We start from the raw sequence: 230,686 nt of genomic DNA on the forward strand, positions 1-230,686 counted from the left end.
AGTTTCGTAGAGCAACGCGCTTGTGACCCTGGACCCCGGCCTGCGCCGGGGTGACGGGGAAGTAGCACAAATCCCCCCATTCCCCCCCACTTCACACCCGCCCTTCACTCCCCCCAAGGAGCATCCCGATGAGCAATCCGTTCAGCCTTGATGGCAAGGTGGCGCTGGTGACCGGCGCCAATACCGGTATCGGTCAGGGCATTGCGCTGGCGCTGGCCCAGGCCGGGGCGGCCATTGTCGCCGTTGGCCGGTCCACGCCCAGCGACACGCAGCAGGCGGTGGAAGCGGCCGGCGCGAAGTTCCATTTCGTCCATGCCGACCTGGGCACCGGCGCGCCGGTGGCCGAGGTGGTGGAAAAGGCCGTGGCCGCTTTTGGCCGGCTGGACATCCTGGTGAACAACGCTGGCACCATCCGCCGTGCCGATGCGCTGGATTTCACGGAAGCCGACTGGGATCTGGTGCTGGACGTCAATCTGAAGACGCCCTTCTTCCTGGCCCAGGCCGTGGCCAAGCAGTTCCTGGCCCAGGGCACGGGCGGCAAGATCATCAATATTGCCAGCATGCTGTCCTTCCAGGGCGGCATCCGGGTGGCGTCCTACACCGCGTCCAAGAGCGGCATTGCCGGGCTGACCAAGCTGCTGGCCAATGAATGGGCGGCCAAGGGCATTAATGTGAATGCCATTGCGCCCGGCTATTTCGCCACCAACAATACCGAAGCACTGCGCGCGGACGAGGGTCGCAACCGCGACATCCTGGCCCGCATCCCCGCCGGCCGCTGGGGCACGCCCGCCGATCTGGGCGGGGCCGCCGTGTTCCTGTCCTCTGCCGCTGCTGATTACGTCCACGGCACCACGCTCGCCGTCGATGGCGGCTGGCTGGCCCGGTAAGAAAAAGGCCCGGCGGGAAGGACCTCCCGCCGGGCCTTTACATTTTCAGACTAGGACCGGCATCACAGCTTGGTCAGGCGACCGCCATCCACCACCAGGCCCGACCCGGTGATGAAGGACGCCTCTTCCGCCGCCAGAAAGGCGATGGCGGCGGCGATCTCGTCCGGCGTGCCAATGTCGGCAGGATCGATCGTCTCAGCGCCCGATTTGATATTGGGGCTGTCGCGCAGCATCTGCGTTTCCACCGCCCCTGGCAGCACCGCATTGATGCGGATGCCCTTTTCCTTGCCCTCAATCGCCGCGCTGCGGGTCAGTGACACCAGCCCTGCCTTGGCAGCCGCATAGGGCGCCACCAGGGGCGAGGTCTGGTGCGCATGGATGGAGGCGACATTGACGATGGCGCCGCCCGGCCCCATCAACCGCAAGCCCTGGCGGATGAACTGCGCAGCGCCGAACAGATTGACGGCGAACAGCCGCTGCCAATCATCCATGGTCAGATCTTCCAGCGGCTTATAGATCATCTGCCCGGCGACATTGACGATCACGTCCAGCCGGCCGGTTTCCGCTACCGCCCTGGCACAGACATCTGCCACGGCCGCCTCATCCGTGATATCGGCCGGCAGGAACAGGGCCGGGGCGGCATCCGCTCCGGCCAGCGCCGCCAATAACGGTTCCGCATCCAGCCCCGGCCGGTCCACCAGCACCAGACGCGCCCCTTCTGCCGCCAGACGGCGGCAGGCAGCGCCGCCGATCCCGCCCAGCGCGCCCGTTACCAGGGCTGTCTTGCCTGCGAACCGCATCATGCTCACCATTCCGCCAGGGTGCCGTCCGGCAGGCGCCAGGCCGGGTTGCGCCAGCGATGCGGCGTACGCGCCAGATCGCGGACCAGTTCCTCATTGATATCAACACCCAGGCCGGGCCCGGTGGGGGCCGCAACAAACCCATCCTTCACTGCGAAAATGGACGGATCGCGCATATAGGTCAGCAGGTCGTACCCGCCGGTATTGTAATGGATGCCCAGCGACATTTCCTCAATCACGAAATTGGGCGTCGAGACGGCAACGGCCAGACAGGCGGCGAAGGCGATGGGCCCCAGCGGGCAATGCGGCGCCAGCGCCACATCATAGGCCTCCGCCATGGCGGCAATGCGCTTCACTTCTGAAATACCGCCCGCATGGGACAGGTCAGGCTGGATGATATCGACGATCCCGCCTTCCAGGAAGGGCTTGAAATCCCAGCGGCTATAAAGCCGCTCCCCCAAGGCAATCGGGATGCTGGTCTGGCCGGCCAACTGGCGCAGCCCCTCGATATTCTCCGACAAAAGCGGCTCTTCGATGAAAAGCGGGCGCAGTGGCTCCAGCAGGGCCGCCAGTTGGCGGGCCATCGGCTTATGGACGCGGCCATGGAAATCAAGGCCGACATCCAGCCCCTGATCCTTGACGGCCATGGCGCGTTCCACCACGCCGTCCAAGTCGCGCGGGCTGGAAAGCCAGCCCAGTTCAGCCGTGGCATTCATCTTCACGGCACGGAAGCTCTGCGCCTTGCGGGCGCGGGCGGCTTCCGCCACCTCATCCGGGCGGTCGCCGCCGATCCAGGCGTAGCATTCCACCTTGTCGCGCACCATGCCGCCCAGCATTTGCCAGACCGGGACGCCCAGCGCCTTGCCCTTGATGTCCCAGAGCGCCTGGTCCAGCCCGGACAAGGCCGACATCAGCACCGGGCCACCGCGATAAAAGCCCAGCCGATAGGCGGTCTGCCAGACATCCTCGATCCGGAACGGGTCGGTGCCGATGAAGCGATCCTTCAGGGATTCAAAGGCACCCTCCACGGCCTCCGCATGGCCTTCCAGGCTGCCCTCACCCCAGCCGACAAGACCATCATCGGTTTCCACACGCACAAACAGCCAGCGCGGCGGAACCTGGAACACTTCAATACGGGCGATCTTCATGGGTGAACCTGTGGGAAGGGATTTTCAGGTGATAAGGAGTAAGAGGGCGGCGGCGCGGTATCACCGCGCCTTGAGAAAGCTGGCCGGCGTCCAGCGATTTTGCCGCGCGCTATCGACAATGACGGCAAACAGCAGGATGCCGCCGCGCACCACATACTGGTAGAAGGTGGGCACATCGAGCAGGTTGAGCGCGTTCTGCGCCGCGCCCATGATCAGCACGCCGATCAGCACGCCGCCGATGCTGGCGATACCGCCCAGCAGCGACACGCCGCCCAGCACGCAGGCCGAAATGACCGCCAGTTCCAGCCCCAGCGAGGTATTGGGCTGGCCTGAGGTGATGCGCGCCGCCAGCACGATGCCAGCCAGCGCCGCGACAAAGCCCTGCAGGGCGAAGACGGTGATCCGCACCCGGTCCACCGGCACGCCGGCCAGCCGCGCCGCCTCCGGATTGCCGCCGATGGCAAGCACATTCTTGCCGAACACCGTCTTGTTCAGCACCACACCGAAAATGACGAAGCAGAGGATGGCGATCCAGATCGGGTAATTGATACCCAGCAACGCGCCGGACCCCAGTACATAGAAATCCTCACGCGGGATGGAAACGGCCTGCCCGCCGGAAACCAGGAAGGCCAGCCCGCGCACAATCTCCATCGTCGCCAGCGTGGCGATCAGGGAATTGATCTTCAGCTTGGCGACGACCACGCCGTTGAACAGCCCGACCATCGTGCCGCCCAGCAGGCCGGCACCGATGCCCAGCGCCACACTGCCGGTATCGCTGATCACCACGGCGCACAGCACGCCTGCCAGCGCGACGATGGAGCCAACAGAGAGGTCCACCTCCCGCAGCGCCAGCACCAGCATCATCGTGGTGGTGACGGTGCCGACCAGGCTGACCGACAGGATCAGGCCGCGCATGTTGCGCGCGCCGGCAAAGTCCGGCACGAACAGGGCCAGACAGGCAAACAGGACCAGCAGCACCAGAAGCGGGCCAATGGCGCTGTAGCGGCGGAAAGCCAACATCATCTGGGTCATCATCAGATCCTCACCGCAGCGCCAACGGGCTTGCCATCGGGAAGCGCCAGTCGCAGAAGTTCATTGGGGGTCGCCTCTTCCCGCGTCAGCACGCCGGCGATGGCGCCATCGCGCATCACCACGATGCGGTCGGCGACGCCCATCACTTCCGGCATGTCGGAACTGGCGACCAGAAGGGTCTTGCCCTCCGCCGCAAGGCGGTACATCAGGGCATAGATTTCGCTGCGCGCACCGATATCGATGCCGCGCGTGGGTTCGTCCATCAGAAGGAAGCGGGCATCGGCATCCAGCCAGCGCGCCAGGATGGCTTTCTGCTGATTGCCACCCGACAGGGTACCGATGGCGGTATCGGCCGAGGCCGTCTTCACCCGCATCGACCCGATCAGCTTTTCCGCCCGCCCAGACTCTTCCTGCCGCCGGATCAGCGGCGCGGTCTCCATATTGCGGCGGGTGATGGTGATGTTCTCCCGCACGGCGGCCAGCTTGAAAATGCCCTCATCCTTGCGATCCTCCGGGCACAGGCCCAGACCGGCGGCAATGGCATGGCGCGGGGTGGCAAAGCGCCGAGGCTCCCCATCCAGGCTGATCGTGCCGCTGGCCAACGGTGTCGCGCCATAGATCAGCTTGAACAGTTCCGACCGACCAGCCCCGACCAGCCCGAAAAAGCCCAGGATTTCCCCGCGCCGGGCCGACAGGCTGACCGGCTGTTTCACCCCTGGCCCCGTCACACCGGACAATTCCAGGCTGACGGGGCCAAGCTCGCGGGATTGATAGCCATAGACATCGGCGATGGTGCGCCCAGCCATCTGCGCGATCAGGTGATCGGGATCGGTCTGGCGCATGTCGGGATATGTGGCGACATGGCGTCCATCGCGCAGGATGGAGACGCTGTCACACAGGGCAAACACCTCCTCCATCCGATGCGAGACATAGAGGATGGCGCGTCCATCGGCCTTCAGGTCGCGGATGATCCGCATCAAGGTTTCCGTCTCGCGCGCGGAAAGCGAGCTGGTCGGTTCGTCAAAGGCGATGATGGCGGCATCGCGCAGCAGCGCCTTGCCGATTTCCACCATCTGGCGTTTGCCGATCGGCAGGGTCTTCACCTTGGCATCGGGGTCGATATCCTCCCCCAGCCGCGCCAGGATGGCACGCGCACGGGCCCGCACCGCGCGCCCATCCACCAGCCCCAACCGGCCAGGATAGGCACCCAGCAGCAGATTGTCGGCGACGGACATATCCGGCGCCAGATGCAGTTCCTGATGGATGATGGCAATGCCAGCGCTGGCACTGTCACGCGGGCCATTAAAGGCAACGGCACGGCCATCGACCGCCAAAGCCCCGCTGTCCGGGCGGTATTCACCCGCCAGTATCTTCAACAGGGTGGATTTTCCGGCCCCATTCTCCCCCATCAGGGCACGGATTTCCCCCCGCCCCAGATCCATGGAGACATCGGCCAGCGCAACCACGCCAGGGAAAACCTTGCCGATATCGGTGAATTGCAGGATCGGCGCCGTCATGCGTTCTGCTCCGCCAGAAGGGCCTGCCAGTTATCGCGGGTCATTTCCAACCCGTCAGTATAGACCAGGGGGGCCGGCGCTTCGCCCGCCTCCCCCCAGCGATAAAGGGCCAGCGCCGTGTCATAGCCATGCCGCTTGGGCGACAGCAGGATGGACGCGAAGAAGCCGGTGGGGTTGGCCTTGGAAAACTCCGCCGTGGCAGAGCCGGAGCCGCCGATACCGACACCGATAATATCGGACCGTGACAGGCCCAGCCCTTCCGCCGCGCGGACGCCACCCAGCACCGCCTCGTCATTCATGCCGATGATGGCCCATTTGCGGATGGCCCCCATCCGGGTCAGAACCGGGTTGGCGGCGGTGAAGCCGCCTTCGGTGTCGGTGGTGCGCTGGGGGGCGTCATAGACGGCACTGGCGGGCAGGCCCGCCGCGATCAACGCGTCGCGCCCGCCCTGCGTGCGCTCCAGCCCTGTCTGCAAACTGTCAAACGCCAGGCGCAGCAGCCCGACCTCTCCAGAGGCCAGATCCCACCCCCGGCCAGCCGCTTCCCGCGCAATCACCTGCCCCGCCATGGTGCCGATATTCAGCGCGGAGATGCCGACATGGGGAATGCTTTCAATCGGGTCCCCATCCGGGCCGATCAGCCGGTCATCAACCGACATCACCTTCAGCCCCCACATGGCAGCGGATTGGCGGATCGCCGGGCCCAGCTTGGGATCGGGGGTACAGATGACGAAGCCCAGCGCGTTCTTGGCCGCCAGCGTATCAATGGCTGACAGCACCCGGTCGCCATCCGGCGCACCGATCTTGATGACTGTGAAACCATGCTCGGCACCGGCACGGTCGGCATGGAACCATTCGCTCTGGAACCATTGCTCTTCCGGCTGTTTGACGATGAAGCCGATCTTTGGCCGGTCGTCGGAACGGGCGCAGCCGGCAAGACCAAGGCCCGCCATCAGCGCCAGCATCTCCCTTCTTGTCGGGCCCATATTTCCTCCGGTGGCGTCTATTGCAATGACGCTTTCCTTTGGTGTTATGCCGCCCCCAGGCCAGCGTCAATCATAGTTTACATATTTATATGATTTAGTGCCGCACGCATAAAAAAGCACCGCCCCCCGTGAGGGAGCGGTGCTTACAGACCGGCGAAATTGGGTGTTAGCGGCGGCGTAGCGGCAGGTTGCCGGACCAGCCCAGGCCACGGCTGATCTGGCGGGCCGTTTCCTTCACCGTTTCAATCAGTTCCTGCATGCGCGCATCATTCATATATTGCGCGGCGCTGGACAGGCTGATGGCGGCAACGATCCTGCCATTGGCACCCCGGATCGGGGCGGCAACGCAGCGGATACGGTCCTCATTCTCTTCCAGATCGAAGGCGTGGCCGCCTTCGGCATATTGCTGCATCCGTCCAAACCAGACCGGCCACAGGCTTTCATCCTTGAAGCGGGCATCGAAAAATTCCCGCCAGCGCTTTTCCGACTCATCCAGGATCAGGGCCTTGCCCAGGCCCGTGGTGGCGATGGGGTGGCGTTCCCCAATGCGGGAGCCGATTTCGATGCGGCGGCGACCGGGGATCTTGTCCAGATAGAGCGCCTCTTCCCCATCCAGGATACCCAGATGCACCGTATCCTCGGTGGCGGCGGCCAGATCCTCGATATGCGGGCGGGCAACGCGGGGCAAATCCATCTGCTGCTGGGCGCGATAGCCCAGTTCCAGCAGCTTGGGCCCCAACTGATAGCCCTCACGCGGGGTCAGCGTCAGGTAATTACGCTCCACCAGGGCGGCAGCCAGACGGTGCGTGGTGGAACGGGTCAGTTCCAGGGTCTGCGCCAGCTTGGCGAGGCTGATCGGCCCCTCCGCAACCGCGTCGAGAACATCCAGGCCCCGAAGCAGCGTCTGGCTGCCGCTGGGAGTGGCCTTCGTGGTGGCCTCCGGCTCGTCACGGGTGGCGGTCAGGCTGGTCATCGTCTTTATTTCGCCTTCTTTCACTTTGCGGAATATCATCCCATAATCCGGCCAAAACAGCAAGGATCAGGCAAAAGGGCAATTATCCATCACCCACCAGGCGGCCGAAGGCCGGCAAATAAAATAAAAGCCCAAGAAAACCCCGCACGGAATAATGATCTTAATAATCACCCTGCCGTGCGGGGTAGTGCTTTACTTTTTCGCAGGCTCGATTTCCACGGCGTAGGTATAAGCCTCGCCATGCATGTTAGAGCGGAAAACCACCCACTTGCCGTCGGGCGTGAAGGTGATGTTCGGCTCCATCCGGTAATCATGGTCCTTCATATTGACCAGCTTGGTCGCACGCAGCACGCCGGGGCTGATCAGGTTGGCAGCATCGGGCGCGCTGATACCGGCCACATCGGGGATGCCTTCGGGGCGGAACAGGTAAATCCATTTCCCGTCCTTGGCCTTGGCTACCATCTCCTCGTCGCCGCCATCACCGGCGAACAGGGTGCCATCGCGGTTGATATTGTAATGGACCGACCATTCATCACGGTCCAGATGGTACCAGGTGCGCTTACCGGTCGCGATCTCGTACCCGGCCAGCCAGAAATCCTCGCCGCGCGGGGTCTGCAGGTCGTACCAGATCATCTTGCCGTCATGACTGAAGAACTCATGGCCGGCGATTTCCATGTTCATGCTGCGCTTATGCACCTTGGTCAGGCCGGTGCCATCGGTGCGGATCAGCCAGATCCGGTCTACCTTGTGCCAGGGCCCTTCATGGCAGAACATCAGCAGGTTGGGATCGGTGGGGGAGAACTGGACATGGTTCAGCCAGTCGGTCGCCGCATGCACCACCTTGCGTTCACCCGTTTTGATGTTGAGGGTGAAAATCTCCATCGGGATGCGGGCTTCCAGCCGGTCGTTCAGCCGCACCTCCTTGGCGTCGGCAAAACTCAACGGCTTTCCATCCGGCCCGGTGGCCGCGTAATGATCGTCGAAATTGGTCGTGTTCTGCTTCGGTGCGCCCGGCTGCAGGTCAAAATCCCGCTCCGCCCAGGTGCCCAGCAACAGCGTCTCATCGGCATTGATGGATTCGATCCGCCCGCTTTTCACATGCGCGATCTTGGTCGGCTTGCCACCCTTGCTGTCCACCCAGAACACGTCATAAGGACCGCCCTGCTTCACATCGTCATTGGCGTAATAGACGCGGCCCGTCTTCGGGCCCACGAACAGGGGTGCCAGATGCTCCCCCTTTACCAGCGGGGTCTGTTTGCGGGTTTCCAGATCAATGATGGAGATGGTGGTGGCAGAACTGACCACCACCCGCTTGCCATCGGGCGTATAGGCGTTCTGGTGGAAATAGAGGCTGCGGCTGCCCGGTTCGGTGGACAGGCGCACGACGCGATGGCCGGTATCCGGGTCGATCCATTCGCGCGGCGGCTCTGCGGCATGGACGGTGCTGCTGGCCAGCAGCGCCAATGCGGCGATCAAATGCGCCAGCTTCTTCATGGCATCTCTCCCTTATCATCCATCAATCCGCGCACGTCCCGGCAGACAAGGCGCGGCGTATCCTGGGCATTGCGTGTTTGCAGATTGTCGATGCGTACCCCGTCCACATCCTCCAGCCAGACGGCCGGTCGGCCATCGGGCGCGAGGGTAGACAGGTGGATATCGCGCAGGTGCAGGCCGCGCGCGTGGCGGACATAAAGCCCATAAGCCGGCAGCGTGCCGAACATGCTGGGTTCCGGATAGGCATCCGGCTTTTCCGGCACCGGGTCCGTCACCACATCCAGCCCGCCGGCATAAGTGATGCGGATATCCTGGAACGTCACATCCTCAACCGGCTGTTCCGGCAGCCCGGCGATGATGGAGGCATAGCGCGGGTCCACGTCATAGGCGGTAATATGGGCAAAGCGGATGCGGCGCATCGGGCCGGGCTTCGTGCCTTCCGGTGCGCGCAGCCGGGCACCGATGCGCAGGAACAGGGCTGCTGTCGTCACCTCCCGCATGGTGATGTTGGTGATGGACACATCCTCCAGCACCCCGCCATCCACGGTTTCCAGCGCCAGCCCGCGCGAGCGTTCCACCGTGCAGTTGGAAATCGCGATATTGCGGAAGCCGCCATGGCTTTCCGTGCCCAGCTTGATCCGCCCCGTCACCCGGTCCCGGTCGGGTGACACCTGTTGCGTGCGCCCATAGGTGCCATCCAGCAGGGTGCCCAGGTCAAAGCCGCTGACATGGCAATTGGTGATGGCGACATGTTCCGTCGCCCGCGCCACACCCAAGGCACCGGAGCTTTTCAGCACCAGCGCATCATCATTGGGCGTGTTGATCTGGCAATTGCTGACGCGGACATAGCGCACGGCATCCAGATCAATACCGTCGCGGTCGGTATCAATACGCAGATTATCGATGGTGAGGTTATCAACGCCCGTCGCCAGGATGGCAAAATGGCCACCCTTCAGAATGCTGAAATCTCGCAGGGTGACGTTGCGGCAGTTCTTCAGGGCGATGGCCTTGTTGCCAAGGCCCCGCATCAGCGCTTCATCGGGGTCTTCAGCGGCCAGTTCAGCCGCACTCATCCCCGCCATGCTTTCCGGGAAATAGCCTTTGCGCTTGGCCCATTTCGCCCCCGGCCCTTTGGAAGTCAGCCCCGCGCCATCAATCAGGCCGGGACCGGTGATGGCGACGTCATTCACCCCATCGCCCCAGATCAGGCTGTTCTGCCAGTGGGAATGGCCGAAATCCTGATAGAGATCATGCGGGTTGGGCTCCGGCAGGTCATAGGCACCGCCATCCGTCGCCGGGTCCGCCGCCAGCAGCACGGCACCCGGCCCCAGATGCAGACCGATATGGCTGAACAGGCGCAGCGAGAAGGAAAGATACCGCCCCGCCGGGAACAGCACCGTCCCGCCGCCCGCCTTTGCAGCGGCGGCGATGGCGCGGTTGATGGCGGGGCTGTCCAGCACCACGCCATCGCCCACAGCGCCAAAGCTGCGAATATCGAAAATGGCCGTCATTGCGGCGGCACCAGCTTCACCGATGTCGGCTGTTCGCGGTCAGCGGTCAGCCAGCCATCCTTCTCCTTCAACTCCACCACCTGGATGACAGAACGGCGTTTCCAGGTCGGGTCTTTGGCCTGTTCCGGCTCCCCTTCCTGCTGCACGAAATAGAACAGGAAGGCGCGGTCGTCGCTGACCAGCACGTCGGGATGGCCGCCCTTGGCCCGGTCGGTCAGCGCCGTGCCCGGCTGCTCCAGCAGATTATAGGGCTGGTGTTCCCAATTGGTCAGGTCTTTGGAGCGATAGACGCCCAAGCCCGCCCAGGCATCCATGATCAGCCAATAATAGCCTTTCCATTCGATGATCTGCGGGCCTTCGCCACGCTGTTTCACTGCGACACCGCCATGGGTCCAGGTCTTCAGGTCTTGGCTGTCGGCATAATGGGTGCTGCTGCCGTCGCGCTCATCCTTGTACCAGAGCCGCCAGCCGCCACCGGGCAGCGCATGCACGGCGGCATCAATCACCCGGTCGGAACCGAGGTTCAGCTTATCGGCGAAATCCCAGCGCTTCAGGTCCTTGCTGGTCAGGTGGATGATCTCACGCGGGGCATTCCAGTCCTTGAAGATGCCTGGCACAATGGTCAGCCACATGTGATAGGTGCCGTCGATCTCTTCCACATTGGGCGCCCAATGGGTGATGTCGGCAGCATCGCCATAGCGGATATCGGCGGTGCCCTCATAGGTCCATGTATTACCGCCATCCTTGGACCGCGCCATGCCGATGCGGGTGCCATGCACCCATTCCACGCCCTCGGCCTCTTTCAGGTTGGCGCGACGGTTGGTGTAGAACATCACCCAGTCGCCTGCCTTGCGGTCATAGATGATGGAGGCATCAGCCGCCCCGTCAAAGGTCGGGTCGCGGAACAAGGGTTTAGGGGCCACATCGGCGGCGAAGCCGGGGGTGATGGTGGTGCCGGTGGCCAGCAGGAGGGTGACTGCCATCGCACCGGCGACCTGTTTTGCCTTCTCCGCGAAAGCGGGGAACCAGGGGCCACGGGAATGACGCATTGGTGCAGACGGCCCCTGGCCCCCCGCTTTCGCGGGGGAGGCACCTTTTTTCTTATCCATCATCATCGCGCGCTCAAACAAACCCATGGCTCCGGCTCCATTCGATGAAAAGCGACGGCCAGGCCGCCACAGGGGCTGCTTTGGGGCTGCGCAGGCCGAAGCCATGGCCACCCGCTTCAAACAGATGCATCGCCACCTTGGTGTCCACTTTGCGCAAGGCGGCATAGATCAGCAGGGAATTTTCCACCGGGACTGCCGCATCATCGGCAGCCGCAGTGATGAAGGTGGGCGGGATATTGCCCGGCACGCCCTGGTCGGCAGAGAATTCGGCGATCCTCTCGGCACTCGGGCTTTCGCCCAGCATCTGCTTGGCCGAACCGGCATGGGCCACCCCCGGCACCATGGAAATGACGGGGTATCCCAGGGCCGCGATATCCGGGCGGGCTGACACCTGATCCGCCGCATCCACCGGCTTGTACGTCGCCTTGTCAAACCGGGTGGCCGCCATGGCAGCCAGATGGCCCCCGGCGGAGAAACCCATCACCCCGATGCGGGCAGGGTCAATGCCCCAGCCCTTGGCCCCGGCCCGGATCAGGCGGATGGCGCGCTGCGCATCCTGCAAGGGGGCATCCGGCCCGGCTTCCCAACCATCGGCGGGCAAACGGTACAGCAGGACGAACACCGTCACGCCTTCGCCTGCCAGCCATTGGGCGATATCATAGCCTTCCTTGCCCACCACCACGCGCTGATAACCGCCGCCGGGGATGATCAGCATGGCGGCGCCATTGGGTTTCGCCGGGCGGAACAGGGTCAGGTTGGGCTGGGTAACATTCAGGATCGCCACGTCGCGGAAACGCGGATCATCGGACCGCGCCACCTCCGACTGTTTCACGGTTACCTTTTCCCCACCGGGCGGCTTGTCACCGGGCCAGAGGGACAGGGTTTCGCCCTTCACATCGGCGGCATTACTGCTGCCGGGCAGGCTGGCGGCCAGCAGCGCGGTGGCAGCAGCGGCGGTGAACAGGGTGCGGCGGTGCATGGTGGTTATCCTGTTTTGCTTCTAATCCAGCGAGTATGGCCGTAGCCGCCCCACCAACTTGCCTCCCCCGCGAAAGCGGGGGTCCAGGGGCCAAAGGCACTGAAGCATTGGTCCTTATGATCCCTGGTTCCCCGCTTTCGCGGGGAAGGCAGGAAAGAGCCAACGCCGGCGCTTTCAATTCCCCCGCGGCGTCACATCCGACCGCATCGGGCTTTGCGCAATCCGCACCGCATCCGGCAGGGGCGGATGCGCCGGATCAAACACCCCGATATCGGCCTTGATATGATCCTTCAGCGGCAGCGCCGATGCCCGTATCCCTTCCACCACACAGCGGGCCAGCAGCCAGGCGCCGTAATTATTATGGTGGGTGGCATCCTTGCCATCGGCGGCAAAGGCGCGGGGTGACACCTCCGGCCCCAGCGCCTCATACAGCACCTTGCTCATGGCGTTCAGGTCGATCAGCGCCACCTTCTCTTCCGCCGCCACCCGGCGCACGGCGTCAGGGTAATCGCCATGGCTGTTGGTAATCTGACCGCTGGCATCAAAGGTGCGGCGGTGCATGGAGGTGACAAGCACCGGCGTCGCCCCGCGCCGCCGGGCTTCCGCAATGAAGACGCGCAGATAGGCCGGGTATGTGATGGCCGGATCAGCATAGGTCTGCGGCCAGCCCTGCTTGCTGTCATTATGGCCGAACTGGATGAACAGGTAATCGCCCGGCTTCATCCGGCTGAGCAGCTTGTCCAGCCGCAAACCGGTGATGAAGCTCTTCATCGTCTCCCCGGATTCGGCATGGTTAGCCACGGCCACATCCGGGGTCAGGAAGGCCGTCAGCATCTGCCCCCAGCTAGCCCCCGGCTCCGCCGGCTGGTCGGTCACGGTGCTGTCGCCAGCCAGATAAACCGTCGGCACATCCGCCTTCTCGATCGACAAGGCCGCCAGTTTCGGCGCGCTGCCGTCAAATTCCAGGGTCAGCTTGTCATCCCAATGGAACTTGCCGACCTCCCGCTCATTGATGCGTACTGTGGTGCCGCCGGGCGCATTCGGCGGGGGGGACGGCATGGCCGTGTCACGGACATTGACGATGAAGCTGCGCGTCTCGAACTTGCCCTTCGCCGTCGCCACATCAGCCAGCATCAGCCGCCGGCTTTCGGCCTTCACGGTCGTGTCGCCAGCGGACTTTGCGTCCCCCAGCGTGACGGTGACCCGGTAATTGCCTTCCGGCACCTTGACGGAGAACAGGAAGGGCTTCCCCGGCTCCGGCTTAAAGGCTGGCTCATACCCAAAGCCCTTGGCCGGATCGTAAAGATCCGCTTCAGAGATGGCGAGCGCCTGTGCCGGCGCCTTGGCGCTGCTGGTGAAGCGGAAATCCCAACGGTCCTGCGCCGTGGCCGGCATGGCGAACACCAGAAGGCTGAGGGGGAGAAGGAACAGATGCGGCTTCATCGCCCAGCCTCTGCCGGCACGGCCAGCCCATAGCGGCGGGCCAGATCGCGGTAGAGATCAAGGAAGCTGTTCGCCTCGTACCGCCCGCCCTTGCCATGTTTGGGCGGGCCGGCGGGCGGGGGCGGTGGTGCTGTTCCCGGCTGCACGGCGCCCGGTGCCTCGGCGGCATTGATGCCCTGGGACAACAGGTTGGGCTTGGCTCCACCGCCGGCATTCTTGCCATCCAGGTCAAAGATCGCTTCCTGGTGCCGCGTCGGCTCCCAGATAAAGCTGCCCCAGCCCCGCTTGCCCGGCGCGTTGAACACCAGATCGTTGATGTACTGCTTGCGACCGGAATATTCGACGGCGCAGAAGCCCAGTTGCGGGTACCGCGCGGTGAATTCCTGGAAGCTCCGCTCCCAGTCCCCTTCCGCCAGTTGCTGGTAGCAGGAGAACCCGACCAGATCGAACGCCACCCCGCGCGCCAGCAGCGCATCGGTCCATTCCCGCACGATCACCCAATGGCGGCCCAGATGGTTGTGCAGCATGATGCTGGCATCCGGCACAACGGCACGGGCAGCACCAATCCCGGCCTTCAGCAACGTGGCCAGATTGTCGTAGCCGCCAATGCCTTCCGGCTTCAGATGCACGGCATCGGTGGCGGGGTTGCCGGTCGGCACCGGCAGGGCCACCCGCCCTTCCGGCCACAGCATGCCGAACGTGATCTCGTTGCCGATATGCACCATGTCGGGTGCCACGCTGGCGGCCTTCATGGCGGACAGGCTGTCGCGCGTGTGGGTCTCCACCGCCTTCACCAGATCGGGGAAAGACAGGTTTGCCCAGGCCGCCGGCTTTTCCTGATGCTGCGGGTCGGCCCAGGTATCGGAATAATGGAAGGTGAGCGCGATCTTCATCCCCGCCGCCTTCACACGGCGGGCAAGTGCGATGGTCTGTTCCAGCCCGCACCAGGGGCTGTTCTTTTTTCCCGCCGAATAGCCGTTCTCCGGGTTCACAAACAGGCGCAGCCGCACCCAGTTGAACCCGGCACCGGTCAGGATGCTGAAAATATCCTGGCGCTGGCCATCAACGTAGAATTCAGCCCCCGCCGCCTCATCCTCCGGTATCCAGGAGATATCGGCACCCAGCATATAGGGGCCGGGCCGTTCGGGTCCGATGGCAGCCCTTGCCGGACGGGGCAAAGCGGCCAGGGTGAGCGCGGCCAGGGCGGTGGCCCCCAGCGCACGCCGCGTCAACGTCCCGCCCCTCACAGGCCCGCAATCCCAAGGCGATAGATGCGGTTGGCATTGCCGGCGAACATCGCCCGGCGCTCCGCATCCGTGAAATCTGCCGTGATGGTATCATAGGCCGCGTAATGGGTGCCGAACGCGCCATAGAGCTTATCGACGGGGAAGTTGCTGGCGAACAGGGCGCGGTCGGGGCCGAACGCCTCAATGGCGTGCAGCACATAGGGACGCAGGCTGTCGATGGTCCATTCCCGGTCAATCATGGCCAGACCGGATATCTTGATCGACACATTGGGCTGGGCCGCCAGCAGGGCCAGCCCACGCCGCCACAGGGCCAGCCCCGCCTCATCCCGGTCGGTCGGCATGCCGGCATGGTTGATGATCACCGGGATATCCGGGTGCCGGGCCGCCAATTGGGCCGCCACTTCCATCTGGCTGGGATAGATCTGCAGGTCGAAGGACAGGCCATATTTGGCCAGCAGCGCATAACCTGCCTGCCAGTCCGCATCACCAATCACATCGCGGGCCGAATAGGTCTTGGCCGGATCAGCGTGGAAATTGATGATATGGCGGATGCCGCGCACCGCCCCATGTTCGGCATGCGCGGCCAGAAGCTTTTCCACATCCGGGTCGTTCAGTGCGGCGAACGCCACCAGCCCCATAGGCAGCCGCCCTTCATCCGCCAGGCCCTGCAGCCACTGGGTTTCGGCGAGCGATTGGGCGGTGCTGGCACCAGCCTCCACATGCACCACACCGCGCAGATCATACCCCTCGGTGTCGGCCAGATATTCCGACAGACCATAGGGCTTGGCGATGGGCGCCACATCACCCGCCGCATTGGGCGGCAGCGGATCATCCATCAGCCAGGAATAATGCTGACGGGTGAAATCCCACAAATGCATATGGGGATCGACGATCGGCAGGCTGGTCATGGGTTCCTCCGCGAGATTTTTTTTCGCGCCGCTCTTACTCCGTTCCACCGTCATCCCGGCGCAGGCCGGGATCCAGATTCGTAGAGCAATGCGCCTGTGGTCTGGACCCCGGCCTGCGCCGGGGTGACGGGAGAGGGGGTAACAAGCGGTTAAAAGACCTTTTGCCTCAGACAGGCCTCACCGCTTCCCCCGACCCCACAGCGTCTCGTAACGCCAGCCGGTCAGGTCTTCCAGGATGGCCTTGCGCTCCGGCGTGGTTTCCATCCGGCCTTCCTTGAAGCGGGCGATTTCCTCCATCAGGATGGCATGGCGCGGACCATCCAGCTTGAAGCGCAGGGAGACCAGGAACCCGCCGCACAGCACGGCGATGGTGCCAATGCCCATCACCAGCAGGATGGTGTTAATGGCGGCGTCGCTCTGCACCTCCGCCTTGGGCAGGAAGCCACCAGCCTCCAGGATCAGGCCCACACCCATCACAGCAGCGGCCTGGGTGGCCTTGCGGATAAAGGTCATGACACCGGCAAAGATGCCTTCACGACGCTTGCCGGTAACCACCTCATCCACATCGGCCATGTAGTTATAGGTGTTCCAGGGGATGTAGTTCAGGCCACCGCGACCCATGCCCGACAGGGCCACCGGGATGAACAGCCAGAAGGCCAGGTTCTCCGGCTTCACGGCGTCCAGCACCAGGAAGGCCACGACACCCAGGATATAGAAGCACACAGCCACCCGGTAGGACGGGGCCGGGTGGAAGCGCAGGCAAAGCTGGATGAACACGGCAACGGCGAAAAGCTGCACGATATACATGCTGCCCAGCATGGAAGAGGCAACGGCAACCGAGCTGCCCAGCGCAAAGACGATGAAATAGGTGAAGACGGCGTTGAACACGTCCTGGCTGATATAGCCACCCAGATACATGCCCAGATGCAGCCGGAAGGCGCGGATTTTCAGGGTGGAGAACAGGTTGGCGTAGAGCGTCTTGAAACTGTCGCCCAGGCTCTGCACCGGCTCACCGGCCTTCATCTGCTCCACCTCGGCCACCGAACGCTCGAAGGTGAAAGCCCAGGTGAAGGCCAGCACGATGGCGAAGGTGACGGCGAAGATGACGCCCATGATGAAGAAGGTGTCGGCGCTGTCCTTGCCACCCACCCAACTGATGATGGCAGCCGGCAGGAAGCCGGCGGCAATGGCGGAGCTTTGCGCGAACAGGATGCGGATGCCGGCCAGCTTTGCCTTGATCTTGTAATCCTTGGTCATTTCGGCGGCCAAGGTTTCATAGGGGATCAGGACGACGGCATAGATCGTCTCAAACAACACATAGGTTGCCAGATAATACCAGAAGCTCTGCCCCCCCACCCACATCAGGGCAAAGGTGGGCACCAGCGGGATACAGATCAGCAGGAAGAAGCGGCGGCGCCCGAAACGGCGGCCGAGCGCCGTGCGATAGAAATTATCGGACAGATGCCCGACCAGGGGGCTGACAATGGCATCCAGCAGGCGGGCGATGGCGAAGATGGCCGCCGCCTGCGTGGCCGACAGCCCGCAGAAGGTTGTATAAAAATAAAGAATCCAGCCGCTGATCACGGCCATCGAACCCGCACCCAGGATGTCGTTAGCACCATAGGCGAGGTAGTTGATCGGTTTGACGGGCCGTGCGGTCATTGGCGTTTCCTGGGGTTTTTATGGATTTGGCCCTACCCCTACCGTCACCCCGGCAAAGGCCGGGGTCCAGGTTCGTAGAGCAATGTGCTTGTGACACTGGATCCCGGCCTGCGCCGGGATGACGGTGGGGATGGGGAACATGTCTGCCCCATCCCCATCCGCCTCAGATAAACCGGCGCATCAGCTCCGTCAGGCACAGGATGGCCAGGGACTGGCCATAAGGCATGGAGGTCAGCTTGACGTCGCGATAGTACTGCAGGTCCGAACCCAGAGCCGTACCGAAGGACACATCCTGCAGCTCGCCATCGGGCGCGATCTTGGCCATGACCGCCTTCACCGCCTTGATGGCCATCGGCTCATACTCAGCAGAGATGTAGCGCTTGCGCACCGCCTTCATGATGCCATAGGCGAAGCCGGCAGCGGCCGAGCTTTCCAGATACGAGGACGGGTCGTCGATCAGCGTGTGCCAGCGGCCTTCCTCGGCCTGGTACTTGGCCAGCGCCTTGACCTGATTTTCCAGCGTGTCGATCAGGAAGGTGCGCAGCGGGTCGCCCTTCTTCAGGTCCAGCAGCTCGATAAATTCCGGGATGGCGATGGTCACCCAGCAATTGCCGCGCGCCCAGAGCGCGTTCGCGAAATTGTGGCGGCCGTCGAAGGTCCAGCCATGGAACCACAGGCCGGTCTTGGTATCGAACAGATACTTGATATGGATGAGGAACTGGCGCTTGGCCTCTTCCACATATTCCGGGCGGTTCAGCAGCAGGCCGATCTTGGCCAGCGGCAGCACGCTCATCATCAGCGTATCGTCCCACAGTTGCTGCGGGTTTTCGCTGTTGAAGACGATGTGCTGGAAGCCGCCTTCCTCCGTCTTCGGCAGCCCATCCATCACCCATTCGGCCCAGGTGTCCAGATAGGGGATGTAGGACTGGTCGCCGGTCTTCTCATAAAGATAGGCCAGCGTCAGGAAGGGGCTGACGGTGTTGATATTCTTGGTCGGCGTGCCGGCGGCGAACCGGTCACGGAACCAGTCCCGCATGATCTGGAAGGCACGGGCATTGTTGGTCTGCTCGTAATACTTCCACATGCCATAGAGGCCGATGCCGTGGGTCCATTCCCAATCGTTCCAGCCCTTGGTGTCAATGACGCGGCCATCGTCCAGGCGCAGCAGGAATTCGCCGGTCTGGTCCTTGATATCGACCAGATTGCTGATCAGCAGATCGATGGTCTTGGTGACATCCGCGGCCTGGATGCCATGGGCGAGGTTAGGCATGGATCTCTATCCTTGAAGAGAGGCTTGTGTGCTGGAGTTTGGGTTGAGAAGGCCGGGGGCCTTTTTGGATAACATTGTCACTCTATGGTCCCGTCACCTCGGCGAAGACCGGGGTCCAGTATCGTAGAGCAAAGCGCTTGTGGCCCCTGGACCCCGGCTTTCGCCGGGGTGACGGAAGAGAGGCGACAGGCGGAATACTGTCAACGCATCACCTCCTTGAAGGCGGGGGACTTCACCATTTCCACCTTCAGCGGGCTGCGCGCGGTGCGCATATTGACCAGACGGACGGCTTCCAGCGCATCGCCTTGCTTACCATCACTGGTGACCGCCAGGGCCAGCGTGTTTTTGCCATTCGGGTTCAAAATCCCCGTCGGGATCACGAAGGTCCGTTGCGGCCCGACATCGGCAATGAACTGGCCCATGTTCCAGCCATTCACGAAGATCAGCACCCGGTAATTACCGGCCGACCGGACCGTGCTGGTATCACCGAAGGACAGGCCCAGCGTCAGGTCGTGCCCCTTGGGCGCGTCCAGCGAGAATTCCGTCCGGTACCAGCTTGTGCCGGCGGGCGTATTCGCGGCCGGGACGGCCACCTTCTGCCAACCAGCATCGTCAAACCCAGGCAGATACCAGCCGGCACGCTCGCCATACTGGCCGCCATTATTCATCGGCCCGCGCACCTTGTCCTGGATATCCTGACCGCCCAGATTGCCCTGGATTTTCCAGGAAATCGGCAGCAGGAAGCTCTTGGCGGTCGGGTTGGTCAGGGAAGCGGAGATCAGGCCGCGCGCTTCCTTATGCAGGTCGTCGGCGTCCAAGTCCCAATGGTGGGAATTGTTGCGCACCATGATCGACAGCACCCGTTCCCCCGGCGCCCGCAGGGCTTCCGGGATTTCGAAGCTGGCGACACCCTGGCCCGGCGGGCGGGCAAGGCCGGTGGGCAGCACATTCTGGCCCAGATACTGACCATCCAGCCAGACCTGTACCATGCCGGCGCCACCGGCACCGTAATGCAGGTCCAGCTTGGTCACCGACCCATCGCTGTTATAGCGACCGCGATACCAGACATCGCCATGATGGAAGCCGTAATCATCCATGTTCAGCAGCGGCTGGCCGGCCGGCGGCTTCACGAAGCTGGCGGTACGGCCAGAACGCACGCTTTGCCAGGAACTGTCGTCGAAATCCTTGGCTGCTTCCGGCACACCGGGCTGGAAGCGCCAGTCGGCCCTGGTCAGGTCCGGCAGGCTGATCTCCGCCGGTCCCTTCAGCGTGGCCTTGGCGATCAGGCTGCCATCAGCAGCCTTGTCCATCGACACGGCGTCGCCATTCCAGCGCACGCGGGAAATGGTTGAAGGTGCCCAGACTTCCAGCGGGCTTTCCGCATTGGTATCGCCGGCCAGTTCCAGCGTCCGGCCATTGACCTTGGCGGAACGGACCAGCGCCGGTCCGCGCTGCAACAGCACGCCCTCTGCCGTTTCCTGGCGCCAGAAGGTCTGCGCCGTGGGCACATCGGCCAGCAGCAGGGTCATGTCCGGACGACCACCGCCGGAAATGCGCACCCGCGCCAGACCCTTATGGACATAGTTCAGCCGCAGGTCACCCTTGGCGGCGTCGAAGCTGCTTTCCACCTGACCTTCCAGCACCGTGACGCTGGGGGCGCTGGTATAGCGCAGTACGGTCTCACCATCCTCACCCGCACGGCCATAGAACAGGGCGACATCGCCTTCACCCTGACGCAGATGGGTGAACAGTTCCGACGTGGAATAGACCAGACGCTGGCGTTCCATATCGTAACCGGCCAGCCACATCTTGGCGTCATAGCCATTGACGCGCAGCGTGCCCGCCTGCGGGATCGCATACTCTCCGTCCGGCAGCTTGGCCTTGAAGGTGAAGCTGTCGTCCGTCTGGGCGTTGGGCGGGTTGTGCATCGCCACCAGCAGGCGGGTGCCGGTGCTGGGATTCACATTATGATACAGCTTGATCTTGTCAGACGACGGCTGCAGCCCCTCGGCCTTTTCCATCTGGGCCAGATCTTTGACCGTATTCAGGAAATGGCCCATCAGCTTCATGGTCTGCGCCTTTTCGCGCAGACCCCGCGTCTCGTCGATGGCCGCCCCATAATCATAGGAGGTGAACACGACCGGGGCCGGCAGCCAGCCCCAGCTGGTGCCCCCGAACGTCATGTAGAAGCTCTGGACCGTCAGGCCATTGGCGATATTGGTGCCATAAAACACCCGCTGATAGGCGGAGCCATTGCGCAGCGCCGTGCAGGGATAGGTGTCATTGCTGCCCCAATAGTCGAACCAGCCGCCACCGAATTCCGCCGCGAAGCCCGGCGTATTGGGTGAGGCGGAAGCTCCACCCTTGGCACCGCCCGGCCCATAGAGGCCCCAATCCGGTGCCACGGTCGGATTGCCGACCGAGCCATCGACATTACAGGAGCCGCCGGGATAGCCGTCGAAGGAATAAAGATCGTTCGGCCCTTCCACCGTGCCCGGCACATTGCTGCCCTTGGGCACCCAGAAGCCGTTGCGGCCCTTGTCATTGTGGAAAATCGGCACGGTAATACCGTCCGCCCGCGCCTTGTCATAGAGATGCTGCATGTAGCGCTGGTGCGACGGGGTGGTCACATCCAGTTCATTCTCGATCTGATAGAGAATGACCGCACCACCATTATTGATCTGATGCTTGGACAGGATGGCGTTGATCTGGGTCAGCCATTCATCTGCTGCGGCAAGATACTCCGGATGATCGGTACGGGCTTTCGCCTGCTGGTTGACCAGCCAGGACGGGAAGCCACCGCGCGTTACTTCGGCGTTCATGTAGGGACCGGGCCGGGCGACGACAAAGAGCCCCGCCTCCTTGGCCATGGTCAACATCCGATCCATATCGCGGACGCCGGTAAAGTCATACACGCCCTGCTTGGGCGAGTGGTAACCCCAGTCGAAATAGATCGCGACCGTGTTATAGCCGCTGGCCTTCATCTTCTCGAACACGTCCCGCCACAGATCGGGGCTGGGCAGGCGGAACGGATGCATTTCCCCGCCCCAGGAGAAAATGCGGTTGCCGTCGATCTTCAGCGAATACTTATCATAGGTCACGCGCTGCGGGCCGGGGGCGATGGCGGCCTTCTTGGCCTTATCCTCGCCCCCTTCCTTCAGCACCGTGAAATGGCGGGCCTGGCCGGACAGGCCGGGCAGTTCCACCTTGGGCGACCAGGTGTCAAACCCGTTGATGCTGTCGCTATACCAATAGCGCTTGTCCATATACTGGTCGAAATAGATGCGCCAGCCGCCATCGGGGCGCTTCACCAGCGCCGGCCCTTCGACATGGCGGCCCCAGCCGGCCCAGTCGCCGGACTTGATCACCACCCACGGGCCTTCCAACGCCGTCGCCGTCGCCAGTTCGATGAACTTGGTCGATTCGTTCTTGGCGAAGGCGTAGTAGCGCCGGTCCTGCTTGATGATGAAGGCGTCGATATAGTTCGGGCCCAGCCCGCTCAGCACCTTGGGCGCGGACCATTGCGTCAGGCCCGCATCCTGCGCCGTCAGATAATGCGGCTTGAACAGGCCGTGCGTGCCGTTGGTGGAGACCGATAGCACGACATGGACGGTGCCATCCTCATCCCGAAACCATTCCGGCGCCCAGGCATTGGTGATGCCACCCACGGCAACCTTCTGGTTGCCCAGGAAGGTCCAGCTCTCCAGATCGGCGCTGCGGGCAAAGCCGATCTCATCACCGGTCCAGTTGGTGGTGTAGACGACATAATAGTTGCCGTCGCTGTGACGCATGATCGACGGATCGCGGATCAGGCCCTGCGGCGGCTTATAGGCCAGTTCCTTGGCCAGCTTGAAATTCAGCGCATCGTCGGAGCGATAGACATTCATCGCCGCCGCATTGCCATTGGTGAAGGCGGTCAGCGTGTAGGTGGGGCCATCCTTGGCGACCGCCTGCCCGGCGGGCAGCAGGAACGGCAATGTCGCCAGCGACAGGGCAAGCGACAGGCGGCGCAGCTTCTTGTGCATCATCATGGATATCCCACCCATTATGCGAAGTGGAACATCGGCGCCAGCGGCACCTCGACCGGGGAATTGTCCGGATTCACATCCATGATATCGGCCATATAATCCCACCAGCGGCGCATTACCGGCTGCTGCGGCAGGGCCGCGCGCTGCGCCTCATATCCCGGCTTCAGCTTCAGCACCGCGAACAGCGACAGGCTCTCTTCGTCCAGGAAGATCGAATAATCATAGATGCCGGCAGCGCTCAGCGCTTCGGCCAGATCGGGCCACAGCTCGTCATGGCGGCGCTTATATTCCTCCACGAAGCCGGGTTTCAGCTTCATCCGGAAAGCGGTGCTCGTCATCTATCCTCTCCTTTTATGTTCATTGGACCCTTGCGGGCCGCCCGCTGCCACGGGCAAGGTGGACCATCAAGAGGAAAGACGGGCCATCATCAGCCATTCGACCAATTGGCATGCGTTCCATCCTCCCCCGGCAGCAATGCTGCGACGTAACCTTATCGCCAGCCCTTCTGCCGGGACTGAAGCCGGATTAGTCATACAATGTGGATGCCTATTGCACAATATGAGATTTTTCCAGCGGCGCGATGGAAAAAGCGTATCGTTGGCGCATCCGCAACATACGAAGCAATGCTGACGCGAGCGTATGCTCGCGGTTTCAATAAAATCAGTCTTTAAGGTCAAAACTTGGTTCTGCTGCAATGCAACATGGCGGCAATCTTTAACGATACCAATATGTGATATGTAATTTTGCAATGTGAAAAACGCTTGCACCTTTCGGGCAAGCCGGTCACATTCCGTTTCAGAAGAAAGAATAAACGCAGAAGGGGAAGGTCATGCCTGCAGGGTTCGCCCAGATGGCAGAGAGAAAGACGGCCATGGTTTCCGCCCTGGCTGATCATCCGGTTTATTGTCGTATCGGCCGAACGGGAGCCTACCAGAACCGGTAGCGATCGCGAAAAATCTATACTGATCCCGCGCCCTTTCGCTTCACGACATCAATGAATTTCGGCACTGAAGAAGTACGGCCATAGTCCGTTTCCCCTTCGTGCTGAAATTATGGGCCTACGTCACCCATTAACCGACTACATCATATGTCGTCGGAGACGTAATTTTTCTTCTTTGACTTCCTCCTTACTGAAGCCCGCTGTGAACCTCATCCGTCACGCGGGCTTTTCTTTTTGCAATTTTGCAACACTAACCCAGAAGAGTCAGTTTTTGTTGTCTGTCCCAAAATATGTCATTGATTGCCACATTGTGGATGATCAATATGATAATTGACTGACGGCGACCGAAAGGCCGCAGCAACAAAATCAATCCTGGGGGAGAAACCGGCGCGTCAGGGCCGGTGGTTTTCATCACCAGCGCCTAGAAAAATCGGCAGTTCGGGGTCGAAGGGGCGCAAAGTCACCGAGTGTTGGGAGGGAACTATGTCGTACCGGAACGGTCGCGCTGTGCGGCCCGGGAAGCTGTTGTCGTGCGCCGCTGTCGGCCTGGCGCTGGCAAGCATGGGGGGAACTGCCTGGGGGCAAGCAGCCACCCAGGTTGCACAGGCCGAAGAGGCGCTCGAAGAAATCATCGTTGTTGGCACCCGCGCCAGCTTGCAGTCCGCTATCGACCGCAAGAAGAATGCCTCCACGGTCGTGGACAGCATTGTTGCCGAAGACGTTGCCTCCTTCCCCGACAAGAACGTGGGTGAAGCGCTGCAGCGTATCACCGGCGTTCAGCTCAGCCGTGCTTTCGGCGAAGGTGAGTCCGTCTCCATCCGTGGCGTCGAGCCCGACCTGAACCGCGTTGAAATCAATGGCGTTTCCGTTCTGGGTGGCGCCGGCACCGGTGGTCGTGGCGCCGATCTGCGCGACATGGCCTCGGAACTGATCAAGTCCATCGACGTGTTCAAGGGCTTCACCGCCGACATGACCGAAGGTGGCGTTGGTGGCACGGTGTCGATCCAGACCCGCCGTCCGCTGGAACTGAAGAGCACCCTGTTCTCCGTGTCCGCTGCCGGCCAGTATCTGGACCTGCAGAAGGATGTGACGCCCCGCGCCAACGTGACATATGGCGACAAGTTCATGGATGACCGCCTGGGCGTCCTGGTGAACGTCACCTATGACAAGGTCCAGACCCGCGGCGACTTCCTGCGCAATACGGAATGGGTGGCGCTGGCTGATTTCGACAATTCGCCGAACAAGACCCGCACTGTTGAGGGTTATGAGAGCTACGCGACCAAGGCATCGTGCAGCACCATCACCAACTCCGCCAACCGTACGAGCTGCCAGTCGCAGTGGAATGACCTGTCGCCACGTATTCCGCGTTACGGCATGTGGTATCGCGACGATAAGCGCGTCACCGCCATGGGTACGCTGCAATATCAGGTGACCGATAACCTCGATGTCTATGTCGACGTCAATTATAACCAGCGCGACCAGTTCCTCACCGACTATAACTACTCCATCGACCTGACCTCGGCCGCTCGTATGAGCCTGCTGAATGCAGTGGTTGATGAGAATCATAACGTCATCGAACTGACCACGGCGGCCACCGCCCCGACCTCCACCACCGGTGCCGGCAATATTTTCGGCTCCCAGATGCGTGGCTTCGATTACGAGCTGAAGTCCCATTATTACACGGGTGGCTTCAACTGGAATGGCGACCGCCTGAAGATCAACGGTTTCTATTCAACGTCTGAATCGACGATGAACAGCGACAGCAATTCAGTGTCGATCAGCGCCACGGTCCCCAGCATCCGGATCGCCCTTTCCGACAAGGGTATTCCGTCCTTCACCTTCCCGACGAACTTCGACCCCGCCAACCCCGAGACCTATCGTAACGGTGGCGCGGGCATCCAGTACCGTCCGGAAGAGGTGGAAGTCACCGAAGATGCCGCGAAGCTGGATGTCGACTATGATCTCGACCGCTGGGGCCTGACGGTTCTGGAAGCCGGTGGTCAGTGGCGCAAGACCGGTTCTCTGCGTTATGCGGGTGGTGGTTACACCGCGCTGGACGGCACCGTCGTCCCGTCCGCCAACGTCACCAGCAATGTGGCCCTGGGCACCACGACCAGTGGCCTGACCTGGTCGCCGCAGCGTCTGGTGGACTTCGTCCGCGCTGCTGCCAGCCTGACCCCGCAGAATTTCTACAAGGGTTATGGCGGCAATATCGGTAATGTGCCGCGCGGCTGGATGGCCCCGGACGTCAATGTGATTGGCGACTGGTTTGATACGTCGGGCTTCAATCACAATCTGATCCGCGAAGCCAATGGCTATGCGCAGATCCCGGCCCATGACATCAGCGAGGAAGTCAGCGCCGGCTACCTCAAGGCCAATTTCGCCTTTGATGTTGGTGATATCCCGGTGTCCGGTAACTTCGGTGTCCGTTACGTTCAGACCGACGTGACCGCGACCGGCGCCCTGACCCGCCGCGAACGGGTTGTTGTTGGCCAGACCAACACCGGCCAGCCGATCACGGAAATCCAGACGCGCGGCGTAACCTCGGTCTCGATCAACGAGAAATATTCCGACACGCTGCCGGCCTTCAACATCAGCTTCGGCCTGGTGCCGGATGAAGTCATCGTTCGCCTGGGTTATGCCAAGGTGATGGCCCGTCCGAAGCCGACCGATCTGGTGCCGTCCGCCAACTGCCTGTATGACCTGACCGGTGCCAACGAGGCGGAAAACCTGCTGGACACCTGCTCCTCGGGCAACCCGGATCTGGATCCCTATCGTGCCGACCAGTATGACCTGAATGTCGGCTGGTACATGAATGCCGACACCCTGTTGAGCGCTTCCTACTTCTATAAGGACGTGAAGAGCTTCATCCTGGCCCGTACCCTGGTCCGGAATGTGGATCTGTTCAACGATGGTGACCGCTTCGACGTGACCATGCCGATCAACGGCACCGGTGCACAGCTTGACGGTATCGAATTGTCGGCGCAGACCGCTTTCACCTTCCTGCCCTCGCCGTTTGACGGTCTGGGCGCCAGCGTCAACTACACCTACTCCCGCGCCAAGGATGTGGGTCTGGTCAACTCGCTGGACGGTTCGGACCTGCCGTTCCCCGGTCTGTCCAAGCACAGCTACAACCTGATCGCCTATTACGACAAGGATGAGTACAACGTCCGCGTCGCTTACAATGGCCGCAGCAAGTGGCTGCAAGCTGCCGCTGAACGGTCGGGCAACCCGGTCTTCCGCGACGGCACCGGCTACCTGGATGCCAAGGCCACCTACCGCGTGCCGAATTCGGGCCTGTCCTTCTTCGTGGAAGGCAAGAACCTGACCGGCGAAGCAGAGCGCACCACCTCGGGCGACGATATCCGCCTGGGCGAACTGGCTTACTCCGGCAAGCGCTACTATGTCGGCGCTTCCTATAAGTACTGATCCAATGGCGACCCCAGGCCGGTAACGGCCTGGGGAAGACAAGGGTAAAAGGCAGGGCGGCATCCGAAAGGGTGCCGCCCTTGTCGTATGGGCACGTGAAAAGGAACATGAAAAAGGCGGCGCCCGCAGGTGCCGCCTTTTCCGGTACAAGCCGCCGGATTTTTACGGCGTGCGGATATTCACCTTGGGCGGCGGCGCCATCCCGACACCCAGATAATAGCTGGTATGGGGTGGCTGGTTGTACGCCACATTCTGCCAGGCGATCCCCAGCCGGTAGACGGGATCATGCATCAGGGTGACGAAGCGGTAATCAGTCGGCCAGGGCGATACATAGATACGCAGGGCCTGATTATCCTTGGTCCGCCAGATCACCTCTTCCCGCCAGTCGCCCAGGATATCCGCTGACAAAGCCGGATTGGCCTTGGTTCCGTTGTTGGAACTCACGCCTTCCGGCGCCAACAGGGTGACTGTCTTGCCTTCCTGCCAGTCCCATTTGCTGATCTCTTCCCGGTCCAGCAACTCCCGCAGCAGATCGCCATCCCACCAGATGGCGAAATTGGTCTGGCGCGGCCGGCTGGCGGCGATCACATCGCCACGGGCACTATAGAGATTGGGGGAATTGCTGCCCCATACCTCCGCCCCCGGCGAGCGCGGATCGATATCGGCGGCCAGGCCACGCCCGGTATCCTTTTCCGCCGGCGTGGTCCACAGGATTTTGCCCGTGGCAGCGTCCAGCATCGCGGCCCCGATACCGCCATTATGGCGGACTTCCTCATGCACGCCAAACCGCTCCAGCCCCGGCCGCAACGGGTCCAGGTCGGAGACATGCAGCGCATCGCCATGGCCCAGCCGCGCCGACCAGAGGCCCTTGCCATCATCATCGACGGCCATAGAGCCATAGATGATCTCATCCCTGCCATCGCCATCCACATCGGCAACGGAGAGCTGGTGATTGCCCTGGCCGGCAAATTCCTGATTGCCGGGGGCCGCACTGTCAAACAGCCAGCGCTGGGTCAGCTTGCCGTCCCGCCAGTCCCAGGCCGCCAGCGTGCTGCGGGTATAGTAACCCCGGGCCATGACGATACTGGGCCGTTCGCCATCCAGATAGGCAACCCCGGCCAGGAACCGGTCGGACCGGTTGGCATAGCCATCACCCCACACCTCGGTCATCCGTTCCGGCGTGGGGGCATCGGTTGCATCATCACGACCGGGAAGATAGGGCTGGGTGGCCAGCGCCTTGCCGGTCGCGCCTTCAAAAACCGTCAGATATTCCGGCCCCTTGACGATACGCCCCTGCATCGGCGCCACCTTGCGCCCATCCGGCTTGGTCATCGCGCCCGTCCGGTCGGCCTGGGGCACCTCCCCGCCATCGCCGCGCCAATCGGTCTTGGCGTCACCGATCACGGTGCCGGTGCCATCGACAGTGCCGTCACTGGTCCGCACCGCCAGTTCCGCCTTGCCGTCGCCATCGAAATCATAAACCAGGAACTGGGTATAATGGGCGCCGGCCCGGATATTGGGGCCAAGATTGATGCGCCACAGATGCTCCCCCGTCAGGCGATAGGCATCCAGGATCACCGGCCCCGTATAGCCTGGAAAGGCATTATCCTTGGAGTTGGACGGGTCCCATTTCAGGATAATCTCATACTGGCCGTCGCCATCCAGATCACCGACGCTGGCATCATTGGCATTGTAGGTATAGGCCTCACCCGCAGGCGTGGTGCCGCCGGGCGGTTGCTGCAACGGCACTGTGAGATAGCCGTCCTTCAACATCAGCGCCTTGCCGGGCACGGGCTTTTCGGTCCCGCCTTGTACGATAGCCAGGGTATAATCACCCGTGCCATTCGCGCGCTTGTCGAGGAAGCTGGTTGCCCCCGTCAGCGGCTTTCCATTCAGCTTGCGGCCATCGCGATAAAGGTTGAAGGCGATGTCCGCCGGATCGGTGCCCAGCAGACGCCAGCTTACCAGCACCCCCTCCGCCGCGGGCACCGCAACCGTACCGCGGTCCAGCTTCTCCATCTGGCGCGGTGGGGTCGCGGCCTGGGCCTGCAGGGCAATGGCGGCTGTCGCCAACCCCATGGCAACTGCCACCACACGGGCGACGGGGACGAGCTTGTTCATTTCCACTCCCTGGGTTCTTTTATCGAAGGGTGGGTCACCCCCCTCCAGGTGGGAATTATAGCGACGCTTGTATGATAATTAAATTCCAATATAGGAAATATCATCCCACATTTTGGAATTTATAATCATTCTCCCTCTCCATCCGGCCGGCATTTTTAGCAACATAACTGCCGGCGCCCCGGCGGAAAACCAGCAGCCCGGTCATGGCAAGCTGTTCATACGCCATGACCACGGTCAGACGGCTGACGCCCAGCCATGTTGCCGCATCCCGGGAAGAGGGCAGCCGCGCACCCGGCCGCAGGCGCCCCTCGGCAACACAGCGCACGATACCGTCACGGATATGGGCCTGCCGGGCACCGGCGGCCGGGAGCGGATCTGTCCAGATATCCCTGGCCGCCAGGGTTGGCGGCCGGCGGGAGGGGCGGTTCACGCTTTCAACAACAGTCACGAACTGGGTCCTCCATCGGTCAACAGGCTGTTCGGGTTCAGCATCAGCTCTTCATTCCCATCCAGGCCAGACAGCACCTCGACCTGGGGGCCGAGATTGCGCCCCAGCGATACGGGCAGAAAATGGACATGGCCGTCGCGGAGCGCGGCGACATGGGGCTGGCCTTCCCGCGTCACCAGGGCGGCCAGGGAAATGCGCAGCGGGCGTGATGTGCTGTCGGTCAGTTCCAGCGTGCCGGCCATGCCGGCGGGAATGGCGGCATCGGGGTTATCCATCTCCGCTTCCACCCGCATGGTACCGGTCGTGCGGTCGATCAGGCCGGCCGTGCGGGCGACCTTGGCGTCAAAGGATTGGCTGGGAAATTCCGGGAACCCCACCTTGACCACCGCCCCCGGTACCAGGGACCGCACCGTGCTTTGCGGCGCGTCGATCACCACGCGCAGCCGGTCCACCCGGGCAATGCGAAACAGCGGCGCGCCGCTGCCCGGCTGGTCGCCGGCCACCAGATCGCCCCGTTCCACCAGCCGCTCCACCACAACCCCGTCAAACGGGGCGCGAACCTCCCGGAAGGCCAACTGCTCCTGGATACGGGCCAGATCGGCCGCCACGGCATCGCGGCTGGCCTCGGCGCTGGCGGCCTCCGCCTGACGCTGGTCCAGTATGGCACGGCTGACATGGCCCTGGGTCACCAGCGGCTCCGTCCGGCGCAGATTGGCAGCGGCCAGCCGCACCTGGGCTTCCGCCTCCGCCAGGGCCGCCCGCAGCCGCTGCTGTTCCCGCACCTGTTCCGGTGCCTCGATCAAGGCCAGCACCTGCCCGGCCTTGACCCGGTCACCGATCTCTGCCCGGCGTTCACCGACAAAGCCGGCCAGACGGGCATGGATGGCGGCTTCCTCCTCCGGCGCCACACTGATCGGCAGGCGGATGGTGGCGGCCTCCGCCGGTCGCACCGGCTTGGCCACGCGCGGCTTCGGGGCCAGGGCAGCCGCCGGGGCAGGCTGGGCGGTGACCAGGGGTGATTGCCAGATGGCAGCGGCAAGCGCCATACCGGCCATGCCCCCCAGCAGCAGGGCAATGTTCCTTTTGCGCATCATCGACATCCTTGGAAACAAGCTCCTGTTCATTCAGCCGGGACCGGGGCCGGTATCGACCGGGCACCGGTGGCCAGGGCACTGGCATAGCGCCGGGCCAGCAGGGTGAAAAGGATGGGAACCAGGGTCAGCGTGGCCGGCGTCGCCAGCAGCAAGCCGCCGATCACGGCCCGGGCCAGGGGCGCATTCTGCTCACCGCCCTCCCCCATCGCCACAGCCATGGGCAGCATGCCGACCAGCATGGCGGTGGCGGTCATCAGCACCGGGCGGATACGGGCGCGGATGGCATCAAGGGCGGCTTCCATCACCCCCGCCCCCTGTTCCAGCCGGTCGCGGGCAAAGCTGACCACCAGCACGGAATTGGCCGTGGACACGCCGACCACCATGATCAGTCCCATCAGGGCGGGCACGGAAATGGTGGTGCCGGTCACGGCCAGCCCCAGCGCCGCACCAGCCACGGCCAGCGGGAAGGCGCCCATGCTGGCCAGCGGCAGGGCCCAGCTCTGGAAATTCACCACCATCACCAGATAGACCAGCAGCAGGGCCACGGCCAGCCCACCAGCCAGATCGGCATAGGCGGCCTGCATGGCGGCGGCTTGGCCCTGCAAAGTGACAGTGTTGCCGGGCTTCAGCGTGCCCCGCATCTCCGCCACCAATCCTTCCACCCCGGCAATCACACCGGCCAGATCATGGCCCGGCGCCACCCCGACCAGCAGATTGACCAGCGGCATCATGGTGGCGCGGCTGACGGAAGCGGAAGTCTTCTGCTCCGTGATCGTGGCGAGGTTGCGCAGCAAAACCTGCCCCCCCGCAGCCCCTGCCGCGCGCACCGGTGTGTTCAACACATCCTCGGCCCGGCCAATCCGGTCCGGCGGCACCTGCACGGCGACAATGTAACTGGTGCCGGCATCGGCCCAATAGATTGGCGTCACGGTGCCGCTGCCGGACAGGGAGATCAGCAGCGCATTGGCGACATCCTGCATCGTCACGCCCAACTGTGCCGCCCGCACCCGGTCCACAGTGACACGCACATCGGGCCAGTCGGTGATCTGACGCAGGGTGACATCCGCCGCCCCTGGCACTTCCCGCCGCACCCGTTCCGCCAACTGGCGGACGAAGGCCAGATTGCCAGCCACGTCGCGACCGGCAATGCGGACATCAATGGCCGCCGCCGCACTGCCATTCAGCGTCTGGCCGACAATATCGGCCGGGCGGAACAGGGCCGTCACCTGGGGGAACCGGTCGGCCAGCATGGCGCGGATCGCCTGTTCATAGCCGGGCGTGGGGCCATGGCCGGGATTAAGCTGGATCAGCATCTCCCCCTCCCCCGGCGTGACGGTGAAACTATCGACCCAGGCCAGGTTCACCGGGTCGGAGGTGCCGATATTCTCCACCACCACCCCCAGCTCCGCTGCCGGGATGATGGTGCGGATGTCGCGTTGGATATCAGCGAACAGGCTGGCCGCCTCCTCCACCCGCGTGCCGGCGGGGGCACGCAGATGCAGGCGCAGGGTGCCCGCATCCACGGTGGGGAAGAAGTCGCGCCCCAGTTGGGCGCCAACCCCCAGGCCGCCTGCCACAATAACCAGCGCCAGCCCCAGGACCACCACCCGGTGCCGGGCGGCCCAGGCCACGCGGGCCACCTGCCCGTCGCGCACCTTGTCCAGCCCGTGTTCCACCCGATGATGCATCGCCTCCAGCCAGCCGCCCCGGCCGGCGGCACGGGCCGCCACTTCCGCCGGCAACAGCAGGAAGGCCAGCGTCGGCACCAGGGTGCGCGACAGAATGAAGGATGCCGCCATGGAGATAACAACCGCCAGGGCCAGCGGCCGGAACACATAGGCGGAGATGCCCGTCATCATGAATACCGGCACGAAAACGATACAGATGCATAAGGTGGAGACGAATTCCGGGAACACCACCTGCTGCGCGCTGTCCAGCACGGCCTGACGCACGCTCTTGCCCATGGCGATGTTGCGGTTGGTGTTCTCAATCTCCACCATCGCATTATCGACCAGGATACCGATGGCCAGCATCAGCCCGCCCAGCGTCATCAGGTTCAACGTATGGCCCAGCGCGTTCAGCCCGGCCACCGCCACCATGATCGACAGCGGGATGGAGGTCAGCACGATGGCGGTACTGCGGGCACTGCCCAGGAAAACCAGCACCAGCACACCGACCAATGCCGCCACCAGCGCCCCTTCATGCAGCACCGCATCCACAGCGGCCCGGACGAACAGGGACTGGTCGAAGATCGGCTCGATCCGCATCCCTTCCGGGGCTGCGGCCCGCATCTCCGGCAGCTTGGCCAGCAACTGGTCAACGATCTCCACCGTGGAGGCATCGCCCAGCTTCATCAGGGACACGGTGACGCCCGCCGCGCCATCGACACGGGCGACATTGGTCTGCGGGGCGCCGCCATCGCGGACATTGGCGACATCACGCAGGAACAGCACCCGCCCATCCACCGCGCGCAGCGGCAGGTTGTTGAAAGACTCCACCGTCTCCGGGCCGCCATTCAGGCTGACATAGGCTTCGCGCCCATCCTCCCGCAATGTACCCGATGGCAGGGTCAGGTTCTGCGCCGCGACGGCGCGCGACACATCCGCCGGGGTCAAGCCATAGGAACGCATCCGGTCCGGGTCCAGATCAACCATGATCTGGCGGGCCGTGCCGCCATAGGGCAGGGTCAGCCGCACGCCGGGGATGGATTGGATCTGGCCGCGCAGGGCCAGCCGGGCATAATCATAAAGCTGGCTTTCCGTCATGCTGTCAGATGACAGGGCCAACTGGATGATCGGCACACTGCCGGTCTGGCTGCGCACCACCAGCGGCGGCGTCATACCCGCCGGCATGCGGCGCAGAATGGTCTGCGACACGCCGGTCACCTGGGCCAGGGCCAGATCAATCTCCACCTCCGGCTGGAATTCCACCTTGACGATGCCCACACCGTTCGACGTTTCCGACGCGACGGACCGGACATTATCGACATTGTTCAGGATGGAGATTTCACTGAAGGAGGTGACCTTGGCCGCCATTTCCTGCGGGTTCAGCCCCTGATAGGTCCAGACAACGGTGATGGCGGGGATATCGATGCCGGGCAGGATATCCGTCGGCATCCGCCGCGCGGCTCCCAATCCCAGCAACAGGGCCAGAATGGCCATCACCGCAATCGTGTATGGACGACGAAGCGCATAGGCGACGATCCACATCGGGCGTTCCTGATCACAGGGCGGCCGATCCGATCAACGGATAGCGGCCGCGACAATAGTGGATGAAAGGTCCGACCGCCCTTTGCGGGCAGGAGATCGGGGTCCGGCCAGAGCCCCAGGGTAAAGGGGGGGAGGGAGCCCCGGCCGGACCGTCGGTGTGCAACGCAGCACCGATGGCCCTTTATGGCGGGCGTTTGTCGCAAGGCTTTGTCGGGAATGGCCCTTTCGCATGTCGGTTTTTCACAAGGGCCGGCGATTGACGCACTTTGGTACAATTAGCGTCTCGACAGGGGCCGGGGGCGTGCCACTCTCCGCCCATGCCGACCGAAATCGATGCCCATATCCTGCTGGTCGATGACCATGAGGAAATCCGCGAGATGCTGGGGCGCTACCTGCGCCGCCATGGCATTCAGGTAACGACGGCGGAAGATGCCGCCGCGGCCCGGCGGGCCTTGCGCACATCCTCCCCCGATCTGGTGCTGCTGGACATCATGATGCCGGGGGAGGATGGGCTGAGCCTGTGCCGGCACCTGCGGGAAAATTCCGACTTGCCCATCATCCTGCTGACCGCGGTGGATGAAGCGACGGACCGTATCCTGGGGCTGGAGATGGGGGCCGATGATTATGTCACGAAGCCTTTCGAGCCGCGGGAACTGCTGGCCCGTATCCGCGCGGTGCTGCGCCGGGCCCAATCCCTGCCCGTGACCGTGGCCCGGCGGCGACAGGAACCGGGTGAAAGCCTTTATTTCAGCGGATGGATGCTGGATCTGGGCCGGCGGGAATTGAGCGGACCGGATGGGGTCGCCGTCTCGCTCTCCACGTCCGAATTCCTGCTGCTGGAAGCCTTCGCCCGCCATCCCAAGATGGTGTTGAGCCGCGACCAGTTGATGGATTTGACCAAGGGGCGCGGGGCCGAAAATTTCGACCGGTCGGTCGATAATCAGGTCAGCCGCCTGCGCCGCAAGGTGGAGGCCGATCCCCGCAACCCGACCCTGATCAAAACTGTCTGGGGTGGGGGCTATTGCTTCGCCGCCGATGTCAGGAGCGCATCATGAAGGCGTTTCGGCTTCTGGACCGGTTATTCCCCCGCACCCTGTTCATGCAGATGGTCGTGCTGCTGGCCGTTGCCGTGTGCGGCGGCAAGTTGGGAAGCTGGTACGTGCTGATGGAGGATCGGGCCTTCGCCGTCCAGCAGATGCATGTCAATGACACCATGGCCCGGATTGCCGCCACGGTCCGGCTGATCACGGCGGCACCCGATACGCGGGAGATGGTGCTGGAAGCCGCCAATAGCCGGGAATTCCGCTTCGGGATCGGCACGGAGACGCGGATTGAGCCGTGGATGATGACGCCGGAATCCATTGCCGCCGCCCAGCGCCTTCAAGACCTGATCGGCCCGGTGGCGCGGGATGTGCGGGTGAAGATGCTGCGTAAAGGGGAGGCGGGGGACGGGCCGGAGGATGTGGCCGCCGTGGCCATGAAGGTCTCTGTGGAACTGTCACCCGGTGTCTGGCTGAACGCAGCAACCTATCAGGCAATCAACCCGCCCGGCTATTGGCGGGCGCTGCTGATCTCCACCCTGATTTCGGTCCTGGTCGTCTCCCTGGTCGCCTTCTTCATCTCCCGCCGGATCGCCCGCCCTTTACGCGCGCTGGCTGGGGCCGCGGAACGGCTGGGCCGGGGCGAGAATGTCGAAGCCCTGAACGAGTGTGACGGCCCGCAGGAGGTGCGGCGCACCGCCGCCGCCTTCAACGCCATGGGCGCGCGGTTGCGCCGCTTTGTGACCGACCGTACCCGCATGCTGGCCGCTGTCAGCCATGATCTGCGCACCCCGCTGACCAATCTGCGTCTGCGGGTGGAGATGCTGGATGACGAGGAAACCCGGGCCCGCATGCTGGATACGCTGGATGAATTGCGGCAGACGGCGGAAACCATGCTGGCCCTGGCACGGGAGGAAGCGTCGGAGGAGCCGCGCGCCGCCGATCTCGCCTCCCTGGTTGATAGTGTCTGCACCGATCTGGCGGAATCGGGCCAACCGGTCACCTGCGCGCCTGCGCCCAAAACCCCCATCATCTGCCGGCCTGTGGCGCTGCGCCGTATCATCCGCAATCTGGTGGAAAATGCTGTCGCCTATGGCGGGGTGGCGCGCGTGGCAGTGACGCGGGAAGAAGGAATGGTCTGCGTGACCGTGGATGATGACGGCCCCGGCATTCCTGAAGAAGAGCGGGAGCGGGTTTTCGAGCCGTTTGTCCGGTTGGAGAAGTCACGCAACCGGCGCACAGGCGGGGCGGGACTGGGCCTGTCCATCGCCCGCTCGCTGGCACATGCCCATGGTGGGAATATTACGCTGCACCGCCGAGAAGAAGGTGGTCTGCGGGCCATGCTGTGCCTGCCGGTGCAACATACCCCGTGAAGGGAAGCCCCCTGGAAAGACCAACCATCGTATCCGGGCCAAGTCTTGTCGCGGAATCTTGGTTAAATACCGGGGCGATATACGGATAAACAACCCCGAAGATTGCTGGACGATATTTTATGCAATCAATACCGTCACGCTTGCGCTCTTTTCTTTCTGTCCTTGGCCCGATCGCGTTAATAAATGACCCCCAAGGACGCGCCGGGCCGGAAGGGAGAGCCTAGGCTAAACGCTGTGAGTGGCCGGTCCACGGCCCGAAAGCAGAATGACAGGGGGCCTACCCATGAGCAGCTCAAAGGCGCTTCGCGCCCTTCTTTTCGCCGGCGTGGCCGGCAGCATGATGGCCGGTCCGGCCTTCGCCCAGGACGCAGGCGGCAGCCTGATCCTGGAAGAGATCATCGTTACCGCGACCAAGCGCCAGGAAAGTGTGCGCGATGTGTCGGGCGGCATCAGTGCCGTCACCGGCGCGCAACTGGAAGCCATCGGCGCCCAGAGCTTCGCCGACTATATCCAGCGCACGCCCGGCGTGGTCTTCAACGACTATCGTCCCGGCACCTCCCATGTCGTGATCCGTGGCGTGGCCACCAATTCCGGCAATGTGCAGGGCCAGGGCACGACCGGCTATTACATCAACGAAGTGCCGCTGACCGAGCCGGGCTGGACCATCGTGATCCCCGATGTCGACGCGTTCGATGTCAGCCGGGTGGAAGTGCTGCGCGGTCCGCAGGGCTCCCTCTTCGGGTCCGCCTCCATGGGTGGCGCCATCAATTATATCGCCAACAAGGCTGACAGTTCTGCCCTGGACATGGCGGTGGAAACCACCCTGTCCAAGACCAAGAATGCCGATGTCGGCTACACGATGAAGGGCATGCTGAACGTGCCCGTGGTCGAAGATAAGCTGGCCGTGCGCGCCGTCGGCTCCTTCCGCCGCGACCAGGGCTTCATCGACAATCTGGGCATCAACCGCGAAGGCTCCAACGATGCCGCCATCGGTGGCGGCCGCCTGTCCGTGGTCTGGACCCCGGACGATCTGACGGAAGTGTCCTGGCTGAGCCTGTATCAGCAGACCGATGTTGATGACGCGCCCTATCAGAACCCGACCGTGGGCGAGCTGAAGCGCCGCACCCCCTTGGCGGAGCCGAACAAGACCGATGTTGAAATCCACTCCCTGCGCGTGGACCGGGATCTGGGCTTCGCCACGCTGACGGCACTTGGCGCCTACCAGAAGAAAAGCCAGGATTTCATCTTCGACTTCACATCCTATCGCGATGCCTATAACGCCGATCTGGGCCTGAACCTGACCAGCCCGCTCTATATCGGCAGCGGCGGTGACAGCAAGGGCAAGAGCGCGGAACTGCGCCTGGCCTCCAACGGCGATGGCCCGCTGAAATGGCTGGTCGGCGGCATGTATTTCAAGACCGACAAGAACCTGTATGAAGGGTTGGGTGCCACCAGCGGCGTGCAGGCCGCGTTCGACGCCTCGCCGCTCTATGGCCCGGGCAAGGGCGCTATCATCGCCCCCGATGGCCGCATCTTCAACGCCTTCTATACCGACCTGGATGGCGAGGAATCGGCCCTGTTCGGTGAAGCCAGCTACAATTTCACCCCGGAATGGAAGCTGACGGTCGGCGGTCGCCTGTTCGAGACCAAGGTCACCGAAACGGCGACCTCCTCGGGCTTCTCCGCCTACCCGACCCCGGCCGCCCCGGCCGTGACGACGACGAAGGAAGATGGCTTCACGCCGAAGGCGTCGCTGACCTACACGCCATCGCGTGATTTCATGGTTTATGGTCTGTATTCGGAAGGCTTCCGTTTCGGCACGCCGAATACCCAGGGCCTGTCCACCTTCCCCATCCCCAGCGGTTCCAAGAGCGACTCTTTGAAGAACTATGAGCTGGGTGTTCGGACCACGCATCTGGACGGGGCGCTGCAGCTTGACCTGACAGCCTTCTATATCGACTGGACGGATATCCAGCTCCGCGTCCAGACGCCGGATAATTTCAACTACGCTTCCAACGGCGGTGCGGCGGATATCAAGGGTCTGGAATTCACCGGTTCCTGGCACGCCACCGACAATCTGGACCTGCAGACCTCCATCACCTACATGGAAGCCCGCCTGAAGGAAGACCTGTTCATCCTGTGGTACGGCACGGCGCCGAAGGGCTCGCAATTGGCCGGCTCTGCCGACTGGTCGATTTCCAACACGGTCTTCTACCAGTTCGAAGCCAATTATGAGCCGACCCTGACCCTGTCGCACCGCTATCTGTCCAAGGGTATCAGCGACATGAACTCCGCCGTGCCGGGGGCAACCCCGAACAAGCAGGGTGGCTACAACATCTTCGACGCCCGCCTGGGCGCCAGCCTGGGCACCACGCATGTCAGCGTGTTCGCCAACAACATCACCGACGAGCGGGGCGTGACCCTGACCGCCATCTCCGACAGCGGTGGTTATAACCAGGGCCTGGTCCGGCCGCGCACCTTCGGTGTGACCTTCGGCTGGTCGATGTAAGTTCTGGTATGAGAAATGGCGCGGGGTTTCGGTCCCGCGCCATTTTCATTTTGGCTTTGGCCGTTCCCGCGGATGGACGGCCCCGGATCATAAGGGATTTCCATGCGGCGGCGATTTTTCCTGCAAACGGCGATGGCAACCTCCCTGCTGGCCCTGGCCGGCTGCGGCACCACACCCAAGGCCGCCATCGGCCCCACGCCGCCGCGTCCCATCAAACGGCCCAAGCGCATTGTGCAGTTGGGCCGCACCCGCATCGACAATTACGCCTGGCTGCGTGATGCCAACTGGGCACAGGTATCCCGTGATACCAGCCTGCTGAACCCGGAAATCCGCGCCCATCTGGATGCGGAAAACGCCTATGCCGATGCGCTGCTGGCCCCCACCCAGGCGCGACAGGATTTCTATGCCCGCCAGATGATGGCCCTGACCGGCACCGGTGCCGCCCCCCTGGCCGTGCCGGATGGGGATTGGGAATATTACACCTATGTCCGGCCGGGGGAGGATCATCCCGTCCATGCCCGCCGCCCCCGGGGTGGCGGGGCGGAACAGATTCTGCTGGATGAGCAGGAGCGCGCGCGCGGCCATGCCTATTACCGGCTGGCGGAAGCGACCCACAGCCCCGATCATCGGTTCTACCTGTGGGCGGAGGATCTGGAAGGGGGCGACCGTCACCGCATCTGCGTGCGCAACCTGGAAACGGGCGGCATCACCACCACGCCCAATGCCGATGCCTATGGCTATAACGGGGTGATCTTCTCCCCCTGCTCCCGCTTTGTGTTCTGGATCTGGCGCGACCCGCTCAGCCGCCCGACCCGCGTCTATCGCCGCCCTGTGACGGGGGGTGCGGATGTGCTGGTCTATGCGGAAAAAGACCCGGCCTTGTTCATGTCCGTGGGGCGCACCGCATCCAACCGCTATGCCTTCATCCATATTCTGGGCCCGGATGTGGATGAGGTGCGTCTGATCCCGGCGAAGGAACCGACCGCCGAGCCCATCTTGATGGAGCCGCGCCAGCCCGGCCTGCATTACCGGGTAGAAGATTGGGATGGTGACCTGATCATCCTGACCGATGCCGATGGCGCCGTGGATGGCAAGCTGATGCGGGCCAGCCCTGGCCAGCCGGGCCGCGCCCATTGGCGGGAATGGGTCGCCCACCAGCCCGGCCGCCATATCATGGAAATCCGCGCCTTCCGCGACCATTTCGTGCGGCTGGAGCGGGTGGATGCCAAACCCATCGTCACCGTGACCGACCGGGCCGGCAAGGACAGCACCATCGGGTTCGATGAGCCGGCCTATGCCCTGTCGCTGGAAAAGCTGCAGGAACATGATGGCAGCCTGCTGCGCCTGATCTACCAGTCCCCGCGCCAGCCCCGCCAATGGCTGGAGCAGGATATGGCCAGCGGCCAGCGCCGCGTGCTGCAGGCGGAAAGTGCGGGGCCCGGCTTCTCCCCCGACAAGTACGAAATCGTCCGCCTGGATGCCCCGGCCCCCGATGGCGCGCTGGTGCCGGTCACCGTGCTGATGCGCAAGGGGACAAAGCTCGACGGGTCCAACCCGCTGCTGATCTATTCCTACGGTGCCTATGGCATCTCCTCGGAAGCGGAATTCTCCATCCCCGCCCTGGCGCTGGTGGACCAGGGCTGGGTCTATGCCATCGCCCATATCCGGGGCGGGTCGGAACGGGGGCGCAACTGGTTCCTGGAAGGGCGCCGCTTCCAGAAGAAGAACAGCTATACCGACTTCATCGCCGCCGCCGAGCATCTGATCGCCAAGGGCTATACAAGGCGGCAGCGCGTTGTGGCCTATGGCCTGTCGGCAGGCGGGCTACTGATGGGCGGCATCGCCAATCTGCGCCCCGATCTGTGGGGCGGGATCATCGCCCAGGTGCCGTTTGTCGATATGTTGAACACGATGAGCGATGCCGATCATCCGCTGGTGCCGGCCTTCCGGCCCGACTGGGGTGACCCGCTGGCCGATCCGGAGGCCTATGATTACATCCTCTCCATCTCGCCTTATGAGAATGTGACGGCCCAGGCCTATCCGCCGACCCTGGCCACCGCCGGCATTCGCGATGACCGCGTCTCTTACTGGGAAGCGGCGAAATGGGTGGCGGCCCTGCGCGAACATACGACCGGCAAAGCACCCATCCTGTTCCGCATCAACATGGCCGCCGGCCACCAGAGCGCGGCGGGCCTCTCCGACCAATATGGCCAGATGGCCTTGTTCTGGGCTTTCGCGGAACAGGCGCTGGACTGGGTGTGAACCTAACCTTCCTTGATCGTTACCGATCAAGGAAGGTTTTGCTTTCCCTCACGCGCCGGACGGCGGCCCGGCGCGTGAGGGTCGGCTTGATGATAACCGATAGGCCAACCTGTTTGCACCCATCGCCCCGATAGGGTACAAAACTCCCTAAGCAATGACAGCGTTGTCAAATTCAACGCCGCGGCGGGAGGAATGGAATGATGGGACGGATGCTCGCAACCCTGGCCCTGGCTTGCCTTATGGCCAGCCCGGCTGCCCTGGCCCAGACGGAACCGATGGATGCGGCACAGGCCGCCGCCATCAAGGGCGATCCGCCTTTCGTGGCCCCGAAACTCACCCTCACCGATATTCCAGCCCCGGCGGGACCGGCGGTCAGCCTGTTCAATGGCCGCGATCTGGCGGGCTGGGATACATGGCTGGGCTATGAAGATCCGGCGCTGACCTTCAAGAAAACCGATGCCCCCACCTATGGGCTGAACCAGGACCGGTTCGGCGTTTTCTCCGTCGTGACGGAGGATGGGGCCCCGGCCCTTTTCATCACCGGCACCACCTGGGGCGGCATCGTCCACCAGGGCACCTATGGCGATTACCATCTGCGGCTGGAATATAAATGGGGCCGCAACCGGCACCCGCCGCGCGCGAACCTGCCGCATAATAACGGCCTGCTCTACCATTCCCACGGTGCGCCCGGCGCCGTGTTCGGAAGCTGGATGGCGGCGGTGGAGTTCGAGATCATGCTGGGGTCGGTCGGCATGGTGGTGCCGGTGGGCACCCATGTCGGGATCAAGACCAAGGCCGGTTATGACCCCACCATCATCTATCCCATGCGCCGCTTCATGCCCCAGGGGCGGGAAGTGAGCGTGGAACAGCCGGCCTGGAATGTGGAAGCCGCCACGGACGCGGAAAAGCCGGTGGGGGAATGGAATGTGCTGGATCTCTATGTGCTGGGTGACCGGGCGATCCATGTCGTCAACGGCGTGCCGGTGATGGAGGTCTGGAACCTGACCCGCGCCGATGGCCCGGATGGCAAGCCACAACCCTTGACGCAGGGGCATATCCAGCTTCAATCAGAAGGGGCGGACACCTATTTCCGCAATATCACGCTGTCCCCGATCCGCAGCCTGCCGCGGATCGTCGCGCAGTGAACGGGAGAATGGGAATGTCGCTGCGTCTGTCGCTTATCGCCCTGCTGCTCTCGGCCCTCTCTCCGCTGGCGGCCCACGCCGCCCGCCCGGTAGCCGAGGAAAAGCTGGCCGTCCAGCTTTACAGCCTGCACCAAGGGGTGACCCGCGACCTGCCGGCCACGCTGGCAACCATCAAGGGCATGGGGCTCAACCGGGTGGAGCTTTATCCCCTACCCAACCGGTCTGCCACCGATCTGCGCAAGGCGCTGGATGAAGCGGGACTGACCGCCATCGGGACGCATATCGCCCTGAGCGATCTGGAACTGACCGCCCTGCCGGCCACCATCGAGCGGGCAAAGACCCTGGGCGTTGGCTATATCGGGGTCGCCTGGATACGCCCGGCAGGGAAATCGGCCCCGGATGCCGCCGATATTGACCGGGTGGCCGCCCTTTACAATGCCGCCTGTCCCGCCCTGCGGGAGGCCGGGCTGGGGCTGATGTACCATATCCATGGGTATGAACTGGCCCAAGGCCCGGACGGCACCCTGTTCGACCGGCTGATGGCCGGAACCGATCCGGCCTGCGTGAGTGTGGAGATGGATGCCTTCTGGGTGGCCAAGGCTGGCGCCGACCCGGTGGCCCTGCTCCAGCGCTACCCTGACCGTATCCGCATGCTGCACCTGAAGGACCTGCGCGCCGGTGCGGCCCGCAGCGAAAATGGGCAGGCGGACAAGGGCGATTTCATGCCCGTGGGCGAAGGCTCCATCGACTGGCCGACCCTGCTGGCCGCTGCCGGGCAGGTGGAATGGCTGGTGCTGGAGGATGAAAGCGCCCAGGCCGCCGACCATCTCCGCCGCTCCCTGGCGTGGCTGCGGGGGGAGAAGGCGGCGGCACCGGCGCCCTGATCAGCCCTCCGCCGGCGGCACCGGGCGGGGGCGGCCATTCTCATCAATGGCGACAAAGGTGAACAGGGCTTCCGTCACCTTGAAGCGCTGCTCCCCATGGCGGGCGCGGCGCCAGGCATCGACATGGATTTTCATGGAGGTGCGGCCAACCTGGATGATGTCGGCATAAAGGCTGACCTCATCCCCCACCAGCACGGGACGGTGGAACACCATGCCATCCACGGCGATGGTGGCGCAGCGGCCCTGGGCGCGCCGGGCGGCGGCATTGCCGGCGGCCAAGTCCATCTGCGCCATCAGCCAGCCGCCGAAAATATCGCCTGACGGATTGGTATCCGCCGGCATGGCAATGGTCCGCACCACCGGCTCCACCGGGCAGCCATTTTCCGTCACGCTTTCCCCGCTCATGTCCCCATTCCCTTTATCCGCCCGTCGGTTACCGCGATCATGCCGAAGCCGCGCGGAATGGTCGAGCGATGCGTTCCGCCATCCACGCCCATGGCACCCATGTGCAGCATCCGGGGCAATAGCGCTTGCACGCGGGCGCGACGATGATCAAATAGCCCCTTAATACCGCTGCCCCCGACCCGAGGCCATTTACGCATGTCCATCCGCGCGACCTACAGCCCGACACCGGTGCCGCATGTCGATCCGATCTGGGCCTCCTTGCGGGAAGAGGCGAGCCGGGCCGTGGCCGATGAGCCTTTGATGGCCAGCCTGTTTTATGGCGCCATCCTGAACCAGCCATCCCTGGAACTGGCGGTGATCCACCGGATCGCCACCCGTCTGGCCCATACCGACATGCCGGGCGAATTGCTGGTCCAGGCTTTCACCGCCGCCCTGGATGCGGAACCGGAACTGGGGCAGGTCTTCCGCGCCGATATCGCCGCCGTGCTTGATCGCGATCCGGCTTGCAGCCGGCATATTGAACCGGTCCTGTATTTCAAGGGCTTCCAGGCGCTGGAAACCCATCGCATGGCCCATCGCCTGTGGCAGCAGGGCCGCCGCGACATCGCCTATTACCTGCAGAGCCGGTCTTCGGTGGTCTTCGGGGTCGATATCCACCCCGCCGCCCGCTTCGGGCGCGGGGTCATGATCGACCATGCCACCGGCGTGGTGGTGGGGGAGACGGCCGTGGTCGGCGATAATGTCTCCATGCTGCACGGGGTCAATCTGGGCGGCAATGGCAAGGAACATGGCGACCGCCATCCCAAGATCGGGTCCGGCGTGCTGCTGGGGGCCAATGCCAAGGTGCTGGGCAATATCCGCATCGGGGATTGCGCGCGCATCGCTGCCGGCTCCGTTGTCCTGCGTGATGTGCCGCCCTGCGTCACCGTCGCCGGCGTTCCGGCCAAGGTGGTGGGCGAAGCCGGCTGCGCCAACCCGGCCCGCGTCATGGACCATGTGTTCGCCGATTACCTGGATGTGGGCGCCGATATCTGATCCGCCCACCCGCCATGGCTGCGGCAAAGGATGGTCCCATCCCGGCCATTATCCTTTCGGAATATCCCGGATGCGGGGTGTCTCTCTGAACATCAGATATCCTTGCAGAAACCCGGTTCCGGGTTAAGGTAGCCTCGTGTCGGGATGTGCCGCCGGCTGGACCGCAAGAATGAGGTCAAGAATGCAGGACCAGAAGGGGTCGCGAATGAAGGCCGGCGAAGAAGGATTTGGGACGATGATCAGATTACCCCGTCTGGCCGAGCGGACGGCCGGGACCGGCGACGGCGCCGGCAACCAGGCGGTGACCAGCGAAGTGGCACTTTACCGTGATATCGCGCGCGTCATCGACCATATGCAACGCCGCCTGCATGATGTGGTGCGGGTGGAACTGGGCCGGGTCGGGGTGGATGATATCAGCCCGATGCAGGTGCTGATGCTGCTGAATATCGGGGAGGATGAATTGTCCGTCCGCGATCTGATGGAGCGCGGCTATTATCTTGGTTCCAACGCCAGCTATAATCTGAAGCATCTGGTCGAACAGGGCTATGTTGACCGCGCGGCCTCGCAGCGCGACCGCCGCGCAGCCCGGCTGCGTTTGTCGGAAAAGGGCCAATGGCTCTGCACCCAGATCGGCAAGCTGGAAGACCGGCATGCCACCCAGCTTCTGCGGGGGCCGGCAGATGCCGCCGACCTGGAAACCACCTATCGCATGCTGCGCCGGCTGGAGCGGATGTGGGGCGATGTGGTCCGCTATGACAGCCGCGGCCAAGACTGACCCCGCCACCATGCCCCCCGCGCCAGGCGACGTTGAGGCACCGCCCCGTCCCATCATCCGTGCGCGCCTGACCAGCAGCGATGTTGATCGCCTGCTGCGCCAGCCCGGTGCTGAATCCCGCATCGGCACCATGGCCAAGCTGGTCACGGAGATGGAAGAAGGCAGCCTGACCACCACGGAACAGCGGCTGGCGCTGGAGGTGCTGCACGCCTTCGCATCGGATGCGGAGATGGAAGTGCGGGCCGCCGTGGCCTGGCAGATCCATAACAGCCCGGTATTGACCGCCGACATGGCCGAACGGCTGGTGCGTGACGTCGCACAGGTGGCGGTGCCCATCCTGAAATATGTGGAATGGCTGCCCGAACAGTTGCTGCTGGAAGTGGTGGCCGAGCGCGACTCGCAGAAGCAGCTTGCCATTGCCGGTCGCCGCACCGTATCCGCCGCCGTATCCGCCGCCCTGGTGGAGACCGGCAATGTGGTCACCGTCATGCACCTGCTGCGCAATCGCGGCGCGGCGGTGAAGGCGGCCACGCTGGGTCGGGCAGCCGAGCGGTTTGGCCAGTTCCGCAACATTGCCGACAGTATCGCTGCCCGGCCAGACATCACCTTGTCGATCGTGGAGCGCATGATTGCGCTGGTGTCGGAAGATGTGCGCGAACAATTGATCCGCGACCATGGGATTGAGCCCGCACTGGCCCAACGGCTGGCCCAGGGCGGGCGGGAAGCGGCGACGCTGCGCCTGCTGCAGCCACTGCTGCTTTCCCGCCAGGATGCGGAGATGGTGGCCAAACACCTGCGCCGGCAGGGGCGTTTGACACCGCAGGTACTGTTCCGCGCCTTATGCGCTGGCGATCTGGAATTGTTCGTGGCCGGGATGGCGGCACGGGCCAACATCACCCCGCAGGCCGCCGCCATCCTGGCCTGGGATGATGGCATCCTGGGCTTGCATTGCCTGATGGACGCTGCCACCATCCCCCCGGCCCTGCTTTCCCCCTTCCGCGCCGCGCAACAGGTTGCCCTGGACAGCGATTACGTGTCAGGCGGATGCGGGCGGGAGCGGTTCCAGGTTCTGGTGCTGGAGACATTGTTCGACCGTTTCGCCGGTACTGCCGAGCGGGAGGTGGATGAGTTGCTGATGCAGATCGCCGACCAGCCGGGACTGGACATCAACGCACTGTTGCCGATGCGCGCCTGACCCCCGGACGGGAATAGCGGAACGCCAAGAAGCCCGAAGGGGAAAGGGCAGCCAGAATCCATGAAGCTGATCTGCTACGCGCTCTATGACCCGCCGCCCCTGATCCGGCCGGCACCGGCCACGCGCGACTGGATGGATGCCACGCCGGACGCCTATGCCTATCGCTGCCTGCCGCTGAACATCGCCAATGCCCATGGCTGGGAATTGCTGTGCCCCACCGGCTTCAGCGCGCATTGGAATGGCGGCCCCGGACCAGATGCCATCACCGTCACCCTGGATGAAGGGGACCGGCCACCGGCCATCTCCCATTTCGGGTCCGGCATCCTGACCTTCCATATCGAAGCCGTATTCCGCACGGAGCCGGGATGGAGCCTGCTGGCTCAGGGACCGATGAACAGGCCCAAGGATGGTATTGCCGCCCTGGCCGGGGTGGTGGAAACGGATTGGGCCCCCTACAGCTTCACCATGAACTGGAAATTCACCGCCCCCAACCGGACCGTACGGTTTGAAAAAGGGGAGCCGTTCTGCGCCTTCTTCCCCGTCCAGCGCGCACTGGTGCCCGGCGTGGAACCGGAAATCCGCACCCTGTCGGAAGAACCGGAATTGCTGGCCGAATATCAGGCCTGGTCTGCCGGGCGCAACCGCTTCAATGCCGATCTGGCCGTCCCCGGATCACCGGCACGCGCTGCGAAATGGCAGAAAGCCTATTATCTCGGCAACAAGCCCGATGGCACCAGTGCCGACGCCGACCATATCATCAAGCTGCGCCCGGCCCCCTTCGCGGACAAGCGCTCGTCATAAAACTGTCGCGGAACTTATGATAGCAGACCCACCGGTCCAGCCGGCGGGGTCTGCACTCCCCCCTCCTCCCAAGGTTCCGGTGGCTTGGCCGTTACCCGTCACGGGAGAGAGGCAGAAATGAAAAAGCTGTATCAAGCTACCCTGGTGGCCCTGGCCCTGCTGGCCAGCGCCTGCTCCAAGGAACCGGCCACCACCACCGAGACCACGCAGGCAGCGGCTTCCCCCACCGGCCCCACCATCGCGGAAGTGGCGCCCGCGGCGGAAACCGCGCCCGGCCTGCCCGATGGCGGTGCGGAAGGCGATGCCGATGACCCGTCTGTCTGGCTGCACCCGACCGATCCCGCGCGCAGCCTGATCATCGCCACGGGCAAGGGGGCGGGCCTGCGTGTCTATGACCTGGCCGGCAAGCTGGTGCAGCGTATCGATGCCGTGAGCGATGGCCGGTACAATAATGTCGATGTTGCCTATGGGCTGCGCCGTCCCGACGGCACCTTGATGGATGTGGCTGTTGCCAGCGACCGGGGCCGCGACGGGCTGCGCGTCTGGCGCATTGATGGCGATGCCGCCACACCGCTGACCGATATCACCGCCGCCGACCAGCCGCAGGTCTTCCCCACCCGCCGCGCTGCCGACGGGTCCAGCGAGGTTGCCAACCCCGTGGCTGACCAGCACAGCGCCTATGGACTGACGCTTTGGCACGACAAGGCGGGCGGGCAGGTCCATGCCATCATCGCCCAGCGCAAGGAGGCGCGGCTGGCCCAGCAGCGGCTGGTGGTGCGCGAAGATGGCACCGTCAGCCATGAGCGCGTGCGGCACTGGGATTTCCCCTACAGCCATCGCGGCCAGGATCTGACGGTAGAGAATGACGATGATCCGGCGCTGGACTGGCAATCCCAGTTCGAAGGGCTGGTGGTGGATGGCGACCGTGCCCTGCTGTTCGCCGGGCAGGAGGATGTCGGCCTCTGGCGCATTGACCTCGCCAGCGGCAAGGCCGACGACAAGCCCTTCTATGAGACGCGCGGATCGGCCAAAAGCCCGTTCAACAACCCGGAAAGCCGCATTGTGCGTGATGTGGAGGGGTTGGCGCTCTATCGCGGGGCCAATGGCAAAGGCTATCTGATCGCCTCCAGCCAGGGCGATGCCCATGGCGACAGCCAATCCCCCGACCCGGACGGGCTGCACGACACGTTCGCGGTATTTGAGCGCGACGGCGACAACCGCTATCTGGGCAGCTTCCGCATCAAGGCCGCCAACGGCATTGATGCGGTGCAGGAATGCGACGGGGCCGAACTGGTCTCCTTCCCCCTGCCAGGATACCCGCAAGGGCTGCTGATTGTGCAGGACGGCTATAATGACGATCTGAACAACATGTCAGGCGAACCGGGGGCGACCAATTTCAAGCTGGTTTCCTGGGAAGCGGTGGTCGCCGCCTTCCCCGTGCCGCTGACCGTGCCAGCCGGCGGGCACGATCCCCGCGCACCGTAAGGGACGGGCCAGGGGCGGGCTGTTCACCCGCCCCTGGATTTTTTCGGCTTAAACACAGGCAGCAATCGCCTGGGCAAAGCGGCCCGCCGTTTCCACCGTCAGGCCGGCAATATTGATGCGGCCCGATCCGGCCATGTAAATCCCATGCTCGGCCCGCAGCCGGGCGATGACCGGTGGCGACAGCGGCAACTGGGAGAACATGCCGTTCTGTTCCGCCACATGGGCCAGGGCCCCGCCATGGGCGGCCAGCGTGTCGCGCACGGCCCGCAGCCGGTCCCGCATCCCGTCCAGTTCAGTGCGCCATTGCACCACCAGATCCGGGTCTTCCATCAGCAGGGCAATGGCCGCCGCGCCATGGTCGGGCGGCATGGACCAGTTGGCACGGGCCAGGGACAGAAGGTTGGAATTGACCCGATCGGCGTCGGCGGCCTTCGCCGTCAGGGCGAACAGGGCGCCCACACGTTCCCGATAGACGCCGAAATTCTTGTCGCAGGAATAGGCGATCAGCGCTTCCGGCACCTTATCCAGCACCAGCCGCACACCGGCGGCATCGGCATCCATGCCATGGCCCAGCCCCTGATAGGCCAGATCCAGCAGCGGCACGATCCCGCGGTCGGCCAGCAGGTCGGCCAGGGCCGCCCATTGATCGCCATCCAGATCGGCCCCGGTCGGGTTGTGGCAGCACCCGTGCAGCAGCGCCACGTCGCCTGCTTGCGCCGTGCCAAGGGCCGCCATCATCTCATCAAAACACAGGCGCTGCGTGGCGACATCGAAATGGGTGTAGGTCTGTGTCGTCAGCCGAGCAGCGGCCAGGAGGGGCGGATGGTTGGGCCATGTCGGGGTGCCGACAAAGACGCGCGCGCCCGGCTTGGCCGCCGCCAGCAATTCCGCCGCCAGACGCAGCGCACCCGTGCCGCCCGGTGTCTGTACGCCGGTGATCCGGCCACCAAAGTCACCCGCGCCAAAGGCCAGCGCGCGCATATGGCGGGTGAAGGCGGCATTGCCCTCCGGCCCCAGATAGGATTTGCTGTCCTGGCTTTCCCACAGGCGCTTTTCCGCCTGTTTCAAAGCCGCCATCACGGGTGTGCGCCCTGCCTCGTCGCGGTAGACGCCAACGCCCAGATCCAGCTTATGGGCGCGCGGATCGTCACGATACAGCCCGATCAGGGCCAGAAGGGCATCGGCGGGCTGCTGCGGCAGGGGGGCGAAGAAGGACATGGTCGCTTAAGCTTTCCTTGGCAAGCGGCGAGGAATGAGGGCTAAGCATAGTCCCCTTGGCGGAAAATTTTCATGCGATCTCCACGGGATATGGCAGTAGATCACGCCATTTTGGCCATTCTGGGACGGAAAATTGCGTATCCGCAGCGCCAAGCGGTCGCCCCCTCGCGGCGCTTGATCCGCCCCTGGGAAAGCGGCACTTTTCACCCAGGGGATAATGGGGCTTCGGGGCTGGGGATGAGCAGTGAGATCGAAGCGGTCGGCGCAGTGACGACGGCCGGGTTGGTGGCGTCTGTGGTGGAGCCGGATGGCGCGCATGGTCATGCCCATGGGGCCTGCGCCAATTGCGGCACGGTCCTGAAAGGGCCCTATTGCCATGCCTGCGGGCAGGTGGGCCATCTGCACCGGTCCATGCTGCATATCGTGGAGGAATTTTTCCACGGCATCCTGCATTTCGACACCAAGGCGTGGCGCACGCTGCCCCTGCTGGCCTTCCGGCCGGGCAAGCTGACGCATGATTATATCCATGGCCATCGCGTGCGCTATGTCTCGCCGCTGGCCTTGTTCCTGTTCACCGCCTTCTTGATGTTCATGGTCTTTTCCATGATGGGGGGTGGAGCCAAGGTGGCGGCGCCAACCACGCTGAACCCGGACGGGGTACGCGCCGGTCTTGTGCAGCAGGTGGAGGAAGCCCGCACCCTTCTGGATCAGGCAGAAAGCGCACTGGCAGCAAAGGCGGCAACGGGGGCCGACACCAGCGCCCAAACCCAACAACGCGACCAAGCGCAGCAGGATTTGACCAAGGCGGAGACCGCCTTGCAGACCTTCGACACGACGATTGCCGAAACAACAGGGGCCCTGAAGGGGGACATTGGCACCGCCGCGGGAGAGGTGAACAGTGCCGTTGCCAGGGCGCTGGAAAATCTGGCGCAGAATGATGACGCGATCAATATCGGCAACGAATCCCTGGAGGCCAAGATCAGGGCGAAGCTGAAAAATCCGGATCTGCTGCTCTATAAGCTGCAGAATACGGCCTATAAATTCTCCTGGATGCTGATCCCGATCTCGCTGCCGTTCCTGTGGCTTCTGTTCTTCTGGCGGCGGGACGTGGCCCTGTATGACCACGCAATCTTCTCGCTCTACTCACTTTCCTTCATGTCACTGCTGTTCATCACCATATCGCTGCTGTTAAACGCTGGTGATGACGAGGGATGGCTGAACGACCTGGGGGAATGGCTGCTGTTGGTGCCCCCGGTCCATATGTTCTTCCACCTGAAGGGCACTTACAGATTGTCTTTCGGTTCTGCCCTGTGGCGGACCTTTGCGCTGCTGGTCGTCACCTCTATCACCAGCCTGCTGTTCGTGCTGTTCATCCTGTCAATCGGGTTCAGCTAAGCCCTCTAATATCCCCGCCCCCGGTCCACCACATGCGCCAGCCCCTGGCCGGCACGGTGGCGGGCGATATTGGCGGTGATGATGGGGGCCGCCGTCTGCGGCAGGGTTTGGGCTGCGGCATGGGGCAGGATGGTGATGAAAGGATGGGTCCAGAACGGGTGATCGGCGGGTAAAGGCTCTACCGCGAACACATCCAGCGTCGCCGCCGCCAGCCGCCCCTCCTCCAGCAGGGGCAGCAAATCCGCCTCCACCAGATGGGCGCCACGGGCGGCATTGATCAGATAAGCGCCGTGCGGCAGGTGGGACAGGGTCTCCCGGTTCAGGATGCCGCGCGTATCCGGGGTCAGCGGCAGCAGGCAGACCAGGATATCGGTCTGGGCCAGCATATCGCGCAGCCCGTCCGCCCCCTGGAAGCAGCGCACACCCGGCAGCGTCTTCGGCCCCCGGCTCCACCCCAGCACATCGAAACCGAAACCGCTGAGCGCGCGGGCCGATGCGGCCCCCAGTTCCCCCAGGCCCAGCAGGCCGACGCGACGTTCCGACGCCAGACTTTGGGGCAGCATCTGCCAGTGCAGCACTTCCTGTTGCGCCCGATAGGCCGGCATGGAGCGGTGGTAATGCAGCACCTGCATCACGACAAATTCCACCATGCCGGCGACCAGCGACGGGTCCACCATCCGCACCAGCGGGATATGGGCGGGCAGGCTGGCATCCAGCAGGACATTATCCACCCCCGCCCCCATGGAGAAGATGGCCTTCAGCCCCACCATCCCATCCAGAAGGCCGGGCGGCTGTTTCCACAGCAGGGCATAGTCGATTTCCGCCGGATCGCCGACCGACGGCCAGACCCTTATGTCCAAACCCGGATCGGCCCGGTGCAGGGCTGCCAGCCACGCCGCCTGGTCCACCCCCTGGCAGGCGAACAGCAAAACCGGTGCGCGGCTCATGGCCCCTTCCCCTCGATCATCAGTGCCACCTGCCCCGTAAACGGGCTGACGGCGATATAGCGCCAGGCCAGCCCCTGCGCAGCGGCAAATTCATGGAACGCCTTGAATTCATGCTCAGCCCAGGTCCGGTTGCCGATGAATTCGTCAAAGACCAGCACGGTCCCCGGCCCGATATAGGGTGCCAGCCCGGCCAGCACCGTGACGGTGGAACTGTAGATGTCGCAATCCACATTCACAAAGCGCACCGGCCCGGCCTGGGCGGCCATGAAGGCGGGCAGCGTCTGGTCGAACCAGCCTGGATGCAGGGACACATTATCCGGCATGGCGGGCAGGTCCAGCCCGGTGCTGAAGGTGCCCGCCGGCTCATTCCCCCAGCCTTCGGGCAGCCCTTCAAAACTATCGAACCCATGGACAGGCTGCCCGGCCACCGCCGCGATATGGCGCAGGGAGGTGCCACGTCGCACGCCAAATTCCAGCACCAGCCCCGGCACCACCGCCTGGGACAGGGCAAAGCGCAGGATATCGGCACTGACCGCGAAAAGCCGGCAATCAGGGGCCAGATGTGGCAGCAGGGCCGCTGCCCCCGCCGCCACCGGGCTATCGGCGCCGGCATCGGGGACAGGCCGTCCGGTCAACAGCGCATAGGCGGCCAGGAAGCCCTGATATTTGCGGTTGGCGCCAATGCAGGCGGTGGCCCGGCGCAGCCGGGTTTCTGCGGCATCCAGCCCTTCGGGGCCAAGCGCGCAGGCATGGGACAGGAACCATCCCGCCGCATGGCCGGGATCGACCGCCAACAGCCGGTCACATTCGGCCAGCGCCTCCGCTGCCGCCCCCAGCGCATGCAGGGACAAGGCCCGCTGATAGCGCAACTCATCGGTCAGGCTGTTGCCTTCGCCTGCCACCTGATCAACCAGGGCCACCGCCTCGGCATATTGCGCATCGCGGCGCAGGGCCGATGCCAGCGCCTCCCACACCGATGGGCTGGGGTCCGACACCGCCAGTTCGCGCAGCAGCGGCACCGCCGCATGGGCCAGCCCCAACCCGTTCAACGCGCGGGCCAGGGTGAAGCGGGCGCCCTTGTCCGTGGGGTCAAGGGCCAGGGCCGCCTGCAGGTGCTGGCGGGCGGCTTCATGCTCATGCAGCCCGACCAGCGCCTGTCCCAGAAGCGTCAGGCCGTGCACCGTCCCTGGCGATCCCCCATCAGCCAGCAAAAGGCGCCGCGCCGCACGATAGCGCCCCGCCTGGACCAGCGCTGCCGCCTCTTCCTCACGCTGCCGCATCGTGCCGCTTCTTCCTTGTCATCAGGGTCTGGAAACTGCTGATAGCAGGATGGGCGCGAGGCGGCAAATCTCCCTCATGCGCCTTGCTTCAGGTCGCCTCCGTCGTCTGCCAGCCGGCCAGCAGCTTGGCCAGCAGCCGCTCCAGGGTTGCCTGTTCCTCCCCTTCCAGGGGGGACAGCAAGGCCTTTTCATTGGCGACATGCGGTTCCAGTATCTTTTCCATCAAGGCCAGACCGGCAGGCGTCAGGCACACCATCACGCCGCGGCGGTCCGCTGGATGGGGCTGGCGTTCAATCAACCCGGCTTTTTCCAGCCGGTCCAGACGGCCCGTCATCCCACCAGAAGAGATCATCGCCGTGTCGGCCAGGGCCGTCGGGGTCAGCCGGTAAGGGGCGCCGGCGCGGCGCAGCGTGGCCAGCACGTCAAATTCCCCATATTGCAACCCATGGCCAGCAAAGAAAGGCGTCAGCCGATCCCGCACGATCAGATGTGCCGCTTCCACAATCCGGCCCACCAGTACCATGGGGAAAGGGTCGATGTCGGGCCGCTCCCGTCGCCATTGTTCCGCCACCATGCCCGCGCGATCCCGCATAGCTGCCCCCGTCATATCCCGGCCCCAAGTTTCTTACTGGTAAGATAAAAAGCGCCCAACAGGCGGGCGAACGACCCCGCCGACGATAAGGGAATCGTTTACCATGTCCACCATTAGCCACGCCGACACCGGCAGGCGGGCGGAGACGCATGGCTTTGCACTTGGCTTGGCCGGGCTGTTGCTCTTGGCGCTCAATCTCCGTCCGGCCCTGGCCAGCATCGGCCCGCTGCTGGACCTGATCCAGAAATCGACCGGCCTTTCCAATACCAGCGCCAGCCTGCTGACCGTTCTGCCCGTCATTGCGATGGGGCTGGGGGCGCTGGCCGGCGGCTGGCTGCAGCGCCATCTGGGTGAAAGGCGGGGCGTTGCCGCCGGTATGGCGCTGATTGCGCTGGCTTGCCTGTCCCGCCTGCTGCCGGCTGGCGGGGCCGGGCTGCTGGCCAGCGCGGTGCTGGCCGGTATCGGCATTTCCCTGGTCCAGGCCCTGCTGCCCACCGTGATCAAGCGGCGCTATGGCGCGCAATCCGGGCGGATGCTGGGGCTCTACACCACCGGGATCATGGGCGGGGCAGCCATCGCCGCCGCCAGTGCCGCCGGGCTCAGCAACTGGCTGGGCTGGGACGGCGCGCTGGGATTCTGGGCCATACCGGCCTGTGTGGCCCTGTTGATCTGGCTGGTGACGGAACCGGCGGCCCGCCGGACCCAGAGCACCGCCGCCGCACCGCCCATCAACTGGCTGCAGCGGCGCCGGACATGGGAATTGCTGGCCTTTTTCGGCCTGGGCACGGGGGCTTTCACCCTGATGCTGGCCTGGTTGCCGCCCTTCTATACCGGCCTGGGCTGGGAGCGGGCGGATGCCGGCTTCCTGATGGCAGGCCTGACGGTGACGGAGGTGGTGGCCGGGCTGCTGGTATCCGCCCTTATCGGCCGCTTCCCGGACCGGCGCGGGCCGCTGCTGCTGGTTCTAAGCCTGCTGCTGGCGGGTCTGGGCTGCCTGATCCTGGCGCCGGAAGCCTTGGCCGTGCCTGCCTGCATCGCCCTGGGCCTGGGCATCGGGTCTTTGTTTCCCCTGTCCATGATCCTGGCGATGGATCAGGCGGAGCGGCCGGCTGATGCCGGCGCGCTGCTCTCCCTCGTGCAGGGCGGCGGCTATCTGCTGGCCAGTCTGGTGCCGCTGCTGGCCGGATATCTGCGCGACCATTTCGCCGACCTGACCCAAGCCTGGATGGCGATGGGGGTTGGCGTGGTGGTGATGATGATGCTCTGCCTGCGCTTCCGTCCCATCCGGCATTGACCGGGGCGAAGGGGCGGCGGGTCATACCAACCCGCCTTGAGTTTGACTCATGGCGGGTTGGTATCGGCGGCGACTGCCGCCGCGCGGCTCGTGCCGCGTTAGCCAAACCAACGGAGTTGGTGCCGGCGCCTGAGGCCGTCGAAGGGTTGACCAAGGGTCAATCATTCGGCGGATTAGGATCAGACGATCTCCTGGACCGGGGCGGGGCCATAGGCCAGCAGGTCGGCGATCCGCTCCAGCGCCAGGGTCAGTTGCTGCCGGTCAGGGGCAGCCCCCAGGGCAATGCGCACATGCTCCCCCACCGGCTGGCCGACGGTAAAGGCGCTGCCGGCCACCAGCCCCAGCCCGGTGCGGCGGGCCTGCTCGACAAAATCCGTCGCCCCCTGCCCCGGCGGCAGGCGCAGCCACACATGGTGGCCGGCGGGGTTCGCCTCGTAACTGCCGGCGGGCAGGATCGTCGCGGCCAGTTCCTGGCGGACCATGGTTTCCGCCCGGATGGCCGTCAGGATCGTTTCTGCGGTGCCATCCTGTATCCAGGCCGTCGCCACCGCTACGGAAAGCGGCGGCGCCATCTGCGCCACGGCCCGCAAGGCGGTACGGGCCTGCTGGGCACGGGCGGCATCAGGGGCCACCAGATAGGCCAACCGAAGGCCGGGCGTCAGCCCCTTGGCCAGCGTCGCCACATACCAGACCAGATCAGGCGCAAGGTGCGCCAGGGGTGGCACCGGCACAGGCGGCAGCCGCCCATAGGCATCATCCTCGATGATGCAAAGCCCATGGCGCCGCGCCACAGCCAGCAGCGCCATGCGCCGTTCCAGCCCCGCCGTGCGGGTGGTGGGGTTCTGGATAGTGGGGGACAGGTACAGCACGGCGGCCCCGCCCCCGGCACAGGCGCGATCCAGCGCCTCGGGGCATACGCCCTCCCCATCCATCTCCACGCCTTCAATCGCGATACCCAGCGCATCGGCGGCGGCCCGCAGGCCGGGATAGGTGAAACAGCCGGTCAACAGACGGCGGCCAGCGGGCACCAGCAGCGTCAACAGGGCAGCCAGCCCGGCCTGCGCGCCCCCGACCAGCAACACCCGATCCGCCTGCAAGCCTGGCAGCAGCGGAGCCAGCCAGGCAGCCCCCGCCGCCCGGTCCACCGGCGCGCCGCCAATGGGCTGGTAATTCAACAGGCGCGACAGGTCCGGCCGCTGCGTCACCGCCGCCAGGGTCCGGGCCAGCCGGGCCTGGATGGAGGCCGCCGGGGGCTGGGGCGGCAGGTTCATGGACAGGTCAAGTTCCACCGGACGCAAACTGGCCACCGGGGCTGGCCCCAGATCGCGGATGAAGGTGCCACGGCCCACCGCCGCATCAATCAACCCGCGTTCCCGCGCCTCCCCATAAGCGCGCGTCACCGTGGTCAGATCCACGCCCAACGCTTGGGCCAGCGCGCGATGGGTCGGCAGCCGGTCCCCCGGTCGCAACAGGCCATTGGCAATGTCGCTGGCAATGGCATCGGCAATCGCCCGGTAGAGCGGCCCCTGCCCCAGCCGGCCAGCGGGGGTCCAGCCGGCCTCACTCGGCATTGCCTGTCCCTTTCACGGTCCCGGCGGATTGTATGGATTGATTGTCTGCATTTTCTTCCGTGTCCAGCCGGGCCTGTTCCGCCTTATTCATATATTGGGAACAGACCAGCCAGCCCTTCAGCGGCCGCAGCAAGCCCAGGCAAGAGACGACTGACAGCGGCAGCGTCGTCAGCAGATGCACCCAGAGCGGCGCCTGATAGGCCATTTCCAGCCAGATCGCGAAGCAGACCAGCGGAATGCTGACAATGGACATGGTGAAGAAAGCCGGGCCATCCGCCGGATCGGCGAAGCTGAAATCCAGGCCGCAGACATTGCATTGCTTGGCCAGCCGCAGATAGCCGTTGAAGATGTGCCCCTCGCCGCAGGCGGGGCACAGCCCGCGCGCGCCCAACCCCATCGGTGTATCGGCAAAGTCCGAAAGTTTGCGTTCCATGGGGGAGGCCTCATTCATGTATGGATAATCACAGCCCGCAATGTATGGAACATGTACGGGATAAACATCCATAATGTCTGGATGGCAACCGTGCCCCCACCGCATGAAGTGCGACAATTAGGGCGTTGTGATCTCCACCACCAGGGTGCCCACCCCCTCCACAAAACCTTCCAGCCGGTCGCCCACGGCCAGGGCAGAGACACCCGCCGGGGTGCCGGTGAAAATCAGGTCACCCGGCGCCAGCGGCATGTAACGGCCCAATTCCTGGATGATTTCCGGCACGGTCCAGATCATCTCCGCCAGATCGCCCCGCTGGCGTTCCGTGCCATTGATGGACAGGGTGATGGCCCCCTGATCGACACGCGGCACCTGTGATGCCGGCCGCAGGGCGGAAACAGGGGCTGCCCCATCAAAGCCCTTGCCCATGTCCCAGGGCTTGCCCTCCTTCTTCGCGGCGCCCTGCAGGTCACGCCGCGTCAGGTCCAGACCCACGCCATAGCCGAAGATGCCCCCGCCCTCCCCGATGGCGACAACCAGTTCCACCTCATGATGCAGATCGGCCGTCAGCGGTGGATAGGCAACCTTGCCGCCGCCCGGCACAAGGGCATTGGGCGGCTTCATGAAGAAGAAGGGCGGTTCCCGATTGGCCTGCCCCATCTCCCGCGCGTGGGAATCATAATTGCGACCGACACAGAAGATGCGGCCCACGGGAAACAGCGCGTCACTTCCCTCCACCTGCAGGGCAGGCACGGGCGGGGGCGGGAAGGCATAATTGGTCATGGCGATCATCCGGCTGGAAGCAACGGCGCCACTATCCACCAGCCCACCCGCTTCACCAAGCAGCTTGACGCACAGGCCATTGGCACGGTTGGTTATCGCCATCGGACAAGAGGGAGAGACCCCATGATCACCCGGCAGCAGGCAGCAGACCTGGACCGCGACGATCCTTTGGCCCCGCTGCGGGATGCCTTCGCCCTGCCGGAGGGGGTGATCTATCTGAATGGCAATTCCCTTGGGCCCCTGCCCCGCGCCGCAGCCGAAAGGGTCGCGCAGGCAGCCACGCAGGAATGGGGCCAGGGCCTGATCCGCAGTTGGAACAGTGCCGGCTGGTACGAGGCACCGCGGCGGCTGGGCGCCCAACTGGCAGGTCTGCTGGGCGCTGAACCGGATGAAATGGTGGTGACCGATGCCACGGGGCTGAACCTGTTCAAAGCCGTGGCGGCTGCCCTGGCCCTGCGCCCGGACCGGCGCACCATCCTGATGGAAGGCAGCAACTTCCCCACCAATAATTACATCGTCCAGGGCCTGGCCGGCTGGCTGGACCGGGGCTATCAGATCCGCTTTGTCGAGAAAGGGGAAATCGCCGCCGCCATCACCCCCGATGTCGCCGTGCTGGCCCTGACCCATGTGCATTACAAGACGGCCCATATCCTGGACATGCAGGGCCTTACCGCCGCCGCCCATGCCATGGGCGCGCTAACGGTCTGGGATCTGTGCCACAGCGCCGGCGCCATCCCTGTGGATCTGAACAGGGCCGAGGCCGATTTCGCCGTTGGCTGCACCTATAAATATCTCAATGGCGGGCCGGGCAGCCCCGCCTTTCTGTTCGCCGCCCGCCGCCATCATGCCGCCATGGCCCAGCCCCTGTCCGGCTGGTGGAGCCATGCCGCCCCCTTCGCTTTTGACCGGGATTTCCGCCCGGCGGACGGCATCGCCCGCATGATGACCGGTACCCAGCCCATCCTGTCGCTGCTGGCCGCCGAAGCCGGGATCGCGCTGGCCTGCGCCACCGACCCGCATCAGGCCCGCGCCAAATCACAGGCGCTTGGCGCGCTGTTCCTGGGCTTGGTGGAAGAACGCTGCCCCGACCATGGCTTCACCCTGGGCAGCCCCACCGATGCCGGCGAACGCGGCGGCCATGTCGCCCTGCAGCACCCACAGGGCTATCCGGTGATGAAAGCGCTGATCGAGGCCGGGGTGATCGGCGATTTCCGCGCGCCCGACACGCTGCGCTTCGGCTTCTCCCCGCTCTATCTGCGCTACGTGGATATCTGGGACGCGGTAGAGATATTGACGACGATCCTGCAAACCGGTCGCTGGCGCGAAGCCCGCTTCCAGCAGGTGGAGGCGGTGACGTGACACCCCCTGTGTGACGTCACACACCCTCTGCGGCACTACGCTAGATTTTGCTGGTTTTAATGGGAACAGGCATATTTCTTAATTCCGTCACCCCGGCGAAGGCCGGGGCCCAGTTTCATAGAGCAAAGAGCCCGTGATTCTGGACCCCGGCCTTCGCCGGGGTGACGGTGGGGGGCTACCCGATCTCGCCCTGCCCTACTCCACCTGCGCCAATGCCGCGCGGATCGTGTCCACGATCTGGTCGATCTGGGCCTTTTCCACAATCAGCGGCGGGGACAGGGCGATGGTGTCGCCCGTGGTGCGGATCAACACACCCTGTTCAAAACATTTCAGGAAAGTGCTGAAGGCACGCTTGGTCGGCTGACCGGAAAGCGGTTCCAGCTCAATCGCACCGATCAGGCCCAGATTGCGGATATCAATCACATGGCGCGCATCGCGCAGGGAGTGCATGGCCACTTCCCAATATCCCGCCAGATCGCCCGCCCGGGTCAGCAGCCCTTCCTGTTGATAGACATCCAGCGTCGCCAGCCCGGCGGCAGCGGCCAGCGGATGGCCGGAATAGGTGTAGCCGTGGAACAGCTCGATCACATGCTCCGGGCCGTTCATGAAGGCGTCGTAGATGGCCTTCTGGAAGAAGACAGCGCCCATCGGCACGGTGGCATTGGTCAGCCCCTTGGCAGAGGTGATGATATCCGGCACCACGCCGAAATAATCCGTGGCAAAGGGCGTGCCCAGACGGCCAAAGCCGGTGATCACTTCATCGAAGATCAGCAGCAGGCCATGGCGGTCACAGATGGCACGCAGCTTCTCCAGATAGCCTTTGGGCGGGACCAGCACGCCGGTGGAACAGGCCACCGGCTCCACGATTACGCCGGCAACGGTACTGGCATCATGCAGGGCGACGATACGTTCCAACTCGTCCGCCAGATGGGCACCCCAGTCCGGCTGCCCACGGGTAAAGGCCTGATGGGTGCGATCATAGGTGTGGGGCAGATGATCGACGCCCGGCAGCATAGTGCCGAACACCTTGCGGTTGGTGACGATCCCGCCGACGGAGATGCCGCCGAAGCCGACGCCATGGTACCCCCGCTCACGTCCGATGAAGCGGGTGCGCTGCCCTTCACCCCGGGCGCGGTGATAGGCCAGCGCCACCTTCAGCGCCGTATCCACCGATTCCGACCCGGAATTGGTGAAGAACACATGGTCCATCCCATCAGGCAGAAGCTGCACCAGACGGGAGGCGAATTCGAACGCCACCGGGTGGCCCATCTGGAAGGTGGGCGCATAATCCATCTGCGCCGCCTGGGCCTGGATGGCGGCAACAATCTCCGGCCGGCAATGGCCGGCATTCACACACCAGAGACCCGCCGTCCCGTCCAGTATCTCCCGCCCGTCATCGCTGCGGTAATACATGCCGCTGGCCGACACCAGCAGGCGCGGCGCCTGCTTGAACTGTCGGTTCGCGGTGAACGGCATCCAGAACGCATCCAGATTGTTGGGGCGCTGCTGACCTTCCGGCACGGTATCCGTCTCCCGTTGCTATGTCCGTCCTGAAGCATGCCACGCCTGTCGGGCGTTGCATCATGAATTGTCGCAGGCTCGCACCCTGGCCGGAAAGATGATTGAATTCGGTCAAGGGTAGGACCAGAGATGGGCCGCTTGCCGCTTTCCATCTTTGCGCTGGGAGACTTCACGTCCATGCGTTCCGGTATTGAAGCCCTACAACCGGCCTCCGGGCCCCGCCGGCTAAGGGCCGGGCTGGGCGGGTTGGCCGTTCTGGTGGTGGCGGCCCTGGCCTGGGTGGCCATCACCCATCTGGCGCAGGAAATCTCCTATCCGGAGATGATGGATGCCTTGCGCGGCACGTCGCCCTGGACCATCGCCGGCGCCTTGGCCGCCACTGCCATCAGTTTCCTGGCCCTTGGCTTTTATGATCGCGCGGCCCTGGCCTGGGTGGGACGCCGGGTGCCCTACCCGGTCACCGCGCTCACCTCCTTCTGCGCCTATGCCGTGGGCAATACGGTGGGCTTTGGTCCGCTGACGGCGGGTGCGATCCGCTATCGCTTCTATACCCCCCATGGGCTGGAGCCGGAGGAGGTGGCGCGCATCGTCGCCTTTGTCACCGCTACGTTCGGGCTGGGGCTGGCCGCCTGCACCGGGTTGGCCTTGCTGGTCACCGGGGATGTGGTGGGGCTGGGGCTGCCCGGCTTGCTGGCCCAGGCGATCGGCGCCCTGGTCCTGGCCCTGTTGGGCGGGCTGCTGCTGTTGGCCCGCCGCCGCCGGCGCTTGCGGCTGGGACAATGGGCGGTGGAACTGCCGCGCCCCCGCCTACTGCTGGGCCAGATGGCCGCGGCCCTGGTGGATATCGTGGCAGCCGGCACGGCCCTGTGGCTGCTGCTGCCGCCGACAGAAATCGGCCTGCCCGCCTTCATCGCCCTTTATGCCGTGGCCGTGGGATTGGGTGTCTTGAGCCATGTGCCCGCCGGGCTGGGCGTGTTCGAAACCGTGATCCTCGCCGCCATCGGCAGCCGTGCGGACACAGAGCAGGTGCTGGGCGCGCTGGTGCTGTACCGCATCATCTATCATGTGGTGCCGCTGGTGCTGGCCGGGCTGGCCGTGGCCTTGCTGGAGACGCGCCGCGCCGCACTGGCGCTGGCCGGGTCGCGGGCAGGACAGATCGGCGTACGGCTGGCCCCACCCGTGCTGGGTGCCCTGGCCCTGGTGCTGAGCGCCATGCTGATTTTCTCCAGCGTCACGCCGGCTGCCGATGCTGATCTGGCGCTGCTGTCCGACGTTCTGCCCCTGCCCCTGCTGGAAGGGGCGCATTTCCTGTCCAGCGTGATGGGGCTGCTGCTGTTCATTGTCGCGCGCGGGCTGGTTTACCGCATGGATGGCGCCTGGTGGGCCGCCATCATCATCATCCCGCTGACCATGCTGCTGGCCCTGGCCAAGGCGCTGGCCCTGACGGAAACAGTGCTGCTGGCGGTGCTGCTGGGCCTGCTGCTGCTGACACGGGCACAGTTTTCCCGCCGCGCTTCGCTGCTGCATCAGGCTTTGACCACACGCTGGGTGGTGGCCGTGGCAACCCTGCTGCTGGCGGCCATGGCCATCCTGTTCTTCGTCTATAAGGACGTCGCCTACGCCAATGGCCTGTGGTGGCAGTTCGAATTTGCCGAAGAGGCGCCGCGCAGCCTGCGTGCCCTGCTGGGCGTCACCCTGCTGGCAGGCTTCGCCGCCGCCTGGACGCTGCTGCGCCCGGTCGCCCTGCCGGCCTCCCCCGCCACGGCGGAAGAGCTGGAACAGGCGCGGGCCATCATCGCGGCACAGCCGAAGACCGGCGCCCAACTGGCGCTGCTGGGCGACAAGAGCCTGCTTTTCTCCGAAGATGGCCGCGCCTTCATCATGTATGGACGGCTGGGCCGGTCCTGGATTGCGCTGTTCGATCCCGTCGGCGCCCCTGATGCCTGGCCACAACTGATCTGGCGGCTGGTGGAAAGTGCGCGGGCCAGCGGTGGCCGGGCCGTCTTCTATCAGGTGTCCCCCGCCAATCTCTCCCTTTATGCCGATGCGGGTCTGACCGCCTTCAAGCTGGGGGAGGAGGCACAGGTCTACCTGCCCGATTTCGACTTGAAAGGCGCCAAGCGCGCCAATCTGCGCAATGCCATGAACCGGGCGGAACGGGAAGGCTCCATCTTCGAGATCCTGTCCGTTGAGGCTGTGAAGGCGGAGATGGAGACGCTGCGAACCATATCCAACGAATGGATGGAGGCCCATAATGTCCGGGAGAAGCGCTTCTCCCTGGGCGCCTTCGACCCCGATTACATCGTCCTGCAGCCGGTAGGCGTCTTGCGGCGGGAGGGGCGGATCGTCGCCTTCGCGTCCCTGATGCTGACCGACGCGCACGAAGAAGCCAGCGTCGATCTGATGCGCTTTTCCAGTGCTGCCTCGCCGGGGGCGATGGAGTATCTGCTGCTGCGGCTGATCCTGCATTTCAAGGAAGCCGGCTATCAGCGCTTCAACCTGGGCATGGCGCCCCTGTCCGGCCTGTCGGCCAGCAGTGCCGCCACCATCTGGCACCGGGTGGGCCGCACCGTTTATGAACATGGTGACCGGTTCTATAATTTCAGCGGCCTGCGGGCCTTCAAGGCGAAGTTCCAGCCCCATTGGGAAGCGCGTTACATGGCCGTGTCGGGGGGCATCAACCCGATGCTGGCCCTGGCTGATGTGACTGTCCTGATCAGCGGCGGTTTGCGGGGAGTGGTGGGCAAATGAAGTCTTTTGGTATCGGCCTGCTGGCCGGCGCCCTGGTGGCGGGCCTGCTCTGCGGCGGTAGTGCCTGGATCATGAAGCGGGCGGCAGCCGAACGGCAGGTGGATGGCGGCCCGCTGGGGCCGGTCCGGTTGATCCGTCCGCTGGATGATATTCGCGGTGCCATCGTCCTCTTCTCCGGCCAACAGGGGTGGAACGGAACCACAGACAATCTTGCCTATCGGCTGCGGGATGCCGGTGCCCTGGTAATCGGGATTGATCTGCCCACCGCGCTGGCCCGTATGGCCAAGAGCAAAGATGACTGCCTGGATCTGCAGTGGCGCCTGCAGGATATCAGCCACCATGCCCAGGCGGGCCTGCATGCCGACCGCTATTTTCTGCCCGTACTGACGGGAACGGGGGGCGGTGGTGCGCTGGCGTTGCGCATCGCTGCCCAATCCAACCCTGCCACCATGGGCGGGGCACTGGTGGCAGACCCAACAACGGGCCTGCCCGATCTGCCGCTTTGCAATGTGCCCCCTTCCCCCCCTTCTGCCCCGCCCGTGCCAGTGCGTGTTCTGCTTGGGCCTGGGGGCGATCGGGAGCAGGCTGCAAAAGAAGTGGCGCGCCTGGGTGGCAAGCCCCCGGAAACCGTATCAGACGAGGCCTGGACGGCCCTGCAGGGGGCGTTGGAAGCGCAGATGGATGCTGCCGACGGTGATGGGGACGGGTTGGCCGCCTTGCCCCTGGTGGAACTGCCCGCCCAGCCCAGCATGGATATGATGGCCATCCTCTATTCCGGCGATGGCGGCTGGCGCGATCTGGACAAGGATATCGCGGAAAACCTGCAGGCACGTGGCATCCCCACGGTAGGCATGGATATGCTCCGCTATTACTGGGCGCCGCGCACGCCGGAGGACAGCGCCCACGACCTCTCCCGCCTGATTGAGCATTATCGGACGCGGTGGGGTGTAAAGCGGGTGCTGCTTGTCGGCTACTCCTTCGGCGCCGATGTGATGCCGCTGCTCTATAATCTTTTACCGGCGGAAGATAAGGCAGGCATCGTGCAGCTCTCGCTGCTTGGTCTTTCGGGCGTTGCTAATTTTGAGGTGTCGGTTGGTCAATGGTTGACCAATCAAAGCAGCACGACGCGCCCAACCCGCCCTGCCCTGGCCCAGATCGCTCCCGGTCTCGTGCAATGCTTTCAGGGAGAGGAAGATAAGGACGCGATCTGCCAAAGCCTCAAGGATAAAGGCATCCAGACCATTGTGACCGGGGGTGGCCATCATTTTGATGGCGATTATGACAGGCTGGCTGATCTGATCATCCAAGGTGCAATGGGGCAGCGGCCCTGATAAAAGCCGGGCAGATAAGGCCGCTTCATCTGCCCGGCTTTCCGTCTCCCAGGTCAGTCCGGCAGGGGGATGAATTCGGTTTCACCCGGCACTTTGGGGAAGCGATTGGCCTTCCAATCAGCCTTTGCATCCTCGATCCGCTCCTTGGAACTGGAAACGAAATTCCACCAGATATACCGGGGACCATCCATAGGCTCCCCGCCGAACAGCAGCACACGGGCTGCGGTTACGCCGGTGACGACAATCTCGTCCCCTTCGCGCAGAACCAGCAACACGCCGCCGCCATCGCTGTTGACGGCATGGCGGTCGCCCGCAATTTCAATCTCCCCGCTGGAGAGATAAAGCGCGCGTTCCGCATGGGCGGCGGGAATGGCGATGCGGGCGCCGGGCACCAGCAGGATTTCCGCATACACTGTCTCTGACAATGTGCGCACGGGAGAGGCGGCACCGAATAATTCCCCGGCGATCAGACGCAGCCAGACGCCGCCATCTTCAATCACCGGCAGGCTGTCAGCGGTATAGTGCGTGAATTCCGGGGCGATTTCCTCGTACCGCTGGGGCAGGGCCACCCAGCTTTGAATACCTGACAGGGCGTTGCCATGGCTGCGCTGGCTGGCTTCTGTGCGCTCTGAATGGGCAATGCCGCTGCCGGCTGTCATCCAGTTAATCTCGCCAGGGCGGATTGGTTGCACAGAGCCCAGGCTGTCCCGGTGCAGGATTTCCCCTTCGAACAGGTAAGTAACGGTAGAAAGCCCGATATGGGGATGCGGCCGTACATCCAGCCCTGTGCCTGCAGGCAGATATCCAGGCCCCATCTGATCCCAGAAAATAAAGGGACCAACCATTCGTCGCTTAACCGTTGGTAATGCCCGGCGAACTTCAAAGCCCCCGACATCATGACTGCGTGGCACAACGATCAGACTGACCGGGCCATCTGGTTCGCTGGTGGGCAGCGTCATTGTCACTCTCCTTGATGTCCGGCGGAAGCCAGCGTGCAGGGGATCAAGGATGTGGGAAGGCTGATCGAGCCGTCAATCTCAACAGGGCAGATCATGTCGGTTTTGTTCAAAAATGCCAGTCTTTCCGTATGCTGGTTTTGTCCTTTCCCGCTTTTTTCATCCTCTGCCTGTTGTCTCAAATATCCTCAAACCCGTTTATCCGTTCGTTAGATTCCATAGATTCAGGATTCATAGTTCAGGGCCGCAATTTCGCTTTGATATCATCAACTTGGGTGGGCTTCCTGTGTCATATCTCCCGTCTCTGTGTGCCACAGCTTACGAGTCCTTGTGACACATCTCCCGGTTCCTTGTGCCGTGCTGTACGGCTATCTGTAACGGCGCTCACGGGGGGAGTTGCCTTGCTGTGCCATATATCCCGGCCTGTTTTTACGCATCTGGTCCATGTGCCGGGGCAGGGCGCTTTCCCATTCTTTGTGCCAAATCGCACGGTTTGTCGGTGTTGGGCAGGCTTATTGTGCCGGATCTCCAGGGGGGCAACCCGGATTCTGTGCCGGATCTCACGGTTTTTAGGGTCTGAAGCCGGAGTCTTGAGGGTCAATTGCGACTCTGTGCCGAATCTTACGTTACCAAATGAAGTCAGAAGCTGACCTTGTGCCGAATCTCACGGTGCGGAATCGGGGTTGAGGGTGCTTATTGTGCCATGTTGCACGGGTTTGATGATTCCCACTTGATCCTGTGCCTATGATCAGGCTGCCTGTCACAGTGACAAAGCGCACGGTCAAAGCCACAGGCTTGCGCTTTTGAAATTGAGGGGGGAGGGCATGGCGGCAAGTGCGATGGCGACAAAGCCAGAAATGGTGCGGCCCCGGATCAGCGGCAATGTGCTGGACCTGTCCACCGATCCCACCTTGCCCAAACCCCGCACCCAGATTGAGGTGGTGGAAACCGGGAACGGCCTGACCCTGGCCGATCGCAAGCTGTTCAATGTGTTGCTGGCCTATAGCTGGGACAAGCTGGCCGATGCGGATGCGCCGCTGCCGCCTTTCCGTGCCTCCACCGCCGATCTGCGCCGCGCCATCGGCGATGATACGGAAAGCAATAATGTCCGCCTGCGTCAGTCTTTCGATCGGCTGATGCAGACCCTTGTCCGCTTCCCTTATTGGAGCGAGGCGGACCAGCAATTAAAGGAAGGTGGCTCTCCCCTGCTGGCCTTCCGCGCCTTGCCGCGTGGTGCCGGCTATGCGGAGTGGGAGTTTCCGCCCAAATTGCGCCCCCTGCTGGCAAAGCCGGGCGCCTGGGCGCGCATCCATCTGGCGATCTGTGCCCAGTTTTCCTCAAAATACTCCCTGGCGCTGTATGAGCTGTTGAGCCTTAGGGTCAATTTGAGGGAACCGCGCTGGGAAGTGACCATTGATGATGTGCGGGAAAGCCTGGGCTGTGGTGACAAGATGCCCAATTACGCGCATTTCCAGCGCCGGGTTCTGGATCCGGCTGTCAGTGAAATCAATGAGTTGAGCGGTCTGACCATTGGCTATACCGAAATCCGTTCCCATGGGCGCGGCCGCAAGGTGGAAAAGCTGATCTTCGATGTGAAGAAGAAATCCAACAGCGATCTGGTGGCCACCGCGCGGATTACGGAGTTCGCCAAGGCCCCGGTTGGCCGGGGCCATCATGCCAATGACCGGGATCAGGACACGCCGGACCTGGAAGATGGCCGCACCGACCGCGAGCGGGGGCCGGCGGGCGTGCTGGGCTTGATCCAGCGCGTTTCCCTGGCCGTGGTGGATGAGCTGGTGGCGCAATATCCTGACGTGGATATGCAGACGGCCATTTTCAGTTGGGCGGAATGGGCGATGCGGCAGAAGGAGCCGTGCCGTAACCCGTCTGCCGCCTTCCGTGCGTGGCTGGAAAAACTGCACCCCACCGCTTCCGGCCCGGTCCAGATCGCCCCGCCAGGGGCGGAGCCGGCACCCCTGTCCGCCAATGCCCAACGGGCGGCCCATTGGCTTTCGGGCGAGCCTTATGGCGTGCGGGCCAAATGGTATCGCCGCGCCAAGGAACTGGGGGCAGTGGAGATGCGGGCAGCAACGGCCCCGGCCAACCTGCCGCGCTGGATCGCCCTTGTAGCGGACGAGGTTTGCGCAGGTATGCGGTAAGTTATTCAAACTTATACTAGATTTTGTCCGGTGGAGGTTGGTTCAACTTATACCATCACCCCGGCGCAGGCCGGGGTCCAGGGTCACAAGCGCGTTGCTCTACGAAACTGGACCCCGGCCTGCGCCGGGGTGATGGTAGTGAGAATAATTTCAGATTCCAACATAACCCTGACGAACTCTAAGTCGCCGAAGGCCAAGCCGCCGGATGGCGGCGCCCGACGTTGAGGAATTGGCATACAGATAATAAAAATGGCGGCTCCGATATCCGGGCCGCCATTTTTATTATCTGTATGTATCCTGGTTAGCCGATGGCGCTGTCAATGCGCTGGGCATAATCCAGCAGGCGGTCACGGAAATCAGCCAAGCGCTGGCGCTCCTTGCTGCTGAGCTGGTCGCGACTCTGTGCCAAAAGTTCCGCCCCTTGCGCCAGGTTTTGCTCCATCCGGCCGATTTGGGAGAGAAACTGTTTTGTCGTCAGATCCTTGGCCGGTTTCGGGGCGGGCGTGCCCCCGCCTTCCTGCCGGGCACGGGCATCGCGGGCTTCCCGGACAGTCAGGCCCTGGCGCTTGGCCTTCTCCCACAACGGTAATTGCTGGGCCGGTTCCATTCGTGCCAGTTCCAGCAGCACCGCCTTCGGCATCTCACTGTGTGACGTCACACAGTCGCGCTGGATATCGGGATGCAGCTTCAGCAGGGTCAGGGTGGTATTCACCTCCGTGCGTGAGCGGCCCAGAAGCTCGCCCACTTCCTCCTGATGATAGTCGTGGGTTTCAATCAGGCGGCGGATGCCTTCCGCCTCTTCCACCGGGCTGAGATCGACACGCTGCAGGTTTTCGATCAGCGCGATCTGCTCGGTATTGGTTTCGGCCGGCAGGATATGGGCCATGATCCGGCCCAACCCCGCCATTTCCGCCGCCCGCCAGCGCCGCTCCCCAGCCACCAGCATGAAATGCTTGGGCTCTGTCGGGTGGGGCGTGACCAGGATGGGGGAAAGCTGGCCCACCTCCCGCAGCGAATGGGACAGTGCCTGCAGCTCCGTCGCATCAAAATGCCGACGCGGCTGGTACGGGTTGGGCACCACATCGGTCAACCGTAGCATGACCGTGTCGCGCAGCCCTTCCGTATTGCCGAACAGAAGATCGGCGCCGGGACGTTCCAGGCTTTCACCGATGCTTTTCACCACGGGCTGCTGGGCCCCCGCCTTGCGCCAATTCTTAACCATTGGCGATCTCCTGCGCGATGGTGCGGTAAATATTGATGGGATGGGACTTGGCCAGGGCCTTCAGCGGCAATTCGCCGGCATAGGTCGCCTGATCAATTTCGGTGGAGCGGGGGACGGGGGGGAAGATGCGTGCCTTCTCTCCCAGCGTCTCCTGAAGGTCGGACAGAACCTGCTGTTCCACCGCATAATTCCGATTGAACATGGTAGGCAGGATGCCCAGCACGGTCAGGCTGGGATTCTGGCGGCGCTGGATCTTCTGTACCGTATCGAAAATCAGCGGGATGCCGCGCACATCATAGCGGCTGGCCTTGGTCGGGATCAGCAGTGCATCGGCGGCGATCAAGGCGCTGACGGTGATCAGCGCCAGTTCCGGCGGGCAGTCGATCAGGATGAAATCATAATCGCGCTGCACTTCCGACAGCCGTTCCCGCAACACATAGCGCCCGTCATCGGGGTCCAGCAGGATTTTGATCTGGGCTTCCGCCAGCGCGATGGTACAGGGCAGCATGTCAAACCCGTCCAGGCTGACAATCGCATCGCGGATGCTGGTTTCGCCAAACAGCACATCTTCCAGGCCGCGATGCTCATCCTGCACCGTCAGCGGGTCCAGGCCGGCCCCTTCCGTGGCTGTGGCCTGCTGGTCGGCATCGACGATCAGCACCTTCTTGCCCAATTCCCCCAGCGCATAACCGAGATTGAGCGTCGTCGTCGTCTTGCCGACGCCGCCCTTCTGGTTGGCGACCGCAATGATGCGGGCCACGCGCTGGCTGGCGGCGATCAGGAATTCCACGACCCGCACCGGCAACCGTTCCGCCCCGGATTCCCAGCGGCTGATCGTGGCGTTATCGTATTTGCGACCGAGCTTGGCATTGACCCAGGCGGCAAAGGCCGCCTGGCTTTCACCACGGCGTTCGCGGAACTGGCGCAGTTCATCAGGGGTCATGGGATCGACGCTGGAAATGGGTTGGGGTTTGAGTCTTGTCTCAAACCCCTCAACAAGTCAATGAATGCTTGGCTTTCGGCCCTTTTTGCCTGTTCATGTGCCGGATTGCACGGGTTTGCGAGAATGGGAAACGGTCTTTATGTGCCGGATATCACGGGTGCTGGTGCCTGTGTGACGTCACACAGCAGGGGTTTGCGTTCCCATTCACCCCTGTCTATGTGCCAGATTTCATGGGTCCACCGCATCGGCTGATGCGGGGGTGCAAGACTGCCTGTTCCTGTCGCATCCCCTATTAAGATCAGCCGTTTCGGCTGCAGGTCCCCGCCATCCTTGAGAGAGGCAAGCCGCCCCAAAGCGCGGTGGAAATCTTAGGGAGACGCACGTTATGGACATGCAGATGAACCTTTCCGCCGAAGCCATTTCCGTTGAACAGCGCTGGTGCGCCCATAATTACAAGCCGCTGCCGGTCGTGATCGACCGTGCCGAGGGCGTCTGGATGTGGGACGTGGAGGGCACGCGCTATCTGGATATGATGAGCGCCTATTCCGCCGTCAATCTGGGGCACGGCCATCCCCGCATCCTGCGCGCCATGATCGAGCAGGCGAGCCGGGTGGCTGTCATCTCCCGCGCCTTTCATAGCGAGAAGCTGGGGCCGTTCCTGCGGCGCCTGTGCGCCTTGTCCGGCCTGGATGGCGCCTGCCCGATGAATACGGGTGCCGAGGCGGTGGAAACCGCCATCAAGGCCGCCCGCCGCTGGGGTTACAAGGTGAAGGGCATCCCGGCCGATCAGGCGGAAATCCTGGTCGCGGAGGGCAATTTCCATGGCCGCACCTCCACGATTGTCGGCTTCTCCAGCGAGGCGGCCTATCGCGACGGGTTTGGCCCCTTTGCTCCCGGCTTCCGCATCATCCCCTATGGTGACGCCGATGCAATGGAGGCGGCCATTGGCCCCAACACGGCGGCCATCCTGGTGGAACCGATCCAGGGTGAGGCCGGTATCGTTGTGCCGCCGGAGGGCTATCTGCGCCGCCTGCGCGAGATTTGCGACCGGCGCAACGTGCTGCTGATCCTGGATGAGATCCAGTCCGGTCTGGGCCGCACCGGTAAATGGTTTGCCTTCCAGCATGAAGGGATCGTCCCGGACGGGCTGTGCCTGGGCAAGGCCCTGGGTGGCGGTGTGATGCCGGTATCAGCCTTTGTGGCGCGGCAGGATTTGATCGACATGTTCGTGCCCGGCAATCATGGCAGCACATTTGGCGGCAATCCGCTGGCCGCCGCCGTGGGGCTGGAGGCGCTGGAAACGCTGGACGAGGAAGGTCTGGTGGCCCGATCGGCGGAACTGGGCGACCATATGATGCGTCGCCTGTCCGCCATCGACAGCCCCGCCATCCGGGCTGTGCGCGGTCGTGGCCTGTGGGTGGGGGTGGAGATTGATCCCGCTTTCGCCACGGCGCGTGCCGTCTGCGAGGCGCTGATGCAGCGCGGCGTGCTGTCCAAAGAGACGCATGACACGGTAATCCGCTTCGCCCCGCCGCTGGTGATCAGCCGGGAAGAACTGGACTGGGCCATCGACCGGTTCGCCGAAACCCTGGCCGCCATGCGCGCCTGATCCATTCCGCTGGCTGACAAGGCGAGGGGAGGGTGACGATGATGCGTAAAGGTGCCAACTGGTACGGGGTTGTGGGTGCGCCCACGGATGTGGGCCATGTCGGCTGCGGCGCGGCAGCCGGCCCTGCCGGGCTGCGGGCCGCTGGCCTGATGCGGCGGCTGGGTCAGGTGGGGCTGGTGGCCGACATGGGCGATGTTGCCGGCCCCGCCTATGATGGGGCGGTGGACGTTTCCGGCTGTCGCAGTGTGGCGGAGACGGCTTCCTGGTGCGGCGCCGTCCGCGACCGGGTGGGGCGCGTGCTGGCCGCTGGGGGCTTTCCCATCATGATGGGGGGTGATCACAGTCTGGCGCTCGGTTCCATCGCTGCCGCCTCGGCCCATGCCAGGGCGCAGGGCAGGGCCTTTCATGTCCTGTGGTTTGATGCGCATCCGGATTTCAACACGCCGGAAACATCGCCATCGGGCAATACGCATGGGCTGCCTGCGGCGACGGCCTGCGGCCTTGGCCATCCTTTGATGCTGTCGGTCGGGGCCTTCACCCCCCTGCTGCTGCCAGCACATCTGGAACAGTTCGGCATCCGCGATGTCGATCCGGGGGAGCGGGCGAACCTGCGGGCCGCCAGTGTCCGCTTTCACGAGATGCCGGCGGTTCGCGCCCAGGGGCTGCCGGCACTGGTGGGGGCCGCCTTGGCCCGGATCGCGGCGGCCGGGGGTGGGCATGTCCATGTCAGTTTTGACCTGGATGTGCTGGACCCGGCCGTGGCGCCAGGGGTGGGCACACCGGTGCCGGGCGGGCTTGATCTGCCTTCTGCGGAAATAGCGATGCGCATGCTGGGGGCGTCCGGCCTGATCGGCTCCCTTGATCTGGTGGAGTTCGCCGCCGGGCATGACCGGGAAGGGCGTACGGCCAGCGCGGCGGAGCGGCTGCTCACCGGGTTCATCGCCGCCCGCAACGGCAGGCGTGATCCGGCGATGGCGCCCCTGGACCGGGTGGCGTGAGGACCGTGACAAGCGGTCGGCGGGGCTGCTATTTTCGGCAGCCTTGCTCCCGCCCTTCCGGAAGGCACCCCGCATGAGTACCGCCCGACGACGGCTCGACCAGATCGATCTGCGTATCCTGGACGTGCTGCAGCAGGATGGGCGCATCACCAACCAGGCTCTCTCGGAACGGGTGGGCCTGTCGCCGCGCCCCTGCCTGGACCGGGTGCGGCGGCTGGAGCGGGAAGGGATGATCCGGCGCTATCAGGCGATCCTGGACCTTCGCCGCCTGCAATCCTGCATCACCGTGCTAACCCAGATCGCCATGGAACGGCATGCGCGGGAAAGCCGCCACCTGTTTGAGCGGCGACTGGCAGCCACGCCGGAAGTGGTGGAATGCTTTGAGGTCAGCGGGGAGTTCGATTACATCGCCAAACTGATCTGCCCCGATGTCGACGCCTATCAGGCGCTGACCCAGGGCTGGATGGATGATACTGAACTGGGGGTGGTGCGGGTAACCAGCAATATCGTGCTGCGTCCGGTGCGCGATATGGCACCGCCGCCCTTATTCGGATTGCCGGACTGAAAGCAGGTGACGGGTTCTGGCGTCAGATCCCTTCACCTGCCCTATGGCCCGCGGCCAATGCCTCTTCCACCCCTGCCTGAAGGCTGGTGGGGGTGAAGGGCTTGGCGATGTAATGATCCATGCCGGCGGCCATCAGGCTGGGCCAAGTCCTGTCCCGACTTTCCGCTGTCACTGCGATGATCGGGATGGAGGAGGCCGGGGCAGGAAGCGCACGGATGCGGCGCGTGGCTTCCCGCCCATCCATTTCCGGCATCTGCACATCCATCAATATGGCGTCGAACTGGGTTTGCTGCACGGCGTCGATCGCCTCTTGGCCGGACTGTGCCAGGGTGACCCGGTATTTCATGCGCGTCAGCAGGTTGGACAACAGCATCAGGTTTATATCGCTGTCATCGACCAGCAGCAGATGCGTATCCGCCGTTGCCGTCGGTGCGGCAGGCGGGGGAACGTCGGTGGCGGCAGGGCTGGGCGCCGCAGGGGGAGGGGCCACCGGTTCCTGACGGTTCAGGTGGGTTTTGACTGCATCCAGCATCAAGGACAGGCTGTCCAGGAAGGGCAGGGCAGCCTGCTGCCAATCTGGTCGGCCCAGCCGCACGCTTTCCTCCAGCGAGCGGGCGGTTGCCCCCAGATTGGCAGCGCCGATACTGGCGGCCGTGCCGGCCAGTCCGTGCAGCACTGGCAGGGCCGCCGTTCCGTCCCGTCCCTCTATCGCCTGCCGTAAAAGCGGCAGATCCGTTGCCTGTTGCTGCACAAAGGCCCGCAGCAAACGGTGCAGCAAAGTGGGTTCGCCATGGCAGCGGCGCAAGGCCTCTGCAATATCAAGCAGGGGGGCCAGATCGGTAAAATCCCCGGTCTCGCTGGCACTGGCCGATCCTGCATCGGCAGGGGGAGGGAGGGCTTCATCGCTCGCTTCTGCCGCGCGATGGGGGAGCCAGTTCAACAAGGCGGTTGCCAGTTCCTCAATCACCACCGGCTTATTGACATGTCCGTCCATCCCAGCGGCACGGCAGCGCTGGCGGTCGCTCTGCAGGGCATGGGCGGTCATGGCCAGGATGGGCAGGTGCGGTCGTTCGGGGTGATGGGCGGCATCGGCGCGGATGGTACGGGTGGCTTCATACCCATCCATCACGGGCATCTGCACATCCATCAGCACCAGATCATAGGCTTTCTCCTCCACCATCTGCACGGCCTTGCGGCCATCCGTGGCAAGATCCACCTTCATGCCCCAGCGGGTCAGCAGGTCCATCGCCACCTGCTGGTTCAGGATATTATCCTCCACCAGCAGGATTTCCGCCCCGGCGACGGGCAGCAGCATACGGACCGGATCGCAAGGTGTCAGGGGCTTCGCGCCGCTTGGTGTGGTGAAGGCCTGGCGCAGCGCCTCGCGCAGGGCGGCGGGCGTGACAGGCTTTGCCAGCACCTGGCGGACGGGGGTATCCGTCGTCAGGCTGGCCAGTTCATCCACATCATAGGCGGTGACCATCAGCACCGGTGGCGGCGGCAGGGCGGCAGCGACAAGGGCGCGGCACAGTTCCAGCCCATCCATGCCGGGCATGCGCCAATCGGCCACGATCAGGTCAAAACCATGCCCCGTTTCCTCGGCGCGTTTCAGACTTGCCAGTGCCTCGCCGGCGCTGGCCACGCCCTCCACGCTCATGCCGTGATGGCTTAGCATCGCGCTCAACACTTCGATGGAGAGGGGGCTGTCATCCACCAGCAGGGCGCGTTTACCGGCCAGATCCACCTCGTCGCGCCACATTTCCCCCGGCTGGGCGGGGCGCCAGTGCAGGGGGATGGCGATGCGGAAACGGCTGCCGACGCCGGGCTGGCTGTTCACGCTGATAGTGCCGCCCATCATCTCCATCAATTGCCGGCTGATTGCCAGTCCCAGCCCGGTGCCACCATAGCGGCGGGTGGTCGAGCTGTCCGCCTGGGTGAAGGTGGCGAACAGGCGGCTTTGTTCCTCCGCCGTCATACCGATGCCGGTATCCTCCACCACGGCGACAAGGCGCAGCGTTTCCGCGTCCATCGTCTCCTGCGTCACCGTCACGGTGACGCGACCCTGATGGGTGAATTTTACGGCGTTGCCGATCAGGTTGTTCAGCACCTGGGACAGGCGCAGCGGGTCCCCGATCAGCATGCGCGGAATGCCATCCGGCCGGTGCAGGGTAAAATGCAGACCTTTGCGCCGGGCCTCGTCAGAATGGATGGCAGCCACCCCATCAAGCATTTCGTCCAGCAGGAAATCCACCTGCTCAATGGCGACCCGTCCCGCTTCGATCTTGGACAGGTCCAGCACGCTGTTGATGATGCCCAGCAGGGATTTGCCAGCTTCCTCGATCTTGGTCAGATAATCATGGGCTTTGGGTGGCAGGTCGGTGCGCAGGGCCAGATAGCTCATCCCGATGACCGCATTCATCGGGGTGCGGATTTCGTGGCTCATATTGGCCAGGAATTCGGATTTGGCCCGGCTGGCCGCCTCTGCGGCCAGTTTGGCATCGCCCAATTCATCCGCCAGACGCTTCTGTTCCGATTCCCGTCTCCTCTGGGCGGTGACGTCGGTATAGGCGGTCACGAAGCCGCCCCCTGGCATCGGATTGGCTGTTGCCTCCAGCACCGTGCCGTTGGGGCGGGTCTGCTCGAAATGGTGACGCCCGCCCGCGGTGATGAGCTGCAGGCGTTCCTGGATCAAACTGTCCAGATTTTCCACCGACCCATAATGCCCGTGTTTTGCCTTCCATCGCATCAGTTCCACCATTGTGGCCCCGATATGGCAGATGCCGGGGGGCAGGCCGTGCATCACCTCTACCCGGTGATTATAAGCGATGACCCGCTGATTGGCGTCGAAAGCGACGATGCCCTGATCCACCGATTCCAGGACGGTGGTCAGCATCGCCTCGCGGCGGCGTGCCTCCTCCCGCGCTTCCTCCAGCACGGTCACATCCTGGAAGGTGCGGATGCGCTGGCGGGAGCCTGCAATGCTGAAAGGGGCGACATCCTCACGAATCCAGCGGATGCTGCCATCAGCCAATTCGATATTGTAGAGTCGATTGTCTGTTGCAAAGGAAGACTGGCTGTCACCACGCCCCCTCGCGCGCTGGGTGACAAGGGCCCGCAACGTCGCCATGTCCATGGCCTGTACGGGATCAAGGTCAAAAAGGGCGGCTAGATTATCTGAAACATCATAGGGACGTTCGCTATCATCTTCCATCCACCATGCCAGGCTGGCGACATGCTGTGCGGTGGTCAGTCTTTCTTCCCCACGGCGCAGACTGCGGAAACCATGCCAGTTGCCCCGTAGAAACAGGGCCTGCCCCAGGGTCATCAACAGGACCAGAAGCGTGGTGCCCACCCATTGCGGGTCATTGAAATCCATACTGACAATGATGGCAGCGCCCATCATGGGCATGGCATAGCCGATACACGCCTGTGGGATCACCGAAAGCGCGGCGTTTGCCCCAACCGCCAGGAAGGCGACCCCACCCAGCAACAGCGCCTTTACGGATAAGGGGGCATGGGGCAGGTACAACAGCATCAGGCCCGCCATGTAGCAGCCCATGACGGTTGAGGAGACGATGATACGGCGGATACGACGACGTGAAACTGTGCGTGGTGGACGCCGCTTCATTGCCCGGAACAGGCTAAGGCAGGCCGGGCTTAATAAAAGCGGTATGCCCAAGACCAGCGGTGCCAGTTCCAGGGCTGTGAAATGATCGCGCAGCACCAGGGCGCCAATCCAGGCTCCCAGCAGATTGCCCAAAATGATCATGGGCAACTGGCGGACGAAGGCAGCGGATTGTGCCCCGCGGACCTTTTCATCATCCTGAATAAGATACCAGGGGTTCAACACCGGCGGCGGCTTTCATCAGAGATGTGACATGCCGACCTGCATACCGCCGGCTGTTCGCATCGAAGCTATTTCATATCATGTTGCGGGCGAGGACAATCTAATCGCCACCGTATCCTTTTGGATATGAATGGTTTCACAGAACGGACATGATGAACGAAGAGCGGATTATCTGTTGCTGTGTCTGGGAAACCTGAGCGCCGAGTTAGGAGATGCCGGGCGTTTTTTGCGGACCCCTGCGACCAGGGGAATTTGCAAGATCGGAAGGCACCGGGAAGGCGGTGCCGCGCAGGCTTTGCACAAAGCCCAACCGCCGCCGTTTGGCCAGATACATAGCCGTATCCGCCAATCCCAGCGCCGTTTCAAAATCCTCTGCCTCTTCTGGCCAGAGGGTGACACCGATGCTGCAATTTATATGGATGACATGTCCATCGATCACCATCGGTTCCGCAATGGCGGCATTGACCCGACGGGCCATTTCCACCGCGCGCTGCCGCAGGTCCGTGTCACCGATCACCAGGATCATGAATTCGTCCCCGCCGATACGGGCAGGGAAATCGGTTCCTGGCAGACAGGAGAGTATCCTGTGACCGATGATCCCCAGTAATTTGTCCCCGACCTGATGACCGTAAAGGTCGTTGACCTGTTTAAACCCATCCATATCGATGGCAAGGATGGCAAAGGGTGAGCCATTTTCGGCCAGTACCGTCAGGGTTCGGTCCAGATGCAGCCGGTTGGGCAGGCCGCTGACCGTGTCGTGATAGGCCAGCCCCTCAAGCCGCGCCAAGGCACGGTCCTTACGGGTCAACGTATCGGTAAGGGCCCGTAGGGATTGGCTGAGAGCGCGGACTTCAGCAATCGCGGAGCGTTCGGGAAAGCGCATGCCGATCCGCCCGATACGGATCTGTTCGGCAGTATGCGCGATCTCGGCCAGCGGCGCGGTGATCTGTCGGGCCAGCAGCCAGCCAGCGACGCTGAACAAAGCGGCCATGGACACGCCCAGCATCAATAGGTGTTGCATCAGGTCGGTCGCGGGCGCCCGTGCCACGGCCAGCGGCTGGCGCGTCAGAATGGTCCAGCCCAAACCGGCGAATGGCCCTTGCTCTTTAGAGCGGGCATAACCTGTCAAATAGTGTTTTCCATCTGGCCAGCTTTCCACCAGCCAACCACTGGCCGCTTGGCGGGGTTGGTTGAGCACATCCAGTGACAGCCTCTTGCCTAGCATTTCCGGTCCCAGCAGCACCTCCCCGTTCTGGGACAAGATGAAGGTGTCAACCTGATTGCGGTGATGCGCTGGTTCCATGACCGAGCGCTCCACCTGCCGTGCCCAGGCCCAACTGAAATGGGCTGCCAGCACCCCCCGGAATTCGCCGGCCACATCGTGCAGTGGCACCGCGACATCAACGAATCGCAACGGCTCGACAGGAGAGGGGGGGAGCAAACTGGCAAGCAGGATCGCCTCATGCACATCCCCGACAAACAGGCCCTTGGATCCGTTCCGGAAAACGGGGCGGGCAGAGATGTCCATACCCACCAGAAGGCCATTGCTGGCGGATATCACGACCCCGGCCGGGTCGATTACCCCGATCCATGCCGTGTTGGGAAAAGCGGCGGTGAAGCTGTTGACCGCATTGTCCAGCTTGTGGGCTTGGGTGCTGTCGCGGGCGGCTTGATCAGGTAATGGGATCAGGTGGGACAGAACCTGGACCTCGCTGACCCGCATCGCCATGTCGCGGGCCAGCTTGTCGGCAAGCTGGAAGGACAGTTCCCCCAGGGCCTGCCCCGCCTCTTCCTCCAGGGTAAGGCTGGCGCGCCACCAGACGGTCCCGCCCAGCAAAACCGAGAGGGAGATAACCAGCGTCGCACACAGAAGCGCCACGCGTGACCGCAGGTTGTTGCTGATAGGCATCCGGTTTCTGGAGGCAGGGAACTGACCTGCCAAGCTTACGGAGATCGCCGTTCCAATGAATGGCAAACATGCTGACCTGAAGGCCAGGATCATACCTGCGTAGGACGCAGGCGACAGGCCCTATGTTTTATATTGAGAGTCACTCTCATTCATGCTCTTTTCCCGCAAGAGATTGATAGGCGGTCGCAAAAGAATGCATAAACCGGTGGCGATGAAAGGGGCCCTTGACCAGACGCGCCGGGCGTTCTGGCTGAAGCAGTTGCACCAGTGGCATTGGGTCAGTTCCGCCCTGTGCCTGATTGGCATGCTGCTGTTTGCGGTCACGGGCATCACCTTGAACCATGCCGCCCAGATCGAATCCAAACCCCAGGTAACCGAACGCCGGGAGAACCTCCCGGCCCCCCTGCAGGCAGCCCTGGCCGGGATTGATCCTGACGCCCGTCCGGCCCCACCGGTGCCCGATGCCCTGGCCGACTGGCTGAAGGGCGAAATGGGGATCACCGCTGCCGGCCGGGTGCCGGAATGGTCGGGCGATGAGCTTTACATCTCCCTGCCCCGACCGGGCGGGGATGGCTGGGTCAGCATCGATCGCAGCACCGGCGAGGTGCTGCATGAGGTGACCGACCGTGGCTGGGTTTCCTATTTCAACGACCTGCACAAGGGTCGCAATACCGGGACGGCCTGGTCCTGGTTCATCGATATTTTCGCCGTCGCCTGTCTGGTCTTCTGCCTGACCGGGCTTTTCCTGCTGCAGATGCACGCGCGCAACCGCCCCACCACTTGGCCGATGGTCGGGCTGGGGCTGGTCGCGCCCTTGCTGCTGATGATCCTGCTGATCCACTGACACCATGAATGAAGGGCAAGGGATAGAGATGCGCACGCTGCTTTCCGTTACGCTGACGGGTCTTGCCGCCACCCCCGCCTTGGCGGGCGAAATGGCGGTGACGGTGGAAATCCCCCGTCTGGACGTGGCCGAATACCACCGCCCCTATGTCGCCGTGTGGGTGGAGGGGGCCGATCAGAGCGTCGCTGCCAACCTGACCGTCCGCTACGACGTGAAGATGCGCGACAATGAAGGGACGAAATGGCTGAAGGACATGCGCCAATGGTGGCGCCGGTCCGGTCGCGACCAGACCTTCCCCATGGATGGCGTGTCCGGCCCCACCCTGCCGGTGGGCGAGCATAGCCTGAGCTTCGATACGGCCAAGGGGCCGCTGGCCAGCCTGAAGCCCGGTTCCTATGCGCTGGTGGTGGAAGCCGCCCGCGAGGTGGGTGGGCGCGAATTGCTGAAAATCCCCTTCGAATGGCCGGTGAAGCAATCCTTCGACCAGTCGGTCAAGGGGGAGAACGAGCTGGGCAAGATCGCCCTTGCCATCAAGCCCTGAAGCTTTTGCCGCTGCCCTGACCCCACCTGTTCATCTCGCCCGACAGAAGAGGCATGACATGAAATCGCTGCTCGCCCGCACCACTGTTGCCCTGGCGCTTGCTGCCGGCCTGACCCTGCCCGCCGCCGCCCACCGCACCTGGATGCTGCCATCCGCCACCGTGCTGTCTGGCCAGGACCCCTGGATCACGGTCGATGCGGCCGTCTCCAACGACCTGTTCTATTTCGAGCATGTGCCCCTGCGCCTGGACGGGCTGCAGGTCTTCACGCCCACAGGCGCTGAAGGCAAGGCAGAGAATCAGGCCACGGGCAAGTACCGCTCTACCTTCGATGTGCATCTGGACCAGCCGGGTACCTACAAGATCGCCATGGCCGGCGGCGGCATCATGGCGTTCTGGGAAGAGAACGGGCAGCGCAAGCGCTGGCGCGGCACGGCGGAGAATTTCGCCAAGGAAGTGCCGGCCAATGCGGAAAAGCTGCAGGTGACGGAAAATTCCCGCCGGATGGAGATTTTCGCCACCGCCGGCAAGCCGACCGACACGGTGCTGAAGCCGACGGGCAAGGGGCTGGAACTGGTGCCGGTGACCCACCCCAACGACCTGTTCGCGGGTGAGGCTGCCACCTTCCAGTTTGTGCTGGATGGCAAGCCCGCCGCCAATCTGGACGTGTCCGTCATCCCCGGCGGTATCCGCTACCGCAATGATCTGGGGGAGATGAAGCTGAAGACCGACAAGGACGGCAAGCTGTCAGTCACCTGGCCGCAGCCGGGCATGTACTGGATGGAAGCTGAGGTGGAAGACACCAACACCTCCATCAAGCAGGCCGCCAAGCGCCGCGCCAGCTATAACACCACGCTGGAAGTGCTGGCCCAGTAAAGCCCCTGACGTAACCGCCCATGTTGCGCCTTCTGATCCCCGTGGACCCGCCAGAGGCGGCGTTGCCGCCCGTCGGCACGCCGACCCTGGCGCTGCGCGGGGAGACGATGGGCACCTATTGGGCGGTGAAACTGGTGAGTGCCGCAGGACCAGACCCCTTGGTCCTGCGGCGGGAACTGGTGGCGCTGCTGGATGGCATCATCGCGGAGATGAGCAATTGGGCGCCTGATTCCGTGTTGAGCCAGTTCAATGCCGCCCCGGCAGGCACCTGGCATCCCTTGCCTGATGACCTGTTCACGGTGATCGCGGCGGCCCTGGATGTGGCAGCGGCCAGTGACGGTGCCTATGACCCCACCATCGGCCCGCTGGTTGATCTGTGGGGCTTTGGCCCCGCCGGCCCGCGGGGGGCGTCCGGCCTGCCGACGGCGGCGGAAATCGCCGCCGTTAAAGCGCGCTGTGGCTGGCAGCTTCTGGACCTGAACCGCGAAGCCCGGCTTTTGTACCAGCCGGGGGGCCTGCATATCGACCTGTCCGCCATCGCCAAGGGTTTTGCCGTCGATAAGCTGTCCCGCCATCTGACGGCGCGCGGCATCACCAGCCATCTGGTGGATATTGGCGGGGAGTTGCGCGGCTGGGGCATCCGGCCGGATGCCACGCCCTGGTGGGTGGGGCTGGAAAGGGCGGTGGGCCGCGCCGGTCTTGCCGGGGGCCTGGAGACGCGGGTGGCCCTGCATGGGCTGTCCATCGCGACCAGTGGCGACAGTCGCCGCTTTTTGACCGGTACCGATGGTGCCCGCCTGTCCCACACGATTGACCCGCGCACGGGCTGGCCGGTGCCGGACCGGCTGGCCGCTGTCACGGTGCTGGATGCGGATTGCATGATGGCCGATGTCTGGGCCACGGCCCTGGGCGTGCTGGGGCCGGAAGCAGGGTTTGAAAAGGCCGCCGCTGAGGGGCTGGCCGCCCTGTTCCTGCTGCGCGATGGCGATGGGATTGCCGAGCGCATGACGCCGGCCCTGGCCGCGATGCTGGATGAAGAAGCATGAGTTGGGAATTGCTGCTGACGAGCCTGCCGGCGGGCCTGACCCGACCGGTGGCCGTCGGGCTGGTGCTGCTGGCCTATGGAGGCCTGTGCGGCTGGACATGGTGGCGCCATCGCCGCCGCCGCGCGCTTGTGCCGGCCGCCGCCACGGGCACCCTGGTCGCCTATGCCAGCCAGACCGGCTTTGCCGAGATGCTGGCCGAACGGACAGCCGATGCCCTGCGCGCCGCCGGCCAGCCCGCCTGGGTGGCACCGCTGGGCCGGCTGGAGGGGGCGATGCTTGCCGATGCAGGGCGCGTCCTGTTCATCCTGTCCACGACGGGGGAAGGGGATGCGCCGGACATGGCGGCGCCTTTCGTCTCCCGCACCATGGCGGGCACGGCTCCGCTTGCCGGGCTTGAATATGGCATCCTGGCCCTGGGTGACCGGGAATATCGCCAGTTCTGTGCCTTTGGCCATGCCGTGGATACATGGTTGCGCCATCAGGGCGCGCGACCTTTGTTTGATCTGGTGCAAGTGGATAATGGTGATGCCGGTGCCCTGCGCCATTGGCAGCACCATCTGTCCCATCTGACCGGTGACAGCGCCATGGCGGATTGGGCGAAGCCCGATTACGTCCCCTGGATGTTGCGCCATCGGCATTTACTGAATGAGGGCAGCCCCGGCGCGCCCGTCTATCATCTGGCGCTCGATCCGCCGGACGGCAATGCGGTGTGGCAGGCCGGCGATGTGGCGGAAATTGGCCCCGGCAACGATCCGGCGCATGTGGCCGCCTTGCTGGCGGTGCTGGGGCTGGACGGGGCCTTCCATGTGACGGTGGGCGACCGGACCCAGCCTCTGGCTGACTGGCTGCGCACCGCGCACTTACCGGCTGATCCGGCCTTATGGCAAGGGCTTGCCCCCGCCGATCTTTGCGCCGGGCTGGAGCCGTTGCCGCACCGGGAATATTCCATCGCCTCCATTCCCGCCGATGGGCGGCTGGAACTGGTGGTCCGGCAGATGCGCGGTCCCGACGGGCGGCTGGGCCTGGGCTCTGGCTGGCTGACCCGGCATGCAGCACTTGATGGCCCGGTGCTGCTGCGTCTACGCCGTAATGCCGGCTTCCATCCGCCTGACACCGACCGGCCGATGATCCTGATCGGCAATGGCACCGGCATTGCCGGCCTGCGGGCGCAGTTGAAGGCGCGCGCGATGGCGGGTCATGGCCGCAACTGGTTGCTGTTCGGGGAACGGACCCGCCAGTATGACAGCCTGTTCGCCGATGAACTGGCGGCATGGCAAGCCGCAAACCATCTGACCCGGCTGGACCTTGCCTTCTCCCGCGATCAGGCACAGCAGGTCTATGTGCAGGATCTGCTGGCCGTTGCCGCGCAGGCGGTGCGGGATTGGGTGGCGGACGGGGCCGCCATTTATGTCTGCGGCAGCCTGGAAGGGATGGCCGGCGGCGTGGATGCCGTACTGCGTGTGATCCTGGGGGATGCGACGCTGGAGCAGATGGCCGCAGAGCGGCTTTACTGCCGGGATGTCTACTGAGCAGATAAAGCGCTTGCAATTAATAATGATTATTAATATCTAGCCCTGCAGGAGGAGGCGGTGTCCGTCTCCCGGGATGGGGAAGAAAAAACATGACCAGGATGAAGCGCACCGCCCTGATGATGGCGGGCAGCCTGTTGCTGTCCCTGCCGGTGGCGGCCCATACGCAATATCTGAAGCCCAATGTCTTCGCCACGCCGCAGCGCGACCATGTGACGATTGAGGGTTCCTTCACCGAGGAACTGTTTACCCCCGATATCGCCATGAAATCTGATGATTATCATGTCGTCACCCCGGCGGGCGTGAAGCAGAAGATCGAGAATATCGTCTATCTGAAGGATCTGGCGATCTTCGAGGCGGCCTTGCCGGACAATGGCACCTACCGCTTCTCCACCGGAGAACGGCCGGGCGGTACGCGCAAGATGGCGCTGGTGAATGGCAAATGGGAAGCGCTGCGCGACCCGAAGGAAGCCCCCGCCGGCGCCCGCGTGGCCGACACGCAGAGCTTCACCCGCGCCGATGTCTATGTCAGCAAGGGCCCTGCCAGCGATGCGGCGCTGAAACCCAGTGGCAGCGGCCTGGAATTCCTGCCTTTGGCCCATCCATCCAAACTGGACGAGGGGGCGAATTTCCCCGTCCAACTGCTTTACCAGGGCAAGCCGCTGGCCGGCGTGGAAATCTCCCTGCAGGGCAGCGGCGGGGAGCATGAGCATGACGAGCAGGGCAATGACCATCATGACGATCTGGCCAAGGCCGTGACCGACAAGGACGGCAAGGCCAGCTTTGCCCTGAAGGAGCATGGCACGTACCTGCTGCTGGCCCGCTACCGCACCGAAGCGGCTGAAGGCCCGGTGGCGGTCAAGAGCTACAGCGTCACCCTGACCTTCCAGGTTCAGGACTGATGGCGTTACCCCCGGCATCGGCTTGATCCCGCCGATGCCGGGGATAGCCGGGTCAGCCGGGCATATGTTCGATATGGGTTTCCCCCGTCCGGCCAAAATAGACCACACGCCGGCCGGCGAAGGAAACGAGGTAGAAGGCGCAGCCCGCCGCCGCAGCCTGATCGCTGAACCGGTCATAGCTGTAATCCGGCCCACCCGCCTGCGCCCACCGGACCAGAGCGGTGATCCTGTCAGCATCGAAAGCCGGGGCGACGGGTCCCGGCGCGTGGGGCAGATCCAAGGTGATGCTGTCCCCATAGGGCAGATAATAGGTCTGGCACCTGCGGCGGTAATCAACCAGATAGCTGTCAAAACCGGCGGCAATCAGTTTGCCGACAATCAGCGGGAAATCCAGGCTGCCATCATGGGCCGCGTTCAGGCAGGCCCGGGCAATAGCGATGCGTTCCGCGTCCATGGCGGTGATGTCCTTGATCGTTAAAAGGGCGGAACAGGCAGGGCGTCAGTCGATCGGGATGATCGACAGGCCCCGTTTGTCAGCCAGCGTCCGCAGCGTCTGGCGCAGGGCCTCGCGCTCTGCTGTGGGCAGGGTGCTGAAATAATCCGCGTCGTTACGGTCCGCGATCTGGGCCAGGACGGGCACCTTTTCCCGCCCGGCGGGGGACAAAGACAGGCTGTGCGCCCGCTTGTCGTCCGGATTGTCGGTGCGCAGCACAAGCAGTTTTTCCAACAGCCGGTCGGCCAGCTTGCTGATGGCCCCCTTGGTCATCCCCATCCTGTCAGCCAGGGCAGAGGGGGCGATGCTCTCCACATCGTAAAGGGCGCGCAGGAAGGCCCATTCCGCCACCGTCACCCCTTCAGCCGCGACCTTCTGGGCGAAGTCATGCGAGATGGCGTTGGACACCATCCGCAACCAATAGCCGATATGATCGCCCAGGTCCGACACGGCCGACATCAGCGCATCCTTCATGCCCACTCACAACAAGTTGACAAGGAAACTATGTCGATAAAGTTTCCTTGTCAACTTGTTTGCGCATCCATAAAAAAAGCCCTGGCGCACGGTATGAGCCGCGCGCCAGGGCCTGTTTATCAGGGGGTGAAGGGGAAGATCAGTCGCCCGTCGCCGCGGCCATGTGGCCCGGCATGGCGGCTTGCCGTTCCTGCCGCCGCGCCCCCGCCAGATAGCGCAGCAGCACATAGAAGACCGGGGTCAGCAGCAGGCCGAACACGGTCACGCCCAGCATGCCGGCGAACACGGCGACACCCATGGCCTGGCGCATTTCAGCACCGGCACCGCTGCTGGTGATCAGCGGCACCACGCCCATGATGAAGGCGATGGAGGTCATCAGGATCGGGCGCAGGCGCAGGCGGCTGGCCTCAATCGCCGCCTGTACGACGGTGCGGCCATGCTGTTCCAGTTCCCGGGCGAATTCCACGATCAGGATCGCGTTTTTCGCCGATAGGCCCACAAGCACCATGAAGCCGATCTGGGTGAAGATATTATTGTCACCCCCCGTCAGCCAGACGCCAGCCAGGGCGGACATCAGGCTCATCGGCACGATCATCAGGATGGCCAGCGGCAGGGTCAGGCTTTCATACTGGGCGGCCAGCACCAGGAAGACCAGCAGCACGGAGATGGGGAAGACCCACAGCGCCGCATTGCCAACCAGGATCTGCTGATAGGTCAGGTCCGTCCACTCGAACTTGATGCCGCGCGGCAGCACTTCCGCCGCGATACGTTCCACCGCTGCCTGGGCCTGACCGGAGGAATAACCCGGTGCCGGGCCGCCATTAATGTCGGCAGCGGTATAGCCATTATAGCGCACCACCATTTCGGGCCCGTAGCTCTGCACCACAGTGACCAGCGATGACAGCGGCACCATCAGGCCCTGGTCGTTGCGGGTTTTCAGCAGGCCGATATCGTCGGCATGGGCGCGGAACGGCGCATCCGCCTGGACATGGACCTGATAGACACGACCGAACAGGTTGAAATCATTGACATAGAGCGAGCCGAGATAGGCCTGCATCGTCTCGAACACATCCGTGACCGGCACGCCAAGCTGGCGGGCCTTCACCCGGTCCAGATTGACATCAAGCTGCGGCACATTGATTTCGTAGGAGGAGAATGTCGGCCCCAACTCCGGCGTCTGCGCTGCCTTGGCCACAAAATCCTGGGCCGCCTTGGCCAGAGCCTCGTATCCCAGGGCGCCGCGATCCTCAAGCTGCAGCTTGAAGCCGCCAAGCGTGCCCAGACCCATCACCGGCGGCGGCGGGAAGACGGCGACGAACGCTTCCTTGATGCCAGCATATTTCATCTGAAGCTGCTGGGTGATTGCAAAGGCGGAAAGCCCGTCCTTGGCCCGCTCCTCATAAGGTTCCAGCGTGGCGAACACGATACCGGCGCTGGAGGAATTGGTGAAACCATTGACCGACAGGCCGGGGAAGGCGATGGCGGCTTTCACGCCGGGCTGCTTCAAGGTGATGTCGGTCATGGCGCGGATCACATCCTCCGTCCGGTCCAGGGAGGAGCCGGTGGGAAGCTGCGCGAAGCCGATCAGATATTCCTTGTCCTGGGCCGGCACGAAACCGCCCGGAACCGCATTGCCCAGCACCACGGTCAGGCCCAGCAGGCCGCCATAGACGGCCATCATCAGGCCCTTGCGGCGGATGACGCCGGACACGCCCTTGCCATAGCCTTCCGAGCCGCGCTGGAACACATGGTTGAAGCCGTTGAAGAAGCGGCCCAGCACCTTGTTCATGCCGCGCGTCAGCCAGTCCGGCTTGTCGTGATGGCTTTTCAGCAGCAGGGCAGACAAAGCCGGCGACAGGGTCAGCGAGTTGAAGGCGGAAATGACGGTGGAGATCGCGATGGTCATCGCGAACTGCTTGTAGAATTCACCGGTCAGGCCGGACATGGCGGCCAGCGGCACGAACACGGCCACCAGCGTCAGAGCGATGGCGATGATGGGGCCGCTCACCTCCTGCATGGCCTTGTACGTCGCCTCCTTGGGCGACAGGCCTTCGGAGATGTTGCGCTCCACATTCTCCACCACCACGATGGCGTCATCGACCACGATGCCGATGGCCAGCACCATGCCGAACAGCGACAGGGCATTGATGGAGAAGCCGAAGCCCAGCATCAGCGCAAAGGTACCGACGATGGAGACGGGCACCGCCAGCAGCGGGATGATGGAGGCGCGCCAGGTCTGCAGGAAGATGATCACCACCAGCACCACCAGCGCGATGGCTTCCAGCAATGTGTGGATCACGGCATCGATGCTGGCCTGGACGAAGCGGGTCGGGTCATATTCGATGGCGTAATCAACGCCATCGGGCATGTCCTGCTTCAATTCCGCCATCACGGCGCGCACGCTCTCGGAAATGGCCAATGCATTGGCGCCCGGCGCCTGATTGATGGCCATGGCGATGGCGGGCTTGTTGTTCAACAGCGACCGCAGGCCATATTGTGCAGCGGCCAGTTCCACCCGCGCCACATCGCGCAGATAGGTCACCGCCCCTTCATCGGTCTTCAGGACGATGTCCTGGAACTCTTCCACACTCTTCAGGCGGCCCTGGGCATTGACGGAAAGCTGCAGCGGCGCATCCGGTACGGATGGGCTGGCGCCAATGACGCCGGCAGCGACCTGCACATTCTGGTCGCGGATGGCGGCCACGATGTCGCTGGCCGTCAGGCCACGCTCTGCCACCTTGTTCGGGTCCAGCCAGACGCGCATGGCGTAATCGCCCGAGCCCCAGAGCAGCACCTCACCCACGCCCTGGATACGGGCCAGCCGGTCGCGGACATTCAGCACCGCGTAGTTGCGCAGATAGGTGATGTCATACCGGTCATCGGGGGAGTGCAGATGCACGACCATGGTCAGCGTCGGGGACGATTTGACCGTGGTGACGCCCAGCCGCTGCACATCCTGCGGCAGACGCGGCAGCGCCTGGGACACGCGGTTCTGCACAAGCTGGGTCGCCTTGTCCGGGTCGGTGCCCAGCTTGAAGGTGACGGTCAGCGCCATGTTGCCGTCGCTGTTGGCCTGGGACTGCATATACAGCATGTCCTCAACGCCATTGATCTGCTCCTCCAGCGGAGAGGCGACGGTTTCAGCGATGACCTTGGGATTGGCACCCGGATATTGCGCACGCACGACGACAGACGGCGGCACCACCTCGGGATATTCGGAGACGGGCAACTGGAACAGGGCGATGAACCCGGCCAGGAAGACCACCACCGACAACACACCCGCAAAAATCGGGCGGTCGATGAAGAAACGAGAGATATTCATGGCAAACAGCCTTGGCAGTGCCGGCAGATAGCAGGGCGCCATTCCCGCAGCGCCAGGCGCACGCGGGTGGCAGGATCAGAAGGGAACCTGATCACCCCCTTCCGCCCGGTGGAGAACGGAAGGAAGGGGGCGAGGAGGGGCTAAGGCAGGGGAAGTGGGGCTTAGAGATCCCCAGCCTTGGCCACGTCACCACCACGCAGGCCCGCCTGGGCCGATTGGGTGGCGACGCTTTCCATGGCGATGGTGCGCGGCTGGACCTGATCGCCGGGCCGGGCGCGCTGCAGACCGTTGACAACGATCCGCTCACCCGCCTTCAGGCCGGATGTGACGATGCGCAGCCCTTCCTGACGGCTGCCCAACTCCACCCGGCGATAGGCGACCTTGTTGTCATCGCCCACGACCAGGACGAATTTCTTGTCCTGGTCGGTGCCGATGGCGCGTTCATCCACCATCACGGCGGGTTGCGGGTCGGACCCGCCCACCTTGATCCGGGCGAAAAGGCCGGGGACCAGCACACCATCTTCATTGTTGAAGCTGGCCCGGACCCGGATGGTGCCGGAAACGGCGTCCAGCCGGTTATCGACATGTTCCACCGTACCGCGGCGGGAATAGTCGCTCTCATTGGTGAGGCCGAGCTGGACAGGCACCCCGCTCTCGTCCTTCACCGATGCGATATGGCGCAGATAGGTCTGCTCATCGACATCGAAGGCAGCATAGATGGGGGAGACGGAGACGATGGTGGTCAAAGGCTGCGCCGTGGCGCCGGCCGCCACCATATTGCCCACGGTGATTTCCGCACGGGAAACACGACCGGAAATGGGCGCGGTGACGTTGGTATAGCCCAGATCCAGGCGCGCCACCTTCAGCGCCGCTTCTGCCGCCCGCACATTGGCGGCGGCATCGCGGGCATTATGTTCGCGCTCATCCAGGGTGCGGCGGGTGATGGTGCTGTCGGCCACCAGCTTGGAGGCACGCGCCATTTCCGCATCCGCATAGCGGGCGCGGGCCTGGGCGGCGGCAAGCTGCGCCTCGGCACGGGCTACTTCCGCCTTGTAGGGCTCGGGATCGATGGTGAAAAGCGGGTCACCCTTCTTCACCAGCGCGCCATTGCGGAAATGGATTTCGGTGATGGGACCGGAGACGCGGGGGCGGATATCCACCCGCTCCACCGCCTCCAGACGGCCGGAATAGCTCTGCCAGTCCACGACGGGACGGGCGACCACCGGGGCCACATCCACTTCAACCGCTGCCGGCGCTGCAATAGCCGCCGGCGTATCGGCCTGGCCCTGGAAGGTGGTGACAGTGGCAATAGCGGCGACGGAGGCGCCAGCCGCCAGGAGATAGGCCAGCTTGTTGCGCATTGTCGGCATGCTCAGCTCCTGCAAAAAAGCACAGATCAGGGTTTTCCGCCGCCAGCCCGGCGGTGGAATCGAAAAGGAAACGCGTCTTTCAGGCAGCACCAGGGGACGACGGAACCGCCCCTGGGGAGGAGCCCTACCGCCTGATGCCTTCTGTTTCAGGGAATGCGGCCCACCCGGTCAGGTGGAACCAGCCTCAATTATCGCTTTTATCTGCATTGCAGCGACGGTGCTGTGATGGCCGTCGCAGGGATGAAATTTTTTTCATCTTTCAGAAGGGGGAGATGGGAAAGGCTTGGAAATCCTTCTCTGCTGCACGGCGATAACGGCCAAAGCCCCACCTGGAGACAGGTCGGGAGCTTTGTGCAGGTGCAGCATCCGCAAGAAAGACGGATGAATAAAGCTGTTAATTCTGAGCAGACAATTCATCCAGCGCGAACAATCCCGCCAGATCGACCTGCAGCGTCTGGCGGGGGGCGGTGGCCTCGGCGCAATAGGCGGTCAGGATATCTTCCTTGCCCTGCAGGATCGGGCAGCCTTCAAACAGGCTCAGCACCCAGTCAATGAACAGCCGCACCTTCGGCGAGGGCTGGCGGTTCTGCGGATAGACGGCAGAGATTGCCATGGGCTGCGGCCGGTATTGCGGCAGCACCTCCACCAGTTCCCCCGTCTCCAACTGGGGCAGCACCATGAACAGGGCCGGCTGTGCCAGCCCATAGCCGGCCAGCGCACAGCCGACATAGGCTTCGCTGTCATTGACGGAGACGGCACCTTTCAACGGCACTTCCACCGCCTTGTCGGCCACCTGGAAATCGAACGGGTAATGCCGCCCGCCAATATTGGGGGAGAAATAGCGCACACCGGCATGGTGGCGCAGATCCTCCAGCGTATGGGGGATGCCGTGTCGTTCCAGATAGGCCGGGCTGGCGCAGGTCAGGCGGGACAGGCTGCCCAGGCGCCGCGCCACCAGCGAACTGCCATTCAGATCGCCGATCCGCAGGACGCAATCCACGCCTTCCTGCACCAGATCGATCTGCCGGTCATTCATGCTGAGCTTCAGTTCGATATCCGGATAAAGGGCGTGAAACTTGGGCAGGGCTGGTACGACCACCTGCCGCCCGATGGATGTCGGCATATCGACATGCAGCAGCCCGCGCGGCCGGCGGGCGGCATCCATGAAAGAGGATTCCAGTTCCTTCACATCGGCCAGGATGCGCTGGGCATGGTCATAAAAGGCGGCGCCATCGGCGGTCAGGTTCAGCCGGCGGGTGGTGCGCAGCAACAGCCTTGTGCCCAGATGCGCTTCCAAATTCTGGATGATGGTGGTGACGGTGGCGCGTGGCAGGGCCATGGCATCGGCGGCGCGGGCAAAGCCGTTCAGATCCACCACCCGCGTGAAAACCTGCATCGCCTGAAGCTTGTCCATCACCAAACGCCCTTTCCGGCAGCCCGTAAATCCCGTGGCGGGCCTGTCATTTGACAGATGCGACAAGGGGATGGGCATTGCAAGCGGTCTGTCCTGTAACCGGCTGGTAACTGAATACGTATGCGTCGCATCGCAAAAACCGGCTGCATACGTATTTTCCCGCTCCGTCTCAGCGGGCTTTATCACTAAATTGGGGACGGAACAAACCGGCGGGTCAAGCACGCTTGATGAAAAGCACCTTGACCACGCGGATTTAAGAAAAGGTGGCCGGGGCTGGATTCCAAAGAATACCACCCTGCCGGATCGCCTTCGTTACTTGGGGAGTGATTGTGGATGCATCCGTCATTATTTTAAAAGGCACCTGACCTTCCGGATAGGTGTGACGGGCTCCAGAATTGAAATTTTGTAAAGTACCGCAGGTGCCATCCATGATGGCGCCAAAGGACCGGCTTTGCGTCGGCTGCGGAAAGGACTGCATCAGGCCAACAAAAATGGACGGCATCCGAACATGCCGGTCCCCTGGGGAGTGTCGAGGAATGTCCAAGTTCACCAATCCGCGCGCAGCCTTGCTGGCGACGGTCGCCACCATCGCCTTCAGCCCTGTTGCACTGGCCGATGCGCCGGCCATCGTCGCTGAACGGGCCCCGGCCCCAACCCAGGTCGCCCAGGCGGCGACGGGACAGGCTGACGGGATGCTGGAGGAGATCGTCGTTTCCGGCTACCGCCAGTCGCTGGAAAACGCGCTGGCGATGAAGCGCGCGTCGAACCAGATCGTGGAAGCGGTGTCGGCGGAAGATATCGGCAAGCTGCCGGACAATTCCATCGCCGAGGCCATTGCCCGCCTGCCGGGTCTGGCGGCCCAGCGCGTGGATGGCCGCGCCCAGTCGATCAGCCTGCGCGGCCTGGGGCCGGACTTCACCGCCACCTTGTTGAACGGGCGTGAACAGGTCAGCACCGGCAATAACCGCTCCGTCGAGTTCGACCAGTACCCGTCGGAAGTGATGAGCAGCGTCGTCGTCTACAAGTCACCGGAAGCCGGTGTTGTGGGGCAGGGGCTGGCCGGCACGGTTGACCTGCGCACCATGCGGCCGCTGGACCATGGCAAGCGGGTCGTTGCCGTTTCGGCGCGTGGGGAGCTGGCTGGCAATGGCAAGCTGAACCCTGACAGCGACGAATTGGGCTATCGCATCACCGGCGCCTATGTCGACCAGTTCGCCAATGACACGCTGGGCGTGGCGATCAGCGTCGCCCATATCGATCAGCCGACCCAGACCAAATATTCCCGCGCCTGGGGTTACCCGATGAGCGGTCCCGGCGATACGCCGCCACGTGTCATCGGTGGCATCGAAAACCGCGTCAATTCCGAAACGCTGAAGCGGACCGGCGTCACCGCTACTGTGCAGTATGAGCCGACAGACAATTTCGCCACGACGCTGGACCTTTATTATTCCCATTTCGATGACAAGCAGGTCCAGCGCGGCGTGGAAATGCCCTTCTTCTGGGGCAATCCCGGCGCACCCACCACAATCGGCGGGGTTGAGGATGGGCTGATCACCTCTGGCACCTATTCCAACGTCAAGGGCGTGATCCGCAATGATATGCGGACCACCAAGTCCGACCTGTTCTCTGCCGGGTGGAACGGCAAATATACCGTGGACACCTGGACCCTGGCGCTGGATGCCAGCTACAGCAAGGTCAAGCGCGACAGCGAACGTCTGGAATCCTATGCCGGCACCGGGCGCGGTGTGGGCCAGGGCGCAACCGATATTGTTGATTTCACCACCGGGTCCAAGGGCAACAGGCTGGTCAGCCGCCTGAATTATGCCGACCGGACCCAGATCCTGCTGACCAGCCCGCAGGGTTGGGGGAGTGATGTGGTGCCGGGCGGGCAGGATGGCTATGTGAACGAGCCTCATGTCGATGACGAGCTGTGGGCCGTGCGCGGTGATGTGCGCAAGGAATTTGACGGCGCCATCAATGCCGTACAGGTCGGTGCCAATTATTCCTCTCGCGACAAGAGCTATCGCCAGGATGAATTCTATTTGGCCCTGACCGCCAATGTGAATGACCCGACCCACAGCACGTCGGTGGCCATTCCCGATGCCGCCCTGGTGAAGGGGGCTGCCGATCTGGGCTTTGCCGGGGTGGGCGATGTCATCGCCTATAATACCCGCTACCTGCTGGAAAATGGCTATTACACCCGGATCGCCTGCCCGCGCGTGGATTGCGCCGTCAGCCCCTGGGATTTGCAGGAAGATGTGGTCACCGGCTTCATCAAGGCGGACCTGGAAAAGGATCTGGGTGATGTGGCGGTGACCGGTAATATCGGCGTGCAGGTCGTCCATACCGACCAGAGCAGCTTTGGCGCTGCCGTGACGGGGCCGGGCGTCTTTGTCATGCGTACGGACGGTGCCAAATATACCGAGGTGCTGCCGGCGCTGAACCTGGTCTTTGCCCTGCCGAACCCGGATCACAAAATCCGCTTCGGCGCATCGCGTCAGATGGCGCGCGCCCGTCCGGACGAGCTGCGCGCCTCCACCAAGGTCACCTATGATGAAACCCGCGCCGGCAATACTGACCCCGATCAGTCCGCCTGGAAGGCGGAAGGCGGCAACGCGAAGCTGAAGCCCTGGATCGCCAACGCCCTGGATGTGACCTACGAATATTATTTCAGCAAGGCCGGCTATGTCGCGATCAACGGCTTCTACAAGGATCTGAAGACCTATATCTACAAACAGGCGACGCTGTTTGACTTTACCGGCTTTGCCTATACGGGCACCCAGGTGCCGGCCACGTATCTGGGCGTCAATACCCAGCCCGTGAATGGCGATGGCGGTACGCTGAAGGGCGTGGAACTGGCCCTGTCCCTGCCGTTTGATGATGTCCATCCCGTGCTGGAAGGCTTCGGCCTCACCGCCAATGTCGGCTATACCAAGACCAGCATTTCCCCCGAAGGCCCCGGTTCCAGCCAGCCGATCCCCGGCTTCTCCAAATGGACGCCGCAGGGCACCTTCTATTACGACCTGAACGGCATCTCGGCCCGCGTGTCGGTGGCACACCGGTCCAAATACCGGGCCGAGGTCAATGGCTTCGGTGAGGGGCGGACGCTGCGCAGCGGCAAGGCCGAGACCCTGGTCGATGCCCAGATCGGGTACGAGTTCCAGGAAGGCGACCTGCAGGGCCTGAGCCTTGTGTTGCAAGGCTATAACCTGACCAACGAAGCCTTCGTCACCTATGAGAATGACGATCCGCGCAACACCGTCAATTACGAGAAATATGGCGCACGCTATCTGCTGGGCGCCTCCTACAAGTTCTAACTCTCCCTCCCTGCCTACCCCCGCCGGCCTGCCGGCGGGGGTTTTTCTTTCGGGCTGTTCGCAGCAGCCCTGTGCCGAGAGGAGTTGTTGCCCATGCGTCGCCTGATGACCCGCCTTTTGCCGCTGCTGACGGCTTTGACGATGGCGGCCCCGACCGCCCTGGCCAATCCCCAGCGGCCTTTTACGGAAGAAACGGTCTATTTCGTCGTCACGGACCGGTTCGCCAATGGCGATATGGGTAATGACACGGGCGGCATCCGGGGCGGCCCGTCGGACCATGGGTTTGATCCCGCCGATATCGGCATGTTCCAGGGTGGGGACTTCAAGGGCCTGACCGCGCGGCTGGATTATATCCAGGGGCTGGGGGCCACGGCGATATGGGTGACGCCCGCCGTCACCAACAAACCGGTCCAGGCCCATAGCGGCGGCCGGTCAGCGGGCTATCACGGCTATTGGGCGACCGATTTCCTGAAGGTCGATCCCCATCTGGGTGGCAATGGCGATTTCAAAGCCTTTGTTGAGGCCGCCCATGCGCGCGGGATGAAGGTGATCCTGGATATTGTCGTCAACCATACTGCCGATGTGATCCAGTACCGGGAATGCCCCGTGCCAGGGGAATGCCCTTACCGGTCAAAGGGCGACTATCCGGCGGCAGGTTATGTGCCGCAGGTGCCGGCAGCGGAACGGGCGGTGAAGAACCCGGCCTGGCTGAACGACCCGACCCATTACCATAATCGCGGCGACAGCCTGTTCCATGGCGAGAGCAGCCTGCTGGGGGATTTTTTCGGCCTGGATGATCTGAATACCGAACAGCCAGCCGTTATTGAGGGCCTGATCGACATTTATAAGCACTGGATCAGCACCTACCGGGTTGATGGCTTCCGCCTGGATACGGCCCGCCATGTCGGCCCGGCCTTCTGGCACCGTTTCATCCCCGCCATCACTGCGCATGCCAAGGCTGAAGGCATCCCCGACTTCTTCATTTTCGGGGAGGTGGCGGATATCAATATCGCCGCCCTGGCCGGCGCGACGCATGAATCGCGGTTGCCATCGGTGCTGGATTTCGCCTTTTTCCAGGCCTCCATCGACATGCTGGCCCTGGGCAAGGGCACCGTGGGGTGGGAGGCCTTGCTGCGCGGAGATGCGCTTTATGCCGAAGGGGCGGCTGCCACGCTGACCACCTTCATTTCCAACCATGATCATGGGCGGATGGCCTATCTGATCCGCAAGCATAACCCGGATATGCCGGCGGATCAGGTGCAGGCGCGGGTGGCGCTGGGCTATGCGCTGATGTTCTTGGGCCGCGGCGTGCCCGTGATCTATTACGGGGACGAGCAGGGCTTCATGGGGCTGGGCGATGACAAGCAGGCCCGCCAGCCGATGTTCGCCAGCCCCACGCGCCAGTATCGGGAGGAGGAACGGTTGAGCCCGACCGTTGCCCGGGGCGGTGACAGCTATGACAGAGCCCATCCGCTCTACCGCGCCATCACGGAACTGGCGACCCTGCGCCGCGACCATCCCACCCTGCGCCAGGGTCGCACCCAGATACGCTATGTGGAAGAGAAGGGCGGCCTTCTCGTGTTCTCCCGCATCGCGGAGGACCAAGAATATCTGATCGCCATCAATGCCGGGGACACGGTGCGCAGCTTGGGCGCAGTCGTGGAAGAAGCAACCACGCCTTGGCAGGCGGTGCGGGGGAGCGGGTGCAGCGCGCCCGCGACGGCCCCCACTGCCCAGCCCCTGTCCGTTCCGGCACTGGATTATGTGGTTTGCCGCCGTTCCCTGGCGGCAGGGTGAGGAAGGAGACGGGCCGATTCCCCGCCCTCTCCCCTCCGCTGGCGCCCTGTGCGTAAGGGGAGACGAGGGGGAGGGGGTGAAGCCGTTGTTTTGGTATGGAAAAAGCGATCCGGCTAACATGTTGTAAGTGAAACGATATTTCCGCCGGGTGATCATGCCGCCCGCTTCCGCAGCGCGGTTTCTGGTTAACGCAGGCTCGACGCCGCCTGGGTGCAAAGCGTAACGTCCCCCGCATCGGCGACCCCCGGGGCAGTGGTTTGGCAGGCGCGATGCGGGCATTGGGACTTGGCGGCAAGATCGGCTATGGCATCGGCGATTTCGGCCTGAACCTTTATTGGCAGTCGATCCTGCTTTTCATCGTCTTTTTCCATGTCGACATGCTGGGCCTGTCGGCATGGGAGGCGGGGATCTGCTTCTTCATCGTCGGGGTCTGGGACGCGATCATGGACCCGCTGGTCGGCATGCTGTCCGACCGGGCGCGGGGGCGGCTGTTCGACCGCATGGGGCGTTACCGCCCTTTTATCCTGCTGGGGGCGGTGCCGCTGGGGCTGGCCTTCACCTTCTGTTTTTACCCGCCATCCTGGCTGTCACCCGGTACCAGCGGCATGCTGGCCTTCGCGCTGATCTCGCACATGCTGTTGCGCAGCGCGTATAGCGTGGTGGGCATCCCCTATTCCTCCCTGACGGCGGCGATCACCCGCGATGCCGATGAACGGGCCAGCCTGACCGGCTGGCGCATGTTGTTCGCCTTTTCCGGTGCCATGACCGTATCCGCCATGCTGCCCCTGCTGGCGGAATATTTCGCGGCGGGCGGCGGTGGCAATGGCTATGGCCCGGCGGCCGCCATCACGGCGGCGACCGCCACCCTGGCGCTGCTGGCCTGCGGGGCGGCGGTGCGGGAACGGGGCCGGGGGCTGGCCGGGGGGGATAGTGCCCCACCGCCGCTGGCGGGCTTTTTCCCTGCGGTGATGCGCAACGGGCCGTTGCTGCGCGTCATGGCGGCGACGGTCCTGGTTCATGTCAGCCTGGGCCTTTTGATGCGCAACCTGCCCTATCTGTTCAAATATGATCTGGGGAATGCCAGCCTGTCGGGCATCGCCTTGCCCTGGCTGACGGCGGCGGGCGTGGTCAGCGTGCCGGCATGGGTGGCGCTGGCGAAATGGCGCAGCAAAAGGGATTGCTGGCTGATCGGCAGCGCCATGACAGCAGTGGGGTGCCTGGGCCTGCCCCTGCTGCACGGGCTTTGGCCGACACTGGTCTGCCTGACCATCATCTTCATCGGCCATACCGCCCATGCGGTGGCTGGATGGTCCATGCTGCCGGATGCGGTGGATTTCGGGGAATGGCGCTGCCGCCGCCGGGACGAGGCCAAGATCTATGGCGGCGCATCCTGCATGACGAAGCTCGCGGTCGGCGCGTCTGGCATTGTCAGCGGCTGGGCGCTGGCCCTGGTCGGCTTCATGCCCAATGTGGAACAGGCGGCTGAAACGGTGGAAGGATTCCGCCTGCTGGCGGGGTTGCTGCCCAGCCTGGGCATGCTGGCATCCATGGTGGTGATCTGGGGTTATCCGCTGGATGCCGCCCGCCACCGCCGCATCCGGACCTTTCTGGGCCGCCGTCAGCCGGCCTTATAATCCCCGCTCGATCCGGTTGATATAGCAGGTGACAAGCTGGCGGATGATGGTAGGGGCGGCGCGCAGCAATTCCTCAAACCGGGTGCGGGGGATCATCTCGCAGACGGTGGCCTCAATGGCGGTGACGCTGGCGGCGCGGGTGGTGTTGCGCAGCAAAGCCATCTCCCCGAACACCCCGCCCGGTCCCACCTCTGCCAGGGGCAACGCATCCTGGCTTCGGTCATCATCGCCCGGCAAATCCCGCCAGACCTGCACCCGACCGCTCTGCACCAGATAGGCGCCATGCGCCTCGTCCCCCCGGCGGAAAATGGTGCGACCTTCGGCGAAGATATCCCGGCGCAGCAGCTTGAAGGTCCGTTCCGACACGATGGGCTCGCCAGCGAAGATCGGGTCGCCCGCCACTGCCGGAATGCCATGGAGGGACCGCAAGGTGCGGATCAGGGAATGCAGCACATAGCGCACCAGCGGCGGGCTGGCCCGCAATTGCCGCACCAGCAGGTCACGCGACACGATGATCAGGCGCGTCGGCTCCATCGTCGCGATGCAGGCGGCGCGCGGCGCATTGTCGATCAACCCCATCTCACCGGCGAAATCCCCCGGCCCCAGCACGGCCAGCCGGTGCTTGGTCCCGTCGATGGCGCGGAACACCTCCACCCGACCGGCCACCACCAGAAAGGCATCGCCGCAGCGATCCCCCTCCTTCAGCAGCAATTTGCCGGCTTCAACCGCGATCTCTTCCACCTTCCGCTCTCCAGACCTGTCATCAATGACTGCATGAGGTACAGTTGTTACTCTGACATTCTAATGCGTGGCAATTTTTAGATGTGTTTGTTTATCAACTTATGGGTGTTTTACGCATTTGCATCCGCTCGTTTCTTACGATACGGTCCCGATAATAGATAAAATACTAGCTTGTTGCCCCTCCTCCGGCGTACACCTTTTGGTGTCTCCCTGGAAAATCTTTTAATGATGCGCTCTGCCTTTCCCGCCCTGTTGTCCATATCGGTGCTGGCAGCGACCGGGGCTACGGCGCAGACAGCGCCATCGGTACAGCTTCCGGGTTCGGTGGAGCCGGGGCGCCCCACGGTGCCGGCCCCGCTGGAAGAACAACGCCGCGCACCCAAGGCGCAACTGCAATTTTCCATCCCCACCCAGCGCAAAGGGGCGGCCCCTGCCGCCGGTGCCGATCTGCGCTTCCCCCTGAAGCGCATCGCGGTGGAGGGGGCGAGTGTGTTTGACCCCGCTACCCTGTTTGCCGACAAGATTGCGGAACTGACCAGCCGGCCGGTGACCCTGGCGGAAGTGGCGGCCTTGGCCGATGCCATTCAGGCCCGTTACCTGGCGCTGGGGCTGGGCCTGACCCGCGCCTTTGTCCCGGCGCAGGAGATCAAGGATGGCAGCATCACCATCCGGGTGATCGAAGGCCATCTGGCGCGGGTGCGGGTGGAAGGCGGCGGTGCGGGGGATCGCGAACGGGTGGAAGGCCGGCTGGCCGATGCGCTGGCGGCCCGCCCGGCCCAGGTGGGGTTGATCGAACGTGGCCTGCTGCTGGTCGATGATCTGCCTGGCGTTACCGTGACCGGCCTGATCCGGCCGGGGGATGAATTTGGTGCTGCCGAATTGCTGGTGGGTCTGGACAGGGCGCCCTATGCAATGGTGGCGGGTGTGGGCAATCGCGGATCGGATTTCGCCGGCCCCTGGTCCGGCTTTGTCGATCTGGCAGCCAATGGCTTTCTCGGCTGGGGGGAGCAGATTGGTGTTACCCTGTCTGCCACGCCGGAGGTGGATGAGCAACGCTCCGCCAATCTGCGCTGGCAGCAGCCTTTGGCCGCGTCCGGCCTGTCGCTGACCAGTACCGGCAATTACAGCCGGGGCCGGCCGGGGGCGGCGTTGAAACCCTTTGCCGTGGCGACGGAAAGCGTCGGCGTCGGCCAGCGCCTGTCCTGGCCCGTTATCCGCAGCCGCGCCCGCAACCTGACGCTGGAGGCGGGCTGGAACCTGCAGCATGCCACGGTGGAAATCCTCAACGCGCCCTTCAGCCGGGATGACTGGCGCACCCTGGATGTGCGGGCGACCTATAGCGGTCAGCACATAGCCGGCGGCGACCTGTTCGCCACGGCCGGCATCACGCGCGGGCTGGGCATCCTGGGGGCGACGGGCAAGGGATCGCTGGAAGGGTCGCGGCCGGGCACCGATGCCGATTTTACCAAGCTCAGCGGCGAGATCGGGTATGGCCTGCGCCTGCCGGCAGGGCTGGGCGCGACGCTGACGCTTGCCGGCCAATACAGCCCGGATGTGCTGCCGGCGGGGGAGGAATTCGCGCTGGGCGGTACCCGGTTTGGCCGGGGCTATAATGGCGGTGACCTGTCCGGCCCCAAGGCTATTGGCGGCGGGCTGGAACTGCGGCGCGGTTTTGACCCCGGCCTGCCCTTCGTTGATGCCATGGTGCCTTATGCTTTCCTGGATAGCGGGCGGGTATGGGACAGTATCGCCGCTGATACGCATCTACTCTCCGCGGGCGGCGGCTTGCGGATGGGAATTGCCAGCAAGGCCAGCCTGACGATGGAAGTGGCGCGCACCCTGCGTGCCCTGCCCATCCCCGGCGCCGACCGGCGGCGTACCCGTCTTTTCGTTGATTTGACGGTGCAGCTATGACGGCACGGCGTCGGCATCGGTGGGTGCGGGCGGCCGCGCTGGCCAGTGTCTTCTGCTTGCCCGTCCTGCCCGCCCTGGCGGGTCCGGAGGGGGGCAGCGTCACCAGTGGTCAGGCCGCCATCAGCCAGACCGCCCCCGGCCAGACCCTGATCCGGCAGGGCAGCGACCGGGCGCTGATCGACTGGCGGTCTTTTTCCATCGGGGCCGGCGAAAGCGTGACGGTGCAGCAGCCGGGCAGCCAGTCGCTGCTGGTTAACCGGGTTGGCCCCGGCGGCACAGGCACCCGCATTGATGGATCGCTGACCGCCAATGGACAGGTGGTGGTGATCGACCGTGCCGGCATCGTGATCGGCCAGGGCGCGCGGATTGATGCCGGTTCCTTCCTGGCGACCACGGCGACCTTGTCCGATGCGGATTTTGCGGCCGGGCGGCTGGTTTTCTCCGGCGCGGCGGCGGGGGCCGCCATTCTGAATGAAGGCCATATCAGCGTGGCCGATGGTGGCTATGTCGCGCTGGCGGCGGCCTCCGTGGAAAATCGCGGTCTGGTGGAGGCGCGGCTGGGCCGGGTGGTACTGGCCGGCACCGACAGCTTCACCTTGGACCTGCATGGTGACGGGCTGCTGCGCTTCGAACTGCCGGCGGAACTGGCGGCCAGCGTGGCCAATAGCGGCACGATCCGCGCCCAGGGCGGGTCCGTGCTGGTCACGGCCCGGGCGGCGGCAGGGGCAGTCGCCAGCATCAATATGGGCGGTCTGGTGGAAGCGCGCGGGGTGGAACAGCGCGACGGTCGTATCTTCATCGGCGGGGAAGGGGCGGCTGTGGCCGTGACCGGCACCCTGGATGCCGGCGCGGATGCGGGTCGGGGTGGCACCATCGCCCTTTCCGGTGACAGCGTCACCCTGACCGGGGCGACTGTGGCGGCCAGTGGCGCGACCGGTGGCGGCAGCGTCCAGGTCGGCGGGGTTGCGGGCACGGCGGATGAGCTGGCCCCCACCCGGACGGTCCAGATCGACGCACAAAGCCAGATCCGCGCCGATGCCACGGCCAGCGGCAGCGGCGGCACTGTCAGCATCCGTTCCGATGGCCAGACCAGCGTTGCCGGCGTCGTTTCCGCCAAGGGGGGCGCTGGTGGCTTTGGCGGAACGGCGACGATTATCGGCAAAGGCGGGCTGGATATTGCCGGCATGATCGACCTGTCGGCCCCGTCCGGGCTTGCGGGCACCCTGCTGCTGGAAGCGCCGTCCATCGTGATTGGTAATGGCGGTGGCAGCCTTGCTGCCGCCAGTCTGCAGGCGCTGCTGAACAGCGGCACCAGCGTCGTGATGACGGCGACGCAGGATATCAGCCTTGCTGCTGATATCACCAAATCGACCGGCGGCGCTGCCAGCCTGATCCTGCGGGCCGGGCGCGATATCACCCTGGCGCAAGGGGTGGATATTACCAGCACCAGCAATGCGTTGACCATCGACCTGCGCGCCGGCTTTCCCATCGGGGGCAGCCTGTACGGGGCCGGCGGTCGGGTTGTTCTGGCGGGGGCCAACCGGCTATGGACCCAAGGCGGGGCTGTGCGCCTGACTGGCAGCGCGACTGCCGGGGCCAATGCCATCAGTGCCGAGGCCGCCGATATCCGCACGGGGGGTGGTGCCATTGACCTGCTGGCGACAACACCCAATCCCGCAACATGGATCGGGTCCATCAATCTGACCGGGGCCGGCACCTATCAGGCCGGGGGTGGGAACATCACCATCACCGCCGATTATATTGACCTGGCGAGCAACCAGTTTTCCACCACCGGGCGGGTCTGGCTCAGCCAGGGATCATCCAACCGCACCTTGCGGGTCGATGCTTCCGGCACCGATGACAATGCCGCCCTGTCGCTGGCGGTTGCCGATTTTGGCAATATCAGTGCCGGCACCTTGCGGCTGGGGGCTGCGACGGGGGGCAACCTGCTGATTGCCGCCACCCTGGCACCTGCCAATGCTGGGCTGTTGGAGTTGATGGCCGGCAATGGCGGGCAGGTGACACAGGCTGCCGGTGCCAGCGCGATCACAGCCTCTAAACTGGCTTTGCTGGGGGCTGGCGGCACCTTTACGCTGAACAATAGCGGCAATCAGATCGGCACGCTGGCCGCCGATACAGGGGCTATCTCGCTCACCAATCAAGGGGTGTTGACCATCGGTACGGTCGGCACCGTCAGTGGTGTGCGCTTCAGTGATGCCGCGTCCTTCACCACAGGCGTTGCGGAAGGGGGACTGGGGGTCGATATCCAGTCCACAATCGCCTATACCGGCGGCGGCTGGGGCAATGCCTGGCTGACGATATCGACGGCGGGTGATATCCGCCTGGCCTCGGGCGGCCATATCAGCGGCCCCAATGTGGCGCTGAATGGCGGCACGGTCACGCTTGCCGCCGGTTCCACCATCAGCGGCGGCAGTTCCCTTATTGTGAATACGGGTACGCTGACCCTGGCCGGCACGATCAGCACCAGCAGCCTGGAAATCGCTGACCGGGAGGGGCGCGGCCTGACCTTGGGGGCCAAGGTTGGCGACCGGTTGAGCCTGGATGCGGCGGAGATCGGGCGCATCAGCGCCTTTTCCACCTATTTCCGGACATCGGGCGCTCTGCGGCTGGAAGGCGGCCTGGACCTGTCGCGCTTCTATACCACGACCATGCGCGGCGGATCGGTGACGGTGGCACCGGCTGCCGCGATCAAGGCACCGCTCTGGCTGACCCTGCAGACCGATATTCTGGACCTGTCAGGCACAGTGGAAACCCAGTCCTCGGGGCGGATCACCCTTTCCACCCTGGGCAATGGTCGTGGTATCACGCTGGGCGGCGCGGATGACGGCCAATTGCATCTGGGCACGGCGGAACTGGCCAATATCCTGGGCGCCGGCGTGCTTTACTTTGAGGCCAGCGGCGCCATCACCGTCAAGGAGGGTTTGAACCTCGCCACCAAAGGCGCGGTTTACCTCAATAGCGGCGGGAATATCGCCATATCAGGCCCGATCATGGCGGGGAACGAACTGGGGCTGGCTGCCGCCGGTACGATCAGCATCGACGCTGCCGGCGCCCTGACCGCCGCGCAGACTATCAGCCTGACCGCTGATCAGATGCAGATTGACGGCGCCATCCGGACCACCGGTAGCGTTACGCTTTCCACCCGCACCGCGGGCCGCGCGGTGGAACTGGCGGGGCCGGGGGTGGATAGCGGGCGGCTTAACCTCTCTGCGGCGGAACTCTGCCGGATCGAGACACCCACCCTTGCCATCTATGGCGGCGGCGCGATTGCCATCGCCGGTACCCTGGTCCGGGAAGGGGCCTTGGCCCTGACGGCTGGCGGGGCTGTCACCCAGACCGGCGCGCTCCAGACGGGCAGCCTCACCATTAACAGTGGCGGCAGCATCACCCTGGACCATGCCGGCAACCGGGTTGGTACCATCTCCCTGGCGACCGGATCGCTGGGGGACATCATCTGGCGGGACGAGGGTGGGATCCATATCGGGTCCGGCGGCATTTCCGCCGGACGTTCTGTGACTTTGCAGGCCGGACAAGCTGGTATCACCCAGACGGGTGCCATCTATGCCAGCAATCTGGTCCTGGCCGGCGGTTCCATCACCCTGACCCATCAGGGCAACATGATCGGCACTTTGACGGCTGTGGCCGGCGCCAATCTGGATATCCATAGCAACCGCGCCCTGACCGTTACGGGGACAGGCATCAGCGCTGCCGGTAAGGTGAAGGTCACCGCCAACGGTAATATCATTCTCAACGCTGGCGTCGCCGCAGGGGGCCAGGGCGATGCGCTAGTGCTGGCCGCGAATGGCACCTTCAGCAATCTGGCCGGCAGCAATGCCTTGTCGGTGGGGGAGGGGGCGCGGTTCCTGGTTTTCGCCTCCAGCCCGGTTGGTGGCAATACGGGCGGCGTCGCGGCCAAGCCGCTCTATAACCGCGCCTTCAATTTCGCCACGCATGATGGCGGGACGATCAACAATCAGGGCAGCCGCTTCGTCTATGCCTATGCCCCGGTCCTGACCATCACGCCGGAAGGCGGGATCCGGACCTATGATGGCACGGTTCCCAGCCTTGGCTATCAGGTGAGCGGTCTGCTGGCCGGTGACCTGCTGGCCGATGCTGTGACCGGAGCGGCGACGGTTAGTGGTGCCGGGCGCAATGTCGGTGGCTATGTCCTGTCTGCGGATATTGCCAGCCTGTCCTCCGACCTTGGTTATCGGTTCAGTGCGGGCAGCGGCTTTCTCACCATCAATCCCAAGGCGCTGACCTATGCCATCGGGGCCGGCACCGGTACCTATGGCGCTGTCACACCCGGTTCCGTCCAGTTGGACGGCGTGGTGGAAGGCGACAGGGTGGGGGGCGAGGTGGGCGTGCGGATTGGCGGCGTTGTTTCCAGCCTGTCGCCAAGCACCAATGTGGGCACCTATGGCCAGGCCCTTATCCGCCTGACCGGCGAAGGGGCTGGCAATTACACAATTGCGGCCAGCGGCAACAGTGCCGGCCAACTGATCATTACGCCCAAGACGCTGACCTACAGCATCGCTAGTGCCACCGGCACCTATGGCACCGCTGCGCGGCTGGGACAGGTGACCTTGTCCGGTCTGGTGAATGGGGATGATGTTCAGGCGACCGCGGGGGTGGTCGGGGCGACAGTAAACGACCGTCTGGCGGCGGGCACCTATAGCCAGTCCGTTTCCGGCCTGACGGGCAGCCGTGCGAGCAATTACACCCTTGCGGCCACGGGCAATAGTGCTGGTTCCCTGGTGATTGCGCCCAAGACCCTGACCTACAGCATCGGCCATGCCGGCAGCGTCTATGGCACGCTCGCCACATTGGGGGATATCCGGCTCAATGGCGTGCTGGAAGGGGATGCCGTGGCGGGTATGGCGGCCCTGTCCAACGGTGCATTGCTGACGGAGCGCCTTGCGGCAGGCACTTATGGCGTGAGCGTCTCGGGCCTGACAGGGGCTGCTGCGGGCAATTACACCATCGCCGTTGCGGGCAACAGTGCCGGCAGCCTGACCGTTGCGCCCAAACCCATCACCTATGCCATTGCCGGTGCCAGTGCCACCTATGGCCAGACGCCTGTGCTGGGGGCGGCGACATTCAACGGCGTACTGGCCGGTGATCAGGTCGGCGGGATGGTTGCTCTGGCGCCCGGCACTTCCTCCGGGCGGCTGAATGTAGGCACCTACGGCCAGACCCTGGCCGGGCTCAGCGGGGCCGATGCCAACAATTACGTTCTGGCTTCAAGCGGCCATCAGGCCGGCACCCTGACCATCACGCCCGCCGCGCTGACCATCACCGCCAATGGCCAGACCCGTCTGTATGGCGATGCCGATCCCGCCCTCTCCTATCGGGTGGATGGCCTGGTTGCAGGCGATAGCGTGACCGGCGCGCTTACCCGCACGGCGGGGGAGAATGCAGGTACCTATGCCATCACCCAGGGCAGCTTGGCGGCCAGCAGCAATTACACGATCCGCTTCACGGGTGCCGATCTGGTGATCACGCCGGCCATGCTGTCGGTGACGGCGGTAGGCGGCACCAAGGTCTATGGCGATGCTGACCCATCGCTGGGCTATAGCGTCAGCGGTCTGCGGCGGGGTGATGCGGCGGGGGATGTACTGTCCGGCGGGTTGGGGCGTCAGGCGGGAGAGAATGTGGGCCGCTATGGAATCACCCAGGGCAGCCTTGTCGCGAATGGCAATTACACTGTCAGCTTTACCGGCGCCGATCTGGTGATCACGCCGGCGGTGCTGTCGGTAACGGTGGCGGGTGCCAGCAAGGTCTATGGCGATGCTGACCCGTCGCTGGGCTATAGCGTCAGCGGTCTGCGCCGGGGTGATGCGGCGGGGGATGTGCTGTCTGGCGGGTTGAGCCGTCTGGCTGGAGAGAATGCCGGCACCTATGCGATCGGCCAAGGCAGTCTTGCCGCAAATGGCAATTACACTGTCAGCTTCACGGGCGCCGATCTGGTGATCACGCCGGCGATGTTGTCAGTGACGGTGGCGGGTGGCAGCAAGGTCTATGGCGATGCCGACCCGTCGCTGGGCTATAGCGTCAGCGGCTTGCGCCGGGGCGATGCGGCGGGGGATGTACTGTCTGGTGGGCTGGGCCGTGAGGCAGGTGAGAATGTGGGCCGCTACGCCATCACCCAGGGCAGCCTTGCGGCGAATGGCAATTACACGGTCAGCTTCACCGGCGCTGATCTGGTGATTACCCCGGCGATGCTGTCGGTAACGGTGGCGGGTGCCAGCAAGGTCTATGGCGATGCCGACCCGTCGCTGGGTTACAGCGTCAGCGGCTTGCGCCGGGGCGATGTGGCGGGTGATGTGCTTTCCGGCGGGCTGGAGCGTCAGGCGGGAGAGAATGCCGGCACCTATGCGATCGGCCAAGGCAGCCTTGCGGCGAATGGCAATTATACGGTCAGCTTCACCGGCGCTGATCTGGTGATTACGCCGGCCATGCTGTCTGTGACGGCGACAGGTGTGACCAGAACCTATGGCGGCGTGGACCCGGCTCTTGCCTATGGCGTATCGGGTTTGAAGCGGGGCGATGGGGCAGCAAACGTCCTGACCGGTGCGCTGGCGCGGGCGGGTGGCGATAATGCCGGCACTTATGTGATCGTCCAGGGTAGTCTGGCGTTGACCAGCGCCAATTATTCCCTGCAATTCCAGGAAGCGTCCTTCACCATCACGCCCGCGGCATTGACCGTGACGGTGGAGAATGCCACCCGCGCCAGCGGTGCCGCCAATCCGCCTTTCAGCGCCCGGTTTGACGGGCTGGTGAATGGCGATGATGCGACCAGCCTTTCCGGCCTGTCCTTCAGCACGACGGCGACGGCCAGCAGCCCCGCCGGCAGCTATGCCGTCCAGGCCGGCGGCATCAGCAATGGCAATTACCGCATCACCTATATTGACGGCACCCTGCTTGTCACCGGCGGTGCCGTCCTGCCCGGCGGTCTGGCGGAACTGGTGCCGGTAACGCAGTTGACGACGCCGCCCGCGACCAGCGCGCCGGTGATCGCCCCCAGCCTGTCATCGGGCGGAATGGGCGTCGCCTCCCCTGCCGCTGCGACAGGGGGCGCCTCTGTAACGAGCCCGGCACCCACGGGGGGCGGGCTGGCTGGTTCCTCCGGCACCATCAGTTCCGACAATGCCGTGGCGGCAGCGGCGCAGGTGGTGCAATCCGCCTCCGGTGGGGCGGCTGATGATGACAGCCAGACGGAGGAGATGATCCCCGGCCTTCTGGGCCAGCAGCGCCGCCTGCCGGGCGAGGGGCCGGAAGGTACGCCGGGGCTGGAACAGCAATTCCCCAATCTGGGCAGGGTCTGGTGATGCGCATGGGCCGTCTGATCCCCCTGGCATGCTTTGCCCTGCTGGCGCTGGCGGGCTGCACCACGGGTACCGGTCCCACCGGTGGGGGCAAGACGGGTCCGGTTCCCTTCGGCACTAATGCGATTGGGGAGGAATGCCGCGCCATCCCCGCCACCCCGGCAGAGGGGGAGCAAGGGGCCTATGGCCTGTTCTGCGCCGGGTGGGAACAGGCGAGCGGCAGCATCGCCGTGACCCGCCTTTACGACCCGCTGCCGGCGGACCCGGCGGAACATGGCCGGCAATTGATGGTGGAGGCATCCCGGACGCGCTGGGCCGGCAGCCTGGCCCTGCGCGCCAATTGCCAGCCGGGCCGGATGATCGATCTGGGGGGCGAGGCCCGTGCCCTGCTGCTGAATTGCCAGTTGCGGGAGGGGGGATGGCCCTGGGTCGGCGTGTCCCTGGCCCATGGGCGGGTGCTGTACCAGGGCGATGGTATCCCGGCTGTGGCCGACCTGCTGACCGGCATGGCCGCCCGGCTGGAAGCGGGGGCCCCCGCCACCGCCCCCGATATTGCCGCCACGCTGCGCGCCGCCCTGGGCGATGCCGCGCTGCGCTTTGGCCGCGGCGACTTGAATGATTTTGAGCGGTTGAGCGAGCTGGGCCGCCTGTCCAACAGTGTGGAGGATTATGGCGCGGCGGAGGAAGCCTATCGCCGCGCTTTGGCGATCCAGACCGCCAGCCTGGGCGATGACAGCCCCGGTGCCGGTGACACGCTGATGGCGCTGGCGCTGGAAGTGTCCAACCAGGGCCGGGGGGAGGAGGCGGACGCCCTGTTCCGCCGCGCCGACCGGCTGCTGCAGCAATCCTTTGACAAGGCGGCGCGGGCGCGGCTTTCCAGCTACATGGCCTTCCATGCCGCCAATAGCGGGGAGGAGAAGCGCGCCCTGTCCCTGGCGCGCGAGGCCAGCGCCGTGCGCCGCGCCATCGTGAATGATCTGGATGATGCCGCCAGTGGCGGGGCCAGCCGCACCGTGCTGGGCAGCCTTGCCGCCGCGCGGGGTGACCTGATCCATTCCCTGCTGCTGGAAGCCACCGTTTCCCTGCGCCTGAAGCAATATGGGCTGGCCGATGCCGCAGCATTGGAGGCCAGCCGGCTGTATGACCGCACGCGTGGCCTGCCGCCCTGGTGGCATGCCCGCATCCTGGGCATGCAGGGTATGGCAGCGGCAGGCCGGGGCGATGTGGCCGGTGGGGCAGCGTTGCTGTCACGGGCGGTTGGGTCGAACCGGCAATTATTCGGCACTGGCTGGCCGGTGGCATCGGTGATGCTGGAACTAGGCCGGGTATATGCCGAAGGGCGGCAGGATGCGGCGGCAGCGGCAATCTATCGCGAAGGGCTTTCCATGGTGCGGGGCCTGGATAGCGAGGCGGCCCCCCTGCCGCTGGACCGGATCATGCCCTATCTGGCGGTGCTGTCCCGGATGGCCGACGCCGACCCCAGCCAGCGCGACGCCCTGCATCGGGAAATGTTCCTGGCGGTGCAGCAGGTGCGTGAAGGGGTGGTGGGGCAGACCATCACCCGCGCCGCCAGTCGGTTCGCCAGCACCGATCCCGCCGTGTCTGACCTGATCCGCCAGCAGCAGGATGCGGTGCGGGAACGGGATCGCCTGCGGATTGAACTGGCGGCGGAAACCGCCAAACCCGATATCCAGCGCGATAAGGCGCGGGAGGCGGAACTGGCCCGCTCTCAGGAAGAGGCCGCCGGTCGCGCGCAATCCCTGGAACGCCAGCTTCAAGCCGCTTTCCCCGACTATGCGCGGTTGAGCCGGCCTGCCCCCGTGCCGGCAGAGGCGCTGCAGGCCGTGCTGGCACCAGATGAAGCGCTGGTTGCCTATGCCATCGGTACCGATGGCGGCTTCGGCTTCATCGTGCGTGCCGGTGGGGTCACCGCCTTTCCCGTGGCACTGACCCGCCAGACCCTGGCGGATCAGGTGCGTGACCTGCGCCGGGGGTTGGAGCTGCGCGGCGGGGTGCTGCCGCCTTTCGATCTGGGCTTGTCCTACGCGCTTTATCAGGCGTTGCTGGGGCCTGCTGAGACGGCGCTGGCCGGTGCTGACCGGCTGGTGATTGTGCCGTCGGGCGCCCTTTCCAGCCTGCCGCCATCGCTGCTGGTGACGGCCCCGCCGGGCAAGACGGATGATTATGCCGGTGCCGCGTGGCTGATGCGGCAGCGGGCGCTGGCCATCGTCCCCTCAATCCCGGCCTTCATGGCGCTGGCCCGTCCGGTGGCGCGGCCCGTGGCATCCAAGCCCTTCATCGGGTTTGCCGCCCCGCCCTTCCAGGGTAAGGGGGCGGGGGCTGCCAGCGGCATGGATGCGCTGGCGCAGAATTGCCGCACCGATGCGCCGCTTGACCCCGCCTTGCTGCGGGCCCTTGCCCCCTTGCCGGAGACGGCGGATGAGGTGCGGGAGGTTGGTGCCCTGCTGGGGGCCGGGCCGGGCGATGTGGTGACGGGGGCAGCGGTGACCAAGGCTGCGGTGCGGGACCGGGGGCTGGACCAGTATCGCGTCCTCTATTTCGCCACCCATGGCCTGCTGCCGGGGGAATTGCGCTGCCAGACCCAGCCGGGGCTGGCGCTGGCCCCGCCGTCGTCGCCCCCGGCCAGTGCCGCCGATGATGGGTTGCTGACGGCGGCTGATATCGCCCTGCTGCGCCTGAATGCTGATCTGGTCGTCCTGTCGGCCTGCAACACGGCCGGTGGTGGCCGGCTGGGGGGCGAGGCCTTGTCCGGTCTGGCCGAATCCTTCTTCTTTGCCGGTGCCAGGGCCATGCTGGTTACCCACTGGCAGGTGCCATCCCTGCCCACGGTGGAACTGATGACGGGCCTGTTCCGCCGCACGGCGGCGGGTGCCGGGCCGGCGGTGGCGCTGGCGGCATCGCAACAGATTTTGGCATCGCAGAAGGCGACAGCCCATCCCTTCAACTGGGCGGCCTTTACCCTGGTGGGGGCCGTCACCGAGGGGACATCGACCGGCAACTAAAAGGGGAGTTTGTGCCGGCAGGGCGGGGTTTCCGCCACGGCATTGACAAGGGACTTGCAAAGCCTGCCCGCCGGGGGGCACACATCAAGGGTTGATATGACGTGGAAGGGGCCTTGCGCCGATGGTTGGGATTCTGAACCGGAAATTCGTCGCCGCAGGCAAGCAGGTTTTCGCCACCGGTGACCGGGGCGACCAGATGTATCTGGTCCAGTCCGGCTGCATCCGCCTGTGGCGAGGGGATGCCGAACATCCGGTCGTGCTGGCCGAAATCGGCCCCAACTGCCTGTTCGGGGAAATGGCCCTGATTGATGAGGGCACACGCTCAGCCTCGGCCACGGCGATGGAGGATACGATCCTCATCATCATTTCCGGAGAGAAGGTACGCCAGCGGCTGGCAGAGGCCGATCCCTTCGTTGCTTCGATCGTGCGCATCCTGGCCCGCAACCTGCGCGCCTCCAACGGGCAGATGGAAGATATGATGGATCAGATGCTGGCCCTGGGCGCGGTGAAAACCCGTGAGATTGCGGCCAACGCGGATGTGGCCGTGCTTGCCGCCGAAGAGGATATGGCCGGCGACCGGTGAGGCCGGGATTTCATACCCTCTCCGGCGCGGCGACTGCCTATCGGCAGGAATTGCGCACGATCAGCCGCGTTGGAATGATGGTCTGGCTGATCGGCTTGTCCTGCATCAGCCGCAACAGGTTTTCCACCAGCAGTTCGCCCGCCGCCTGGGTGTCCTGGCGCACCGTCGTCAAGGGTGGGTTGGTGTAGAGGGAGGCCTGGATATCGTCGAATCCGACGATGGATATATCCCCCGGTACTGACAGGCCCCGGTCGCGCGCCGCATGCAGCGCGCCGATGGCGACCAGATCGCAGGCGGCGAAAATGGCATCCACCGCCACCCCGCTTTCCAGCAGCAGCAAGGTGGCGGCATGGCCATCGGTCTCCGCCGTCTGGGCGTCCAGATGCAGGGCGGGGTCCGCCGGCAGGCCGGCTGCTGCCAGCGCCTTCAGATAGCCCTGATGCCGGTCGCGGAATTCCGGGCAATTCTCCGATATGTCGCCGATAAAGGCGATGCGGCGGCGGCCCGCGGCGATCAGGTGTGACACCGCCTCCACCGCGCCCTGCACATTGTCGGACCCGATGAAATGGCCGGGCTGGCCGGGGATCACCGGTCCCCAGGTGATGTGCTGGATGCCGGCCTCGTCCAGCCGGCGGATCTTGTCGATATAAAGCGGATAGTCGCCATAACCCAGGAAGATGATCCCGTCGGCCCGTTTGGATGCGGCGTAATCACCCTGCCAGTCATTGCTGCTCTGCTGGAAGGAAACCAGCAGGTCATAACCGCGCCGGGCCGAGGCGCGGGTGATGGAAGACAGCATGGACAGGAAGAACGGGTTGATCAGGCTGTCCGATGTGCCGGGATCTTCATAAAGCAGCAGGGCCAGGGTGTTGGTTTTCTGTGAGCGCAGGTTGCGCGCATTCACATCCACCTTGTAATTCAGCAGCCGCGCCGCCTCTTCCACCTTCAGCCGCGTATCCTCGCTGACCATGCTGTCATGGCGCAGGGCGCGGGATACGGTGGATTGCGACACGCCTGCCAGTTCAGCGATATCGAAGGAAGTTGGCCGTTTTGCCCGCATCATCGCCCTGTCGCCGCCTGTATACTGGTCCGCGGGCGACAGGATAGCGGCAGGGCGGCCGGCGGCGCAATGCGGCCCGACTTCCACGATGGAGAGGTGTGGGCGCTGTGGCATTCCGGTCGCCATCACCGCCACCTTACCGGAAGGTGAAGACGATGGCGGCGGTCAGCGCCAGCAGCCCCACGGCCAGCACCCGGTAATTGCGCCAGAAGGGTTCAGCCGCCAGACGGGCCGTTTCTTCCCGGTAGAAGGCGGGGGTCCAGATGATCCCTTCCGTTTTCGTGGCGGCATCGGGGGCGGTGGCTGCACTGACGATCACCAGCACCAAGGCGCAGACAAGGAACAGCAGCGGCGCGATATAGAGGAAATGCAGGCTGAACAGGTCCAGCACCTGCACCGCCATGAACAGGGCGATACCGGCAACCACACCCGTGGCGATGCAGGCAGTGGCACCGGCGGCATTGGCGCGGCGCCAGAACAGGCCGACCAGATAGAGCGCCATCACCGGCGGCACGCCATAGGCGATGATCACCTGCAGATATTGCCAGAGGGAACCAAACCGCTCGATCTGCGGAGCCCACAGGACCGAGGCGATGGCCATCACCAGCGTCACCACCCGCCCCACCCGCACCAGGGCGGCATTGGACAGGCCGGGCCAGCGGCGCTGCACGAAATCCATCGTGAACAGGGTGGAGGCGGAATTATAGGTAGACGCGATGGAGGACATCAGCGCCGCCATGAAGCCCGCCACCGCAATGCCGGCCAGACCGGCGGGCAGCAGGTTCAGCAGCAAAGTCGGGTACACCATGTCCGGGCTGTCCAATCCTGGATAAAGCAGGATAGCCGCCGTGCCCGGCAGCACCATCAGGAACAGCACCGGCAGTTTCAGCAGGCCGGCGAACAGGCTGCCCCAGCGGCCATGATTCTCATCCTTCGCGGTCAGCACGCGCTGGACCATGAACTGGTTGGTACACCAGAAATAAAAGCCCAGCAGCGGCACGCCCGTCAGCAGGCCCAGCCAGGGCAGGGTGGGATCGTCCAGCGGGCGGATCAGGGACAGCTTGTCCGGGTCCACCGCTGCCATCACCCGGTCCCAGCCCCCAGCCGCATCGAACGTGTTGATGGCGATGATCAGGGCTGCCCCCAGCAACAGCAGGGCCTGGATCACTTCCGTGTAGATCACGGCGCGCAGGCCGCCGGCGATGGTGTAGATGCCGGCTGATACGGCCAGCCCGATCACGATCTGCCACAGCGGTACATCCGGCAGCAGCAGCTTGAACAGCAGGGCCCCGCCATAAAGTGCGCTGGACGTATCCACCACGATGTTGAGGAACAGGGTCAGGCCGGAAAAATACAGCCGCGCCGTGCCGCTATAGCGCCGTTCCAGATATTCCGGCAGCGTATAGACACGGGCGCGCAGCAGGAAGGGCAGGAAGAAGATGCAGAAGAAAACCAGGATAACCGCCGCCATCCATTCATAATTATAAACAGAGATGCCGGTGCCATAGGCGGCCCCCGCCAGCCCGACCAGGGTGGTGGAGGAGATGTTGGAAGCCAGCAGCGCCAGCCCGATGACGGGCCAGGTGCAGCCGCGCGACGCCAGGAAGAAATCCTCCGTCGTGGCCCGCCGCCGGGTCAGATACAGGCCCAGCCCGATGATGCCGGCCAGATAGGCTGCGATGATGGCATAGTCGATGGTCGCAAGGCCGTTGATCGGCGGCATGCCCTCTTCCCCCCAATGGCTGTTCGGCCCTTGTTTTCACGGCCGCTTTCATTCCCGCCATGAGACAAGGTCCAGCGCCATGAACAAGAAGAATTCGTATGCGGTGATAAACCGGTGCCCGGCCCGGCGCATAGAACGGGTGCGGCTGGTCATAGAGGGTGGATTTTGCCCCTGGTTCCTCCCACGGGCATAAAGCCTTGTCCACAGCCGGAACAGGATAAGCCCGATGTCGATTTCATCCGCCCCCGCCCTTGCCACCCTGCGGACTGCCATTCTCTCCGACGGTCCCATGATGGCGACCTTGGCTGGACTGAAGGATCGGGAGGCGATGGTGGTGGCGATTGCGGATTTCGCGGCGGCCCGTTCCCTGACCGTCAGTCGGGATGAACTGGCCGCTGCTGTGGCGGCTGAGACCCCTGTGACCGACGGGGAGTTGACGGATGACGATCTGGAACTGGTGGCTGCCGGGGCGTCCAGCAAAGTATCTGCACCATCCGATACCGGCTTTGGGGGTGTGAACCTGCGCGAAGGCAAACGTAACCCTTAATACGGTCCGTTATTGAAGGGACGGGGCATCTGCCTGCCGGATCGTATCCCTGCCGCTCTGCTTGGCAACATACAGGGCGCGGTCGGTCCGCTGCATAAGCTGGCTTGCTGTTTCATCGGCACCCCAGCAGGCGATCCCGAAGCTGCCGGTAATCGTCAGGGCAATCCCCTCCTCTGTCTGGATATCCATGTCTGCCATGGCCTGACGGATTAGATTGGCAAGGCGTTCGGCTGCCACCTCGTCCGTTTCCGGCAACAGCAGGGCGAATTCCTCCCCACCGATACGGGCCGCCAGGTCAGCGGCGCGCAGCCGCCCTTTCAAAAGCTGACCGAACGCGGCCAGCACCATATCCCCGACAGGATGACCGAACTGGTCATTGATCTGTTTGAAATGGTCCAGGTCGATCAATATCAGGCTGATGGAGCCGCCCCCATGCCGTTGCCGTAACGCTTCCTGCTCTTTCAGCCGGGCCTGGAAGGTGCGCCGGTTGGCCAGTTCGGTCAGAACATCCTGCCCGGCCAGCAGTTGCAGCCGCCGGTTGGCTGCCAGTAATTCCCGCTGGGTCGCGGCCAGGGCGGCGGCCTGGCTGCTGCTGCGGTGGGCGATGCCACGATTGATGCGCGCCAGCCGCCATTCCGACAGCAGTGACCGGTTCACCATCAGCGCGCCGATAGTCATGACAGGGATGTAGAGCAACGCGCTGAAAGCCAGGGCGAAACTGCCAAACCCTTCAAACAGGCGCATCGCCGTCAGCGCATGATTGATGCCGATGGGATAGACCATGGCGAACATGCCCAACGGCATGGCACCCAGATTATGGGAGGCAGCGGCGGCGATACCGGTTGGCACCAGCAGGACCGCCGTTATGACGAGCAGGGACATCTCCGTCTGGGGCAGCCATGCCAGGCTGGCCCAGATGATGCCGATCAGCAGAAAATTCAACAGATTGCCCCGCTGCCAGCGGCCGACAGCGACCTTGTCTCCGGCATGGCGCAACAGCCAGCGGGCAGAGACGATGCGATAGGCGGATGTGATCCAGATTGCCAGCACCCAGAGCGCCAAAGGCACCGGATCGAAGGATTGCAAAACCGATGCGGCGGTGAGGCTGGAGACAAGTATCTGGGTTACGGCGCCGGAGATTTGTGATCGGGCACAGTTCGCCTGGGCTTGAGGTGATTTGACCCTGATATCCAGCCGACCCAGGCGCCATGCCCAACGGCCCCCGTTCTGTCTCCGCTTCTTGTCTGGCACAGTGATACCCGCTTAGATTGCGCTCGCAGAATGGCGCGATCGCCCGGTCTTTGCAGCTATCTTTTCGGTCAGTCGGGCCCCGTTTGCAATTTTGCGTGCGTTAGCGAACGATCGTTCGTAATCTGCCCGAACAAGAACGCATAAAAGACAAAGACAGGGGAGGAATGCGATGGCAGAGACCGCGACGGAGGCGGTGTCCTTGACGCCTGCCGTGCCGGTGCTGGACAGGCCGGTACCGGTGACCTGCGAGGATGGGGTGACATTGGCCGGCCGGCTGTTTGTACCGGCTGAAGGGGAGGTGCAGGTTGCCATCGTGTTGCATGGCGCCACCGCCGTGCCCCGCGATTATTATGCCCGCTTCGCAAGCTGGCTGTCCGGATGGCGACGGGCGGCGGTATTGATTTATGATTATCGGGATTGCGGCCATTCCGCCCAGGGCAAGGCGCGGCGGGCGCGGGCCAGCATGGCGGATTGGATGATCCGCGACCAGGGCGCAGCGCTTGAATTCATCTCCCGCCTGTTCCCTGATCTGCCGCTGGAAGCGGTCGGCCATTCCCTGGGGGGGCTTGGTGCCCCATTTCATCCGGCCGCCGCGCGGCTCTCCCGTCTGACGGCTGTGGCGTCAGGTCCTGCCCATTGGTCCCGCCACCCGCCGGGCTTTATGCCAAAGGCCCTGGCCTTCTGGTTCCTGGCCGGGCCGGCCATGACGGGCATCTTGGGGTATCTGCCGGGCTGGGTGCTGGGACAGGCAGCGGATTTGCCGGCGCCGGCCTATTGGCAATGGCGCCGCTGGTGCATCACCCCGGGCTTCTATCGCCGCGACTGGGGTCGCCACCTGCCGCATCCCCAGCCGGAGCGGATGCGCGGTGACCTGCGGCTTGTCGCCATTGCGGACGACCCGATGATCCCGCCGCCTGTGGCCCATGATCTGGCCCAGTTCTATCCCGCGGCGCGTGTGGAACGGCTGACCATCGGGCAGGGCCGTTCCATCGGCCATCTGCGCATCTTTTCCGAACGGTGCCGCGACCTCTGGCCCCTGTTGGCAGGGGAGGGGCAGGCGGCAGCGTGAGTGCCGCCTGCCCGCTATTTTCCGTCAGGCGAGTACGGGCACGCCATCGGCCAGGGTGGCCAGCTTGTCGCCCGTCATCTGCAACAGCCGGATGGGGCGACCGGGGCCGCTCAGGCTGGCGGCAGCAATCAGGTGATCATCGACCTGCCATTGCGACAGGCGCCACTGTCCGCATTCGCGCAGCCATGCCTCATGGCAGACCAGACCGGCATCTTCCGTGCCGGGGGCGGGCGGCGTGACGGTGAAGCCGGTCAGTTCCTGCGACAGGCCGCGACCGGTCGCCTTGATCACGGCTTCCTTCAGGTTCCAGATCCGCATGAAACGTTCACGCTTATCCGCGTCTTCCACCTCGGCGGCGATCTGCGCCACCTCATCCGGGGAGAACCAGCGGTCGGCAATGTCCAGTTCCGGGTCACGGCTGGCGCCGGACTGTTCCACATCCACGCCCACATCGCCCTGGGGGGAAATGGCAACGGCCACCATGCCCCGCGTATGGGACAGGTTGAACGCGGCCCCACCCCGCACCAGACCCGGCTTGCCATAAGGACCGGCATTGAAGGCAAGCTGGGCGGCTGGGCGCCCTGTCCAGGCCCCGATCAGCAGCCGCAGCAGCCCGTGCGCGGCGATATAGGAATGGCGGTCCGCGTCGAAATGGAAACGGGCGGCATGTTCCTGTTCCGCATCATCCAAAATCTGCAGCAGCGAGGCGAAGTCGCGCGATCCCAGCCCGTCCATCGCCAGATGGACCACGATGACATCGTTGCGCCAGTCGCCTTCAATGGCAAACCCGTCCCGCATACCGTCCCCCGGAATTTCATGAGTGGCGGGATGATAGGAGGGAAAAGCCGGTTTGGTAAGAAAAACAGCCCCGACCTGGACAGGATGCCGCCACGCGATTCCTACAGGGCATTGGTGCCATCCTTTACAATCATGAGGAATCAAAAGCCGCAATAGCTGTCATTTTTGATTGACCATTTGGCAATCCCTCGCATTATCAAAGACTTCGCTGCCTTCTGTCGGACAGGGAGGTGGCATGGGGAAGAAGAGAATAAATATGACGGGGTTCACGCGACGGGGGATAGGCGCGCTGCTGGCCGCCTGTCTGATGCTGGTGCCGGGGTTGGCCCTGGCCGATGCCATTCAACAGACCAAGGGGGATTGGCAGGATAAGTTCCGCCAGTTGGACGTGGACCTGCCCACACCCAACAGCTATCGCACCGCATCGGGTGCGCCGGGCCACCAATATTGGCAGCAGCAGGCCGATTACCGGATCAATCTGACGCTGGATGCCACGGCCAAGCGGCTGACCGCCGACCAGAGCGTGCGCTACACCAACAATTCCCCCGATACGCTGCGCTATCTCTGGCTCCAGCTTGACCAGAATATTTATCGCCAGGATTCCATCGCGGAACTGACCCGCACCACGTCCAAGGACCAGCTTTCCTACAGCAATCTGGCCCGCGCGCAGGTGATGAAAGACATCCCCTATGGAATGGAAATCCAGCAGGTGACGGATGAGCGGGGCAACCCGCTGCCTTATACCGTGGTCGATACGATGATGCGCATCGACCTGCCGCAGCCGCTGGCCAGTGGCGCCAGCACCGGTTTCAAGATTTCCTGGGCCCATAACATCATCAATCAGAACCGGGTTGGTGGCCGGTCCGGTTATGAGCATTTTGAGGAAACGAACACCGATCTGTTCTTCATCGCCCAGTTCTTCCCCCGGATGGCGGCCTATACCGATTATGCGGGCTGGCAGCACAAGGCCTTTCTGGGGCGGGGGGAATTCACGCTCGAATTTGGCGATTACGATGTCGCCATCACCGTGCCGGCCAACCACATCGTCTCGGCCAGCGGGGAACTGCAAAATCCCGGTGATGTGCTGACTTCCGTGCAGCGCGACCGGCTGGCCAAGGCGCGCACAGCCAAGACGCCCGTCTTCATCGTCACCCCGGAAGAGGCGCTGGCGAATGAAAAGCAGGCGGCGCAGGGCACGCGCACCTGGCGCTTCCGCGCCAGGAATGTGCGCGACTTTGCCTTTGCCAGTTCCGCCAAGTTCATCTGGGATGCGATGGGGTTCCGCCAGAATGACCGGGAACAGCCGGAAGTCCTGGCCATGTCTTTCTACCCCAATGAGGCCGAGCCGCTCTGGTCGAAATATTCAACCCGGTCTGTCATCCACACGATGGAGACCTATTCCAAATTCTCCTTCCCCTATCCGTACCCGACCGCACAGTCGGTGAATACATGGGAAAGCGGGGGTATGGAATATCCGATGATCACCTTCAACGGATACCGGCCCAATATCGACAAGAAGACGGGACGGCGTACCTACTCCGCTCAGGCCAAGTACGGCCTGATCGGGGTCATCATCCATGAGATCGGGCACATTTACTTTCCAATGGTGGTCAATTCCGATGAACGTCAGTGGAGCTGGATGGATGAGGGGCTGAACACCTTCCTGCAGAACGTCGCGCATCTGGAATGGGAGGAAGGGTTTGGCGGCCATACCCGTAATCCCAACCTGCCCTCTGCCATCACCGCCTATATGGTTGGTGATGGACAGGTGCCGATCATGACTCAGTCGGACAGCATCGTGCAGTTCGGCCCCAATGCCTATACCAAGCCGGCCACCGCGCTGACCATCCTGCGGGAAACGGTGATGGGTCGCGACCTGTTCGATCATGCCTTCCGTGAATATGCCCGGCGCTGGAAGTTCAAGCGCCCGACGCCGGCTGATTTCTTCCGCACCATGGAAGATGCGTCCGGTGTGGATCTGGACTGGTTCTGGCGCGGCTGGTTCTACACGACCGACCATGTCGATATTGACCTTGCCGGGGTGCGGGAATATCGCGTCGGCACCGGTAACCCGGAAACCGAACAGAAATTCGCGCGTGAACAGGCCCTGCGCGACCAGCGCGAACCGCTGGCCCAGATCCATAACCGGGAACAGGGGTTGAAAACGGCGGTTGAGCGTGATCCCACGCTGCGCGATTTCTACAATGAGAATGACAAATTCGCGGTCACGAACAAGGATCGCAACAAATATAAGGAGATGATCGAAAAGCTGGAGCCGTGGGAGCGGGCTGCCCTGGAACGGGCGGAAAAAGATGGCGACTGGGTCTATTTCCTGGATTTCGTCAATAAGGGCGGGCTGGTCATGCCGCTGCCCCTGCAACTTACCTTCGCTGATGGCGGCACCGAGCTTGTGATGATCCCGGCGGAGATCTGGCGCTTTGATGCCAAGCAGGTCAGCAAGATGCTGATCCGGCCAAAGCAGATTGTCGCCGTTGATCTGGACCCGCGCCAGGAAATTGCCGATGCCGATCCATCGAACAATTCCTTCCCCCGCCGGATCAGCGCTTCGCGCCTGGAACTCTATAAGGAGAGCCGGGACCAGAAGGATCTGATGGCGGATATGCTGGTGGAGCTGAAAGGCGAGAAGGCGGAGGAGGGCGACAAGGGCGATGTGCCGGCCACCCCATCCCCGGCGGTGCCCCTGGCCCCGGCGGGCGGGCGATGATCACGCGCCGGCATATCCTGGCCGGTGCGGCCTTTACCGGTGCGGTGACCCTGGTTGCCCCGCTGGCCTGGGCCCACCGTGCCAAGGCAGCCCTGACGCTGGTGCGCTGGAATGCCCGTACCGGCAGCCTGGAGGTGGAGCATCGCCTGCACGCCCATGATGCGGAACTGGCGCTGAACCAGAAGGCGGGCGTTGCGACGCCCGACCTGTCGCAGACGAAGGACCGGGCGCGGCTGGCCCTTTATGTCGAGCCGCGTTTCGCCCTGTCCGATCTGGAAGGCCAGCCCGTGCCCTTGACCCTGATCGGGGCCGAACTGGAGGCCGATTACGTCCATATCTATCAGGAGGCGGCGCTGCCGGTGGCGCCCGCCGGTTTCGGCGTGCGCAACGACATCCTGCGTGATGTTTTCCGCACCCAGCTTAATCAGGTGAATTTTGACATGCGGGGCGGTGACCCCGCCTTTATCCGCACCGTCACCTTCACCGGTGAAGACCGGGAGGAGACGGTGCGGTTCGACAGGTGAAAACCGCCCGGCCGGGCTATTGCGACAGCAGGATCGGCAGTTCCGCCTTTGCCAGGATATGATGGGTGGCGCCGCCGAAGATAAATTCGCTGATCCGCGACCGGCCGACCGCGCCCATGACCAGCAGATCGGCATCCACGGCGCGGCAGCGATGCAGCAGGACCTCACCCGCATCTTCGCCCTGGCACTGGTCCAGCGAGACTTTCACGCCATGCCGGGCCAGATGCGCGGTGATGTCGGCGCCGGGATTGGGCCCCAGCAGGCCGCGCAGCAACACATCAGGCACCACAACCAGATGAACGGCATCTGCCGTGCGCAACAGGGGCATGGCGGCGCTCAGGGCGCGGGTTGCTTCGCGGCTGCCGTTCCAGCCCATCACAATCCGGCGGGGCTGACGCTCCGCCGGCCAATGGTCCGGCAGGCACAGGGTGGGGCGGCCGGACGCAAAGATCAGGTGTGTGGCCAGATTCAACCGGCTGACGGTGCCCAGGTCCGGTCGCACGGGCCGCCCGACAATGGCCAGCGCGGCATGTCGGGCGTGGAGCATCAGCGCCTCCCCCTCAAACTCGTCTGAAACCCGCCATTCCGCGGTGAAGCTGCGATGGTGGGTCAGTGCCTCGAAATGCTGGCGGGCTCTGGCCACCGCCTCTTCGGTGCGCTGATGATATTGCTCCAGCATATGCGTAATGCCGGTGCCGATGGCGAAGCCGGCATGCGGGTCGATCCCGAGCGGCGGCACGACGAAGGTGGCGATCAGATGGGCCTGCCATTGCTTGGCCAGCAGCAACGCATAATCCAGCCGCCGGTCGCTCTGCGCCGTCGGTTCCAGGAAGATGACGATATCTTTCGGGTCCATGGGAGCATCCCTCCTTGGCAATGGTGGTGCCGGTACAGGCACCAAATCCGTCAGCCCGGAGAATACTTACCCTTCCCCACCATTGCCTTGATCCTGCTCAATCCCAGGGCAGAGATCAGACCGCATCTTCCGCCGCCGTGCCATTGGCCGCGGCTTCGATCAGGGTCATGGCTTCCATCATCAGTGCATGCATGCTCTGGCGCGCGCCTTCGATATCACCGCCAAAGATGGCGTCTGCCACCTTCTGGTGATCGGCAACGGATGCCAGCCGCACGCCCTTGCGCCGGTTGGTCAACTGGATGGAGGTGCGCAGCGCCGCCTCGATAATATCGCGAAGCTGGGCATAGAAGCGGTTGCCGCTGGCTTCCAGGATGGCAACATGGAAGGCGATATCGGAGGTGAGCGGATCATCCTCCCCCTTGTCGGCGGCCTTCATCCGCTCCATCGCCTGCCGGATTTTGGCTTTGGCGGCGACATCGGCATGGCGGGCGGCCAGGGCCGCTGCCATCGGTTCCATCGCCAGCCGGATCTGGGTGAATTCCAGCAGCAACTGGGCGGAGAATTTCCGCTCCATCAGCCAGCGCAGAACGTCCGGGTCCAGCAGGTTCCAGTTCTCTTCCGGCTCCACCCAGGTGCCCTGGCGGGGGCGGGCGCGCAGCAGCCCCTTGGCGGTCAACATTTTGACGGCTTCGCGCAATACGGACCGGCTGGCGCCTAAGCGCTTGCACAGTTCGGCTTCCGTGGGGAAAGGATTGCTCCGGCCATAGGCACCAGTGACAATCTCCTGCCCCAGTTGCTGGAGGATGCCGAAGGTAAAATTCCTGCCGAGACTATTGCGCATGGATAACCCGCCGATATTGGCCGGATACAGTCCGGCACCGGATGACGTTTAGTACATCTGATAGGGTATCTCGGCCAAGCCTTGCACATCCATCTTGAACAGGAAGGTGTGCCCGGCTTCTTTTTGTGTCTCCAGCGCGGCCTCGGAAAGCCCGTCGCGGGCTGAGGTGACGCACAGAATATCCATGTCCGGCCCGCCGAAGGCGACGCAGGTCGGCTGTTCCACCGGCAGCGTCAATTCATAGGCCAGCGTGCCATCGGGGCGGTAGCGCAGCACCCGGCTGCCGCCCCATTGCGCCGTCCACATATGGCCCTCAGCATCAATGATGGCGCCATCGGGGTAATTGCCGGGCGCCATTTCCGCGAAAAGCCTGGGGTTGGCCAGGGTGCCGGCGGCGGCATTGAAATCGAAGACACGGATTTTCTGGGTCGGGCTGTCGGCAAAATAGAGCAGGCTGGAATCCGGGCTCCAGCACAGGCCGTTGGAGATGGCGACATCCTCCACCATCCGTTCCAGGCTGCCATCCCGGTCCAGCCGATAGAGGGCGGCTGTGCTGCCCCCGCCGGCCTTGGCCGCGTCCTCCACCAGGGTGCCGACCCAGAACCGGCCCTGCCGGTCGGTGCGCCCATCATTGAAACGGCGGCCCGTATCGCCCGACTCCGGCCGGTGTCGCCAGTCCAGCGCACCGGTTTCGGGGTCATACAGGGCAAAGCCCGTCTCAAACGCCGCCATCATCCCGTCCCGCCCGTCGATGAAGGCGAAGGCGCAGAGCCGTTCCGGCGTCTCGAAAACCCGGGTCTCCCCGCTGGCCAGATGGTGGCGGTACAGCCGGCGGGACTGGATATCCGTCCACCAGAAAGCCCCGTCGCGCGGGTTCCACTGCACGCCCTCGCCCAGGATATTGGCGACGGGAAGGGTGGCGATCAGGTGGGCGTGGGTCATGGGCGTCAGGCCTTCTTGCTGCTGGCGTTCCAGGCTTCCACCAGGGCGGTGGCGCGCTCAGCCACTTGTGCCGCATTGAAGCCGGGCTTGTACAGTTCCCCGCCAATGCCGAAACCGGCGGCGCCCGCCGCCCGCCAGGTGGACATTTCCGCCGGGCCCACACCGCCGACGGCATAGAGCTTCACGTCCGGCGGGATGACGGCTGACAGGGCCTTCAGGTGATGGGCGCCATAGGTGCCGGCCGGGAACAGCTTCAGGTGCCGTGCGCCGGCACCGATGGCTTTGAAAGCCTCCGTCGCGGTGGCGAAACCGGTGAAGGGCAGCATGTCCAGTTCCACCGCACGGGTGATCACTGTCTCTTCCACATTGGGGGTCACCACCAGGCGCCCCCCGACGGAGGCTACGCGATCCACATCGCCGGCTTTCAGTACCGTACCGGCGCCGATCAGGCATTCACCGCCAAAATGGGCGGCCAGCCGGCCGATACTGTCTAGCGGGTCGGGGGAGTTGAGCGGCACCTCGATGGCGCGGAAGCCGGCATCAAACAGGGCCTGCCCGATTGGAAGTACCTCGTCGGGCTTCACCCCCCGCAGGATGGCCACCAGCGGCATCGCCGTCAGGTAGGTGTCGAACGGCTTGGTCATGATCTGTCATCTCCGGCGAATAAAGGGGCGGCGTGCGCGATAATGGACCGCAGGCCGGCCAGGGACTGGCCATCGCCGTCCAGGCTGTGGGAGGGCCGGCCCAGCATTGTCAGGGCTTCGGCATAAAGGGCGGCCAGGGCAGGGGCTGCCACCAGCGTCACCGGCACATCCGCCGCTACCTTGTCGCCCATCGCGGCCAGGGCACCGGCGACATCGCCGCCGATTACCATGCCAGACAGGAAGGAGGGCGCATCGGCTGCGTCCATACCGGCGCGGAGCTGGCGGCTGCGGGTTTCAAACAGCAGATGCGGCAGGGAGGCGGGCGCGGACAGGGCACGGGCCAGCCCTTGGCTGAAGGCGGGGCCTTGTACCGGTGCATGCCCTTCCGTTCCGCGCCCCAGTACGGAATGCTGGCGCAGGACGGCAAAAAGCTCTCCCGCCATGGCGGTCATGAAACGGGTGACCCGCCCCTCTTCCAGCAGCACCCATTTGCTGTGCGTACCGGGCAGGCACAGCAAATGCCGGCCTTCCGCCAGTTCCGGCCGGGCGGCCAGGGCGCCCAGGATCTGGGTTTCCTCACCCCGCATCACATCGGGCCCGCCCAGCGGGCTGGTGCATGTCAGGCCGGGGACGATGCCCACGATATGGCCGCGCGCCTTCAGGCGCAGCAGCGAGGCGGCGAGATCGGCCGTGTCGGCCGGGCATTCCAGATAGGGGGCTTCCGCCCAGCCGATGGAGGAACCGACCATGCCGCACAGGATCACGGGCAGGATGCCGTGGCGATCCGTCCAGGGGGCGATGGCGTCGAAAAGCACTGTTTCCAGCTTTCCGGCGCAGGCTGCAACACCGGGGCCGGTGGCGCGGTCCAGGACCGTGTCGCCCTGGCAGAGGAAGAGCCGCAGGTTGCTGGTGCCCCAGTCGCCGGCGATGAAGGGTTGATCGTGGATCACGGGAGGCCGATCACAATGCTTGCGAGGTCAAGGCTGCATATATGTATGATAAATGCGCGTCTTGTAAAGCACGCCCGATCCACTGCTTACAGGTAAGGCCCGGCCCCCTTATTTGGCGGTGATGGAAATGACCACCGTATCCTGGTACTCCCCAGCCGGCAGGGTGGGGGATGCCGGTACACTGACCGACAAAACCGTGCTGCGTGCAGCGCCGCTGACCGTGCGGTTTGTGTTGATGCTGCCATTCTGGGCGGAGTTGGTGTCGCCATAATGCAGGGAATAGCCAACCCCGCTGCCACCATCGCTGGTCAGCCGGCCGCCATTCTGGGAGGAGACGGAGACGATATAGCCGTTGGCGGCGTTGCACCGTTCCTGCACCGTCGCGACGGGCACGGATTGTTGCCCCGCCGTCAGGTTGACGATGGCCGACGCGCTGGAAATGGCGATTGAGCATTCGGTCGCGACAGAGCCGCGCAGGGTGATGGTGGCTTGCTGGGATTGTGCCCGCCCCCCGGTAGGAGCCAGCAGCAGGGCCGCCGCAATCAAAAGCGCTGACCCGGCGCCCAACATCAGGGGCATCCGGCTTGCAACCGCAGCCCTGGCACCGGATTGACCGCCGGTACGGCCTTGCGCCCGATATCCCATATCGCACCTCGACCCTTTTTGCCCGTTTTGGGCTTCCACGGCTGTTCACAACCCCGCGCCGTGACGGGTCGAATGATAAGGGCTGACCCTTACCAATTCATTGATCTAGGTAAATTAGCGTGCGGAAATGGTGAGAATCAAGTTGTCCCGGTAGGTGCCGGCCAGGGCCCGGCTGACATCGCCCACAATCACGTCGATCTGGTACCGGCCATTGCCGCCCAGGTCGATGCTGGTGCCCCGGCTGAGTGAAAGAGTACGGCCCTGGACCGCCACCTGATAATCAATGCTGCCGCCATTGGCCGGTGCCACCAGCCGCCCGGCATTTTCGGATGAAAGTGACAGCGTATAGTCGCTATTGCCATTGACGGTCAGATCGAATCGACCACCCCCGGTGCGCGATAACTCCCCCATATCCAGCACACCGGACGTGCCCGACAAGGGCCGGGTGGCACCATTAACGGTGACGGCGGCATCCACCACCTCCCGCACCCGGGTGCGGACCTGGACCAGCCGGGTGGCGATGGGGCCGACCGGCGTGCCATTGCGTAATTCATAGGCGTTGAGGACCACCCTGTCCTGGTAGGGCCCCTTGCGGACCACCTGGCCGGGCGGGACATGGATATAGACCTGTATCTCCGCGCGGTCGTTCCGCTCGTCCAGCGTCAGCTTGAACAGCCCGCTTTCCGGGCCATTGATATTGCCGATGGGCTGGGACCGGCTGCCATCCTTGTAAAGCTCATAGGCCAGCCGTTCCCCGGCATGCTGCATCATGCGGTTGCCATATTGCCCATCGTCGATCCCCACCACCACGGTGCAGGGCGGGCCATTGCCGCGGAAACGCAGTTCCACCCGGTTATAACCAAGGCTTGACCCGCCGAACGGGTCGTAATCGTCCCCCGGTTCCAGCCGGTCGGCCTGGGCAATCTCCACATCGCAGGATTTGTCCCCCGCCCACGCCGCGTGAAACGGGACCAGACAGAGGAGGGCCAGAAGCCACAACAAGCGGAAGATGTGTGCGAAGGGACTAGGCATGGGGCCGGACAAAAAGGGCGGGAAAGGAATGGTCTTGATGCCACCATGCCAGTTCCACCGGACAACCGCCAGGGCGGGGGCATGACCGGAAGCCCAGATAAAGAAAGCCCCGCCTGTCAAAGACGGGCGGGGACCAAGGAAGGCTCAACAGAAAGGGTGATGCATCTTCACCTTGTATCGTTTCAATTGCTACAGAACTTGGGTCGTATATCCATCTGGCGGTACGACTATGACGAATGAGACTGCCTGTGCCTTTGGGGCCCTGCTGGCAGGGGGCTGGACGTGGCAGGTTACGCGGCTATCATGCCGCCGCAATCGCCGTGATGCTCTTTGGAAAATGCCATGTCCCGCCCCGATTTCTCCGCCATCGCCGAACGGCAGCTTGCCCGTATCGCCGGGCTGGAGCCGCATCTACAGGCCTTCGCACTGCTGGAGCCGGAATGGTTGCGCCAGCTGGCCTGGGAGCAGGCGCGGGCGCAAGGGCCTTTCCATCCGGTTCTGGGCGGGTTGACGCTGGGGGTGAAGGATCTGCTGGACCTGCGGGGGCTGCCGACGGGTGGCGGTTCCGCCCGTCCGCATGTGGGGGAGGCCCCCGCCGATGCCGCTGCCGTTACCGCCCTTGCCGGCGCGGGCATGCTGGCACTGGGCAAGACCCACACGGTGGAACTGGCCTTTGGTACCTGGGGGGTGAACCGGGCCACGGCCACCCCGCGCAACCCCTGGGATGCCGACACGGTGCGGGTGCCCGGCGGGTCCAGTTCAGGGTCTGCTGTTGCCGTGGCAACGGGACTGGTCGATGCGGCCTTGGGCACGGATACTGGCGGCTCCATTCGCATCCCGGCGGCTTTGAACAATGTCACTGGTATTCGCCCCACCATTGGCCGGGTCAGCCGGCGCGGTTGCCTGCCGTTGAGTCCCAGCCTGGATACGGTTGGGCCGATGGCGCGGGATATCCAGGTGGCGGCCCATATGCTTCAGGTCATGGCGGGGCATGATCCCGCCGATCCGGCGACGGGTCTGGCACCCAAAGGGCCCAAGCCCGGCCCCTATGATGCCGGGGCCGCCCTGGCCCGGCCGGTCAAAGGCATGCGTCTGGCGGTTTTGGGCGATCACGCCATGGATGGGGTCAGCGACGCGGTGGGCGATGCCTATCTGTCAGCCTGCGCCGTGCTGGAACGCCAGGGTGCACGGCTGGTGGAGGTGAGGCCCATATTGCCGCTGCCGGCCTGTATTGAGCCGTCGGGTTTGCTGATGGCGGGTGAGGCCTGGCGCCTCTGGCGGGAACGGCTTGATCATTACGAAGGCGAAATGGATAGCGGTGTGGCTGCACGCCTGCGCCAGGGACAGAATGTTACGGATGCGGAATTATCCCGGCTGCTCCAGAACCGCCGCCAGGATCAGCAGCGCTTCCATGCCTGGCTGGAGGATGTGGTTAGCCTGTTGACCCCGACCCTGGCCCTGGCGGCCCCGGCACTGGCGGATCTGGATGAGGGGCGTTTACCCTTTTCGCGCTTCGTACGGGCCGCCAACTGGCTGGATCTGCCCGCCGTGGCCCTGCCCTGCGGTGCCACGCGGGGCGGGCTGCCGCTATCCTTGCAGGTGCTGGCCCTGCCGTGGCGGGAGGCGGTCGCGGTGGGGGTAGCGGCCCGCTATCAGCAGGTCACGGACTGGCATCAGCGCCGGCCGGACCTGGAGGCCCTTGTTAAGGCGGCGACGCCCCCGGTCCCGGCAGCCGGATCGTCCCCAGCCTGACATCGCCTTCCGCATCCCGGTCCACCGTGACCGGGTACGGCACCATGGCCAGCCCATGGACCTGCAGGGACCATTTGCCCGGCCGCACCCCTTCCACCCGGAAGGTGCCGCGCCGGTTGGTGAAGAAGGCGATTTCCACCGCATCCGGCCCGGCATCCACCGGGCGCAGCACGCCCGATTGCAGGCCGGCCGGTTCCCCCGCCGCATCCTGAAGCTGGCCGGTGAGGGAGGCGACGGCATCGGTCCCGATGGGCACGATGATCCCGGCGCGATAGCTGGGCTGTACCGCTGGCCGGTCATTGCCCAGATCGTAATTGGCCGGTGCGTCCGGCACATCCAGCAGCAAGGGCCGCACCAGATAGGCGGAGATGTTGGGCACGACCGGCGGCCCCAGCGCATCGGTCTGGGAGAGATAACGCCCATCAACGGGATCAACCCCGACATCCCGCCCTTTCAGCCGGGGATGGGGGGTGATGATGGCGAAACTGTTGGTGACGGGCCGGCTGACCCCTGTATGACCATCCGCATGCACCAGGGAGGTGGCGAAGGCCAGTTGGGTCCGGTTCTCCGTCCCGCGATCCTCATTCAGCGCGCGGCGGATCAGATCATGGCGGGCCTGAACCTCGAACCGTTGATGGACATAGCCGATATCGCCTTCCAGCCGGTCGCCATTGCGGCCACTTTCATTCGTCAAAGACAGGCCGGCATTCAAGGCATTGACCGGGTTCAGCGACTGGTAGCGCCAGTCCAGGCTCTGCTGCCGGCTGATCGTGTCGATATTAACCCCGCCCATCTGGCGGCCATCGTCGAACAGGAAGCGCAGTGACAGATAAAGGCCGGTATCGCGGCTGCCATCGGTATTGCGACCATGACTGAAGGTCACATCCAGACTGCCTGTGGTCCAGACACGCTGCCGCAGAGACAGATCGATACCGTAACTATCCCTGATTTCTGTGCTGCGGGTCTCCAGATACCGGCCCCCGAGCGAGGCGGAGAGAGTGTCCAGCAGTGGCTGTGTCAGCCGCAGGGCGGCATCCAGGCGTGTATCGGCAGGAAACAGCGCGCCGAAACTGCGGAAATCCTCATCATACCAACTGACCTGTGCCGTCAGGGACCGGCCATCCCACACATCTTCCCCATTGCCATAGGACCGGTAGCGCAGCGTGCCGGCAATGCCCTGTAACCGGTCGGGCTCGGCCTCCGCGCCGGGGGCGGTAACGGTCTGCGGTGGCTTGCGGCGCAGATAGGCAGATGGCTCGATCCCGAATGTGCCCAGCGGGGTCGTGAACAGCGCCTCCGCCGTCACACTGGTTTCCCGCCGGTTGATCTGGGTTCCCATCCCCAGGGTCAACTGGTCGCTGATGCCGACCCGGTGATAGCCGGAGAAGACCGGATCTTCTTCATCATAGCGATAAAGGTCCTTTTCCACGCTGGAGGGGACGCCCAGCGTGTAGCCATATTCCTGGATGCCGGCGCCCAGAAGCTGGCTGTCGAAGAAGAAGGGAAAGTCGATCACCTGTTCCCGGCCGAACGCATCGGTGATCCTGATCCGCACATCATTGGTGCCGGCAGCGCCAGGGAAGCTGTTGAGATTATAGGGGCCGGCGGCCAGCCGGAAAACGCGGGTGGCGCGGCCATTGACCAGCACTTCCACCACCGACGGGTTTTCCAGCACAAATTCCCGGTTCCCGGCTGGCTGAACCAGATCATAGGGCCGGATGGAGAAATTCTTGGCGACCGACAGGCCGGCGACGGCCCGGCCGACTTGGTTACCTGCGACCGGTATGCTGAGATCGCCCATCTGCACCCGCACGCCTTTCTCCGGCAGGTCGCGCACCAGCCGTACCGGCCCGCGTGCGAAGGGGCGGTCTGCATCCTCCTGGTAATAAGCCTCGCCCTCCAGCACCCAGCCCTTCCAGTTCATCGCGGGCTCCAGGGCCAGGGACACCGGCCCCCAGCCCTTGCCCCCGAAAGCAACCGGCGCTGAAAGGTAGTCCACCGCCCCGCGCATATTCATCTGCGCGCTGAAATCGGCCTGCGGGATGATGGTGTAGGCCCGCGCCGCGGCGCCGCGGTCCATGACCGCCAGATCGCGCACCCGCCGGGCATTGGCCGGTACGTGGACGCGGAGAATCTGCTGCCCACCCTCATAGCTGACCTGGATGCCACGGGCATCCAGCCGGGTGGGCAGGGCGGTGCCATCGGCATCGGCCTGGGCAGCCAGCCGGTCCAGCGCCCCCGCTTGCACCAGCGGACGCAGCAAGGTAACCAGGGCCGGAACATCGAAGCGGGTTTGGGCGGGGTCCAGGCTGACCATGCCCGGCACCTGCCCCAGTTCCGTTCCGTCGAACAGTACCGGCAAATCCGCCTTCTGGCTGGCCGCCGCAGGACGGCGCTTCCCAAACACCTTCTCGTACAGGGCGTCTGTGCCTGCGGCGGGTGTGGGCTTCTGCTCCGGGGCCTGTGCGAAAGCCGCCACCGGCACCGATAGCAGCGCCAGAAGAAAGGGCAGGGGGGAAGGGGTGGTGCGGCGTGTCAATTCGTCAGGCGTAGCTGGGCCGTGACCGGTCCGACCGGCACATCCTTGGGCCAGGGCAACAGGAAGCGGCGGGTCACGCCGGGCAGGATATTTTCACCGGCCAGCCCGCCGAGGGCCTCGGCGGCAATGGTGGCCTTGCCACCGCCCCCTTCGACGGTCAGGGTGGGGCCTGTCAGGATCTGGTGGGCGGTGCCGTCATTGCGGACCATCAGTTCCAGCACCGTGCCGTCGCTCAACCGGTGGGGCGCTGCACTGGCGATCGTGACGGCTGGGCTGGCGCTTGCCGGCTTTACATAAAGCGATGCCTTGTACTGTACCAGCAGGCGCACCTGCCCGCCGGTTTGCGGTGTCTGCCCGATATCGATCGGCAACTGCTCGGCAATCAGCCGGTATGCCAACTCGCGCGTCGGATTGGCATCTCCGACCCATTGCACCCGCACCGACTGGTTCTGTCCCGGTTCCAGGATGATCTGTTCGGGAAAGATGATCCATTCATCGGTGGAAGGAATTTCCACATCCTCTCCCTCCCCGTCCTGGGACCGGCCGATAATCCGAATCTCCACCGCGATCGGGTTCTGCACGTCATTTTCGATGCGGAATATCTGTGTCGCCCCGCGCCCCGCCGGATCGAAGACCATCTCAATGGGCGTCAGGCGGAAGGCGCTGGCAGGGGAGCTGATCAACAGCAAGGCCAGTAAAAACAGGCAGATGCGAACCATCGCGTGCATGAAAACCGCAACCCCTTTCCACCTGGCAGAGCCATTCCGCCATTCCGTCTCCTATGAATCATATCGGTCCCGGTTTTTCCAGGCTGTTACCTGCTTCTTATGGATGCTATGGCTTTGTGCGGCTAACAATCTTGCTTTTGCAAGTCATTGCAAGTCTTTGCATGAAGAGCAATGTTAATGTATTCATATTAACATGCTATTCACATGGTGCTTTAAAATAGACCGTTTTATGCATAAGGGCTTTCTTTCGGATGATTGTATCTCTTTGTTTGATGGTGCGATATAATGGCCCTGTACAATCTAGTGTTTTAGACAAAGCGATCCCAGACCTGCACGATGACACTGACGCTTTCCGTCCTTTTGGTTAACATCGCGACCCTTCTGGGGGCTGCGACGGCGCTTGCCACCATCTGGTGGCACGGGCGGACGGAACGTTATGCCTTGTCCTGGGCAATTGCCCTGTTCTCCGGCGCCATCGCCATGCCGCTTGCGGTTCTGCCGCAGCCGCCCTTTTCCCTTCTGTCGGGGGCCGTCGCGCTGACAGGCGATGTGCTGTTCAATATCGGCGTCTTTTTGATGGCGGATGGGATGGCGCGTTACACCGGGCGCGCCTTGCGCTGGCGTCGCTGGGCATTCGGCATTCTCTTTACGCTGTGCATGACGGCCATCGCGCTTAACCGTGGCGATACCGTGCTGCGGGAATTGTTGAACAGTGGCTATGTGCAGGCTGCTGCCCTTGCCGCCCTGCTGGCCCTGGCGCGTGTGAAGCGGTTCGGCATTGCGGAAGGGTTGATGCTGGGCGCTTTCCTGACTGTTTTCATCGGGAACGGGTTCTATCTCGGTCATGTGCTGGTGGAACAGCCCCGCACACCGTTCAGCATTGCCACAGTGGGGGGGCAGGTCCTGCTGATGATCCAGCCCTTCATCATCACGGCGCTGGCGATGGGCGGGGTAATTGCCGGATGCCGGCGCCTGATCCGGCAGGCACAGGCGGGGCGGGAGGAACTGGCCGCCGCGGCGCACCGCGCCCTGGAAGCCGACCGTGCCAAGTCGGAATTCCTGGCCACGATCAGCCATGAGATTCGCACCCCCATCAATGCCATCCAGGGCTGTTTGCAGATATTGGATGCCCATGGGCTGAATGCGGCCCAGGCCCGGCTGCTGCAGGTGATGGAAAGTTCCAGCAGGTCCCTGTTGACCCTGGTCGATGATGTGCTGGACATGGCCCGGCTGGAAGCCGGGCGGCTGGAAATTGCCTCCACGCCGACGGATTTACGTGAACTGATCCATGATGTGGCGACGGCGGTGGGTCACCGCGTCGCGCAGAAAGGGCTCAGGCTGGACCTGTCATGGGAAGGCCCGGTGCCGCCCCTGGTGCTGACCGATGCCCGCCGTCTGCGCCAGATAGTGGGCAATCTTCTGGGCAATGCGGTGAAGTTCACCGACCGGGGCGGTATCACGTTCAATATCGCGGTCATCCCGGCCCCCGCCGCGGCCCCGCCGCCGCCTGATACCGGGCTGGGTCATCCTGCCCCGGTATGGCTCCGCTTCAGTATCACGGATACGGGTGTGGGCATTCCGGCAGACAAGCTGGAGGGTATCTTTCAACCCTTCATCCAGGCCGATGGCACCAATACCCGCAAGTTCGGTGGCGCCGGGCTGGGGCTGGCGATCGCGCGCCAACTGGCGCTCATGATGGGTGGTGACATTACCGTTCGCAGCGAGGCGGGACGCGGCAGCAATTTTACCGTCACGCTCCCCCTGCTGCCAACCCGGCAGCCCGCCTTGCGCTCGCCAGGACGGGGCGGGGATCAGCCGGAGCCCGGCTTTGCCGGGGCGGCGGTTCTGCTGCTGGAGGATGATGAGATCAACCGCTACGTCACCACAGAACTGCTTGTCGGCAACGGGTTGCAGGTGATCCATGCTGCCGATGGGCAGGAAGCGCTGGAAATCCTCTCCTTCCGGCCTGTGGATGTCGTGCTGATGGATCTTTTCATGCCGGGGATGGACGGGCTGGCGGCAGCGCGGGCCATCCGGGCATTGCCCGACCCTGCCGGGTCTGTGCCCATTGTGGCGCTGACGGCGGCAGTGACCCCCGATATCCGCCAGCAATGCATTGATGCCGGGATGCAGGACTTCCTCGCCAAGCCGATCCGCCGGGACAATCTGCTGGCCGCCCTGGCAGCGATCTTGCCGCATACGGACGAGCCGCAGCTTTCAACCGGCCTCAAGAACCGGTGAAACGCGCAATCAGGTCGAAGCCATCTCCGGGAAATACCTGTCGGACATAGGTGACAGGCTCCCCGTCCGCGCCATCGCCCTGCCGCCAGGTTCGACGCTCCAGCACCAGACAGGGCGATTGTTCAGCCAGGGCCAGGGCAGCGCCGTGCGGGCCGGCAGCCGCAGCCTTGATGCGATGTTCCGCTTCGTGCCAGGGCACATGGGCCAGCAACCAGGAGCCGGGCGGCACAGTGGCGAAATCGGCCGTCGCCGCTTCCGGTACCGCGGCCAGATTGATCCAGCGTTCTTCCAGCGCAAAGGGCACATTGTCGGCCAGATGCCGGCAGGTCAGATGCAGAAGCCGGGAACCGGGGGGCAGGCCCAGGCGCACCGGGTCTCCGTCCGTGGCGGCGATGATGCCGCGTGAGAGCAATTCATAGCGGTAGACCTGCCCCCGGCCGGTAATCTCCGCCTTGATGTCGGGGATCGCCAGCGCCGCCATGTGGATTTGCGGGCGGGAGACGAAGGTGCCGGCACGCTTGCGCCGTTCGATCAAGCCGGCTTCCACCAGGGCGGAGAGCGCCTTGTTCACGGTCATCCGGGCGCAGCCATAGCGCGCCATCAATTCATGCTCCACCGGGATGCGGTCGCCGGGCCGCAACTGGCCGGACAGGATCATGCCCTCAATCTCGGCGCGGATCCGCTGGTGCAGGGGGACGGTGCCGCTCTCGGCGAGACTCATGACAGAAGGCTCTCCAGCGTTTTGGCGAAGCGGACGGTGACGGTGTCGCGCGCATGATGGCGGCCATCGCTTACCACGCGCCGCCCGCGTCGCCAAACCCCGTCCACCATGGATCGCCCGGCGAAGATGAACCCGTCCAGCAGCGCATCCCCCCGGCGGGCAACAAGGCTGGGATGGTCGGCTTTCAGGCTGAACAAATCCGCCGCCGCGCCGGGTACAAGGCCGACCCGCTTTTGCCCAAGCGCCTGCGTGCCACCGGCCAGGGCCGCATCAAACAGGCGGCGCCCGGTGGAGCCTTTATCCATCGCCAGCATGTTGCGACCCCGGTGCGTCAGGCGCTGGCCATATTCCAGCAGCCGCAATTCCCCGGCCGCATCAATCAGGACGTTACTGTCCGACCCGATGCCGATGCGACCGCCCTCGGCCAGAAAGTCACCGGCATTAAACAGCCCATCGCCCAGATTGGCCTCGGTGATCGGACATAGACCGGCCACGGCGCCGCTATGGGCCAGCCGTTGTGTTTCGCAGCGATCCATGTGGGTGGCGTGGACCAGGCACCATTGATCGTTTACCGGCATGTGGCGGAGCAGCCAATCCACCGGACGCTGGCTGGACCACGCCACGCAATCTTCCACCTCCCGCATCTGCTCGGCGATATGGATATGGATCGGTCCGCCCTGCGCCTGGGATACCGCCAGGGACAGGCTGTCCGGCGTGACCGCGCGCAGCGAATGCGGCGCCACGCCCACCACGCCATCGGGCAGAAAGCCGACGGCCCGGCGGGAAGCAGAAACCAGCAGGCCGAACAGGTCCGGCCGGTTGACGAAACGGCGCTGGCCGTCGCCTGTCGGCTGACCACCGAACCCGCCGCAATGGTACAGCACCGGCAGCAGGGTCAGGGCGATGCCGGTTTCATCCGCCGCCGCCGCCAGCCGCGCGCCCATTTCCGCCAGATCGGCATAGGGCGTACCGTCCGGCGCATGGTGGATGTAGTGGAATTCGCCCACGCGGGTGAAGCCGCTTTCCAGCATCTCCACAAAAGCCATGGCGGCAATGGACTGCATCTCCGCCGGCCCGATGCGGTGGGCGAAGCGATACATCACCTCCCGCCAGGTCCAGAAACTATCCGCCGATGGCCCCCGCACCTCCGCCAGCCCGGCCATGCCGCGCTGAAAGGCGTGGCTGTGCAGGTTGGGCAGGCCCGGCAGGGCGATGGCGTGACGCTCATCATTTGGCTGCGGCGGGGTGTTGGTCGCCACGCTGGTGATGACGCCCGCCGCCAGTTCCAGCCGCACCTGTTCGGCCCAGCCGGTGGGAAGCAGGGCATGGCGAAACCAGAGGGCGTGGGTCACGGCGCAGGGTTCCTTGGGGTGAGAATTCTTGGGTGGGGGTGAGGATAATGTATAGACATTAATAATGTATAGACATAAAAGGGATGTGAGGATTTCAGGGCGTGTCGTCTTTATTTCGCCGACGGTATTCCGGTCGGCTTCCGCTTCGCTCCACCTGCCTCCCCCGCGGAAGCGGGGGTCCAGGGGCCAAGGGCGCTGAAGCGTGGGTGGAGGTGGCCCCTGGTTCCCCGCTTTCGCGGGGAAGGCAGATACGAAGAAGGCTGGCCTCTGAATTTGGTATGGCCGGAAAAAACAACCCAGGGAGCAACCAGCGCGCATGATACCGGCTGATCATCTGTGGAAGAACGCCCGTCTGGCCAGTATGCGCGCCGATCTGGGCGGGTTGGGGATCGTGGAGGATGGCATCATCGCCGCCCGCGATGGCCGTATCCTCTATGCTGGCCCGGCCAGCGATGCCCCCGCCCTCAACCCCGTTACTGTGACGGATTGCCAGGGGCGTTGGATCACCCCCGGCCTGATCGATTGTCACACCCATCTGGTCCATGCCGGCGACCGCGCGCATGAATTTGAACTGCGCCTGAAGGGTGCTACCTACGAGGAAATTGCCCGTGCCGGCGGCGGCATCGTCTCCACCATGCGCGCCACCCGCGCGGCGGATGAGGCGGAATTGATCCGCCAGACAATCCCCCGCCTGGATGCGCTGCTGGCCGAAGGGGTAACGACGGTTGAGGTGAAATCCGGCTATGGCCTGTCCCTGGTGGATGAGCTGAAAATGCTGCGCGCTGCCCGCGCCCTGGCCGCTGCCCGGCCGGTCAGCATCGCCACCACCTTCCTGGGCGCCCATGCCGTGCCGCCGGAATTTGCCGATGACCATGACGCCTATATTGATCTGGTCTGCCGCAAGATGATCCCCGCCGTGGCCGCGCAAGGCTTGGCCGATTCGGTGGATGGGTTCTGTGAAGGCATCGGCTTTTCGCTGTCTCAGGTGCGTCGCGTCTTTCATGCCGCGAAAACCCAGGGGCTCGCCATCAAGCTGCACGCCGAACAATTATCCAACCTGCAGGGCGCGGCCCTGGCGGCCTCGCTCGGGGCCCTGTCCGCCGACCATCTCGAACATGTGGATGAAGGGGCCGTGCGCGCCATGGCGCAGGCCAACACGGTGGCGGTGATGCTGCCGGGGGCGTTTTACTTCACCCGTGACACCAAGCTGCCGCCGATCGACCTGTTCCGCCGCCATGGCGTGGTGATGGCGCTGGCCACCGACTGCAACCCCGGCACCGCCCCGCTGACCTCCCTGCTGCTGGCGATGAATATGGGGGCGACCCTGTTCCGCCTGTCGGTGGAGGAGTGCCTGCTGGGCGTCACAAGCCACGCCGCCCAGGCGCTCGGCCGGCTGGACAGCGTGGGTACGCTGGAGGCCGGCAAGGAATGCGACCTTGCCATCTGGGATATCGAACGACCGGCGGAACTTGTCTACCGCATGGGTTTCAACCCGCTACATGCACGTATTTTCAGGGGAAAATGATGCGTACCACACTGACCCTCACCCCCGGTGCCGTCAGCCTGGATCAGTGGCGGGCGATTTATCAGGGGGCGGTCCCGATGCTGGACCCGGCCTGCCATGCCCAAGTGCAGCGCGGGGCCGACACCATCCGCCGCATCATCGCCAAGGGGGAACCCGTCTATGGCGTGAATACCGGCTTCGGCAAGCTGGCCTCTGTCCGCATTGCCGACGCCGATCTGGCGGAATTGCAGCGCAATATCGTGTTGAGCCACGCTGCCGGCGTAGGTGAGCCGATGCCGGAAAATGTGCTGCGGCTGATGATGGCGCTGAAACTGGCCAGCCTGGGCGTCGGTGCATCGGGCGTGCGGGTGGCGGTGCTGACCCTGCTGGAATCCATGCTGGCCAAGGGGATTTTGCCCGTTGTGCCGGCCCAGGGCTCTGTCGGGGCCTCGGGCGATCTGGCCCCCCTGTCACATATGGCCGCGGCCATGATCGGCCATGGCGAGGTGATGGTGAAGGGCCTGCGCCAGCCGGCTGCCCCGGCGCTGGCCGCGGCTGGCCTGTCGCCCTTACTGCTGGGCCCGAAGGAAGGCTTGGCGCTGCTGAACGGCACGCAGTTTTCCACCGCCTATGCGCTCGCCGGGCTGTTTGAGGCGGAAAGGCTGCTGCAAAGCGCCTTGGTGACAGGGGCCCTGTCGACGGAAGCCGCCAAGGGTTCCGACACGCCGTTCGACCCGCGTATCCATACCCTGCGCGGCCATCAGGGACAGATCGACGTGGCGGATACGCTGCGCCGCCTGATGGCGAACTCCGCCATCCGCGACAGCCACCGCGATAATGATGTGCGGGTGCAAGACCCCTATTGCCTGCGCTGCCAGCCGCAGGTGATGGGTGCGGCCCTGGACCTGCTGCGGCAGGCGGCGCGCACCTTGTTGATTGAGGCCAATGCCGTTTCCGACAATCCGCTGGTCTTTGCCGAGGATGACAGCGTGCTGTCCGGCGGGAATTTCCATGCCGAACCGGTGGCCTTTGCCGCCGACATGGTGGCCATGGCGATCTGTGAGATCGGCAGCCTGTCCGAACGGCGCGTCGCCATGCTGGTGGATCCCGCTTTGTCCGGCCTGCCGGCCTTCCTGACGCCGAAGCCGGGCCTGAATTCCGGCTTCATGATCCCGCAGGTGACGGCGGCGGCCCTGGTGTCGGAGAACAAGCAGCGGGCATATCCCGCCAGCGTGGACAGCATCCCCACCTCCGCCAACCAGGAAGACCATGTCTCCATGGCGGCGCACGGGGCGCGGCGCTTGCTGGCGATGGCGGAAAACGGCTTTGCCGTGATTGCGATTGAATGGCTGGCAGCGGCGCAGGGCTGCGATTTCCATGCGCCGCTGACCAGCAGTGCCGTGCTGGAAGCCGCCCGCGCTCGGCTGCGGGCGGCTGTGCCGACGCTGGCGGCAGATCGCTATTTCCACGCGGATATTCAGGCGGCCTTGGGGCTGGTGCGCGATGGGGCTTTGGTGGCGGCGGTGGATGGGTTGCCGGCGGTGGGGTGAGGGGGCGGCGATACCGCCTTAACCTCTTACCTATCCAAGATTTCTCAGGTTTTCCGAATAGTTAACCGTCATTCCCGCGAAGGCGGGAATCCAAACGACGGCCCCACTTGCCCCCCCTCTTCTGCTGGAAGCGTTTGATGGATTCCCGCCTTCGCGGGAATGACGGGAGAGCAGAGGGCAGAAGAATGAGGAACCACCCCATGCCCCAACCCCATCCCTGGCTGGACATCACCCGTGGCACCGCCCCGCTGATCCTGTCCATCCCCCATGCCGGCACCGATATTCCCGATGATATCGCGCCCGCCCTGGCCGATCCCTGGCTGGCGCGCAAGGATGCGGATTGGCATGTGGCGGACCTCTACGCCTTCGCCGCCGACCTGGGCGTCACCATTATCCGCACCCGCATTTCGCGGACGGTGATCGACATGAACCGCCCGCCCGATGGCGCATCGCTCTATCCTGGCCAAGCCACCACCGACCTTTGCCCGCTGACCAGCTTCGACGGCGAACCGCTCTACCGTCCCGGCCAGGAACCGGATGCGGCAGAATTGGCCCACCGCCGCACCCTCTACCACACGCCCTATCACGCAGCCCTGGCAACCGAGATCGCCCGCCTGCGCGCCCAGCACCCAAGCGTCGTGCTGTATGATTGCCATTCCATCCGCTCCCGCGTGCCGCGCCTGTTCGACGGCGATCTGCCGCATTTCAATATCGGCACCAACAGCGGCACCGCCTGCGCCCCCGCCCTGCAGGCGGCAGTGGAGCGGGCGTGCGACGTCACACAGTTCAGCCGCGTCAGCAATGGCCGCTTCAAGGGCGGCTATATCACCCGCCATTACGGCCAGCCCGCCAATGGCGTGCATGGGGTGCAGATGGAACTGGCCTGCCGGGGCTATCTGGCGGAACCAGCCTGGCCGCTGGATGCAACCAACTGGCCACCCGCCTTTGATCCCGCCTATGCCGCACCGATGGTGTCGGCCTTGACCCACATTCTCACCATCTGCCGCGACTGGGCGCTTGAAGGGGACAGGACATGAACCGTATCGACAATTCCCGCCGCATCAAGGCCGCCCATGGCAGCACCCGCAGCGCCAAAAGCTGGCAGACCGAAGCGGCCTTGCGCATGTTGATGAACAACCTGGACCCGGACGTGGCCGAACGGCCCGAGGAACTGGTGGTCTATGGCGGGATCGGCCGGGCGGCGCGCGACTGGCAGAGCTTTGACCGCATTGTCGCGGCGCTGACAAAGCTGGAGGATGACCAGACCCTGCTGGTGCAATCCGGCAAGCCGGTGGGCGTGTTCCGCACCCATGCCGATGCGCCGCGCGTGCTGATCGCCAATTCCAACCTCGTCCCCCATTGGGCCAACTGGGACAAGTTCCACGAATTGGATGCCAAGGGCCTGATGATGTATGGCCAGATGACGGCGGGAAGCTGGATCTATATCGGCACCCAGGGCATCGTCCAGGGCACCTATGAGACGTTTGTGGAGGTGGGGCGGCGCCATTATGGCGGCAGCCTTGCCGGGCGCTGGATTCTCACCGGCGGCTTGGGCGGCATGGGCGGGGCGCAGCCGCTGGCCGCCGTGATGGCGGGGGCCTCCTGTCTGGCGGTGGAATGCCAGCCGTCGCGCATTGATATGCGCCTGCGCACCGGCTATCTGGACCGCGCCACCGACAATCTGGATGAGGCGCTTGCCCTCATCGCCCAATCCTGCGCCGACAAAAAACCCCTCTCCGTCGGCCTGCAGGGCAATGCGGCGGATGTGTTCCCGGAACTGGTGCGCCGGGGCGTGCGGCCCGATGCGGTGACGGACCAGACCTCCGCCCACGACCCGATCAACGGCTATCTGCCGCGCGGCTGGACGCTGGACCAATGGGCCAAGGGCCGCGAAAGCGACCCGAAGGCGGTGGAACGCGCCGCGCGCGCCAGCATGGCCGAACAGGTGCGCGCCATGCTGGATTTCTGGAAGGAAGGCGTGCCGACGCTGGATTACGGCAATAACATCCGCCAGATGGCGCTGGAAGAGGGCGTGGCGGATGCCTTCGCCTTCCCCGGCTTCGTGCCGGCCTATATCCGCCCGCTGTTCTGCCGCGGCATCGGCCCGTTCCGCTGGGCAGCCCTGTCCGGCGACCCGGAGGATATTTACAAGACCGACCAGAAGGTAAAGGAGCTGCTGCCCGATAATGCCCACCTGCATCACTGGCTGGACATGGCGCGGGAAAAGATCAAGTTCCAGGGCCTGCCGGCCCGCATCTGCTGGGTGGGTTTGGGCGACCGCCACCGGCTGGGGCTGGCCTTCAATGAGATGGTGGCCAAGGGTGAATTGAAGGCCCCGGTGGTGATTGGCCGCGACCATCTGGACAGCGGTTCCGTCGCGTCGCCCAACCGGGAGACGGAGGCGATGCAGGATGGTTCGGATGCCGTGTCCGACTGGCCCTTGCTGAACGCGCTGCTGAACACGGCATCGGGGGCGACCTGGGTGTCGCTGCACCATGGCGGCGGCGTGGGCATGGGCTTTTCCCAGCATAGCGGCATGGTGATCGTCGCCGACGGCACGCAAGAGGCTGCCAAGCGCCTGGAACGGGTGCTGTGGAACGATCCGGCCACCGGCGTGATGCGCCATGCCGATGCCGGGTACGACATCGCGCAGGATTGCGCGCGTGATAAGGGGCTGGATTTGCCGGGGATTTTGGGGTGAGGGGCGGCAGCGCCGGTCCCCCGGCGCTGCTAGTAGAGCTATTTTTTACGCCGCCCGGATGGCAGCGAAGAAACGGGCGATGTCGTCTTGCAGCATCGTGGCGTTGCGGGCGAGGCTGGAGGAGGCGAGAGAGACCTGACGCGACATCTCGCCGGCTTCTTCCGCGGCACCCGTCACCTGGCTCATGGCCTGATCCACCTGGACCACGCCGCCCGCCGCGTCCGACACGCTGCCGGCGATTTCCGATGTGGCGGCGGATTGCTGTTCCACCGCATGGGCGATTTCTTCGGCGATCTGGCTCTGGCCGGCAATGGCGGTGGAAACCTGCCGGATCGCGCCAACCGACTGTTCCGCCACCTTCTGGATTTCACCGACCAGTCCGGTAATATCATCCGTGGCGCGGGCTGTCTGGGTGGCCAGCGCCTTCACCTCGCTTGCCACCACGGCGAAGCCCTTGCCCGCCTCCCCGGCGCGCGCGGCCTCAATCGTGGCATTCAGCGCCAGCAGGTTGGTCTGGGCGGCGATGTTGGAGATCAGCCCCACCACTTCGCCGATGCGCTGGGCGGCGGTGGCGAGGCTGGCCAGCGTATGGTCGGCCTGTTCGGCCTGCTCCATCGTTCGCCCGGCCGACTGGCTAGAGCGGCTGGCCTGACGCTGGATCTCCGCGATGGAGCCGGACAGTTCCTCTGCCGCCGCCGCAACAGCCTGGATCTTGTCAGAGGCGGTATGGGTGGCCCCGGTCGCTTCCTTCGACTGGCGCAGCGTTTCGGTGGAGATGCCGGACATCTGGGCTGCCGTGGCTTCCAACTCGGTGGAGGCCGAGGACATTTCCCGGATGGCGCGTGAGGCCGTCTGGTCAAATTCCCCGATCAGCTTTTCCACGGCGGCGTTGCGCTGGTCACGGGCCTTGCGCTGTTCGGCTTCGGCGGTACGCAGGCGCGCCGCCTCCTGCCCGGCCTGTTTCAGCACCACAACGGAACGGGCCATGGCGCCCAACTCATCCTGTCGCGTGGCGTGGGGCACATCGGCGCTGTAATCCTCCTGCGCAAACCGGTCCACGGCGTGGCCTAGATCCGCCAAGGGACGCAGGATTTGACGGGTAATGATGATCGCAGCAAGCCCGACCATCAACAGGCCGGCCAGGATGACGAGGCTGGCACCGGCCAGGGACCAGGCGCGGGAGGTCCGAAGTGCGCTGGCGGAAAGGGCGGTCGTTTCTTCCAGCCTTTGCCGCGCCTGCAGGATGGTTTCAATCGTCGTTGTCGCGGACTTGAACCATGTCTGGCTGTCCACGGGATAAGGGGTGCCAGCGGCGGCGGCGGCCAGAACCTGCTTCAACTGCGCGTCGATCTGGGCACTGGCAGCCGCGGCCACCGTCACCGCCTCACCAAAAACCGGAGCAAGCCGCTTGGCCCGGCCTTGCGCGCTGGAAAGGCTGACGGCGATGGCGCCGCTGGCATTGCCGATGGCGGTTAATTGAGGGGCGCTGGGGGGCGCGCCGGACGCGATGATGCCCGCGACCAGACCGCGCTGGCGGCCCAGATGTTCCGCCATCACGGCCAGATTGCTGGTGACGGTGAGGCCTTCAAGCAAGGAGGCCTCGTCGGACAGCGCCACCCCTTCCATGCCCTGGCGGGCTTGAGCCAGCAGGCTTTCGATCATGCGGGTCGTATCGGCGAACCACAAGGCGGGCTCCCGGGGGCCGGTCCCATCCATGGCTGCCGTTGCCTTGGCGCGTGCCTCGCGCAGCGAGGTGGCTGTACCGTCCAACGCGCTGATGAAGGGGGCAGAGTGTGGGCTGGGCGTCTGGAACAACAGCCGCGCTTGGGCAAGCGCTTCGTCAACAGCCGCCCGCGCCTTTTCCACAGCCTTGCGTTGCTCAGGATTGGTCTGTGAAGCGGCAATGGCGGCATTGGTTGTGCCACGCTCCACTGCAAGTTTGCTTGCGGCACTCAGCATTGCGGCTGAAATGCCATTGCTCTCTGATGCTTGTTCCGCAGTTCCCATTCCCTTCAAGGCAAAAAAGCCCTGCGTTAAGGATTGGGTCAAGGACATGCAGGCGAGGATGCCCACGAGGCCGATCAACTTTGTTTTAATACCCAGCTGCATAATTTCCCCCTTATCTGCGGCCTATGCAGATAAGGGGGTATGTGGTTAAAAAAAGAATAATGGATACTGCTGAATCCATCATTCATGACATAGATCAATATCCTGCATACTGTTTTATTCAGAAACTATTTTCTGACAAGTGGTATTGCGTAGTCGTCCAACCCTAAATGCTTGATATGTGGGATCACCGCATCCGCTTCTGTCAGTACGGCTGGGTCGCCGATGCCGATGGCTGGCATGCCGGCGGCCTTGATGGCAGTGATCCCGGCCTGACTATCCTCGATCCCGATACAATCGACCGGTTCCATACCCAGAGCCGTGGCCACGGCCAGGAAAATATCCGGGGCGGGTTTGGGATGGGCGACGGCAGCAGGGTCGGCGACATAATCCAGCAGATCGGCAATGCCCAGCCGGTCCAGCAGCGTGGGTGCGTTGCGACTGGCCGAGGCGACACCGATCTTCAAGCCGGCACCACGGGCGGCCAGGATCAGGTTGCGGGCGCCGTCGAACAGATCGGCGGGCGTATAATCAGCGATGATCGCCTGATAATAACCGTTCTTCCGGTCGGTGGCGGCCTTCTTCTGCTCTCGTGTCAGGGACAGGCCGGAGCCTTCCAGGATCATTTCCAGCGAGGTGGCCCGGTCGATCCCTTTCAACGCCTCGTTCCGGTGCCGGTCGAAGGGCACGCCCAACTCGTCGGCCAGCCGTTTCCAGGCCAGATAATGGCCTTCCGCCGTATCGGTCAGCACGCCATCCAGGTCGAAGATCAGGGCCTTGGCCGGGCGGGGGAATGGGGACAGGGGCAGGGTCACGGTGTCTCCCTCCTTCAGCGCCAGCGGGCGCCCATAATGGTGGATGGTCAGGTCATAGCCGGAAAGCAGGCGATAGGTGGCGCCATCGCTACCCACATCGACACGCAGGCGTCGCCCCTGCCACAGGATGCCGAAGCCATAATGACCCCAGCCTTCAGGCAGGGTCGGCCGGAAGCGGGCAATACCGCCTTGCCAGCGCAGGCCGCCAAATCCCCAGGCAATGCCCAGCCAGCTTCCCGCCATGGCGGCCATATGGGCGCCGTGGCTGGCATTGCCATGCAGATCATCCAGGTCGACCCGCGCGGTTTCCGTGAAATAGGTCAGGGCCTTGTCGGCATCGCCCAGTTCTGCCGCCAGGATGGCGAAGGTGCTGGGGGACAGGGTGCTGTCATGCACCGTGATCGCCTCGTAATATGCGTAATTCCGCCGCTTCTGCTCCTTGGGCATATTCTGGTGCGATAAAAGCAGGGCCAGCACCACGTCGGCCTGTTTGCACACCTGATGGCGATAGATCAGCAGCGGGTGGAAATGCAGCAGCAGCGGGTATTTATCCGCCGGCGTATTGGCGAAATCCCAGACCGGCTTGGACAGGAAGTCATCATCCTGCGGGTTAATGCCGGCGAGCGGATCAACCGGAAGATACATCTGCTCCGCCGCCCGCCGCCACAGGGCCGCTTCGTGTGGGGACAGCCCGATCCGCAGGGACAGATCGGCCAGACAATCCGGCGCGTGGCGGGCCATCCGGTGATACAGGTCAGCGGCATGGGCCAGATGCTCCCGCGCCATGCTGTTGGTGTAGAAATTATTGTTCACCAGGGCGGTATATTCATCCGGGCCCGTCACTTCATGGATGGTGAAGGCCCCGCCTTTACGGGCGTTGAAATGGCCGACCTGGGGCCAGATCCGTGCCGTTTCAAACAGCATCTCCGCCAGATGGGTGTAGAGAAAGGCGCTGTCGCCCGTCACTTCCTCATAAAAGCGGATGGCGAAGGCGATGTCGGCATTGATGTGGTACTGGGCCGATCCGGTGGGATAATGGGCTGAACATTCATCCCCGGCGATGGTCCGCCAGGGATAGAGCGCGCCCATTTCATGGCCCATCAGCCGGGCATGGTTGCGGGCGCGGGGCAGGGTGCGGACGCGATATTCCAGCATCCGGCGGGCCAAGCCCGGATCGGTCAGGGCCAGGACCGGCAGGACGAAGGTTTCCGTATCCCAGAAATAATGGCCCTCATAGCCCTCGCCCGTCAGCCCCTTGGCGGCGATGGAGGAATGGCCGGTGCGGCCGGTGGACTGGAACAGGTGGAACAGGTTGAAGCGGATGGCCTGCTGAAGCGCGCCATCGCCATCAATCGTCACATCGGCATCGCCCCAGAACTTGGTCAACTCCCGCGTCTGCCGTTCAGCGATACCGTCCCAGCCCTGGGCGACGGCGGCGGCCAGCACGCCGCCCGTTTCGTCAAACAGCGCCCGGGTCATTTCCGGCCCGTCATGGTCGGCGACGCTATAGGCGACGAATTTCTCGATGGTCAGGCTGGCGCCGGGGGACATCTCACCCCGGAACGGCTCCACCATGGATTGCAGGGTCTGCCAGACCGGCTCGGCCGTCAGCCCCGGTCCCGGCCGGTGTGCCTGCCGGACCACCAGGGCCCGGCGGGAGAAACGGGCCTGCTGGAAAACGCCGGCCGGCACGCCATCCTGTTCCAGCGGCTGGCTGTCCACACCGCCTTTGCCCAGGGCAACGCCGATGCGGGGGTCATCGCCCTGCTTTTCCGCCCGGCGCCCCCATTGGATGGTGGAGAGCAGGGCAACGGGTCCGGTATAATCAACCGACCGCACGGTCAACCGGATGGCCAGTAATTGCGGCTGCGCCAGGGAAACGAGGCGCTGGCCTTCAATCTCGATCGTGTGGCCCTTGGGGCTGGTCCAGCGCAGGATGCGGGACATGGTCCCGTCGCGCATATCCAGTTCGCATAAAAGGCCCAGCAGGGTGCCGGTCTGGATGTCCACCGGCTCATCCCCCAGGATGATGCGGATCAGCTTGCCGTCGGCCACCGGGATGCGAGTGTCGGTATTGCTGGCAAAGCCGGTGAAACGCTCATGATAATGGATTGGCGCCTGCTCGAAAAAATCGGCCAGGAAGGTGCCGTCGGTCTGGGAGGGGGCTTCGTCGATACCGCCGCGCACACCCAGCGCGCCATTGGCAAGCGCGAACAGGCTCTCATCCCGGGGCGCTTGCAATGGGTCATAGCCGGTGCGCCTGACCACCCAGCCAGGTTCTGCCGCCTTTCCATCCAGCGCATCCGTGCCGAAAATCTGAGAGAAAATTTCGTGGGATGGAGAAATAGCCTCCTGCACGCCCACCTCCTTGCAGCCTGAACCGATTGATTAACCCGCGAAACCGCCGCTTGTTGCGGCGAGCTGATAATGTTGCGGGCACAGAGCCTGTTGTGAACCAAGGCTAGGAAGGGGATGTGGCGGTTTTGGGGCTGCCGGCCACCCGCCTTTTATCCGGTAAGCGGATCAGTTATCATATGACACCGGTATCAATAAGAATGCCGGATAAAATCATGTGAGAGGAGATGAGATGGAGCGTCGGCTTGTGCTGGGAATGATGGGCGCTGTCGGGGCGGGGCTGCTGCTGCCGCGCGCGGCCTTCGCGGCTTCGCGTCCCGTAGCAGCGACAGCCCATGGCAAGGTGCGGGGCCTGACCGATACCAATGGCATCCACCATTTCAAAGGCATCCGCTATGGCGCGGATACGGCGCCGCGCCGCTTCATGCCGCCGCTGCCGCCGCAGCCCTGGAAGGGGATCGCCGAGGCGGTGACCTATGGGGCCGCCAGCCCCCAATCCAGCCGGGAGACGCCGGTATCAGAAGATTGCCTGTTCCTGAATGTCTGGACGCCGGGCCTGGGGGCGGGGGCGAAGCGGCCCGTGATGGTCTATATCCATGGCGGCGCCTATGCCAATGGCTCCGGCTCCAGCCCGCTCTATGACGGGGCGCGGCTGGCGCGGCGTGGCGAGGTCGTGGTGGTCACGCTCAACCACCGGCTCAATCTCTGGGGTTATCTTTATCTCGCCCGGCTGGGCGGGCTGGAGGATGAACGCTTTGCCGATAGCGGCAATGCCGGCCAGCATGATCTGATCCTGGCTTTGCGCTGGGTGCGCGACAATATCGCCGCCTTCGGCGGTGATCCTGGCAATGTGATGCTGTTCGGCCAATCCGGCGGGGGGGCGAAGATCGCGACCTTGATGGCCATGCCTGAAGCGCGGGGCCTGTTCCACAAGGCAGCGACCATGAGCGGGCAGCAGGTCACCGCCTCCGGCCCGCGCAACGCCACGGCGCGCACGGCGGCTTTCCTGGCCACGCTTGGCCTGATGGCCGATAAAGCCGGCGCGGAGGCCGTGCGTGCCGTGCCGGTGGAGCGGCTTCTGACGGGGCTGAAGGCGGTCGATCCGGTGATCGGGTCGGGTGGCGTTTATATGGGGCCGGTCCTGGATGGGCGCGGCCTGCCGCGGCATCCCTTCTATCCCGATGCGCCGGACCTGTCCCGCGGCATCCCCATGATCATCGGCAATACCCACGATGAAACCCGCAACCTGATCGGCGGCGGCGATCCCAGTACCTTTGCCCTGGATTGGGAGAGCCTGCCGGCCAAGCTGTTCCCGGCCATGCGGGTGGATATCGCCCCGGAACCAGTGATCGCGGAATATCGCCGTCTTTACCCCCATTACAGCCCCAGCGACGTGTTTTTCGCCGCGACCACAGCAGGCCGTTCCTGGCGTGGTGCGGTGCTTGAGCTGGAGGCCCGCGCCCGGCAGCCGGCAGGGGCCGCCCCCACCTGGGCCTATCAACTGGATTGGGCGTCCCCCCTTGAGGGCGGTAAATGGGGTGCCCCGCACACGCTGGATATCCCGCTGGTTTTTGACAATGTGGCAGCACCGGGGGCCTTGTCCGGCGATGGGCCGGCGGCGCAGGCCATGGCGGATATCATGAGCGAAAGCTTCATCGCCTTCGCCCGCACCGGCAATCCCAACAATCCCCGTCTGCCGGCCTGGGAGCCCTATGACCTGGCGCGCCGCCAGACCCTGCTGATGGACCTGAAACCCGTACTGGCCGATGACCCGCGCGGGGCGGAACGGCGGCTGTTCGACGCCGTCCCCTTTATCCAGCAGGGGACGTGATACGGGGCCGGTCGGCCCATATCTCCCGTAGGCGGGCGCACAGGGTCATCAGGTCGAAAGGTTTGGCCAAAACATCCAATGCGCCCGCCCGCTTCAGGCTTGCCAAATGGTCTGGATCATTGGTCGCGGTGATGAAGACCACGGGCGTGGTGGCCGTGGCCGGCATGGCGCGCAGTGCCGTCAATGTTGCCAGACCATCCAGTCCTGGCATGGACGCATCCATCAATACCATCTGCGGCCGGCAGGTCGGGATGGTGCGCAGTGCCTCCACGCCCGAGGCGCACAGGGTCACCCGCAAGCCGCCAACAACGGCCAGCGCCAGTTCCGCCAATGCCCGCAATTCAGGTTCATCATCCACGAAGGCCACATGCGATAACGCCGTTTTCATAATGGATACAAAGCTTTCCGGCCAAATTCCTTGCTGCTGGTGTCTGTACCATGCGCCATCCGCCAGGGCATTACCCGCGTGCAAAGGGTTAGATTGGGCCGTATCGACTTTTAGGGGGGGTGTCCATACCATGCCGGGCAGGTTGTAATTCCGCTGGCGTACCTCATATGGCTTCTTTCGTTTCCGATATCGATCCGGTTGCGCGCGGCGAGGTGATCCGTCGTGGCTTCCTGGACAGTCTGCCGGACCGGCTGGGACGGATGGCGGCGGCGTTTGAGATGCCGCCGGCAGAAGGACGGGCGCTTCTGCTGGACCTGCTTCATGCCCTGGTCGGCTCCGCAGGGACTTTCCGTCTCAGCCACCTCGCCGATGCGGGGCGCAAGCTGGAAGGATTGCTGTGTAAGACAGCGGCTGGGCAGTCCTTGTCGGACACGGCGCTGACGGCTGCCTTTCGCCGTCTGGAACGGGCGGTCGCCCATGTGCTGGCGGCCGATCCGTCCGAATTGCCATCCCTGGTGATGCCTGCGCCGCGCAAGGGGCGGGACACGCTCACGGGCCATGCCCTGATTTATTATCTGGAAGATGATGTGGAGCAGGCACGCCAGCTTGTTTCCCAGCTTGAGCCTTACGATTTCCACCTGGTTCCGTTCCAGGAACCCGCTGCTTTCATGCGGGCGGTGCGCATCGCCCCGCCGGATGCACTGCTGGTTGACGTGATGTGCGGCTCCTCCCTGATGGCTGGGCCGGATACGATCAGCGCGCTGACAGAGGAGGGCATTCATCTTCCGACCATCTTCCTGTCGGCACGGGGCGACTTTAAGGCCCGGCTGCAGGCGGTGCGGGCCGGTGGCTCCGGCTATATGACCAAGCCGGTGGACACAGTTGCCCTTGTCGAGCGGCTGGACGAGCAGATCGGGCGCAGCACAACCAAGCCCTACCGCGTCCTGATCGTGGATGATGAGACGGAAGCAGCGGAGCAATATGCCGAGGCCATACGCACGGCCGGGATGGAGCCCCTGATCGTCAACGAGCCAGAGGAAACAGTGGAGGCGATCCGTGCCTTTGGGCCGGATATCCTGCTGCTGGATGTGAATATGCCGGGCTGTGGTGGCCTGGAACTGGCAGCCCTGCTGCGCCAGCATGAGGGGCTGTTGAGCCTGCCGATCCTGTTCATCACCGCCAGCGCGCCGGAAGAGATGCGCAGCCCGGCGCTGCACCTGGGGGCCGCGGATTTCCTGCGCAAGCCGTTTGCCCTGGACAGTCTGGCGGATGAAGTGCTGGCCCGTGTGCGACGTGCGCGGCAGTTACACGCCCTGATGGCGCGGGACAGTCTGACGGCGGTATTGAACCATGGGGCGCTGCAGGAGCAACTGACCATGGAGGTTGCGCGCAGCGCCCGTGACGGCAAGCAGCTTTCCTTCGCCATGATTGATATCGACCTGTTCAAACGCATCAATGATGATCATGGCCACGCCGTGGGGGACCGTGTGCTGAAGGCGCTGGCCCGGCTGCTGCAGCAGCGCCTGCGCCGTACCGATATTATTGGTCGCTATGGGGGCGAGGAGTTCGCCATCATCCTGCCAGGCACTCCTGCGGAGGCGGCGGTCACGCTGCTGGACAAGCTGCGGCAGGATTTTGCCGGGATCCGCTTCAAAGGAAATGAGGCGCTGGGGGTCGGCTTCAATGTCAGCTTCAGCGCCGGTGTGGCGGAGCTGCGTGAGGGTCTGGACCTGCCTTCGCTCAACCTGGCGGCGGACAGCGCGCTTTATTTCGCTAAACGGTCTGGCCGTAACCGTGTCCATCTCAATGGATCGCTCACCGGCAGCCTATAATAGGGCAGCCAGATACCCATCATCGCTGTAAAACGCGGCCATGGGCAATTTGCGTTAGATTGTGGACGTTGTTAACCGTACAAGGGGACAGGATGGTTTGCCCGCACCGGGCCAGAGGATAGAATGACCGGCAGCGCCCCGCATATCCTGATTGTTGAGGATTCGCCAACACAGGCGCTGCAGATCGAATTGATTCTGGAAGCCCAGGGCTGGACCTCCACCATCTGCCCCAGTGCCGAGACGGCGCTGGAGGCGCTCAACGGTGTCAGTCCGGATCTGGTGGTGGTGGATTATCACCTGCCCCGGATGAGTGGGGATGAATTCATCCGCCAGCTTCGCCAGGGCGCCCATACCCGCTCCCTGCCGGTGATCATGCTGACGGACGAGGCATCGCAGGAAGCCCAGTTCAGGGGGCTGGATAGCGGCGCCGATGTCTATATTCCCAAATCTGCTGACAGTGATGAGCTGGTGCTGCGTGCCAGCGCCCTGCTGCGCCGACCCAGCCACGCCCCGGTGCCAACGGGCATGGTGGGACAGCCGTTGCGGCGGGGCCGGCTGCTGATCGTCGATGACAGCCCGACTTTCCTGGAATATCTGCGCCTGGTGCTGGAGGAGGAGGGGCACGAGGTTGTAGCCCTGCAGTCCGGGCTGGAGGCGGCGCACCGCGTCTTGCAGGAGAGTTTCGACTGCGTGATCGTCGATCTGCATATGCCGGAAATTGATGGTGTTGAACTGTGCGGGCGTCTGGACGCGATCCGGCGGCGGCGGGAGGAACTGTTCCAGATCGTGATGCTGACGGCCAGCGACAGCAAGATCGACCTGATGCGCGGGCTGGAAGCTGGCGCCGACGATTACGTCACCAAGGCCAATGATGTCGAGATCATCAAGGCCCGTATCCGTGCCCTGTTGCGCCGCAAGCGGCTGCATGAGGAAAATCTGCGCATTTCCATGGAATTCCGCCGCAAGGAACGGGAGCTGGAGCGGGCGCGCGAAGATATGAAGGCGGCGGAGGCCCGCGCCTCGCTGGTGGAAGCGCTGGAGCGCACCAACAAGGAACTGGCCACCGCCAATGCCAAACTGACCCAGACCCAGGTTGAACTGACGCGGGCCAAGGATGCGGCGGAGGCGGCCAATCAGGCCAAATCCGAATTCCTGGCCAATATGAGCCACGAGCTGCGCACGCCGATGAACGGGATCATTGGCATGAATGCGCTGCTGCTCTCCACCGACCTGACCCCGGAACAGCGTCGTTCCGCCGATCTGGTGGGCAATTCCGCCAAACTGCTTTTGAACCTGCTGAATGATATCCTGGATATCTCCAAGCTGGATGCCAAGCAGGTCAAGCTGGAAGCAATCACCTTCGATGTCGCTGCCGATTTTGAGGAGGCGGTCCAGTTAATGGCGCCCAAGGCGGCGGAACAGGGGATTGAACTGGTGCTGGCCGTGGCCCCTTCCGCGCGGTGCCAGGCGGTGGGCGACCCGATGCGACTGCGTCAGGTGGCGCTTAACCTGATCGGCAATGCCATCAAATTCACCAGCCGGGGCGGTGTCGCTGTCCATGTCCGGATGCGCGAGGCGGAGAGCCGCCCTGTGCTGGAGGTGCGGGTGACCGATACCGGCATCGGCATCCCGCGTGAGGCGCAGACCCGTTTGTTCGAGAAATTTGTCCAGGCCGACAGCTCCGTTACGCGCCGCTTTGGCGGTACGGGCCTGGGCTTGGCCATCTGCCGCCAGACCATGGAACTGATGGGCGGGGAGATCGGCGTGGACAGCACGATCGGCGCCGGCTCCAGCTTCTGGTTCCATGTCCCGCTGGACCTGCCGGCGGGAAATCGGGGACGGGAGGCGCCCCCGGCCAGCCTGCGCAGCCGCCGTGTCCTGGTGATTGACCCATCCGCCATGGTGCGGGAAGGCCTGACCGCGGAATTGTCGGCGCTGGGCATGATCGTGACCGACGCTGCTGCTATCGATGCCCTGGACGGGGATGCGGGTGCGCAGATCGTGCTGGTTGATTCCCGCCTGCTGAACGAGGCCGTGGCGGCCCAGTTGCGCGCCCGCTATCCCGACGCGACCCTGCTGGCCCTGTTGCCGCTGGGCGTGGCGGGTGATCCCGTGGGCGAAGGGCTGGCCCATGGTGTGGTGGCAAAGCCGGTGCTGCGCCATGCCCTGGTTGAAGCCCTGACGGGTGGAGAGCGGTCATCGGCACCCGTGCCGTCTGCCCTGGAAGCTGCATCGGCGGACCGCGCCCAGTCGCCCTGTTCCGGTCGCATTCTGCTGGCTGAGGATAATTACATCAACCAGCAGGTGGCGATCCACATGCTGGGCGGTGCCGGGTTCGATCTTGACGTTGTCGGCAATGGCGCGGAAGCCGTCGCGGCGGTCGAGCGGGAGCGCTACGACATCATCCTGATGGATGTGCAGATGCCCGTGATGGATGGGCTGGAAGCCACCCGGCGCATCCGCGCCCTGGGTGGCAGCATCGGCAGCGTGCCGATCATCGCCATGACCGCGAATGCCATGGCGGGCGTGGAGGAGACATATCGCGCGGCCGGTATGGATGATTATATTTCCAAGCCGGTCGATTATCCCGCCTTCGTCGCAAAGGCCAAGGCCTGGGTCAGCCGCCAGCAGGAACAGGCGATGCCGGTTGCTGTCCTTGCCGGTGCCCCGCCGGGGCTGGACGAAGGGCCGATCCTGCAGATCCAGTCCCTGATGCCGGCCGCCCAGTTCAAGGTGCTGCTGGGCAATTTCCTGACCGCGTCACGGGAACGGCTGGAGCGTATCCGCCAGTCCATTGAACAGCGGGACATGGGCCGGCTGGCCCCTGATATCCATGACCTGATCAGCACATCGGGCAGTTTCGGCTGTCGTGATCTGGTGACACAGGCGCGCGCCATCGAGGCTGCCATCCGCCAGGGCGATCATGACAAGGTGACCCAATTGGGCCGCAGCCTGATGCCGGCTGCGACGGTCGCTTGGGCTTATCTTGAACAGCGCTTTTCCCATATGCCGGGTGCGTGACTGGCGCCCCCGACCCCGGATCAGCTTTTGGCCAGGGCCGTCAACCGGGTGGCAATTTCCAGGGGATTCAGCACAAAGCTGGCCCCGCCCATCTCAATCGCCACGCCGGGCATGCCATGGACGACGGAGCTGTTCCGGTCCTGGGCGATGGTGACCGCACCGCGCTGATAAAGGTTGCACAGTTCAGCCGAGCCGTCCGCCCCCATGCCGGAGAGCAGGACGCCAATCGCCTCTTCTCCGAAACTGTCGGCGATGGAGCGGAACAGATGGGAGACGGCGGGCCGCAGGCCATTTTCCGGCGGCGTTTCATGCAGGCGCAGGATACCGCGCCGGTCAACAGCCAGATGGGCGTTATCAGGCGCAATATAGACGCCCCCCGGCCGGGTCGGCACGAAATCGCCGGCCACCTGGACCGACAATTTGGTGCTCATGCGCAGCCAGTCGGCAAAGCCATCCACAAACCCATGGGCAATATGCTGCACCACCAGAATGGGCAGGGGGAAATCCGCCGGGAGATTGGCCAGGATGATCTGAAGGGCCATGGGACCACCCGTGGACGCCCCGATTCCGACGATCTGCGGCCGCTTCTCCACAAGGTTCTGGCGCGCTTCCGCCCGGGCGGCAGGGGTGGGCAGACGCCAGCGGCGCACAACCTTCACCTCCGACATCAGGCGGACGGTCATGACAAGATCGGCGGTTTCCGTATCATGGTCGCGGTGGCCGATGCCCGCCGGTCGGCGCACAAAAGCCAAGGCGCCCGCTTCCACGGCGCGGAAAGTGGCGGCCACCTGATCCGTCATCATGCCCGAGACGATGACGATGGGGACTGGCAATGTCTCCATGATCCGGCGGGTGGCGGCAAAACCGTCCATCCCCGGCATATGGATATCCATCGTCACGACGTCGGGCTTATAATTCTTCACGGCCTCGACGGCTTCCTCGCCTGTGCCGACGACGCCGACCACCTTCATATCCGGTTGGCTTTCCAGGATACTGACCAGGAAAGCCCGGATGGTGGGTGAATCTTCAGCGACGAGAACCCTAATCACAACAAACTACCCTCAGATGAGGCGACCGATCATATTGAGAAGATCGCTTTGATCGAAACTTTTCTTGACGATATACGCACTGGCGCCAACATCAACGCCATGCTCCCTATCCTCTCGAGACTCCAATGACGTAATCAGGATGACGGGGGTTTCCCCCAGGCGACTATCCTGCCTTATCTTGGCGGTTAACTCGAACCCACTCATTCGGGGCATTTCCACATCGGACACGACGAGGTCAAAAGTTTCCCCGTTCAGGATGCCCCAGGCCTCCATCCCGTCCACGGCTGTGCGGACCCGGTAGCCGGCGGCTTCCAGCACATGCTTGAACAGGGTCCGGGCGGTGATGCTGTCTTCCGCAATCAGGATGGATTTGCGCGCAGGCGCCGCCATATTGGTCAGCGACCGTGCCGGGCGGCCCTTGAAATCGGGGCGCAGGGCGTTGCGCAGCAGGTCATGCACATTCAGCACAAAACCCTGCCCGCCCGATGGCAGCATCATGGCGCCGGCGATACAGGAAACGCGGGTCAGGGGCCAGCCCAGCCCCTTCATCAGCACTTCATTCTCGCCCACCACCTGTTCCACCTCCACCGCGATCCGGTGACCGGCCCCGGCCAGGACAAGGTAATGGCGGAAATCAGCGGGCGGCGGGGCTGGCAGGGTCATGCGCAGCAGGTCGGTCAGGCCGACCAGGGCCAGCGGCTTGCCGTCCACCCGCACGATCTCCCGATCCTCCACCAACTCCACCGCCCTCGCCGGAACGCGGGCCACCCGTTCCACCCGATTGGTCGGGATGGCGAACTGGCGGCCGGCTGCCGCGACGATGACTACGCGGAACGCCGCCATCGTGACGGGTAGCAGAAGCCTGAAGGTCGTGCCCGCACCCAGGGTCGATTCGACGGTGATGCTGCCGCCCAGACGCTCCACCTTTTCCTGCACGATGGCCAGCCCCAGCCCCCGGCCCGACAGGTCCGTCACCCCATCGGTGGTGGAAAGGCCGGACTGGAAGGCCAGCGACATGATCTGGCCGGCGGTCAGGTTTTCCGCTTCCTCCTCATCCAGCAACTCGCTGGCGATTGCTTCGGCGACCAGCTTCCTTCCATCCATGCCGCGCCCGTCATCGGCAATGGCGATCTCCGCCTTACCGCCATCGCGCTGGCTGACCGTGATGGAGAGTTTGCCCTCTGCCGGTTTGCCCTTGGCCTGCCGCTCCTCCGTCGGCTCGATCCCGTGGTCGATGGCATTGCGGATCAGGTGGAGCAGCGCGTCCCGCAACTCCTCCTGAACCCGCCGGTCCAACTCCAATTCCTGGCCGGAAATATCGAGCTGGATGTCCTTGCCCTGTTCGCGGGACAGTTCCCGCACATTCTGCGCCACCGGGTCCAGCAGGTTGGCGGCGGGCAGCATCAGCACCTGCTTGGCGCCTGTCAGAAGCCCATCCACGCTTTTGGCCAGACCCCGTGCGTCATTATCGGCAGCCAGGGCCAGGGTGCTGAGCTTTGTGCCCAGCCATGTCAGGGTCTGGCTGTCATGGTCGGCCTGGGCTTCCCGGGTCAGGCGGCTGCGTATGCGGGCCCGCTCGGTCAGGTCACGCCCCAGGCTGCGCAGGTCGCTGACGCGGGAGGCGCCGGACAGCTTGGCCGTGATCAGTTCCTCGGCCTGGTGCAGCAGAAAATCAAGCTGGGCGATGGGGACGCGGATGGTCTGCCGGGCCGGCGTCCGGGCCGGACCCGTCGGAACTTGAGTCGTGGTCGCCTCTGCCGGGGCCTGGGTCACTGCCGGGGGAGCGGGTGGCGCCGGTGGGGCCGCCACGGTGGCTTCCGGCGGTGCAGGCGGCGGCAGCATCGGCGGTGGCGGGGCGGGGGGTGCCTCGCCGGTCAACCGGTTCAACTGCGCGATCAGACTGTCCAGGTTGGCCGGGGCCGAGGGGGTGGGGCCGTTCCCTCCACCCGGTACCATGCCGGCAATGGCTTTGACGCTGGCATGCATCAGATCCAGGATCGACCGGTCAAGCGCCACCGTGCCTTGCTTCATCAGCGCCAACAGCGATTCCAGCGCATGACAAAGCGCGACCAGACCGGCCAGATTGACCGTCCGCGCCGCCCCCTTCAGCGTATGGATTTCGCGGAAGGTCTTCTCGATCAGTTCCTTCAGCCGGCCCGGTTCGACACCCCGGTCCAGTTCCAGCAACGTCTTGGTGACAGAGCCGACATGTTCCTCGGCCTCCACCGTGAACATGGCGAGAAGCCGCTGAAGAAGCTGTTCATTCCTGCTGTTCATGGCACCGCTCCCTTAACCCTGGCTGCCGGACGGAAAACCGCCCGGTGTCAGGCCTGGTACTGGCTGACCAGCGTTTTCAGCTTCAAGCCCAGGGCATTCAGGTTATGGGCCGCGGTCTCCGCCTGCTTGGTGGCAACCGTGTTCTGGGTGCTGGCTTGACGGATGCTGTCCATGGCCAACGCCACCTGATCGATGCCCACCTGCTGCTGCTGGTTGGATGCGACGATCTGGGTGCTGGCCTGGGTCGCCACCGCGATGTTCTGCGCCAGGTTTTCGATTGCCTGACCGGCTTCCAGCGATTGTTTCACGCCTGCATCGACGGCCTTCGACCCCTGCTCGGCCGCCAGAACGGCGGTGGCCGTGGCTTTCTGGATGTCGCCCAGAATGGCGCGGACCTGGGCCGTGGCTTCCTTGGACTGCTCGGCCAGGCTTTTCACCTCCGATGCGACAACAACAAACCCTTTGCCCTGTTCCCCGGCGCGCGCCGCCTCAATGGCGGCATTGACGGCCAGCAGGTTGGACTGTTCGGCCAGGTCATTGACCGACGCCACGATGGTGCCGATGGCCTGGCTCTGCTCGCTGAGCTTGATCACGGCCTCGGCAATGGCGCCGATCTGTTCCCGCACCAGGGTAATACCGGCGATGGATTGTTCCACTGCGCGCTTGCCGGTTGCGGAGATCTGCGCCGTGGCCTGGGCCGTATCAGCGACATGACGGGCTTTGTCGGTGGAAAGCTGGGAGGTCTTGCGCACCTCCTCCATCGTGGAACTGGTCTCGGCCAGGGCCGTTGCCGTTTCCGCTGCCGAGGCGGCCACCTGGGCGGTGGTCGAAACAATCTGGCTGCCGGCAGAGCCCAGGACGTTGATACCTTCGGACAATTCCTGCATCAGCGTGCGCAGGCCCCGCGTCATGCGCTCGAACGTCTCAGTGAGGATGCCAACCTCATCCTGGCGACGGGTCGGCGGGATGGAGACGGTGAGGTCGCCCCGGCCGATCCGCTCCGCGATCAGGGTGATTTCCTGCAAGGGGCCGGCGATATTGCGGCCCAGATACAGCCCGGACGCCAGAACGAGAAGGCTGGCGATCAGCGCCCCGCCGATGACGGTGGCGGTGGCGGCATCGATTGTGCTGCGCAGTTCGGCCTCCCGCTCCTTCAGCAGGCGGTTCTCTTCCTCCCGCATCGTGGAGATCAGAGCCCTGAAATCATCCATGGCGCGCTTGCCGCGTTCGGTCAGCACCTGTTCCCGGGCCGCATCGAACCCCTGGTTACGGCGGATTTCCGCTGTGGTACGCATGGCGTCCAGCTTTTCCTCGACCACCTGATCAACGCGGTCCATGTTGCGCTGCTGAACCGGGTTGTCCTGGGTCAGTTCGCGAACATTGCGGAGGGCGGGGGCCAAGCGCTGCACCCCATCCTCATAGGGACGGCGGAATCGTTCGTCGCCGGTGATGACATAGCCACGCTGGCCGGTTTCGATATCCTGGACCGCTGACAACAGTTCCAGCAGACGCGCTTGCACCTGATAGGAATGGCTCCGCCAATCCGCATCCTGCACCAGCCGCTGGGTGACCTGCAGCGACACGCCACCAACCACCAGAAGGACTGCCAGCACCAGCAGCAGACAAGTCCAGATCTTCGTGCCAACCATGATCTTCATTGCTTGAAGCTCCCCGTCCCACCGTCAGCCAAGGCCGGCTTGTGCGAAACCATTTTCCTGATCGTCAAAGAAGGTGCCACCATCCAGCACGATGGTGCCGGTATCGATAACACCTTGGAAGAATTGCCGTCCCTTCTGCACCGTTGCCGGTATCGGGTCCAGCTTGTCGCGGCGCACGGGCGCCATGCCGACAATCGTATCTGCCATCAGGCCCAGACAGCGTTCGCCCTGGGCCAGGATCACAATATGCGCTGCCTCCAGCGTTGCCGTGCTGGTCAATCCCATCAAAGCCGGGAAATCCACCACCGGCACGACCACACCGCGCAGATAGAAGATGCCGGTCAGGAAGGACGGCGTGCAGGGCACCGGTGTGATCAGGATATCGGCCGCGACCTCCCGGATCCAATGCCCCTCCAGGGCATAGGTCAGGCCGCCAAGCGTGAATTCCAGCAGGCTCAGCAGGTCGGCGGCGTCTTCCGGCTCCGTCGGCTTGCGGGCCAGGGCCAGGGCCCGCTCCCGCAGGCGGCGTTCGCTCTCCGCGGCGCCGGGCTGGAACTCGCGGGCCAACCCCTCACGGGCGGCCGCCAGCCGGCGGTACATGTCATTCCAGTCCAGATTTTCCATGGCTACAGGCCCACCTCAGCGCTGGCGACGCGGATGATTTCAATCAGCCGTCCCACTGTCAGCCCATCCGATTCCGGCAGGGTTTCCTCCGGATCATGGCCGCGCAACAGGGCAGCGGTGTTGCGATAATGGCGGCGTGCCTCATCCAGCTTTCCCTCCGTGATCGCCAGTCGCGCCAGGGCGAAATGGGCCAGCACAAAGTTGGGGTCCAGGAACAGGGCACGTTTCAGCGATTGTGCAGCTTCCCGCAAGTCACCGCATTCCTGCCGGATCATGGCCAGCAGGTAGTGGCGCTCCGGTGCCAGCTTGTCGATGGCGATGGCGCGCTGGCACCAGTCCGCCGCCTCCCCCAGCCGCCCTTCATTGGCGAACAGCCGCGCCAGCAGGCCCATGCAGCGCCCATCGGTCGCCACTTCCGCCGCGTGAGCCTGCAAAAGCGCAATCGCTTCCTGGAACCGGCCGGCGATATAAAGCGCGCAGGCTTCGGCAAAAAGATCCTGCACCTCCATCGGCGGTTCCGGCGGCGCGGCTGGTGGCTGGGGCACTTCCGGAAGGGCCGGGGAAGTGGCGGGGGGCAGGGAGGGGGAGGGGAGGTGTGCCGCAGCCGGTGCTGATGCGGGCGTGGCGGTCAGCGGGTCGGGCACCAGCAGCAGCGGTGTTACCGGCAAAGTCATTACCGGCGGGCTGAGCTTGCGATAGATGGTGGCGCCGGGAAAGCCGCTGAACACGAAGGGGGAGAACAGCTCCGACGATCCTTCAACGGCTGCCGCGACCAGCCACCCGCCTTCAACCAGTGAATGGTGCAGGTTGGACACGACGCGCCGCCCCGTATCGAAGCTGAAATACATCAGCACGTTGCGGCAGAAGATGATGTCCATGGCATTGGTATTGTTCAGCACCGACGGGTACTGGTCCTCCGCCAGATTATGATAGGCAAAGGTCACCATGCGCTTGATATGGGGGGCGATCTCATACCGGTTGTTGCGCTGGGTGAAGTAGCGCTTGCGCACGTCTGGATCGATCCCCCGGAACGACCATTCGCTGTAAATCCCGTCCATTCCCCGACGTAAGGAGCGGGGGTTGATATCCGTCGCCAGCAGGGTGATGTGCCATTTGGCAATATCCGGGATCAGTTGATCCAGCAGGATCGCCATGGAATAGGCTTCCTCGCCGGTGGAGCAGGCAACGCTCCAGATGCGCAGATTGCGCCCGGCCTGCCGGCGGGCCTGGATCAGAGGCGGCAGGATTTCCTGTGCCAGCACTTCAAAACTGCGCGGCTCGCGGAAAAAATAGGTCTCGCCAATGGTCAGATGGCTGGCGAGCGTTTCGATCTGCTCGCGGGAGGGCTGAACCGCCAGGAAATAGCGCATGCAGGTTTCGGCATTGGCGAAGCCCAGCTCCGGTGCCATCTGGCGCAGGCTGCGTTCAAGGTCGCCCCAGCGCTGCGGCGGGTAATGCAACCCCATCCGCGCACTCAGGAATGCGCTGAATTCTGCCAACAGGTTGGGGATGCCGGCCCCATCCATCTCTGTCACCGTGCGGCCCCCATGGCGACGTCAAGCTCACGCTCTTCTTCCATTGATAAAAAGCGGTCAATATCATGGATGAAAACAGGGCCATCAGGCAGGCTCATCACCGCATCAAAATAGCGGGTGCCGGGCACGATACCATCGGTGGGGCGCAAATCTTCCGGATCGCGGTGGATGGTGCCATCCACATGATCAACCAGCAGGGCAACCAGACGGCTGGACGCCTGCACAATCACCAGCGCATCATCCAGGCGCGGCTGGCGCGAAGGTAAACCGAAACGCTGTCGCAGATCGAACATGGGAACGATCTGGCCCGCCACATCAATCACTCCCATCACCACGGGCGGCGCGGCCGGCAAGGGGGTCACGGCCACCGATGCGGTTACCCGCTCCACCCGGTCCAGGCGAAGGGCATAGGCGCGACCGTCCAGTTGGAACAGCAGCAAAGCCACCTGCGTGTCATCATGCTGATGCCGGAAATCACTCATACTGCGCGCATCCTGGTCCAGTCTGATGGGGCCGTCGTCTTAATGGACTCAAAAAACAGGCCCGGCTAGTGCTTCTTTCAGCCGATCTGTCCTGGTCCGCGTGGTTGGTGGTAGCGGATCATATAACACGCGATGCCGATCGACATAGGTCGGACCCGGCACTTCTCCTGCAAATCACAGCCATGACGATACTGGGGGTGCCAGCCGGTGGTTAAACCCGGCGGGCGCTGCCATGATCCCGTTGCGAAACGGAATGCCGGGAGGGACAGCAATGAGCGCGGAGCATGAATATGGGTGCCGCATCCAATGGACCGGTGATCGGGGGCAGGGCACCCGCACCTATCGCGGCTATGATCGTACATGGGATATCGTGACACCGGGCAAACCGGTGATCCATTGTTCCAACGATCCCCTGCTGGGCGGCAATCCCGGCCTGCCAAACCCGGAAGACCTGCTTCTGGCCAGCCTGTCCGCCTGCCACATGCTTTGGTATCTGCATCTGGCCAGCAATGCCGGGATCATTGTGCGATCTTATAAAGACGATCCCGTCGCGGTCGGGGAGACGGCACCCAGTGGGGCGGGCCGCTTTTTGCGGGCCACGCTGCGTCCCCATATCCTGGTGGAAGCAGGGGCCGATCTGGACCGGGCCGATGCGATCCATCATGAAATCCACAAGGTCTGTTTCATCGCCCGGTCGGTGAATTTTCCGGTGGAATATGCGGCAACCTACGACCTGAAATAAGCGGCTTGCCGCTGGTGAAGACCCGTTTGACCGCCTGACCGCTTCTTCAAGCGTGCCCGTGATCCCCTACGCCGGTGTGCAAAGCTGCTGCGCAAAAAATAGTCAGCCATCGATATTGAAAATGACTCGCAATATCGATTAGGAGGGTAAGGGAACGCAGCGGGCACGAAAACCGCCCCCGAAGCGGAGTGATTATTAATCTCATATAGGGGTGATGCCTCATCCCTTGCGTCCGGCGGTTCCAACCCTGCCGGCGGAGACCAGCAAACAGTGAAGTGGGGATGGTGGCCTTCACGGGTCGCCTTTTGGGGAAATGAGAATGGCAATGTTGAAGATGGCGAACGTGCCCGGTCACCGGTGCGCGGCGACGGCGATCACCCTGGCCCTGGCAGCCTTTGCCGCTGCCAGCCTGCCTGCACAGGCGGTTGAGAACAGCACGGTGACGGACGAGATCATCGTCTGGGGCAAAGGCTATGGCAGCAATGTCGCCGGCACCAAGACCCTGGTGCCGCTGCGGGAAACGCCGAACACCGTCACCGTGATCGATCGCGAACGGATCGAGCTGCAAAATCTGGTGACGCTGGAAGACCTGGCCACGCAGACGGTGGGGATTACCGTCACCGGTGTGTCCAGTGAAAACCCCTCCTTCCTGTCGCGCGGCTTTTCCATCGACAATTACCTGATCGACGGCGTGCCCGGCATTGGCGGCGTCGCCTTCCCGGCTGTGGTGCCGGACCTGTTCCTGTATGAGCGGGTGGAGGTGTTGCGCGGGCCCGCCGGCCTTTTCAGCGGGTCTGGCAGCCCGGCGGGCTCCATCAATCTGGTGCGCAAGCGCCCGCTGGATGAAGCCCGGATCAGCGGCAGCGTCGGCTATGGTTCCTGGGATAATTACCGGGCCGAGGTGGATATCTCCCAGCCTTTGACCGCCGATGGCAGCATCAAGGCGCGTGTGGGCGCGCTCTACCATGATCAGGACCAGTTCTACGATGTGGCGCACCGGCGCCGGCAACTGGCCTATGGGGTGGTGGAATTCGATCTCACCGCCGACACCACCCTGACCACAGGTGGTCATTACGAGAATTTCAAGCCGGCAATCCAGACGGGCTTGCCGGGATATCGCGGTGGCGGGCTGCTGGATGTGCGCCGCTCCACCTATCTGGGGGCGGACTGGAATCGGCTGGAATCCGATATCTGGCAGGCTTATGCCGAGTTGCGCCACGATTTCGGCGGTGGTTGGGTCGGTCGGGTCACCGGGCAATATACCGATATTAAGCGCGACGATGTGTATGCCTATATCGGCAGCCAGCCGGTGACGCCCACCAATGGCTGGACCAACCATATCGACTATCTGGGCCTGTACGAGTCCGACCTCTGGTCGGTGGATGCCAATGCCGTGGGCAGCATCCGTGCCTTTGGCCGGGACCATGATGTGGTGGTGGGCGGCGATTATCAGCGCCGTGGCTATGATAATCTCTATGGCCGGACCAGCAATATTACCCGTATTGACGTGTTCAACCCCAACAATGCGGTGGATGAGCATGAGATTCCGCTGAATGGTGGAACCTCCGATGTGACCGAGCAATATGGCGTTTATGGCCAGACCCGGATCAAGCCGCTGGATGGCACCACCCTGGTCCTGGGGGGCCGTCTGTCCTGGTGGGATTATGAGACGGTGAATATCTACCCCACCCGCGGCACGCCTACGGGCTACAGCCAGAAGGGCGAATTCACGCCCTATTTCGGGCTGGTCCAGGATCTGGCATCCAACGTTTCAGCCTATGTCAGCTATGCCGACATCTTCACCCCGCAATCCCAGCGCACGGCGGATGGCAAGCAGATCGACCCGATGAGCGGCCGGCAGCTTGAAGGTGGCATCAAGACCAATGTGCTGGATGACCGGTTGCTGCTGTCGGCGGCGATCTACCGGATCGAGCAGACCAACCGCGCCTATGCCGATCCGGACAATACCGGCTTCTACCTCGCCCTGGGTGAAGTGGAGAGCAAGGGGATCGAGTTGGAAGCCAATGGCCGCCTGACCGACAACTGGACGATCAATGCCGGCTATGCGCTGAACAAGAACAAGTACAAGCGCGATGCCACGGCCAGCAACGAGGGCCAGTCCGCCCAGCCCGTGATCCCGAAACATTCCTTCAAGCTGTTCACCAATTACACCGTGACGGAAGGCATGCTGGATGGGTTGAGCCTGGGCGGCGGCGTCAACTGGCTGTCGGAGACGGAAGGCGGCCTGCCCGCCAGCCGGGTGGCCAGCGGCATCGGCACGCTGGTGGAGCAGGACAGCTACGCCGTGTTCAGCCTGCGTGCCGGCTATAAGATCAACGAGAATATCAGCGTGAACGCCAATCTGGAAAACGCGTTCGACAAGGTCTATTACGCCCGCATCAGCGCCACCGGACGCGGCAATTTCTACGGGACGCCGCGTAACTTCCATCTCTCGATCAAGGCGACCTACTGATGGCGCGGGCGGCGGTCAAACCCACAGCCCGGCAGCGGCTGGACGTTGCCCTGCGCGCCCTGGCGGCCATTGCCGGCGGCTATGGCGTGGCGGCGGCGGCTACGGCTTTCCTGGCGCGCGTCCTGCCCATGGGGCGGGCGGACGCGACGACCGCCGCCATGCTGGCATCCTTCCTGATCTTCGTCACCATCGCCTTATGGGCCTTCGCGGCCCGTAATGTTCTGGTGGTGTGGGGTGCCATCCTGCTGCTGGGCGGCGGGATGGCCCTGTTTGTCCTTCTGGGGCTGGGGGTGAACGCGCCATGAAGAACACATTGCGCCAATCCATGGCCTGGCTGCACAACTGGGCCGGGCTGCTGGCGGGCTGGATCCTGTTCGCCATGTTCCTGACCGGGACCGCCAGCTATTTCCGTCCCGAAATTTCCGCCTGGATGCGGCCTGAACTGGCCCAGGTGACCGATGCCGATCAGGCCATCCTGAAGGCGCTGGATCATCTGGCCCGGCATCAGCCCGACGCCACACAATGGACCGTCATGGCGCCCGACCCGCGTGGCGCCGGTGTCAGTGTGTTCTGGCAGCACCCCAGGGCTGAGGGGGAAGGCCGGCGGCGTGGCCGTTTTGGCAGCGCCACCCTTGATCCTGCCACCGGGGACGTGACGCAGGCGCGGGAGACGCGCGGCGGGGAATTTTTCTACCGGTTCCATTTCCAGCTACAGCTTCCCCATCCGTGGGGGCGGTGGCTGGCCGGTGTCTGCGCCATGCTGATGCTGGCCGCCATCATCAGCGGCGTCATCACCCATAAGCGCATCTTCGCCGATTTCTTCACCTTCCGTCCGCGCAAGGGGCAGCGGTCCTGGCTGGATGCCCATAATGTCACCGCCGTGCTGGCGCTGCCCTTCCATGTCATGATCACCTATACCGGGCTGGTGACCCTGATGCTGATGTATATGCCCTGGGGCATCATGGCCAATTACAAGGATGCCGATAGCTATTTTGCGGAGAGTTTCCGCGATCCGCCGGCGGTGGAGGCCACGGGCACGCGGGCGGATATGGTAGATTTCGCGCCCCTGTTGCGCCAGGCCCGAGACCTGTACGGCGGCGCGCGGATCGGGCGGATCACGGTCAGCCATCCCGGCGATGCGGCAGCGCAGGTGGAGATTTCCCCGCACGGGGCGACAGGCCTTTCCTATCGCCACACGCCGGTTGTCTTTGCCGCCACTGATGGTCGGCTGATCACAACCCCCGTGCCCCATGATCCCGCCTTCCTCACCGGCTCGGTAATGGTCGGGCTGCATATGGGTTTGTTCGCCGGGCCGGTGCTGCGCTGGCTTTATTTCATCGCGGGTCTGGCCGGTAGTGCCATGGTTGGCACCGGGCTGGTGCTGTGGGCGGTGAAACGGCGCACGCCCATGCCAGCATCCGGGCGGCTGCCATTCGGTCAGCGGCTGGTGGAAATCCTGAATATCGGCACCCTTACCGGCCTGCCGGCCGGCATGGCCGCCTTTTTCCTGGCCAACCGGCTGATCCCGACCGGTCTGGAAGGGCGGGCGGATATGGAGGTGGCGGCCACGTTCTGGGTATGGGGGCTGTTCCACCTTTTCGCCTTGGTCCGACCGGCGAAACGGGCCTGGATAGAGGGTTTTGCCGTGGCCGGACTGCTGTTCCTGATCTTGCCGCTGGTCAATCTCTTCACCAGCCCGCGCCATCTGGGTATCAGCTTGCCGGCGGGGGATTGGTTCATGGTGTCGTTCGATTGTGCCTTCTGGGCCATCGGTTTCAGCCTGCTGCTGATCGCCCGGACCCTGCAGAAACGCCCGGCGGCGCCGGTGCGCAAGGCCCGGTCACAGCCGGCCACCCTGTCGGCGGAGGCAGCGGAATGACCATGCTGTTGATGTTCGCCTTGGCCCTGCTGGGCTTCTGCGGCCTGTCTTTGTCGCTGTCCCGCCACCATGCGGATGCGCTGGGCGACTATCCGGCCCCGGCGGTTGAACGGCGCTGGCGCTGGGCGGGCGGGCTGTTGATTGTCCTTTCGCTCGCCATACCGTTGCTTCGGGTGGATTATGGCGTCGCCTTTGTTGAGTGGTTCGGCCTTGCCACGGTGGCGGCGCTGATTGTCGTCGGGCTTTTGACCTGGCGGCCCAAACGTCTACCCTGGCTGGCGGTGCCAGCGGTGACGGCGGTACTGGCGGGATTGATCGGGCTGGCCCTGTGAAGAATTCCGGCCAATTTCCATTCCATACGGGCCAAGCTTCTACAAATCCTTATAAGACAAGGGATTAGGTCTGTCCGGTCTTGTTGGACAGGATCGTTCCTTTGCGATAGCCGTAGAGTAACAACCCGTAACTGACCGGTCCCGACCGATGCTTGTCTTCCATTCCGACGCCTCGCTGCTGCAGAACCCGCCCACCTTCTTCCGCCATGGGCGGCTGATGCCGCATCCGGAAACGTCGGAGCGCTATCGCGTGCTGCGCGATGCCGTGACGGGCGCGGGCCACGTGCTGCATCTGGCGCCGGATGCCGGGGTGGCGTCGATCAAGGCCGTGCATGCGCCGGATTATGTGGAATTCCTGCGCACCGCCTGGGACCGCCGGGGCGAGTTGAAGAATGTGGGGGAGGAGTTGCTGGCGACCCAGTTCCCCCGCGTCGGCATGGATACGCGGCCCGTCGGCCTGCAAGGCCAGTTGGGCTTCTATCTTGGCGACACCTCCACCTCCATCCGGGGCGACACCTGGGATGCCGCCTATGGCGCCGCCCAGGCGGCGGTGGCGCTGGCCGACCATGTCGGTGATGCGGCACTGAAGGGGGAGGCGGCAACCGCCTATGCCCTGTGCCGCCCGCCGGGACACCATGCTTACACGGCCTATGGCAGCGGCTTCTGCTATCTGAACAATTCCGCCATCGCCGCGCAGCGGCTGCGCGAGAAGTTGGGCCGCCCGGTGGCGGTGCTGGATATCGACGTGCATCATGGCAATGGCACCCAGGGCATTTTCTATGACCGTGCCGATGTGCTGACCATCTCCATCCATGCCGATACCAGCAGCTACTTCCCCTTCTATTGCGGCTATCAGGGGGAAACGGGCCTTGGCGCCGGGGAAGGCTTCAACATCAACATGCCGCTGGCCCATGGCAGCGGCAATGAGGTGTGGCTGGCTGCCATCCGTGATGGGCTGGACCGCGTTGCCGGCTTTGGCGCAGCGGCCCTGGTCGTGGCACTGGGGCTGGATGCGTCGGAGGAAGACCCGATCGGCGCCCTGAAGGTGACGACGGACGGCTTCCGTGAAGCCGGCGCGTTGATCGCGTCCGCCGGCCTGCCCACGGCCTTCGTCCAGGAAGGCGGTTATCTGTGCGAGGCGCTGCCGCGCAATCTGGTGGCCTTCCTGAGCGGGGTGGGCGGGTAATCATCCCGCCGGGCCGAACAGCCGCGCGTCCCAATGCAGGGGGCGCGGTCGGCTGGCCCGGATATCCGCGAAATCCGGGTGTAATTGGTTGATCAGCAGGTTGCGTTCCATCCCCATGGCGGGTAGCGACGGGACGATCAGCACCGCACTGCGGCGGCTGTCATACCAGGCATCGCCAAAGGCGCGGCTCGCCCCCAGATCGGCATCGCGCCAGCCGGGCAGGTCGTTGCCGGATACCTCCTCTGGCCTGACATGATCGGGGATAAGGATATCGGCGAATTGCTGGCCCGTCGGCACCTTGCCAATATTGGTATGGACCAGCTTTTCCAGCATCGCGGTGGCGAAACCGATACCGGCATAGATCACGTAACGACCGGGGCTGTTCCAGCGACCGCCCGTGCGGAAGGCGCCACCGCCATCCAGCAGTGGGAACCGGTCATCGGCGATGCGGTAGCCGGTCAGTCCTACGCTCCGCTCACCCGCCATGGTCAGGCCGGCATCCCGTGCAGGATGGCTTCCAGTATTTCTTCCACCAGACGGGCACCAAACTCATCCACTGCCGCCTCAATCGGGGGTCGGTTGTCCAGTTCCGGATGCGGCGTCGTCAGCCAGATTTTGGCATCCTGCCTATCCCGCCAAACATATTCCGCCTTCGTAATGATGTTGGCGAGGCGGGCTGTCCGCTCGCTTTCCACCGCCGTCAGCCGGCCATCGCGCAACCGGCGTTTCAAGGTGCCTTCCGGCACGACGCGCAGCATCAGGCCGCGCCGGGCGGTGGGGTCGGCATAGACATGGCTGGCCACATGGTCCAGAGCACTGACATTCACGCCTTCGCCCAGGCCACGCGAAAGGTCGAGCGCGGTTTTGACGGGACGGTCGAAAACCGTGCGGCCCCCCATCAGGTGAACAATATCCTGGACCTGCATCATTGCCTCCGGACCATATGATCCATTAAAATGGCATCACATGGTCCGGCATTCAAGGCCTGAGTCACAGGTTACGCGCGATCACCAGCCGCTGGATATCGCTGGTGCCTTCATAAATCTGGCAGACGCGGACATCGCGATAGATGCGCTCTACCGGGAAATCCTCGACATAGCCGTAGCCGCCAAAGGTCTGGATGGCATCGGAGCAGACGCGCTCGGCCATTTCAGAGGCGAACAGCTTGGCCATGGAGGCTTCCTTCAGGCAGGGCTGGCCGTCCTGCCGCAAGGCGGCGGCATGCAGCACCAGTTGGCGGGCCGCCTCGACCCGGGTCGCCATGTCGGCCAGCCGGAAGGAGACGGCCTGATGCTGGATGATGGGAACGCCCATGCTGGTGCGCTCGCGCGCATAGTCCCGCGCCGCCTCGAACGCGGCCTGGGCCATGCCGACGCTTTGCGCGGCGATGCCGATGCGCCCGCCTTCCAGATTGGCCAGCGCGATGCGGTAGCCATCACCAGGGGCGCCCAGCATGTGGCTGGCCGGCACGCGCGCATCCTCCAGCAGGATGGCGGCGGTGTCGGAGCAGCGCTGCCCCAGCTTATGTTCCAGCCGCGCCACCTTGTAACCGGGATTGTCGGCAGGCACGAGGAAGGCGGAGATGCCCTTCTTGCCGGCTTCCGGATCGGTAACGGCGAAGACCAGCGCCACGCCGGCATTCTGCCCGTTGGTGATGAACTGCTTGGCACCGTTCAGCACATAATGGTCGCCATCGGCCACGGCGCGGGTTTTCAGGGCCGAGGCGTCGGAGCCTGCCTGCGGCTCCGTCAGGCAGAAGGCGCCCAGCATCTGGCCGGTGGCCATGGGGCGCAGGAAGCGTTCTTTCTGCTCTTCCGTGCCAAATTTCAGGATCGGCGCGCAGCCGACGGAATTATGCACACTCATGATGGTGGAGATGGCGCCGTCGCCGGCGGCGATCTCCTCAATCGCCAGGGCGTAGGAAATTGCGTCCGTGCCGGCGCCCCCCCATTCCTCCGGCACCACCATGCCCAGCAGGCCCAACTCCCCCATCTCCCGCAATTCATCGGCGGGGAAGGCGGATGTGCGGTCACGCTCGGCAGCGCCGGGGGCCAAGCGTTCGCGGGCGAACTGGCGCGCCATGTCGCGCACCATCGCCTGTTCTTCGGTGATCAGCATGGATGCTCCTTCAGTTCGGCAGGCGGTGGGGTGATTGCGTCAGAACCGCTCCACCGCCATCGCCGTCGCTTCCCCGCCACCAATGCAGAGCGTCGCCACGCCGCGCTTTAGATCATAACGCTGCAGCGCAGCCAGCAGCGTGACCAGGATGCGTGCGCCGGATGCGCCGATGGGATGGCCCAGCGCGCAGGCGCCGCCATGCACATTCACCTTGTCATGCGGCAGGTCCAGTTCCTTCATCGCGGCCATGGCGACAACGGCGAACGCCTCGTTGATCTCGAACAGGTCGACATCCTTGGCCTGCCAACCGGTCTTGGTGAACAGCTTCTGCATCGCGCCGATGGGGGCGGTGGTGAACCATGCCGGGGCGCGGGCATCACCGGCATGGCCGACAATGCGGGCCAGCGGGGACAGGCCGCGCTTTTCCGCCTCCGACGCGCGCATCAGCACCAGGGCGGCTGCCCCGTCGGAGATGGACGCGCTGCTGGCCGCCGTCACCGTGCCATCCTTGGCGAAGGCTGGCTTCAGGGTGGGGATCTTGTCCGGGCGGCCCTTGCCGGGCTGTTCGTCACGTGCGATGACGGTTTCACCGCTGCGCGACGTGACAGTCACGCCGGCGATCTCCCCATCGAACTTGCCGCTTTCCACCGCATCCTTGGCCCGGCGCAGGCTTTCCAGGGCGTATTCATCCTGGGCCTGGCGAGTGAACTGGTAATGGCGGGCGGTATCTTCGGCGAAGGTGCCCATGGCGCGGCCGCGCTCGTAAGCATCCTCCAGCCCGTCCAGCGCCATGTGGTCATACATCATGGCATGGCCATAACGATAACCGCCGCGCGCCCGATCCAGCAGATAGGGCGCGTTCGACATGCTCTCCATGCCGGCCGCCACCACAATATCGGCGCTGCCGGCCAGGATGGCATCATGGCCCATCATCGCCGCCTTCATGCCGCTGCCGCACATCTTGTTGATGGTCGAACAGGTGACCGATTGCGGCAGCCCGGCGGCGAGTGCGGCCTGACGGCCCGGGGCCTGCCCCTGGCCGGCCTGCAGCACATTGCCCATGATCAGTTCGGCCACATCTTCTCCCGCGATGCCGGCACGGGTGACGGCTTCGCGCACCGCTGCCGCCCCCAATCGGGCGGCAGGCAGGCTGGACAGGTCGCCCATCATGCCGCCCATGGCAGTGCGGGCGGCAGAGACGATGACAATCGGATCACGGCTCATGGTGTTTCCCCTTAAATGCATTGGCGCTCGGGCCGCCTTTGCAGGGGAATGTAGTCAAGCCGGTCGTTTTGGGATAGGGGGAAACGGACGATTGTCCGTTTCCCAACACCTCATTCCTTGATAACGACCGGCGCCATCTTGGGCGACAGCAGGTGAACCACCAGCAAGGCCAACAGATAGACCGAGGCGGCAACGACGAAGATGGGTGTGTAGCTGCCGATCTTTTCCAGCACATAGCCGGCATATTGCGCCATGGCCATGCCCCCGAAAGCCCCGACCATGCCGCCGATCCCCACCACGGAGCCAACAGCCGCGCGCGGGAATACATCGGATGGAAGCGTATAGAGGTTGGCGGAAAAGCCCTGATGCGCGGCAGTAGCAAGGCCGATAATGGCCACTGCGATCCATAATTGGTCGGCAAAGGCCGCAAAGCCTACCGGCAGGGCGCAGACCGCACAGATCAGCATCGCCAGCTTGCGCGACCGGTTGAGGCTGTAGCCGCGCTTCATCATGGTGGAGGAGAGCCAGCCACCGGTGACGCTGCCCACGTCGGACATAAGATAGATGATCACCAGCGGGATGCCGAAGCTTTTCAGGTCCAGCCCATGGCGCTTGCCCAGGAAATCCGGCAGCCAGAACAGGAACATCCACCAGATCGGATCGATCAGGAACTTGCCCAGCGCATAGGCCCAGGTTTCCTTCACGAAGAACAGACGGCCCCAGCCGATCTTCTCCGCGCTGTCCGGCGGATCGCTCTCGATATGGGCCAGTTCGGCAGGCTGGACCATCTTATGGTCGCGCGGGCGGCGATAGAAGATCAGCCAGAGCGGCAGCCACACCAGGCTGGCGATACCGGTGACGATGAACGCCATCTGCCAGCCATAGGCCAGGGTGATGGCGGGCACCACCAGCGGGGTGACAATGGCGCCGATATTGGTGCCGGCATTGAAGACACCGGTGGCAAGGGCGCGTTCCTTCTTGGGGAACCATTCCGCAACGGCCTTGATGCCGCCGGGAAAACCGCCGCCCTCACCGACGCCCAGCACCATGCGGGCGATGATGAAACCGCCCAGCGACTTGGCAGCGGCATGGCCGAAATGGCCGATCGTCCAGATCGTGAAGGCCAGCGCATAGCCCCAGCGTGCGCCGACCCTGTCGATGATACGGCCAAAGGCGACATAGGCCAGCGCGTATGTCGCCTGGAACCAGAAGATGATGTTGGCATAGTCGGTTTCCGACCAGCCGAATTCCGCCGACAAGGTCGGCTTCAAAACGCCGATCATCTGCCGGTCAACATAGTTGATCACCATGGCAGCGAACAGCAATGCCACGACGATCCAGCGCACATTGCCCGGTTTGGGCTCAGCGGTAACCCCGGCGCCTGTATGCACCATTTCCTCCCATACCCCACATGCTGAGAAACAGCTTATTGTTGGATCAAGGAGTAATGGAAACCGGTGTCATTGGCAAGATGGAGACATTTTCGAACGCATTTTTTGCCCCAATCACACCGGCCTGCCAGACATTGGGGCCGGTGTGATCAGAGCAGGGTCAGCCTTGAAGGTCGGCTTCGGCCCGGCAGGCTTCCAGAATCGGCATGGAGCGGGCGACCATCTGGTTGGCCAGTTCGGTGTTTCCCGTCCGCTCGGCTTCTGCCAGTTGCAGGATCTCTTCATCGGTTAACGAGGCAAAGAGCCGGTCGGAAGAGCAGGTGCAGTATTTCTCGATCCGGGCATCGGGCACGGATTGGGGAATGGCGGCACGGGTGGAACGGTTGCATTCCGCCGTGGAGCTTTTGATCATGTTGCTGCGAATGGTGGCGACATCATTACCGCCCCCTTTGGTCATGCCATAGACCAAGCCGATGATGACAGCGCCGACAATGACGGCGATAGCAACCATAATGCCTTTATTCATGGCTCCGATTCCCCTGTGCAGATTCCGTTCTTTTCGAACTAACATCTTAACCAGGGGTTCAGTTCACTTTGAAGGCACGCTTATTGATAAGGAAAAGGGGTAGCGAACGCCTTTGGGATTAATCCCTTCTGTGCCGCTACCCCTTGATTTGATGTCTCGCCGTATCAGGGTTGATTGAAGATACCGCCGGGCGCGGTGTGGCCTGACTCTTCCCGCCGGACCTTGAACCAGGCGGCATACATGGCGGGAAGGCTGTAGATGGTCAAAGCGGTTGCCACGATCAGCCCACCCATGATGGAGAGTGCCATCGGCCCCCAGAAGGTGGAACGGGAGAGCGGGATCATGGCCAGGACGGCGGCTGCCGCCGTCAGCATGATCGGTCGGGCCCGGCGGACCGTGGCATCAACCACGGCGTCGAACCGACCATGGCCGGCAGCGATATCCTGTTCGATCTGATCGACCAGAATGACCGAGTTGCGCATGATCATGCCGGCCAGGGCAATCACCCCCAATTGTGCAACGAAGCCAAAGGGCTGGTTGAAGATCAGCAGCGCCAGCGTCACCCCGATCAGGCCCAGCGGGGCGGTCAGGAAGACCAGAATCACCCGCTGAAAGCTCTGGAGTTGCACCATCAGGACGACCAGCATGATCAGAATCATCGCCGGCACGACCGCCATGATGGAATTCTGACCCTTGGCGCTTTCCTCCACAGCGCCCCCCAGATCAATCCGGTAACCGGTAGGCAGCTTGGCGACCAGCGGCCCCATCGCGGCCTGGATCTGGGCGGCGACGGTGGGGGCCTGGATGTCCCCGATCAGATCGGCGCGCACGGTCATGGTCAGGTCACGCGACCGGGTCCAGAGAATACCTTCTTCCAGCCCATATTCGATCCGGGCGATCTGGCTCAGTGCCAGCGCTGTGCCATTGGCGCCCCGCAGGCGGATATCGCCCAGCCGATCCACGGCCTGGCGTTCATTCTCGCCGGCACGCAGCACGACATCGATCAGTTCGATCCCTTCGCGATACTGGGTAGCGGTATAGCCGGTCAGGACCGTCTGCATCGCCATGGCCAGATCCTGGCTGCTGATGCCCAGGGCGCGGGCACGATCCTGGTCCACCACCAGCCGGACCGATTTGATCTTCTCGTTCCAGTCGAAATTTACGTCGATCGTGTGCGGATTGGTCCGGATCAGGTCGCGCAGATCGCCGGCAATCTGGCGTATCACCTCAGGGTCGCGACCCAGAACACGGAACTGGATCGGATAGCCGACGGGCGGTCCATTCTCCAGCCGGGCCACCCGGGTCCGGAATTCGGGAAACAGGCTTTCCAACTGGGGTGGCAGGGACTTGGCCAGCCTTTTGGTGTCGTCCAGCGACCCGGTCATCAAGATGAACTGGGCGAAGTTCGGGCGGTTCAGTTCCTGATTCAGCGGCATGTAGAAGCGCGGCGCCCCGCCGCCGACAAAGGCGGTCTGGCTGATGATCGCCGGCTCCTTGGCGAACAGGGCCTCCATCTCCTTCACCCGCGCCTGGGTGGCGCCGATGGCTGTCCCCTCCGGCAGCTCAATATCCACCACCAGTTCCAGACGGGCGGAATTGGGGAAGAATTGCTGCTGGACAAAGCCGAACCCGAAGACGGAGGCGCCAAAGGCGGCAATGGTCAGCGCGATCACGATCCAGCGATGATTGACCGTCCAGATCAGGCTGGCGCGCAGCCGGCGATAGATCGGCTTGTCATAGGCAGCGGCCTGGGCTTCCGCCGGGTCGTGGCTGGCGGCCCCCTCATGCGGGGTGGGCAGCAGCTTGAAGCCGACATAGGGCGTGAAGATCACGGCCACAAACCAGGAAACCAGCAAGGCGGTGGCGACCACCCAGAAGATGGCACCGGTATATTCACCGGCCGCCGAATGGGCAAAGCCCACCGGCACGAAGCCCGCCGCCGTGACCAGCGTGCCGGTCAGCATGGGAAAGGCGGTGGAGGTCCAGGCAAAGGCGGCGGCGCGGGCGCGGTCCCAGCCCTGTTCCAGCTTCACCATCATCATTTCCACCGCGATGATGGCATCATCCACCAGCAGGCCCAAGGCAATGACCAGGGCACCGATGGAAATCTTGTGCAGGTCGATGCCGGCGGCCAGCATCACGGCAAAGGTAATGGCCAGCACCAAGGGCACGGACAGGGCCACCACGATACCGGTGCGCATGCCCAGGCTGATAAAGGTGACCACCAGCACGATGGCCAGCGCTTCCGCCAACGCCTTGATGAATTCGTCGATACTGTCCTTCACCACCGTCGGCTGATCGGCGATCTTCTCAATCTCGATCCCCACGGGCAGGGTCGACTGGATGGTGGCGATTTCCGCTTCAAGCGCTTCGCCCAGTTTCAGGATATCGCCGCCGGCGGCCATGGAAATGGCAAGGCCGGTGACACGTTCCCCATTATGGCGCATCAGCGTGCTGGGCGGGTCTTCCACCCCCCGGCGCACAGCTGCAATATCGCCCAGCCGCAACAGCCGGCCATTGGCCTGGATGGGGACCGTTCGCACCTGCTCTTCCGTGGACAGCGCGCCGGTGACGCGCACGCGGATACGCTCAGCCCCGGTGTCTACAAGCCCGGTTGGGCTTACGGCATTCTGCGCGGCCAGGGCGTTGGCGACCTGCTGTATGGTGACGCCAAATTCCGCCAGCCGGCCCGTGTCGAACTCGACATAGATGCGTTCATCCAGCAGGCCCAGCAGATCAACCTTGCCGACGGCCGGCAGGCGCAGCAGACGCTGACGGGCGGCCAGCAACACCTGATGCATCTCGACATCGCTGAACCCGTCGCCGCTGAAGGCGTAGATATTGCCGTAAGTGTCGCCGAACTCATCGTTGAATTGCGGACCGATCACGCCTTGCGGCAGGGTATTGGCGATATCGCCGACCTTTTTGCGGACCTGATACCAGAGGTCCGGCACCACGGATGAACGGGTATAATCCTGCAGATTGACGAAGATTACCGTTTCGCCGGGCCGGGCATAGGTGCGGGTATGGTAGAAATTGGGAACCTGCTGCAGCGCCTGTTCGATCCGGTCTGTAACCTGGGCCTGCATCTCCTTCGCGGTGGCGCCCGGCCATTGCGCCGTGACCACCATGGTGCGGATGGTGAATTGCGGGTCCTCTGCCCGGCCCAGCCGCATATAGGCATAGGCACCGACGGCGACCGACGCGATGATCATGAACAGGACCAGCGCCTGATGGCGGATGGCCCAGGCGGAAAGATTGAAGCTGCTCACGGCAGACCCCCATCCCAGACGCGAACGGGCAGGTTGGCATCCAGCCGGTGGACACCGGCGGTCACCACCAGTTCACCCGGCTTCAATCCGTTCTGGATCACCACCGCGTCTGCCCGGTAGGCTGCGACAGTCACGGGCCGCAATTCTACCCGGTCGCGTTTCTGGCTCAGTACCCAGACGGCTGGCTTGTCCCCGTCCTGGAACAGGGCGGACGGCGGAAGGACCATTCCGTCCGGTGCCGTGGCGTCGAAGCGGACAGTCGCGGTCATGCCCAGCAGAAGCGGGGCTGCCTGATCATCCGGCAGTGCGACACGCAGACGGAAGGTGCGGGTGGCGGCATCCGCCGCTGGCGTGATTTCACGGACCTTGCCGGTCAAATTCACTTCCCTGTCAGCCCAGACGCTGACGGTCGCGCTGTCGCCCACATTCAGCCGGGTCACCTGGCTTTCCGGCACATCAATCACCACTTCCCGGCCCAGGTCCGTCGCGACGCGCAGGACGGCCTGACCGGCTGCAACAACCTGACCGGCATCGGCCACAAGCTCGGTGACCGTCCCGGCCTGGGTCAGCGTCAGATCGGCATAGGAAAGATCATTGCGGGCGCGGGCAAGTCCGGAGCGCGCTTCGTTCAATTGCCCGTTCGCTGCATCAGCGGTGGCCTTCACCCGGTCAAACTGGGCCTGAGATACCGTGCCAGAGGCCAGCAACGGCGTGTAGCGGCGCAGATCGGCATTGGCCTGCTGGGCCTGGGCCTCGGCCTGGGCCAACTGTGCTTCCGCCGCCCGCAGCGCCAGGGTGAGATCAGCGGGATCCAGTTTTGCCAGCACCTGGCCGGCCTTGATCTGCTCCCCCACTTCCACCAGTCGGGCGGCGATCCGCCCCCCGGTGCGAAACGCCGCCTGTACTTCCGTCCGCGCGACAATGGTGCCGGTATAGTGGCTCTGCTGGTTCAGCGCGGAGAGTGCCACCTCCGTCACCCGTACAGGCCGGGCGGGCTTCTCCTCCACCTTTTTGTCACCGCAGCCGGCAAGTGCCAGCATAAGCGGCAGCACAATAACCGACCGGCTGAGCACAGGGCGGGGCCAGGACATGGCATAATCCTTCAGGAAGGTGGGCAGAAGTGGATTAGACATAAAGACAGGGCCGGAGGTCGGCTTGCGGTGATAATGTAATCAGCGTTACAGTTTGGCAAGTGACGGGTATCACATGGCGGCATGAGGGTTTTGTGTCGCGTAAGCGAATGAAGAAAGTAGAGAAAATGGACGGGACGGCCGGCCAGGATAGGCAGGAAGCGGAGCGCTCCCCCCGGATGGAGGCAAGGCGGGCGGCCATACTGGAGGCTGCGGCCGAAGTCTTTTTTGAAATGGGGTTTGAGCGGGCGAATCTGGGGGCCATCGTCCGCCGTTCGGGCGGGTCGCTTTCCACCCTCTATCAGCTTTTCGGCAATAAGGAGGGGCTGTTTGAGGCGATGGTCACGGAACGCTGTACAGACGTGATGAAGGCGCTGGCAGAACCGGATGTTCCGTTGCGCGACCCTTGCACGACCTTGTGCGGCATCGCCCATGCTTTCATGGGGGTCATTCTCCGACCCGACGCGCAGGGTCTATGGCGGATTATCATGTCGGAAGGGATCAAGTTCCCCTCCTTGCCGGAGGTCTATTTCCGGGAAGGTCCGGATAAGCTGATTGCCCATTTGTCGGAATATCTGGTGGTCTTGCATCGCGCGGGCGTCGCGGATGTCCCCAATCCCATGGATGCGGCGCGGAGCTTCTGCATGCTTGTTCATAGCGACCTTTATTACCGCGTCGTCACCGGCATGCAGCCGGTGCCCGATGATGCGGCCCTGGCTGATCATATCCGCGGCGCTGTGGCGATGTTCTGGCGCATCATTATGCCTGCCGGCGGCGGGAAAACCTGTCATCCGGACGACATTTCCCCGTCACGCGGGTGACGCAGGCCAAGCGCATCATCCGCCGCGTTTTCACACGAACGGATGGGGCGCGCGGATGCCGGAGAAAATCTTCAAGGTCCTGTTTATCTGCCGCAAGAATGCGGCGCGCAGCCTGATGGCAGAAGGACTGTTGCGCAAATGGGGCATGGGCCGGTTCGAGGTCCATTCCGCCGGCCCCGAACCCCTGGAAGCGGCTGACCCGATCGCGATGGATCTTCTGGCTAAGGTCGGCGTGGACACGACAGACCTGCGACCGAAAAACTGGAACCTGTATGCCGGGCCGGACGCGCCGGTCATGGACTTTATTTTCTTTACCTGCGAGGACGCGGCGGCACGCCCGCAGCCCTTCTGGCCCGGCCATCCCATGCTGGCGCAATGGCGTTTCCCGGATCCACTGACACTCCAGGGATCGGAAACAGAGCGACGGGCGCTGTTGAATCTTGTTTTTGGTATGATTGAACGGCGCGTGAAAATCTTCTGTGCCTTGCCGGCCCATCGGCTGGGCCGGCTGACCGGCGCCGATTTATCGGACATCGGCACTGACGCCCCGCGAGGGGCGGAAAGCGTGACCGTCTGATATGCCGATCTGATCGAACGAACCATGGCCCAGGTGGGAGCAGTATTGCACGCCACCCGGGCCATGGTTCGTTGATACGCAGATTGAACAGGCCGCACTTAATCCAGGAGTGTATTCCAATCCCGGCGGAGCTGGGCCCCGTCAGAGGTGGACACCTGGCCGATCAATGCCCGGCGGCTGGCAAGGGTCTGGCCGCCGTCGCGGGTCAGCGGACGCCACAGCCAGCCAAGCCCGCCACGGCTTGACTTCACGTAGATATTGTCCAGGGGGATCGAGAAATAAATCCCCTTGTCGAAGCGGCCTTCACCGAATTCCTCGGCTGAAACATCGGTGAAGGTGGCAAAAGCGCCCACCGTGATTCCGCTGTCGAATGTCCGCGACAGCTCGAACGTAGCGCCCTTGTCACCGGCCAGATAACGACCGACCCGCACGCGGGCGTCCAGGCCCAGGGGTTCGTAATGGTAATAACCGGTCAGATGGCCGGTAACGACATTATAGTCGCGGAAGCCGAACCATTGCTGGGTATCACGCTGCTTGGCCCAGGCAACATCAAGACCGATCGCCCATTCCTTGCCAAAAGGCTTGTAGAGGATTTCGTTGCCGACGCCGCCGAACATTTCCTCCAGATAGCCGCCATAGACGCGGTTATAGGTATCTTGCGCGACCCTGAAAGTATAGTCCGCCTGCAGGTGAGTCATCGCAGTCGTACCATCTTGCAGATACTGACGAATATCCGACCGGACATGGGGAAGCACACTGTCCGATGGAAGACGCATGCGGTCGAAGTTATTATAAATATTAAAGCCCAGGCCGCTCGTCACATTAAGCCCTGGGGCAACGGTGACCGTCCCGTACAGGCGCATCCAAGCCTGATAAAGGATGAAGGCTTCGGGCCGGCCCAGGGTCTGCCTCAGGGCAGGTCGCAGGCTCCACGAAAAACCGGGATAGCCATAGGGCTCCGGGTGACTGGCTTCCTCCATGTCCATGGAGGGGCGTTCCAGACGGGTCCGCATCCAGGTTTCTTCGATAGAACCGCCTGTTGCTGCCAACGCGCGCTCTATATCTGATCGGTACATCGTCGCTGATAGCATCTCTATGCCATTCTCGACGAAGATGATCTGAATTTCCCCATATTCAGGCGGCAAGGCGGAGGCAGCTGTCCGTACAGCCCGGCCCACTGCGCGTGGGATCTGACGATAGCGGGCATTGGAAAGGAACAATGTTGCCTTCCCCGCCTTGTAATCGGCGCCGAACAAGTGGAAGCCCTGTTTAGCTAACTGGGCTTTCAGTTTGGCGCGATCTTCCTCAGAAGGTGGCTGGCCTGTTACATCAATGTGCGTTGGCTTGATCGTGGCAGCAGCCATGTTGAATTCGTTCCGCAGCATCGTGCTGTCGAATTCCATCACCAGCCACGGCAGGCTATGTTCGATACGTGTTACGCGTATGCGGCCTTGGAAATCCGGGGCCAGTTCCAAAACGCGTAAGGCGATATCATGCGCAACAACGACGCCATCGCGCACAGGCGTTCCCGCGACCGTGACATGGATCTCCGATCCGATGCGCACCAGATTTTCCAGGTGTAATCCGTCCATCGCAGCCTGACGGCCAATGCCGGTGCGAATGGACTCCCCTGTCCCCGCCTGTTGCGGACCCGGCTGGGGGGCAATGGGCATATTGGCTTGCTGGATTTGCCCCTGCGCGGTCACAGGGATCAAAGGCGGCGGCACAGGATCCAGCTTCGGCGGGCCCTTTGATGTGTGGAAATTCATTGTTGTGGAGAAGCGAACCATTGCACGGTTGCCACGCTCCAGGGCTGCGCCAACCTGCAACCAGTCCCAGGGCTGATAATCCATGCCAATATTGATGGGAAGGCTCTGCTTGAAACTGTTCTGGAGCGCTTCCGATTTATAGTCGTTAGGGTCGTACTCCATTTTCAGGCTCAACCCCTCAATAAAGGGCGTTCGCCATTTCACACCACCGAAAAGGGCAACATCGCCCCGGAAAAATTGAGTCCCAAGCCCCCCGACATCCCCGGTTTCATTGCGATTTTTGAATTTCTTGGAAAATAGGGAAAATGGATTTCGGAAATGATTCTGATTACCTAGATTTCCCCACCCTAATCCGAATGAAAAATCAAAATCGCCGGCAGTTTGATCGGCAACAATATATTCGCCGTCAAATAGTCCCGTGCCGCCAATATCGCGCAGGCCAAGTGCAACATTGGGCCATGTTGCATCCCCTTCAAGAAGTCTGATTTTAACGTCTATGCCTCGGTCTTTATAGGACTGGTCGCCGCTAAAATCCTCGGGGCCGTAGAAGCGGTTTGCCACGCTGGTATAGCGTAGCGTTGCTTCAAGCCAGGGCAGCCCCTGAACTGTGATGAAATAGCGTGAATAGGGCCAAACATAGGAAAATCCGGCATAAGCCTGACCATCCTCCGCTGCACGGGCCATTGGCGTTTGAATAAGGCCAATGCCGCCAAAATCGTTCAGCGTAGGTGGTGACTGCCGGGGCAGGAAGGGGTTTTCCACTTCCTGCCCTTCAGCCGGTGAGCCGTTGGAGATGGCGAGCAATGCGACCATTGCTGTCGCCATCCAGCGGAACCGAGACATTTTCACAATTCTGCCCACGTAATCAGTTGTTATTGCCGATGACGACCAGAGAGGCCACTGACAGCGCAAGGCTGCTGACCAGCGAAGCGATGCTGCGTGTGGTCGTCAGGAAGCTGAACGGCTCGGGATCACGCGGCACGACGATCGTGGAGCCCGGCGGGATCGGCACGCTTCCATCCGAAAATGTCCCAAGCCGCAGTGGTTCCGACTCGCCGTTCGGGAAGATCACGAACGCGTCGCCCTTCTCCGCCGCTGATGCGAAACCGCCAGCTTTTTGAATATATTGACGGGCCGACAATCCGGTTGAGAACATTACAGAGCTCGGGTTGAGCACTTCGCCGGTTACTGTCACATGCGACGGACGCTTCGGGATGGTCAACCGGTCTCCCGGTTCAAGAACGAAATCAAGTTCCGGACGGGCCGCGAGCACAGCGGGGTCAGATTCCACCACAACCCGTCCGACACCGGGCGTCGTGCGGAGATTGGTGATCATGGTTTGGATAAATTGCACGGCACTTTGGCTGGCCTGAGCATTCTCCGCATTCACGAGGAGGGAAGGCAGTGACTGCTCAAGCTCGCGCGCCGCGCGACGGAAGCCCTCCTCCTCCGACAAGCGTGCCTGCTCCCGCTGGAAGACGGCGCCGTAAGTGTAGGCATCGGCAGACAAGCCGCCGACCCGGCGAAGAAGCTCCGACAGCCGCTCCCCACGGCGAATATCATAGCGACCGGGATATGAAACCTCGCCGGCCACTTCAACCAGACCGACTTCCCGCTGCGTGATATTATTCAGGGCCCTGACGATATCGCCGGGGTTCACAGGCGTTTGCGCTAATTGTGCCAGGGTCAGGCCAGCGACCCGATTGCCATCGCGTCGGCTGATTTCAAACGCCTGTTGATCCGCGTCCAAACTGAGCCCGCCGGCCGCGCTGATAACAGAATCGGCAGGTCCGCCAGGCACAACAGGATAGAGACCGGGCTGCCGTACTTCGCCCTGCACTGCGGTGGCATGCTCCAACAAGAACGGCAAAAGGTTCGGATGGGTATCAAAAAGCGGAGGACAGGCTTGGAGGCCGATAATTGTTTTTTGCTCGGTTGCGTTTCTGGGCTTTGTATCGCCGAGCAACCGCGCGACAGAGAAACGGCGATAGTTACTGTCTGCTGCCACACTTGCGAGCCGCTCCAGCCCGCGGCATTTCAGGTCACTTTCAATCAGCCGGTCCTGTCCGCCACCGCTGCGGTCTATGACGCTGCCAATCATCCCTTTCCGCGGCCCGACACCGTCATCATCCGGCTTGCTGATCTCCGGTGCGGTGGCGGCTTGCTGGGGGGCTATTTGTCCAGCCAGTGCCAGGCGTTCCTCCGCCATCTGACTGTCGATGGAGAGGCGCAGGCTGGGCGGCGGGGCCCCACGCAGGACCGATTGAACATCAGCGGATGCGAGATAGCGCACGTCATCCCGGGACAAAATGATAACCCGGTCCCGTTCCCGCAATGTCACGTTCATCGAGCCATCAAGTACCCGACTGAGATCAGCGGCAACGTAACGCCGTTGCCGGGTCACCGGATCCTCTGTATCGATCACGGCCAAGGGCAGATAGGGATCAGATCGCAGCACGTAAGGTTCGCGAAGAAGCGCGCCCAAGGTCTGGACCTGTGACAAGCCGCGATCGCCAGGCAGTTCGGCCGCCCCTTCCAGGGTCATGGCATCGCGGGGCAGTTCCACGACCAGCACGTCCCCAGGAAGGATGGCGGTAGAAGGAGCCGCATTTCGGATCAGTTGATTGCGCCCATCCCTGTCCAGGCGCAAAATCTCCAACCGGTTGCCCCTTGCGCGCTGCGGGCCGCCGGCCAGTTCCAGTGCGGCTTCCAGTGAGGGACGTCCGCCGCCCGAACGCAGTTCGTAAATCCCAGGGCGCACAACATCGCCCTTGATGGCGATCGTGTTGCCAATGCTCGGTACGATGATCTGGTCGCCGTCACGCAGGCGCAGATCTGTTGCGGCGCGGCGGCCGAGCAAAACATCATAAAGATCAATGTCCAGGGTCTGACCATCCCGGGCAATCTTGATGGAGCGCAGGCTACCAGTCTTGACGATGCCATTGGCCATCAACAGTGCATCGATCACACTGGAGAAGCTTGTCAGGGTAAAGCGACCAGGTTCCCGCACTTCGCCCGTTACCAGGACACCGATGCTGCGCACGGAGCCAACAGATACGAACAGTTCGGTCTGGGAAAAGGCAGCCTGTGCCTGGGCGGTCAGATCCTCACGGAACTCGTCAAAACGGCGACCAGCGGCGGCAACGGGCGCTATGTTTGGCAGAACGATGCGGCCTTCACGGTCCACGCGGGCCTGGACCGTATTGTTGACCTGGCCGCGCAAGGTAACCACCAGTTCGTCGCCGATGCCCAGCACATAATCGTCTGGCACCGCACCGGACAGCAAACCGCCTGTAGAGGGGGCGGAATTCGCGCTGAAATCATAGCCGAACTGGCGCAATCCCTCCCTGCGCAGTCCTTCCTCAGGACGGTCCTTATATTGGCTTTCCTTTTCGCCAATGCGGTTCCTGTACTGGATTTCCAGGGATGATGGCGTTTCGTTTTCGTTGCGATATCCTGCGGCTTCCATGCGGGAATCGAATTGGGTGCCTCTCGTCCTGGTCTGTAAGTCCTGCCCCTGACCTTGACCCTGTTGACGAACCTGATCAAGTGTGGGTGACGAGGTGCCCCGCTGCCCATATTGCTGCTGAAGGTCGCGGAGATTGACGCTACCGGTGGGAAGCTCGATCATCTGAGCAGTAACGGGCATTGAGGCGGCACTGACAAGAAGGCCTGCACATGCTAGACCCAGTTGCAGACGCCGCTTTGTTACGCCGGCCTTGTACTCACGACGCATCGAGTTCTCCATGAATCATCCCAACCTAATGCCCAGGCTGACAGCAATGCCAATCAATCGGCGTCGTTGCCTTGGCCTGCTTGCCGGCCTTATGCCAGCGACTGCTTTGCCCGGATGTGCCCTGGTTAACACTGAATCTCCTTATTGGGCAACAGTGGGTGCGATAGGGGGCGTCACGCATAGTTCGCCGGTTTCCCGGGCACAAGCAGATGCACTTCCTTATGCGTCGATTCTAGCGTCGTTCGATGACAGCCCGATTGCCTTCATGGTCCTGGGTGATATTTCACAGGCTGGTGTGGCTTATTATTACAGCCAGGGACGACAGGTGCTGGGTCTGCGGGGGCCCTTTGTTGTCCACACCGTCGGCGTGCCGGGGGATTTGTCACACACCTCGTGGGAGGGTGCAGAGCCGCCAGACTTGCGGCAACTGGTGGGTAAGGAATGGCAGCGGCGCATCGATATTCAGTCTGCCGCCCTCTATCAAATACCTGTGCGCGGCCGGTTTTTCGCAGATGGGCGTGAGACCATAACCATTCTGGAGCGCAGCTACGATCTGGAGGTCATCCGGGAGGAGGTGGAGATGAGGGGCGAAAAGCCCTACACCAACCGCTATTGGATCGACCCGGTCACGGGCTTCTGCTGGAAATCCCACCAGCATATCCATGGTCGGGCAGCAGGATTGAATATAGAAGTGACCAAACCGGCAGGGTGAGCGGACAGCGCCATTGCATCCGTTTACCCGAGTCACTTCGCTTCAAGGGGCTGACACTTCGACAAAGGCTGGCTTCGTACGCAAACTTCCCCCTGCGCTGGCCCCTTGTGTTACCCTCACTCCCCAGATCACCCTTTCTGCCAGGACTTTGTTGAATGACCAAAATCCTTGAAATCCTCAAGCCCTATGGCCGCCCGACTCCCCGTGAGGAGGCCGTGCTCGATGCGATCCTGGAACAGGTGGGGCGCTCTGTCCTGAGCCCTGAGGATGCTATCGATCAGATTATTGAAAAATTGAACTGGCCGCTGGAACGGGCGGCTGCCGAGGTTGATGGTTATCTGGAGTGATGGGCCCGTCGGGCCCCCACTATTGGGCATGATATGGCAGCTTTTTTCTCTTACTCTCTCATGACGCCATGACCGTACCTTCTCTTTCCCGCATCCTTTACGTGGATGATGAGGAGATGCTTCGGATGGTTGCCAATCTGGCCTTGACCCGAATCGGCAAGTTCACCGTGAAGCTCTGTGACAATGGTGCGGCGGCGGTCGCGGCAGCCAAAGATTTTCGACCAGATTTAATCATGCTGGACGTGATGATGCCGGGAATGGATGGGCCGGCGACCCTGCGGGCGCTGCAGGCCGACCCTGAAACATCTTCCATCCCCGTCATCTTCCTGACCGCGAAGGCGCAACCCCGTGATGTCGAGATTTTCCGCGCGCTTGGTGTTGTGGATGTGATCGCCAAACCCTTCGAGCCAAAGGGCTTGGCGCAATCGATAAACATGGTGTGGAGCCGCCTGCACGCCGATTGACCCTGTTCGGTTGGGGCGGTTCCCCAGTGGCGGATATGCCTTCCGCCCGAGCCCTTCGGGATGGCGGTCGACCCGCCTGTACCGGAAGGCCAAGACCATTATCAGTCGCGACTTTGCCCGCCTTATACGCTTCAATCCCCAGCGAATTGCACGCCCCATACCGGGGTCGCTATGCACCAACCGGGGGAAGCGACATGAAAGTTCTGATCGTTGAAGACGAGCCCTTCATCGCTGCCAGCGTTGAGCAGGCCCTGAATGCCGCGGGCATCACCGCTTATTCGGCGGCGAACGCTGCTGAGGCGCTGAAGCTAACGGAAAACATGGTATTCGATCTGGCGCTGCTGGATGTTCGGCTCGGCTATGGTGAAAGCGGGCTGATGCTGGCGGAAATGCTGCTTGAAAATCATGCCATCCCCACCCTCTTGCTCACGGGGTTGGACGAGTTGCCCGAGCATGTCGGCTCTTTCGTTCTCGGTGTGCTGCATAAGCCCTTCACGGGCGATGATGTCGTCCTTGCGGTTCATGCTGTGCGGGCTGCCGTACAGGGGCGCGCCGTGGCGGCCAAGCCGCGGAGCCTTACATTTTATGGTGGCCGGGTCCGGACCACGGAAACAGGCCTTGTGGCCTGACCTTCAACGGGCACGCTCCATTCAATTCAGGCAAAAAGGCCGGGCTGTTATCGCCCGGCCTTTGTAATTGAGAGGGGCACCACAGAAACGGCCAGCCCGCCTGGTTAAATAACAAAGTCCAGCGGTTGTGACAGGGAGTTGCGCCGCCGCGATGCTTCCGCCAGCGTGCAACGGTCCAGGACCGTGGCCATGGCATCCCTCGCTTTCAGCATGGCCCACCGGATGACACATGTGGCGGCATCGTCACAATCCGCGCAGGGTTCGAACTTCAGGCGGCTGGCGCACCGGATCGGAGCCAATGTGCCATCAATGACGCGGATGATGTCGCCCACGGATAAATGCTCTGGCGCGCGTGCCAGCCGATAGCCGCCATGGCGTCCCCGCTGGCTGACCAACAGCCCCGCTTTGCGCAGATCAAGCAGGATCGCTTCCAGGAACTTGCCTGGAATATTCTCAGCCGTCGCGATTTCCGCGATCTGGATGGTGTTGTCGTCCCCGTAATGGTCGGCAAGATGGATGCAGGCGCGAAGGGCGTATTTCGCCCGCTGGGTCAACATCGTGGGAGCACTTCCAAACGCACGGGGTGAAGGACCTGACTCTTTTTTGGCCCCTGAAGGTGGCAATATCAAGCCCATGCGGACAATGCCACATGGATTTTCATATGGCTGTGACCTTCGGGCCCGATGGACTATGCCCGCGCTGCCAGGGCTGGCAGATAATCTGCCAGGGCTGCCAGCCCTCTGTCGGCCGCCCTGACAAGCTCATCAAGCCTCTGGGCGATCTCTGCGAGGGGGCGATTATCTTCACAGGCCTCCTCAAGGGCCTTCGCGGAGGCTGACATTTCCATCAGGCCGAAATTTCCGGCCAGGGAGATAATGGCGTGGGCGTTGGTGCCGATCTGATCCAGGCCCATCTCTTCCTGCCGCAGGTGTGCAACACGCGATTTCAGCGTTTCGGAGACTTCGGCCAGCATGGCTTGAAGGGCATCGGCCCCCATCAGCTCTTCCAACTGTACCAGCATATCCTCCAGCACCACGGGCGGTAGCGGGCTTTCCTGGTCTGTTTCGGTGGAGGGGGCTGGGGCGACGGTATTTTCCGTCTCCCCCGTTGCGCTGGCGCCCAATCGCTGTGACCAGCGTGCCAGCACGGCCACCAGATGGGCGGCTTCGATCGGCTTGGCGATATGATCATTCATGCCGGCCTGCCGGCAGCGCTCCACCTCTGCCGGCAGGGCATTGGCCGTCAGGGCGACGATGGGGATATGGCCGGCGGGTGGGGGCAGGGCCCGGATGCATCGCGTGGCCTCCAGCCCATCCATGCCCGGCATCTGCACATCCATCAGGACGAGATCAAAATCGCCCGTCTGCACTGCCGCCACCGCGCCATCACCATCGCTTACCATCACGACCATGTGGCCGGCGCGTTCCAGGATCGCCCGGACCAGAAGCTGGTTAACGGGCAGGTCCTCGGCCACCAGGATGCGCAGTGACCGCCCCTGGGCAACCGCCTGATCGACGGCGGGCAGGGGGGGCTCCGGTGCGTGGGCGGGCGGTGCGGCGGGGCGCAGGGGGATTTCCACCCAGAACAGGCTTCCCCGCCCTGGTACACTATCGACCCCGATCTCTCCCCCCATCAGGCCCAGCAATCGACGGCAGATGGCAAGACCCAAGCCGGTGCCGCCATAACGGCGGGCTGTAGAGGCATCGGCCTGATGGAACGGCTCGAACAGGGTGCAAAGACGTTCAGGCACGACGCCGATACCAGAATCTTCTACGGCTATCCGCAGCAAGGCTGGGCCTTCCGCCGGCATCTTGATCCCGGCTGACAGGCGCACATGGCCCCGCTCGGTGAATTTCACGGCATTGTTCAGCAGGTTCAGCACGATCTGGCGCAGCCGCGTAGGATCAAGCATCAACCAGGGCGGCAGGTCGGGGGCGATATCCAGGCTCAGCGCCAGACGTTTCTCCGCCGCCATGGGGCGTACCAGATCGGCGCAGGTTTGCAGCAGCCCGACAATGTCGGCGGGCAGTTCTTCCAGTTCCAGGCGACCGGCCTCAATCTTGGAAAAATCCAGCACGTCATTGATGACGGCCAGCAATGTGCGCCCTGCCTCTGCCTGCAGGCGGATATAGTGGCGGCGCTCTTGTTCGGGCAGGTCGGCGGTCAGGAGCAGATCTGCAAAGCCGATCACCGCGTTCAGCGGTGTGCGCAATTCGTGGCTGACGGTGGCGAGGAAGTCGCTTTTGGCATGGGCGGCCTTTTCCGCCTCCATGCGCGCCTGACGCAGGGCTTCTTCCTGGATCGCCGCGTCTGTGACATCGCTGACAACCCCGAAAAGGGCGACCGGTTCGCCGGCCTCGGAAAATTCGACCATGCCGCGGGCGATGATGGTGCATCGCTTGCCATCCGGTCGCCGTACCCGCAGCGGCGCTTCGTAGGAGCCGCCATCGGCCATCGCGGCCCGCATCAGCATTGCCAGCTTGTCCTGGTCTTCCTTCTCATAGACCTTGGTGACATTCTCATAGGTCGGGGTGAAGCTCTGCCTGTCGACGCCATGGATGCGATAGATTTCATCAGACCAGAAGACGGTCTGTTCTTTCAGGTTGATGCGCCAATGCCCGATGCGGGCGACCTGTTCGGCCAACCGCAAGCGCCGGTTCGCTTCCGCCAGATCGCGCGCCTGGGCCTTGCCGCGGCGCCCCTCTTGGCAGAGCAGGAAAAAGAAGACGCCGAAAATGAAGGAGCACAGCAGGCCCACACCGATGGTCCAGAAGGCCAGTTGCCGCCAGGGCATCAGGCTCTCTTTCTCGGACCGGCAGACAAGCGCGATCAGGGGATAGTGATGGACGGTGCGATAGGCCGCGATCAGCCTGTTATGGGGGCCTTCCCGTTGCAGGGTGCCGTCTGGCTGCCGTCTGGCCTGCTCCATGGTTGGCAGGGCAAGCGTATCGACGCCGATCTGTCCCCGCTGCGAAGGCCCGGCCCGGGTGCGGACAATGCCGTCGGTGCCGATGATGGCCAGGGCACCATCACGCCCGAGGTTGAGCTGGTGCCGGAAGGAAGAAACATAGAAGGGATCGACTGTGACCAGGGCTATCCCGCCGAACGTCACGTCGCCATTGGCACCGATGCGGTTGATGCGGATACTGACCGGCAGAATCCAGCGCCCATCCTCCCCCTCCCGGACAGGGGGCGCAATCAGGATATCGTGTAAATCACGCTCCACATGCCTGGCGACTTCCGGCTGTATCAGGAAGTGGCGCAGCGCCTGGGCGCCAATGATTCCTGGTCGGCTGGAGGCGACGGGCGTGCCGGCGTCATCGAACAAGGTGACTTCCAGAGCAAAGCCCGGTGGCAGGCTCTGCCGCGCCAGCAAGGACGTAAGGTCGGCCGGAACGCCTGTGCCTTCCGCGTCCGCCTTGACCGTTTGCAGAAGCTGCTCAACGGCGGAAAAAAGCCAGAAAGTCTGCTCCTCCAGGGTCAGGGAGAGATTGACCAGATCATGCTGGGCAAGGCGCAGGGTACGCTCGCGCTCCGACACGAGAAAGGCAGCAAGCCCCGCCCAGAGGATGGCGAGTGCCGCAACCAAGGCCACAAAGGGCCTTTCGTGAAAAAAGCGCATCCACCACCCTCGAGAGGTCCATTTATGGACAGTCTCTACCAACCGCGATAAATAGCAATATCTCCCATTTGCTGCCAAATATTGAAAGGTCGCTTCTGGTTTCCCGCCCCTTTGTCACACCGGTTCGCCGGGATAGGTGATTTCCTCAACCACGATCTCGCGCCGCCCGGCCGGGGTGCGTATGGCGACAGTGTCGCCTATTTCCGCCTTCAGCAGTGCGCGTGCGATGGGAGAGACCCAGGATACTTTGCCCTGGTCCATATCCGCCTCGTCCACGCCGACGATGGTGATGGTTTTTTCGCTGCCATCCTCTTGTGAATAGGTGACGGTCGCACCAAAAAAAACGCGGGACCGGTTGGTCTGGCGGGTAGGGTCGACGATTTCCGACCGTTCGATACGTTTACGCAAAAACCGCACCCGGCGGTCTATTTCGCGCAGGCGTTTTTTGCCATATAGGTAATCACCATTTTCCGACCGGTCGCCATTCCCGGCCGCCCATGAAACGATCTCAACAATACGGGGCCGCTCGACCCGCCAGAGCGCATCCAGCTCATCGGCCAGCGCCTTGTAGCCTTGTGGCGTGACATAATTCTTCGTGCCCGGCGCCAGTCCGGCGTCGCCTTCATCTTCATCATCTTCGTCAAATACTTGCTTTTCCATCAATTCCTCGAAAAATATCCGGGCAGGCGCGCACTGTGGCGTCGCTTGCCTGTCCTGGCAAGGCGGCAAAAGGGGGCGTTCATTGATATCCCCTTGGCGGTCCCGGGGTCATCGGCCCTGCAACGGGGGCACGTCCTTATCCTGTGCGCGCAGACCGGCGAAAAAGGCGCTTATCCGCTCCCTCCCGGTTGCCCGCATCCTTCCCTGCGCCAGCATGGCCAGGCTGCGGCCGATAAACAGGGCGCAACGGAAGGCGAAATAAGCAAAACCGGGAATGCCCCCCTGCGGATGTACAAGATATTGCCCCACCAGATAGCCTTGACCATAGGCATATCGCGCCACTTTTTCAGACAGGTCCGGGCGCGGCAACCGCGCCACCGGGGCGGAGAGAAAAGGGATACGGCGCAGATGGTTGCGCGCCACAATCTGATAAATCAGTCGGGAATCCTCCCCCGCCTGATGCCGGGAGGCGGTACCAGGGCCGATCGTCTCCAGAAAGCGCAAGGGGCCGAGCGCCTCTGCACGCATCATGGATGACCACAGGAAACCGCGATAAATGAGGAAAGCTGCGCCGACGCTGCCGATCTCACAATGATCCGGGTCCGGCATATCGGTCCTGAAGGCCACCGGGGCGCTGACAAGCAGATCATGCTGAAGCTGCGTGACCGCCGCCGCCAGAAAGGCGGCCCCTGGCCGCACCGCGACATCCACGAACATCAGGGCATCGACCCTGCCGGCCAGATGATCAAGGGCCCGGTTCCGTGCCCGTGCCACGCCACGTCCCTCCAGATACAGGATTTCCACATCCGTCGTGACCGCCAGTTCCGGCATCGGCATGCCGGGCGATGGTTGAAGCACCACAATAATATGCGGGACGATCATGGGGACGGCGGCGACGGCTGTACGCAACCGGTCCAGGCATGCCGCCAGTAATTGATGTTCCTCCGCCAGGGCCGGAATGATGAAGCCGACACGGACCGGCCGCGCCTGCACAGGGGGGCCCATTATGCCGCCCTCGCGTCGGATTGATGTGCCAGGGATGACATTGACATGGGATCGATAAAAGCCGGTCGCGGGTAAGTGGATGGAAAGCAAATGCCTTTGCATATTCCCATGCCGGGCACAACCGTGCTGCCGGATGAAAAGGGCAATGGCCATCCTTTATCCCGGCGATGGCGGACCCGTTTCCGCCATACCATGCGTTGCCACCGCTTGGGTGGAACGTGTATGACCTTTGGTAGTGATGCCGTCGGGGTGCAAGGATTGGTGGCGGCCAGGGCAACTTCAAGGGAAGATTTTAACGTGGCGACATCGTGGACCGGCGGCTATATGGCCGAAATCAATTATACGTATGGTTTTTACCGGGAGTTGACGCCGGCCATGCTCCAGTTCGCCATGTTGGCGGCGGGCATGCGCGCGCCTTCCTTTGCGCAGCCCCGTACTTATTGCGAATTGGGGTGTGGCCAGGGGCTGACAGCCAATCTGCTGGCAGCCGCCAATCCGCATATCGACTTTCACGCCACCGATTTTAATCCCGGCCAAATTGCTGGCGCACAGGATTTGGCCGCAGCGGCTGGCACACCCAATATCCGTTTTTATGAGGATAGTTTCGCGGAATTCGCCGCCCGTTCCGACCTTCCGGATTTCGATGCCATTTCGCTGCATGGTATCTACAGCTGGATCAGCACCGAAAACCGGCATGTCATTGTGGATTTCATCCGCAAGCGACTGAAGCCGGGCGGTGTGGTCTATATCTCCTACAATGCCTTGCCCGGCTGGTCGGCGGCGGCGCCGTTGCGCCGGTTGTTCGTCGATCATGCCGCCACCCATGGCGGCGCCGCTTTGAACCGGATCGAACAGGCGCTTACCTTCGCAGAAGGTCTCGACAAGATGGATGCGCGATATTTTCGCGCCAATCCCGGAATGTCGGAGCGTTTGGACAAGGTGAAAGGATTGCAGCGGGCCTATTTGCTTCATGAATACATGAACAAGGACTGGACCCCCTTCTATCATAGCGATGTTGCGGGTGAGTTGGCTGAGGCCAAGCTGGCCTTTGCCGCCAACGCCACAATCCTGGAGCAGATTGACGCCATCAACCTGACCGGCGACCAACAGCAGTTCCTGGCCGGGATTCCCGATATCTCCTATCGGGAGACGCTGCGGGATTACATTATCAACCAGCAATTCCGCCGCGATATTTTCGCCAAAGGGGTCTTTCCGCTGCGACAGACCGAGGTTCTGGGGGCGTGGGAAGAGTTCAGCTTCGTCCTGTCTGTCGATCTGACGGATGTGCCGCGGGCGGTGAAGGGCAATCTGGGCGAGGGTAACCTGCAGCCGGAAATATATGATCCGATCAAGGCCCGGCTGGCATCGGGGCCGGTCACCTGGACCGATCTTGTGCAGGCACCGGAGATTGCCGCACTCGGATTTCCCCGGATCATGCAGGCCATGGCCATCCTGATCGGCAGCAATGTAGTTCAGCCTTGCCTGCCGGGCGACATGGCGGCCCGCCGCTCCCAGACGGATGCCTTCAATCTGGCTGTGATGGAACGGGCGCGTCTTTCCAGCGATATCGTCTATCTGGCGTCGCCGGTGACTGGTGGGGGGATCCCCACGGATCATGTCACCCTGCTGTTCCTGCTGGCCCGGCGCAACAACGTGACCGATCTGCCGGCTTTCGTTTTCGATATTCTGGTCCGCAACAATCAGCGTCTGGTCCGTGAGGGCAAGACCCTGCAGGCTGAGGCAGAGAATATGGAAGAATTGCAGAAGCGTTTGATCAGCTTCAAGAATATACAGGTTCCGATTTTCGAGAGGCTCGGCATTGTCTGAGACGGATCCGACGGAAGGGCTGCCGCTGCCGGCAGCCCTGGCCGCACGCCACCTTGATCTGCGCTACGATCTTGAGGCCGACCGGCTGTTGCTGACAGCACGGTCGGATGACGCGGCCATTGATTTTCATCTGACCCGACGCCTCACCCGGCACCTGCTCTCGGGCATCCTTGATCTGATGATGAAGACCAGCGATGTCGTATCCCGTTCCAGTGCCGATCACCGGACGGATGTGCTGCTGTTCGAGCATGCCTCCGCGCTGGAAGCGACATCGGGGCCGACCCAGACACCCCCCGCTATCCTCTCCGCACGGGCGCAGGCTGCTTCTATGCCCGTGCTGGCAAGGCGTGTGGATGTGGACCTGAACAGTGAGGGCATGAAAATCTCGATCTGGGGTGACACGCATGGGCAGGCCTGGATCCATCTGGCGCGCGAACAGGGCCACCAGTTGATCGAGATGCTGCTGATGAAGGCGCGCGAAGCGGAATGGGATTTGGCCGAACTGTCCTGGATGGACCGTCGCGGCCAGTATAGCCGCCCCCAGGGTACCCCCCTGGCCTGACCCTTCCGGTCTTTGCGCTGGGGGTACGCGGGGGGGGCAGTGAAGGCGGATAGGGTTACGCCAATCCCCCTATTCCCTTATCATACCAATCTCCCGTGATCGTGACCGCTCACAGGAGATTTCGTGCTCCCTCACTCGCCGGGCGGGCGCATCCGCGCCCTTGGCTGACGCCGCACGAGCGGCGGGTCGGCGGTCGCCGACCTCCAATCCGCCTAAAGGTCAACCTTTAGGCGGATTGGTATCATTGCACAAAAAAGACTGACCCTTCCGGGGATTGGGTGCAGGCGGCTGCCTGTGCTATTGCTGGCGCCGGAATGGGCATGGCGTCTTTTCCCCCCTATCTGGTCCCCTGTCTGGACCCTGTGCAATAAGGGAGCGCACACGATGCGGCTGGCGATGATCGGGACCGGTTATGTCGGTCTGGTGTCGGGGGCCTGTTTCTCGGAATTTGGTGTCCAGGTCTGCTGTGTGGATAAGGACGCCGGCAAGATCGAGCGGCTGAAACAGGGGCAAATTCCGATCTACGAGCCGGGCCTGGAAGCGCTGGTCGCCCGTAACGTGGCTGCCGGCCGCCTTTCCTTCAGCACCGATATGGCCGAGGCGGTTGCCGGGGCGGATGCGGTTTTCATCGCCGTGGGCACACCGTCCCGCCGGGGGGATGGTCACGCCGATCTCTCCTACGTCTATGCGGCAGCGGCAGAAGTGGCGCGCTATCTGCAAGGCTATACCGTCATCGTCACCAAATCGACCGTGCCCGTCGGCACCGGCCGGGAGGTGGAAGCCATCATCCGGCGGGAACGACCGGATGCTGATTTCGACGTGGCATCCAACCCGGAATTCCTGCGTGAAGGATCGGCCATTGGCGATTTCATGCGCCCTGACCGGGTGGTGATCGGGACGGAGGCAGAACGGGCGCAAGCGGTGATGCGGCAGCTTTACCGCCCGCTTTACCTGATCGAAACGCCGATGGTCATGACAGGGCTGGAGACGGCGGAACTGATCAAATACGCGGCCAATGCCTTCCTGGCGGTCAAGATCACCTTCATCAACGAGATGGCGGATCTTTGCGAGAAGGTGGGCGCCAATGTGCAGGATGTGGCGCTGGGCATGGGGCTGGATGGCCGCATTGGCCGCAAGTTCCTGCATGCCGGTCCCGGCTATGGCGGTTCCTGCTTCCCCAAGGATACGCTGGCCTTGGCCAAGACAGCCCAGGATTTTCACAGCCCCGTCCGCATTGTGGAGACGGTGGTGGATATCAATGCCCGGCGCAAGAAGGCCATGGCGGATCGGATCATCCAGGCCTGTGGCGGTACGGTGGCGGGCAAGGATGTCGCCATCCTCGGCGTTTCCTTCAAACCCAATACCGATGATATGCGCGATGCCCCGGCGCTCGACATCATTCCGGCGTTGCAGGCGGCAGGGGCAAAGGTCCGCGCTTATGATCCCGTAGCCATGGAAGAAGCGGCGAGGCTTCTACCGGATGTTATCTGGTGCAAGGATGCCTATGCGGCACTGGAACAGGCCGATGGGGTTGCCATTCTGACAGAGTGGAATGAGTTCCGCGCCCTGGACCTGGCACGGGTGAAGGGTGCCCTGCGCCAGCCGGTGATGGTCGATCTGCGCAATATTTATAAACCGGCAGAGATGGAGGAGGCGGGGTTCGCCTACAGCTCCATCGGTCGCAATCAAAAGACCGGCCCGTCCTGACAGGCCGGGCGTGGTCCCTGGCTCACGGCTTTTCCGTCGGGGGCCGCCAGTACGGTTGTCGGGGTGAACCATGACCATTCTTGTGACGGGTGTCGCCGGCTTTATCGGCATGCATGTCGCCCAGGCTTTGCTTGCCAGGGGTGAAAGCGTCATCGGTGTCGATGAATTCAATGATTATTATGATGTGGGGTTGAAGCAGGCGCGGGTGGACAGGCTTACCCCCCATCCGGGTTTCTCGCTGCACCGCCTGGACATTGCCGACCGGGAAGGGATGGAGAGTTTATTCTCCCGCCATCCCGGTATTGAGGGCATCATCCATCTCGCCGCCCAGGCCGGTGTGCGTTATTCGCTGGAAAATCCCTATGCCTATGTCCGCTCCAACCTGATGGGGCAGGTGGTGATGCTGGAAGGCGCGCGCCGGCTGACGCGGCTGCGCCATTTCGTCTATGCCAGTTCCTCCTCCGTTTATGGTGCCAACGACAAGCAGCCTTTTTCAGTGGAAGATCCGGTTGAACGGCCGGTATCGCTTTATGCTGCGACCAAACGGGCGGATGAATTGATGACCCGCACCTATAGCCATCTCTATGGCATGGCCGCGACGGGGTTGCGCTTTTTTACTGTTTACGGCCCGTGGGGGCGGCCGGATATGGCGCCCTTCCTTTTCGCCTCGGCGATTGCCCAGGGGCGGCCGATCCGCGTCTTCAATCACGGCGATATGTGGCGTGATTTCACCTATATCGACGATATTGTATCCGGGGTGCTGGCGGCGCTGGATCGGCCTGCCACGCCCGACCCGGTAGCTGGCGGCGATACGGCCCCGCACCGGATTTATAACCTGGGCAATAACCGGCCGGAGAGGCTGCTGGATTTCATCGCGGCGCTGGAAGATGCCCTGGGGCGGAAAGCGGAGCGGATTCTGGAGCCGATGCAGCCGGGCGATGTGCCGGCGACCTACGCGGATGTCGCGGCCAGCATGCGCGACCTGGGCTACCAGCCCACCGTGACGATGCAGGACGGGGTGGCGCGGTTCATCGCCTGGTATCGCGCCTATTACGGCGTGTAAAATAAAAAAGGCCACCTGTCAGGCGGTGGCCTTCAGCGCTGCGCGAACCACGGCGGGTGGCGAATTGCCGGTCCCGCCATGGTTCTGCCGCGGGGGTCTGCTGGCCCCCCGCCTGATTTTCGGGGAGGGCCGGAACGGGATCAGTCTTCCGATCCCATCTGTTCTTGCAGGTAATTCTGGATGCCGACCTTGTCGATCAGGCCGAGCTGGGTTTCCAGCCAGTCGATATGCTCCTCCGTATCCTCCAGGATGCGGCGGAAAATCTCCTTGGACTGATAATCCCGGACCGACTCGCAATATTGCATGGCGTCGATCAGTTCCGTGCGGTTACGGGTTTCGACCGCCAGATCACCCTTGAAGCATTCCGGCACGTCTTCGCCGATCAGCAGCTTGTGCAGATCTTGCAGATTGGGCAGCCCATCCAGGAACAGCACCCGTTCGATCAGCAGATCGGCATGCTTCATTTCGCCGATCGATTCCTCGTACACCTTCTTGGCCAGACGCAGGAATCCCCAGTTCTTCAGCATGCGTGCATGCAGGAAATACTGGTTGATGGCCGTCAGCTCGTTCGCGAGGATGGTGTTGAGGTGACGGATGACGATGGGATCGCCTTTCATGGCATACCTTCACGTGATAGGGGTGCTGTTCTCTCCAAACAGTAATACAGCCTCAATGTTCCTTTGTCTGCTGATAACGTCTTTCATCTTTCATTTTGTTATATTGATAACGACTGTCATTATTTCTCTTATTCTCACGATGAAAGTGAGAAGGGCTCTCGTTTTCATGTTGTCGCTCGTTTCGTCGCCCAGCTATCATCTCGTCAAACAGCAGGGGAGGGCGAGGGCCCATGGCGAAGCCGGTCTATTTTGAAGATTTTACCCCCGGTATGGCGCTGACTTTCGGTGACAGGCTGGTCACGGCGGAAGAAATCGTGACCTTTGCGCGGGAATATGACCCGCAGCCGTTTCATCTGGATGAGGAGGCTGGACGGGCCACCCATTTTGGCGGCTTGGTGGCCAGTGGCTGGCAGACCGCCGGTTTCATGATGCGGATGCTGGTGGACAATATGTTGTCGCCAGAGGGCTCGCTCGGCTCCCCCGGTCTGGACGAGTTGCGCTGGCTGCGTCCGGTACGGCCCGGTGACCGGCTGAGTGTGCGGGTGGAGGTGCTGGAGACCCGCCTTTCGCGCTCCCGGCCCGGCATGGGGACGGTGCGTCAACGAAGCGAGGTGCTGAATCAGCATGGCGAGGTCGTGATGTCCACCATATCGGTGGGCATGTTCCGCACCCGGTCGGCGGGCGCCGCTACAAGCTAAAGCTGTTCAGTGTTGGGGCTGATGTGACGGATCGTTGCTGCAAAAGCCCGTGATCAATGTCTATCATAGGGCATCCGTCCGGTGGGAAACGGACGGTTGCAACCAACCGGGGCCTTTAACAGCATGTCACGAGACTTTTTCGATCTCTCTCCGGGTGAATGGGTGGAAGAGCTGCAGCCGCCCCGTCGACGCATGCAGATTCTGGCCATTCACACCCGCCCGGGAGCCAAAGCGGCCAATGTCGAGATGGCGATTGCCGGTAACAATGTGGACCGGATCAGCCTCTCGATCTTCGCTTTGTCTGACACTGCCAGGTTCCGTCGCCTCCGGTGAGGCGACGGTTACTTCCGCCATCAGGTAGGCTGGCTGGGGCCTTTGATGGCGCGACGGCCTAGCCGCCACAGATACACGCCCACCACGATTACAACGACGATTTTAGAGAGCGGGTCTACATACTGCTCTACCAGTTCATACTGGCTTTCCAGCAGATAGCCGGCACCTGCCAGCACCGTGGTCCAAACCAGCGACCCGACTGTGGTCAGCACCAGGAACAGCGGCAGGCTCATCCGGGCCAGACCCGCAGGGACTGAAATCAGGGTGCGGATCGCCGGGATGAGACGGCCGAACAGGACCGCCTTGCGACCATGGCGCTCAAACCAGGAGAATGCCTGTTCCACATCGGGCGGGTCCATCGTCATGATGAAGCCGAAGCGGCGTGACAGTTCGATCAGCCGGTCGTGCCCGACAGCGCGACCCAGCGCGTACCAGGGCAGGGCGCCCAGGACAGAGCCGGCGGTTCCGAACAGAACCACCAGGATGGGGTCCATCTTGCCCTGTGCGGCCAGGAACCCGCCCAGCGGCATTATCGCCTCTGAAGGGATTGGGGGGAAAAGGTTTTCCAGGAACATCAGGGCCAGCAGCCCCCAATATCCCATCTGCTCCACAAGGCCCAGCGCCCATTCAAACATCGATTTTCCTGTCTTTATTTCTCGGCGCCGATCGCCGCTGCCACTCTCCGTTTAACGCATAGCTCATTTCCGAGGCTATCGGGAACAACGCCTTCGCGCCGATAGCAGGCCCCTGAACAGATCATGGAATGATATTGTGCTACCTCTGATGGCCTATTCCTTATGGTGAAATTTAGGATATCATGGTGTCGAGTATATCCGTGTATACCGGACCCTCCTGATCATGGGGCGATGGGCAGGGCGGCGGCAGATGCCTTTGGGGTTGGATCTGCCGGCCAGGGGCAGGTTGGATAAGGGATTGCAGGAGATGTCGATGGTATTGTCCAGGCGCGCGATGGAGCCTCCCAAACCGGGTGATTGGCTGGAAGAGCTTAAACTCCCCCGGCGCCGGCTGCTTGTGCATGCGGTGCATCAGCATGCGGCCCGCCCCGTTCATGTGGAATTTCTGGTGGAAGGGCGATCCAGCGATCGCTTGTCGCTCGCTTTGGAAGTGGTCCTGGATGGTGCCCGTTTCCGCCGCATGGGCGCCACTCAGGACGCGGCCTGATCTGCCCGTCCGGCAAGCGTGCGAAGTCTTGAAAGTCGCGCCGACCTGATCGTCGGCGCGGCTTTTTCGATTCGGGGCTTACTTTATCGGCTATACGTCACATTCATGCGTATGGGCCACGATCATGCCTGCGTCTGAAACCAGCGTGCGGCCACCTGGGCGGCGCCTGTGAAGCTGGCGGATACAGGGCCGGTGGCCGGATCGACCAGCATCAGGTTCACCGGCAGGCCAAATTCCTCCACCTCCATCTGATCGGCATCCCGCCAGACCCGGCCATCATGGGCCAGATATTGCCGGGCCTGCGTGCGCTGGAGCAGCGGGCGGATATCGCCGGACCAGGGGAAGACGGGTTTGCCCAAGGCCGCTGCGAACCCCATCTCATAGGCTGTGCCATCATCGACTGAAGGCCCCCGGAAGGGCATGCAGTTGGCGATGACGCCATCGGCCCCCCGGATCAGATCCAGATTGGCCTGCCGGATGCGGGCGGCAAACGCCGTCCCGCTTTCCCCTGCATTCGGTGTCAGGGCGTTGTCGGTGGGGAACACCCCTTCCAACCCCATCTCCTCGCAGATGGCCTTCATGGCGGCGGCTGCCGCCATCGGGTCCGGCAGGAAGACATCCGGGCCTGCCAGATAGAGCCGGGGCCGACGGCTGCTCACTTGGCGCCCCCTTTGCCGGACATGTCGAATTTGAACAGGGCAAAGCCATTCTCGCCCGGGCCCTGATAGGTCAGCTTCGGCTGCTCGGCCAGGAGTTGCTGGGCGATGGGGGAGGTGTCGTAAAGGATCGTGGCCTTATCCCCCAGGGGGGCGAAGGTGAAGCTGTTATCGGTCGTCGGCTCAATCACGCCCTTGGCGCGGATATAAGCCACGACCGCTTCCTGCACCGTATCCGGCGACTGGTAGATCACCGTGCTGCCATCCAGATGCGGGAAACTGCCGCCGCCATTGGCGCGATAATTATTGGTGACGACGATGAAGGCCTGGTCATCGGCCACCGGCTTGCCTTGGAACAGAACCTGCTTGATGCGGTGGGCATCGGGATTGATCAGGCTGCCGTCGCGGTCGAACCGTTCCGGCTGGGTCAGGTCGATGACATAATTGATGCCATCAATGATATCGAACGCATAGCTGGGCACGGACCGGTTGACCAGCATCTGGGGTTCGGTCCGGTTCGGGTCGATCACGGCCAGGGCCCGCGACGACATTTCCAGCCAGTCCCGCACCTGGGCACCGGTCAGTTTCACGGCCACAAGCTGGTTGGGATAGACATAGAGGTCGGCGACATTGCGGATGGCGATTTCCCCCTCCGGCATGTCGGTGTAGAAGCCCACGCCCGGCCGCCCGCCCGACTTGAAGGGCGCGGTGGCCGACAGGATCGGCAGGCCGGCATGCTCGGTTCCCGCCAAGGCGCGGGTGATATAATCGCGCTGTGCCTCAGCCACCAGTTCCATGCCGGGGCTGTCGCCAAGGAAGGCGAAATAGGAATGGATGCGCCCCGTGGTGCGGCCCACCGGGCGGCGGACATAGCGCAGCGTGCCTTCATGCGCCGGGGCCAGAAGGGCGGCCAGTTCCGCATCTGCCGGGGTAGAGACGGTCTTGCCATCCTTGCGGGCCTGGATCGGCCGGGCTTCGCCGCGCCCTTCCACCACTTTCCATTGGCTGCCCTGTTTTTCCAGCTTCAGGGAGATCACGCCCAGGTGGCTGCCATAGCTGCCGGCCATGACCAGGGGTTTGCCATTCACCGTACCCTGCTTCAGATCGGCGCCGGGCAGGCCGTCATAATCCTTGGAGGGGAAGACGCGGTGGCTGTGACCGGTGATCACCGCATCCACACCGGTAATCTCTGTCAGATAGTTGGAAGCATTCTCCTCCCCCCCCTGGCGGGGTTGGAAGTTCATGCCGGCATGGGACAGGACGATGATGATGTCAGCGCCCTGCTTCTTCATCTCCGGCACATAGACATTGGCCATATCGATGATGTCGCGCGTGGTGACGCGACCATCCAGCTTGTCCTTGTCCCAGATCATGATCTGGGGCGTCAGCAGGCCCAGCAGGCCGACCTTGACCTTCTGCTTCTTGCCGTCGCTATCCACCAGTTCCCGATCCTGGATGACATAGGGGCTGTAAAGCGGCTTGTCATTGTCCGGGTTGTCGTCGCCATCGACCTTGAAGACGTTGCCGGCCAGGATGGGGAATTTCGCCCCGGCTTCAACGCTGCCCAGTGTGTCCAGGCCGAAATTGAATTCGTGGTTGCCCAGCACGGCCGCGTCATAGCCCAGCAGGTTGAGGGCGGCCATGGCGGGATGGGGCCTGTCCTTGTCGATGCCGCGTTCGCGCACCACCCAGTCGCCCATGGGTGTGCCCTGGATCAGATCGCCATTATCGACCAGCAGCGTATTGGGATTGGCGGCACGGGCGGCCCGGATCAGCGGCGCCACCCGGACCAGCCCCACAGCCTCGTCCTGCCGGTCAGCATAATAATCATAATCCTTCAGGTACATGTGCAGGTCGGTCGTGGCCAGTACCTGCAAGTCCACCTTCTGGGCCATCGCGGGCACCGCCGCCGACAGCATCACTGCCCCCGCCGCAAAGGCGGCCATCCCGAACGCACGAATCAAGGAAAGCTCCATCCGAACAAAGTTCATCCAAAAGGGTGCGCCGCAGCAATAAACTTACCCGGCCCGTCGTCGCGGCAAGTGCGGTAGGGTCGTTCTGCAACCTGTTGCACCGCAAAACTGTGGCGCCAATGCTACGCTGACGCAGATATAGCCGCCCCGACCACCGAAGGCATAGCCCAAGGGCAGCATGTCATGGAACTGTAATATATACGTCACCTGACCGTCATGGGCATCTGGTCTTGTCCGCGCCATTCGGTCCGGCTATTGGGGGCTTTTTAACATGAGCATCGAGAATAAGAAGGCGGCTGCCGCTCTGCGCCGTCACCTGGGTTCGTTGAGGATTGGCGCCGGTGCGGTTGCCATGGCAGTGGCCTGTTCCTGGGTTGTGCCTGCCGTTGCGCAGCAGACCACCTCGTCCATGACGGGTGTGGTGCTGAACAGCGCCGGTGCTGCTGCTGCGGGCGCCCGCGTCGAGATCGTGCATGCCCCGTCGGGTACCCGTTCCGTCACGACGGTGAACAGCGAAGGCCGCTATCAGGCGTCCGGTCTGCGCGTCGGCGGCCCCTACACCGTCACCATCACCGCTGCCGGCGAAGCGCCGCAGGTGAATGAAGGCATCTATGTCGCGCTGGGTGAGCCCTATGCGCTGGACGTGATGCTGGGCCAGACCACGATGGGTGAGATCGTGGTGACCGGTGAGCGCGCTGCCCAGACCACTGTCGGCATCGGCACCAATTTCGGCCAGGAGCAGATCAACAACGCCCCGTCGATCAGCCGCGATCTGAAGGATATTATCCGCAACGATCCGAAGGTCTTCATCGACGTCACCAATTCCAGCGCCATCCAGATCGCCGGTGCCAATAACCGCTTCAACAGCCTGACTGTTGACGGTGTGAAGCAGAATGACGATTTCGGCCTGAACAATGGCGGTTACCCGACCCAGCGCTCGCCGCTGTCGGTTGACGCGATTGAAGGCTTGTCGGTTCTGACCGCCCCGTATGACGTGGAATATTCCGGCTTCCAGGGCGGCACGATCAATATCGTGACCAAGTCCGGTGAGAACACGCCGCACGGCTCGTTCTATTATTATTATGGCGATGAGAGCCTGTCGGGTGACCGCAGCGGTTCCCGCCGCAACCTGATCAGCCCCTACAAGGAAAAGACCTGGGGCGGCTCGCTGGGCGGTGCCCTGGTTCAGGACAAGCTGTTCTTCTACGTCAATTACGAGAAGTACAAGAACCAGTCCCCGGTGGTGTTCGGCACCGAGGATAGTGGCTTCGGCAATCCGGTGACGGGCATCACCACCGCCCAGGTGGAGCAGATTCGCCAGATCGCCCAGAGCGTCTATGGCTATGACACGCTGGGCCTGCCCTCCGGCTCGCTGCCGGAAGAGGATGAGAAGATCCTCGCCAAGGTTGACTGGAACATCAATGATGATCATCGCGCTTCGTTCGCTTATCAGCGCAACGAAGGCAACAACATCATCGGTGCCTCCAACAGCACCAGCGCGACGCCGCGGACCCTGTCGCTGGAATCCAACTTCTATGATCGCACCCAGATCATGGACAGCTATTCGTTCCAGCTCTTCTCTGATTGGACGTCTGACTTCTCCACCGAAGTCAAGCTGGCGCACAAGAAGGTAGACAGCCTGCGCCTGCCGCTGAACGGTCTGGGCTTTGGTGAAATGCGCATCAGCACCAACCCCACCGGCTTGACCGTCAACAATAATGGTTTTGGTCAGGTCGTGATCGGGCCCGATCTTTCTTCGCACAGCAACCAGCTGAACACGAAGAATGACAGTGCCAAGATCAAGGGTACGTATCTGCTGGGTGATCACAAGATCATCGGTGGTTACGAATATGACAAGACCGACTACTACAACCTCTTCCTGCAGCGCAGCCTGGGCTACTGGGAATTTGCCAGCATCGAAGCGTTCCAAAACCGCCAGGCCCAGCGTTTCCGCTATGCCAATGCGCCGACGGGCAACCCGGATGATGTAGCGGCGATCTGGGATTATACCGTTCACTCAATGTATCTGCAGGATACCTGGAGCGTCACGCCCGAGTTTGAAATCCAGGGCGGTCTGCGTTACGAACTGTACAAGACCAACGACAAGCCGCTGACCAACAACAATTTCATCTCCCGTTACGGCTTCTCCAACGCTGAAACGATCGACGGTGAAGATCTGTGGCTGCCGCGTCTGGGCTTCACTTATGAAGCCGCTGAGGCGACGACCTTCCGCGGTGGCGCGGGCCTCTTCTCCGGTGTCGGCCCGGCTGTGTGGCTGTCCAACAGCTACAGCAATGATGGTGTGACCCAGCGGTCGCTGGATGTCAGCCGCTCCGGCACGCTGTCCGCGGCCAATGCCTTGTTGCTGAATAATGTCACCGGTCAGGTGCCGCAGGCGGCGACTGACCGTCTGGGTGCGGTCGGCGAAGGTTTCGTCAACGCGCTGGACCCGAACTACGAGCTGCCGTCCTCCTGGAAGTTCAGCTTGGCCGTCGACCAGACCCTGGACATCCCCTATCTGGGTGATGACTGGTTCTTCACGGCTGAAGCAATCTATACCCGGACGAAGAACGCCAACTTCTACCGCGATCTGCGTCTGGTCCAGACCGGTACTTCTCTGGATGGTCGCCCGATCTATACCCAGAACATCCAGGCCGGCGATACCCGCGGCAATGGTTCGGACATTGTTCTGGGCAACACCGACAAGGGCAAGAGCCTGATCCTGTCGCTGTCGGCTTTCAAGAACTGGGAAACGGATTACGGCGATATCGATCTGAGCGCCGGTTACGCCTATCAGGATGTTGAGGATGCCAGCCAGGGCACCAGCTCTGTCGCCAGTTCCAACTATGAGCAGTTCGTGACCACGGACCCGAATTCGGATCTGCTGGGCACGTCCGCTTACGAGGTGAAGCATCGCCTGACGATGAACACCAGCTACAGCATCGAATATTTCGATGGTTTCAAAACCTCGCTGTCGCTGTTCGGCCAGGCCTATTCCGGCAAGCCTTATACGTTCAGCTTCACCTGCTCCAGCAGTGCCAACCCGTTCGGCGACCCGGCCTGCCGCAGCAGCCGTTCGCGTCAGGCCATGTATGTCCCGACCGGTGCGAACGATCCGCTGGTCAACTGGACGGCCAGCGCGGTCAAGGCCGATCAGATGGACGCCTATATCTCGCGTAACGGGCTGGACAAGTATCGTGGCGGTATCGTGCCGCGCGGTGCCCTGCAAAGCTCCTGGACCTATTCGCTGGATGCCAAGCTGGCCCAGGAAATCCCGGCGCCGATCGAAGGCCACAAGGCCCAGTTCACGCTGGATATCGTCAACCTGACCAACCTGCTCAACAAGAGCTGGGGCCGTCAGCAGCAGATCCCGTTCTTCCAGTCGGTTGCCGGTCCGACGGCGACGCTCGATGCCAATGGTCGTTATGTCTTCACGGCGGCCGGTCGCGACGCTGTGGAAGAGATCAACAACCGCGCTTCGGTGTGGAAGATCCAGGTCGGTGTGCGTTACGAATTCTGATCCGGTTTACCGGTCGGAAGCAGGAGGGGCGGCTCGCAAGGGCCGCCCTTTTTGTTTGCCTGAGTATTGGCCTTGGTATTATGCCGCACGTCCGCGGCGTTTCTCTGCCGTCATCTGCGTCAGCAGCGCGCGCAGGGCGCCAGGGCGCAGGGGTTTGTAGACCAGCTTGGCACCAGCCTCCTGCACGGCGTTGCGCACAGCATCCGTCCGGTCGGCGGTGATGACGGCGCAGGGGATTGTCTCGCCCAGCGCGGCCCGGATGATGGTCAGGGCTTCCAGGCCGCTGGCCCCATGGTCCAGGTGATAATCCGTCAGCACCGCATCGGGCTGACGATCCGCCAGCAGGGCAAGCGCGGCATCGGCGGTCTTGCCCCACACGATAGTGCACCCCCAGCCAGCCAGCAGGGCGCGGGTCGCATCGGCAATCGCCGGCTCATTTTCCACCAGCAGCACCAGGGTGCTGTCCAGTCCAGTTACCTGCACGGCGCTGGCCGTGGGGCGGGGGGCTGCGGCGGCTTGTGCCAGGGGAACCTCCACCGCAAAGCAGCTTCCCCTGCCCACGGTGGAGCGGACGCTGACACGGTGCCCCAGGATGGCGGCGAACCGCTCCACAATCGACAGGCCCAGCCCCAGCCCCTTGTCCCGATCCCCTGGACCGCCGCCCAACTGCCGGAATTCCTGGAAAATCTCCCGCTGGCGATCCTCCGGGATGCCGGGTCCTGTATCCCACACTTCTATCCGCAGATGGGTGCCGACCCGGCGGCACCCGACCAGCACCCGACCGTGGGGTGTGTAGCGCAGGGCGTTGGCCAGGAAATTCTGCAGGATACGGCGCAGCAGCACGGCATCCGTATCGACATAGGCGCGGCTGGGCACCCAGCGCAGCGCCAGCCCATGCCGTTCCGCCAATGCGCGCAGTTCCCCCGTCAGGGGGCGCAGAATATCGTCGATGGCGACGATGGTGCGGTTGGGCTTGATGATGCCGCTATCCAGCTTGGTCACATCCAGCAGGTCGCCCAGCAATTGTTCCACCGACCGAAGCGCTGCATCGGCCTGCCGGACCAGCGGGTCATGCCCGCGCTCCAATGCGGCGGAAATGAAAAGCCGGGCGGCGTGCAGCGGTTGCAGCAGGTCGTGGCTGACGGCAGCCAGCAGGCGGGTCTTGGCCAGATTGGCGCGGTCGGCCTCCTGCTTGGCGGCGGCAAGGTCGATGGTGCGTTCCGCAATGCCGCGCTCCAGCCCTTCATTCGCCGCGCGCAACGCCTCGGCGGCACGATGGCGTTCGGTCACATCGGTATAGACGGCAACGAACCCGCCATCAGGCATGGGGTTGGAGGCGATTTCCAGCACCGTGCCATCGGGGCGGGTGCGGTGGAAACTGTCGGGCTGGTCACGCCGCTTGGGGTCCAGGCGGCGCATGAACAGGCTTTCCACCTCGCCTTCACGGCCAAATTCCCCCCGGCTTTGCAGATAGGCCACCAACTGGCCCAATGGCGTGCCGACCGTGATCAGCCCTTCCGGCACATCCAGCAGTTCCAGGAACCGCCGGTTCCACAGCAGCAGGCGGAAATCCTTGTCCACCGCGCAGATGCCCTTGCCGACATTCTCCAGCGTGGAGCGCATCAGCATATGCTGGTCCAGGATGGCGCGCGACGCCTCGTCGATGATCGACCGCGCATCCGACCGGGACAGGCGCCGGTCGGACAGCAGGCTGGCAACGACAACGCGGGCCGAGGCGCTGCCGATCGCGCCGGCCAGCAGCCATTCCGTGGCCTGGATCGCCTCCTCGTCGATACGCGCCTGCAGCGCGGTGCGGAAGGCCTGGCTGGTTGCCCCGGTCAGGCCGGTCAGGTCCAGGAAGACGGCATCAGCCCGCGTGTTGCCGACATAGCGGGCGGCCAGATCATGCAGGTCGGCCAGGGTGGCGCCCCGCGCCGGTTCCCGTTCGTCCCGCATGTCGTGTCGCATGGAGACGAAGCGGCGGGCCTGCTGCTTCTCCAGGTCCGACTGGCGGGTGACGGCGGAGACCAGAACCATCATGACCAGATTGATGCCCAGGCTTGTCAAGGCGCCCTTGGACAGCGTGTCCAGATCATGGATGCCGCCCAGCCCGGTGGGCACCAGCCAGCCGAGGCCGAACAGTCCTTCATCCATCACCCACATCGGGATCAGCCCGGCCACCGCGAAGGAGGGTGTCAAGACGCTGTAGAGCCAGAAGCCGAACCCGGACAGAAGGCCGGTGATGGCGCCGGCCTTCGTCACCCGGCGGGAGAACAGGCCCAGCAGCAAAGCGGGGGCAAACTGCGCCACCCCGGCGAAGGAGACGGAACCGATGGTCGCCAGCGGAAAGGTACTGCCGATCAGCAGATAATAGAGATAGGCCATGCCCAGCAGCGCGACGACGGTCAGCCGCCGCACGGTCAGCAGCATGGGCTTGGGGTCATCCTGCCAGCGCCGCATGGCGGGGCGGAAGGCCATCAGGGCCGGCACGATCAGGTCGTTGCAGACCATGGTGGACAGGGCGACGGCGCCGACAATGATCATGCTGGTGGCGGCTGACAGCCCACCGATGAAGGCCAGCAGCGCCATCCAGGGATGGCCCAGGGCCAGGGGCAACGTGACCAGGAACGTATCGGCATTGACGCTGCCATTGGGGAACAGCAGCAGACCTGCCAGGGCGACCGGCATCACAAACAGGTTGATGGCGATCAGATAGGCCGGGAACAGCCAGGATGCGGTGCGGATATCCCCGACATGGGTATTCTCCACCACCGCGACATGGAACTGGCGTGGCAGGCAGAGGACGGCCAGCGCGGCCAGCAGCGACAGGGACCACCAGCCGAAATCCATGTGCGGGATCAGCAGTTCCCGCATTTCCGGCCGCTGTGCCGCCTGCTCCATGATGCCGGACAAGCCGCCGCTGATGGTGAAGACGATGCCGGCCCCCACCAGCAGGGCTGCCAGCAGCTTCACCAGGCTTTCCGCGGCGATTGCCAGCATCAGGCCGCGATGATGCTCATTGGCGTGGATGTTGCGCACGCCAAACAGGATGGCGAACAACGCCATGGTGAAGGTGATGATGAAGGTGGTCTGGCCCGGTGATTCCCGCGCCTCCATCCCGAACAGACTGCCGGAGATCGCTTCCAGGCTGATGGTGATGGCTTTGAGCTGCAGGGCGAAATAGGGCAGGACCACGATGACGGCGATCAGCGTCACCAGCGCCGCCAGCACCCGGCTTTTACCATAGCGGGCGGAGATGAAGTCGGAGATGGAGACGACATTTTCCGCCTTCGCCACCCGTACCATCTTGGCCAGCACGGGCCAGCCCAGCCCGATCATCAGGATGGGGCCGACATAGATCGGCAGAAAATCGAACCCGCCATTGGCCGCCCGCCCGACGGCACCATAAAAGGTCCAGGAGGTGCAATAGACCGCCAGGGACAGGGCATAAAGCAGGGGCGCGCGTCGCTCCTTCACTTCTGCGCCGGTCTTTCCCTTTTTATCCCGATCCCCATGCCAGGCAATGGCGAACAGAACCGCCAGATAGATCAGCGACAGGGTGAGAACCAGCCAACTCTGCATCGCGCCCCGCATCGGGTTGGGGAAAGGCGACGGGGAGTTTACACGCCGCCGCGCCGGGGGCGTAGCGTCAACTGGTCGGGGGCGCCGGCGGTATCAGTCCGCGACTGCCATCGTATAGCTGCGCCCGGCCCGCTTGGCCCCGGTCCGGACCACGACCAGCCGTGCCTTGGGGGCCGGGGCGCAGGTCACGGCCTGCAGATAGTCTGGCAGGCCGGGAACAGCCCCCGTCGCGTCAGGCGCAACGAAAAACCAGTCCCCGTTGCCCCTGATCTCTACGATATGGTCATTTCCCGGCGCGGTCCCGTCCAGGACCAGCAGCCAGGCATGATCCTCTTTCGGTCGCTTCTGCCGCGCCAGAAGGGCTGCCGCGCTCTGGCCGGCTTCCCCATTGGCCGCAACTGACAGGTCCTCCGGTTTGGTGGCACTGCCGGCAATGCAGATATCACCCTTCATCGCCCCCAATGCGGGGCCCAGCAGCATGCCCGTTCCCGCACTCAAGCCTGGCCCGACCTCTAGCGCTGAGCCGCCATCGCACGCCGCCAGCGGCAGAAGGGCGAGCAGCGGCAGGGTCAGTCTGGTCATGCGCATGGATGGGGGCTTCCGATAGGGCGGGGGGCGCATAGTAGAAAGGGCCGGCAAGCCTTGTCCATATATAGGGGCGGATCACTCCACCTTGCCATGGGCGCCGGCCTCCCCCTTCTGCCAATAGCCCGATGCTTTCAGCCATTGCGGTTCGAACCCCAGGACCGAGACCAGATGGTCACGGATCTGCCGCACGGCGCCAATCTCTCCGGCGATCCAGGCCAGGGGCTGTGTCACCGGCTGGGGCAAGGCCTTCACAGCATCCACAAGGGTGCCGTCACTGGCTTCCCGAACGACCCAGACGATATCGGCATCGGCCCGCGTTTCCAGGTTCAGCCGGTCGGCTGCCGTTTGCACTTCCACCAGCACAGTCGCCTGGGTCCCGGCAGGCAACCCTTCCAGCCGCCGGGCGATGGCGGGCAGGGCAGTTTCATCCCCGATCAGCAGGTAGCTGGTGAAACCGGTGGCCGGGATCATGGAACCGCGCGGCCCGCCCAGATGCAGGATGTCGCCCGGCTTGGCGGTTGCGGCCCAACGTGTGGCCGGCCCGGCATTGCCGTCCAGCCCGTGCAGGGCGAAATCCAGCGTGAGGGTGCCGGCGGCCACATTGAACCGCCGGGGGGTATAATCCCGCGCGATGGGCCGAGCCTCTCCGTTCTCCCCACCGGGCAGGACCAGTTCACCGGTCACCGGGTCGGGCAGGAACAGCTTGATGTGATCATCAAAGCCGGGGGACTGGAACCCCTCCATATCCCCTGCCAGCTCGATCCGCAGCATGTTGGGGGACAGTTTGTAGATATGGTTGACGCGCAAACAGCGCAGGCGGGTGTCAAGCCGCACGCGCTGGGCGGGCTGGCGGTTCAGGGCGGTATCGGGTGCCATTGCTCACGACCTTTCGATCTTGCGGGCCAACTCATCGATCCAGTCGACGATGCCCTCGATATCTTGCTTTTCCAGCGGGCGCAGGCTGCGGGTGCGCAGGGCCCCTTTCAGATTGTCCATGGCGCGGAAGATGGGCGCGAATTCCACGCCATCCCCGCCACTGCCTGGCCCGCCTTCCAGCATGGCCATCAGCCGTTCCACCTCCTCGCCCTGTTCGGCCAGGAAGGCGCGGCCGGCATCAGTGATGGTGGCCTGTTTGCGGTTATCTTCAGCCGTGCTGATGGTGATGAAACCGCCATCCTCCAGCCAGCTCAAGGCCGGGTAAACCACACCGGGGGAGGGGACGCGGCGGCCCTGGCTGCGCTCCTCAATCTCTTTCAGAAGCTCATAGCCATGGCTTGGCCGATCGGCGATCAGCCGCAGCAGCACAAGGCGCAGGCCGCCATGGCCGAAGCCCCGGCGTCCCCCGCCGCCGCGCCCCATGCCGCGCCCGTCGCCCCAATCACCCCGGTCTGGCGGCCCATGGGGGCCACGGAAGAATTCTCTCATGATTCCGTCTGCTCAATTGTGTTTCAGTTATATCGGATATAACTCCGATGAGAACGGATTGCAACATAAAACAGATGTAACTCGATATATCGGAAAACTCACTTCGATAGCCGTCTGGCTGTCGCGCCGCTCAGTGGGGTGTCCGGGAAACCGCATGGGTCGGGTCGCGCCGTTCCGGATTTCCGGAATATCCCGCAACACGCGCCCAAAATGCTGCACCTGCGAAGTCGTTTTGTTTCCAACGATTACCGCAACATCATCCCAGTTTCCGGCACTTGGCACGGGATGTGCCTTAAGCGAGCCCGTATGGCGAAGAAGCGGAGGGGGCCCCTGGGCCGTAGCTCCGCCTTGGCATGATGTTCACCCTACGGGAGGATCGAGATGTCCCAGGTAGCTACAGCCGGCGCAGCCCCCGCGCCGAAGCCCAAGAAATTTTACCAGAGCCTGTATGTGCAGGTGCTGGTGGCCATCGCCGTCGGCATCGCCCTGGGGCATTTCTATCCCGAGCTTGGCGCCTCAATGAAGCCGCTGGGCGATGCCTTCATCAAGCTGATCAAGATGCTGATCGCCCCGATCATCTTCTTCACCGTCGTGCACGGCATTGCCGGCATGGAGGATATGAAGAAAGTGGGTCGCGTCGGGCTTAAGGCGCTGATCTATTTCGAGGTGCTGACCACGGCAGCGCTGATCATCGGCATGGTGGTCGTCAATGTCTGGAAGCCCGGCGCCGGCATGAATGTCGATATCGCCACGCTGGACACCAAGGCCATCGCCACCTACGCCGCCAAGGCGCAGGAGCAGGGCACCGTGGAATTCCTGATGCATGTCATCCCGAATACCGTGGTCGGCGCCTTCGCCGAGGGTGAAATCCTGCAGGTGCTGTTCATCGCCATCCTGTTTGCCTTTGGCCTGCATTCGATGGGTGATCGCGGCCGTCCGCTGCTGCACCTGATCGACAATGCCGCCGGCGTGTTCTTCAAGATCGTCGGCATGGTGATGAAAGTGGCTCCCATCGGTGCTTTCGGCGCCATGGCCTTCACCATCGGCAAATACGGCGTCGGCACGCTGGTGTCGCTGGGCGAGCTGATGGCCGCCTTCTACCTGACCTGCCTGCTGTTCATCTTTGGCGTTCTCGGCACGGTGGCCCGCCTGACCGGCTTCTCCGTCTGGCGCTTCATCAAGTACATCAAGGAAGAACTGCTGATCGTGCTGGGCACGTCTTCTTCCGAAAGCGCGCTGCCGCGCATGATGGCGAAGATGCAGAAGCTGGGCGTGGAAAAGTCTGTCGTCGGCCTGGTCGTGCCCACCGGTTATTCCTTCAACCTGGATGGCACCTGCATCTATCTGACGATGGCCGCCATCTTCCTGGCCCAGGCGACCAATACCGACCTGACCATCTGGCAGGAATTGTCCATCCTGGCCGTGCTGCTGCTGACCTCCAAGGGCGCTGCCGGCGTCACCGGTTCCGGCTTCATCGTGCTGGCGGCCACGCTGGCCACGGTTGGCCATATCCCGGTTGCCTCCATCGCCCTGATCCTGGGTGTGGACCGTTTCATGTCCGAAGCCCGCGCCCTGACCAACCTGATCGGCAATGGCATCGCCACCATCGTGGTTGCCAAGTGGGAAGGGGCCCTGGACAAGGACCAGCTTGATCGCGAACTGGCCAATCCCACCCCGGAACTGGAAGGGGCGCCCGTGGCGGCCCCCCGTCTGGCCCCGGCGGAGTGAGTGGCCGATGCTGCCCGCCGGTGACTTTCACCGGCGGGTACCGCTACACTCCCCGTCCTGCATGTGCGACAGGTGCCTGACGGAATGAGGCGGCGGTTTTTCCTTTGGTTGATGACGGCCCTGCTGGCGGTGATTGCCGCCTGCGGGGCCGGCTTTTTTGCCGAACGCATCGCGATTGACCGGCTGCTGGAACAGGCGGGCCCGCGTCGCGATATCTATATCGAGGGTTTGCGCAGCGAACTGGGCCGGTATGAGACGCTGCCCTCGATCATGACCTATTCCACCACCCTGCGCCTGATGCTGTCAGCACCGGACAATGCGTCCTTGCAGGACCGGGCCAACCGCTATCTGGAACAGGTGGCCAGCGCGTCCGGCGCCGCCGCCATCTATGCCATTGATCCCGATGGTACGACGCGGGCCGCCAGCAACTGGCAGGGGCCAGCCAGTTTCGTAGGATTGAACTTCTCCTTCCGGCCCTATTTCCGTGAGGCGGTCAGCAAAGGCTATGGCCGTTTTTATGGTATCGGCACCACCAGCAAGGAACCGGGATATTATTTCGCCCGCGCGATCAAGGACGGGGATCGGCTGCTGGGTGTGGTGGTGGTGAAAGTCTCCCTGGCGGAGATCGAACATACCTGGGCCGGCGCCAGCGACCATATCCTGGTGATGGATGGCAATGGCGTCACCATCCTGTCCTCCGTCCCGGATTGGACGTTCCGCACCCTGGAACCTTTGTCGGAAGAACTGGCCCGGCGGCTGGCGGCGACACGGCAATATGACCGGGTGCAGGTGCGGGCGCTGGATGTGCGCACGCTGCGCGACCTGGGCGGGGACAGTCATATTCTGGCCATCGGTCCGGGCACTGTACCGCCCTTGCTGGAAACCGGGCGGGAGGTGCCGGGCACCGGCTGGCGGCTGATGCTGCTCTCCGACATGTCCGGCGTGGTGATGGTCAAGCGCATCGGCTGGGCGGCGGGGGCCGGTATGGTGCTGCTGCTGGTGCTGGCCCTGCTGCTGGCCCGCCAGCGTCGCCGTACCCGCCGGCTGGAGCGGGAGAAGCGGCAGGACCTGCTGCGCGCGGCGGAGGCGTTGGAACGGCAGGTCGCCGAACGCACGGCAGCCCTGGTCACCGCCAATGATGATCTGCGCCGCACGCAGGAGGAACTGGTCCAGGCCGCCAAGCTGGCTGCCATCGGCCAGCTTGCCACCGGCGTCGCGCATGAGTTGAACCAGCCGCTGGCGGCCCTGCGCACCCTGTCTGACAATGCCGCCGCCTTCCTGGCGCGCGGCAAGCCGGAGCGCGTGACGGAGAACCTGACCATGATCGCTGGGCTGACGGAGCGGATGGCCAGCATCACCAGCCAGTTGCGCGGTTTCGCCCGCCGGTCGGACAACCGGCCCCAGCCGGTCAACGTGGCGGCGGCGACCGGCAATGCGCTGAGCCTGCTGGCGGAAAAGGCGCGCCGCACCGATGCCGCCATCACCGTAGATATTGCCGATGATATCAATGTGTTGTGCGACCCGATCCGGCTGGAGCAGGTGCTGGTCAACCTGATCGGCAATGCGCTGGACGCGGTGGCGGACCGGGGGACGCGCACGGTGAAGGTGGATGCGGCCCGTTTTGGTGACCGTGTCCGCATCCGGGTTGCCGATAGCGGCACCGGCATTGCGGATGATCATATGCCGCATCTGTTTGAGCCCTTTTTCACCACCAAGGCGCCCGGCCTGGGGTTGGGACTGGGGCTGGTCATTTCCGCCGGCATCATCCAGGATCATGGCGGCAGCCTCAGCGCCGCCAACGGTCCCCTGGGTGGGGCTGTTTTCACCATTGAACTGGCAGCCCATGACTGACACACCGCGTATCCTGCTGGTGGAGGACGAGGCGGCGGTCCGGCTCGGCATTGAGCAGGCGCTGGAACTGGCCGATCTTCCCGTCACCAGCTTTTCCGCCGCCGAAGCCGCCCTGGCTGCCCTGCGCGCCGGCCCCGCCGATCTGCTGATCACCGATGTGCGCCTGCCCGGCATGGGGGGTATGGATCTGCTGCGTGCCGCCCTGGGCCTGGACCCGGATTTGCCTGTGGTGCTGATGACCGGCCATGGCGACATCGCCATGGCGGTGGGCGCCATGCGGGATGGCGCCTATGATTTCATCGAAAAGCCCTTTGCCTCGGAACGGCTGGTCGCCACCGTCAACCGCGCGCTGGAACGCCGCCGCCTGTCGGCGGAGGTGCGGCGGCTGCGCCAGGCTTTGGCCAGCGGGAACCATGATATTGACAGCCTGATCCTGGGCCGGTCGCCTGCCATGCAGGCACTGAAACAGACCATTTTGCAGGTGGCCGATACCGGGGCTGATGTGCTGGTGCTGGGGGAGACGGGCAGCGGTAAGGAAATGGTCGCCCGCGCGCTGCATCAATTCTCCAGCCGCGCGGACAAGCCTTTCGTGGCGCTGAATTGCGGCGCCATTCCTGAAACGATGTTTGAAAGCGAGCTGTTCGGCCATGAGGCGGGCGCCTTTACCGGCGCCACCAAGCCCCGCATCGGCAAGCTGGAATTTGCCGATGGCGGCACGGTCTTTCTGGACGAGATCGAAAGCATGCCACTGGCGTTGCAGGTGAAGCTGCTGCGCGTGCTGCAGGACCGCCGGGTGGAACGGCTGGGCGCCAACCGCGCCATCCCGCTGGATTTACGCTTCGTCGCGGCCACCAAGGCCGATCTGGGGGAACTGTCCCGCGCCGGCAAGTTCCGCGAGGATCTCTATTACCGGCTGAATGTCGTGCCGCTGACCATCCCGCCCTTGCGCGACCGGCGGGAGGATGTGGGCCTGCTGCTGGATAATTTCATGATGCAGGCGGCCGGTCGCATGGGCCGCGTACCGCCCTTCATCTCCACGGCCGAACGGCAGGCCCTGTCCGCGCATGAATGGCCGGGCAATGTGCGCGAACTGGGCAATCTGGCGGAACGGGCCGTGCTGGGCCTGCCGCTGCTGCCGGGCGCACGGGCGCAGGTGCCCGCATCGGCCAGTCTGGCTGATCTGGTGGATGGGTTTGAACGCCGGCTGATCGCCGACGCCATGCGCCGCCACAAGGGGGATGTGGCGGCGGTCAGCACGGAACTGTCGGTTCCGCGCAAGACGCTCTATGACAAGCTGAAACGCTTCGGGCTGGAGATCGAGACCTTCCGGTGAAGCGCCCCCCTGTCCGGTCACTTCCGCTTTGGCAGCAGCCAGACCGTATCGTCGCTGATATCCAGCTTGTAGGTCCGCAGTGCCTGCTTGCAGGGCAGGCTGCGGGCCTTGCCGGTGCAGATATCGAAGCTGCCGCCATGCAGCGGGCAGAAGAGGGTCGTTCCCTCCAGGCGACCTTCTGAAAGCGAGGCGATGGCGTGGGTGCATTCATCATCCACGGCATGGAAGCTGCCTTCATGATTGCAGACAACCAGTGGGTCCATGCCCGCCGGTTCCAGGCGCAGCATGCCGCCCGTCGGCACATCCGATACGGCGCAAAGACGAATACGACCATCAATTTCAACAGGGTGCATGACAATTTCTCCGCAATCTTTGTCATACAATCGTACAAAATAGATCCGTTCGTCAATCGCTTCGTTCACTCACCTTATGATGAGGCTATCTGCTGGAACGGGGTGGCTGGCGCCACCCCGTACTGATCACAGCCAGAGGCGGATGCCGGCAAGGAAGGACACCCGGTCGGGGTCTTCCCCCGCGGCACGGCTGAGACGGGCGCTTTCGCCCAGTCGCTTCTCCCATGACAGGCCGATATAGGGGGCCACTTCCTGCACGATCTCGTACCGCAGGCGCAGGCCCAGCCCCAGGCTGCTGACCCCGGCACCGATGGTCTGTGATGGCACGTCCTGGGCCGACAGGTCGATCTCGGCATGGGGTTGCAGGATCAACTGCCGGGTCAAAGGCAGGTCGATCTCCGTTTCCAGCCGGGCGGTCAGGTCGCCCTCGTCGGACAGGAAAGCCTGGGCATCCACTTCCAGGAATTGCGGTGCCAGCCCCTGGAAGCCGATGGTGGCGTAGCTGGTTTGCGGCTGGGGCCGGAAATCATGACGGATACCGGCCTGGAAATCCCAGAAATCATCCACCATCACGGAATAAAGGGCCTGGATTTCCAGTTCCTCCACCCCATGCCCATCGGTGGCTTCCCCTTCCGATTTGATCCGCAGCTTCTCGTAATCGCCGCCGATAAAGCCATCCAGCTTCCAGGATGTGGCGTCCTGGCCGTCCTGCCAGTGCCGTTCCAACTGGTCCAGCGTCAGGCGCCAGAATAGCGGTTCCACATGCCCTTCCATCGCTTGGGCCGGCAGCGGTGCCAGCAGCAGGGCGGCGGCGATGAGTGTTTTGATACGCATTCCGTCCTCCCTCCTTACAGCGTCGCTGTGGCCGATGACGGGGTGACAATGAAGCGCGTCATCATCCCGGCATTCATATGGAACAGCATGTGGCAATGCAGCGGCCAGTCGCCCGGCTCATCCGCCGTCAGCACGACGGAAACGGTTTTGCCCGGTGGCACGATGACGACATGCTTGCGTGGCTTGCGGTCGGTCTGGCCGTTTTCCAGCTCAAAGAACATGCCATGCAGGTGCATGGGATGCGCCATCATGGTGGTGTTGACGAAGGTCAGGCGTACCCGGTCGCCCTGGTTCACCCGGATCGGGCCGCCATGGTCGAACTTGTGGCCGTTGAGCGTCCAGATATAGCGCTCCATGATGCCGGTCAGGCGCAGACTGATCTCATGCGCCGGTTCCCGCGTGTCCGCATTCCTGGTCAGCGATTTCAGATCGGCATAGGTCAGCGCCCGCTTGCCCGGCGGCGTGCCGGCTTGATCCCAGCCTTGGGGCGGGCCATCGCGGGTGGGGGGGGCCGGAACGGGAGCGTCATGGCCCATGGCGGCATGATCCATGGACCCGTGATCCATCGCACCATGGTCCATAGCGCCGTGATCCATGCTGCTGTGATCCATCGACCCATGATCCATCGACCCATGGTCCATGCCGTGATGGGGCCCCATATCGGCCATGGTCAGGATGGCGCGGGGGCGCAAGGGCGGGATTTCCCCTGCCATGCCCGGTCGCGGCGCCAGGGTGGCGCGGGCATAGCCGCTGCGGTCGATGGGTTCCGCCATCAGCGTATAGGCGCGGTCTTCCGTCGGCATGACGATCACGTCATAGGTCTCCCCGACGCCGAAGCGGAACTCATCAACCTTGACCGGCAGCACATTCTGCCCGTCGGCGGACACGATGGTCATGGGCAGGCCGGGGATGGCGACATCAAAAATGCTCATCGCCGAGGCGTTGATCAGCCGCAGCCGCACCCGCTCCCCTGGCTTGAACAGGCCGGTCCAGTGATCCTGAATGCCCTTGCCATTGGCCAGGAAGCGGTAGCCGGTGACATCGGCCAGATCGGTCGGGTCCATGCGCATGTCGCCCCAGTCGCGCCGGTCGGCCCAGGTTTTGGCCAGACCGTCGCGCCTGATATCGCCGATCAGGTCGCCCAGGGTGCGCTTGCCCTTGTTGTAATAGCCCTCGCTGACCTTCAGCTTGCGCATGATATGGTCGGGATGGTCGGCGGTATGGTCGGACAGCACGATCACATGCTCCCGGTCGGCGCGCACCGGTTCGCGCTCTGCCGGGTCGATGATAATGGCGCCATACATGCCGCGCTGTTCCTGCCCGCCGGAATGGCTGTGATACCAATAGGTGCCGGACTGGCGCAGGCGGATGCGGTAGGTGAAACTCTCCCCCGGTGCGATGGCGCTATAGGCGTTGAAGCCGGGCGCGCCATCCATCATCCCTTCCAGCAGCAGCCCGTGCCAGTGGATGGAAGTCGGCTCCCGCAGCCGGTTCGTCACCTGCACCACCACTTCCTGACCTTCGCGCCAGCGCAGGGTGGGGGCGGGGACGGAGCCGCCCATGGCGATGGCACCAAAACGGTCGCCATCAATGGTGATGGATGTTTCCTCCACCAGCAGGCTGGTTTCATGATCGGCCGACGCGAAGGAGCGGCGACCGGGATAAAGGCTGACCACGCCCGCCATGCCGGCGGCAGCGGCCAGCCGCAGGGCGTCGCGGCGCGACAGCCCTTCGGTTCCCATTGTCATAATGGCTTCCCGTCAGCGCGTGATGGTCAGGCTGGCAGCCATTCCGGCTTCGTAATGGCCCGGCATGTCGCAGGCAATCACGATGTCCCCACCCTGGGGGAAGGTCCAGACCAGTTCCGCGCTCTTACCCGGCGCCACCAGCAGCAGGTCATGATGGTCATGGTTCATGCCATGGCCATCGCCATGGTCCATTTTCATCTGGTCTGGATTGACCGCCGTCTCGGTGATCATGCCATGGTCCAGCATCATGCCCATCATCGCCTGCCGGTCCCCATGGGTCTTGGTATCGGCAATGACGAAGCTGTGCAGGAACTCGCCCTTATTGGTGACGCGGAAACGCACGGTTTCCCCCGGTGCCACCCGGATGGTGCCAGGATCAATGAAATGCTCGCCCAGGGTCACATCAAGGGTGCGGGTGGCCGTATCGGCTTTTCCAGGCTGGCCAGCAGCGGTGGCGTCTGCCGGGCTGTGATGGTTGGCATGGTCGTGGTGCTGTGCCTGCGCGGTGGGGGCAAAGGCAAGCAGCATCGCCGCCGTCAGGCCACGGGTGAAGAGGGACATGGGAATAACTCCGTCGGTCGCTTTATCAGGGGGGCGGGTGACAGGCTGCCGGTGCGGGTGGGCACAGGGGGCAGCGATACACCTCACGCCCGCGGCGGACGGAGAGGGGGGCTATCCTGGCGCCCATCTGGACCGGGCAGGCCAGCGGGCAGCAGGAAACCGGATGGGGGCGGGAAGCGGAGGGGGGCCAAACTCACAGGCAAGGCCGGGCTGACGCACCAAGCCACACAGCAGGCGCCGGCGCCTTTGGCCATGGGGGTAGCGCCACGATTGTCATGATCGTGGTCGCCCCCCTTTTGATCGGATGGCGCATCATGCAGGGCGGCATGCAGCGGGCATTCCCCTGCTGCGGTCTGCGCCGTAAATGCCATATCGGGGTCCATGACAGCGACCCGCACAGGCTGTTGATGCAGCCAGGTGATGGAAGCCGCGCGCACCGGCATGACCGCCAGCGCCAGAAGCGACAGGACCAACAGGATCATCCGCACCGGCATGGCGGCGCGGGCATGGCGGGATCGACGAACCATGCCCAACCATATGCCGGTCAGGCCGGGGGAACAAGTCCCCCACCGGTCACGTATCGTCGCAACCGGCAGGGGATTTATCGTCACTCGGCGTCGGGGTCCGATGGGGCAGGCGCTTTCCGGCGGACCCCGTCGGCCGCCAGGGCGCGACGGGTGGCGCCGTCTGCACAATCGAACCAGGCCAGCCGCGCCAGCCTTTGTGAGATTTCCAGTTGGCGTTGCCGTTCTGGCGAAATTTTTTTACGTTCCGCCAGACGGCTATCCTTCCTGTCGCTCTCTTCCATATCCCGCTAGGCTGCCTTGACGCCGGTGATGAAGGTTTCGACCGACTGGCGCAGCAGGCTGGCCCGTCGTGCCAGTTCGCGGGAGGAACTCAGCACCTGCACCGATCCGGCGGCGGAGCTTTCGGCTGCGCCCTGGACGCCGGTGATGGTACGCGACACTTCCTGCGTGCCGGTTGCGGCTTCTGCCGCGTTGCGGCTGATTTCCGACGTGGCGGCGGTCTGTTCCTCCACCGTGCTGGCGACCGAAGCGGAAACTTCGTTCAACTGGTAGATCACCTTGGAGATGCGGCCGATAACCGCCACCGTATCCTCGATGCTGTCACGCATCAGGCCGATCTGGCTGCGGATATCGTCTGTGGCGCGGGCGGTCTGGTTGGCCAGGGCCTTCACTTCCGATGCCACGACCGCGAAGCCCTTGCCGGCCTCTCCGGCGCGGGCCGCCTCAATCGTGGCGTTGAGCGCCAGCAGGTTGGTCTGACCGGCGATGCTTTCGATCAGGGCGATCACATCATTGATGCGCTGCCCCGCCTCGTTCAGCCCATGGATGCGCTGCTGCGCCTGTTCAGCCTCATCAGAGGCGACGCGCGCGACATTGCGGGCCTCCGTCATCTGCCGGGCGACTTCCTGGATGGAGCTTGTCATCTCCTCCGTTGCAGCGGCGACCGTCTGCACATTGGCGGCTGCCTGCCCCGTAGCACTGGCGACGACACCGGATTGCTGGGAGACCTGCTCGGACGAAGCGGACAGGCTCTGGGCTGTGGCTTCCAGTTCCGTGGCGGAGCTGGTCAGCACCTGCAATGTCTCCGCCATATCGGCATCGAAACGATGGACCATGCCCTCCATCCGGGTGGCGCGCTCTTCCTTGGCGATCTGCTCCTGGCGCTGTTGGGCTTCCAGCCGCTCACGCTCCAGGGCATTTTCCTTGAAGACCAGCATGGTGGCGGCGATGGACCCGATCTCGTCCTTGCGATGGGTGCCGAAGACCTCCACCTTGTTGTCGCCTTCCGCCAGACGGCGCAGGCAGGCGACGATGGCGTCCAGCGGCTTGGTGATGCCCAGGCGGGCGACCAGCATGCCAATAGCGATGCCCACCGCAACGCCGATGATCGCAACCAGCAGCATCGTCAGCTTGGCGCTGGCCGAGGTATCTTCCGCATAACGGGAAAGCTGGTCGCCCTTGCGGTCGGTATATTCAAGATATTGCTGCACATCGTCAGTCAGCGGCTTCAGAACCTTCTCGCTCTGCTGCACGGCAGAGTAGATGTCCCGTTGAGCCTGGGCGACCACGACAGTGCCGGCTTTGCCGGCCGTTGCCACAGTCTCGTCCACTTCCTGCTGATAATTGGCGATGCGGCCCAAGATACGGTCCAGCATGGCGCGCTGCTGTTCGTCGGCGGTCTGGCGGATGGCTGCCAGATCCTTTTGCAGGGCGGCCTGGATCAGCGGGATTTGCTGTTGGGCCCCTGCTAGGTTGGCCGGATCGGCAGCGAGTTTCAGTTCTTGTACGTTCAGGTCAACGATCTGCCGGCGAATTCGGGCGGCGATGCGAATTTCCGTTGCTGTTGTATTGATGGTATTGGCCGCGTGTGTGATCTCGTTGAAACCGCTGATCGCGGTCACCGTTATGATCCCGGAGACGATGGCGAGGAACAGCATGACAGCCGTTACCTTCGTACCGATTCGGATATTATCGAGCATTGGTCGTGGTCCCCCATTCCAGAGCGATGCGATCGACCCCGGCCTCCCCAGACCAGAACCGACCAAGGATTGCGCTGGCGGATGGAACCCGCCAGCCCCGCTGGCATAGGCCGCACCTGCGCATCCTTCTGGATGTTGGTGTTGTTACGACCTTCCCCGGCTGACGCACACTGCCGTTTGCGTTGCTTTCCAGGGGGGCACAGTTAGAGTCGGACAGGTGCCGGCAAATCAGGGATAATCAGACCAGTGCTATTCTTGTTTCGCTACGTGATAGGGCAGCATTGATGAAACGCACGCCATAATATGTCGCCACAGCGCCACTCAAGCGCTGCGCCGACAGAGCCGATCCGTAATGAAGACAATAGCGGCTTCTGCCCAATAAGCAGCGCCCCTGAAAATCGCCGTGTCTTTGTATCACCCTGCCATCCGGCAGAAATCGTCTCATTCCCTGTGTTGAAGATCCATGCCATGGCACTCATCCTACAAAACGAAAACTCGACTCTCAACGAAAAACGAGATGGAAAAATCACTTATCGCGATTTTTCGGCTTTGCTCACGGAGATTTGCCACGAAAAGCCGTCCAACGGGGCCTTTCAATGAGACCTGTCGCGCAACGCTTGCAGGAAATCAGGCGCCGACTGGGATTTGCCAGGCGGTCGCAAATGGCGGAAAAGCTGGGAGTTCCTGCATCGACATATAACGCTTACGAATCAGAGGGTGGTCCACCGAAGATCGAGTGGCTTGTTGCACTGGCCAAGCTGGGGGTAAATACCAACTGGCTGTTGCTGGGGGAGGGAGAGCCGCTGTTGGAACAGACGACCGAGAGGGCGCCTGGCAACCAAATGGTGGAAATCGACCCGCTTTTGCTTGCGGCAATGATTAATACGGTAGAACGGGAGCAGCGGATTGGTCAGGCGGATCCCCTGACCAGGGCACGTCTGATTGCCCAGTTATATGCCAACATCCTGCGCCAGACGCGCATGGACCTGATCGCTCTGGAAAGCGCGTCCGCCGATCCGGCGGCAGAATAGAAAAAGGCCGGTCACATTCGTGCCGGCCTTGGTCGTCAGCGAAAAATCGTTTTGATCAGCCGATAATTGCTTTTTCTCTTAACGCGGTAAGAGCATCGGGACAAAGCCCGAGCAGGTCGCCCAGCAAAGCCGCTGTCTGTTCGCCCAATGCCGGCGGTGCCGTGCTATCGACCACGGGCGATTGAGAAAATTTAATTGGGCTGGCGACACCCGGTACGGTGCCCTGCACGGGGTGTGGCATGGAGAGTGCCATGCCGCGATGGCGGACCTGTGGATCATCGAAGGTCTGGCCCAGGCTGTTGATCGGGCCGGCGGGCACATCGGCCGCCTCCAACCTGTCCAGCCAGTGCGTGGTGGGGGCTAATTGCAGGCAGGCGGTCAGCCGCGCTGTCAGTTCCACCCGGTTGGCAACACGCGCCCTGTTCGTGGCGAACCGGTCGTCACCGGCCAGGTCCGGCACATCCAGCACGACGCACAGCCTCTCAAACTGCCGGTCATTGCCTACCGCCAGATTGATATAGCCATCCGCTGTGGGGAAGGTGTCATAGGGCACGATGGAGGGGTGGGCATTGCCCAGCCGGCCAGGGTCACGGCCCGAGACGAGACGGTTCAAGGACTGGTTGGCCATGGCGGCCACCATGCAGTCCAGCAAGGCGACGTCGATTTGCTGCCCCTCGCCGGTCTGGTCGCGGTGATGCAATGCGGCCAGGATGGCGTTACCGGCGTAAAGCCCCGTGATGATGTCAGCCAGCGCCACACCGGCCTTATGCGGTCCACCATCGGGGGGACCGGTCACGCTCATCAGCCCGCTCATCCCCTGGATCAGGAAATCATAGCCCAGGCGCTGGGCATAAGGCCCATCCTGGCCAAAGCCGGTGATGGAGCAATAGATCAGGCGGGGGTTGATGGCTTTCAGGCTGTCATAATCCAGCCCGTATTTTTTCAGGCCGCCAACCTTGTAATTTTCCACCAGCACATCTGATTTGGCGGCCAGATCGCGGATCAGTTGCTGGCCTTCGGCCGTGGTGAAGTCGATGCAGACGGATTTCTTATTGCGGTTCGCGGTCAGGAAATAGGCGGATGGGCTGTCCGGTCCATCCACGAAGGGCGGCCCCCAGCGGCGGGTATCATCGCCCTCGCCCGGCCTTTCGATCTTGATGATCTCCGCCCCGAAATCGCCCAGCATCTGGGTCGCCCAGGGGCCGGCCAGGATGCGGGACAGGTCCAGGACGCGGATACCGTTCAATGCAGCGGTCATGGTTGGGGGCCGCCTCAGAAAAACGCCTGCAGGCCGGTGATGGCCCGGCCCAGGATCAGGGCATGGACATCATGGGTGCCTTCATAAGTGTTCACCGTTTCCAGGTTCATCATGTGGCGCATCACCACATATTCATCGGAGATACCGTTGCCGCCATGCATGTCGCGGGCAGCGCGGGCAATATCCAGCGCCTTGCCGCAATTGTTGCGCTTGACGATGGAGATCATCTCCGGCGCCAGCTTGCCCGCCTCGAACAGGCGGCCGACCCGCAGGCTGGCCTGCAGGCCGAGGCTGATCTCGGTCATCATGTCGGCCAGCTTCTTCTGTACCAACTGGGTCTGGGCCAGCGGGCGGTTGAACTGTTTGCGGTCCAGCGTATAGGCGCGGGCGGCGTGGAAGCAGGCTTCTGCCGCCCCCATGGCCCCCCAGGAAATGCCGTAACGCGCCCGGTTCAGGCAGCCGAACGGCCCTTTCAAGCCGGACACGTTGGGCAGCAGCGCATCGTCCGGCACCTCCACCCCGTCCATGACGATTTCACCCGTCACGGAGGCGCGCAGGGACAGTTTGCCCTCGATCTTCGGCGCTGACAGGCCCTTCATCCCCTTTTCCAGCACAAAGCCGCGGATGGCGCCCCCATGGGCATCGGACTTGGCCCAGACGACGAACACGTCCGCGATGGGGGAATTGGTGATCCACATCTTGGCGCCGGTCAGCCGGTAGCCGCCGTCGATCTTCTCCGCGCGGGTGCGCATGCCGGCGGGGTCGGAGCCGGCATCCGGCTCGGTCAGGCCGAAACAGCCGATCCAGTCGCCCGATGCCAGCTTGGGCAGGTACTTGCGGCGCTGCTCCTCGCTGCCATAGGCATGGATCGGATGCATGACCAGCGAGGATTGCACGCTCATCATCGAGCGATAGCCGCTATCCACACGCTCCACCTCGCGCGCTACCAGCCCATAGGCGACGTAGCCGACACCGGCCCCGCCATATTCCTCCGGGATGGTGATGCCCAGCAGGCCCAGGTCACCCATCTCCTTGAAAATGGCGGGATCGGTATGTTCCTTGGCGAAGGCTTCGCGCACGCGCGGGGCGAGATTTTCCTGGGCATAGGCATGGGCACTGTCGCGGATCATCCGCTCCTCTTCGCTCAACTGATCATCAAGCAGGAAAGCGTCGTCCCAGTGGAAGGTGCCCAGATCGCCGGCCATAGTTTCCTCGATATTTGGAATTTAATACTGCCTATCGGTACGCCGGAACAGCGCCGGGGGCAAACCAGGATTGGTCACCAAGTTGATGATTAAAATTCATCAACTATGGGCGGTGATCCATGAATCTCATGGTAATGTCCTTCCGATTTTGCATCAAAGGATCGTTCCTGATGTTTGCCCGCCGCCTTATCCCAAGCACGTCCGCCCTGGTGGCTTTCGAGGCGGCGGCCCGGCTGGGCAGTTTCACGGCGGCGGCGCATGAATTATCGCTGACGCAAGGGGCGGTCAGCCGGCAGGTGGCGCAGCTTGAGGGCCAGTTGGGCGTGATCCTGTTCGAACGGGTGCGCCAGCGGGTGTCGCTGACGCCAGCCGGGCGGTTCCTGGCGGAGCAGGCGCGCGACACCCTGGCCCGGCTGGCTCAAGCCACGGCGCAGACCATCGCGTTTGGCACCGGTGGCGGCACGCTGGATCTGGCGATCCTGCCCACCTTCGGCGCGCGCTGGCTGATCCCGCGCATGGGCGGGTTCTTCGCCCGCCACCGGGATATCAGCGTCAACTTCTCCACCCGTGTGCGGCCGTTCGATCTGCGGGCGGAAGGGATTGATGCCGCCATCATGACGGCACCACCGGCCGATGCCGGCCTGGTCAGCCATCGCTTCATGGGGGAGGAATTGCTGCCCGTGGCGGCCCCCGCTTTGGTGCGTGATATCGGGTTGGCCGCCCCGGTCGATCTGCGGCGAACCACCCTGCTGCAACAGGAGACGCGGGCGGCAAGCTGGGACCATTGGTTCGCCGTTCAAGGGTTGATGCGGGGCAATGACCAGCCGGTTCTGGTGTTCGAGCAATTCCTGCTGGTGATCCGGGCGGCGGTGGCGGGGCTTGGTTGTGCCCTGGTTCCCGGCATCCTGATACGGGATGAAATCGCATCAGGGGAACTGGTGCTGCTGCCCGGCGGCGGGATGCAGGGCCAGGGCGGCTATCATCTGGTCTATCCCCGTGATCGGGACCATTACGGCCCCCTGGTTGCCTTCCGCGACTGGCTGTTTGCGGAGGCTGCCCTACCGGCAGGAAATTGATTTCTTCCCTCTCTCTGGAACGGTGGCCCTGCGGGTCTGTTGCAATTGAACCTTCCGGAGATCATCGTCTTATTGATTTGTCGCAATGCGTCATGAGGCCGGTTTCCTTAAATCAGGAAACTGTTTTCGCCTGTTGCTGTCACCTGGAGTAACGGCATGCGCGCCGCACCTGTTCTTGTCGTCATCGCCCTGGCCGCCTTAGGTGGTGCCGGATTCCTTTATTGGCAGAACAGCCGCGCCGGACAATTGCCGGCCGGGCTGGCCACCGCCAATGGAAGGATGGAGGTTGAACGGTTCGACATTGCCACCAAGCTTCCCGGCAGGCTGGCGGAGGTGAAGGTCCGGGAAGGCGATGCTGTGGCGGCCGGTGCCATCATTGCCACCATGGATGAGACGGAATTGCGGGCCCAGCTTGCCGCGGCCAAGGCCTCTGTCCGCCGTGCCGAACAGGGGGTGGCCCAGACCCAGGCCGAGGTTGCCGTCCGTCAGGCGGAATATCGCCTGTCAGGGATCGAACTGCGCCGGGTGCAGGAACTGGCCCGCACCTCTGCCGCCCCGGCCATGGAGGTGGATCGGCGCAAGGCACAGAATGATGTGAACCGCGCGACGATGGATGCGGCGCAGGCTGCCGTCGGTGATGCCGAGGCGGCTGTGGAGGCCGCCCAGGCCCAGGTGGCGCAGATTGAGGCCAACCTGAAGGAAATGGTGCTCTATTCCCCGGTCGCCGGTCGGATCGAATATAAGCTGGCCCATTCCGGGGAAGTGCTGGGCGCAGGTGGTCGCGTCGTGACCCTGCTGGACCTCAGCGATGTCTATATGACCATCTTCCTGCCGACATCCCAGGCCGGCCGTGTGGCCCATGGGTCGGAAGCGCGGATCGTGCTGGATGCCGCCCCCACCTATGTCATCCCGGCCCGCGTCAGCTTCGTGGCGGCGGAGGCCCAGTTCACGCCCAAGACGGTGGAAACATCGGATGAGCGGGAAAAGCTGATGTACCGGGTCAAGCTGTCGGTTGATCCGCAATTGCTGGAAACCTATCGCGAGTATGTCCGCGCTGGACTGACCGGCCAGGGCTATGTGCTGACGGGGGAGGGGGCTTCATGGCCGGAGCGGCTGGCCGTGCGGCTGCCGCCCAAGCCGGGCGAGGCGACGAAATAAGGCGGCCGGATCATGGCTGAACCCGCCGTCACCCTGG

171 protein-coding genes (1 of these 171 cut by a window edge) are annotated in these 230,686 nt (G+C 63.6%); 74 read left to right on the plus strand and 97 right to left on the minus strand.

Features of this window, described 5'->3' with window-relative positions; translation table 11 throughout:
- Positions 1–128: 128 nt before the first annotated feature.
- A complete protein-coding gene (gene kduD / locus G473_RS0107310) occupies positions 129–887 on the plus strand; it encodes a 2-dehydro-3-deoxy-D-gluconate 5-dehydrogenase KduD (protein WP_029012567.1) in 759 nt (252 codons plus the stop codon).
- A gap of 62 nt (positions 888–949) precedes the next feature.
- Here the strand turns inward: kduD and G473_RS0107315 are convergent, their stop codons facing one another.
- The 17 genes from G473_RS0107315 to rhaM all read right to left on the minus strand — a co-directional run bounded on the left by G473_RS0107315 (position 950) and on the right by rhaM (position 23,332).
- Positions 950–1,690, minus strand: coding sequence for an SDR family NAD(P)-dependent oxidoreductase (locus tag G473_RS0107315; RefSeq protein WP_210163244.1), 741 nt, complete (start codon positions 1,688–1,690; stop codon positions 950–952).
- Positions 1,691–1,692: 2 nt separating this feature from the next.
- Positions 1,693–2,835, minus strand: a complete 1,143-nt coding sequence (gene dgoD / locus G473_RS0107320) for a galactonate dehydratase (RefSeq protein WP_029012569.1) — start codon at positions 2,833–2,835, stop codon at positions 1,693–1,695.
- 60 nt (positions 2,836–2,895) lie between these two features.
- Entirely contained in the window at positions 2,896–3,870 is a 975-nt protein-coding gene (gene araH / locus G473_RS25590; protein WP_210163245.1) for an L-arabinose ABC transporter permease AraH, read from the minus strand.
- The gene (gene araG, locus G473_RS0107330) at positions 3,870–5,384 is read right to left on the minus strand and encodes an L-arabinose ABC transporter ATP-binding protein AraG (protein WP_029012570.1); all 1,515 of its coding nucleotides are present in this window, start codon (positions 5,382–5,384) and stop codon (positions 3,870–3,872) included. Before araG ends, araH begins: the two co-directional genes overlap by 1 nt.
- Positions 5,381–6,337 (minus strand): substrate-binding domain-containing protein, encoded by a 957-nt coding sequence (locus tag G473_RS0107335; RefSeq protein ID WP_084437809.1) that lies wholly within the window; start codon positions 6,335–6,337, stop codon positions 5,381–5,383. Before G473_RS0107335 ends, araG begins: the two co-directional genes overlap by 4 nt.
- Positions 6,338–6,536: 199 nt before the next feature.
- Entirely contained in the window at positions 6,537–7,343 is an 807-nt protein-coding gene (locus tag G473_RS25595; RefSeq protein ID WP_035706142.1) for an IclR family transcriptional regulator, read from the minus strand.
- 192 nt (positions 7,344–7,535) lie between these two features.
- Positions 7,536–8,837, minus strand: coding sequence for an oligogalacturonate lyase family protein (locus G473_RS0107345; RefSeq protein ID WP_029012572.1), 1,302 nt, complete (start codon positions 8,835–8,837; stop codon positions 7,536–7,538).
- Positions 8,834–10,348 carry a rhamnogalacturonidase gene (locus G473_RS25600; protein ID WP_084437739.1) on the minus strand — a complete coding sequence of 505 codons (1,515 nt, stop codon included), beginning with the start codon at positions 10,346–10,348 and terminating at the stop codon, positions 8,834–8,836. The genes G473_RS0107345 and G473_RS25600 overlap by 4 nt, the downstream gene beginning before the upstream one ends.
- A complete protein-coding gene (locus tag G473_RS0107355) occupies positions 10,345–11,397 on the minus strand; it encodes a family 43 glycosylhydrolase (RefSeq protein WP_210163246.1) in 1,053 nt (350 codons plus the stop codon). The genes G473_RS25600 and G473_RS0107355 overlap by 4 nt, the downstream gene beginning before the upstream one ends.
- 73 nt (positions 11,398–11,470) lie before the next feature.
- Entirely contained in the window at positions 11,471–12,436 is a 966-nt protein-coding gene (locus G473_RS0107360; protein ID WP_029012574.1) for an alpha/beta hydrolase, read from the minus strand.
- A gap of 174 nt (positions 12,437–12,610) precedes the next feature.
- A complete protein-coding gene (locus G473_RS25605) occupies positions 12,611–13,879 on the minus strand; it encodes a rhamnogalacturonan acetylesterase (RefSeq protein ID WP_051329989.1) in 1,269 nt (422 codons plus the stop codon).
- Complete coding sequence (locus G473_RS0107370) at positions 13,876–15,111, minus strand: glycosyl hydrolase 53 family protein (RefSeq protein WP_210163247.1); 1,236 nt, start codon at positions 15,109–15,111, stop codon at positions 13,876–13,878. Before G473_RS0107370 ends, G473_RS25605 begins: the two co-directional genes overlap by 4 nt.
- A gap of 11 nt (positions 15,112–15,122) precedes the next feature.
- Entirely contained in the window at positions 15,123–16,034 is a 912-nt protein-coding gene (locus tag G473_RS0107375) for an amidohydrolase family protein (RefSeq protein WP_029012576.1), read from the minus strand.
- Between the two features lie 177 nt (positions 16,035–16,211).
- Positions 16,212–17,696, minus strand: coding sequence for an MFS transporter (locus tag G473_RS0107380; RefSeq protein ID WP_029012577.1), 1,485 nt, complete (start codon positions 17,694–17,696; stop codon positions 16,212–16,214).
- A 163-nt stretch (positions 17,697–17,859) separates the two neighbouring features.
- Complete coding sequence (gene bglB / locus G473_RS0107385; protein ID WP_029012578.1) at positions 17,860–18,966, minus strand: beta-galactosidase BglB; 1,107 nt, start codon at positions 18,964–18,966, stop codon at positions 17,860–17,862.
- 200 nt (positions 18,967–19,166) lie between these two features.
- A complete protein-coding gene (locus G473_RS25610) occupies positions 19,167–22,997 on the minus strand; it encodes a beta-galactosidase (protein WP_210163248.1) in 3,831 nt (1,276 codons plus the stop codon).
- A 14-nt stretch (positions 22,998–23,011) separates the two neighbouring features.
- On the minus strand, positions 23,012–23,332 hold the full coding sequence (rhaM, locus tag G473_RS0107395; protein WP_029012579.1) for an L-rhamnose mutarotase: 321 nt from the start codon (positions 23,330–23,332) through the stop codon (positions 23,012–23,014).
- 1,127 nt (positions 23,333–24,459) lie between these two features.
- On the opposite strand from rhaM, the gene G473_RS0107400 reads away from it, so the two are divergent.
- Positions 24,460–27,363: a TonB-dependent receptor gene (locus tag G473_RS0107400; protein ID WP_161630953.1), complete on the plus strand. Its 2,904-nt coding sequence runs from the start codon at positions 24,460–24,462 to the stop codon at positions 27,361–27,363.
- Between the two features lie 162 nt (positions 27,364–27,525).
- Here G473_RS0107400 and G473_RS25615 read toward each other — a convergent pair whose 3' ends face one another.
- From G473_RS25615 to G473_RS0107420, 4 genes are all read right to left on the minus strand, one after another.
- Entirely contained in the window at positions 27,526–29,484 is a 1,959-nt protein-coding gene (locus G473_RS25615) for a rhamnogalacturonan lyase (RefSeq protein WP_035705988.1), read from the minus strand.
- A gap of 100 nt (positions 29,485–29,584) precedes the next feature.
- The gene (locus G473_RS0107410; protein ID WP_029012581.1) at positions 29,585–29,932 is read right to left on the minus strand and encodes a GntR family transcriptional regulator; all 348 of its coding nucleotides are present in this window, start codon (positions 29,930–29,932) and stop codon (positions 29,585–29,587) included.
- Positions 29,929–31,026: an efflux RND transporter periplasmic adaptor subunit gene (locus G473_RS0107415; RefSeq protein WP_029012582.1), complete on the minus strand. Its 1,098-nt coding sequence runs from the start codon at positions 31,024–31,026 to the stop codon at positions 29,929–29,931. The genes G473_RS0107410 and G473_RS0107415 overlap by 4 nt, the downstream gene beginning before the upstream one ends.
- Before the next feature lie 26 nt (positions 31,027–31,052).
- Positions 31,053–34,235 (minus strand): efflux RND transporter permease subunit, encoded by a 3,183-nt coding sequence (locus G473_RS0107420; protein WP_029012583.1) that lies wholly within the window; start codon positions 34,233–34,235, stop codon positions 31,053–31,055.
- Positions 34,236–34,552: 317 nt separating this feature from the next.
- Here G473_RS0107420 and G473_RS0107425 point away from each other — a divergent pair, with 317 nt between their 5' ends.
- The 6 genes from G473_RS0107425 to G473_RS25620 all read left to right on the plus strand — a co-directional run bounded on the left by G473_RS0107425 (position 34,553) and on the right by G473_RS25620 (position 43,448).
- Entirely contained in the window at positions 34,553–35,290 is a 738-nt protein-coding gene (locus G473_RS0107425; RefSeq protein WP_029012584.1) for a response regulator, read from the plus strand.
- Complete coding sequence (locus G473_RS0107430; RefSeq protein ID WP_029012585.1) at positions 35,287–36,648, plus strand: ATP-binding protein; 1,362 nt, start codon at positions 35,287–35,289, stop codon at positions 36,646–36,648. Before G473_RS0107425 ends, G473_RS0107430 begins: the two co-directional genes overlap by 4 nt.
- A 283-nt stretch (positions 36,649–36,931) precedes the next feature.
- Positions 36,932–39,157, plus strand: coding sequence for a TonB-dependent receptor (locus G473_RS0107435; protein WP_029012586.1), 2,226 nt, complete (start codon positions 36,932–36,934; stop codon positions 39,155–39,157).
- Between the two features lie 102 nt (positions 39,158–39,259).
- Positions 39,260–41,419, plus strand: coding sequence for a S9 family peptidase (locus G473_RS0107440; RefSeq protein ID WP_029012587.1), 2,160 nt, complete (start codon positions 39,260–39,262; stop codon positions 41,417–41,419).
- Between the two features lie 197 nt (positions 41,420–41,616).
- Positions 41,617–42,564, plus strand: coding sequence for a 3-keto-disaccharide hydrolase (locus G473_RS0107445; RefSeq protein ID WP_029012588.1), 948 nt, complete (start codon positions 41,617–41,619; stop codon positions 42,562–42,564).
- Between the two features lie 14 nt (positions 42,565–42,578).
- Positions 42,579–43,448, plus strand: a complete 870-nt coding sequence (locus G473_RS25620; RefSeq protein ID WP_051329990.1) for a sugar phosphate isomerase/epimerase family protein — start codon at positions 42,579–42,581, stop codon at positions 43,446–43,448.
- On the opposite strand, the gene G473_RS0107455 is transcribed toward G473_RS25620, so the two are convergent.
- On the minus strand, positions 43,449–43,853 hold the full coding sequence (locus tag G473_RS0107455) for an acyl-CoA thioesterase (RefSeq protein WP_035705994.1): 405 nt from the start codon (positions 43,851–43,853) through the stop codon (positions 43,449–43,451).
- Positions 43,854–44,048: 195 nt separating this feature from the next.
- On the opposite strand from G473_RS0107455, the gene cysE reads away from it, so the two are divergent.
- From cysE to G473_RS25630, 5 genes are all read left to right on the plus strand, one after another.
- The gene (gene cysE / locus G473_RS0107465) at positions 44,049–44,888 is read left to right on the plus strand and encodes a serine O-acetyltransferase (RefSeq protein ID WP_029012591.1); all 840 of its coding nucleotides are present in this window, start codon (positions 44,049–44,051) and stop codon (positions 44,886–44,888) included.
- A gap of 235 nt (positions 44,889–45,123) precedes the next feature.
- Positions 45,124–45,663 carry a MarR family transcriptional regulator gene (locus G473_RS25625; protein WP_084437815.1) on the plus strand — a complete coding sequence of 180 codons (540 nt, stop codon included), beginning with the start codon at positions 45,124–45,126 and terminating at the stop codon, positions 45,661–45,663.
- Positions 45,664–45,673: 10 nt separating this feature from the next.
- The gene (locus G473_RS0107475) at positions 45,674–46,858 is read left to right on the plus strand and encodes a DUF2336 domain-containing protein (RefSeq protein ID WP_029012592.1); all 1,185 of its coding nucleotides are present in this window, start codon (positions 45,674–45,676) and stop codon (positions 46,856–46,858) included.
- Positions 46,859–46,918: 60 nt separating this feature from the next.
- A complete protein-coding gene (locus tag G473_RS0107480) occupies positions 46,919–47,659 on the plus strand; it encodes a DUF6065 family protein (protein ID WP_029012593.1) in 741 nt (246 codons plus the stop codon).
- 117 nt (positions 47,660–47,776) lie between these two features.
- Positions 47,777–49,144: a phytase gene (locus tag G473_RS25630; RefSeq protein WP_051329991.1), complete on the plus strand. Its 1,368-nt coding sequence runs from the start codon at positions 47,777–47,779 to the stop codon at positions 49,142–49,144.
- Between the two features lie 48 nt (positions 49,145–49,192).
- Here the strand turns inward: G473_RS25630 and G473_RS0107490 are convergent, their stop codons facing one another.
- Positions 49,193–50,362 (minus strand): amino acid aminotransferase, encoded by a 1,170-nt coding sequence (locus tag G473_RS0107490; protein WP_029012594.1) that lies wholly within the window; start codon positions 50,360–50,362, stop codon positions 49,193–49,195.
- Positions 50,363–50,599: 237 nt separating this feature from the next.
- On the opposite strand from G473_RS0107490, the gene G473_RS0107495 reads away from it, so the two are divergent.
- A complete protein-coding gene (locus G473_RS0107495; protein ID WP_029012595.1) occupies positions 50,600–51,757 on the plus strand; it encodes a DUF3667 domain-containing protein in 1,158 nt (385 codons plus the stop codon).
- Between the two features lie 5 nt (positions 51,758–51,762).
- Here the strand turns inward: G473_RS0107495 and G473_RS0107500 are convergent, their stop codons facing one another.
- The 3 genes from G473_RS0107500 to G473_RS0107510 form a co-directional block, all read right to left on the minus strand.
- A complete protein-coding gene (locus G473_RS0107500; protein ID WP_051329992.1) occupies positions 51,763–52,704 on the minus strand; it encodes a 2-hydroxyacid dehydrogenase in 942 nt (313 codons plus the stop codon).
- Entirely contained in the window at positions 52,701–53,984 is a 1,284-nt protein-coding gene (locus G473_RS0107505; RefSeq protein ID WP_029012597.1) for a class I SAM-dependent methyltransferase, read from the minus strand. The genes G473_RS0107500 and G473_RS0107505 overlap by 4 nt, the downstream gene beginning before the upstream one ends.
- A gap of 88 nt (positions 53,985–54,072) precedes the next feature.
- Entirely contained in the window at positions 54,073–54,576 is a 504-nt protein-coding gene (locus G473_RS0107510; RefSeq protein WP_029012598.1) for a MarR family winged helix-turn-helix transcriptional regulator, read from the minus strand.
- Between the two features lie 103 nt (positions 54,577–54,679).
- Between G473_RS0107510 and G473_RS0107515 the strand changes: the two genes are divergently transcribed.
- Positions 54,680–55,870, plus strand: a complete 1,191-nt coding sequence (locus tag G473_RS0107515) for an MFS transporter (RefSeq protein ID WP_051329993.1) — start codon at positions 54,680–54,682, stop codon at positions 55,868–55,870.
- Positions 55,871–56,049: 179 nt separating this feature from the next.
- On the opposite strand, the gene G473_RS0107520 is transcribed toward G473_RS0107515, so the two are convergent.
- From G473_RS0107520 to G473_RS0107530, 3 genes are all read right to left on the minus strand, one after another.
- A complete protein-coding gene (locus G473_RS0107520; RefSeq protein WP_029012600.1) occupies positions 56,050–57,441 on the minus strand; it encodes an aminotransferase-like domain-containing protein in 1,392 nt (463 codons plus the stop codon).
- Positions 57,431–57,874 (minus strand): DUF983 domain-containing protein, encoded by a 444-nt coding sequence (locus G473_RS25635; RefSeq protein ID WP_051330066.1) that lies wholly within the window; start codon positions 57,872–57,874, stop codon positions 57,431–57,433. Before G473_RS25635 ends, G473_RS0107520 begins: the two co-directional genes overlap by 11 nt.
- A gap of 117 nt (positions 57,875–57,991) precedes the next feature.
- Positions 57,992–58,654: a fumarylacetoacetate hydrolase family protein gene (locus G473_RS0107530; protein ID WP_029012601.1), complete on the minus strand. Its 663-nt coding sequence runs from the start codon at positions 58,652–58,654 to the stop codon at positions 57,992–57,994.
- Between the two features lie 123 nt (positions 58,655–58,777).
- On the opposite strand from G473_RS0107530, the gene kynU reads away from it, so the two are divergent.
- Positions 58,778–60,013 (plus strand): kynureninase, encoded by a 1,236-nt coding sequence (gene kynU, locus G473_RS0107535; RefSeq protein WP_029012602.1) that lies wholly within the window; start codon positions 58,778–58,780, stop codon positions 60,011–60,013.
- Positions 60,014–60,208: 195 nt separating this feature from the next.
- Here the strand turns inward: kynU and aptA are convergent, their stop codons facing one another.
- The gene (aptA, locus tag G473_RS0107540) at positions 60,209–61,534 is read right to left on the minus strand and encodes an omega-aminotransferase AptA (RefSeq protein WP_029012603.1); all 1,326 of its coding nucleotides are present in this window, start codon (positions 61,532–61,534) and stop codon (positions 60,209–60,211) included.
- A gap of 177 nt (positions 61,535–61,711) precedes the next feature.
- Here aptA and mprF point away from each other — a divergent pair, with 177 nt between their 5' ends.
- Both mprF and G473_RS25640 read left to right on the plus strand, forming a co-directional pair.
- Positions 61,712–64,285 (plus strand): bifunctional lysylphosphatidylglycerol flippase/synthetase MprF, encoded by a 2,574-nt coding sequence (mprF, locus tag G473_RS0107545; RefSeq protein WP_035706168.1) that lies wholly within the window; start codon positions 61,712–61,714, stop codon positions 64,283–64,285.
- Positions 64,282–65,616 (plus strand): virulence factor family protein, encoded by a 1,335-nt coding sequence (locus G473_RS25640; RefSeq protein WP_051329994.1) that lies wholly within the window; start codon positions 64,282–64,284, stop codon positions 65,614–65,616. The genes mprF and G473_RS25640 overlap by 4 nt, the downstream gene beginning before the upstream one ends.
- Positions 65,617–65,669: 53 nt before the next feature.
- On the opposite strand, the gene G473_RS0107555 is transcribed toward G473_RS25640, so the two are convergent.
- On the minus strand, positions 65,670–66,575 hold the full coding sequence (locus G473_RS0107555) for a pirin family protein (protein WP_029012605.1): 906 nt from the start codon (positions 66,573–66,575) through the stop codon (positions 65,670–65,672).
- Between the two features lie 821 nt (positions 66,576–67,396).
- Between G473_RS0107555 and G473_RS0107560 the strand changes: the two genes are divergently transcribed.
- The gene (locus G473_RS0107560; RefSeq protein ID WP_035705999.1) at positions 67,397–68,731 is read left to right on the plus strand and encodes a replication initiation protein; all 1,335 of its coding nucleotides are present in this window, start codon (positions 67,397–67,399) and stop codon (positions 68,729–68,731) included.
- A 301-nt stretch (positions 68,732–69,032) separates the two neighbouring features.
- On the opposite strand, the gene G473_RS25645 is transcribed toward G473_RS0107560, so the two are convergent.
- Both G473_RS25645 and G473_RS0107570 read right to left on the minus strand, forming a co-directional pair.
- A complete protein-coding gene (locus G473_RS25645) occupies positions 69,033–69,953 on the minus strand; it encodes a ParB/RepB/Spo0J family partition protein (RefSeq protein WP_051329995.1) in 921 nt (306 codons plus the stop codon).
- A complete protein-coding gene (locus G473_RS0107570) occupies positions 69,946–70,896 on the minus strand; it encodes an AAA family ATPase (protein ID WP_029012607.1) in 951 nt (316 codons plus the stop codon). Before G473_RS0107570 ends, G473_RS25645 begins: the two co-directional genes overlap by 8 nt.
- A gap of 385 nt (positions 70,897–71,281) precedes the next feature.
- On the opposite strand from G473_RS0107570, the gene rocD reads away from it, so the two are divergent.
- The 3 genes from rocD to G473_RS0107585 all read left to right on the plus strand — a co-directional run bounded on the left by rocD (position 71,282) and on the right by G473_RS0107585 (position 74,068).
- Entirely contained in the window at positions 71,282–72,505 is a 1,224-nt protein-coding gene (gene rocD / locus G473_RS0107575) for an ornithine--oxo-acid transaminase (RefSeq protein WP_029012608.1), read from the plus strand.
- A 38-nt stretch (positions 72,506–72,543) separates the two neighbouring features.
- Positions 72,544–73,503: an arginase family protein gene (locus tag G473_RS25650; RefSeq protein ID WP_051329996.1), complete on the plus strand. Its 960-nt coding sequence runs from the start codon at positions 72,544–72,546 to the stop codon at positions 73,501–73,503.
- A 73-nt stretch (positions 73,504–73,576) separates the two neighbouring features.
- The gene (locus G473_RS0107585; RefSeq protein ID WP_029012609.1) at positions 73,577–74,068 is read left to right on the plus strand and encodes an Lrp/AsnC family transcriptional regulator; all 492 of its coding nucleotides are present in this window, start codon (positions 73,577–73,579) and stop codon (positions 74,066–74,068) included.
- Between the two features lie 22 nt (positions 74,069–74,090).
- On the opposite strand, the gene G473_RS29085 is transcribed toward G473_RS0107585, so the two are convergent.
- Together G473_RS29085 and G473_RS25660 are read right to left on the minus strand one after the other, a co-directional pair.
- Positions 74,091–77,918 (minus strand): response regulator, encoded by a 3,828-nt coding sequence (locus G473_RS29085; protein WP_051329997.1) that lies wholly within the window; start codon positions 77,916–77,918, stop codon positions 74,091–74,093.
- Between the two features lie 202 nt (positions 77,919–78,120).
- Positions 78,121–79,824, minus strand: coding sequence for a GGDEF domain-containing protein (locus G473_RS25660; protein ID WP_051329998.1), 1,704 nt, complete (start codon positions 79,822–79,824; stop codon positions 78,121–78,123).
- Positions 79,825–80,035: 211 nt separating this feature from the next.
- Between G473_RS25660 and G473_RS0107600 the strand changes: the two genes are divergently transcribed.
- The 6 genes from G473_RS0107600 to G473_RS0107625 all read left to right on the plus strand — a co-directional run bounded on the left by G473_RS0107600 (position 80,036) and on the right by G473_RS0107625 (position 85,560).
- A complete protein-coding gene (locus G473_RS0107600) occupies positions 80,036–80,668 on the plus strand; it encodes a PepSY-associated TM helix domain-containing protein (RefSeq protein WP_029012610.1) in 633 nt (210 codons plus the stop codon).
- A 28-nt stretch (positions 80,669–80,696) separates the two neighbouring features.
- Complete coding sequence (locus G473_RS0107605; protein WP_029012611.1) at positions 80,697–81,209, plus strand: DUF2271 domain-containing protein; 513 nt, start codon at positions 80,697–80,699, stop codon at positions 81,207–81,209.
- A gap of 58 nt (positions 81,210–81,267) precedes the next feature.
- Positions 81,268–82,083 (plus strand): DUF4198 domain-containing protein, encoded by an 816-nt coding sequence (locus G473_RS0107610; RefSeq protein WP_029012612.1) that lies wholly within the window; start codon positions 81,268–81,270, stop codon positions 82,081–82,083.
- A gap of 20 nt (positions 82,084–82,103) precedes the next feature.
- Positions 82,104–83,129, plus strand: a complete 1,026-nt coding sequence (locus G473_RS0107615; protein ID WP_029012613.1) for an FAD:protein FMN transferase — start codon at positions 82,104–82,106, stop codon at positions 83,127–83,129.
- On the plus strand, positions 83,126–84,658 hold the full coding sequence (locus G473_RS0107620; RefSeq protein ID WP_051329999.1) for a diflavin oxidoreductase: 1,533 nt from the start codon (positions 83,126–83,128) through the stop codon (positions 84,656–84,658). The genes G473_RS0107615 and G473_RS0107620 overlap by 4 nt, the downstream gene beginning before the upstream one ends.
- 92 nt (positions 84,659–84,750) lie before the next feature.
- Entirely contained in the window at positions 84,751–85,560 is an 810-nt protein-coding gene (locus G473_RS0107625; RefSeq protein ID WP_029012615.1) for a DUF4198 domain-containing protein, read from the plus strand.
- 52 nt (positions 85,561–85,612) lie between these two features.
- Here the strand turns inward: G473_RS0107625 and G473_RS0107630 are convergent, their stop codons facing one another.
- The 6 genes from G473_RS0107630 to G473_RS30630 form a co-directional block, all read right to left on the minus strand.
- A complete protein-coding gene (locus G473_RS0107630) occupies positions 85,613–86,014 on the minus strand; it encodes a DUF1398 domain-containing protein (protein WP_029012616.1) in 402 nt (133 codons plus the stop codon).
- 45 nt (positions 86,015–86,059) lie between these two features.
- Entirely contained in the window at positions 86,060–86,512 is a 453-nt protein-coding gene (locus G473_RS0107635) for a MarR family winged helix-turn-helix transcriptional regulator (protein ID WP_029012617.1), read from the minus strand.
- A 154-nt stretch (positions 86,513–86,666) separates the two neighbouring features.
- Complete coding sequence (locus tag G473_RS0107640; RefSeq protein WP_029012618.1) at positions 86,667–89,849, minus strand: efflux RND transporter permease subunit; 3,183 nt, start codon at positions 89,847–89,849, stop codon at positions 86,667–86,669.
- 161 nt (positions 89,850–90,010) lie between these two features.
- Positions 90,011–91,219 carry an efflux RND transporter periplasmic adaptor subunit gene (locus tag G473_RS25665; protein WP_154667307.1) on the minus strand — a complete coding sequence of 403 codons (1,209 nt, stop codon included), beginning with the start codon at positions 91,217–91,219 and terminating at the stop codon, positions 90,011–90,013.
- A gap of 394 nt (positions 91,220–91,613) precedes the next feature.
- Entirely contained in the window at positions 91,614–92,633 is a 1,020-nt protein-coding gene (locus G473_RS25670; RefSeq protein ID WP_051330000.1) for a LysR substrate-binding domain-containing protein, read from the minus strand.
- 253 nt (positions 92,634–92,886) lie between these two features.
- Positions 92,887–93,135 (minus strand): hypothetical protein, encoded by a 249-nt coding sequence (locus tag G473_RS30630; RefSeq protein ID WP_161630954.1) that lies wholly within the window; start codon positions 93,133–93,135, stop codon positions 92,887–92,889.
- A gap of 34 nt (positions 93,136–93,169) precedes the next feature.
- On the opposite strand from G473_RS30630, the gene G473_RS0107655 reads away from it, so the two are divergent.
- The 3 genes from G473_RS0107655 to G473_RS0107665 all read left to right on the plus strand — a co-directional run bounded on the left by G473_RS0107655 (position 93,170) and on the right by G473_RS0107665 (position 99,381).
- A complete protein-coding gene (locus tag G473_RS0107655; RefSeq protein WP_029012619.1) occupies positions 93,170–95,950 on the plus strand; it encodes a TonB-dependent receptor in 2,781 nt (926 codons plus the stop codon).
- A 93-nt stretch (positions 95,951–96,043) separates the two neighbouring features.
- The gene (locus G473_RS0107660) at positions 96,044–97,747 is read left to right on the plus strand and encodes an alpha-amylase family glycosyl hydrolase (RefSeq protein WP_035706003.1); all 1,704 of its coding nucleotides are present in this window, start codon (positions 96,044–96,046) and stop codon (positions 97,745–97,747) included.
- 257 nt (positions 97,748–98,004) lie between these two features.
- Positions 98,005–99,381: an MFS transporter gene (locus tag G473_RS0107665; protein WP_154667309.1), complete on the plus strand. Its 1,377-nt coding sequence runs from the start codon at positions 98,005–98,007 to the stop codon at positions 99,379–99,381.
- Here G473_RS0107665 and G473_RS0107670 read toward each other — a convergent pair.
- A complete protein-coding gene (locus tag G473_RS0107670; protein WP_029012622.1) occupies positions 99,376–100,122 on the minus strand; it encodes a cyclic nucleotide-binding domain-containing protein in 747 nt (248 codons plus the stop codon). The two genes, G473_RS0107665 and G473_RS0107670, sit on opposite strands and share 6 nt — an antisense overlap.
- A 225-nt stretch (positions 100,123–100,347) precedes the next feature.
- On the opposite strand from G473_RS0107670, the gene G473_RS0107675 reads away from it, so the two are divergent.
- The 4 genes from G473_RS0107675 (at position 100,348) to G473_RS25675 (ending at position 112,991) form a co-directional block, all read left to right on the plus strand.
- Entirely contained in the window at positions 100,348–102,036 is a 1,689-nt protein-coding gene (locus tag G473_RS0107675; RefSeq protein ID WP_029012623.1) for a ShlB/FhaC/HecB family hemolysin secretion/activation protein, read from the plus strand.
- Complete coding sequence (locus G473_RS0107680) at positions 102,033–109,388, plus strand: MBG domain-containing protein (RefSeq protein ID WP_029012624.1); 7,356 nt, start codon at positions 102,033–102,035, stop codon at positions 109,386–109,388. The genes G473_RS0107675 and G473_RS0107680 overlap by 4 nt, the downstream gene beginning before the upstream one ends.
- On the plus strand, positions 109,388–112,408 hold the full coding sequence (locus tag G473_RS0107685; protein WP_029012625.1) for a CHAT domain-containing protein: 3,021 nt from the start codon (positions 109,388–109,390) through the stop codon (positions 112,406–112,408). The genes G473_RS0107680 and G473_RS0107685 overlap by 1 nt, the downstream gene beginning before the upstream one ends.
- Positions 112,409–112,529: 121 nt before the next feature.
- The gene (locus tag G473_RS25675; RefSeq protein ID WP_051330001.1) at positions 112,530–112,991 is read left to right on the plus strand and encodes a Crp/Fnr family transcriptional regulator; all 462 of its coding nucleotides are present in this window, start codon (positions 112,530–112,532) and stop codon (positions 112,989–112,991) included.
- Between the two features lie 37 nt (positions 112,992–113,028).
- Here G473_RS25675 and G473_RS0107695 read toward each other — a convergent pair whose 3' ends face one another.
- Both G473_RS0107695 and G473_RS0107700 read right to left on the minus strand, forming a co-directional pair.
- Entirely contained in the window at positions 113,029–114,177 is a 1,149-nt protein-coding gene (locus tag G473_RS0107695; RefSeq protein ID WP_245580009.1) for a LacI family DNA-binding transcriptional regulator, read from the minus strand.
- A 10-nt stretch (positions 114,178–114,187) separates the two neighbouring features.
- Complete coding sequence (locus tag G473_RS0107700; RefSeq protein WP_029012627.1) at positions 114,188–115,774, minus strand: sodium:solute symporter; 1,587 nt, start codon at positions 115,772–115,774, stop codon at positions 114,188–114,190.
- 226 nt (positions 115,775–116,000) lie between these two features.
- On the opposite strand from G473_RS0107700, the gene G473_RS0107710 reads away from it, so the two are divergent.
- Positions 116,001–116,321 carry a hypothetical protein gene (locus G473_RS0107710; protein WP_029012628.1) on the plus strand — a complete coding sequence of 107 codons (321 nt, stop codon included), beginning with the start codon at positions 116,001–116,003 and terminating at the stop codon, positions 116,319–116,321.
- Between the two features lie 9 nt (positions 116,322–116,330).
- On the opposite strand, the gene G473_RS29090 is transcribed toward G473_RS0107710, so the two are convergent.
- The gene (locus G473_RS29090; RefSeq protein WP_051330002.1) at positions 116,331–117,407 is read right to left on the minus strand and encodes a GGDEF domain-containing protein; all 1,077 of its coding nucleotides are present in this window, start codon (positions 117,405–117,407) and stop codon (positions 116,331–116,333) included.
- A 334-nt stretch (positions 117,408–117,741) separates the two neighbouring features.
- Here G473_RS29090 and G473_RS25685 point away from each other — a divergent pair, with 334 nt between their 5' ends.
- Positions 117,742–118,641, plus strand: a complete 900-nt coding sequence (locus G473_RS25685; RefSeq protein ID WP_051330003.1) for an alpha/beta hydrolase family protein — start codon at positions 117,742–117,744, stop codon at positions 118,639–118,641.
- Positions 118,642–118,665: 24 nt separating this feature from the next.
- On the opposite strand, the gene G473_RS25690 is transcribed toward G473_RS25685, so the two are convergent.
- Entirely contained in the window at positions 118,666–119,439 is a 774-nt protein-coding gene (locus G473_RS25690; protein WP_051330004.1) for a 4'-phosphopantetheinyl transferase family protein, read from the minus strand.
- Between the two features lie 256 nt (positions 119,440–119,695).
- On the opposite strand from G473_RS25690, the gene G473_RS25695 reads away from it, so the two are divergent.
- Positions 119,696–122,164 carry a M1 family metallopeptidase gene (locus G473_RS25695; RefSeq protein WP_084437752.1) on the plus strand — a complete coding sequence of 823 codons (2,469 nt, stop codon included), beginning with the start codon at positions 119,696–119,698 and terminating at the stop codon, positions 122,162–122,164.
- On the plus strand, positions 122,161–122,688 hold the full coding sequence (locus tag G473_RS0107735; RefSeq protein WP_029012629.1) for a DUF6702 family protein: 528 nt from the start codon (positions 122,161–122,163) through the stop codon (positions 122,686–122,688). The genes G473_RS25695 and G473_RS0107735 overlap by 4 nt, the downstream gene beginning before the upstream one ends.
- A gap of 16 nt (positions 122,689–122,704) precedes the next feature.
- Here the strand turns inward: G473_RS0107735 and G473_RS25700 are convergent, their stop codons facing one another.
- The 7 genes from G473_RS25700 to G473_RS0107770 form a co-directional block, all read right to left on the minus strand.
- Positions 122,705–123,544, minus strand: a complete 840-nt coding sequence (locus tag G473_RS25700) for a universal stress protein (RefSeq protein ID WP_051330005.1) — start codon at positions 123,542–123,544, stop codon at positions 122,705–122,707.
- 115 nt (positions 123,545–123,659) lie between these two features.
- On the minus strand, positions 123,660–124,385 hold the full coding sequence (locus G473_RS0107745) for a FadR/GntR family transcriptional regulator (RefSeq protein WP_029012630.1): 726 nt from the start codon (positions 124,383–124,385) through the stop codon (positions 123,660–123,662).
- Positions 124,386–124,433: 48 nt separating this feature from the next.
- Positions 124,434–125,327, minus strand: coding sequence for an SMP-30/gluconolactonase/LRE family protein (locus tag G473_RS0107750; protein WP_029012631.1), 894 nt, complete (start codon positions 125,325–125,327; stop codon positions 124,434–124,436).
- A 5-nt stretch (positions 125,328–125,332) separates the two neighbouring features.
- Positions 125,333–125,971 (minus strand): 2-dehydro-3-deoxy-6-phosphogalactonate aldolase, encoded by a 639-nt coding sequence (locus G473_RS0107755; RefSeq protein ID WP_084437754.1) that lies wholly within the window; start codon positions 125,969–125,971, stop codon positions 125,333–125,335.
- Positions 125,968–126,921 (minus strand): 2-dehydro-3-deoxygalactonokinase, encoded by a 954-nt coding sequence (locus G473_RS25705; RefSeq protein ID WP_210163250.1) that lies wholly within the window; start codon positions 126,919–126,921, stop codon positions 125,968–125,970. Before G473_RS25705 ends, G473_RS0107755 begins: the two co-directional genes overlap by 4 nt.
- A 108-nt stretch (positions 126,922–127,029) precedes the next feature.
- Positions 127,030–127,491, minus strand: coding sequence for a hypothetical protein (locus G473_RS0107765; RefSeq protein ID WP_154667310.1), 462 nt, complete (start codon positions 127,489–127,491; stop codon positions 127,030–127,032).
- 189 nt (positions 127,492–127,680) lie between these two features.
- Entirely contained in the window at positions 127,681–128,568 is an 888-nt protein-coding gene (locus tag G473_RS0107770; RefSeq protein WP_161630955.1) for a spore coat protein U domain-containing protein, read from the minus strand.
- 372 nt (positions 128,569–128,940) lie between these two features.
- Here G473_RS0107770 and G473_RS25710 point away from each other — a divergent pair, with 372 nt between their 5' ends.
- A complete protein-coding gene (locus G473_RS25710) occupies positions 128,941–130,350 on the plus strand; it encodes an amidase (protein WP_051330006.1) in 1,410 nt (469 codons plus the stop codon).
- Here G473_RS25710 and G473_RS0107780 read toward each other — a convergent pair.
- Together G473_RS0107780 and G473_RS0107785 are read right to left on the minus strand one after the other, a co-directional pair.
- Complete coding sequence (locus G473_RS0107780; RefSeq protein ID WP_051330007.1) at positions 130,301–132,889, minus strand: fimbria/pilus outer membrane usher protein; 2,589 nt, start codon at positions 132,887–132,889, stop codon at positions 130,301–130,303. The genes G473_RS25710 and G473_RS0107780 overlap by 50 nt on opposite strands.
- A complete protein-coding gene (locus G473_RS0107785) occupies positions 132,886–133,617 on the minus strand; it encodes a fimbrial biogenesis chaperone (protein WP_084437756.1) in 732 nt (243 codons plus the stop codon). Before G473_RS0107785 ends, G473_RS0107780 begins: the two co-directional genes overlap by 4 nt.
- A 336-nt stretch (positions 133,618–133,953) precedes the next feature.
- On the opposite strand from G473_RS0107785, the gene G473_RS29095 reads away from it, so the two are divergent.
- Positions 133,954–135,858 carry an ATP-binding protein gene (locus G473_RS29095; RefSeq protein ID WP_051330009.1) on the plus strand — a complete coding sequence of 635 codons (1,905 nt, stop codon included), beginning with the start codon at positions 133,954–133,956 and terminating at the stop codon, positions 135,856–135,858.
- On the opposite strand, the gene hutC is transcribed toward G473_RS29095, so the two are convergent.
- The gene (gene hutC / locus G473_RS0107795; RefSeq protein ID WP_029012637.1) at positions 135,845–136,579 is read right to left on the minus strand and encodes a histidine utilization transcriptional repressor HutC; all 735 of its coding nucleotides are present in this window, start codon (positions 136,577–136,579) and stop codon (positions 135,845–135,847) included. The two genes, G473_RS29095 and hutC, sit on opposite strands and share 14 nt — an antisense overlap.
- Entirely contained in the window at positions 136,576–137,931 is a 1,356-nt protein-coding gene (locus G473_RS0107800; protein WP_029012638.1) for a formimidoylglutamate deiminase, read from the minus strand. The genes hutC and G473_RS0107800 overlap by 4 nt, the downstream gene beginning before the upstream one ends.
- Before the next feature lie 316 nt (positions 137,932–138,247).
- Between G473_RS0107800 and hutI the strand changes: the two genes are divergently transcribed.
- The 4 genes from hutI to hutU all read left to right on the plus strand — a co-directional run bounded on the left by hutI (position 138,248) and on the right by hutU (position 143,686).
- Positions 138,248–139,456: an imidazolonepropionase gene (hutI, locus tag G473_RS0107805; RefSeq protein ID WP_029012639.1), complete on the plus strand. Its 1,209-nt coding sequence runs from the start codon at positions 138,248–138,250 to the stop codon at positions 139,454–139,456.
- Positions 139,456–140,985, plus strand: coding sequence for a histidine ammonia-lyase (hutH, locus tag G473_RS0107810; protein WP_035706010.1), 1,530 nt, complete (start codon positions 139,456–139,458; stop codon positions 140,983–140,985). The genes hutI and hutH overlap by 1 nt, the downstream gene beginning before the upstream one ends.
- 200 nt (positions 140,986–141,185) lie before the next feature.
- Positions 141,186–142,022, plus strand: coding sequence for an N-formylglutamate deformylase (gene hutG, locus G473_RS0107815; protein WP_035706013.1), 837 nt, complete (start codon positions 141,186–141,188; stop codon positions 142,020–142,022).
- A complete protein-coding gene (gene hutU / locus G473_RS0107820; RefSeq protein WP_029012642.1) occupies positions 142,019–143,686 on the plus strand; it encodes a urocanate hydratase in 1,668 nt (555 codons plus the stop codon). The genes hutG and hutU overlap by 4 nt, the downstream gene beginning before the upstream one ends.
- Before the next feature lie 45 nt (positions 143,687–143,731).
- On the opposite strand, the gene G473_RS29100 is transcribed toward hutU, so the two are convergent.
- A complete protein-coding gene (locus G473_RS29100) occupies positions 143,732–145,645 on the minus strand; it encodes a methyl-accepting chemotaxis protein (protein ID WP_161630956.1) in 1,914 nt (637 codons plus the stop codon).
- Positions 145,646–145,920: 275 nt separating this feature from the next.
- Complete coding sequence (gene pgmB, locus G473_RS30985; RefSeq protein ID WP_245580010.1) at positions 145,921–148,965, minus strand: beta-phosphoglucomutase; 3,045 nt, start codon at positions 148,963–148,965, stop codon at positions 145,921–145,923.
- Positions 148,966–149,194: 229 nt separating this feature from the next.
- Here pgmB and G473_RS0107835 point away from each other — a divergent pair, with 229 nt between their 5' ends.
- Positions 149,195–150,793, plus strand: coding sequence for a carboxylesterase/lipase family protein (locus G473_RS0107835; RefSeq protein WP_029012643.1), 1,599 nt, complete (start codon positions 149,195–149,197; stop codon positions 150,791–150,793).
- Here G473_RS0107835 and G473_RS0107840 read toward each other — a convergent pair.
- On the minus strand, positions 150,774–151,151 hold the full coding sequence (locus tag G473_RS0107840) for a response regulator (RefSeq protein ID WP_210163251.1): 378 nt from the start codon (positions 151,149–151,151) through the stop codon (positions 150,774–150,776). The genes G473_RS0107835 and G473_RS0107840 overlap by 20 nt on opposite strands.
- A gap of 197 nt (positions 151,152–151,348) precedes the next feature.
- On the opposite strand from G473_RS0107840, the gene G473_RS25730 reads away from it, so the two are divergent.
- Together G473_RS25730 and G473_RS29105 are read left to right on the plus strand one after the other, a co-directional pair.
- The gene (locus G473_RS25730) at positions 151,349–153,013 is read left to right on the plus strand and encodes a GGDEF domain-containing response regulator (RefSeq protein WP_029012645.1); all 1,665 of its coding nucleotides are present in this window, start codon (positions 151,349–151,351) and stop codon (positions 153,011–153,013) included.
- A 123-nt stretch (positions 153,014–153,136) separates the two neighbouring features.
- Complete coding sequence (locus G473_RS29105; RefSeq protein WP_051330011.1) at positions 153,137–156,034, plus strand: response regulator; 2,898 nt, start codon at positions 153,137–153,139, stop codon at positions 156,032–156,034.
- A 20-nt stretch (positions 156,035–156,054) separates the two neighbouring features.
- Here the strand turns inward: G473_RS29105 and cheB are convergent, their stop codons facing one another.
- The 6 genes from cheB to G473_RS0107880 are packed head-to-tail and all read right to left on the minus strand — an operon-like array spanning position 156,055 to position 163,659.
- On the minus strand, positions 156,055–157,083 hold the full coding sequence (gene cheB, locus G473_RS0107855) for a chemotaxis-specific protein-glutamate methyltransferase CheB (protein ID WP_029012646.1): 1,029 nt from the start codon (positions 157,081–157,083) through the stop codon (positions 156,055–156,057).
- Between the two features lie 12 nt (positions 157,084–157,095).
- Positions 157,096–159,360 (minus strand): hybrid sensor histidine kinase/response regulator, encoded by a 2,265-nt coding sequence (locus G473_RS0107860; RefSeq protein ID WP_029012647.1) that lies wholly within the window; start codon positions 159,358–159,360, stop codon positions 157,096–157,098.
- A 47-nt stretch (positions 159,361–159,407) separates the two neighbouring features.
- On the minus strand, positions 159,408–161,018 hold the full coding sequence (locus G473_RS0107865; RefSeq protein ID WP_029012648.1) for a methyl-accepting chemotaxis protein: 1,611 nt from the start codon (positions 161,016–161,018) through the stop codon (positions 159,408–159,410).
- Positions 161,019–161,042: 24 nt separating this feature from the next.
- The gene (locus G473_RS29110; protein WP_051330013.1) at positions 161,043–161,642 is read right to left on the minus strand and encodes a chemotaxis protein CheW; all 600 of its coding nucleotides are present in this window, start codon (positions 161,640–161,642) and stop codon (positions 161,043–161,045) included.
- 2 nt (positions 161,643–161,644) lie between these two features.
- Positions 161,645–163,168 (minus strand): CheR family methyltransferase, encoded by a 1,524-nt coding sequence (locus G473_RS0107875; protein WP_029012649.1) that lies wholly within the window; start codon positions 163,166–163,168, stop codon positions 161,645–161,647.
- Positions 163,169–163,173: 5 nt separating this feature from the next.
- Positions 163,174–163,659 (minus strand): chemotaxis protein CheW, encoded by a 486-nt coding sequence (locus tag G473_RS0107880; RefSeq protein ID WP_051330014.1) that lies wholly within the window; start codon positions 163,657–163,659, stop codon positions 163,174–163,176.
- Between the two features lie 271 nt (positions 163,660–163,930).
- Here G473_RS0107880 and G473_RS0107885 point away from each other — a divergent pair, with 271 nt between their 5' ends.
- From G473_RS0107885 to G473_RS0107910, 6 genes are all read left to right on the plus strand, one after another.
- Positions 163,931–164,401, plus strand: a complete 471-nt coding sequence (locus tag G473_RS0107885; protein ID WP_029012651.1) for an OsmC family protein — start codon at positions 163,931–163,933, stop codon at positions 164,399–164,401.
- A 319-nt stretch (positions 164,402–164,720) separates the two neighbouring features.
- On the plus strand, positions 164,721–166,874 hold the full coding sequence (locus tag G473_RS0107890) for a TonB-dependent siderophore receptor (protein WP_210163252.1): 2,154 nt from the start codon (positions 164,721–164,723) through the stop codon (positions 166,872–166,874).
- The gene (locus tag G473_RS0107895) at positions 166,874–167,179 is read left to right on the plus strand and encodes a hypothetical protein (RefSeq protein ID WP_035706016.1); all 306 of its coding nucleotides are present in this window, start codon (positions 166,874–166,876) and stop codon (positions 167,177–167,179) included. The genes G473_RS0107890 and G473_RS0107895 overlap by 1 nt, the downstream gene beginning before the upstream one ends.
- Positions 167,176–168,753: a PepSY-associated TM helix domain-containing protein gene (locus tag G473_RS0107900; protein ID WP_029012654.1), complete on the plus strand. Its 1,578-nt coding sequence runs from the start codon at positions 167,176–167,178 to the stop codon at positions 168,751–168,753. The genes G473_RS0107895 and G473_RS0107900 overlap by 4 nt, the downstream gene beginning before the upstream one ends.
- Positions 168,750–169,085: a DUF3325 domain-containing protein gene (locus tag G473_RS0107905; RefSeq protein ID WP_029012655.1), complete on the plus strand. Its 336-nt coding sequence runs from the start codon at positions 168,750–168,752 to the stop codon at positions 169,083–169,085. Before G473_RS0107900 ends, G473_RS0107905 begins: the two co-directional genes overlap by 4 nt.
- A 148-nt stretch (positions 169,086–169,233) precedes the next feature.
- Positions 169,234–170,271, plus strand: a complete 1,038-nt coding sequence (locus G473_RS0107910; protein WP_029012656.1) for a histone deacetylase family protein — start codon at positions 169,234–169,236, stop codon at positions 170,269–170,271.
- Here G473_RS0107910 and G473_RS0107915 read toward each other — a convergent pair whose 3' ends face one another.
- The 8 genes from G473_RS0107915 to G473_RS0107955 form a co-directional block, all read right to left on the minus strand.
- Positions 170,272–170,757 (minus strand): RES family NAD+ phosphorylase, encoded by a 486-nt coding sequence (locus tag G473_RS0107915; protein WP_029012657.1) that lies wholly within the window; start codon positions 170,755–170,757, stop codon positions 170,272–170,274.
- Positions 170,758–170,759: 2 nt separating this feature from the next.
- On the minus strand, positions 170,760–171,200 hold the full coding sequence (locus tag G473_RS0107920; protein WP_051330016.1) for an antitoxin Xre/MbcA/ParS toxin-binding domain-containing protein: 441 nt from the start codon (positions 171,198–171,200) through the stop codon (positions 170,760–170,762).
- A 61-nt stretch (positions 171,201–171,261) separates the two neighbouring features.
- Positions 171,262–172,389 carry an acyl-CoA dehydrogenase family protein gene (locus G473_RS0107925; protein ID WP_029012659.1) on the minus strand — a complete coding sequence of 376 codons (1,128 nt, stop codon included), beginning with the start codon at positions 172,387–172,389 and terminating at the stop codon, positions 171,262–171,264.
- Between the two features lie 39 nt (positions 172,390–172,428).
- Positions 172,429–173,613 carry an acetyl-CoA C-acyltransferase gene (locus G473_RS0107930; protein WP_035706020.1) on the minus strand — a complete coding sequence of 395 codons (1,185 nt, stop codon included), beginning with the start codon at positions 173,611–173,613 and terminating at the stop codon, positions 172,429–172,431.
- A gap of 110 nt (positions 173,614–173,723) precedes the next feature.
- On the minus strand, positions 173,724–175,007 hold the full coding sequence (locus tag G473_RS0107935; RefSeq protein WP_035706023.1) for an MFS transporter: 1,284 nt from the start codon (positions 175,005–175,007) through the stop codon (positions 173,724–173,726).
- A 157-nt stretch (positions 175,008–175,164) separates the two neighbouring features.
- Complete coding sequence (locus tag G473_RS0107945; RefSeq protein WP_029012662.1) at positions 175,165–175,530, minus strand: hypothetical protein; 366 nt, start codon at positions 175,528–175,530, stop codon at positions 175,165–175,167.
- Positions 175,531–175,694: 164 nt separating this feature from the next.
- Positions 175,695–178,802, minus strand: coding sequence for an efflux RND transporter permease subunit (locus tag G473_RS25745; protein WP_084437760.1), 3,108 nt, complete (start codon positions 178,800–178,802; stop codon positions 175,695–175,697).
- Entirely contained in the window at positions 178,799–179,893 is a 1,095-nt protein-coding gene (locus G473_RS0107955) for an efflux RND transporter periplasmic adaptor subunit (RefSeq protein ID WP_029012663.1), read from the minus strand. The genes G473_RS25745 and G473_RS0107955 overlap by 4 nt, the downstream gene beginning before the upstream one ends.
- A gap of 167 nt (positions 179,894–180,060) precedes the next feature.
- Between G473_RS0107955 and G473_RS29115 the strand changes: the two genes are divergently transcribed.
- Positions 180,061–180,753: a TetR/AcrR family transcriptional regulator gene (locus G473_RS29115; RefSeq protein WP_051330018.1), complete on the plus strand. Its 693-nt coding sequence runs from the start codon at positions 180,061–180,063 to the stop codon at positions 180,751–180,753.
- A 55-nt stretch (positions 180,754–180,808) separates the two neighbouring features.
- A complete protein-coding gene (locus tag G473_RS0107965) occupies positions 180,809–181,330 on the plus strand; it encodes an arsenate reductase ArsC (protein ID WP_029012664.1) in 522 nt (173 codons plus the stop codon).
- Positions 181,331–181,428: 98 nt separating this feature from the next.
- Here the strand turns inward: G473_RS0107965 and G473_RS29120 are convergent, their stop codons facing one another.
- The gene (locus G473_RS29120; protein ID WP_084437763.1) at positions 181,429–183,942 is read right to left on the minus strand and encodes a YjbH domain-containing protein; all 2,514 of its coding nucleotides are present in this window, start codon (positions 183,940–183,942) and stop codon (positions 181,429–181,431) included.
- A 22-nt stretch (positions 183,943–183,964) separates the two neighbouring features.
- Positions 183,965–186,847 carry an SLBB domain-containing protein gene (locus G473_RS0107975; protein WP_084437765.1) on the minus strand — a complete coding sequence of 961 codons (2,883 nt, stop codon included), beginning with the start codon at positions 186,845–186,847 and terminating at the stop codon, positions 183,965–183,967.
- On the opposite strand from G473_RS0107975, the gene G473_RS29850 reads away from it, so the two are divergent.
- The 4 genes from G473_RS29850 (at position 186,846) to G473_RS25765 (ending at position 188,987) form a co-directional block, all read left to right on the plus strand.
- The gene (locus G473_RS29850; RefSeq protein WP_084437767.1) at positions 186,846–187,547 is read left to right on the plus strand and encodes a YjbF family lipoprotein; all 702 of its coding nucleotides are present in this window, start codon (positions 186,846–186,848) and stop codon (positions 187,545–187,547) included. The two genes, G473_RS0107975 and G473_RS29850, sit on opposite strands and share 2 nt — an antisense overlap.
- A gap of 155 nt (positions 187,548–187,702) precedes the next feature.
- A complete protein-coding gene (locus G473_RS0107985) occupies positions 187,703–187,894 on the plus strand; it encodes a hypothetical protein (RefSeq protein WP_029012668.1) in 192 nt (63 codons plus the stop codon).
- 68 nt (positions 187,895–187,962) lie between these two features.
- The gene (locus tag G473_RS0107990; protein ID WP_029012669.1) at positions 187,963–188,358 is read left to right on the plus strand and encodes a response regulator; all 396 of its coding nucleotides are present in this window, start codon (positions 187,963–187,965) and stop codon (positions 188,356–188,358) included.
- Positions 188,359–188,552: 194 nt separating this feature from the next.
- Positions 188,553–188,987 carry a response regulator gene (locus G473_RS25765; RefSeq protein WP_051330019.1) on the plus strand — a complete coding sequence of 145 codons (435 nt, stop codon included), beginning with the start codon at positions 188,553–188,555 and terminating at the stop codon, positions 188,985–188,987.
- Positions 188,988–189,091: 104 nt separating this feature from the next.
- Here the strand turns inward: G473_RS25765 and G473_RS0108000 are convergent, their stop codons facing one another.
- The 4 genes from G473_RS0108000 to G473_RS0108015 form a co-directional block, all read right to left on the minus strand.
- Complete coding sequence (locus tag G473_RS0108000) at positions 189,092–189,544, minus strand: RrF2 family transcriptional regulator (RefSeq protein WP_029012670.1); 453 nt, start codon at positions 189,542–189,544, stop codon at positions 189,092–189,094.
- Between the two features lie 131 nt (positions 189,545–189,675).
- Positions 189,676–192,609, minus strand: coding sequence for an ATP-binding protein (locus tag G473_RS29125; protein WP_051330020.1), 2,934 nt, complete (start codon positions 192,607–192,609; stop codon positions 189,676–189,678).
- Between the two features lie 114 nt (positions 192,610–192,723).
- Positions 192,724–193,269, minus strand: coding sequence for a transcription elongation factor GreB (gene greB / locus G473_RS0108010; protein WP_029012671.1), 546 nt, complete (start codon positions 193,267–193,269; stop codon positions 192,724–192,726).
- 108 nt (positions 193,270–193,377) lie between these two features.
- Positions 193,378–194,274, minus strand: coding sequence for a hypothetical protein (locus G473_RS0108015; RefSeq protein ID WP_035706026.1), 897 nt, complete (start codon positions 194,272–194,274; stop codon positions 193,378–193,380).
- A gap of 297 nt (positions 194,275–194,571) precedes the next feature.
- Between G473_RS0108015 and G473_RS0108020 the strand changes: the two genes are divergently transcribed.
- The 4 genes from G473_RS0108020 to G473_RS0108035 all read left to right on the plus strand — a co-directional run bounded on the left by G473_RS0108020 (position 194,572) and on the right by G473_RS0108035 (position 199,433).
- On the plus strand, positions 194,572–196,101 hold the full coding sequence (locus G473_RS0108020; RefSeq protein ID WP_029012673.1) for a class I SAM-dependent methyltransferase: 1,530 nt from the start codon (positions 194,572–194,574) through the stop codon (positions 196,099–196,101).
- Positions 196,094–196,663 carry a hypothetical protein gene (locus tag G473_RS0108025; RefSeq protein ID WP_029012674.1) on the plus strand — a complete coding sequence of 190 codons (570 nt, stop codon included), beginning with the start codon at positions 196,094–196,096 and terminating at the stop codon, positions 196,661–196,663. Before G473_RS0108020 ends, G473_RS0108025 begins: the two co-directional genes overlap by 8 nt.
- Before the next feature lie 384 nt (positions 196,664–197,047).
- Positions 197,048–198,370 (plus strand): UDP-glucose dehydrogenase family protein, encoded by a 1,323-nt coding sequence (locus tag G473_RS0108030; protein WP_029012675.1) that lies wholly within the window; start codon positions 197,048–197,050, stop codon positions 198,368–198,370.
- A gap of 70 nt (positions 198,371–198,440) precedes the next feature.
- Positions 198,441–199,433, plus strand: a complete 993-nt coding sequence (locus G473_RS0108035) for an NAD-dependent epimerase/dehydratase family protein (RefSeq protein ID WP_029012676.1) — start codon at positions 198,441–198,443, stop codon at positions 199,431–199,433.
- Between the two features lie 140 nt (positions 199,434–199,573).
- Here the strand turns inward: G473_RS0108035 and bfr are convergent, their stop codons facing one another.
- Complete coding sequence (gene bfr, locus G473_RS0108040; protein WP_029012677.1) at positions 199,574–200,050, minus strand: bacterioferritin; 477 nt, start codon at positions 200,048–200,050, stop codon at positions 199,574–199,576.
- 230 nt (positions 200,051–200,280) lie between these two features.
- On the opposite strand from bfr, the gene G473_RS0108050 reads away from it, so the two are divergent.
- Entirely contained in the window at positions 200,281–200,748 is a 468-nt protein-coding gene (locus G473_RS0108050) for a MaoC family dehydratase (RefSeq protein ID WP_029012679.1), read from the plus strand.
- 353 nt (positions 200,749–201,101) lie between these two features.
- Here G473_RS0108050 and G473_RS0108060 read toward each other — a convergent pair whose 3' ends face one another.
- A complete protein-coding gene (locus G473_RS0108060) occupies positions 201,102–201,716 on the minus strand; it encodes a DedA family protein (RefSeq protein WP_029012680.1) in 615 nt (204 codons plus the stop codon).
- Between the two features lie 313 nt (positions 201,717–202,029).
- Between G473_RS0108060 and G473_RS25780 the strand changes: the two genes are divergently transcribed.
- Entirely contained in the window at positions 202,030–202,263 is a 234-nt protein-coding gene (locus G473_RS25780; protein ID WP_154667315.1) for a hypothetical protein, read from the plus strand.
- Between the two features lie 122 nt (positions 202,264–202,385).
- Here the strand turns inward: G473_RS25780 and G473_RS25785 are convergent, their stop codons facing one another.
- Both G473_RS25785 and G473_RS0108075 read right to left on the minus strand, forming a co-directional pair.
- Complete coding sequence (locus G473_RS25785) at positions 202,386–202,922, minus strand: nucleoside 2-deoxyribosyltransferase (protein ID WP_051330022.1); 537 nt, start codon at positions 202,920–202,922, stop codon at positions 202,386–202,388.
- A complete protein-coding gene (locus tag G473_RS0108075; protein WP_029012682.1) occupies positions 202,919–204,883 on the minus strand; it encodes a bifunctional 2',3'-cyclic-nucleotide 2'-phosphodiesterase/3'-nucleotidase in 1,965 nt (654 codons plus the stop codon). The genes G473_RS25785 and G473_RS0108075 overlap by 4 nt, the downstream gene beginning before the upstream one ends.
- A 280-nt stretch (positions 204,884–205,163) precedes the next feature.
- On the opposite strand from G473_RS0108075, the gene G473_RS0108080 reads away from it, so the two are divergent.
- Entirely contained in the window at positions 205,164–208,412 is a 3,249-nt protein-coding gene (locus G473_RS0108080; protein WP_084437771.1) for a TonB-dependent receptor, read from the plus strand.
- A gap of 78 nt (positions 208,413–208,490) precedes the next feature.
- Here the strand turns inward: G473_RS0108080 and G473_RS0108085 are convergent, their stop codons facing one another.
- From G473_RS0108085 to G473_RS0108100, 4 genes are all read right to left on the minus strand, one after another.
- Positions 208,491–211,994, minus strand: coding sequence for a hybrid sensor histidine kinase/response regulator (locus tag G473_RS0108085; protein WP_029012684.1), 3,504 nt, complete (start codon positions 211,992–211,994; stop codon positions 208,491–208,493).
- A gap of 93 nt (positions 211,995–212,087) precedes the next feature.
- Entirely contained in the window at positions 212,088–212,582 is a 495-nt protein-coding gene (locus tag G473_RS0108090) for a hypothetical protein (protein ID WP_029012685.1), read from the minus strand.
- A 75-nt stretch (positions 212,583–212,657) separates the two neighbouring features.
- Complete coding sequence (locus G473_RS0108095; protein ID WP_029012686.1) at positions 212,658–213,458, minus strand: siderophore-interacting protein; 801 nt, start codon at positions 213,456–213,458, stop codon at positions 212,658–212,660.
- A gap of 3 nt (positions 213,459–213,461) precedes the next feature.
- Positions 213,462–214,007, minus strand: coding sequence for a PadR family transcriptional regulator (locus G473_RS0108100; RefSeq protein ID WP_029012687.1), 546 nt, complete (start codon positions 214,005–214,007; stop codon positions 213,462–213,464).
- Positions 214,008–214,388: 381 nt separating this feature from the next.
- Between G473_RS0108100 and G473_RS0108105 the strand changes: the two genes are divergently transcribed.
- The 3 genes from G473_RS0108105 to G473_RS0108115 all read left to right on the plus strand — a co-directional run bounded on the left by G473_RS0108105 (position 214,389) and on the right by G473_RS0108115 (position 218,919).
- Positions 214,389–215,735: a dicarboxylate/amino acid:cation symporter gene (locus G473_RS0108105; protein ID WP_051330024.1), complete on the plus strand. Its 1,347-nt coding sequence runs from the start codon at positions 214,389–214,391 to the stop codon at positions 215,733–215,735.
- Between the two features lie 84 nt (positions 215,736–215,819).
- Positions 215,820–217,586 carry a sensor histidine kinase gene (locus G473_RS0108110; RefSeq protein ID WP_035706039.1) on the plus strand — a complete coding sequence of 589 codons (1,767 nt, stop codon included), beginning with the start codon at positions 215,820–215,822 and terminating at the stop codon, positions 217,584–217,586.
- Positions 217,579–218,919, plus strand: coding sequence for a sigma-54-dependent transcriptional regulator (locus tag G473_RS0108115; protein WP_029012690.1), 1,341 nt, complete (start codon positions 217,579–217,581; stop codon positions 218,917–218,919). Before G473_RS0108110 ends, G473_RS0108115 begins: the two co-directional genes overlap by 8 nt.
- A gap of 17 nt (positions 218,920–218,936) precedes the next feature.
- Here the strand turns inward: G473_RS0108115 and G473_RS0108120 are convergent, their stop codons facing one another.
- The 7 genes from G473_RS0108120 to G473_RS25795 form a co-directional block, all read right to left on the minus strand.
- Complete coding sequence (locus G473_RS0108120) at positions 218,937–219,272, minus strand: non-heme iron oxygenase ferredoxin subunit (protein ID WP_035706042.1); 336 nt, start codon at positions 219,270–219,272, stop codon at positions 218,937–218,939.
- Between the two features lie 126 nt (positions 219,273–219,398).
- The gene (locus G473_RS25790) at positions 219,399–220,106 is read right to left on the minus strand and encodes a copper resistance protein B (protein ID WP_035706046.1); all 708 of its coding nucleotides are present in this window, start codon (positions 220,104–220,106) and stop codon (positions 219,399–219,401) included.
- A 14-nt stretch (positions 220,107–220,120) separates the two neighbouring features.
- Complete coding sequence (locus tag G473_RS0108130; protein WP_084437773.1) at positions 220,121–221,854, minus strand: copper resistance system multicopper oxidase; 1,734 nt, start codon at positions 221,852–221,854, stop codon at positions 220,121–220,123.
- Positions 221,855–221,866: 12 nt separating this feature from the next.
- Positions 221,867–222,415 (minus strand): cupredoxin domain-containing protein, encoded by a 549-nt coding sequence (locus G473_RS0108135; RefSeq protein WP_029012693.1) that lies wholly within the window; start codon positions 222,413–222,415, stop codon positions 221,867–221,869.
- An 83-nt stretch (positions 222,416–222,498) separates the two neighbouring features.
- A complete protein-coding gene (locus tag G473_RS0108140; protein WP_029012694.1) occupies positions 222,499–222,942 on the minus strand; it encodes a hypothetical protein in 444 nt (147 codons plus the stop codon).
- Between the two features lie 80 nt (positions 222,943–223,022).
- Positions 223,023–223,223, minus strand: coding sequence for a hypothetical protein (locus G473_RS30635; protein ID WP_161630958.1), 201 nt, complete (start codon positions 223,221–223,223; stop codon positions 223,023–223,025).
- Positions 223,224–223,229: 6 nt separating this feature from the next.
- On the minus strand, positions 223,230–224,921 hold the full coding sequence (locus tag G473_RS25795; RefSeq protein WP_051330026.1) for a methyl-accepting chemotaxis protein: 1,692 nt from the start codon (positions 224,919–224,921) through the stop codon (positions 223,230–223,232).
- Positions 224,922–225,517: 596 nt separating this feature from the next.
- On the opposite strand from G473_RS25795, the gene G473_RS29130 reads away from it, so the two are divergent.
- Positions 225,518–225,952 carry a helix-turn-helix domain-containing protein gene (locus tag G473_RS29130; protein WP_154667316.1) on the plus strand — a complete coding sequence of 145 codons (435 nt, stop codon included), beginning with the start codon at positions 225,518–225,520 and terminating at the stop codon, positions 225,950–225,952.
- Between the two features lie 55 nt (positions 225,953–226,007).
- Here the strand turns inward: G473_RS29130 and G473_RS0108155 are convergent, their stop codons facing one another.
- Together G473_RS0108155 and G473_RS0108160 are read right to left on the minus strand one after the other, a co-directional pair.
- The gene (locus G473_RS0108155) at positions 226,008–227,210 is read right to left on the minus strand and encodes a CaiB/BaiF CoA transferase family protein (protein WP_029012695.1); all 1,203 of its coding nucleotides are present in this window, start codon (positions 227,208–227,210) and stop codon (positions 226,008–226,010) included.
- A 14-nt stretch (positions 227,211–227,224) separates the two neighbouring features.
- Positions 227,225–228,415, minus strand: a complete 1,191-nt coding sequence (locus tag G473_RS0108160; protein WP_029012696.1) for an acyl-CoA dehydrogenase — start codon at positions 228,413–228,415, stop codon at positions 227,225–227,227.
- 170 nt (positions 228,416–228,585) lie between these two features.
- On the opposite strand from G473_RS0108160, the gene G473_RS0108165 reads away from it, so the two are divergent.
- From G473_RS0108165 to rbbA, 3 genes are all read left to right on the plus strand, one after another.
- The gene (locus G473_RS0108165) at positions 228,586–229,491 is read left to right on the plus strand and encodes a LysR substrate-binding domain-containing protein (RefSeq protein ID WP_029012697.1); all 906 of its coding nucleotides are present in this window, start codon (positions 228,586–228,588) and stop codon (positions 229,489–229,491) included.
- Positions 229,492–229,647: 156 nt separating this feature from the next.
- On the plus strand, positions 229,648–230,649 hold the full coding sequence (locus G473_RS0108170; protein WP_029012698.1) for an HlyD family secretion protein: 1,002 nt from the start codon (positions 229,648–229,650) through the stop codon (positions 230,647–230,649).
- A gap of 12 nt (positions 230,650–230,661) precedes the next feature.
- Positions 230,662–230,686 carry the beginning of a ribosome-associated ATPase/putative transporter RbbA gene (gene rbbA / locus G473_RS0108175; protein ID WP_029012699.1) on the plus strand. Its footprint extends 2,687 nt past the window's final position, so the window shows 25 of its 2,712 coding nt (coding positions 1–25); it begins with the start codon at positions 230,662–230,664; the stop codon falls past the right edge of the window.

It is taken from the genome of Niveispirillum irakense DSM 11586 (assembly GCF_000429645.1).
Classification (GTDB): domain Bacteria; phylum Pseudomonadota; class Alphaproteobacteria; order Azospirillales; family Azospirillaceae; genus Niveispirillum; species Niveispirillum irakense.

What these genes read in the sequence shown, in the direction of transcription:
- bglB (WP_029012578.1), bottom strand. Translation starts at nt 18,966, where the DNA reads ATGCCTAACCTCGCCCATGGCATCCAGGCCGCGGATGTCACCAAGACC.
- G473_RS0107425 (WP_029012584.1), top strand. Translation starts at nt 34,553, where the DNA reads ATGCCGACCGAAATCGATGCCCATATCCTGCTGGTCGATGACCATGAG.
- bfr (WP_029012677.1), bottom strand. Translation starts at nt 200,050, where the DNA reads ATGAAAGGCGATCCCATCGTCATCCGTCACCTCAACACCATCCTCGCG.
- G473_RS25650 (WP_051329996.1), top strand. Translation starts at nt 72,544, where the DNA reads ATGATGCGTAAAGGTGCCAACTGGTACGGGGTTGTGGGTGCGCCCACG.
- mprF (WP_035706168.1), top strand. Translation starts at nt 61,712, where the DNA reads ATGCGTTCCGGTATTGAAGCCCTACAACCGGCCTCCGGGCCCCGCCGG.
- G473_RS0107900 (WP_029012654.1), top strand. Translation starts at nt 167,176, where the DNA reads ATGAAGAACACATTGCGCCAATCCATGGCCTGGCTGCACAACTGGGCC.
- G473_RS0108135 (WP_029012693.1), bottom strand. Translation starts at nt 222,415, where the DNA reads ATGTCCCTCTTCACCCGTGGCCTGACGGCGGCGATGCTGCTTGCCTTT.
- G473_RS0107345 (WP_029012572.1), bottom strand. Translation starts at nt 8,837, where the DNA reads ATGAAGAAGCTGGCGCATTTGATCGCCGCATTGGCGCTGCTGGCCAGC.
- G473_RS25730 (WP_029012645.1), top strand. Translation starts at nt 151,349, where the DNA reads ATGGCTTCTTTCGTTTCCGATATCGATCCGGTTGCGCGCGGCGAGGTG.
- G473_RS0107600 (WP_029012610.1), top strand. Translation starts at nt 80,036, where the DNA reads ATGAAAGGGGCCCTTGACCAGACGCGCCGGGCGTTCTGGCTGAAGCAG.
- G473_RS0107785 (WP_084437756.1), bottom strand. Translation starts at nt 133,617, where the DNA reads ATGCACGCGATGGTTCGCATCTGCCTGTTTTTACTGGCCTTGCTGTTG.
- G473_RS0107965 (WP_029012664.1), top strand. Translation starts at nt 180,809, where the DNA reads ATGCCGGAGAAAATCTTCAAGGTCCTGTTTATCTGCCGCAAGAATGCG.
- G473_RS0107455 (WP_035705994.1), bottom strand. Translation starts at nt 43,853, where the DNA reads ATGAGCGGGGAAAGCGTGACGGAAAATGGCTGCCCGGTGGAGCCGGTG.
- G473_RS29115 (WP_051330018.1), top strand. Translation starts at nt 180,061, where the DNA reads ATGGACGGGACGGCCGGCCAGGATAGGCAGGAAGCGGAGCGCTCCCCC.
- greB (WP_029012671.1), bottom strand. Translation starts at nt 193,269, where the DNA reads ATGGAAAAGCAAGTATTTGACGAAGATGATGAAGATGAAGGCGACGCC.
- G473_RS0107735 (WP_029012629.1), top strand. Translation starts at nt 122,161, where the DNA reads ATGATCACGCGCCGGCATATCCTGGCCGGTGCGGCCTTTACCGGTGCG.
- G473_RS25670 (WP_051330000.1), bottom strand. Translation starts at nt 92,633, where the DNA reads ATGGACAAGCTTCAGGCGATGCAGGTTTTCACGCGGGTGGTGGATCTG.
- G473_RS29120 (WP_084437763.1), bottom strand. Translation starts at nt 183,942, where the DNA reads ATGTCTCGGTTCCGCTGGATGGCGACAGCAATGGTCGCATTGCTCGCC.
- G473_RS0107355 (WP_210163246.1), bottom strand. Translation starts at nt 11,397, where the DNA reads ATGCGTCATTCCCGTGGCCCCTGGTTCCCCGCTTTCGCGGAGAAGGCA.
- G473_RS0107420 (WP_029012583.1), bottom strand. Translation starts at nt 34,235, where the DNA reads ATGTGGATCGTCGCCTATGCGCTTCGTCGTCCATACACGATTGCGGTG.
- G473_RS0107430 (WP_029012585.1), top strand. Translation starts at nt 35,287, where the DNA reads ATGAAGGCGTTTCGGCTTCTGGACCGGTTATTCCCCCGCACCCTGTTC.
- G473_RS25640 (WP_051329994.1), top strand. Translation starts at nt 64,282, where the DNA reads ATGAAGTCTTTTGGTATCGGCCTGCTGGCCGGCGCCCTGGTGGCGGGC.
- G473_RS29105 (WP_051330011.1), top strand. Translation starts at nt 153,137, where the DNA reads ATGACCGGCAGCGCCCCGCATATCCTGATTGTTGAGGATTCGCCAACA.
- G473_RS25700 (WP_051330005.1), bottom strand. Translation starts at nt 123,544, where the DNA reads ATGGACCCGAAAGATATCGTCATCTTCCTGGAACCGACGGCGCAGAGC.
- hutU (WP_029012642.1), top strand. Translation starts at nt 142,019, where the DNA reads ATGAACCGTATCGACAATTCCCGCCGCATCAAGGCCGCCCATGGCAGC.
- G473_RS25630 (WP_051329991.1), top strand. Translation starts at nt 47,777, where the DNA reads ATGAAAAAGCTGTATCAAGCTACCCTGGTGGCCCTGGCCCTGCTGGCC.
- G473_RS0107755 (WP_084437754.1), bottom strand. Translation starts at nt 125,971, where the DNA reads ATGACCAAGCCGTTCGACACCTACCTGACGGCGATGCCGCTGGTGGCC.
- G473_RS25665 (WP_154667307.1), bottom strand. Translation starts at nt 91,219, where the DNA reads ATGCCGACAATGCGCAACAAGCTGGCCTATCTCCTGGCGGCTGGCGCC.
- G473_RS0108050 (WP_029012679.1), top strand. Translation starts at nt 200,281, where the DNA reads ATGGCGAAGCCGGTCTATTTTGAAGATTTTACCCCCGGTATGGCGCTG.
- G473_RS0108140 (WP_029012694.1), bottom strand. Translation starts at nt 222,942, where the DNA reads ATGGTTCGTCGATCCCGCCATGCCCGCGCCGCCATGCCGGTGCGGATG.
- G473_RS25685 (WP_051330003.1), top strand. Translation starts at nt 117,742, where the DNA reads ATGGCAGAGACCGCGACGGAGGCGGTGTCCTTGACGCCTGCCGTGCCG.
- G473_RS0107685 (WP_029012625.1), top strand. Translation starts at nt 109,388, where the DNA reads ATGCGCATGGGCCGTCTGATCCCCCTGGCATGCTTTGCCCTGCTGGCG.
- G473_RS0107710 (WP_029012628.1), top strand. Translation starts at nt 116,001, where the DNA reads ATGTCGATTTCATCCGCCCCCGCCCTTGCCACCCTGCGGACTGCCATT.
- G473_RS0107895 (WP_035706016.1), top strand. Translation starts at nt 166,874, where the DNA reads ATGGCGCGGGCGGCGGTCAAACCCACAGCCCGGCAGCGGCTGGACGTT.
- G473_RS0107910 (WP_029012656.1), top strand. Translation starts at nt 169,234, where the DNA reads ATGCTTGTCTTCCATTCCGACGCCTCGCTGCTGCAGAACCCGCCCACC.
- G473_RS0107495 (WP_029012595.1), top strand. Translation starts at nt 50,600, where the DNA reads ATGAGCAGTGAGATCGAAGCGGTCGGCGCAGTGACGACGGCCGGGTTG.
- hutI (WP_029012639.1), top strand. Translation starts at nt 138,248, where the DNA reads ATGATACCGGCTGATCATCTGTGGAAGAACGCCCGTCTGGCCAGTATG.
- G473_RS0107655 (WP_029012619.1), top strand. Translation starts at nt 93,170, where the DNA reads ATGTCCAAGTTCACCAATCCGCGCGCAGCCTTGCTGGCGACGGTCGCC.
- G473_RS0107615 (WP_029012613.1), top strand. Translation starts at nt 82,104, where the DNA reads ATGTTGCGCCTTCTGATCCCCGTGGACCCGCCAGAGGCGGCGTTGCCG.
- G473_RS25615 (WP_035705988.1), bottom strand. Translation starts at nt 29,484, where the DNA reads ATGAACAAGCTCGTCCCCGTCGCCCGTGTGGTGGCAGTTGCCATGGGG.
- G473_RS0107630 (WP_029012616.1), bottom strand. Translation starts at nt 86,014, where the DNA reads ATGGACGCGGAACGCATCGCTATTGCCCGGGCCTGCCTGAACGCGGCC.
- G473_RS0107475 (WP_029012592.1), top strand. Translation starts at nt 45,674, where the DNA reads ATGCCCCCCGCGCCAGGCGACGTTGAGGCACCGCCCCGTCCCATCATC.
- G473_RS25645 (WP_051329995.1), bottom strand. Translation starts at nt 69,953, where the DNA reads ATGGTTAAGAATTGGCGCAAGGCGGGGGCCCAGCAGCCCGTGGTGAAA.
- G473_RS25690 (WP_051330004.1), bottom strand. Translation starts at nt 119,439, where the DNA reads ATGCGGGACGGGTTTGCCATTGAAGGCGACTGGCGCAACGATGTCATC.
- G473_RS0108110 (WP_035706039.1), top strand. Translation starts at nt 215,820, where the DNA reads ATGAGGCGGCGGTTTTTCCTTTGGTTGATGACGGCCCTGCTGGCGGTG.
- G473_RS25660 (WP_051329998.1), bottom strand. Translation starts at nt 79,824, where the DNA reads ATGCCTATCAGCAACAACCTGCGGTCACGCGTGGCGCTTCTGTGTGCG.
- G473_RS25600 (WP_084437739.1), bottom strand. Translation starts at nt 10,348, where the DNA reads ATGACGGCCATTTTCGATATTCGCAGCTTTGGCGCTGTGGGCGATGGC.
- G473_RS0107440 (WP_029012587.1), top strand. Translation starts at nt 39,260, where the DNA reads ATGCGGCGGCGATTTTTCCTGCAAACGGCGATGGCAACCTCCCTGCTG.
- G473_RS0107570 (WP_029012607.1), bottom strand. Translation starts at nt 70,896, where the DNA reads ATGACCCCTGATGAACTGCGCCAGTTCCGCGAACGCCGTGGTGAAAGC.
- G473_RS29850 (WP_084437767.1), top strand. Translation starts at nt 186,846, where the DNA reads ATGAATCATCCCAACCTAATGCCCAGGCTGACAGCAATGCCAATCAAT.
- G473_RS0108130 (WP_084437773.1), bottom strand. Translation starts at nt 221,854, where the DNA reads ATGACAATGGGAACCGAAGGGCTGTCGCGCCGCGACGCCCTGCGGCTG.
- G473_RS0108085 (WP_029012684.1), bottom strand. Translation starts at nt 211,994, where the DNA reads ATGCAGAGTTGGCTGGTTCTCACCCTGTCGCTGATCTATCTGGCGGTT.
- G473_RS0107520 (WP_029012600.1), bottom strand. Translation starts at nt 57,441, where the DNA reads ATGCCGAGTGAGGCCGGCTGGACCCCCGCTGGCCGGCTGGGGCAGGGG.
- cysE (WP_029012591.1), top strand. Translation starts at nt 44,049, where the DNA reads ATGTCCATCCGCGCGACCTACAGCCCGACACCGGTGCCGCATGTCGAT.
- G473_RS0107990 (WP_029012669.1), top strand. Translation starts at nt 187,963, where the DNA reads ATGACCGTACCTTCTCTTTCCCGCATCCTTTACGTGGATGATGAGGAG.
- G473_RS0107880 (WP_051330014.1), bottom strand. Translation starts at nt 163,659, where the DNA reads ATGAGTGATTTCCGGCATCAGCATGATGACACGCAGGTGGCTTTGCTG.
- G473_RS25710 (WP_051330006.1), top strand. Translation starts at nt 128,941, where the DNA reads ATGTCCCGCCCCGATTTCTCCGCCATCGCCGAACGGCAGCTTGCCCGT.
- G473_RS0107875 (WP_029012649.1), bottom strand. Translation starts at nt 163,168, where the DNA reads ATGGATGGGGCCGGCATCCCCAACCTGTTGGCAGAATTCAGCGCATTC.
- G473_RS25695 (WP_084437752.1), top strand. Translation starts at nt 119,696, where the DNA reads ATGACGGGGTTCACGCGACGGGGGATAGGCGCGCTGCTGGCCGCCTGT.
- G473_RS29130 (WP_154667316.1), top strand. Translation starts at nt 225,518, where the DNA reads ATGAGACCTGTCGCGCAACGCTTGCAGGAAATCAGGCGCCGACTGGGA.
- G473_RS0107660 (WP_035706003.1), top strand. Translation starts at nt 96,044, where the DNA reads ATGCGTCGCCTGATGACCCGCCTTTTGCCGCTGCTGACGGCTTTGACG.
- G473_RS0107560 (WP_035705999.1), top strand. Translation starts at nt 67,397, where the DNA reads ATGGCGGCAAGTGCGATGGCGACAAAGCCAGAAATGGTGCGGCCCCGG.
- G473_RS25620 (WP_051329990.1), top strand. Translation starts at nt 42,579, where the DNA reads ATGTCGCTGCGTCTGTCGCTTATCGCCCTGCTGCTCTCGGCCCTCTCT.
- G473_RS0107530 (WP_029012601.1), bottom strand. Translation starts at nt 58,654, where the DNA reads ATGACCAATTATGCCTTCCCGCCCCCGCCCGTGCCTGCCCTGCAGGTG.
- G473_RS25610 (WP_210163248.1), bottom strand. Translation starts at nt 22,997, where the DNA reads ATGATGATGCACAAGAAGCTGCGCCGCCTGTCGCTTGCCCTGTCGCTG.
- G473_RS25625 (WP_084437815.1), top strand. Translation starts at nt 45,124, where the DNA reads ATGATCAGATTACCCCGTCTGGCCGAGCGGACGGCCGGGACCGGCGAC.
- G473_RS0107435 (WP_029012586.1), top strand. Translation starts at nt 36,932, where the DNA reads ATGAGCAGCTCAAAGGCGCTTCGCGCCCTTCTTTTCGCCGGCGTGGCC.
- G473_RS0107765 (WP_154667310.1), bottom strand. Translation starts at nt 127,491, where the DNA reads ATGTTGGGCGCCGGGTCAGCGCTTTTGATTGCGGCGGCCCTGCTGCTG.
- G473_RS0107945 (WP_029012662.1), bottom strand. Translation starts at nt 175,530, where the DNA reads ATGAATAAAGGCATTATGGTTGCTATCGCCGTCATTGTCGGCGCTGTC.
- G473_RS0107585 (WP_029012609.1), top strand. Translation starts at nt 73,577, where the DNA reads ATGAGTACCGCCCGACGACGGCTCGACCAGATCGATCTGCGTATCCTG.
- rocD (WP_029012608.1), top strand. Translation starts at nt 71,282, where the DNA reads ATGGACATGCAGATGAACCTTTCCGCCGAAGCCATTTCCGTTGAACAG.
- kynU (WP_029012602.1), top strand. Translation starts at nt 58,778, where the DNA reads ATGATCACCCGGCAGCAGGCAGCAGACCTGGACCGCGACGATCCTTTG.
- G473_RS0108015 (WP_035706026.1), bottom strand. Translation starts at nt 194,274, where the DNA reads ATGGGCCCCCCTGTGCAGGCGCGGCCGGTCCGTGTCGGCTTCATCATT.
- G473_RS29100 (WP_161630956.1), bottom strand. Translation starts at nt 145,645, where the DNA reads ATGCTGAGTGCCGCAAGCAAACTTGCAGTGGAGCGTGGCACAACCAAT.
- G473_RS30635 (WP_161630958.1), bottom strand. Translation starts at nt 223,223, where the DNA reads ATGGAAGAGAGCGACAGGAAGGATAGCCGTCTGGCGGAACGTAAAAAA.
- G473_RS0107985 (WP_029012668.1), top strand. Translation starts at nt 187,703, where the DNA reads ATGACCAAAATCCTTGAAATCCTCAAGCCCTATGGCCGCCCGACTCCC.
- hutC (WP_029012637.1), bottom strand. Translation starts at nt 136,579, where the DNA reads ATGAGTCTCGCCGAGAGCGGCACCGTCCCCCTGCACCAGCGGATCCGC.
- G473_RS0108060 (WP_029012680.1), bottom strand. Translation starts at nt 201,716, where the DNA reads ATGTTTGAATGGGCGCTGGGCCTTGTGGAGCAGATGGGATATTGGGGG.
- G473_RS0107445 (WP_029012588.1), top strand. Translation starts at nt 41,617, where the DNA reads ATGATGGGACGGATGCTCGCAACCCTGGCCCTGGCTTGCCTTATGGCC.
- G473_RS0108090 (WP_029012685.1), bottom strand. Translation starts at nt 212,582, where the DNA reads ATGCGCATGACCAGACTGACCCTGCCGCTGCTCGCCCTTCTGCCGCTG.
- G473_RS25790 (WP_035706046.1), bottom strand. Translation starts at nt 220,106, where the DNA reads ATGCGTATCAAAACACTCATCGCCGCCGCCCTGCTGCTGGCACCGCTG.
- G473_RS0108105 (WP_051330024.1), top strand. Translation starts at nt 214,389, where the DNA reads ATGTCCCAGGTAGCTACAGCCGGCGCAGCCCCCGCGCCGAAGCCCAAG.
- G473_RS0108160 (WP_029012696.1), bottom strand. Translation starts at nt 228,415, where the DNA reads ATGGCCGGCGATCTGGGCACCTTCCACTGGGACGACGCTTTCCTGCTT.
- G473_RS0107915 (WP_029012657.1), bottom strand. Translation starts at nt 170,757, where the DNA reads ATGGCGGGTGAGCGGAGCGTAGGACTGACCGGCTACCGCATCGCCGAT.
- G473_RS0107930 (WP_035706020.1), bottom strand. Translation starts at nt 173,613, where the DNA reads ATGAGCCGTGATCCGATTGTCATCGTCTCTGCCGCCCGCACTGCCATG.
- G473_RS25795 (WP_051330026.1), bottom strand. Translation starts at nt 224,921, where the DNA reads ATGCTCGATAATATCCGAATCGGTACGAAGGTAACGGCTGTCATGCTG.
- G473_RS0107835 (WP_029012643.1), top strand. Translation starts at nt 149,195, where the DNA reads ATGGAGCGTCGGCTTGTGCTGGGAATGATGGGCGCTGTCGGGGCGGGG.
- G473_RS0108095 (WP_029012686.1), bottom strand. Translation starts at nt 213,458, where the DNA reads ATGGCACCCGATACCGCCCTGAACCGCCAGCCCGCCCAGCGCGTGCGG.
- G473_RS0107955 (WP_029012663.1), bottom strand. Translation starts at nt 179,893, where the DNA reads ATGTCCTGGCCCCGCCCTGTGCTCAGCCGGTCGGTTATTGTGCTGCCG.
- hutG (WP_035706013.1), top strand. Translation starts at nt 141,186, where the DNA reads ATGCCCCAACCCCATCCCTGGCTGGACATCACCCGTGGCACCGCCCCG.
- G473_RS0107335 (WP_084437809.1), bottom strand. Translation starts at nt 6,337, where the DNA reads ATGGCGGGCCTTGGTCTTGCCGGCTGCGCCCGTTCCGACGACCGGCCA.
- G473_RS0107515 (WP_051329993.1), top strand. Translation starts at nt 54,680, where the DNA reads ATGTCCACCATTAGCCACGCCGACACCGGCAGGCGGGCGGAGACGCAT.
- hutH (WP_035706010.1), top strand. Translation starts at nt 139,456, where the DNA reads ATGCGTACCACACTGACCCTCACCCCCGGTGCCGTCAGCCTGGATCAG.
- G473_RS0107750 (WP_029012631.1), bottom strand. Translation starts at nt 125,327, where the DNA reads ATGACCCACGCCCACCTGATCGCCACCCTTCCCGTCGCCAATATCCTG.
- G473_RS0107700 (WP_029012627.1), bottom strand. Translation starts at nt 115,774, where the DNA reads ATGCCGCCGATCAACGGCCTTGCGACCATCGACTATGCCATCATCGCA.
- G473_RS0107635 (WP_029012617.1), bottom strand. Translation starts at nt 86,512, where the DNA reads ATGTCGGCCGTGTCGGACCTGGGCGATCATATCGGCTATTGGTTGCGG.
- G473_RS0108035 (WP_029012676.1), top strand. Translation starts at nt 198,441, where the DNA reads ATGACCATTCTTGTGACGGGTGTCGCCGGCTTTATCGGCATGCATGTC.
- G473_RS0107920 (WP_051330016.1), bottom strand. Translation starts at nt 171,200, where the DNA reads ATGATGCAGGTCCAGGATATTGTTCACCTGATGGGGGGCCGCACGGTT.
- G473_RS0107885 (WP_029012651.1), top strand. Translation starts at nt 163,931, where the DNA reads ATGAGCGCGGAGCATGAATATGGGTGCCGCATCCAATGGACCGGTGAT.
- G473_RS0107360 (WP_029012574.1), bottom strand. Translation starts at nt 12,436, where the DNA reads ATGCACCGCCGCACCCTGTTCACCGCCGCTGCTGCCACCGCGCTGCTG.
- G473_RS0107510 (WP_029012598.1), bottom strand. Translation starts at nt 54,576, where the DNA reads ATGCGGGATCGCGCGGGCATGGTGGCGGAACAATGGCGACGGGAGCGG.
- G473_RS0108030 (WP_029012675.1), top strand. Translation starts at nt 197,048, where the DNA reads ATGCGGCTGGCGATGATCGGGACCGGTTATGTCGGTCTGGTGTCGGGG.
- kduD (WP_029012567.1), top strand. Translation starts at nt 129, where the DNA reads ATGAGCAATCCGTTCAGCCTTGATGGCAAGGTGGCGCTGGTGACCGGC.
- araG (WP_029012570.1), bottom strand. Translation starts at nt 5,384, where the DNA reads ATGACGGCGCCGATCCTGCAATTCACCGATATCGGCAAGGTTTTCCCT.
- G473_RS0108165 (WP_029012697.1), top strand. Translation starts at nt 228,586, where the DNA reads ATGTTTGCCCGCCGCCTTATCCCAAGCACGTCCGCCCTGGTGGCTTTC.
- G473_RS0107500 (WP_051329992.1), bottom strand. Translation starts at nt 52,704, where the DNA reads ATGAGCCGCGCACCGGTTTTGCTGTTCGCCTGCCAGGGGGTGGACCAG.
- G473_RS25675 (WP_051330001.1), top strand. Translation starts at nt 112,530, where the DNA reads ATGGTTGGGATTCTGAACCGGAAATTCGTCGCCGCAGGCAAGCAGGTT.
- G473_RS25765 (WP_051330019.1), top strand. Translation starts at nt 188,553, where the DNA reads ATGAAAGTTCTGATCGTTGAAGACGAGCCCTTCATCGCTGCCAGCGTT.
- G473_RS0107555 (WP_029012605.1), bottom strand. Translation starts at nt 66,575, where the DNA reads ATGACGCTGCCCACCAGCGAACCAGATGGCCCGGTCAGTCTGATCGTT.
- G473_RS25780 (WP_154667315.1), top strand. Translation starts at nt 202,030, where the DNA reads ATGGTATTGTCCAGGCGCGCGATGGAGCCTCCCAAACCGGGTGATTGG.
- G473_RS0107620 (WP_051329999.1), top strand. Translation starts at nt 83,126, where the DNA reads ATGAGTTGGGAATTGCTGCTGACGAGCCTGCCGGCGGGCCTGACCCGA.
- G473_RS25605 (WP_051329989.1), bottom strand. Translation starts at nt 13,879, where the DNA reads ATGAAGCCGCATCTGTTCCTTCTCCCCCTCAGCCTTCTGGTGTTCGCC.
- G473_RS0108080 (WP_084437771.1), top strand. Translation starts at nt 205,164, where the DNA reads ATGAGCATCGAGAATAAGAAGGCGGCTGCCGCTCTGCGCCGTCACCTG.
- G473_RS0107675 (WP_029012623.1), top strand. Translation starts at nt 100,348, where the DNA reads ATGATGCGCTCTGCCTTTCCCGCCCTGTTGTCCATATCGGTGCTGGCA.
- G473_RS0107315 (WP_210163244.1), bottom strand. Translation starts at nt 1,690, where the DNA reads ATGATGCGGTTCGCAGGCAAGACAGCCCTGGTAACGGGCGCGCTGGGC.
- G473_RS0107375 (WP_029012576.1), bottom strand. Translation starts at nt 16,034, where the DNA reads ATGACCAGCCTGCCGATCGTCGATCCCCATATGCATTTGTGGGATTTC.
- G473_RS25635 (WP_051330066.1), bottom strand. Translation starts at nt 57,874, where the DNA reads ATGGAACGCAAACTTTCGGACTTTGCCGATACACCGATGGGGTTGGGC.
- G473_RS0108120 (WP_035706042.1), bottom strand. Translation starts at nt 219,272, where the DNA reads ATGCACCCTGTTGAAATTGATGGTCGTATTCGTCTTTGCGCCGTATCG.
- G473_RS0107935 (WP_035706023.1), bottom strand. Translation starts at nt 175,007, where the DNA reads ATGGTGCATACAGGCGCCGGGGTTACCGCTGAGCCCAAACCGGGCAAT.
- G473_RS0108115 (WP_029012690.1), top strand. Translation starts at nt 217,579, where the DNA reads ATGACTGACACACCGCGTATCCTGCTGGTGGAGGACGAGGCGGCGGTC.
- G473_RS29110 (WP_051330013.1), bottom strand. Translation starts at nt 161,642, where the DNA reads ATGGAAAATCTGGACTGGAATGACATGTACCGCCGGCTGGCGGCCGCC.
- araH (WP_210163245.1), bottom strand. Translation starts at nt 3,870, where the DNA reads ATGATGACCCAGATGATGTTGGCTTTCCGCCGCTACAGCGCCATTGGC.
- G473_RS0107860 (WP_029012647.1), bottom strand. Translation starts at nt 159,360, where the DNA reads ATGAACAGCAGGAATGAACAGCTTCTTCAGCGGCTTCTCGCCATGTTC.
- G473_RS0107505 (WP_029012597.1), bottom strand. Translation starts at nt 53,984, where the DNA reads ATGCGGCAGCGTGAGGAAGAGGCGGCAGCGCTGGTCCAGGCGGGGCGC.
- G473_RS29095 (WP_051330009.1), top strand. Translation starts at nt 133,954, where the DNA reads ATGACACTGACGCTTTCCGTCCTTTTGGTTAACATCGCGACCCTTCTG.
- G473_RS0107380 (WP_029012577.1), bottom strand. Translation starts at nt 17,696, where the DNA reads ATGACCGCACGGCCCGTCAAACCGATCAACTACCTCGCCTATGGTGCT.
- G473_RS0108100 (WP_029012687.1), bottom strand. Translation starts at nt 214,007, where the DNA reads ATGAGAGAATTCTTCCGTGGCCCCCATGGGCCGCCAGACCGGGGTGAT.
- G473_RS0107745 (WP_029012630.1), bottom strand. Translation starts at nt 124,385, where the DNA reads ATGCGCAATAGTCTCGGCAGGAATTTTACCTTCGGCATCCTCCAGCAA.
- G473_RS0108000 (WP_029012670.1), bottom strand. Translation starts at nt 189,544, where the DNA reads ATGTTGACCCAGCGGGCGAAATACGCCCTTCGCGCCTGCATCCATCTT.
- G473_RS25595 (WP_035706142.1), bottom strand. Translation starts at nt 7,343, where the DNA reads ATGACCAGCCTGACCGCCACCCGTGACGAGCCGGAGGCCACCACGAAG.
- G473_RS0107975 (WP_084437765.1), bottom strand. Translation starts at nt 186,847, where the DNA reads ATGGAGAACTCGATGCGTCGTGAGTACAAGGCCGGCGTAACAAAGCGG.
- G473_RS0107905 (WP_029012655.1), top strand. Translation starts at nt 168,750, where the DNA reads ATGACCATGCTGTTGATGTTCGCCTTGGCCCTGCTGGGCTTCTGCGGC.
- G473_RS0107610 (WP_029012612.1), top strand. Translation starts at nt 81,268, where the DNA reads ATGAAATCGCTGCTCGCCCGCACCACTGTTGCCCTGGCGCTTGCTGCC.
- G473_RS29125 (WP_051330020.1), bottom strand. Translation starts at nt 192,609, where the DNA reads ATGCGCTTTTTTCACGAAAGGCCCTTTGTGGCCTTGGTTGCGGCACTC.
- G473_RS0108155 (WP_029012695.1), bottom strand. Translation starts at nt 227,210, where the DNA reads ATGACCGCTGCATTGAACGGTATCCGCGTCCTGGACCTGTCCCGCATC.
- rhaM (WP_029012579.1), bottom strand. Translation starts at nt 23,332, where the DNA reads ATGACGAGCACCGCTTTCCGGATGAAGCTGAAACCCGGCTTCGTGGAG.
- G473_RS0107695 (WP_245580009.1), bottom strand. Translation starts at nt 114,177, where the DNA reads ATGGCGACCGGAATGCCACAGCGCCCACACCTCTCCATCGTGGAAGTC.
- G473_RS0108170 (WP_029012698.1), top strand. Translation starts at nt 229,648, where the DNA reads ATGCGCGCCGCACCTGTTCTTGTCGTCATCGCCCTGGCCGCCTTAGGT.
- G473_RS0107625 (WP_029012615.1), top strand. Translation starts at nt 84,751, where the DNA reads ATGACCAGGATGAAGCGCACCGCCCTGATGATGGCGGGCAGCCTGTTG.
- G473_RS0107925 (WP_029012659.1), bottom strand. Translation starts at nt 172,389, where the DNA reads ATGCTGATCACCGAAGAACAGGCGATGGTGCGCGACATGGCGCGCCAG.
- G473_RS0107890 (WP_210163252.1), top strand. Translation starts at nt 164,721, where the DNA reads ATGGCAATGTTGAAGATGGCGAACGTGCCCGGTCACCGGTGCGCGGCG.
- G473_RS30630 (WP_161630954.1), bottom strand. Translation starts at nt 93,135, where the DNA reads ATGCCGTCCATTTTTGTTGGCCTGATGCAGTCCTTTCCGCAGCCGACG.
- G473_RS0107490 (WP_029012594.1), bottom strand. Translation starts at nt 50,362, where the DNA reads ATGTCCTTCTTCGCCCCCCTGCCGCAGCAGCCCGCCGATGCCCTTCTG.
- dgoD (WP_029012569.1), bottom strand. Translation starts at nt 2,835, where the DNA reads ATGAAGATCGCCCGTATTGAAGTGTTCCAGGTTCCGCCGCGCTGGCTG.
- G473_RS0107680 (WP_029012624.1), top strand. Translation starts at nt 102,033, where the DNA reads ATGACGGCACGGCGTCGGCATCGGTGGGTGCGGGCGGCCGCGCTGGCC.
- G473_RS0107480 (WP_029012593.1), top strand. Translation starts at nt 46,919, where the DNA reads ATGAAGCTGATCTGCTACGCGCTCTATGACCCGCCGCCCCTGATCCGG.
- G473_RS0107415 (WP_029012582.1), bottom strand. Translation starts at nt 31,026, where the DNA reads ATGATGCGCAAAAGGAACATTGCCCTGCTGCTGGGGGGCATGGCCGGT.
- G473_RS0107605 (WP_029012611.1), top strand. Translation starts at nt 80,697, where the DNA reads ATGCGCACGCTGCTTTCCGTTACGCTGACGGGTCTTGCCGCCACCCCC.
- G473_RS0107865 (WP_029012648.1), bottom strand. Translation starts at nt 161,018, where the DNA reads ATGAAGATCATGGTTGGCACGAAGATCTGGACTTGTCTGCTGCTGGTG.
- G473_RS0107640 (WP_029012618.1), bottom strand. Translation starts at nt 89,849, where the DNA reads ATGAATATCTCTCGTTTCTTCATCGACCGCCCGATTTTTGCGGGTGTG.